The sequence below is a fragment of the Streptomyces sp. NBC_01244 genome (genome assembly GCF_035987325.1).
GTDB lineage: Bacteria > Actinomycetota > Actinomycetes > Streptomycetales > Streptomycetaceae > Streptomyces.
In genome coordinates this window covers 692,060-919,926 of the sequence record NZ_CP108488.1, presented here as the reverse complement: position 1 = coordinate 919,926, position 227,867 = coordinate 692,060, and the positions used below count along the sequence as shown (strand labels likewise).

The following is a 227,867-nucleotide window of genomic DNA, read 5'->3' as shown; positions in this document are numbered from 1 at the left end:
CTCGCCCTCACCCTCACTCTTACCCTCGCGCTCCCCCTCCCGCAGGACCGTGCCGGCTCCGGCCAGCGCGGCCAGGGCGACGGCATCGGTCTCGGACAGGTCCTCACGGACCGGGACGGGCACCCCGCCCGCGTACTGGACGGCCAGGAAGCCGACGGCGTACCGCTCCCAGCGCGCGTTGGAGAACCGCAGCACCACCCGGTCGCGCGGCCCGACCCCGGCGGCGGCCAGCCCGACGGAAGCGCGCAGCGCCTCCTCGCGCCAGCGGCGGTAGCTGAGTTCCCCGCCGCCGACGACCTGAAGCGCCACGCGGTCCGGGTGTTCGGCGGCCCGGGCGTCGAGGAGCTCCGGGACGGTTGTCGCGGCGGGGGGCACGGTGGTGGCGATGGCGAGCTCCGGTGTGATTCGGGGGAGAGAGCGAGAGCGAGGGGGAGGTGAGGGAGGCGGCCGGGCAGGCGGCGTCAGGCCAGCCGGCCGGTGGCCTCCTCCTCGCTGAGGGCATCGATCTCCGCGATCAGCAGGGCCTCGATCCGGGCTGCCAGGGCTGCCGGGGTGGGGCTGTCGAAGACGTCGCGGATCGACACGTCGAGCCCGACGCCGGCCCGGATGCGGGCAGCGACCCTGGTGACCAGGAGCGAGTCCCCGCCGAGGGCGAGGAAGTCGTCCAGGACGCCGACCTTCGGTACGCCGAGCACCTCCTGCCACAGGTCGACCACCAGGGCCTCCGCATCGCTGCGGGGCGCCACGTACCCGGCGGCGGCGCCGGCCGGGTCCGGGTCGGGCAGGGCCGTGGTGTCGAGCTTGCCGTTGGCGTTCAGCGGGAGGGTGTCGAGCAGCACCACGGCGTCCGGCACCATGAAGGCCGGCAGTCGCAGCGCCAGGTACTCGCGCAGTTCGCCCGCCCGCGAAGCCGCTTCGGACAGCCGCCCGGCGTCCCGCCGCAAGACGGCGTAGGCGATCAGCCGGCGGCCGTCGCGGACCAGAACGGCCACCCGGCCCACCTCCGGATGGGCGGTGAGGGCGGCCTCGATCTCGGCGGGCTCGATCCGGTAGCCGCGGATCTTCACCTGCCCGTCGGCGCGGCCGAGGAACTCCAACTGCCCGTCGGTGCGCCACCGGGCGCGGTCGCCGGTGCGGTACATCCGGCCGTCCGGGACGCCCGTGAACGGATCCGGCAGGAAGGCCTCCGCTGTGAGGTCGGGCCGGGCCGGGTAGCCGCGTGCGAGGCCGTTGCCGCCGATGTACAGCTCGCCCTCGGAACCGGCGGGCAGCAGACTGCGGTGCTCGTCCAGGAGGTAGATCCGTACCCCCGGCAGCGGACGGCCGAGCGGCGGGCGCCGATCGGCGCCGGGCCCGCCGGCCGGGCGGCCACCGACACCACAGCCGGGGCCGCCGCCCGCGAGCTCGCCCGCGGTGACGATGACGGTGGCCTCGGTCGGACCGTAGGTGTTGACCAGCCGGACGGTGTCGCCGTGCCGATCCCGCCACTGGGCGAGGGTGACGGCGTGCGCTTCGGAACCCCCGAGGACCACCAGGCGCAGCGCCGGCGGCCACGGGGTCTGGTCGCCGAGCGACACCAGTTCCTGCCAGTACGCGGTGGGCAGGTCGAGTACGGTGACGGACCGTCCGGCCTCGCTGCGCAGCAGGTCGGGCAGCATCCGGCCGCCGCCGGGCAGCAGGACCACACAGGCGCCCGCGGTGAGGGCGGGCCAGATCTCCTCGGCGTGGGTGTCGAAGCCGATGGAGGCGAACTGGACGATCCGGTCGCCCGGCCGGAGCCCGTAGCCCTCCGGTCCGGCCATCCACCGGACGCGCTCGGCCAGCGAGGCGTGCTCGATGGCGACTCCCTTGGGAGCGCCGGTGGAGCCCGAGGTGTAGAGGACGTACGCGAGGCCGCCCGGGTCGCTCCCGGGCAGCGCGGCCCCTGCGGGCACGGTGCTCCCGGAATCGATGCCCGCGGCCACCGGGACCCCCGGTACCGGGACCCCCAGTACCGGTACTCCCAAGTCCGGACGCTCGCCTCCGGTGAGCAGCAGGGCGGCGTCCGCCTCGGCGAGCATCAGCCGCTGGCGCTCGGCCGGGTGCGCGGGGTCGAGCGGCAGGTAGCCGGCGCCGGCCTTCCAGATCGCCAACAGGGCGGTGACCAGGTCGAAGGAGGGCTCGATTCGGACCCCTACCGCCCGGCCGTTCACCGGGCCCAGTCGGCGGGCCAACTCATCAGACGCGCGGTCGAGTTCGGCGTAGGTGAGGACGCCGCCCGCACACTCGAGCGCGGGTGCCCCGGGGTGGGCGGCGACCTGGTCGGCGAAGCCGCGCAGGATGGGATCGGCGTCCTCGCTGACGGCGGGTCCGGCACCGAGCGCGAGCAGCGCGGCGCGCTCCTCGCCGGTCAGCAACCAGTCGCCGTGCAGCGGGACCTCGACGTCCTCTACGGCTCGGGCGAGCAGGTCGCGGACCCGGCGCCCCAGGGCCTCGACCGTGGCGCGCTCGAAGAGTTCCCGGTCGAAGCAGAACGAGAGCGTCATCCCGCCGTCCGGGGTACGCCAACTGTCCAGCAGCAGATCGGTCTTGGCCCGGTCGAAACCGGAGTCCATGCTCGCCGTCCGGACGCCCGCGGGCAGCGAGGTCCGCTCGTCGGCGCCGGCCGGCTCGTACTGGCTCTGGTGGACGAACACCGCCTGGTAGAGCGGGCCGACGCCGGGCAGCACGGGCAGCCCCAGCTCGGCCGCCACCCGCTCGACCGGGATGTCCTGATGGCTCAGCGCCGCCATCGTGGCGGACCGCACCCGGCGCAGCACCGTACGGAAATCGGGACCGCCGGTGAGGTCCGCACGGATCACCCCGGTGCGGGAGAAGTAGCCGAGCAGGGCCTCGTGGGCGGTCTCGTTGCGGCCGGCCAGCGGGGTGCCGACGGCGAAGTCGTAGCAGCCGCTCCAGCGGGCCAGCACGCTCTGGTAGGCGGCGAGCAGCACCATGAACGGGGTGCAGCGCTGCTCACGGGCCAGGGCGTCGAGTCCGGCGACGAGATCGGGGCCGAGGGCGAGGTCGGCGAAGCCGGCCGGGTGGGCGGGCTCGGCGGGCCTGGGGTGGTCCAGCGGCATCCGCAGGGCAGTGACACCGGCCAGTCGTCCGCTCCAGTGGCGGACGGCCTCCTCGGCGGCGCCGCCGTCCAGCCTGGTCCGCTCGGCGAGGGCGAAATCGCCGAACTGGAGCTTGAGTGCGGGCAGTTCGGCCCCTCCCTCGCCGATCTCCTCGCGGTACAGCGCGAGCAGTTCGCGCCACAGCACGGTGAACGACCAGCCGTCGGAGACGATGTGGTGGACCACCACGCTCAAGGCGTGCTCGTGCTCTCCGGCGCTGACCAGGACGGCCCGCAGTGGCGGGCGCTCGCCCAGATCGAAGGGGGCGTTGACGAAAGGGGCGCAGGCCGCGGTGAAGGATTCCTCCGCGGCGTCCGGTATCGGGACCAGGACGAGTTCGACGTCCCGTACGGGCTCCACGAGCTGGACGGGATGCTCGCCGTCGAGGGCGAACCGGGTGCGCAGCACACGGTGCCGCTCGGTGAGCCGGGTGAGCGCCGCACTCAGCGCCCGCGGGTCGATCGGCCCGCTCCAGCGCCGGTTCAGGTACATGTTGAACCCGGCGTCCTGGGGGTTCAGTTGCTGGAGGAACCAGAGCCGTCGCTGTTCGTCGGTCAGCGGATGGCGGGAGATCGGGGTCGGGGAGGTCATGCGCTCATCTCGCCTTTCGCGCGGGCCTGCAGGGTCTCCAGGCCGATCAGGTCGTCGGACTCGGCGTCCGAGACTTCCCGGTCGAAGCGGGCCAGGACGGGAATGCAGAGGCTGATCAGGACCAGTGCGGCCATGGCCAGGCCGAACACCAGGTAGAGCAGGCCGATGCCGCGCCCGTCGCCGGTGCCGATCAGTGCGCCGACGCTGGAGGCCAGCGCACCGCCCTCGTCCATCAGGGGCTGGAGCAGCTCGGGTCCGGCCGGGGCGACCAGGGCGAAGCCGATCGGCAGGGTGGACCAGGCGACGAGGGTGTTGACCGCGATCACCCGGCCGTGGAAGCGCATCGGCACCTTGGTCTGGATGACCGTCGCGTAGATGCCGTTGAGCAGGGCCAGCCCGTAGGTCATGCCGAACGCTCCGGCGGCGACCACGGTCACCGAGGGCCGCAGGCCGGTGACCACGCAGGCGGCGGCGAGGCCGAGGGTGGCGAACAGGACGCCGCGCAGGCGCATCCGGCGCGGCCCTCCCCAGACCAACAGGGTGAGGCCGCCGAGGACGGCGCCCAGGCCTGCCGCGGTGGAGACCCAGCCGGCCGCGGCGGTCGAGGAGAAGGAGAGAACCAGCGGAGTGATGAGCAGGAAGAGCGGCGAGAGGAAGATGTTCAGGGCCGCGAACCAGAACAGCATGGCTCTGAAGTGGCGGCTTCCCAGGGCCCGTTGGAAGCCGGCCCGGATCTCGGCGCCGACGCTCTCGCGGCGGGTGGCCGCCATCACGTCGGGGAAGCGGACCGCCAGCGTGACCCCGGTGGCGACCAGGTAGCTGACGACGTCGAAGACCAGGATGCCGCCGAGGCCGATCACGTGCAGGATGCCGACGGCGATCAGCGGAACGAGGAACTGGGCGAGGCCGAGGGCCATCTGCACCACACCGTTGGCACGTCCGAGGAAGCGCTTGGGCACCAGTTGCGGTACCGCCGAGCCCCAGGCGACGCGCTGGAAGGCCAGCGCGGCGGAGAGCAGGGAGATCATCACGTAGCAGTGCCAGATCTCCAGCGAATCGCTGAGGTAGAGCGCCAGCAGGGCAGCCTGGGTCAAGCCGGCCGCGACGTCGCCCCACAGCATCACCCGGCGCCGGTCGCCGCGGTCGACGATGGCGCCGGCCAGCGGAGCGACCACGATGCCGGGCACCAGGCCGAAGGCGGCGAGCATGCCGAGTTGGAACAGCGAGCCGGTCTGCAGGTAGATCCAGATCGGCAGGGCGAACTCGGTGAGGGCCGAGCCGATCATCGAGAGCTGCTGGCCGGTGGCGATGGCCAGGAAGCGGCCCATGGTCGGGCGGACCGGGCGGCGCACGCGTGCCTTGCGGGACCTCCCCGGCTTCCCGGGTTCCGGAGCGGATTCCGGACCGGGTTCCAGGCCCGGTTCCGGCTCGGGGGCGGGATCCGTCCCGGTGGCGTCGCGGGAGAGGCCGGCCAGCCACCACGTGGCGTCGGCGGTGTGCTCGTGGCGCGCCTCCTCGCCCGCGGCGATCGAGCGGTGCACCCCGGTCAGGATGTCGGCCAGTTCCTCGGCGCGGTACTTGAGGTAGAAGTGCCCGGCCTCGTCCAGGACCACCACGGCGGCGGTCCCGGTGATCCGGTGCCACTCGCGGAACCGCTCCTGGTAGAACTCGGTCGCCGGATCGCGGTCGCCGCAGACGGCGATCACCGGCGCCGTGATGGCGCCGCCCTCGCTCTCGTACAGCTCGCCGAAGTAGCGCTCGGCGCCCTGGGTGCCGACCCGGCGGTTGTGCACGATCAGCCGCAGCTGGTCCTCGTCCACCTCGTCCACGTCCAGGCCCGCCGCGGCCAGGGCGTTGATCATGCCCTGGTCGCTGCGCAGGCGGGCGGACAGCTCGGCGAAGCGCTCGGCCATCGCGGCGCCGCGGCCCTTCGGACGGGCGAACGGGAAGATGCCTCCGAGGTGGACGGCGTCGATCTCCCGGCCGGCCGCCTCCACCCGGCGGGCGATCTCCACGGTCAGCCGGACGCCGACCCCGCAGTGCCCGTAGAGCACCAGCGGTCCGGTCACGTTCGCGACGATCTCCTCGGCGCAGAGCCGGGCGACCTCGTCGATGTCCATCGCCTCCTCGCCCAGCTCGTGGCCGGGGACGGCGATGGAGTGCAGGGCCCAGTCCGCCGGCATGGCGTCGGCGAGCGGCTTGTAGATCAGTGCGCTGCCGCCGCCGTAGGGGGCGCAGACCACGGTGGCGGCCGCCTTGCGGCGTTCGGGGGTGAGCAGGTGCAGCAGGCGGCGCGGGCCGCGGTCCGCCTCGGGGGTGGCGACCAGTTCGGCGAGGCGGCGGATCGTCGGGTGCTTGAAGAGGTCCATCACGCCGACCGGGGTGGCCAGGTCGGGGAAGGCCCGGCGCATCTTGGCGACCACCTGGGTGGCGAGCAGGGAATGGCCCCCGAGCTCGAAGAAATCGTCCAGTGCGCCGACTCGCGGGAGGTCCAGCAGGTCCGCCCACATGGCGGCTATCACCTGCTCGGTCACGCCCTCGGGGTCGACGTGGGCGCCGGCGGCCGGGCCGTCCGCGGGCGCCGGCAGCGCCTTGCGGTCGACCTTGCCGTGGGCGAGCAGCGGCAGTCGCTCCAGCACCACGTAGCGGGCCGGAACCATGTAGTCCGGCAGGACCTCGCCGAGGGCGGCGCGCAGTTCGGCGGCGGCCGGAGGCTCGCCGCCGGCGGGGCGTTCCAGGTAGGCGACGAGGTTCTGCTTGACGCCCTCGCCGCGGGCCAGGACCACCGCCTGGGTGATCCCGGGCAGGGCGGTCAGCGCGGCCTCGATCTCGCCGGGCTCGACCCGGTAGCCGCGGACCTTGATCTGGTCGTCGCTGCGGCCGAGGTACTCCAGGGTTCCGTCGGTGCGCCAGCGCGCCAGGTCGCCCGTACGGTACATCCGCGGGCCGCTCGTTACCGGGGCGTCCCGGTCGGTGGAGGACGGGTCGGCCGCGGACGGCTCTGCGCCGGACGGCTTCGCTCCGGACGGCTCTGCTCCGGACGGCGCCGCCTCGGCCGGGTCGGCGTACGGATCGGGTAGGAAGCGCTCGGCGGTCAGGTCCGGCCGCCCGAGGTAACCCCGGGCCAGCCGGTCCCCGCCCAGATACAACTCACCGGTGACGCCCGGCGGAACGGGGCTGCGGGCCTCGTCCAGCACGTAGCAGCGCCCGCCGGCGAGCGGGCTGCCGATCGGGGTGCTGCCCGGAGCGTTCAGGCCGTCGGCGGTGACCTCGTGGACGGTGATTCCCACCGTCGCCTCGGTCGGCCCGTAGTGGTTGAACACGGCGCACCGGCCCAGCGCGGCGATGCCCGCCGCCCAGGACCAGCTGCTGGCCTCGCCGCCGAGGACCAGCGTGCGGCGCGGCAGCAGCCGCTCGAGCGGTGCGTCGGCGGTCAGCGCGGCCAGGTGGGAGGGGGTCATCTTCAGGTGGTCGATGCCGGCCCGCTCGATCTCGGCGGCCAGTTCCACGCCCGCTATCCGGCGCGGCAGCAGGTGGACCCGGCCGCCGGTGGTGAGCGCCAGGTAAAGCATGGTCATGCTGAAGTCGAAGGCGAGCGACTGGAGCAGCCCGAAGGAGGCACCGGGCTCGATCCGCAGCCGTTCGCCCGCGCCCGCGAGGTAGTTGAGGATCTGGCGGTGCTGCACGGCGACACCCTTGGGCGTACCGGTGGAGCCCGAGGTGTAGATCACGTACGCCAGGTGGTCGGCGCCCGAGGCCTCCTCCAGGGGCGCCCCGTCCTCCTCCGCGCCGTCCCCCTCCGCCGCATTGCCGTCCCGGTTGTCGCCGCTGTCCCCGTTGCCGCCGGTCAGCAGGTCGACGGCCGGGTGGTCGCCGAACCGCGGTCGCAGTACGGCGTCGGTGATCAGGACCTTGGCTCCGGCATCGGCCACCAGGTGGGCGAGCCGGGCCGGGGGCTGCTCGGGGTCCAGCGGCAGGTAGCCGCCGCCGGCCTTGAGTACGGCGACCAGGGCGATCGCCAGCTCGGGGGACTGCTCCAGGCAGACGGCCACCCGGTCGTCCGCACCCACGCCCAGCGCCCGCAGGCGCCGGGCCATGGCAGTGGCGCGCCGGTCGAGGTCGCCGTAGGTCAGCGTGCGGTCCTCGAAGACCAGCGCCGGCGCATCCGGTGTCCGGGCCGCCGTCCGGGCCAGCGCCCGGGTGAGTGTGGCGGGACCGCCCTGCGGTAGCGCGGGACCGGCGGCCCAGGTCTCCAGCACGGCCGTCCGCTCGGCCGCGTTCAGCAGCGGGAGCCGGTCGACCGGCAGTGCGGGATCGGCGACACCGGCCGCGGTCAGCAGCTCGAACCGCTCGGCGAGGCGCTCGACGGTCCGGGCGTTGAAGAGGTCGGTGCGGTAGGTGATGAGACCGTAGAGGCCGCCGTCCGGCTCCTCGCGCATGTAGAGGGCGAGGTCGGCGTGCGTGGTGGTGGCTTCGTAGCCGAAGCCCTCGGAGTCCAGGCCCGCGGCGGGGGTGGTGGCGCGGTCGCCGTAGTTCTGGAAGGCGAAGGTGGTCTGGAAGACGGCGGCGCGGCTGACGTCGCGTTCCACCGCGAGATCGCTGACCATCTGCTCGAACGGCACTTCCTGGTGCGCGTACGCGTCGAGCGTGGTCTCGCGGACCCGGCTGATCAGCCGGCCGAAGTCGAGGTCGGCGGAGAGCCGGGCGCGGATCGGCAGCATGTTGACGAACGCTCCCACCACGCCTTCGAGTTCGTGATGGAGACGGCCGGCGACGGCGGAGCCGACGGCGAAGTCGCGCTGACCGGAGTGCCGGCCCAGCAGAGCCTGGAACGCGGCCATCAGCACCATGTACGTGGAGGCGCCGTGAGCCCGCGCCAACTCGCCGATCCGGCCGGAGAGTTCGGCGCTCCAGTGGAACTCGGTCGCGGCCCCGTCGAAGGTGAACACCGGCGGGCGGGGCCGGTCGGAGGGCAGCTCCAGGGCCGGGACGCCGTCGAGTTCGCTGCGCCAGTGCTCGCGCGAGGCGGCGAGCTGCCCGTTCTCCAGGCGGTCCCGCTGCCAGGCCGCGTAGTCACCGAACTGGACGGGGAGCGGAGGCAGTTCAGCCGGGCCGCCGTGGGCGTGGTGGGCGTAGAGGAGGTCGAGCTCGCGGTTGAGGAGGTCGATCGACCAGCCGTCGCAGATGATGTGGTGCATCACCAGGGCCAGTACGTGGTCGTCCTCGGCGATCCGGACCACCAGGGCACGGAGCAGCGGGCCGGCCTGGAGGTCGAAGGGTTCGGCGATCAGCGCGCCGAGTTCGGCGGCGGCACGCGCCTGCGGATCCGGGTCCGCCACGGCGTCCAGGTGCTGGGCGGCGAACGGTGCCGGATCGGCCACCCGGACCTCGGCGGTGCCGGCCTCGGTGGTGCGGAAGGTCATCCGCAGGCTCTCGTGCCGGGCCACCAGGTCGGTCAGCGCGGCGTCCAGTGCGGCGCGGTCGAAGGGGCCCCGGAGCCGGCGGGCCGGCGCCAGCGTGTAGGCCGTGGAGCCGGGAGCGAACTGGTCCATGAACCAGAGCCGTTCCTGGCCGCCGGAGAGCGGAGGCGCGGCGTCCGCAGGGCGGGGGTCCACCACCCGGGCGGGGGCCGCGGCGCCGCGCAACCGTTGACTGAGGAGGGCGCGCTTGGCCGCGGACCACTCGGCGGGCAGGTCCTGGGTATCCGTCATCGAGTTCCTGTTCGGGCGTACGGCGGGGGAAGGCGAGGGAATCGGAGAGTGCGGGCACGGCCGGGCCGGGCACGGCCGTGTGCCGTGCCCGGCGTACGGAGGCGCAGGCCCTAGCGGCGCTCGCGGACGGCGGCGGCGATGCCGGCCGGGGTCGGGACGTCGAAGAAGACGTCGAAGTCCACTTCCACGCCGAGCGCGTCACGGATCCGCGAGGCGATCTGGATCACCGTCAGCGAGTGCCCGCCGAGGTCGAACAGGTCGGCCTCGGGGCCTACGCCGGGCAGGTTCAGCACCTCGGCCCAGATCCGGCGGACCGTTGCGGTCGTCTCGTCGGCTGCATCGGCATTGGCCTTGGCATCGGCGTCGGCGTCGACATCGGCGTCGGCGGCCTGTGGCGCCGGAGTCTCGCGCGGCGGCACCGGCAGGGCCCGCCGGTCCAGCTTGCCGTTCGGGGTGAGCGGCAGGCGGTCCAGGGTGAGCCAGCGCTGCGGGACCATCGCGGCCGGCAGCGTGCGCAGCAGGTGGTCGCGCAGGTCGGCGGGGGCGGGCGGCCGGGCGCCGGCGGCGGGGACCAGGTAGCCGGCCAGGAACGGCTCACCGTCCTCCTCGGTGCGGACGGCCACGGCGGCCTGGGCGAGGGCCGGGTGCTCCAGCAGGGCGGACTCGATCTCGCCGAGTTCGACCCGGTGGCCGCGGATCTTGACCTGGTCGTCGATCCGGCCGAGGAAATCGAGTTCGCCGTCGGGCGTCCAGACGGCGCGGTCCCCGGTGCGGTAGAGCCGGGCGCCGGGCGGGCCGAACGGGCTCTGCACGAAGCGTTCGGCGGTGAGTTCAGGTCGGCCGAGGTAGCCGTGAGCGACCCCGTCCCCGCCGATCAGCAGTTCTCCGGGAATGCCGAGCGGGGTGGGCCTCAGCCGCTCGTCGACGATGTAGACCTGGGTGTTGGCGATCGGGGAGCCGATCCTGACGTGCTCGGGCGCGGAGGGGACTTCCGAGCAGGTGGACCAGATGGTGGTCTCCGTGGGCCCGTACACATTGAACAGCCGGGCGGTGCGCGCCCGCAGCTCACGGGCGAGCGGCAGCGGGAGCGCCTCGCCGCCCGCCAGGCCGGTGACGGAGCCGAGCGCGTCGGCGGCGCTCCCCGCCGTGAGCATCACCCGCCATCCGGACGGGGTGGCCTGTACGTGGGTGACGCCCTCGGCGCCGACCAGCGCGAGCAGGCCGGGTCCGTCGACGGCGAGGCCGTCCGGGGCGAGGACCAGGCGGCCGCCGGTGATCAGCGGCAGGTAGAGCTCCAGCGCGGAGATGTCGAACGAGAGCGAGGTCAAGCCGAGCCAGGCGTGCCGGGGGCCCGAGCCGAGCCGGTCGGCGAAGGAGGTGAGCAGGTTGACCAGGGCCCGGTGTCCGACCGCGACCCCCTTGGGTCGGCCCGTGGAGCCGGAGGTGTAGAGGACGTACGCCACGTCGTCCGGACCGGGGGCGGCCGCGGGGCCGGCCCCGGGACCAGCCTCGGCGGGGTCCTGCGCCGACGGCGTGGGCAGCCGTAGGACCGCAGGCGCGGCGGCGGCGACCAGGGGAGAGGGCTCGCGGTCGGCGAGCACCAGAACGGCTCCGGAGTCGCGCAGGACGAGGGCGAGGCGCTCGGCCGGATAGCCGGGGTCCAGTGGCAGGTACGCCGCGCCGGTGGCGAGGACGGCGAGCAGCGCGGCGGGCAGGTCGGCGGTACGGTCCAGGTGGAGGGCGACCAGGTCGCCGGGTCTGACGCCGCCGGCGCGCAGTGCCACGGCCAACTCATCGGTACGGGAGAGTAGTTCGCGGTAGCCCACATGGCGGCCGGCAGCGCTGACCGCGATCGCCTCGGGGGTCGCGGCGGCCTGGGCGCGGATCAGGTCGAGCACGGTCCGGTCGGCTGGATAGGGCCGGGCGGTGGCGTTCGGCGTGCTGGTGACGGCGCGGAACTCGGCGGCGCCCAGGAGCGGCAGGTCGAGCAGCCGGGCGCCGGGGTCGGCGACCGCGCCGGCGAGCAGGGTGCTGTAGTGGCCGGCGATCCGGCGGGCGGTGTCCGGGGCCAGCACGGACGGGTCGTACTGCAGGCTGAAGTCGATGACGCCGTCCAGGGCGTCGCCGGTCGTGGGGGCCTCGACGATCTGGAGGTGGAGGGTGTTGCGGGCGGTGCGGTTGTGCACGGCCCAGGCGATCCGGGCACCGGTGCCGGCGAAATCCGGGTCCGGGCCGCGCCTGCGGTAACCGAGCGAGACCGCGGTCAGGCCGACGCGGGGGCCCAGCCCGGCGACGGCGGCGCCGAAGGGCACGCTGCGGTACGGATAGCCGGCCCGCAACTCGGCCCGGACGGCGGCGGCGAAGGCGGTGAAGGACTGTGACGCATCGGCCTCGGGCGCGTGAACGGGCAGCTCGTTGACGAACAGGCCGATCTCCTCACGGAGTTCGGGAGTCCGGGTGGAAAGCGGAACGGACACCGGGACCGCCTCGCCGCCGTACCGGCGCAGCAACCCGTGCAGGGCCGCGAGCAGGAACTCGAAGACCGTGGTGCCGCCGAGGGCGGCTGCGGCGGCCAACTCGGCGACCTCGGCGCCGGCGAGACGCCACTCGACCGTCTCACCGGCCCCGCCGACAGTCGGGGTGCGCGAGATGCCGGGCAGCACCGGGTCGGTGGCGGCGGCCCAGCGCGGCCCGTACCACTCGGCAGCCCTTTGGACGGTGCCCGGATCCGCGGCCGGTGCAGTCGGCGCGCCCGGTGCGGGGGCCGGGGAGAGGGGCGTCGCGTTGCGGTACGCGACTGCGAGGTCCCTGGTCAGGGCGTCCTTGGAGTTGCCGTCGAAGACCGAGTGGTGGGCGGTGACCAGCAGTTCGGCACTGCCGTCGGCGCGCTGGTGCAAGGTGAAGCGGCTGAGCGGGCCGGTCTCCAGGGCGAAGGGACGAGCGGCCTCCTCTTCGAGCCGCTTCTCCAGGTCGGCCTCGTCCTCGGGCGCTTCGATTCGCACCAGTTCGGGCCGCTGCGCCGCGGGCTCCTGCCACACCTGGCCGTCACGCTCGACCAGCCGGGCGGCCAGGGCCGGATGACGCTCGGTCACAGCGCCCACGGCACGGACCAGCGCCGCCGTGTCGATCCGGTCGAAGGAGATCCGCACCGGCATGTGGAACGCCTCGCGGGCCAGTCCCAGCCGATCGGTGAGCCAGACGCCCTGCTGGGCCGGCGAGGCCGGGGTGCGGTCGGGCAGGGGGAGGACTTCGGACATTCGGCGGCTCACTTAGGACGTGGGAGCAGGGCGGAGGAGCAGCACGGGTGAACGTGCGGACGCGGCATTGGGTACGGGCTACCGCAACGTCGGGGCTTCGGAGGCCGACGACAGGCTGCGGAGACCGGGTTCGCTGAGGTACCGGCCACTGTGTGGCGTCCGGCCCTCCCCCGGGGACCGGCCGACGGCCGTGAGCAGTCAGGACCGCCGGACATCCCGGGATCCCCCGGCACGTTCGGTGGCTCGGGCCCCCGCCCGATGAAGACAATTGGTCCAGACCTGTCGAGAGATTCGCACAACGCCCATTCACCGTCAAGGGCCGTCCACAGCCCGGAATCGGTCCCATGCGCGCACCGATCTGTACCGGCGTCCACCCAAACATCCCTAGGCACGCTGCGCCCTGAGGGATCGTCAGTGGCTGAAAGTGAAGGGTCGGACGGCGGTCGCCGACGTCCATCCGCATCGGGCGACGCCGGTGAGGCGACCCGGTGTATCCGTCCTGCGTGAGCCGATCTTCCAAGGCTCCGGGCGGGACGGGCAGGGTCCGATGTGACCCTTCGGAAGACCTGCGACGTGGTGTACGGAGTGTGACGGATGCCGTGTTGGTGGCGGCAGCCGGATGAGCCGTCCTCCCGCTCGTTGGCGGTCCCGGTGAGGTCGGTGGAGGCCGTCCGGCTGATGCCGGTCCGGACGGACCTGCGGATGCGTTCCGGTGCAGACCGTCTGCATCATTCCCCGGGGCCTGTGGGGGCCTACGGGGGCGTCGGATGCGGCCGCGACATAGAAGTCGGCAGGTCACCTGGATGTGCGGCCCGCCCCATCAAAAGCAAGTGGAGCAAGTCGAGCAAGCCGAGTATGGCGCGCCCGAGCATCACATGCCCGAACGGATGCCGCGCACCCTCTCCGGCGTGTGGCTGCAAATCCCTGCCGGGATGGCGGAGTTCCACCTGTTCCGGGGATGCGGTGCGGGCTCCCGCGCTGGTGTGCTGCTGGTTACGCTGCGTTGAACACGGTCGGCGCGTGAAGGGCGCGACGAGAGTCAGGCTGGTACGCCCGCGCAGTCCTTTCACCCGGACGCTGCATGTGGGTGGTCGAGGGGAAGGCTCGGCGGCCCGGGTGGACGCAGGGCCTCGTACAGCCGGTAGGAGGCGGCGTTGTCCGGCTGCGGGGCGTCGATCGCCGTGATCGTCCGCACGGTGAGGCCGTGCTCGACCAGGAGTTCCTCCCACAGTCGGGGGGTGAGGACCCACATATGGACGGGATGGGTCCGGGTGGTGCCCGGAAGTCGCAAGTCCTCCGGGCGCGGGGCGACGACCGTCGAGGGGCCGGCGCCGGCGGAGTTGGTGTGCAACGCGGAGAACAGGAGGCGCCCACCGGGCCTGATGGCGTGGGCCAGCGCGGGAAGGACCCGGTTGGGGTCCAGGTAGGGCAGGCCGTTGACGGAGTAGATCAGGTCGTAGGGGGCCGCGTCCCGCAGGTGGGAGACGGCATCGGCGCAGACGAAGCGGAGCCCGGGAGCGCTCGGGTACCGGGTGACGGCGCGCTCGTGCTGGGTGGAGGAGGCGTCGACGGCGGTGACCTCGGCGCCCAGGCCGGCCAGGCGTGCGGCGTGGCGGCCCAGCCCGCTGCCGAGGTCGAGGACGCGAAGCCCCCGCACGTTACCGAGGCTCTCGATGCCGGGCCCGGTGTCCGCGATGCCCCAGTCCCACCGCTCGATCTCCGGCAGGTCCGGGCACGCGGTCAGCTGGTGCGCCCCGTAGGTGGTCCAGATCTCGGCGGTCCGCGTCTCGACGTCCATCAACATGTCCTCCAACAGGGCGGGTTGGGTCAGGGGCGCAGGGCGTAGCAGCGGAGCACGTCGAGGTCGTGGGTCCGGACGACGGACCAGCCCGCGGTGAGGATCTCGGCCTCGGCCGGGCTGATCCCGAGGCCTTGGGACGGGTCGGTTTCCTTCCGGCGGCCGGCGATCTCGGCGACCACCCAGAAGACCCCACCGGGTACCAGCAGGCGACGGACGCGGTGGACGAACGCCCCCTTGTCGTCGAGCCACCGGTAGACCAGTCGGCAGGTGATGGCCGCGTACGCGGGCTCCGGCAAGGCGATCAGGTCGCCGGCCCCGATGTCGGCGCACTTCCACAGCGGTCCGGGCTCGTCCGCGGAGTCCCGGGCGGCGGCGAGTGCGAGGGCGCTGGGGGAACAGTCGATCCCGGTGGCGCGGTATCCCAGCTGATGGTGGAGGTGCCGGGTCAAGGCTCCGTCGCCGCACCCGATGTCGAGGGCCGGCCGTCCCCGGCCGGGTCCGAGGTGCGCGTCCAGCAGCCGTGTCTCCAGCTCGTCGAGCCGGCGGAACCGGCGGCCTTTGGCCCACAGGGGATCCCAGTACGCGGCGGTCGAGGTACTCGTCATGAAGCTCCTTCACGGGATGCGCTCGTCGGTGTCCCCGGATCGGCGTGCGGATGCTGTCGTGCGGTCAACGACGGCCCCGGCTCTTCGAACGCACGCTTTTCGGTCGGCCACGAAATCCCGGAACGGCGGGCGCGGGGGACCGTGGGGACTACACCGACCCGTCTCCCGCAACGGCGCTGCCACGAAGGGAGCTTGGCCGAATCGCCGAGGTTTCCCAGGGCCCCCGCGTACCGGCCGACACCCGACGGGGGTGGCGGCCGGTACGGCCTCCCCGCCACGCCCGTGCCGTGGACGTCGCGGGGGCGGGGGCAGGGGAGATCTGGACGGGGTCAGCGGCCGGGCGGGGCGAAGAGGCGGCGCCAGGTCTCCGGGCCCGGGTAGCCGTCCGCTTCCGCGCCGCGCCAGCCCTGCGCCCGCTGGAAGGCTTCCACGTTGCGCCGGTCGCTTTCGGTCCAACGGGGTCCGGGACCTGCCGAGTAGTGCCGCCCGTAGCCGCGCTCCACGAGGCGGCGGCCCAGTCGGGTCACGTGGTCACCGGCCTGACCGGGGCGGAAGTACTGCCTGCCGGGGAAGGCGGAGCCGGTCGCGGATCCGTCGCCCGCGGAGGGGATGTTCCGCCCCTTGCCGCCGGTGAGCAGGGCCCAGGTGGCCGGCCCCGGGATTCCGTCGGCCTCGGCGCCGCGCCACCCCTGCGCCTCCTGGAAGGCCTTGGTCGCGGCTTGGTCCGCGGGGCCCCACACGCGTCCCGGGCCGGAGGTGTAGAAGCGGCCTCCACCCCGCGCCACGAGCATCTCGCCGAGCCGGGTGACGTGGGCGTTGTCGGCCCCGGGGCCGAAGGCGTGCGCCCCGGGGTACGCGCCGGAGTCCTCGCCACCGCCTTCGCGCAGGCCCGTGTAGCGGTAGGCGACGTAACGCGAAGAGTTGTTCCAGTACGCGTACGGGTTCGTGCGCTTCAGGGTGTGCGGGCGGGTCTGCTCGTAGGCGGTGTAACGCGTCTTGGACGCATCGGTCCAGCCGCCGAAGAGCACCACATGGGATCCCGCGCCCGGATCCGCCGGGTTGTGGAACAGCAGCATGTCGCCGGGCCGCAGCTCGGACTTGGATATGCGCTGCCCGAACCGGTCCAGGCTGCCGGTCCACTGGTTGGAACCGAGGCCCCAGGCCATCGACACGAAGCCGGAGCAGTCCGTCCGGTAGCCGTTGCGGTAGGCGTTCATGCTGTACGGAACCTGCGCGTCGACCCACTGCTGTGCCCGGCGCATGATGTCCGCACGGGTGGCTGTGGTGGTCGTGGCGGCGGCGGTGGTGGTGGACCCCGGCGTGCTCAGCCGCTTCGCAGAGCCCCGCACGAGCGGGCCGGCCGGTCCCTGCGGAGTGGACCGCGTGCCGTCGGGGAAGGGGGCGCGCCCCGCTTCGACGGCCTGTGCGGCTGCGGCGATCCCCGGTGTGACGGCCAGGCCGCACGCTCCGGCGACGGTGGCGACGGCCAGTGCCCGGACGTGCCTGCGCGGTGTGTGCCGGGTGGCGGAGGAGCGGCGCTCGGAACGGCACCCCGGGCAGGGGCAGTCCGCCGCGGGCCGTATCTCGGTGAAGGCGATCAGGGGCATGAGTGGCATGAGTGGCAAATCCCTCCGTACAGGGGCATAAGTACCCAAGTCGATCATGCTCCATGGGGGGCCGGGAGGAGCTCAGATCCTGCGCGGCGGTGTCCGGCATGTCGGACGGGCCGCCGGGCCGTACTCGGCGCGGCGGCCCTGGAAATGGACGCGGCGTCCCCGGGTCAGTGCGGGATTCGACATTCGGGCGATGCCGGCGATCGGGCGGGCCCGGCATGATCCTTGGTCGAGGACCCTTCCCGACGACGAAAGTACGCATCATGTCGACGACCATCACCGTCCGCGCGGTCCGCGACGCGGACTTCCCGCAGTGGCGCGCCCTGTACCGCGGCTACGCGGACTTCTACCGGGTCGAGCAGACCGAGGAGGCCGCCGCACGCGTGTGGACGTGGGTGAACGACCCTGCCCACGAGGTGAACGCCCTCGTCGCCGAGGACGGGGACGGCCGGCTGATCGGCCTGGCGCACTACCGCCCGTTCGCGCGTCCCCTGTCGGCCACCACCGGCGGGTACCTGGACGACCTGTTCGTCGACCCCGTGCACCGCGGCTCCGGCGCCGCCGATCAGCTGCTCGCGGCCCTGAGCGAGATCGCTGCCGAACGCGGCTGGAGCGTCGTCCGCTGGATCACGGCCGACGACAATCACCGCGCACGGGCCAAGTACGACCAGGTGGCCACGCGTACGATGTGGGTCACCTACGACATGGCTCCGGCCAGCTGATCGAGGGGCTTCGCTCGAGGGCCGGACGGCCGGGCCCGGACCGGCCGGGGCCCGGACGGCCGACGGCCCGGCCGCGGAGCGCTCGTGCAGGCGTCCGCGGCCGGGCCGGGGCAGTCGGTGTCCGAGGCGGGGCCGTCAGCTTCCGGACGACAGGTTGCCCGACAGGACCGGGATGTTGTCCAGGATGTGGGAGAGCGACTCGTCCCCCTTGGCCTGGGTGGAGTTCTCGGCGCACTGCTGGTTCTGCGGGTTGGACAGGACGTTGACGTCCTGGACGCCCACGTTCGCGAGGATCGCGACGAGCGACTGCGCGTTGACCTTGACCGGCAGACCGATGCACGGCTTGTTCAGCGTGCCCTGGACCGCGGCGAGCTGGGGGCTCATCGCGCCGTGGGTCTTCTGGTTGCCGTACGCCTGCACGGCACCGTTGCCGTTGACGGTGTTGATCCCGTTGTCATTGCCGATGGCCATGGCCGGAGCGGCCATGGCGCCGCCGGCGCCGATCGCGGCGGCCGTGGTGACTGCGGTGACCATCATCTTCTTCAGCATGACCTGGAAATCCTTCGTTGGAGCGGGGCGGTACCCGTCGGTTGCTTCGCCCTGGCAACGCGTGTGGCCGGGCACACGTGGCGGTAAGTCACCCGTTTGCACGCAGGCCGGGCCGCCCTGCGCGAGCCCGCTCAGAACACGCAGCTCGCGCCCCTCGGTGCGCCGGTGCGTCGGGCGTCCATCCAGGCGATGGCATCGTTCAGCGGGCCGTCGCTGATGGTGTGCCCCTGGTCGGGGTAGTACGCGAACTCCAGGCTGACGCCCTTGTCGCACAGTTCCCGGGCGAGTGTCTGGTTGAGGTTGCTCAGCACGTCGTTTCCGCCCTGCGGCAACAGCACGGGCACCTTGACGGCGACTTCACCGGTGGCGCTGGCCTTGAGGGCGGCGTTGAGCGGTCCCAGATCGGCGCCGGGCCGGAGGATGTCGGTCGCGGGCGGGAGATCGGAGTCGCCGGCCATGCAGGGCTGTGTCCAGGCGCGGTCCGCGGCTGCCAGGCCCGCCGGGGTGAGGAGGTCGGCGGGCTTGACCGCCGGGTCGGCCGCCGAAGCACCGTTGATGAGCGTCAGCAGGATCCCGGTGTAGGGGGTGGCGGTCTCGTTCTGCGCCGCGAACAGGGCGGGCATCCACTCGAATCCGACCGCCGGTGCGTTGGCGACCACGCCCTTGAGGTCGACGTCCGGGGCGTACTCGGCGGCGTGGTGCGCGCTCCACAACGCCGCGTGCCCGCCCTGTGATCCACCGTAGACGAGGGCGGTGGTGCCCGCCCCCGGGTCGATCCCGCGGGCGGCGCGGAGCATGTCGAGGGTGGCGTACGCCGCGGACCTGCCGTTCAGGTACGGGTGTCTGACCCCGGTCACCCCCAGCCCGATGTAGTCGGGCTGTACGACGAGGAATCCGCGCGCGAGGAGCTTCGCGACCGAACTGCCGTCCTCCAGCCCGGCGAAGGCGGGCATGCGGGACGGGGCGCACGTCGAGCCGATGCCCATGGTGCCGTGGTCCACGGCGGCGACGGGCCACCCGCCGGCGGGGGCGGGGCCGTCCGGAACGGTCACCAGCCCGCTCGCGGCCACCGGCTCGCCGTCGGTTCCGGTGCTCAGGTACATCACCAGAAAGGTGCGCGACGGCAGCGTCAGCTTCGCCTCCGGCGGTGTGTACGGGCGTTGGCGGATCACCGTGCCGGGCTTGCCCGGGGGCAGCGGGTTCGGCGGGTCGTAGAACGCGTCGCCCTCGGGCGCGGGCACGGGTGTCGACACGGTCGGTCGATCGGGGCCCTGGTGCTCACCGTTCCGGGTGCAGCCCGACAGTGTCAGTGCCACGGCGATCGCACCGAGGACGGCCCAGCGGACCGCCAGGACGGGCGTTGCCGCGCAATTGCCGCGTCGGTAACAGCTGTGCGGCATACGGATGTTGCCGGGCCGTGCGGAACGCTCCGGGTCCATGCGCGAAACGCTAGCCGCGTTCACTTTCAACGTCCATGCTCCCCGGCTGGTCGGCTGGTCGGCCGGCGGTGACGGCGCGCGCGACCCGGCCCTCCCCGGGGAGGGGGAGGGCCGGGTCGCCGCCTGTATGAGGGAAGGGTCAGGAGACGAAGCAGAGGGACTGGCCGGTACCGAAGCCGTAGCAGTCGATGCGGCGCGAAGCGGTCCCCGTCAGACCGGAGTTGTCGGTCACGGTCAGTTCGGCGGTGTAGCTGCGCTGCCCGGCCGGGTAGCGGTGGGCGACGGTGGCGCCGGCGCCCGTGGTGGAGTCGCCGAACTTCCACTTGTACGAGGCGATCGAGCCGTCGGAGTCCTTGGAGGCCGAGGCGTCGAAGGAGCAGTCCTGGTACCAGCAGGACACCGAGAACGCCGCGGTCGGCGGGGTGCCCGACGGGGGCTGCGTGGTCCCGGCGGTGACGGGCTTGGTGACGGTGGAGGTGCGGCCGGAGTTGTCGGTGACCGTCAGCTTGACCGAGTAGGTGCCGGCCGCGGAGTACTCGTGGGACGGCTTGACGCCCTCACCCTTCGCGCCGTCGCCGAACTCCCAGGCGTACGAGGCGATCGAGCCGTCCGGGTCCTTGGAGGCCGAGGCGTCGAAGGAGCAGGAAGCGGCCGAGGCCGAGCACTGGGCGGCGAAGTCCGCGACCGGCTCACCGGGCTGGGTGGGGGTGCCGAGCTTCGTCACGTTCAGGAACTTGTTGGGGGAGCCCGAGCCGGCCCCGGTCACCACACCCGACTGCGCGTTGTCCACGAGCGCGTCGCGCACCTGCTGCGGGGTGGCGTCGGGGTGCGCCGAGAGGTAGATCGCCGCCGCTCCCGCCGTGTGCGGAGTGGCCATCGAGGTGCCGCTCATCGTCTGCGTGCCCCCGCCCATCTTGGTGGAGACGATGGAGCCGCCGGGGGCGAACAGGTCGAGGCAGGAACCGTAGTTGGAGAAGCTGGAACGGGTGTCGTTGCTGTCGGTGGAGCCGAGGGTGATGGCCGCGGGCAGCCGCGCCGGGCTGGTGTTGCACGCGTCCTTGCTGTCGTTGCCCGCGGCGACGGCCACCGGGATGCCCGCGTTGATGACCCCGGCCACGGCGTCGTCGAGCGCACGGTCGGCGCTGCCGCCCAGGGACATGTTGACGACGGCCGGCTTCTTGGCGTTCCTCGCGATCCAGTCCATCCCCGCCGCGATCTGCTCCGTGGAACCGGAACCCTGGCAGTCGAGCACCCGCACCCCGACCAGCTTGACGTTCTTCGCGACGCCGTACGCGCTGCCGCCCACGGTCCCCGAGACGTGCGTGCCGTGCCCGTGGCAGTCGGCGGAGTCCGCGTCGTTGTCGATGAAGTCGTAGCCCGAGGAGGCCCGGGAGCCGAAATCCGCATGCTGTCGGTACAGGCCGGTGTCCGCGATGTAGGCGGTCACCCCGCTGCCGTCGTTCGGGTAGGCGTAGGAGCTGTCCTTCGCCCCGTCGACGCGGTCGATGCCCCAGGACGGCGGGTTGGGCTGGGTCCCGGAGACGCGGAAGACGGTGTCCGCCTGGACGTAGCGCACGCCCGGCGCGGCCGCGAGGCGCCGGGCCTGCTCCGGGGTCGCCTTCACGGAGAAGCCCTTGAGGGCGGCCGTGTACAGCTGACGGACCGCCCCTCCGTGGCGGTCCGTCAGCGTCTTCGCCTCCCCGGCGGTCTCGGCCGTGGCGGCGGCGCGCAGGGAGGGTGCGCCGTCGAGGACCACGAGGTACCGGCCGCTCACGGTGTCCGCCGCGCCCTCGCCGAGGACCCGGCCCTCCGCGGGTCCCGCATGGGCCTGGGTGGCGGCGCCGAACAGGCCGAGGACGGTCGCGGTGGCGGCACCGAGACATATGGCCCCGAGCCGGGTGCTACTTGCCGCACGCTGTGCACGCATCCAACTGCTCCTACTGATCGGGTTCCTGGATGCCCCGGCGTGGGGGCCGGGGCACGGGGATCACCCTCGTGACACCCGGGGAGCACGGCAATCCGTATCCGGGTCCGTAGGAGTACCTATTCGCAGCCGCCACTCGCGCCCCTACGGAGTACGTACCTCCGTACGGCTGCTGACCTTCAGCTTCCGCAGCACCTTCGCCACGTGCTGCTCCACCGTGCGCGGCGAGAGGAACAGCAGCTCGGCGATCTCCCGGTTGGTCCGGCCCGAAGCCACCAGCCGGGCCACGTCCGCCTCCCGCGGCGACAGTCCCTCGCCGTACCCGCCCCGGCCGCGCCGGGCCGCCGCCACGTGCCCGCTCCCGCGGAGCGCCCGCCGGCACCGGGCCGCCTCCCGCACGGCCCCGATGCGCTCGAACTCGGCGGCCAGGAGCGCCAGTTCCCCTGCATCGGGTACGCATTCCAGAGCCGCCTCCACGGCCTGGGCCGCGCTGTGCGGCCGGCGCAGCGCGGTGAACTCGGCCGCCGCCCGGCGGTAGTGCGCCGACGCCTCCTGCGACCGTCCGGCCGACCGGGCCACGGCCGCCCGGCACAGCGGCAGCGCCGCCAGCGCCAGGGGGTGGTCGCGTCCCGCGATGGCCTCGGCGTACTCGCCGGTCAGCCGCCCCGCGTCGGCGAGCCGGCCCGCCCGGACGTACGCGTCCACGCCGGCGGCGGCCAGGTCGGCGGCCCAGCCCCAGAGCCCCTTGTGCCGGACGCGGGCGAGCCCCCGGTCGGCCTCGGCGCAGGCCGCGCGGCCTGACCCCGCGCGAGGTGGATGCGTACCGCCGCGGCGCCCGCGGCGGCCAGGACGGGCGAGGCCGCGTTCTCCGGATCACCCAGGGCGGCCGCCGAGAGGTGCTCCCCGGCCTCCTCCCACTCCCCGTGGGCGGCGCTCAGGAGCCCCAGCACGAGGCGCGCCTCCGACTCGATCCCGGAAGCGCCCTGGGCCGCCTCCCAGACCTGCCGGGCCCGCTCGCCGAGCCCCTCCCAGCGCCCCTGGGTCCACTCCAGCCGCAGCACGGTCGCGTCGATGATCCCGCGCAGGTACGGAGCTCCGCACGCGGCCGCGATGCGATCGCCCTCCCGGCGGAACAGCTCGGCCTCCGGATCCTTGCCCAGCCAGGCCGAGGCGTCCGCGAGGTTCCCGCACATCCGCGCGAGCTCCAGGCGCCCCGCCCGGTCCGCGGCGCCGGCGGCGAGCAGGGCCTCCGCCTCGCCGCGGACCGCCCCCTCGCCGAGGCTCATCCGCAGCACGAGGTGGTTGCCGCGCACCGCGAGCCGCAGCGCCTCGTCCCCGTGCGAGGCGGCGATCCGCTCGGCGCGATCGATCCACTCCTGGTAGACCGGGTACGGGTCCCCGCCCCAGGTCGGCATGGCGAGCCCGGCCATGCCCCGGGCGGCGCGGTCCGGCCGTTCGTGGAGTTCGGCGACGGCGCGGGCGGTGTCCAGCCGGCCCTGGCGGTGGTTGCCCGCCTGGTTGTTCAGCAGGAGCCCGAGGTTGAGCCGGATGTCGCCGCGCACGGCGTCGGGCAGCGCTCCGCCGTCGTCGACCACCCGGCGCAGCAGCCGGGCGGTGCGACGGTGGGTGAGCCCGATCGTGGCGGCGCGGCTGAGCCGCAGGGCCAGGCGGGCGCAGTCCTCGGCCGGCAGCCCTGGATCGTCGAGGAGCCCTTCGAGGAGCTCCACGGCGAGCGCCGTGTCGCCGATCTCCCGGGCGTGCTCGGCGGCCTCCTCCGCGTAGCGGCGCCACTCCCGCACGGCCCCGGCTTGCCGGGCGTGGAAGGCGAGCCGTACGAGCGGGGGCGCGGGCAGCGCGGACAGCGCGGTGACGGCCCGCAGGTGCAGGCGCCGCCGCTCCGGGCCCAGCAGGGCCTCGTAGACGGCCTGTTGGGCCAGTCCGTGCCGGAACCCGTACCGGTCCTCGCCCCAGTCGTGGAGCACTCCGGCCCGCAGCGCGGCCCCCACCGCCTCGGCCCCGGCCTCCTCGTCGAGCCCCGCCACGGCGGTGACCAGGGCTTCCTGCGCCGGATCGCGCAGCACCGCGGCCGCGTGGACGACGGCCAGGGCCGGGGTGTCCAGCCCGGCGGTCCGGTCGGCCATCGCCTCCTGGAGCAGGGTGGGAACGGTCGTGGGAGCGCCCGGCCCGCGCACGAACTCCTCCAGTACGAAGGGGATCCCGGCGGTGCGTTCGTGCAACTCGGCCGCCAGCCGCGCGGATACGGGACCGCCCGTCAGCGCGGCGGCCAAGGTGCGCACCTCACCCGCGTCGAGGGCCTCCAGCCGCATCAGGAGGGACTCGTGACCGGCCGCCCGCCGATAGGCGCGCCCCAACGGCAACCCGGGGGCGGGCAGGTCCTCCCGACGGTACGTCAGCACGGTGGCGAGCCCCGGCGGCGGATCCTCGATCAGGAACCGGATCAGGTCACGGGTGCCGTCGTCGGCCCAGTGGAGGTCCTCGACGACGAGTACGGCCGGACACACGGCGGCCAGCAGCGCCCCCACCGCACGGAAGATCCGGTGCGTGGCGGCGGCCGGGTCGTGCAACGGCTCGCAGGGCGGGGGCAGCCGCTCGGCGAGCTCGGGCAGGTACGGACGCAGTGCTCCGCACACCGGGCTGAGCCCGGCCGGGACGGCGTGGGCGAGGGTGCGCAGCACATCGAACAGCGGCCCGTACGGGAAGGGTTCGCGCAGCGGCGGACAACTTCCCGACAGCACCCGCGCGGCACCGTCGGGCCGCCGCGCGAGCATCTCGCGCACGAGCCGCGTCTTGCCGATCCCGGCCTCGCCCTCGATCAGCACCACGGCGGGCGGCCGGGCCAGCGCGGAACGCATCGCCCGAATCTCCGCATCCCGTCCGACCAGCACCGATGCGCCCATCCCCGCAGTCATGCGGGTGGAGTCTACGCAGCACCGCAGACCCCCGGTAGGGGTCCCGGCAGCGAAGGGAGCCGCCGCGAGCGGCCTCCTCCTCGGGCTCCCGGGACTCACCGTCCAGTACGAGGCCGTGGCGGCGCCGCCTTCCAGACCGCTGGTCGACGCGGTCGCCGACGCCTGTGCCCGGCGCGCTCGGAGCGCAGGGCTTCGGCTGACCGGGCTAAGGTGCGGCCTCATGAACGACCACAACAGCCGGACCGGATCAGCCGGCGTCCCGCTCCGCATACGTGCGACCGGCCTCCTGCTGGCGGCTTCGGTGATTCTGCTCGCCGGCTGCACGGACGGTGACGGTCAGTCGGACACGCCGGCGGCCACCCCCGACCCGTCGCCGTCCGTGTCCGCCACACCCTCACCCTCGCCGACGGAGTCGTTCGGCTCCCCGCCGTTTCCCGGTCCCGGCGCAGACGTGATCATGAGCAAGGTCGCCGGGCGGTGGGGCATGGAGGTCCACCGTTCGGGCCGCTACGGGCAGGGACCGTACGAGGCCAAGCGGATCCTTCCGGAGGGGTTCACGCTCTGGGTGCGGGCGAACAGCGATGACGACGGCCGAGCGCATCGCGTCGAGTGCATGGCCCTGAACTCGACGTCGGAGAAGGTCGCGACCACCCTGGCGGAGTGTGCGGACATCGTGCTGGACGGGAAGGCGACCGCGCGGCAGAAGGAGTGGATCTCCGCGCAACTCGCCATCGCCGACGACCCGGACGGCCCGAAGGAGTCCATCGACACCCTCACCGAGAACGGATTCGCGATGCGGCTCGTCGCGCGCATCACCGGGAACATTCTGACCATCACGCCCACGGCTTAGCCGGACGGACGGACGGACGGACCGACCGACCGGACGGACCGGACCCGACCCGGCCGCGCAGGTGCCGGGTCGGGTCGGGTCCGGTCGGCCGGAGGCGTCAGCGCAGCGGGGTGAAGTCCCGGGAGGCGATGTATCCGGGGCGGCGCACCGGGGCGGCGAAGGGCTTCGACGGGCGGTTCTCGACGCTGTTGAAGACGAGGAACACGTTGCTGCGCGGGAAGGGCGTGATGTTGTCACCCGACCCGTGCATCGCGTTGCAGTCGAACCAAGTGGCCGAGCCGGCCTTTCCGGTGAAGACCTTGATGCCGCAGGCCGAGGCGAACGTGGTCAGTGCCTCGTCCGACGGCGTGCCCGCATCCTGCATCTGGAGGGACTTCTTGTAGTTGTCCTTCGGCGTCGCACCGGCACAGCCCAGGAAGCTCCGGTGGGAGCCGGGCATGATCATCAGGCCGCCGTTGGTGGTGTAGTTCGGCGTCAGGGCGATGGACACCGACACCGTGCGCATGTGCGGCAGACCGTCCTCCGCGTGCCAGGTCTCGAAGTCGGAGTGCCAGTAGAAGCCGCTGGCGCCGAAACCGGGCTTGACGTTGATCCGGGACTGGTGCACGTACACCTCCGAGCCCAGGATCTGCCGCGCGCGCCCCACGACGCGCGGATCGGCGGCGAGGGCCGCGAACACCTCGCTGATCCGGTGGACTTCGAAGACGGAGCGCACTTCCCGGGACTTCGGCTCCACGATGGACCGGTCGTCGGCCAGCGTCGAGGGGTCACGGAGCAGCCGGTCCATCTCGGCCCGGCAGACGTCCGTCTCGTCGGGCGTGATGAGTTCCTCGACGGACAGGAACCCGTCGCGCTCGTAGCTATCCAGCTCGTGGGCCCATATCGGGCCCGGCGTGCCGGGCTCGGACCAGACGACGGGGTCCGCGCGGCCGGTGAGCACCTCCTCGGGGCCCCGGGTCGGATACAGGTCGTTCACCGTGCGTGTGGGTGCGGAGGTCATGGCGGTGCCTGCCTCTCCTCTCTGGATCTTCTCTGGTCTGTGCGTTCTCGCGTACGTCAGCCGAGGTCGGGTTCGGTGAGCAGCGGGTACACACCGTTCTCGTCGTGGTCCTCGCGGCCCGTCACGGGCGGGTTGAAGACGCACAGGCAGCGGAACTCGTGCGTCACGCGCAGGGTGTGCCGCTCGTGGCCGTCGAGGAGGTACATGGTTCCCGGCGTGATCGTGTACGTCAGGCCCGTCTCCTCGTCCGTGAGCTCGGCCTCTCCTTGCGTGCAGACCACGGCCTCCACGTGGTTCGCGTACCACATGGACGTCTCGGTGCCGGCGTACAGGACGGTCTCGTGCAGGGAGAAGCCGACGCGTTCCCCGGCCAGGACTATGCGCTTGCTCTCCCAGGTGCCGGATGCCGCCTTGACGTGGCGGTCGGTTCCCTCGAGGTCCCGGAACGAGCGGACGATCATGGTGGTGCCCCTTCGTGGTGTGTGGCGGGGTGCCGGTCAGGCGGTTTCGCGGACGGAGCGGGCGAGGACGGCGAGGCCCTCGTCGAGTTCGTCGCCGGTGACCGTGAGCGGCGGGAGCAGCTTCACGACCTCGCCCGCGGGGCCCGAGGTCTCGACGAGGAGACCGTGCTCGAAAGCCCTCCGGCACACCGCGGCCGCGCGCTCCTTGTGGGCGAACTCGAGGCCCCAGACCAGGCCGCGGCCCCGGTACGTCGCGCCCAGCCGGGTGTGTTCGGCGCAGAGCTCGCGCAGCGCGCTCTCGATGTGCGCGCCCTGGACGAGGGTCCGCTCGCGCAGGACGCCGTCGCCCCAGTACGTCTCCAGGGCGGCCGTCGCGGTGACGAAGGCCGGGTTGTTGCCGCGGAAGGTGCCGTTGTGCTCGCCCGGCTCCCACAGGTCCAGCTCGGGCTTGAACAGGCACAGGGACATGGGGAGTCCGTAGCCGCTGATGGACTTCGACAGCGTGACGATGTCGGGCGTGATGCCCGCCTCCTCGAAGGAGAAGAATTCGCCGGTCCGGCCGCAGCCCATCTGGATGTCGTCGACGATCAGCAGCATGTCGCGGCGCCGGCACAGGTCCGCGAGGGCGCGGAGCCACTCCGCGCGCGCCACGTTGATCCCGCCTTCGCCCTGGATCGTCTCGACGATGACCGCCGCCGGGTGGTTGAGGCCGGACCCCTGGTCCTCCAGCAGCCGCTCGAACCAGAGGAAGTCGGGGACCCTGCCTCCGAGGTAGTTGTCGAAGGGCATCGGGGTGCCGTGGACCAGGGGGACGCCGGCGCCGGCCCGTTTGAAGGCGTTGCCCGTGACGGCGAGGGAGCCGAGCGACATGCCGTGGAAGGCGTTGGTGAAGGACACGACCGACTCGCGTCCCTTGGCCTTCCGCGCCAGCTTGAGCGCCGCTTCGACGGCGTTGGTCCCGGTGGGCCCCGGGAACATCACCTTGTAGTTCAGAGCGCGGGGTTCGAGGACGTGGGACCGGAAGGTCTCGAGAAAGGCCCTCTTGGCGGTCGTCGCCATGTCCAGCCCGTGCGTGATGCCGTCCCGCTCCAAGTAGTCGAGCAGGGCCCGCTTCAGGACGGGGTTGTTGTGGCCGTAGTTCAGGGAACCGGCGCCCGCGAAGAAGTCCAGGTAACCGGAGCCGTGTTCGTCGTACAGCCGGCTTCCCGTGGCGCGCTCGAAGACGACGGGCCAGGCGCGGCAGTAGCTGCGCACCTCGGACTCCATGGTCTCGAAAACGGACAGGACCGGCTCGGTCATGGTCAAGGGAACTCTCCAATGAGCGTGGGGTGGTGTGTACGGTGCCTCGGCGCGAGGCGCGAGGCGTTCGGCCCGAGATATCCGGCGCGAGGTTTCCGGCGCGAGATGTCCGGACCGGGATCAGAAGTGGAGCGGCCCGATGCGGTGCAGGACCTCCGGGGCGTAGCCGCGGTCCGGGAACTCCTCCGGGGCGAACAGCACGCTGCGCGTGAGCGTGGCGCCGTGCCGTGCGGCGTACGAGGCGAACAGCCGCTCCGACGCGAGGTTGCCGGGGGAGATGGTGGTCTCCAGGGAGCTCAGTCCGTGCTCCGCCGCCACACGGGCGGAGAGGCCGTCGAGCAGGGCCCCGGCGATGCCCAGGCCGCGGACGGATTCGTCGACGGCGATCTGCCAGACGAGCAGGGTTTCGGGGCTGTCGGGCCGCAGGTATCCGCTGACGAATCCGACGGGGCGCCCGGACGAGTCGCGGGCCACCGCGGACGTGCCGGCGAAGTCACGGCACCAGAGGAGATAGCTGTAGGCCGAGTTGAGGTCCAGAGTCCTGGAATCGCGGGCGAGGCGCCACAGGAGGCGGCCGTCACCGGGGCGGGGGCGGTCGATGCGCGTGGTCGAGGTGGTCGAGGTGGACGGAGTGGACGGCGGGGTCTTCCGGTAATGGGCCAGTTCTGCATGAGCAGTCATGCGGGCCGAAGTTACCCAGGGATGGAGCGGATTGCACGGGCCCAAGGGGTTACGAGGAGGGTGCCGATCGTGATAGGTGGAGACGTCCTCCAGGGGTCACGAAAGCGCGCGCCACGCGGCTGATGTTTCGTGAAATATGGGGACATCTCCACCCGACCCTCGAGTTTATAACGAGCGGATAACGTCTTTGCTCCGTCTCACGTTTTCCGCTCGAGTGTGATGTCTTCGTCGGCTGGTCGAGGGTTTCGATCGCGGCTGCGCGGTTAAGGGCGACAGGGCGGGACCGGGCCCGTCCTGCCCCGCCCGGCGCTTCACTGTCCCTGTGGTGGCTTGCCCTCCGCCGCGGAGACTTCGACCAGCTCCACCTGGCCCTTGGCGTTGAGGCGCAGGATCGGGACCGCCTTGTTGCGCGGGTTGCCGTTGTTCTGGAAGGAGACGAATCCGCTGGCCCCGGCCACCTGCTGGGTGCCGTCCATCTGGTGGAACATCCGGGCCACCGCGTCTCCGGCCACCTGTCCCTGCCAGTGGGCGGCCATCTGGATGCCGTGGGCCGCCGCGAGAACCGCGTCGTGGCCCATCAGGGCCCCGCCGTCCTCGCGGGGGTCCTGCGGGAACCACTGGTTCATCAGTCCGCCCGGCTGGAAGTTCTTCGCGGAGGGTGCGGACACCGCCTGCGGCGCCGCGCGGTTCATGTCGGGGTGGGCGAGGCCGGTGTAGAGCACCTCGATGCCCGTTTCGGCGGCTCGGGCGAGCTGTTCGGGGCTCAGGTTGGTCGTGTCGTCCCCGGTGAACACGGTGAACTGTTGCTCGGTGCAGCTGCGGTTGGCGAGCGCGTCGAGGAACCGGGTCAGGTGCAGGCCGCGGCCCGCGAAGTAGACGAGCTGTGGGCGCTGCTGACACAACTGCCCTGGCATGTACCGTAGTTCGTTCTGCCAGGCGCTGCTGACGGAGGAATCGTAGGTCATCCTCTCGGTGACGAGCTTGTGCGCGCCGCCGTCGTGGAACGCCTTGGTGAAGGCGTCGCCGAGGGTGGAGGAGTAGAGGTCTCCCCCCGCCACGTCCTGGATGACGACGCCGGTGGCCACACCGCGCCGTTTCAGGTACCCGGCGCCCGCGTACGCCTGGTCCTCGTTGGTGGGGGCGATCCGGACGAAGCCGTTGATGTCCTTGATGTCCGAGGCGGTCATGGTGGCGCCGACCATGGCGATGCCGTTCTCGGAGAATCGCTTGATGGCCGCGAGGTTCTCGTTGGTGCTGGGGCCGAGGCCCGCCACCGCGACGAGCCGGTCCGGGGAGTCCCTGCGGGCGATCAGCGCGTCGACGGTGTGCTTCCAGTGCGCGGACTTGCTGCCCGGATTGGCTATCAACAGCCGGATCTTGGGTGTGGCGGCCAAGTCGCCCTGGTTGTGCCGGTACTGGGCCAGGTACGCGCCCTGGAGTTCGTGCCGGACGCCCTCGGCGGAGTTGCTGTCCGCGGCGCTGGTGGTGAACGAGGTGAAGTAGGCGACGCTGACGTACGGGTCCTTGTCCGCATGGGCGAGGACCCGGCGGTTCTCCGCCTCGATCTTCGCGCTGACGGCGTCGAGGTGCGGAGCGAAGACGTAGGAGCCGTCGCTCACGCCGACGCACTCGTGGTCCGGTCCCTGTTCGACGACCCCGTCGGCGCACCTGGCCTGGCGCTCCTGGAGCCAGCCCACGCCCAGCCAGAGCGCCGCCACGAGGGTGAGGGCCGCCGCGGTGGCCAGCGCGACGCGGCGTACGACGTGCAGGGGCCACTCGAGTCTGGGCACGTGCTCAGCCCTCCCAGCCCGCGGTCTGGGGATCGCGCCAATGCCGGTACCGCTCGGCCTCGTTGAACAGGGCCACGATGTCGTTCCTCCGGAGTTGGGACAGCTGGGTGTAGCCGTCGGCGATCAGATTCCCCAGCCGCATGGCGGGGTCGGCCAGCGGATCGGTCCACACCCAGCGGGTGGTCACCAGCGTGTGGATCACGGCCTCGGTGTCCATCACCCGCCCGGGCCGGCGCGGGACGAGCCCGGAGAGGAGCTCCAGCGGCCCGCTGCCCGCGGGGAGGCGGTTCGGAGCGGAGGTGATCGCGTCGAACTCGGAGATCCACTGCGCGGCCGGTACGGCGGTGAACCGTCGGGTCAGGTGCGCGGTGACCTCCTCGGTCCGCCCGCGGGCGAGCTGGTGGTACATCTCCTGGACCGGCTTGCCCTCGCCGCGGTAGTGCTCCGCGAGGAGTTCGTGCGCGGCCTCCCACCCCTCGGGACGTGCGGCCAGCCGCCACAGGAGCAGCCGGCGCAGCCACGGGTGGAGTACGGGGACCATGGCGACGGGTCCGGTCAGGAGCCAGCGCGCCCGGATCTCGCCGAACAGGGAGTCGTCGGGGCTGAGCAGCCGGGTGGCCACGGAGAAGTCCCGGGCGGCGGAGCATTCGGCCAGGGCCGTGCGCTGGGTTCCGTCGAAATCGCGCAGGAGATGACCGAGGGCGGTGTCGGCGAGGGTGGCGGAGTTCTCCCCGGTGCGCAGCGGCCGGTCGGGCAGGGTGCGCAGCCAACGGTCCTGCTGGGGGCCCGAGTCCGGGAGCGTCCCGGCCTGGCGCAGTACGTCGAGCACCTGGTGGACGGCGCGCGGCAGCCCTCCGGTGAGCCGGTGCACGAAGGGGGTGAGACGGGTCAGCGGGGCCAGATCGCTGTTCCCGCCGAGCTGGAGCTCTATCCGGATGCGCACCTCGTCCAGATTGAGGTCGCGCAGGCGCAGCGGGTACCACCAGCTGTCCTCGCTGTCGCGGGGCGGCCGGTGGGCGTGCCAGTCGGCCAGGGAGGCCCGGTCGGGGCCGCGCAGTTGCCAGGGCCAGGAGTCCCCGGTGGCCGGACCCCAGCGGGGCAGCCAGCGGTTGGAGCTGGCGACCACGGTCAGCGGATCACTGGCGTGCCCGGCGACGACGGTCTGGTCGTGCCGGGAGCGCAGTAACAGGTCCAGGAAGTGGCGGCCGTACTCCGTGTGGGAGTTGTCCAGGAGGAGCAGGTAGGAGCGGGGCATGAAATTGCGGGCGGTGTTGCGCCTGAGATCCTCCAGGAAGGCCGAGAAGAGGACCAGGTCGAGCCGCTCCTGTTCGTTCTCGTCGCCTTCGTGGCGCCACAGGTTGAGCTCCACGAGAGCCTCCATGGGGTCCGCGCTGCGGGTCATGGGGTGGCGTCCGTACCAGTGGGCCCCGGCCGTGAGCCGGCTGCCCAGCCGGCCGCCGAGCAGGCCGGGCACGGTGCGGCGGCCGCGCCGCAAGGCGTCCTGGAAGAGGGCGAGCGCGGCGCTGGAGGCGCCTTCGGGCATGCCGACCGCGCCCATGCCCACTTCGAAGAAGGCGGCCAGGTAGTCGCCGTGCCGCGCCTCGTTCTCTTCCTGGAACCGGTCGAGCTGGCGCTGCACCGCGCGCCGGCCCTCCACCAGGTTGCGCATGCGCAGCTCCTGGTCGGAGGCGAGCAGGCCGAGGCTGAGCAGCGGGAAGTGGGAGCGGCCGTAGCGGGGCAGCTTGCGCTCGAGCTGGCGGGCCAGGAGCCCGAGGGCGTAGCGCGGCAGCAGGGACTGGGCCCCGCCGAAGTTGACGAAGGCGAACGGGTAGTCGGGCCCGAAGCGCTCCATGAGCGCGCTGTGCGCCTCGCTGGCGCCGCTGCCGGCCGGGCCGAGGAGCATGGTCAGGGGCCGCTCGGCCGCCGGGTTCTCCTTCAGGCACGCGTCGACCAGCGACAGGATGCCGCTGCGGCCCCGCAGGCCCATGCCCGTACCCGGCTCCATGACGTGTGATCCCCCCCAGGACGACGCTTCGAGGAGTAGAGCCTGCCATCCGGAGCCGGAGTCAGACAGGGGTTTCCGCCTCTCGATTCGATTCCGGTCTCGGGACCGGCCATCGGGACCGCTCGGGTGGCCCGGTCGGGCGGCCTGAGCGGGCCGCCCGAGCGGTCGGCCCCGTCCGGGTGGCGGGTGGCGGGTGGCGGGTCCGGTCATCCGGGCCGGCGGAGCGACCGTCCGCCACGGACGCCCGTGGCATAGTCGCAGCAGGGGGCGGCGCACCGGCCGCCCGGGAAGACGGGGGCGGGCAGTGGACACACGGGCGTTCGAGGAGATCGGCACCGAGCGGGAGCTGCGCGAACTGCTCGGCGAACCCTCCGCCGTGGCCCTCGACAAGGAGCGGCAGACCCTCCACGACCACCACAGGCAGTGGCTCGCCCGGTCACCGCTCTGCCTGATCTCCACTTCCGCCGCCGACGGCACCTGCGACGTCTCGCCCAAGGGCGACCCGCCCGGCTTCGCCAAGGTCCTCGACGACACCACCCTCGTGATCCCGGACCGCCCCGGGAACCGCAGGGCGGACGGTTACCACAACGTCCTCACCAACCCCCACGTCGGCCTGCTCTTCCTGATCCCGGGGCGCGGCGACTCCCTGCGCGTCAACGGCCGGGCCCGGCTGCTGCGCGAGGCGCCCTTCTTCGACGACCTGACCGTCAAGGGGCACCGCCCCACGCTCGCCCTCCTCGTGGAGGTCGAACAGGTCTACTTCCACTGCTCCCGGGCCTTCGTACGATCCGCACTGTGGAAGCCGGAGACCTGGAACCCCGAGGCGGCTCCGTCGAGGGCCAGGATCTCCAAGAGCCTGGAGCGCACGCAGGAGTCCCTGGAGGATCTGGAGCGCTACTACGGGCCCTCGTACGACGAGAAGAACATGTACATCTGAGGGAGCGGAGCCGTCGGGCCGTCCGCCGCGGGCGGGCCGGATCAGTCCTCGTCGCCTCCGGCCGGGGCCTCCATCGCGGCGACGCGCCGGTTGACGACGACGGTGGCGGCGACCGCGCTGAGGGCGAACGCCACCACGATGACGGCGGGACGGTCGAGCCGGTGGCGGCTGACGTGGTCCAGGGAGATGCGCCCCGGCCCGGTGACGCCGAGACAGGCGGCGACGGTACCGAGCAGGGCCGGGTACTCGAAGCCGCCTCCTTGGGCGAAGAAGCCGGCGGGAGCGTGGACCGAGACGGCCCCTGCCATGGCACCGGCCGCGGCCGCGCCCGCCGCGGGGGTGGCGAGCCCCAGCGCGAGCAGGGCGCCGCCGCCCGCCTCGCCGAGCCCGGCGGCGATGGCGCTGCGCCTGCCCGGTGTGAACCCCATGTGTTCCATCGCCCGGGCCGTGCCCTCGATGCCGCCACCGCCGAACCAGCCGAAGAGCTTCTGCGTGCCGTGTGCCATCAGAACGCCGCCTGCCGCGAGGCGCAGGGAAAGCAGTCCGAGGTCCTTGCGGAGGGTGAAGTGCACGGGGAGGCCTTTCGATGGAGGGGCCGGCCAGCCAGGCTCGCACGTTTCAGCCTGTATCTGATGGTTTGCGGTGGTCCACGGCGGTTAGATGCTCCAGGTGCCGTAGTCCCCGGTCGAGTGAGGCGCCATGGTGCTCAAGACCACCCCGGAGGATCCGGCGGGTCCGCTGTCCCCTCCCGGAGGACTGAGCCCGCCGGCTCCGCCCGGTGCTCCGCTGCCCGAGGACCACACCCAAGCGATCCTGGAAACCACCAAGCACGTGGCGGCGCTGCTCAAACAGACGGGCAGGCCCTTCGCCCTCGCGGGCAGCGTGGCCGCCTTCGCCCATGGCCTGCCGGCCCGCTTCCAGCACGACACGGACTTCTGCGTCCGGCCCGAGGACGCCGACGCGGCGATCGAGGCCTTGGAGGGCGGCGGCATCGACATGCGCCGGGCCCCCGAGGACTGGCTGGTCAAGGGCCGCTCGGGCGGGGAGGAGATCGACCTCATCTTCGAGCTGGCAAGGCGTCCGGTCAGTACGGAGTTGCTCGGACGGGCCTGCGTCAAGGCGGTGGACTCGGTGTGGATGCCGGTCCTCTCGCCCACCGACCTCATGGAAAGCCGGCTCGTCGCACTCTGCGAGCACTACTGCGACTTCGGCGACCTGCTGCCCATGGCCCGCATGCTGCGCGAACAGATCGACTGGGACCGGCTGGACCGTGACCACCGCGCCACCCCGCTCTCGGACGCCTTCCTCTACCTGCTCGCGCGACTCCAGGTCATCGACCGCCGCTCCGCGGGACCCGATGAGAGCGAGGAAGCGACGTGACCGGCACCGGGATCACCGAGTACCGCATCGAGCACCTGCGCGACCGGCTGGCGCGCGAGGACACCGCCGAACTGGGCGTACGCGTGGAAACGCACGGCTCCCGCGCCGTCGTCCGCGGCCGTGTGCCCGACGAGCAGTGCAGGACGGCCGTCCTGCGCATCGCGGGGGAGGAGCTGACCGGCCTCGACTGGTACGAAGACCTCACCGTGAGCCGTACCCGCCCGCCCGACCATTCCGAGGACCTGCCGTGATCCGCGTGGCGGCCGTCGGGGACATCCACCTCGGCCCGGACAGCGCCGGGCTGCTGAGGCCCGCCTTCGACACCCTCGGCGCCTGCGCGGACGTACTGCTGCTGGCCGGAGACCTCACCCGGCACGGCACCCCGGTGGAGGCGCGGGTCGTGGCCGCGGAGGTCGCCGGGCTGGCGGTGCCCGTCGTCGCGGTCCTCGGGAACCACGACTACCAGAGCGACCAGCAGGAGGCGGTCACCCAGGAACTGAGGGCGGCGGGCGTCCACGTCCTGGAGGGCGACGGGGTCGCCCTGCGCCTCGCCGGTACGACCGTGGGCGTGGCAGGGACGAAAGGCTTCTGCGGCGGCTTCGCCGGGGGCAGCGGCAGCGAGTTCGGCGAACCCGAGATGAAGGCGTTCATCCGCTACACCCGCAGCTGCGCGGAGGGCCTCGGGCGGGCACTGGCCGAGCTCCGCGCAGCGGATTGCGCGCTGCGCATCGCGCTGACGCACTTCGCACCCGTACCCGACACCCTGGCGGGCGAGCCGCGGGAGATCTACCCCTTCCTCGGCAGCTACCTGCTCGCCGAGGCGATGGACGAGCAGGGCGCCGACCTGGCCGTCCACGGCCACGCCCACCTCGGGACCGAGCACGGGATGACGGCGGGCGGGATCAGGGTCCGCAACGTCGCCATGCCCGTCATCGACCGGGCCTTCGCCGTCTACCACCTCGCCTCGGACGGGCGCGCACCCGCCTCGGACGGGCGCGCACCCGCCCCGGACGCGGATCCGTTCGCCCCGCCCGCGGCCGGCCGGCCGCAGGTTCCCGGCGTGACGCGGTAGCCGCGAGCGGACCCGGTCGCACTGCGGGGCCGGGTCGCCCGTGACCGGCTCGCAGGAGGTCCGGGACGGCGCGTTCCGCGGTGAGGTCCTCGGCATGGACCTCGTGCCAGGCGCCGTGCTCCCGGTAGGCGAAGAGCCTCGGCCCGGGGTGGCCGGTGGGCCACGGGCGGATCCGGGCTACTCCTGCTCCTCGATCCCGACGGCCTCCTCCAGGTCCCGGTGAGCCTTGGGCCGTGAGCCCTCCTGCTGTTCCAGCAGGGCGTTGGCAATGGCGTCCAGCTTGCGCTGGATCGCGTGCTCGGCGCGGCGTTCGGAGTTCTTGAGCAGGGCGAGCAGCAGCAGGGACACCGCGCCCATGGCGTCACCGGCGAGGTGTTGCCATTCGATCGGCAGGTGGAAGAGGTGAACCGTGACGAAGGCCGCCACCAGGAGGACGCAGAGGAAGGAGAAGAGTGCCGAACTCGTGAAATTGGAGGCGAGTTCCGCCAGTTTCTCGAAGCGACCGAGCCGCCCCGGTCCACCCTTTTCAGCCGGATGCTCCAAGGTCATGCCCGGCGTCTGCCCGGAGATGGTCGGCCGAACCGTCCAACCACCCCACCGTCTGCCCGGCGAGCGAACGGCCGCCCGGCGGCGTCGCCGGGCAGGGCATATGCGACGGGTGCAGGTTTCGCCTTCCCCCAGCGGGTAGCCGAAGGGGGCGACGACCCTGTGGACCCCTCGATGGAGGCGGCACATGTCTACCGACACACTCATAGCGATCATCGTTGCGGCCGTTGTCGTGGTCGTGGCGCTGACCTTGACCTTCACCATGCTGGCCCGCCGACGCCACCTGCGCGACCGCTTCGGGCCGGAGTACGAGCGGACCGTCGAGGAGAAGGGCGGCGCGCTGGCCGCGGAGCGCGAACTGCGCGCCCGCGAGCAGCGGCACGACCGGCTGGACATCAAGGAGCTCCCCGCCGAACGGCGCCGCCAGTACGCGGACGAGTGGACCACCGTCCAGGAACACTTCGTGGACCGGCCGGACGGCTCCGTGGCCGAGGCCGACGAGCTGGTGTCCCGCTTGATGAGCGAGCGCGGATACCCGACCGATGGTTACGGCCGGCAACTGAGCCACCTGTCCGTCGAACACGCGGGCACGCTGGACCACTACCGCTCCGCCCACGACGTCAAGGTACGGAGCGCCGACGGGCGGGCGACCACCGAGGAACTCCGGGGAGCGATGGTGCACTACCGCGCCCTCTTCACGGAGCTGCTCACGGACGAAAGGAACCGGTGACATGGACAACCGTGCGGACACCGAGGGCCGGACCACCGAAGCCGGCCTGACCACGGAAGACCTGGCACACCCCGTCACGGATGACGAAGCACCGGCCCCGGTGTACCCGGGAGAGGCCACCCAGGACCGAGCGGTCCGCGAGCCCCCCGAGACCGCCGAGTCCCGCGAGGACCCGCAAGTCCGCCAGGACCGCGAGGGCTACGGCAACCGCGAGATGCGCGATGAGTTCACCCCGCCCCCGGAGGAGGACCGTACGGTCGCCCCCGCCGGAGCGGACGCGTCGCCCGACGGAGCTCCCGAGGGTGACTCCGAGCCGCTCCTCGGCGCCTCCGACACGCAGGAGTTCCGGCAGTCGTGGACCGACATCCAGGGCCGCTTCGTCGACGATCCCCAGGACGCGGTCAGGTCCGCGGACACCCTGGTGGCCGAAGTCATGCAGACCCTGGCCGGCACCTTCGCCGCGCACAAGCAGGAGCTGGAGGCCCAGTGGGGCCGGGGCGAGGAAGTGGAGACGGAGGACCTGCGGCAGGCGTTGCAGCACTACCGCTCCTTCTTCAACCGCCTGCTCAAGACCTGAGCACGGTGGACCCGCAATGTCAGAAACCGCCGCGGAGCCGCATCCTGACGGGGCGGCCGTCGGGGTCCACCAGGGCGTGGTGCAGCGGGGTCGCGAGCAGGCGCCGGACGGTCGGCAGCCGCGGAGCGGCGTAGCGGCGCAGGCGCCCCGCAGGACGCGGGCCACGGCACCCGGCCGCGTGCCAGGCGTCCAGCGCCGCGGCGGCTTCGCCCAATCGGTCGAACGCGGCCGACGGATCGCACAGCACGTCCGCCGACGGCGTCGCTTCCTCCCCGTCACCCGCGTCGAGGTGCTCGCGCATCAGCTCCAGGCGCAACTCCCGCGCGAACGGACGGGCCCCGTCCCCGAGTCCGCCGGGGTCGCTCGGCGGCCTCGGATCGGCGGCCCGGTCGAGGACGGCGCAGCTCAGCTCGGAGTCGTGCGTCCACGACCGCAGGTTGACGTTGTCGGACCCGACGGCGGCCCAGACGTCGTCGATCACGCACACCTTGGCATGCACGTAGACAGGGGTCCCGGCACGGTTCTCCAGGCCGTAGACCGCGACCCGGTCACCTCCGGCGCGGCGCAGTTCCTCCAGGGCGGTGATCCGTCCGATCAGGTTCATGGGCCCGCTGAGCAGGCCGTCCTGCTCCGGAACGGAGGGGATGACGGCGGCCAGCCGCAGTCGGGGACACGTGCGCAGGGCCTGGGCGAAGCAGTCCACGACGCGCGGGGACCACAGGTACTGGTCCTCCACGTAGATCAGCGTCCGGGCCCGCTTCAGCGCCTTGAGGTAGGCCCGGGCGATGCTGCGCTCGCCGTCGGGGGCGAAGGGATAGCCGCGCAGCAGACGGTTCGGATAGGTGCGCAGCACCTGGACGGCGTGCGTGCCGCACGGCGGGGGGTCGGGTTCCTGCGGCGGCAGCGCGTCCGCATGCGTGTCCTCCCGGTCCAGCAGTTCGCGCAGGCGCATCAGCGGACTGCGGCTGAGCGGCGCGGGATCCTCCCAGCGCTCGCGGAAGACGGCTTCGACGTCGCCGACGACCGGCCCGCTCAGGGCGAGCTGGACGTCGTGCCACGGGGGGTGCGGACCGTACCGGGGTGCCAGGGGCAGCGACTGGCGGTCGCCGCGGTGGTCGGCGTCGTCGTTGCGGTTGTGGCAGAGATCGATCCCGCCGACGTACGCGACATCGCGCTCCGGGCTGCCGGGGTGCCGCAGCACCACCATCTTCTGGTGGTGCGATCCGCCGGGCCGCACGCGCAGGTCGAGCAGGCACTCACCGCCCGCCGCCTCCACGTCCTGGCTGAGGGACCGGTTCTCCTCCTCGCTGAACCGGAAGCCGTCCAGATGGGAGCGCCACAGCAGGCCTTTGACGATGACACCGCGCCCGGCCGCCGCGCCCAGCACGGCCGCGATCTCCGTACCGGGTCCGCGGAGCCGCTCGTCGGGATCGCCGCGCCAGTCGGTGAACAGGAGCAGGTCGCCGGCGCACATCGCCCGGACCCGTGCGAGGAGCTCGGCGAAGTACGTGGCGCCGTGGACGAGCGGACGGGCCTCGTTGCCCTCGGACCACGCCGCCCCGTCCGCCCGGCGATGCTCCAGCCGGGTGGCCGTATTGCCGCGCTCTCCAGGTGCCAGGAGCCAGTCCGAGGCGGGCATGGTGGGGCCTCCTCTTGAAGCGGGTACCCGCTTCCCACCCTTCCACTCGGGACGGGTGGCCGCATGGCCCGGAAGGAGATGTCGTGACGGAAACGGAACTGGACGCCTTCGCCGACGTCCTGGACGGCCCCGTGTACGTCGTCACGGCCGCCACGGCCGGTGCCGGACGCGGAGCCGGGGCGCCGGACGAGCGGGCGGGCTGTCTCGTCGGCTTCGCCTCGCAGTGCTCGATCAGGCCGCCGCGCTTCATGGTGTGGCTGTCCACGCTCAACCACACGTTCCGCGTCGCGTGCAGGGCCTCGCACCTCGCGGTGCACGTGCTCGGCCGCGACCAGCGGGAGCTGGCGGAGTTGTTCGGCGGTGAGACGGGCGACCGGACGGACAAGTTCGCCCGCGCCGAGTGGGTGCCCAGCACGGACGGCAGTCCGCTGCTGACCGGCGCACCCGCATGGTTCGTCGGCCGGATCGAGACACGGATCGACGGGGGCGACCACATGGGCTTCCTCCTGGCGCCCACCGAGGTCTCCCCGGCGCTGCGGGACGTACCCGAGCTGATGCGGTACGGCGACGTCAGGGCGATCGCCCCCGGACACCCGGCCTGACCCCCGGCGGGCTGGGTACCGGGGTGCCGGGAGGCCCCGCACGGTCCAGCCTGGAGGAAGGTCTCCTACGCGACGACGAGGAGGAACCCCACGGTGGAGCGACCTCTGCCCGGAGTGCGCGGATGGTTCGGGCGCGTGAAGCAGGGCGCCGCGGGGCTCGGCGAGCGCCGGGCCCGGCTCCATGCCCAACGTGAGGCGGACGCCGCCGCGGCATGGGAGGAACCGGTTCCGCCCCGGGCGTCGCAGGGGCCGCCCGGCGCCGGAGCACGGGATCCCGCGGCCGCGGTGCCCTGGGGGGTACGGGTGGCGGCGGAGGCCGGCTGGCGGTTCCTGGTGCTCGCCGCCACCGTCTGGGTGCTGATGCGGGTCATCGGGGCGGTACGGCTGGTCGCCCTCGCCTTGGTGGTCGCGCTCCTGGTCACCGCGCTGCTCCAGCCGACCGTCGCCCGGCTGCACCGGAGCGGGCTGTCGCGGGGCGCGGCGACGGCCCTGACCGCGACCTGCGGATTCGTGATGCTCGGACTGGTCGGCTGGTTCGTCGTCTGGCAGGTGCTCGACAATCTGGACAACCTCTCGGACCGGGTTCAGGAGGGCATCGGCGAGCTCAAACAATGGCTGATCGACAGTCCGCTGCACGTCACGGAACAACAGATCAACGACATCGCCGACAGTCTGAGCGACACCATCGGCACCAGTACGAGCGAGATCACCTCCACCGGCCTCCAGGGCGTCACCGTCCTGGTGGAGGTGATCACCGGACTGCTGCTGGCCATGTTCGCCACCCTCTTCCTGCTGTACGACGGCAGGCGCATCTGGCAGTGGACCCTGAGGCTCGTCCCCGCGGCGGCCCGTCCGGGGGTCGCCGGCGCCGGCCCGCCCGCCTGGCGGACCCTCACCGCCTACGTGCGCGGCACCATGATCGTCGCGATGATCGACGCGGTCTTCATCGGCGTGGGCATCTACTTCCTGGGCGTCCCGCTGGCCGTTCCGATCGGCGTGGTGATCTTCCTGTCCTCCTTCGTGCCGCTCGTGGGCGCCGTCGTCTCCGGCGCACTGGCGGTCGTGGTCGCCCTCGTCACCGACGGGGTCTTCACCGCCCTGATGGCGCTGATGGTCGTCCTCGTGGTGCAGCAGATCGAAGGACACGTGCTCCAGCCGTTCATCCTGGGCCGGGCCGTGCGGGTCCACCCGCTCGCCGTCGTCCTGGCCGTCGCCACGGGCGGCACCATCGCGGGGATCGGCGGGGCCGTCGTGGCGGTCCCGCTCGTCGCCGTGGCCAATACGGTGATCACCCACCTACGGGCCCACCCCGCCCGCGCCGTCACGGGAGCGGAGCCCCCGTCACCCCCGTCACCCCCGTCCGGCGCCCCGCCGGAGGATCCGAAGGCGGATCCGCGGGCAGAGGCAGAGGCGGAGGACGGCCCGGACCCCTGATCAGCAGCCCCGGGCCGTGCCCGCCGCCACCCCGGCACAGCAGCTCAGGCGCACCCGCCGTCGAGGACGCGATGGGCCCGCGCAGCCCTACGGCGCGCTGCTCGCCGCCGAGGAGCTGATCGCCGTCAACCGGCTGAAGCCGGGGATGCCGGCGCGGCGCGGGTGATCAGCCCCCCCGCCACCCGGTGTTACGTGTTCAGGCGGCTGTTGCCCTCCTCGTGCCCGTCGGCGGCCGGCTCGTCGAACCAGTAGTCGCCTGCCGCGAGGTAGCGGAAACTGTGGGTGGCCTTGGCGGGGAGGGCGACGGTCACGGCGCGCGTCCCGTCGGTCCGGGGTGCGAGGACGTGCGCGCCGGGATGCCAGTCGTTGAACGTTCCCACGACGCTCACCGGCCCGGGCGGGAGGTCACCGGGAAGTACGAAGGTGACGTCGGTCGTCTGTTTCCGGCGCTTGCGCTCCAGCACGGGCTGCTCCTTCTCGTAGGGCGGGCGCTACCCGCCGACCGGGGTCAGCCTGACGTCCCCCGCCCGTCCCGGCCCGCGACCCGCCGTACGCGCACCCGCGTCACCCGTCCGGAGCCGCCTCAGGCGGGCCAGGTGCCGGTCAGGCGTTTGGCCGCCACCGCGCCGCCACGGTCGATCGCGGCCTTGACCGCGGCGAACACGGCGCCTTGGAGGGCCGCGGCGATGAGGATCTCCCGCCACGTACGGTCCTCGTCCGTGGCGCTCGGCGCATCGTCCTCGTGGCCGAGCCGTTTCCAGATCTGCTTGAAGGCCAGACCGGCCAGCAGACCCCCTGTGGCGCCGAGCGCCAGCCCCACGGGTTTGTAGGCGATCTTCGAGGTCTCCACCACTGCCTCCGCTCCATTGCCGTTCCCCCCGGCGCCTGCCCCGAGCCGCTCGCGGCTAACGCGCGGAGCCGAGCGGGCAGGTTTACCGGACGGCTATCAGGACAGACGCGCCACGTCAGATGATCGCCAACGATCGGAGTGAGAGCCGTGTCGGGTGAGCAGAAGATGAAGGCCAAGAAGGAACAGGCCAAGGGCAAGGCCAAGGAAGCGATGGGCCGCACGGTCGGGAACGAGAGCCTGACCGCCGAGGGGCGCGCGGAGCAGATGAAGGGTGATGCGCGCCAGGCCAAGGAGAAGGCCAAGGACGCCCTCAAGGACTAGCACGGCAGGGCGACTTGGCCGAGTCCCCAACAGCCGGAGCACCGGCGGCCACGGCCTCCTTCCCCGGGCACGGGGGACGGAGGCCGTGGCCGTACGCGTGGGCCGCGGCCGGGCCATGCGGCGGTGCGGTGCGCCGCCCGGGCGGTCGCCCGCTGCGGAACCGATACACGGGTGAGCGCCCGCCGATGGACGGCGGTCGGGGTTCCGATGCGCGGGGCGGCCATGCTGCGGTGTGTGCCCTCCGCTGCCGGACGGCCGGGGCCCGGACCCTTCCGGGCGCGGCGGGGCACCTACCCCCACCGCGAACCCGATCCCGGGAGTGTCATGTCCGCCCACGCCTTCCTCAGCCGATCCGCCGAACTGCCCGGACGGGGCCGGCTCGCTGCCTGCCGCGCCGGTGACGCGGCCGTCGCCGCCGCCCGCCGCGCGGTGTCGGCGGCGCCGCTGCCCTGGCCCCACGAGGGCCAGGCGAGCGTGGAGGTGGAGGGGGTCGGCTGCCTCGGGACGGTCGGCGAACAGCGCCCGGTGCCCATCGCGAGCATCACCAAGGTGATGACCGGCTACGTGGTCCTGCGGGAGCATCCCCTGGGCCCGCGGGACTCCGGTCCCACGATCCGCGTCGACGGGGCGGCCGCCCGCGAGTCCGGTTCCACGATCGAATCGGTGGTGCCCGTCGAGGAAGGGCAGGAGTTCTCCCTGCGGCAACTGCTCGCGTACATGCTGATTCCCTCGGGCAACAACATCGCCAGGCTCCTCGCCCGCTGGACCGCCGGCTGCGAAGCGGCCTTCGTGCGCCGGATGAACGAGTCGGCCGCGGAACTCGGCATGACCCGTACCCGGTTCACCGGCTCGTGCGGCATGGACATCGGGAACACCAGCACGGCCGGCGACCTGCTGGTCCTGGCCCGCACGGTCATGCGGGACGAGGCGTTCCGGACCATCGTCGCCACCCCCTCGGTCCGGCTCCCGGGAAACCGGGGCGAGGCGCGCACCACCAACCGGCTGCTCGGCCGGCACGGTGTCGCCGGGCTGAAGACGGGCACCAGCACCCCGGCCGGGGGCAACGTCCTGTGGGCCGCGTACAAGGAGGTCGACGGCAGCCGCAGACTGGTCCTCGGCGCCGTGCTCGCGCAGCGCAGCGGCTGCTCCCCGGTGCGCGCCCGGGCCGCCGTCTGGGCCCACAGCCGCCGCCTGGTCGAAGCCGTCCAGCGCGCACCGCTCGACGAACTCGCGGCGCTCGGGCCCTCTGCGCAGGCGGCGCCCCCGTCCCCGACGCGGCCGAACCCCGGCGCGGGGCGCGGCGTCGGGCCGGGCGGGGCGGTCGCCCTGTCTGGTCGCGGTCGGGCGGGGTAGGCGAACCAGGGACCAGGAGGGGCGGACGCGATGGAGGAGGCAGCCATGAGCGGGCACGGACGGGACGCGGCAGGGAGCGCGTCCGGGCAGAGCGAACCCGCGCGGAGCGAAGCCGGGCGGAGCGAATCCGCGAGGATCGGCCCCGCAGGGAGTGACCGCGCGGGGAGCGACCCCGCCGGACGTGACTCCGGCGGGCACGCCGCCAAGCGCCAGCGGCCGGGTGTAGGACGCGAGGAGCAGGTACGCCCTCATCGCGCTCAGGGCGACCGGCCCGAGGGCGACCCCCGCCCCGGACTGCTGCCCGACGAGGGCGCCATGGTCGACGAGCACGGGCGCCCGCCCGGCGCTCCGTCGCGGACGGGTACCGGCTCCGGCTCGCCGCCGTGCGACCCGGAACGCGTCGACCGGGCCGCCGCCGAAGCGAAGGACCCGGGTACGCCCCGCCGCCGGTGAGCGGTCGCGGTCCGCGACCCGGCCGGGCCGGGCCCGGTCACGCCTACGTGCTTGCCCGCTTGCCCGGACCGTGCACCTGATGCCGCAGGGCGAGCTGGACGAGGAGGCGGGCGCCGTCTTCGACGGCCTGCGCCCCGTGCTCGGCCCGGGCCACCGAGGTGGTCATCTGCGATATGCGCGGGGTGACGTTCCTGGAGGTGGCCGGCCTGCACCACCTGCTCGACTTCGTGCGGACGGCGCGGGAGCGGGGCATCCGGGTCCACGCGTGGCAGTGGCGGCGCCGGCCGGCCTGCTGGCGATGGTCGACCGTCTCGGGCCGCCCGTCACCGCCGAGGCAGCGGACCGTGACGCCATGGCCGGGCTGCTCCGGCTGGACGTGGACGGAGCGCCGCCGAGGGCCGTGCCTGCGGCATGGACACTGCGGGGCCGCCGAGCGTGGTGAACCCGTGTGGAGTGGGTAGGCGCACCGATGTGGACACCACCCGTCCCCGGGCGGCCGTCACCGTCGAATCCGGCGGTCGGGTCCGGGGCAGCGAGACTGGGGGCCGCGGGAGCGGGGATGACTCTCCATCTGAGACAGCACAGCGATCTTGACGGGACGACCGCGGCCGGCACGGCCCGCGACCTCACCCGGCACTTCTTCGACGACGCCTCGCGCGGCGGGCGCTCCGTGGCCCCCGCGGTCATGGACACGACGTTGTTGCTCGTCAGCGAACTCGTCACCAACGCGATCCGCCACACGGCGGACGGCTGCGTGCTGGACCTCGAACTGGAGCCCGACGAGATCGCCATCGACGTCACCGACTACAGCGACGCGGAGCCGCGTCTGAGAGCGCCCGACCTGGAAGGCGGCGGTGGATGGGGCTGGGCCCTGGTCCACCGGCTCGGCAGCGGCGTACGCATCCGGCACCGGCCGGGCGGCAAGACCATCCACACCGGTGTCCGGCTGTTCCCGCCGCACTGATCTCCACGGGGCCGGCCGGCCCGTGTGTGCGTACCGCCTCTCCGGGTAGGCGCCGGACGTGACGAGGGGGTGTACGCAGACCGCGGGCCGAGGGAGAGAACCGTGAAGGGGACGCATCAGGGCCAGAGGCGGACGGGCCGCTCCGGGGAGACGGCGCGGAACTGCTGGGACGACTTCGAAGCGGTGCGCGGGCAGATGGACCGCTTGTTCGGGCAGAGGTCCCGCCGCACCTCCCGGGCGGAGGCGACGAGCGCCGTGCCCGAGGACGACGGAGGGCGGCGACTCGGATGAACATGCCGGTCGAAACCGTGCGGTCGGGTCCCGCGCAGACCCTCGACACCGTGTCCGCGGGGTGGCTCAAGGCCCTCGGCACCATCGAGCGGACCTCCGGTGCCGACCGGGCCGTCCACGCGCTCCAGCAGGGGATCCGCACCCTCCCGCCGGGCGGCGTACGCGACGTCCTGCGCGGCAGACAGCTCGGCCATCCCCTGCATCCCGTGCTGGTCCAACTCCCGGTCGGCTGCTGGCTGTCCGCCGGGGTGCTGGACTCGGTGCCGGGAGGGCAGCCCGCGGCGGCGGTGCTCACGGCCGTCGGACTCGCGGGAGCCGGGCCGGCGGCCGTCGCCGGCTGGGTGGACTGGGCACCGACCTCATCGCCGCCACGGTCAGCATCGCCGGCGAACACCGCGCGGTCGCCGGCAGGGCCGCCGCGATCGAGGAGTCCATCGGCGAGCCCGTACGGTACCGGCCGCTGAGCCCGGACGCCTGGCGCGCAGGACATGCCCGGCGCCGACGAGACGGGGAACCTGTTCCCGTACCACGCCGACTGCGAGCAACGCTTCACCGCGGCGCGCGACCTCGACGCCGTCCGCGGGCTCAACCCCGCGCTCCAGTCCTTCGGCACCTGGCTCGCCGCCCACCGCGACCGGCTGCGGAGCGCCTGGGCCTGAGTGCGGCGGGCGCGCGACAGAAGAACGGCGGTGGTGGTCATGGCGCGACCGGTGTGGGCGGGAGTACTGAGCTTCGGCCTGGTCAGCCTGCCCGTGGGCCTCTACACGGCGACCGACAGCCATACGATCCACTTCCACCAGCTGCAGCGCGGCACCTCCGACCGCGTCCGCAACAAGCGGGTCAACGAGCGGACCGGGGAGGAGGTGCCCTTCGACGAGATCGTCAAGGGCTTCGACGACGGCGACGCGTACGTGCTCGTGGAGCCGGAGGAGCTGGACGAGATCGCGCCGGGCCGGTCCCGGTCGCTCGACATCGAGGTGTTCGTGGATCTGGCCGAAGTCGATCCGATCTTCTTCGACGCGACCTACTACCTGGCGCCGAAGGGCAAGGAGTACGGGAAGATCTACAGCCTCGTCCAGCAGGCCCTCGGAAAGGCGGAGAAGGCCGGGATCGCCAGGTTCGTGATGCGCAGCCACGAATACCTCGTGGCCGTGAAGGCGGAGAACGGCCTGCTCACCTGCCACACGCTCCATTGGGCCGACGAGATCCGCGATCCCCGTGCGGAGATCGACTCCCTGCCGCGCAAGGCCAAGGCCGCGCCGAAGGAGCTGCGCATGGCCGAGCAACTGGTCGAGGCGCTCAGCATGGAGTGGAAGCCCGAGGAGTTCCACGACACGTTCCGGGAGAAGGTCGCCGCCCTGATCAAGGCGAAGCGGGCGGGCGAGAGCGTGGAGAAGGCGGAGCCCGCGGCCGACTCGCGGAGGCGCTGCGTGCGAGCGTCGAGCGGGCCGCGGCCGGGGGCGCGGGCACCAGGGGGAAGCACGGGAAGACCCCGAAACGCGCGCAGGAGCCTGCGCGGGGGAAGGCCGGGGCGAAGGACCCGCAGAGCATGACCAAGGCGGAGCTCTACGAGAAGGCCGCGGCGGCCGGGATCCCCGGGCGCTCCGGCATGACCCGCGACGAACTCCGCGACGCACTCACCGCCTCCGCCTCCGCCTCCGACACCGGGTCCGGCCGCCGCTCGCGCAAGGCAGCCTGACCGGGCGGGATTGGGCCGGGCCGGAGCGGGCAGGCGCCCGGTGCACACACCGGAGTGCACACACCGGAGTGCACATACCGTTCGCGAGGAGGCGGAGTCACCATGACGAACGTGACCGCAGCGCACACGCCCAGGCCGGTCCCGGTGCCCCTCCCCGACCCGGAGCCGATGCCCGAACCGCCGCCGGCGCCCCCGACCAGGTAGCCGGGCGCCTTTCCCGAACGCCGGCGCCGCCCGGGCTCCCGCCCCTCCCGCCGTGCCCGGGCCGGCGTCGGCCCCGTTCGCCGTGCCGGAGCGGGTCATCCGGCCGCTCGTGGGGAGGCGCCGCTCGTGAGCTACGTCAGCGCAGGCAAGGAATACACCCGGGACGGCCGCTACCTCGGCACGCGGAGCACCGCCGACGGGCGGGACGGCCACCAGGAGTGCGTCTTGCCGACCCGCTGCGGACCCCGGTCGGCGGCCCCCGGACGCTGCCCTGCGCAGGCCTTCCGCCGTGGCGACCCGCCCCGCCCCACCCCACCCGGCGTCTGCTCGGTGGCGGGCGGCCAGACATGATGTCCGGGCCCGTGGGCAGACGGGTCCTGAAGGGACCTTTCATTTCAGGGAGGCGGCCGATGGCGAACGGGACGGACCAGCGGGGACGGGACGAGTCGCCGGAGGAACGCGCCGACCGGCAGTGGCAGGAACTGGTCCAGGAGATCCGGGTCGCCCAGACGGGTGTCCAGATCCTGTTCGGGTTCCTGCTGACAGTGGCCTTCGCCCCCGTGTTCGCGGGGCTCCCGCAGACCGAGAAGGCGATCTACGTCGTGACGGTGGTCCTGGGATCCCTGGCGACCGGCGCCCTGATCGGCCCCGTGGCCTTCCACCGTCTCGTCTCGGGGCGCAGGATCAAGCCGGAGGCCGTCGCGTGGGCCGCGCGCCTGACCTTCACCGGCCTCCTGTTGCTCCTGGCCACCAGCACCTCGGCCCTGCTCCTCGTCCTCAGGGTCGCGACCGGCAACGCCCTGGCGACGTGGCTCGTCGGCGGCGTGTTCGCCTGGTACGTGCTGTGCTGGTTCGTGCTGCCCCTGTGGGCACGCGTCCGCTACACCGCCAGCGTCGACCCCGAGGACCCCGAGGACCCCGAGCGCGACCCGTAGGGCGTGGCGGCGAGCTGTTCCTCCGCCGCGGTGATGGCTTCGAGGGCGGTGGGCCTGCCCATCAGCACGCACAGGGTGTACGCGGTGTCGTCCATGGCCCGCAGGGCCGCAGGGTCCTGCGGTGAGGCCGCGAGCCGGGCCTGACAGCCGCGCAGCCGGGTCAGCACCTCCTCGGTCCGGGTGGGGTTCGGCGCGAGCCCGGCAGGACGGGGACCACCCGCCGTCCCGCGGGTCCGGGCGGCTTCCACGGCGCGGCGCAGGGCGCGTTCGAGGCGGGCGGGCAGGGCGGTACCGCGGGAGGTGCCGGTCATCGCGGCCGCCAGGTCCTCGACGGGGACGTCGGCCAGGTCCGCGGCCGTCGCGAGGATGCGCAGCGCGTCGCGGGCCGAGCAGGGGGTCGTGGCCATGAGCATCCCGACGGCCCGGTTGCCGGTCGGCCCCGGCACCGGGTGCCCGTGCGTCCGCGCGGCGGGGGCCTGTCGGGTCGGTGGAGTGGTTTCTCCGGGTGTCAGCACGGGGTTCCTCCGGTCCGGGGCGGTGGGGGCGGTGCGGTGGTCCGCGTAGGGACGCTATGCCCGCCGTCTGAGCACGGGCCACGCGGCGCGCTGGTTCAGGGCCCGAACCACTTGCATGACCCGCGCGGCCGACCGGCCCGGGCCCGGCGGCGCCGACCGGCCCGGGCCCGGCGGCGCCGACCGGCCCGGGCCCGGCGGCCGCACGGGTCAGGTCCGCCCGTGCCCGTCCACGCTCCCGAACTGCTCGACGAGCGCCGCGCAGAAGGCGTCGAGGTCGTCCGGTTTGCGGCTGGTGACGAGCGTCGAGGGCGCGGCCTGGCAGACGCGCAGGGGTTCGTCCACCCACGTGCCCCCGGCGTTGCGGATGTCGGTGGCCAGGCTCGGCCACGAGGTCAGTGTGCGACCCCGGACCACGTCCGCCTCCACCAGCAGCCACGGCGCGTGACAGATCGCCGCGACGGGCTTGCCCGTCTCGAAGAAGCTGCGGGTGAACCCGACGGCCCGCTCGTCCAGCCGCAGGGCGTCGGGGCCGGCGAGCCCGCCGGGCAGCACGAGGGCGTCGAAGGCGTCCGAGGTGTCGCCGGCGAGGATGTGGTCGACGGGGAAGCTGCCGGCCTCGTCGAGATGGTGGTACGCACGGACCCGGCCCGGTCCGGTCGACACCAGCTGCGGATTCCAGCCGGCCTTTTGGACGGCCTCCCAGGGCTCCGTGAGTTCGATCTCCTCCACGCCCTCGGGCGCGGTCAGAAAGGCGATGCGCACCGGATTCGCCTCCTTCAGTCGGGGGGTTCCGGCACCACGGGCCGTTCGCCGGGCGAGGGCTGCCCGAGAGCCGGTTCGGCGTCGCCGGGCTCGGGGCCGGGACGCGCGGGCACCGGATCGCGGGGCAGGGCATCCGGCCCCTCCGGTGTGGGCCCGGGGCCTTCCGGTGTGGGACCGGGCTCCTCAGGCGTGGGCCCGGCGCGCCCTCAATCAGCGGGCCGGGCCGGGGACCTCAGCCCGCGGCCACCGCCTCGACGAGGCTGTCCACGACCCGGCAGAGGCGACCGTGACGCCGGTGCGCGGCGCGCTGCCGGGCCGCCCCGGTGCCTTCGGTCCGGACCTCCTCGAGCAGGGCGTCGACGAGCTCCGAGTCGCCCGACGCCGCGAGTCCGGGGGCGGCCCGGCCCCGCAGTCGGGCGATCAGGGTCCACGCGGGCACCGGGGCGCCGTCGACCGGGTCCAGGCCGGCGCCGTGCAGGCCGTGGGCGGCCGCGAGCAGGTGGGCTTCGCGGAGCCTCGCCGAATGCGGCTCGGGGGCCGGCGCACCCTCGGCGGCCTCCGCGCGCAGGGTGGCGGCCAGGCCCCGTACGAGAACGGCCAGGAGGACGACCGTGCCGATCCGTGCGTTCACATCGGCCACGCGGATCTCCAGCGTGGGCACGTGCTCGGACGGGCGGGCGTACCAGTAGATCATCCGCCGGTCCAGCACCGTGCCGCTGCGCACGAGCTCCTCGGCGCAGTGTTCGTACCCGGCTTCGTCCAGGACGGGGGCGGGCCCGACGGTCGGCCAGCGGGCGTGCTCCACGGCTCGCCAGCTGGCGTAACCGGAGTCCCTGCCCCGGTCGAAGGGAGAGTTGGCCGCGAGGGCCTGGAGCACGGGCAGCCAGGGGCGCATCCGGTTGGCGAGGTCGAGGGCCTGGGCCCGGCAGTCGACCCCGATGTGGACGTGGCAGCCGCAGACGGCCTGGTCGTAGTCGCCGAGGACCCGGGCGTAGCGCGACTCCATCCTGCGGTAGCGCTCGTCGGGCGTGACCGTCAGCGGATGCTCGGGAGGTACGACGGGAGTTCCCGCCGCCAGCAGCAGACACTCCTCGGCGGCCGCGGCGCGGATCACCTCCGCCCGGATCCGGGACAGCTCCGATCTGAGCGCCGCGGCGTTCGTCGTGGGGCTGGTGCAGACCTCCACCTGGGCGGTGAAGAACTCCGGCTGGACCAGCGGACCGAGCGTGCGCGCGGCGGCGTCTATGACGCGGGGGCCGCGCCCCACCGGGGCCCGGCTGCCGCGGTCGACGAGCAGGAACTCCTCCTCCACCCCCATCGTCAGGACCGGGACCCGTCCGGGGACGGACGCGTCTCTTTCCCGTCCGGCCGAGGGTGTGGATACGGTCAGTGACATCGGAACCCCCTCCGTGGATCCGAAGCGGCTTGGCGGAGTGTGTCTACCCCTCGGACCGGCGCCCACGCGGGGAGGCCGCCGCAGAACGGGCTCCGGCAGGGGGGTCAGTCGAGCACCGGGACGAAGGGCAGGTAATCGCGGTCCGTGACGGACGGGATCACCGTGTAGCTGGATTCGGGAAGCTCGTTCCACACGCCGGGCAGGTCCCCCAGGGGCTCGGAGACCACGAGGCGCGAGTCGTCGGAGATGTGGTCGAGGAACTCCACCTCGGGGTGGAGGTGGCGGATGGTATCGGCGCGGCTGCTGTAGAAGAGCGACCGGGAGGCGCCCCGGCTGGAGTAGCGGAACGCCCAGAGGCGCTCTCCGTCGCTGATGGCCAGGGTCATCTGGACCGGTTCGGCGACGCCGTGCTCCTTGCCGAGCCGCTCCACGAGCCCGGTCATCCTGGCCACCGCCCCCGGAACGTCCTGGTCGAGCCCGAAGGTCACCGCCAGGTAGAACATCACCTCGGAGTCGGTGGAGCCCTCGATGGACGGGAAGAGGGCCGGGTCGACAGCAAGGCACAGGTCGCGCTGCAGCCGGTGGAAGTCCGCGATGGCCCCGTTGTGCATCCACAGCCACCGGCCGTGGCGGAACGGGTGGCAGTTGGTCTGCTGCACGGCCGAACCCGTTGAGGCGCGGATGTGCGCGAAGAACAGCGGCGAGCACACGTGCGCGGCGAGTTCGCGCAGGTTGCGGTTGTTCCAGGCCGGTGCGACGTCCCGGAAGACGGCCGGCGTGCCGTCCCCGTTCCCGCTGTACCAGCCGATGCCGAAGCCGTCCCCGTTCGTCGTCTCGACACCCATCCGGGCGTGGAGGCTCTGGTTGATCAGCGAGTGCTCGGGCCGGTAGAGCACGGCGTCGAGCAGCATCGGCGAACCCCAGTAGGCGAGCCAGCGGCACATGCGAACCTCTCTTTCGCGGCCTGCTCCGAGCCTAACCCCGGACGCGGCGGCGGTCCTGGGCTCCGCCGCGCAGGGGCGCGGCGGAGCCGGGCCGAGCTCAGCAGATCCGCGGCAGCTGCTCCCCGATCGGCAGGTCCACCACGCGGGTGCCGCCCAGCCGGGTGCGGGCCACGACCATGCCCGGGCGGGCCTCCACCGCCTCGCCGATCACGGTGGCCCCGCGCCCCAGCGGATGCGCCCGCATCGCGTCGAGCACGGCCTCGGCGTGCTCGCGCGGTACGAAGGCCACGAGCTTGCCCTCGTTGGCCACGTAGAACGGGTCCAGGCCGAGGATCGAGCAGGCGTTCGCGACGGCCGGGGGCACGGGCACCCGGGTCTCGTGGACGAGGACGCCGGTGCCGGAGGCCGTGGCGATCTCGTTGAGCGCGAGGCCCACACGTCGCCGGCGTCCATCTCCGCATTGGCCTGCAGGACGGTGACGCCCCACCGCGGGACCCGGTCCAGTACCGCCCGGTCGAGCGAGGAGGGACCCCGGTCCCCGACCGGACCGGGATGCACGATCAGGCACGTGTGGGCGGACCAGACCTCCTCCGGCACCGCCGAGGTCAGCATCGGCGCGACGATCAGCTCGGGGCGGTGGCGCCGGACGCACGCCGCCAGGTCGGCCGGGGGGAGCGTCAGCTCCACGGCGACGCTGTGGCCACGGTCGCGCAGCTCGGCGTGGACCCGCTGGGTGAGACTGTTGAAGGCGCTCGCGACGAGCAGGACGTGCACGGGGACTCCCTGCGACGGACCGGTGCCACGGCACAGGGCGGCCCGGCCGCATCGGCGGTGCGGGGCCGGCGCGTGACCGGCCGCCAGAGATGCTTCGCGACGCCCACCGGCGAGCGTGCGCACCCCGCTGTCCGCGTCACCCGTACGCGCAGTCGCACAGGGCCGCTCGGCGGCAGCGGAGAAGGAGCCCGCGGTGGCCTCGGTCCCCGGTCCCCGGTACTGCTTCGGCCAGGCGTCGGCGGTCCGGCTTCCGCGACGTCGGACTTGGTGTGTCTAGGGCCCGGCGGCGCGGGTAGGCGCGGTACGCCGCGCGTGCTGCCGGGAGGCGGCGACCCGCGCGCCTGCGGGCACCCGGACGGTGCCCGGCCGGACGGCCTCGAGGTCCGGTCCGCCGGTTTCCGGACGAACGATCGGACGCACTGTGACGAATCCGAAGAGCTGCGCGCACACCCGACCCGAATCGGTACCGGGAGGGGAGGCGTCCATGGGGACGCCTCCCCATGACCCGGTGCCGCCCAACCCGACCCCCGCGCCGGGCCCCGGCCCGGGACCGCAACCCGGGCCCCTGCCGGGTCGGTGCCGGCCCCCGGGCCGGACCCGGTACCGCCGGCGCCACCGCAGCCCGAGCCCGACCCGCCGCCCGTACCGCGGCCCGATCGGCATCCTCCGCCGGGGCCCCTCCCGGGACCGGTGCCGGCGCCGGAGCCCGTGACCTGAGTCCGTGACCTGAGTCCGTGACCTGAGTCCGGCCACCCGGGGAATCCGTGCCGCTCCAGGGCTCGCGCGTCGCGACCACGGCCGGGTGGGTGGGGGCCGATTTACATGTGGGGCTGGTTGTAGTACCGGGCGAACTGCTCCAGATAGCTGGGCCCACTGTCGTACTTCGACTCGTCGAATTCCGGCGCGTTCTTGATCTGCTCCTTGCTCCGGTTGACGTGGACGGTCTCTGTGGCGGTGTCGATCCGGGTGATGACGCCGGCCGGCAGCAGGACGTGCTTGCCGAAGATCCACATGCCGGTGTCCACGACGATGAGGGAGGCGCCGACTTCCTCGGAGTGCTTGTCGACCTTCCCGATGCTTCCGTCGGTGGCCTCCACCTTGTAGCCGACGAGGTCGAGCCCCTTCAAGTAGCCCGTGGTGTCCTCGTGACCCCAGACCCAGATGTCTTGTGTGCTCATGGTCCGCTCCTCTCCGTGAGTCGCGATTCCCGGTTCCCGGTGCGTCATCCTCGACGACGGAGTGCGACCCCCGTCGCAGCCATGAGGCCGAGGCCGCACCCCGCACCGGGCGCCTACCCAGCCGGGCGCGTCCGATGCAGACCCGACCGCGGGACCGTGACCGCAGGACCGTGCGCGTGCCACCGGTTTGCGCGGACCGGAGTGGGGCAGTCGCCCGTGCGGGGCCGCCGCCGAGCCGCGCGGCTCCCGTCGACCGAGGAGGACCGCCATGGACGAGCAGGGTGGCGCGGGAGGAGTACCCCTGGAGGGCGCGGGAAAACAGGACCGGCGCCGCAAGGCGCACTCCGAGCGCAGTGACGACACCGCACGCACCGGTCGCCGCGACGAAAGGACCACACCCGCGGCCGACACGGACGAAGCCAGCCGTCTGGACCGTCCGCAGCAGCCCGAGAAGCCGGGCCGGAAGGCGGCGCGGTGGGTGGGACCGCGCGATGAATGAAGCCGGACCGCACCTGAGCGGGTGGGGAGCGGGCGTGGCATGCTCAAGGAGTGAAGGGCGATGCCGCACCCGTGGGTGAGGGCGCCGCACCCGAGGTGGTGGCGCTCGCCAGGGTCGTGGCCAGACTCCGGTCGGAGGTCGTCGACCTGGAAGGCGTCGCCGCGACCACGGCCGTGGTCGAGCGGGCCAAGGGCGTACTCATGGCCCAGGCGGGGGTCTCCGCCGACGCGGCGTACGCCCTGCTCCTCGAACGGGCCGGCCGGCGCGACCGCACCGTCCTGGAAGAGTGCTGGATCACCCTCGGGCAGCTCCGTGTGCGCCGGCCGCGGGGGACCGCCCGGATCTCGCTGCCCACGGCCACAGCCACGGCCACGTCTACGCCACCTACGGCCACTGCCACGCGCACGGTCACGGGCCCGGAGAACGGGACGGGCACCTCGGCGTTCAGCCGCCGCCGCTATCTCGCCGGTCACCACGACCACGACGGCGAGCTGAACGGCCTGCTGGCGCGGGTCGCCGACGGCTTGGCCGCGGCGCACGGGGGCGACGACATCGCCGAGCTGCTGGTGACCGTGCTCGGTGCGGCCACCGACGTGGACGCGGTGATGATCTACACCGTCGCGGCCGCGGGAAGCCTGGATCTGACCGGAAGCGCCGGAATCACCGCGGCCCTGGCCGAGCAGTGGCGCCACATTCCCCCGCTGAGCGGGGTCGCCGCCCTCGAAGCGGTCGCCGGCCGCCGCGCCCTCTGGCTGGAGGACGCCGAACAGGACGCCCGGCGCTATCTGCTCATCGGCGACCCGCCGGAACGGTGGCCGGCGCGCGCCTGGGTCCCCGTGCCCGGTGAGGGCCCTCCCCGGGCCGCCATCGGGTTCCTGCGCACCCGGCCGGGCCCCTTCGCCGCCGACATCCGGGCGTTGCTGCGCCAGGCGACCCGGCTGTGCGCGGGGCCCCTGGGCGCGCCGGCACCTCGCGACCCCGAGGGCGCGGGAGCCGTGGTCGGCGGCTACGCGGAGGCCGTCCAGCTCATCCTGGACACCATGGCAGGCCCCGCGACCCTGCTCACCCCGCTGCGCTCCGAGACGGGTGAGGTGGAGGACTACCGCATCGACGCGGCGGCGCCCGAGTCCGTCGACGTGGCCGGACGGCGCGGCAAGGAACTCGTGGGCCGCCGGATCCTGGAGACGTACCCCACCGTGGCGGGTACCGCCCTGTGGGAGGGGTACCTCAGGACGCTCACCACCGGTACCCGGTACGAGGGGGAACCCTTCACCTACGAGGAAGTGGTCGCGGGCGTCCCCCGGCAGTCCGTCTACTCGGTCCGGGCGTCCAGGCTCGGAGACCACCTGGTCGTGTCCTGGATCTGCCACGACACCAGCCAGCGCGAGACCCGCCGGCTGGCCGACATGCAGCGCCTCGGCAACCTCGGCTGGGCGGGCTGGAACCTGGTCACCGACACCGTCACCTGGTCCGATCAGGTCTATGCGATCTTCGACCGGGATCCGATCCGGGGGCCGATGCCGCTGGCGGAACTGCCGAGCCACGTCGTCACCGAGGACCTCCACCAGCTGGGCGCCGCCGTCGAGCGGCTGCTGAGCGAGGGGCAGGCCGTCGACCAGCGGTTCCGGATCACCACCCGGCGCGGAGTGCGCCACCTGCGGATCGTCGCAGAGGCCCAGACGGACGCCGACGGCACACCCGTCGAGGTGCACGGCTTCTTCCAGGACCTCACCACACAGCACGACATCGAAGTCGCGCTGCACGAGAGCGAGCGCGCCGTCCTGCTCCAGCGGGGCATGCTCCAGGCCGAGCGCGCGCTCGCGGCGCGTCTCCAGGACACCCTGCTGCCGATCCCCGAACAGTCCCTGGAACTGGCCGGCCTGTGCATCGACGTGGCCTACGTCCCCGCCGACAGCGGGATCAATGTGGGCGGCGACTGGTACAGCGCCATCGAACTCCCCGACGAGAGCGCTCTGTTCGTCATCGGAGACGTGGCCGGTCACGGGCTGGCCGCCGTCGGGACCATGGCCCAGCTCCGGTTCACCGCCAAGGGCATGGCGGTCACCGGCTCACCCCTGCCCGATGTCCTGCGCCGGCTCAACACGCTGCTGTTGCACACCGGTTCGGACCCGTCGGGCAGTGCCACCGCCACCATGGTCATGGCCCGCTACCAGCCCTGGGACCGGCGGCTGACCTGGGTACGGGCAGGCCACTTGCCGCCCCTGCTGATCCGCGGCGACCGGGCGGAGTTCCTCGAGCAGCCCCAGGGTGCCCTCCTCGGGGCGACCTTCGAAGCCCCCTACGAGCAGGCCGCCATCGACCTGCTGCCCGGAGACCACCTGCTCTTCTACACCGACGGGCTCGTGGAGGAGCCGGGTGAGGACATAGAGACCGGCCTCGACCGCCTGGCGGAGACGGCGGTGCGACTCCTCCGGGAAGGCCGCGGCGAAACCCTCGCCCGCACCCTCGTCTCCCTGTCGACGGCCCACCGCGACGACATCTGCGTTCTGGACGTCCACGTCCCGGGCGGGGGCCCGGGCGGGGGCCCGGAGGAGGTACCGGACGGGGATGTTCCGTAAAAAGGGGGTCAGCATTCCCCCGTGTGGGTATATCCCCCCGGAAGGACCACGACGGTTCCCGCCGCCCCGCTCCGGGTCGGCCGGTACCCACCCATCCGTCGGAGGAAGCTCATGGCACCCGTATCCAGCGACACCACGGATCCGTTCCGCATCGACCTCCGCACCGAGACGCCCGTTGTCCCGGAGGATCCGCTCACCGTCAGCACCGGCGAGGCGCGGACCCTGTCCGTAGCGCTCTTCCGGCGGCTGAAGGAGCTGAGCGAAGGGACGCCGGAGTACTCGTACGTGCGCAATACGCTCGTCGAGCTCAACCTCAGCCTGGTGAAATACGCGGCACGCCGGTTCCGCAACCGTTCCGAGCCCCTGGAGGACATCGTCCAGGTCGGCACGGTGGGCCTGATCAAGGCCATCAACCGGTACGACGTCGAACGCGGGGTCGAGTTCACCACGTTCGCCATTCCCACCATCACCGGCGAGATGAAGCGGTTCTTCCGCGATACCAGCTGGTCCGTGAAGGTTCCGCGCCGCCTGCAGGAACTCCGTCTCGACATCGCCAAAACGCACGACGCGCTCGAGCAGCGACTGGGACGCCACCCGACCGACCTGGAACTGGCGCAGTGCCTCGGGATCACCCCGGAGGCTCTGGACGAGGGCCGCCGGGCGGCCAACGGCTACATGGCGGGATCCCTGGACGCCCCGGTGGGACCCGAGGCGGACGGCGGCACCCGGGGGTGGCCGCTGGGGGAGGAAGAGGCGGCGTACGACCGCATCGAATGCCTGGAGACGCTGAAGCCGCTGCTCGCCACGCTCAGTGACCGCGATCGGCAGATCCTCTCGCTGCGCTTCGGCCAAGAGTTGAACCAGTCCGAGATCGGTGAGCGGCTCGGCCTCTCCCAGATGCACGTCTCACGACTGCTGAGCCGCATCATGGCCAGGCTGCGGACCGGGATGCTGGAGGACGACGGCGAGGACGAGGACGACGGCGCGGGCCGGAGCGGCGGCGAGGGCCGGGACTAGGACGCGCTCATGCCGGGCGGGGAGACTCGCCCGGCCGCCGGGAGGGGGGTTTCTCCGTACTCCCGTAGGGCAGGTGGAGTGGCGACCTCCACCCACACGCACTTCCCGCCGTCGACCGGATCCGCCCCCCACGCACGGGCCAGCCGCTTCACGATGAGCAGCCCATGGCCGCCGGGCCGGGCAGGATCGGTCGGGAGCCGGTGGACGGGTAGGACCGGACTGGCGTCCGTGACCTCGATGCGCAGCCGCTCGGCGGTGTAGCGCAAGAGCAGCGAATTCGGCCCGCCCGCGTGCATGCAGGCGTTGGCCACCACTTCGGACACCAGGAGCAGCACGTCGTCCGCGGCTTCGGCGGTCTCGTCCTCGCCGGCGTTCCCGCGGCCGTGCCTGTAGGCGGTGCCGGTGCCGGTGCCGTCGGCGGCTTCCGGTTCCGGCAGCCACTGCCACTCGGTGAGGGCGCGGCGGGTGAAATCGCGGCATCGGCCGACGACGTCCGTGGTGCCGTGCAACAGCAGACGCCGGGTCCACTCCGATGACCGGCGCTCGCTCATCCTCGCTCCTCGCTACGTGCGCTGCTGACTCGCCAGGGCCGCCTCCACATCGGGGTGCTGCGGGAAGAGCCCGTCGGCGCCGGTGACGTGGAACATGCGTGCGACCGGACGGTGCAGGCCGATCAGTTCGAGGCTGCCACCTGTCTCCCGGGCCGCGAGCCGGTTGTGCAGCAGCACGTTCAATCCCGTGGAATCACAGAACGCCAGCTCGCTGACATCGACCAGCAGACGTCGCCCGCCACTTGCCCGGGCGGCTTCCAGAGCCGCGCGCAGGGGCTCTGCGGTGTCGTGGTCGAGCTCCCCGGCCAAGGTCAGGACGGTGGCCCCGTCGAGGGGTCGCACGTCGACCGCGAAGCGGTCTTCGTCCGCCGAGGGCATCGCGTACCCCCTTCCCCGGTGGTTCGGGTCTCGACACACCGGATATGTCTCGCGCCTACCCCGTCACGGGTCGCCAAACCCGGGCGGTACGGTGTCGATGGGGAAGAGGGGGAGGGAGCCGGTGATGTCCAGCAGCCGCAGCATCTGGGCGTTCGGCGCCGCCAGGCGCAGCGTGCGGCCGCCCTCCAGTGCCTGCAGGCGGGCCCGGAGCAGCAGGTTCAGTCCGGCGGAATCGCAGAAGGTGAGAGCGCTGAGGTCGACGACGATGTCGGCGGGGCCGTCCCATCGGGTCACCGCTTCGAGCAGCACGGCGCGCACCTCGTCGACCCGGCTGAGGTCCATCTCCCCCGACAGGCGGACCACGGCCGCCTCCCTGGCAGGGGGAGGCGGGCCGGCAGGATCGTGCGCGCCGTGCTCGTCCGGCATCCTCAGCGCTGTCCCTTGGCCTTCTTCATCTTGTCCGCGGCGTCGGAGGCCATTTCCTCGGCCTTGCCCGCCATCCGCTCGGTGCTTCCCTCCGCCTGCATGCGCTTGTCGTCCATCGCGCTGCCGAGGTTCTCCTTCAGCTTCCCCTTGGCCTGCTTCGCCTTGCCCTTTGCCTTGCCCATGACGATTTCTTCCTTCCTGAGGGGGTACTGCTGCCACCATGCGTCAGGGGGCGGCGGCCTGCAATCCGTAGCGAATTGCCCGATATCTTGACCGCCCGGGCCTGTGGAAGTCCGGCGAGGAATGCGGTACGGGGCCCCGGGTAGGCGTCCCGTATGCCCGTGTCCCCCAGTCCGAGGAGCGATCATGCCTCGTGGTTCCAGTGCCAAGCGGGAGCGCCAGTACGAGCACATCAAGGAGAGCGCCGAGAAGCGCGGCGAGAGCGCCGAGCGGGCGAAGGAGATCGCCGCGCGGACCGTCAACAAGGAGCGGGCCCGTGCGGGGGAGTCCGAGACGGCGAGCAAGAGCTCCATCGAGGACATCTCCTCGGCCAGGCGCGGCGGGCTGCGCTCGCACCAAGGCGCGCAGGGGCCGACGTACGACCAGCTCTACGCGGAGGCCAAGCGGCGCAATCTGCACGGCCGTTCCTCCATGGACAAGGCCGAACTGAAGCGCGAGCTCGGCTACTGACGGCCGCCCCGGCTCCGTTCCTCGTCCCCCCGTCCTCTCGTCTCATCGCCCCGTGACGCCGTTCCCCGTGGGACTTCCGAGGGGAACGGCGTCACGGGGCGATGTCGTGCGTGCGGCACCAGCCGATCGCCAGCCGGATGAGCCGGATGAGCCGGATGGGGGTGAGCACCCAGACCGCGGCGAAGGCCCAGATCAGTGGGGGCGAAGACGTGGCGACGGCGTAGACGGGCAGGGTCGCGCAGGCGACGCCGAGGGCCCACGTGAACAGGCCCGCCCGGAGGTGGCGGCTCCAGCTGCCGGGAGCGGTCCAGGATCTGGCGCGAAGCCCCTCTCCTGCCGATTCCTTCTGCGCGGCCGCTGTCCTACGGACGTGGAGCGGCCGAAGTGAACCCGATGCATTCGACGTCGATCTGATCGGCGAGTTCGGTCAGTACGCCCGCCAGGTCCCGGACGGTCTGCTCGTCGCCGCGCATCTCTCCGGTGTGCTCCGATTCCAGCCAGTCGGCCGCGAGGCTGCGCAGGAGTCCGGTGACGTGATCGGCGGGGATCAGCAGTACGCCGTCATCCGCGGGTATCAGCGGTATGGACATCTGGATCATGGAACCGTCTCCCGAGCGTCCGTGCGCGTCCGCTCCGTCACTTGCGCGCTACCAATAGTGCCGCCGCCCTCCGACCGCGTGCCCGACGGAGCCGAGCACCCACAGGACGACCCCGATGACGACGAGGATGATCCCCAACGTCCACAGGATCGAAATGCCGAGGAGGTAGCCGATGATCAACAGGACGATGCCAAGCGCGATCATGATGTTCTCCCATCTCGCAGGCTGCTTCTGCCCCGATCCGCTGCCGGAATGCAGCGGGAGGTGGCCCAGTCCGGTGGGCGGGCCGCATCCGGAAGTATCTTGACGTCAAGATTGATCTCGGGCAGGCTTCCGCTGGTATCTCGATGTCGAGATACTTTCGCGGGGGCTCGGAGGCAATGGGATGCGGCGGCGCGGTACGGGGATCGGGAAGGGTCCGCAGGGGTGGCGGGAGCGGCCGGTGCAGCCGGTGCGGCCGGTACGGGAGCGGGAGCGACGGCCCGGACTGGTGGCGCAGTTGCGGCGGCCGCCCGGCGGTCGGGACGCTCGGATCATGCTGCTCGCCCAGCTCCTCGACCGCACCGGAACGGGCGTCTGGGCGGCCTCCTCGGTCCTCTACTTCACCTTCGTCTTGGGCCTGGACGCCGGCCGGATCGGCCTCCTCCTGGGCGCCGCGGCCGTCGCGGGCATCGCCGGATCGCCCCTGGCGGGGCACCTGGCGGGCCGCTTCCCGGTACGGTCCCTGCTGATCGGCTGTCACCTGCTGCGCCTCGGAACCCTCGGGGCACTGCTCGTGGTCACCCGCTTCGACGTGCTGCTGCCCCTGGTCGCCGTCACCTACCTCGGCGACCGGGCGGCCAAGGCGCTGGAGATGCTCTTCGCCACACGGGTGGCGGGTGAGCGGCGCGGCACCTATCAGGCCCTGTCGCGCAGTACGGCGAACGCCGGTTACGCGGTGGGCGCGGGGATCGCCGCCGCCGGCCTCGCCGTCGGGACGCCGGCGGCGTACCAGGTGCTGATCCTGGGCAACGCGCTCTCGTTCGCCGCTGCCGCGGCTCTGGTCTGGCGTACCCGGGAACCGCGAGCCGAGGGGCGGGTGGCCGCGGGTGCGGGGGATGCGTTGACGGGGGGCGCGGCCTCCGGGGGCGGCGCGGGGGCCGGGGATGCCGCGACCGGAGATGCCGCACTCGGGGATGCCGCGCCCGGCCGGGCGGGGGCGCCGAGCCCGTGGCGGGACCGGGGCTATCTGCGCTTCGTCCTGCTCGACATCCCCATGAACCTCGACGACTCGGTCCTGGCCGTCGGCCTGCCGCTCTGGCTCGTGGCACACACCGACGCACCGCACGCGCTGGTTCCGGCCTTCCTCGTCATCAACACCGTGCTGGTCGTCGTACTCCAACTCCGCGTCTCCGCCAGGTTCGAGGAACCCCGCCAGGCCGCGGCGGCGGTCTCCTTGTACGGGCTGACGATGCTCGCCTGCTGCACCCTCCTGGCCCTCACCTCCGGTGCCGGGACCGTGGCCGCGACGGTCGTACTGCTCGCCGCGGCGGTGCTGGTCACGGCCGCGGAACTGCTGCGGTCGGTGAGTTCCTGGGAGCTGGCGGTCTCACTCGCCCCCGAGGAAGCGCGGGCGTCGTACCTGGGGGTGGCGGGCATGGCCCAGTCCGTCCAGAAGTCCGCCGGTCCGCTGCTCCTGACCGGAGTGGTGATGACGGCCGGGCCCGCGGGCTGGCTGGCCCTCGGCGCGGGGATCACGGCCCTGTCGGTGCTCCAGCGGCGCTCCGCCGTCCGCCGCCTCGACTTCGTCCTCGCCCCATCCGCCTCCGCCTCCGCCTCCGCCTCCGCCCCCGCCGCGCCCTCGCCGTCCGCTGCGCGGACGGGCTGACGGGCTGGCGACACCGCGCTCCCTGGAGCCGGGTACGGGCGGAGGGGTACGCGTACGTAGGGCTCGGGCCCGGGCGGCCGGACCGACCATCGTCCAGGCGGAGTCGTGCGCGGTGAACCCGATGTGCGGGTAGTAGTTCACGGCCGCCGGGGCCGCCAGAAGGATCAGCGTGTCCAGAGGCCGGTTTCCGCCGTGGTGCCCAGCGCCTCCGCGCCAGGGCCGGGCCGGCCATTCTCCATGTGCGCCGCGAGCTCGCGGCCCCGGGGGGACCGGCGGGACGAGGGCGGCCGTGGACGCCCTCGTCGCCGACCGGGAGGTGGCGTCGAGGCTGGGCTGACCCGGCGAGGGGCTGATCCCCGGTGCCTCCTTTAGAACCAGGTGAGGGTGAGGGGGAAGGTGGTGGTGGCGGTGGCTCCGGTGGTGTCGGTGGCGGTGGCGGTGATCTGGAGGGTTCCGGTGGCCCAGGGTTTGCCGGTGATGCGGCCGGTGGTGGTGTCGAGGGTCAGGCCCCAGGGCAGTCCGGTGGCGGCGTAGCGGACCGGGGGCTTGCCGCCCGTGGTGGTGAGCTGGACGGTGCAGTTCTGGTTGAACTTGCAGCTCTGCGGGCCGGGGTTGCCCAGCTTCAGGTCACCGGGCGTGGGTGTGGGGGTGGGAGTCGGGGTGGGTGTGGGCGTGGGTGTGGGAGTCGGCGTCGGTGTCGGGGTGGGTGTCGGGGTGCCGCCGCAGCCCGGGGTGGCCTCCGGGGGGAGCGGGACGCGCCAGATCTGGGTGTCGTTCTCCGATCCGACGAGCAGGGTGGTGCAGTCGAGGTAGGTCACCGTCTCGCCCTGTGACTGCGCGGGCAGGGCCACGTCCGCGAGCTTGGTGCCAGAGGTGTCGTACACCGAGGCCGTGTTGGCCCCCAGGGGGCCGCCGCTGCGCAGGGTGTACGAGGCCCCTGACGGGGAGAACGCGCCGTCGGTGGCGAACACCGGGCCCGGCCGGACGGCGGTCAGGGTCCCCAGCTGCCCCGGTACCGGCGGCAGCGGCGCCTGGTACAACTGGCCCGTGGCTCCGATGAGTTTGCTCGCGATGTGGATCCTGCCGGTGACGGGATCGGCGAGCAGGGATTCGGCGTCGTGCTTCCCGTCTGCGTACGCGAAGCGGTACGTCACGGGCGTCACCGAGGCGTTGGAGAGCTGGTCGGGCTCGGCGAAGGAGTGCACGGTGATCTCGGCGCGACTGCCGAAGTTGTCGCCGATGTCGCCGACCAGGATCGCGGGGCGGCCGGAGGAGTCCTTGCCGATGGTCAACCCCTCCCAGTCGGTGTTGCCGACCCCGGAGACCGTGTACGTGGCCTTGAGCAGGCCGGTGGCGCCACTGCAGTCGATGGCGAAGACCCGGTTGGTGTTGCCGCTGTCGTTGACGGCGTAGAAGACGCCGGGGTGTTTGCGGCTCATGGCGAGCCCGCTGATCTCGGCCAGGCCCCCGGGGAGGGTGCACTGGCGTTCGGGAGCGGCGGCAGCGTTGGTGGCGCCGGACAGGGGTGCGGACGCGGGCATCGCGGCCGTGGGGGCGGCGTCCGCGGGCCCGGCGGCCGGTCCGGTCAGCCAGGCCGCTGCCGGCAGGACCATGGCGAGGGCCGCGGTGGTGAGGGCGGCGGCCCGCGGGGGTGTGAGGAGTAGTCGGAACATGCCCACCATGTGAGGGGGAGTCAGGTTGCGGCGCCAGGGTCAATCGTCCCCCGTTTGAGCATCGTTCAATGCCGGACGGGCATGTCCGGCCGCCGGGAGGGACCTCCGGTCGGCCCGCCCGGGACGTGTGGCGCCCGCGACCCGCACGGGTCACCGGGAGGGCTCGCGTACGGGTGCCTTGTGCCGGGCGTGCGCGATGAAGGCGCGGGCGGCCCGGCTCAGCGGCCGGCGGGCGTGTGCGATACCCACCGGGCGCAGGAGCGGCGGGGTGAAGGAACGTATCTCCGCCCTGCTGCCGAAGGCCCTGGCGACCACGTCGCGGTACCAGATGAGGGAGCCGCGGCCGTCGGTCACTCCGGTCACCCAGCCGAGGCGTTCGTCCACCTCCAGGCAGGGCACCGGGCGCACGCCCAGACAGCTGAACATGGCCTCCATCTCGGTGCGCCGGCCCGTCCCGGGGGTGGGTAGCACCATGGGCAGCCCGTCGAGTGCGCGGAACGGCAGCGGGTCGGGCAGTGCGGACCCGACGGGGGAGATGAGCACCACCTCGCGCTCCTGGATGTAATGGGTGGAGAGTTCCCCGTCGAGGGGGAGATCCACGAGCGCCAACTCGGCCCGGCTCTGGGTCAGTTCCTGCACCACGGCTTCGCGGCTGTCGTACTGGTGGAGTCTGACGTCGAGGCCGGGGTGCCGCTCCGTGAAGGTATGTACCAGCTCGGAGGCCAGATCGAGGGCCAGGGTGGGAGTGGTCACCACGGCCAGGGCGGCCCTGGCGCCCAGACCGTGGGGAGTGCCGATATCGTCGATCGCCTCCACCGCGTCGAGCACGGTACGGGCCAGCCGGACGACCCGGGCCCCTTCCGGCGTGAGGTCCACCCCCCTTCCCCGGCGGGCGAGGAGATCGACGCCGAGGTCGCGCTCCATGGCTTGGACGGCCCGGGACAGGGCGGACTGCGCGACGAACACGGAGGCCGCCGCGCCGGTGATGGAACGGCAGTCGGCGACGGCGACGAGGTAGCGGAGCTGCGCGAGGGTGGGGGTCATGACCGGACGGTAACCGGGCAAGGGTGTACCTGTAAGACCGCGGCGGGTGAACAACCATCAGACTCCGCAAAGGTGTTCATGCCGGACTGGTGACAACTCATACCCATGCGGCATGAGCGCGGGCGCCGCGGGCGCGCCGGCCGGCGGGCCGGAGACGGGCCGTCCCGGCGCAACACCGCAGGCCACGGCCTTGGCGGGAGCGTGCCGACGGCGCGCCCGGGAGGTCGTCCGGGTGGGCGGGTGCCGTCAGGGGTGCGAAGTGAACGGCTCCGGATGGCCGTTGACAGTGCGAGGCCGTCACCGCACGATGCATCGCGGCGCCAGGGAATTTGACCACCGTTCAACCCTGCCCCGACGCATCGCCCGGCCGTTTCGCGTGCCGTCCACCCCGGATCCCCGGCGGGAGGGCGTCTCGTCCGCCGCCTTTCTCCCACGCCTTCCCGGTCTTCCGTCCCGCACTGCGCCATGTCACACCGCACTGGAAGAGGAGCGTCCGTGTCCCCCCAACCCGAGCCGTCCCCCCAGCCCTCGCCTGCCCTTCCGCAGCAGCAGCCCCAGCAGCCCCCGCCGGCTCCGCGCACGGCGCGGCCTTCCCGCACCCCGCGGCCTCCGCGGCCCGTCCGGCCGGTCGGGCCCGCACGATCCGTGACGACCGGACCATCGGGGGAGGAGCCCGCGCCGCTGGGGGAGCGGACCGGGCCGTCGGGCTCCGAGCGGACAGGGCCAACAGGGCCAACAGGGCGAACAGGGCCAACAGGGCCAACAGGGCGAACAGGGTCAACAGGGCCAACAGGGCGGGCGGAGCGGGCCGAGCCGACTGAGCGGTCGGCTCCCGGGTCGATCGAGCCGTCGCCTTCCGCGTGGCGGCCCGGGCGGCCCGGGCGCCTCCGCGCCGCCGACCGCGACCTTGTCGTCGCGGTCAGCCCGTTCGGGGAGCCCAACCCGCGGATCGTCACCGCCGCGGAGCGCGCCGGCGCCCTGGGCCTGCTCGACCTCGGCCGGGACGCCGGGGCGGCGCGGCGCGGTGTGGCCGAGATCGCCCGGCGTCTCGGAGCCGGCCGCTACGGCGTACGGGTGCCCGAGGGCTGCCCGATCGGCCCAGAGGAGCTGCCGGCCGAGGTGGACACCGTGCTGCTCGCCGACCCCGCGGCCCACACCCCGGACGGGGTGGCCGGCTGGGCGGCCGCCGCGGGGCGGCCCCGGGTGTGGGCCGAGGTCACCGATCCGGCCCAGGCCGCGCTCGCGGTGGCCGCGGGAGCGGAGGCGCTCGTGGCCAAGGGGCACGAGGCGGGCGGCCGGGTGGGCGGGACCACCACCTTCGTACTCCTCCAACAGCTGCTCGCCGACCCCGCGTTCGGACTGCCCGTACGGGCATACGGCGGGATCGGGCCGCACACCGCGGCCGCGGCAGTCGCGGGCGGAGCCGCCGGCGTGCTGGTCGACGTACAACTGGCCCTCACGCCCGAGGGAGAGGCCGGGCTGCCCGCCGAAGTGGCCGCGGCCGTACGGGCCATGGACGGCTCCGAAACGAAGCTGGTGCAGGGCCACCGGGTCTACGCGCGCCCCGACCTGACCCCGCCGCAGGGCCCGGCCGCCGGCCTGCTGGGCGCCCGGGACCTGCGGACACAACTGCTCCCGGTCGGCCAGGACGGGGCCGCGGCGGCCCGGCTGGCCGTCCGCCACCGGACGACCGGAGGCATCCTCCAAGCCATCCGGGCGGCCGTCGCGGGACACCTGGAGGCCGTCGTACGGGCCCGGCCGCTGGGGGGCGGCCACGGCCCGGGGCGGCCGCTCCCGGTGGCGCAGGGGCCGATGACCCGGGTCAGCGACCAGGCGGCCTTCGCCGAAGCGGTGGCCGCCGGGGGCGGGGTCCCCTACCTGGCGCTCGCGGTCATGGAGGGGCCGCAGGTGCGCCGCCTCCTCACCGAGACCGCCGCGCGGCTCGGGGAGCGGCCCTGGGGCGTGGGGATGCTCGGCTTCGCCCCCGCCGAGCTGCGGGCCGAGCAGCTCGCGGCCGTCGCCGAGGTGCGTCCGCCGTACGCGATCATCGCGGGCGGCACCCCGGGGCAGGCGGCTCCGCTGGAGGCAGCCGGGACCCGGACCCATCTCCACGTGCCCTCGCCGGGCCTGCTGGAGCGGTATCTCGCCGACGGGGCACGGCGGTTCGTGTTCGAGGGGCTGGAATGCGGGGGCCACGTCGGGCCGCGCGCCTCGTTCCCGCTGTGGGAGGAGCAGATCGAGCTGCTGCTCTCCTGCCCCGAACCGGCCGCGCTGGACGTGCTGTTCGCGGGAGGAGTCCACGACGCCCGCTCCGCCGCGATGGCCGCCGCCGCGGCGGCCCCGCTGGCCGAACGGGGTGCGCGCATCGGGGTGCTCATGGGCACCGCGTACCTGTTCACCGAGGAAGCGGTGGCCGCGGGCGCGGTCGTGCCCCGCTTCCAGCGGGCGGCGCTGGAGTGCGCCGACACCGTACTGCTGCACACCGCGCCCGGGCACGCCACGCGCTGCGCGCTCACCCCGTACGCGGACACCTTCGAGGCCACCCGGCAGCGGCTCGCGGAAAGCGGCGCCGAGCCGCGCGAGGTGTGGGAGGAGCTGGAGCGGCTCAACCTGGGACGGCTCCGGATCGCCAGCAAGGGCCTGCGGCGCGGGGTGGACGGCGCCGGACTGGAGCCGGTGAGCGAGGAACAACAGGGCTCCGAGGGGCTGTTCATGCTCGGTCAGGCCGCCACCCTGCGCTCCGGGACCACCACGATCGCCGCCCTGCACGCCGAAGTCACCCAAGGGGCGACCGAGTTGCTCAGGCAGCGCGCCCGGGAACTCGCCGGCCCGGACCCCGAAGGCGGTACGGCGGACGCGATGGCCGCTGCCGCCACCGACGCCGCACGGCCCGAGCCGCTGGACGTCGCCGTGGTCGGCATGGCGTGCGCCTACCCCGGCGCGCCGGACCTCGCCGCCTACTGGGCCCGGATCCTGGACGGGAGCGACGCCGTGACCGAGGTCCCGGCCGAACGCTGGGATCCGGCCTTCCACTTCGACCCCGACCCGGCACGGGCGGGCGAACGCACCCCGTCCCGCTGGGGCGGCTTCCTCGGCCCGATGCCCTTCGACGCCCTCGCGCACGGCATCCCGCCGGCCTCGCTGGCCGGGATCGAACCGGTGCAACTGCTAGCCCTGGAGATCTCCGCGCGGGCCCTGGCGGACGCCGGGTACGGCAAGGAGCGGGAGTTCGACCGGTCCCGGACCTCGGTCGTGTTCGGCGCGGAAGCCGGCACCGAGCTGGCGGGCGCGTACGGGCTGCGCGCGCTGTACCCCGGATACCTGGGCGAGCTCCCGCCCGAACTGGACGAGCAGCTCCCGCGACTCACCGAGGACTCCTTCCCCGGTGTGCTCGCCAACGTCATCGCGGGCCGGGTCGCGAACCGGCTGGACCTCGGCGGCGCGAACTGCACGGTCGACGCCGCCTGTGCCTCCTCGCTGGCCGCGCTCGACCTTGCCTGCCGCCAACTGCGCGACAGGGACAGCGACATGGTGCTGTGTGGGGGCGCTGACGTCCACAACGGCATCAACGACTACCTGCTGTTCTCCTCGGTCCGAGCACTGTCCCCGGGCGGCCGCTGCCGGCCCTTCGACGCGGCCGCCGACGGGATCGCCCTCGGGGAGGGGGTGGGGGCGCTCGTACTGAAGCGGCTCGCCGACGCGGAGCGGGACGGCGACCGGGTGTACGCCGTGATCAAGGCGGTCGGAGCCGCCAGCGACGGACGCTCCCTCGGTCTGACCGCACCCCGGCCGGAGGGGCAGCGCAGGGCCCTGGACCGGGCCTACGCACGGGCCGGGATCAACCCCGGCGAGGTCGGCCTCGTCGAGGCGCACGGCACCGGCACCGTGGTCGGCGACACCACCGAACTGGCCGTACTGACAGCCCTGTTCACCGAGTCCGGCGCCGCCACCGGAGCCTGCGCCCTGGGCTCGGTGAAATCGCAGATCGGGCACACCAAGTGCGCGGCCGGGCTCGCCGGACTGATCAAGGCGGTCCGGGCGGTCCACTCGGGCGTACGGCCGCCGACCCTGCACCTCGACGCACCGGTCCCGGCCTGGAACGCGGAGACCAGCCCCTTCTCCTTCGACACCGGGGCCAGGCCGTGGGCGGTGCCCGCCGAACGGCGGATCGCCGGGGTGAGCGCCTTCGGGTTCGGCGGCACCAACTACCACGCGGTGCTGACCGGTTACGCGGGAGCGGAGGAGCCCCGGCACGGCGTGGAGGAATGGCCGGCCGAACTGTTCTGCTTCCGCGGCGAGGACCGGCGTGCGGCGGGCCGGGCGATGGCCCGGCTGGCGGCCAGGCTGGAGGAGAACGACGCGGCCGGGCGTCCGTGGGCGCTGCGGGACCTCGCCGCGGAGGCCGCGGCCGGGGCGGGTGCGGTACGGGTCGCGGTCGTGGCCGCCGACCTGGACGAGCTGGCGGCCCGGCTGGAGCTTGCGCGGGCCTTCACGCCGGGCGAGGGGGTCCACGTACGGGAGGACACGGCGGAGCCAGGCCAGGTGGCCTTCCTCTTCCCCGGCCAGGGCAGCCAGCGATCCGGCATGCTGGGGGAGTTGTTCACCGGCTTCCCGCCCCTGCGGGAGCTGCTGGACGCGGCGCCGGCGGCAGTGGTCTCCGCGATGTTCCCCCCGGCGGCCTTCACCGCACGGGGGCGGACCGCCCAGCGGGCCGCGGTCACCGACACCCGGGTGGCCCAGCCGGCCCTCGGGCTGGTGGGCTCGGCGGCGCACCTGCTGCTGGGGGAGCTGGGCGTACGGCCGGACTGCGTGGCCGGGCACTCGTACGGCGAGCTCACCGCGCTGTGGGCGGCGGGGGTGTGGGACCAGGAGAGCCTGCTGCGGCTGAGCGCGCGCCGGGCCGAAGCCATCCTCGCGGCCGCCGGGACGGATCCGGGGTCGATGGCGGCGGTGACGGCCGCGCCGGAAGAGGTACGGGAGATCGCCGCGCGTGCCGGATGCGTGATCGCGAACCACAACGCACCCCGGCAGTGCGTGATTTCAGGGCCGGCCGCCGCCGTGGCCGATGCGGTGGCCGCTCTGCGGGAGGCGGGCCTGACGGCGGCCCCGCTCCCCGTGGCCTGCGCGTTCCACAGCGAGGTGGTGGCGGGGGCGGCCACGGCCCTGGCCGAGGAACTCGCCGGGACGGAACTGGCCGACGCCGCCGTCCCGGTCTGGTCGAACACGACGGCCGGCCCGTACCCGGTGACCGCCGATGCGGTACGGGACCTGGTGGCCCGTCAAGTCGCCGAGCCGGTCCGGTTCGTGGAGCAGGTGGAGCACATGTACGCGGCCGGAGTCCGGACCTTCGTGGAGGCCGGACCGGGCCGGGTCCTGTCCGGTCTCGTCGGCCGCATCCTGGGCGACCGGCCCCACACGGCGGTGCCGCTGGACGTGCCCGGCGAGCACGGGCTGCTCCGCCTGGTCACGGCGCTGGCCGAACTGGCCGCGGCCGGCGTTCCGGTGGCACCCGAAGCCCTGTTCCGCGGCCGAACCTCCCCGCTCCCCGAGCGCGCTCCACGCCGCCCGGGCTGGCTGGTGGACGGCCACCTGGTCCGCACCCGGGACGGCAACCCCGTCCCCGGCGGCCTCCGCCCGGCCCGCCGGGTCCACGTCGCGGTACCCGAAGGAAAGGGAGCCCATCAGATGGCGCAGCCGAAGAACGGCACCGGTCAGGTGGGGAGTTCCGCCGAGTCGGGGGCCCACGCGAACGCCGGCCCCGCGAGCCTGCCGGCCCCTGCCGGGGTCGGGCACTGGCTGCCGGCCGGCAGCCCTGCGGAGGCCGGCTCGGCCTGGAGTTCCGCCCGGGAGGCGGCCATGGCGGACGGCCGCGAGAACGGCCGCCTCGCGAGCAACGGGCACGGCGCTGCCCCTGGCGGGGGTGGGCCTTGGTCGCAGGGCGCGGGTGCGGGTGCGGGCGCGGGCTCTGGCGTGGGCGGTTCGGGGAGTGGTGGTCCTTCCGGAGGCGGACACCGGCTGCCGGGCGGGGGGCCGGGTGCGGGTGGCTCGGGTGGAGGTTCCGCTCCGGTGGGAGGCCCGATGGGCGGGTACGCGGACCCGCACGACGGCCGGGCCGGGCTTCCGGCGGCCGAGGGGGCGACGTTCCTCTCCGGGAACGGTGGGCCGGCGGCCGGTTCGGTCGCGGGGGGTACGGATGGCCGGTACCTCTGGACCGCGAACGGCGGCCCCGGCGCGGGCCTTGAGCGGCCGGCGGGCCCGACCTCCTGGGCGGGCGCTCGCACCGGTCACATGGCCGAGCACACCGCACCTGCCCCGGCGGATCGCCGGGAGGAGGCGGTCCTGGAGTACCTTCGCGGATCGCGCGAACTGGTCCAGGCGCAGCGGGACGTCATGATCGGCTACCTTGCGTCGACCGCGACGGCGCCGTCCTGGAGCGGGCCGGCTCCGGCCGGGCACTTCGAGGTCACCACCGGCCCGGCCCGCGCGATCCCTCCTTCCCTCCTGGGTGCCACCCGTGGCTCCGCGGACTCGCAGGACGTGGGGGCGCCCCCGGACCGGGGCCGGGGGCAGGGGTTCACGGGCCCGCAGGGAGCGGAGGGCGTCCCGGGGACGCTCCAGGGCGCGTCTTGGGCTGCCCCCTGGTCCGAGCCCCGGCCGGACGGCCGAGGCGTGCCCGGGGGCGCCGATGGGGCCGGGCACGGTGCCCACGGAGTGGCCCCGGTGGGCGTGGATCCCGGTGTCGGGGGGTTCGGTGCGTGGTCGGCGGCTCCTGGTGGGGCGGCCGTTGACGGTGCGGTCACTGGTTCCGACGCCTCCTGGTCCGCCGCCCGGGTCGGGGGCGCGGCCGCGGGTCCCGGAGCAACCGGACCGTGGCCGACGGCTCCGGGTGGGCCGGCGTTTGACGGTGTCGTCCCGGGTTCCGGGCTGGTGGGCGGCGGGGCCACGGGCTCCGGGATGCCCGATGGCTTCGCCGCGGCTTCCGGGGCGCCCGGCGGCGTGGGTTTGGAGGTCGGGGCGCCCGGCGGCGCGGGCGTGGGGACCGGGATCCCCGGTGGTGCGGCCCCCGGTGGTGCGGCCCCCGGGGGTGGGATGCCCGGGGGTGGGATGCCCGGCGGTGTGGTCTCGGGATCGGGGATGCCAGGCGGCGAGGCCCCGGCGGACGGCCTGCCCGGGGGTGACGGCCGTGGGGACATGGGCGGCGGCGGGGGCGCGGCCCGTGCGGAGTCACGGTCCGCCGAGGAGGTGATGGACGTGATCGTGGAGATCGTCCACACCCGGACCGGGTACCCGCGGGACATGCTCGCTCCCGAGCTGGACCTGGAAGCGGACCTGTCCATCGACTCCATCAAGCGGGTCGAGATCATCGGCGCCCTGGCCGACCGGATCGGCCTGCCCCGGGATGCGGGCGGCTCCGCCGAGTCCGCGATCGAGGAGCTGTCCCGGATCAAGACCCTGCGCGGCATCGTGGACTGGGTCTCCGGCCACACCGCCCGGCCCGAGGCCCCGCCCGTCGAAGGGGAGGCCACGGCAGCGCCGGCGGCCCCGCCCGCGCTCGGCCGCCTCCGGGTGGAGCTGCACGCCCTGCCGCCCGCGCCCGGGGACCCGGAGGCCCTGCGGGGTCTGCGGATCGGGCTCGTCGGAGAGGCCGGGGACGGTCAGGGGGTCGTGCCCGCGCTCACCCGGGCCCTGCGGGCCCACGGGGCGGACGTCCGGCAACTGGCCGAAGACGACGCCGGGTTCGACGCCGGGTTCGAGGCCGGGTTCGACGCGGTCCTGGATCTCGCCGCCCTGCGGCCGGGAACGGAACCCGTCCTGCCCCAGCGCTTTCCCGGGCTGCAGCGGGCCCTGACCGGCGGTGTGCACCGGCTCCTGCTGGTCACCGTCCGCGGCGGGGCCGCCGGAGCGGGAGTGCACGGCTTCGCCCGCAGTGCCTCCCTCGAATATCCGGGCAAGCTGATCCGCGCCGTGGAGGTCCACTCCAAGGAGGACCCGGAGCGGATCGCGGCGCAGCTCCTCGCCGAGCTGAGCTGCGAACCGGCCGAGCCGGCCGAGCCGGCCGGCGCCACCACGTCCGTGGAGGCCCACGCCCCCGCCTCCGTCGCCTACACCGCCGAGGGCCTACGGGTCACCCCCAGGCCGGTACCCGCACCGCTCGCCCCCGGGGACGGAACGCCGCCCCTCGATGCCGACTCGGTGGTCCTGTTCACCGGCGGGGCCCGCGGGATCACCGCCCGGACCGCCCTGGCGGTGGCCCGGGCCACCGGATGCCACGTAGAGCTGATGGGGCGCACGCCTCGACCAGTTGCCGAAGCGGACGAGTTCGGGCACGCCGCCGACCGCGTCGCCCTGCGTGCCGCACTGATCGCCACCGGCCTGCGCACCCCTGCGGAGATCGAGGCCGCGGCCTCGCGGATCCTCGCCGAGCGAGAGGTGCGGGCCGCCCTGGCCGCCCTCGCGACCGTGGCCGCGTCCGTCGGCTACCACTGCGCGGACGTCACGGACGAGGAGGCGGTACGAGGCGTCGTGGCCGCCGTGCGGGCCCGCCACGGCCGGCTGGACGGGATCGTGCACGGAGCCGGGACCCTGAACGACGGACTGCTCCGCGACAAGCAACCGGCCGTCTTCGCCGAGGTGTTCACCACCAAGGTGACCGGCGCGCGCCACCTCGCCGCCGCCGCGGCCGAGCACGGCACGGCTCCCGCACCCCGTTTCCTCGCCCTGTTCGGCAGCGTGGCGGGCGTGTACGGAAACCGGGGGCAGACCGACTACGCCGCCGCCAACGACGCCCTCGACGGCCTCGCGCACATCTGGGCTGAGAACTTCCCGGGCCGCGTGCTCTCCCTTGACTGGGGCCCCTGGTCCGCCGAGGCGGGCGGCATGGTCAGCCCCGAACTGGCGCGCGCGTACACCCGCCGGGGCATCGCGCTCATCGACCCGGAGGCGGGCGGCGCCGCGTTCCTCGCCGAACTCGCGCACGGGACCGACGTACAGGTGGTCCTGATGGCGGCCGACGGGCGCGAGGGGAGTGGACGGCGTGGCTGACCGCCATCGACAGGGCCAAGGCCAAGGCCAAAGCCAAAGCCAAAGCCAAGGTCTGGGGCAGCGGCGGCATCACCGCGGCCCTCGGCCCACCGATGCGGCGATCGTCGGGATGGGGGCCGTGTTCCCGGGCGCCGCGGACCTCGCCGCCTACCGCCGCAACCTCCTGGCCGGCACGGACTGCATAGGCGACGTCCCGCCGGGCCGCTGGGACCCCGAGGTGTACTACGACCCGGGCGGCGCCACCGGACCGGTCTCCGGCGACCGGTTCTACTGCCGTCGTGGAGGCTTCGTGGACGGGCTCGCGGCCTTCGACCCGACCCGGTTCGGCATCATGCCGGCCACCGTGGAAGGGGCCGAACCGGACCAGATGCTGGCCCTGCACGCCACGGCCGAAGCCATCGCCGACGCGGGCGGCGAGAGCCGCCTGCCTGCCGACCGCTCGCGGATCGGGGTCGTGCTGGGGCGCGGCGGCTTCATGGGCGTGGCCACCGCCCGGCTCGACCAACGGGTCCGTACGGCACACCAGTTGGCGCAGACCCTGCGGGAGCTGGCGCCCGAGCTCGGCGAGCGGCGGATCGCCGCGGTGCGCTCCGCCTTCCAGGAGGCGCTGGGCCCCGAACGGCCCGACGCCTCGATCGGACTCGTACCGAGCTTCACGGCCGCCCGGACCGCCAACCGGCTCGACTTCCACGGACCGGCCTACACCCTGGACGCGGCCTGCGCCTCCTCCCTGCTGGCCGTCGACCAGGCGGTGGGGCTGCTGGCCGGCGGCCGCTGCGACGCGGTGATCGCCGGAGCGGTGCACCACTGCCACATCGCCACCCTGTGGAGCGTGTTCACGCAGCTGCGCGCCCTGAGCCCCAGCGAGCGGATCCGCCCCTTCGACCGGCGCGCCGACGGAACCCTGCTCTCCGAGGGCACCGGGGTGGTGCTGCTGAAGCGGCTGGCCGACGCGGAGCGGGACGGAGACCGGATCTACGCGGTGATCCGCGGCACCGGCGTGGCCGGGGACGGCAGGGCGGCGAGCCTGATGAGCCCGCTCGTCGCCGGCCAGGTACGGGCGCTGGAACGGGCCTGGCGGGAAGCGGGTCTCGATCCGCGGGCGCCCGGCGCGCTGGGGCTGCTGGAGGCGCACGGCACCGGGACTCCGGTGGGGGACACGGCCGAACTGAACACCTTGGCCCAGGTGTTCGGACCGTCTGCGGGCGGTGGTGCGGGGGTCGGGGCAGGCCGCGACACCGGCTTCGATACCGGCCCCGAAACCGGCCTCGACGCCGGGAACGCGATCGGGAACGCAATCGGCTTCGGCTCGGTGAAGTCCATGCTCGGCCACACCATGCAGGCCTCCGGCATGGCCGGGCTGATCAAGGCCGCGCTCGCGGTGCACGAGGGGGTGCTGCCGCCGACCCTGCACCTGGAAGAGCCGCACCCCGGCCTGGCCCGGACCCGGATGCGGCCGGTGATGGCGGCCCAACCGTGGGAACGCGGGCCGGCGCCGCGCCGGGCCGGAGTGAACGCCTTCGGCTTCGGCGGCATCAACGCGCACGTGGTGCTGGAGGAGGCTCCCGGCGCCGCGCGCCGCGCCGCGCCCCCGGGCCTGTCGGCGCCCGCGCGACCGGCGGCGCCCGTACGCCGGTTCCTGCCCCTGGGCGGCCCGGCCGCCCCGGTGGGGGCTCCCGCGCGGGAAGAGGTGCTGCTGCTGGCGGCCTCCGACGCGGCCGAGTTGTCGGCCCGGCTCGCATCCGGCTCCCCGGTGTCCGGCGGCGACGGGTCCTGCCGGCTCGCCGTCGTGGGTCCCACGCCCCAGCGGCTCGCGCTCGCCGCGAAGGTGGTGGCGCGCGGCAGGCCGTGGCGCGGGCGCGGGGAGGTGTGGTTCACGCCCGCGCCGCTGGGAGGCCGGCTCGCCTTCCTGTTCCCGGGCCTGGAGCCCGAGTTCGCCCCGGCGCTGGACGATGTGGCGGACCGGCTCGGACTGGAGCGGCCCCGGCTGACCAGGGGCGAGGAGCTGACGGAGCGGGCCCTGGACGCCATCGCGACGGGCCGCTTCCTCGCCCGGGTGCTGCCCGAACTCGGCATCCAGGCCGATGTGCTGGCGGGCCACAGCCTGGGGGAGTGGGCGGCGATGGTGTCCGCCGGGATGTACCGGCAGGACGCGGCCGACACCTTCCTGGACTCGCTGCGACCCGGTTCGGTGAAGGTGCCCGACCTGGTCTACGCGGCACTGGGGTGCGGGACCCGGCGGGCGGAGGCCGCGCTGCACGGACTGGACGGCGTGGTGGTCAGCCACGACAACTGCCCGCACCAGTCGGTCGTCTGCGGGACTCCCGCCGAAGTGGCCACCGCTCTCGAGCGGTTGAAGGCCGAGGGTGTCCTCGGCCAGGAACTCCCCTTCCGTTCCGGCTTCCACACGCCCATGTGGGAACCCTACCTCGGCCAGGTGCGCGCCGCCTTCGCCCGACTGCCCCTCCAGCCCGGGACCTTGCCCCTCTGGTCGGCGACCACCTGCGCGCCGTTCCCCCCGGAGCCCGAAGCGGTGCGCGAGCTCGTGGTCCGCCATCTGCTCGAGCCGGTCCGCTTCCGTGCGCTGACGACGAGGCTGTACGAGGACGCGGGCGTCCGGGGCTTCGTCACGCTGGGCCCGGGCAGCCTGCCGGGCTTCGTCGAAGACACCCTGCGCGACCGCCCCCACTTCTCGGTGGCGGCCTCCTCGCCCCGGCTCACCGGCCTCGCCGCCCTGCGGCGCACCTGCGCCGCCCTGTGGACCGAGGGCCACGCCCCGCGCTGGGACCGCCTGGCCCCGGCCCCCGGCGGAACGGGAGGCCCGGACCGGGCCTGCGCCGGACCTGCCGGACCTGCCCGACCACCGGCAGCGCGGGCGGCCGGGCGAGCCGTGCTCCTGGACCTCGGTTCGCCGCTGGTCCGCCTCGGCGAGGCCGCACGCGCCGCCCTGACCGGCCTCCTGCCACAGGCCACCACCCCGACCGCCCCCACCCCGACCGCCCCGGCGCCCGCGGACCCCCGGCCGGTCCTCCTCTCCGCCCTGGACGCGATCCTCACCGAAGGACAGCCCGAGCCGGAGTCCCAGCCACAGCCCCAGCCACAGCCACAGCCTCAGTCCCAGCCGGAGTCCCAGAGCCGGACCCACACCCTGCGCCTCTCCCTCGCCACGCTGCCCTACGTACGGGACCACTGCGTCTACCTGCAGCCCGACGGATGGACGGAGGACTCCGACCGGTTCCCCGTCGTCCCCATGACGACGATGCTGGAGCTGGCGGCCGAGGCCGCGCTGCGGGACGCCCCGCCCGGCCTGGCCGTCATCGGCTACGAGCGGGTACGGGCCCTGCGCTGGCTCCCCGTGGAGCCGGCCCTCGACCTGGAGGTCACCGTACGGCCCGCCGGATCCGGGCGGGTGCGCGTGACCCTCGGGGAGTACGCCGACGTGTTCGTCCTCCTCGGAGAACGCTACGGATCCCTGCCCGGCCCCGACACGACCCCGCTGAGCGAGCCCCGGCCGGCCCCGGTCAGCGCCGAGGCCCTCTACCGGGACCGGTGGATGTTCCACGGCCCCCGCTTCGCCGGGGTGCACGAGGTGCGGGCCGTCGGCTCGGACGGCATCCGGGGCGTGCTGCGGGCGCTGCCCGACCCGGGGGCGTTGCTCGACGCCGCCGGGCAGCTCTTCGGGCACTGGATGCAGTTGCGGCTTCCCGTGGACCGGCTGGTGTTCCCCGCCACCGTGGACGGCATCCGCTTCTCGGGGCCCCCGCCGGCCCCCTACGAGCTCGTCTCGGCCACGGCCCGGATCCGCGAAGTCCGCGATGTCACCGTGCGCGGCGACATCGAGCTGCTGCGGGCCGACGGCCGGGTATGGGCCCGGATCGACGGCTGGACGTACCGCCGCTTCGGCGCCGACGAGCGGGTCTGGCCGATGAAGTTCACCCCGGAGGTCTGCGGCATCGGCGAACCCCGTCCCGAAGGCTGGTGCCTGGCCCGCCGCCGCTGGACCGACCCCGCCTCGCAGGAGCTGGTGATGCGCCGCTACCTCGGCGCCGCCGAGCGCGCCGCCTACGAGCGGCTGGGGCCGCGGGCCCGGGCACCCTGGCTGCTGGGCCGGATCGCCGCCAAGGACGCGCTGCGCCACCTGCTCTGGGACGGCGGAGCCGGGCCGGTCTTCCCCGCCGAGGTGCCGATCGGCAACGACCCGGCCGGGCGGCCCTTCGCCGGGGGCGCCCTGGCCGGGGGAGTCCACCTGACGATCGCCCACAAGGACCGGATCGCGGTCGCCCTCGCCCACCCCGGTCTGCCGGTCGGCATCGACGTGGAACACGTGACCACCGACCCCGACGCGCTCATCCGCATCGCCCTCGCGCCGGGCGAACTCGCCCTGGCCGAGCGGCTGGCGGCCCAGGAGGGCGCCGGACTCCCGGCCGCGCTCACCGCCCTGTGGTGCGCCAAGGAGGCGGCCGCCAAAGCCGCCGGAACCGGACTCGCAGGACGCCCGCGCGACTGGCGGACCACCGGCGACCCGGGCTCCGGCGAGCTGCGGGTGCTCTCCCCGGACGGGCACGCGTATCCGGTGCGCACCACCTTGCTCGCGCTCGCGGACGCGCCACTGGCCCACCCCGACCACGTGGTCGCCTGGACCGACCGGCCCGCGACTCCGTCCCCCGTCCCCTTCCACCTCACGGAGACCAGTCATGGCAGCTGACATCCTCGCCGAGATCACCGGCATGCTCGTGGAGATCGTCGGTGACGAGCACCTCCTCGCGGACGAGGTCACGATGAAGACGACGTTCAACGAGGATCTCGCCCTGGAGAGCATCGAGTTCGTCGCCCTCGCCGAACTCCTCCACCACCGCTACGGCGCCGAAGTCGACCTGATGGGCTTCCTGTCCGAGAAGGACATGGACGGCATCCTCGCCATGTCCGTGGGCGAACTCGTCACGCACATCGGCCGGATCACCCACGCCTCCCTCACCCACGCCTCCCTCACGCACGCCACCCGCACCCGTGCCTCGGCGAGCGGCGCCCGCGCCGCGGCCGCGACCGGATCGGACGGCTGATCCCGCCATGGCCTTCGTTCCCGCGGGCGCCGTCCGCTTCCACGTCCAACAGCTCCCGGCCACCGCGCACGCCGCCGGCCCCGACACCGCCGACCGCCCCGTGGTCGTGTTCCTGCACGGACTGGTCGTCGACAACCTCTCCTCCTTCTACTGCCCCCTGGCCGTCCCGGTGGCCCGGGGCGGGCACGAGGTGGTCCTCTACGACCTGCGCGGCCACGGCCGTACCGAGCGCCCGGCCACCGGCTACGACAGCCGCACCGCCGTACGGGACCTCTTCGCCCTGCTCGGCGCGCTCGGCCTCGGACACCGCCGGGTGCACCTCGTGGGCAACAGCTACGGCGGGACCCTGGCGCTGCACGCCGCCCTCGCCCGGCCCGACCTGGTCGCCGGGCTCACTCTGCTCGAACCCCCGCTCAGCGGAGCCTGGGTGGACAACATGGTGGACACCCTGTCGGCGGCCGCCCTCAGCCTCGAGGACAGCGCGGTACCCGCCGAGCTGCTCACCCTGCGGCTGCGCAAGGCGGCCAACCTCACGGCCATCGCCGACGACCTGCTCAACCGCACCACCCTCATCGACGACATCGCCGCGAGCCGCACCTTCACCCCGGCCGACTACGCCGCACTGCGCTGCCCCGTCCTGATCGTCTGCGGCGAGCACTCCGAACTGGTCCCGGGGGCCCTGGAACTGGCCCGGCACGCCCCGCAGGTCACCGCCGTCGAGATCCTGCCGGGCCTCGGGCACGACGTGCTCAAGGAGAACAGCGGAGCGCTGCGCGCGGCCGTACTCGCCCACCTCGACGCGACGGCCACGGCCGCGGCGGGGGCACGCCCGGCGACGGCGGCGGCCCCGACGTCGACGGTGCGACCGCGGGCGGGAGCGCTGGTCCGATGAGGGTGCTCTTCACGGTGCCGCCGCTCGCGGGGCACGTCAATCCGACCGTGGCGGTCGGCGCCGAACTGGCCGCCCGCGGCCACGAGGTCGCCTGGACCGGCCCGCCCGGGGCGCTGGCCCGGCTGCTGCCCGAGCACGCCCGGATCCTCTCCGCCGGCGCGGAGGCGGGCGGCGACTACGCGATGATGCACGCCCGCTGGCGCGATCTGCGCGGGGTCGGGGCGCTGCGGTTCCTCTGGGAGGAGGCGCTGGTCCCCCTGGCCAGGGCGATGCTCCCCGGCGTGGTCCGGGCGGTCGGCGCCTTCCGGCCGGACGTGGTCGTCGCCGATCAGCAGGCCCTGGCCGGCCCGGTGGCCGCGCGGCGGCTCGGTGTGCCCTGGGTGACCTCCGCCAGCACCTCGGCCGAACTCACCCTTCCCTTCGCGGACTTCCCGAAGGTCGGAGAGTGGGTCGCCGCGCAGATCGCCGGACTGCTGGCGGAGTGCGGGGCCGATCCCGAGCCGGCCGGGGCGCCGTGGGATCCGCGGTTCTCGGAGCGGCTGGTCCTGGTCTTCTCCAGCCGCGAACTGGTCGGCGGGGATCGGAAGTTCCCGCCGCACTACGCCTTCGTCGGTCCGGCCTTCGGGGCCCGGCCGTCCGTACCCGGATTCCCCTGGGAACGGCTGGATCCCGAGCGGCGGCGGGTGCTCGTCTCGCTGGGAACCCTCAACCAGGAGGCCGGGGGCCGGTTCTACGGTGCGGTGCTGGGCGCCGCCGAACGGCTCGACAAGGAGGTCCAGTTGGTCCTGGTGGCTCCCGCCGCGCTGGTCGGTGCCGTCCCCGGGAACGTACTGCGGCGCGACAGCGTCCCGCAGCTTGCGCTGCTGCGCCACCTGGACGCGGTCGTCTGCCACGGCGGCCACAACACCGTCTGCGAGGCCCTCGCGCACGGGCTGCCGCTGGTGGTCGCCCCGATCCGCGACGACCAGCCGATCGTCGCCCGGCAGGTCGTGGAAGCCGGGGCCGGGGTGCGGGTGCGGTTCGGCAGGACCAGGGCCGAGGAACTGCGCGACGCGCTGACGGCCGTCCTGGACGAACCCGGCCACCGCCGGGGCGCCCGGCGGATCCAGGCCTCATTCGCCGCGGCCGGCGGGGCCGCCGCCGCGGCCGACCGGTTGGAGGAACTCGTATGACGCGCTCCCCGCTCCCTTTCCCCGCCCGGATGCCCCTCTCCGCGCGCCTGTCCGTGCCCCTCCTTCTGCCCGGCGTCCGGTGGACCTCCGCCCTGCTGCTCGCCGCCCTCGGCGCGGGCACCGTCCGCGCCGCCCGCCGACTGCGGGCGGTCCCGGTGCTGCCCATGGCCGCGTACGCGGACGCCGGGCTACCGCGCGCCGCCGGGTGGCGGCTGCTCACCGCCGACGGGGTGGAGCCCGACACGGCCACCTTCCTCGCCGCCTGCGCGCACGCCGACCGGGAGGGGCTGCAGGTACTGGACCTGCTGCCGGGGGACCTGCCCGCCGAGCGGGTGCTCAGCCTGCTGCGCCTGGTCGACCCGGCCGGCTACCGGCAGGACCGGCTCGGCGAGGGGCGCGGCGCCGGGTTCGCCGTGCTCGTCACCGAGGAGGTGCTCGCCCGCGCCGGGGTGGACCCGGCGGGCCCGGGCGCCACTCCGGCGGACCTCATGGCCGTGATCCGGCGCGTGAAGGAGTTCGCCGCCGACGCCACGGGACTGGCCATCGCACCCGCCCTGAGCTGCGGACCACGAGCCGCCGCCACCGGACCGGCGCGGGCGGCCGAACTGCGCGCCCAAGGACTGCCGCCCCTCGCGCTCGCCGCCGCGCAGCTCGCCGGGCTGGCCCTGCTGGCGGGTGTCGCCGTACGCCAGGGACGGTGGGGGGCCGCCGCGGCGGGGCTGTACTGGATCCAGCCCTACCTCGCCCTCGGGCGGCCCGGCACACCCCTGCGTCCCGCAGACCTCGCCCGGGCCACGGCCGCCCGGCCCGTACGCTCCCTCGGCGCGGCCCTGAGCACGGCCGCCGCGACGTCCCGTACGCCGGGGGCCGAGCCGGTCCGACCGGAGTCCGTGGCGGCCGACTGCCTCCCGGCCGCCTCCGTCCAGGCGTACCGGGCCGACCTGGCCGCCGGGACCGACCGGTTCTTCGAACCGCGCCGGCCGGACTGCCCCTGGTGCGGTTCCCTCCAGCTCACCGTCCGGGTCCGGGTGCCCGACATGCTCCAGGGCAAGCCCGGCCGGTTCACCCTGGAACAGTGCGGAGCCTGCGGGCACGTGTTCCAGAACCCCCGACTCTCCCTGGAGGGACTGGAGTTCTACTACCGCGACTTCTACGACGGCCGCGGCGGCGAGGGCGCGGCCACCGTGTTCGGCCGGCTCGGCGCCGCCTACCGCGGCCGGGCCGAAATGCTCCGCCCGCACACCGATCCCGTGTCCTGGCTCGATGTGGGCACCGGACACGGCCACTTCTGCAACGCGGCACGCGCCGTGTGGCCCGACACCCGCTTCGACGGGCTCGACATGGGCGACGGGGTCCGCGAGGCCGAGCGACGCGGCTGGGCGGAGACGGGCTACCAGGGCCAGTTCCCGGAGTTCGCGGTCAAACTGGCCGGCCAGTACGAGGTGGTCAGCATGTACCACTACCTGGAGCACACCCGGGACCCGCTCACCGAACTGGACACGGCGGCCGCCGTCCTCGCCCCCGGCGGCTACCTCACCATCGAACTCCCCGACCCCGAGTCCCGGATGGCCCGGCTGCTCGGTCCGGCCTGGCTGCCCTGGTTCCAGCCGCAGCACCAGCACCTGATCCCCTCCTCGAACCTGCGCGAGGCGCTGGCCGACCGGGGCTTCACCGTCCTCGCCGAGGAACACGGGCCCGCCCACCAGGGCAACGACTTCTTCGGTGCGGTGGCCCTGACCGCGACCCGGCTGGCCCCCGACCCGGACCGCCCCTGGGGGCCCCCGGCCACCACCGGCCGGCGCGTTCTGACCGGCGCCGTACGGCTGGCCTCGCTGCCCTGCTTCGCCGCCGCGGCGGTGCTCGACGGACTGCGCAGCGCCGCCGCCCGCCGCACGGACGGCGGCAACGCCTACCGGATGCTGGCCCGCAAGGACGAGCTGTGACGGGCCCCGGCGCGCGGACCGGCCCGGTCGCCGCCGTCGTCCCCGCCGTCACCGTCCCCGCCGTCACCGTCCCCGCCGTCCCCGCCGTCACCGTCCCCGACCCGGCCGCCGCCGGCCCCGGCCCCGGGGCCCCCACCGGAGGAGACCTCGCCCGCCGGGCCACCGCCGATCCCCTCTTCCGCCTGGTCGCCTACGCCCTGGAGGCCGCCCACGGCCGCCCCCCGGCCGCCGTCTGGAGCGCCCCGTACACCTTCCACCTGGGCTCCCCGGGCCTCGTCGCCGCGGCCGGCTGGCCGGTCGCGGCCGCGGCGGCCCCGCGCGCCGACGGCGTGGTACGGCTCAGCTCCCTGGCCCACCCGGCGGACGGCTGCGACCTCCCCCTGACCCTGTCCGGTCCGCCGCCCGCCACCCCGGCCTGGGCCGCCCGTCCCTACGCGCTGCTGCGCGCGCTGGCCCGGGCCGGGTATGGCCGGGGCGGGACCGACCTGCACGTGCAGGGCTCCCTCACCGCGGCCGCCGGGCTGGCCACGGAGGAGGCGGCCGACTGCGCGGTGGCGCTCGCGGTGGCCGACGTCCACACACCGCCGGGCGAGGACCCGGACCGGGTGCGGCTGGCCCGGCTCATGGCGGAGGCGCTGCCGGACGGAGACGACGCCCTGCGCCGGGGCGCCCTCTTCGCCCGGCCGGGCAGGGCCCTGCTGCTCGGCGACGGCGTGCCCCGGCCGGAGGCCCGGCGGCAACGCCAGCGGTACGTGGTCTTCGACCCGGCCGGGTCGGGCGCGCGCCTGGTGCTGCTGGCCCTGCGGCCGGACCCCGACGGCGCGCAGGACCGTACGGCCGACCTGGCCCGGGCCGTCGGGTGCGCCCGCCGGGCCGGAGCCCTGAGCGCCTGGCCGCCCGGGCAGCGGCCGGGGCGGAGCGTGCTGGTCCTGCTGCCCGAGGCCCGGCTGACGGAGGTCCGGGCGGCGGTCGCGGAGGACTTCCGCGACCGGGGGCTGTCCGTGCCCCGGTTCCTGAACATCACCGTCGCCGGAGCGGCCCGCCGCGAGGCGTGACACCGGGGCCTGACACCGGCCCCCGACCTTGACCCGACCCCGACCCCTAGCACCCCACCACTCATCACGAGGAGGAACCACCCATGCCCCTCAGCCCCCCGACCACACCGAGCGCGAGCGCGACCCCTCGCGCGAGACACCGGGTCCACCGGTCCGCCCTGATCGCCGGCATCGGCGCCCTCGGCCTGCTGGGCGCCTTCACCATCGCCAACTCCCAAGCCGCCGAAACCGGTTCAGCGGCCCCTTCGGCCACGGCCGCCCTGCCCGCGTACGACCACGTGGTCGTCGTCGTGTACGAGAACAAGCAGTACGGCGAGATCATGGGCAGCGCCAACGCCCCGTACATCAACCAGCTGGCGAGCGGCGGCGCGAGCCTGACCGGAATGAAGGCGCTGACCCACCCCAGCCAGCCGAACTACTTCAACCTCTTCTCCGGCGCCACCCAGGGCATCACCGGGGACGGCTGCTACACCCCGCAGTCGATGACCGCGCCCAACCTGGGACAGGAGCTGATCGCGGCGGGCAAGACCTTCGCGACGTACAACGAGGACCTGCCGAGCGAGGGTTCCACGGCCTGCACCAACGGCCAGTACGCCCAGAAGCACAACCCGTGGTTCGCCTTCAAGAACGTGCCGCTGAACACCGGCAAGACCTGGGCGCAGTTCCCGCAGAACAACTTCGCGGCGCTGCCGAACCTGTCGTTCATCGTCCCCAACCAGTGCAACGACATGCACTCCTGCTCGGTCGGCACGGGCGACACCTGGACGAAGAACAACATCGACGCCTACGCGCAGTGGGCGAAGGCCAACAACAGCCTGCTGGTGCTGACCTGGGACGAGGACAACTACCTCGGCTCCAACCAGATCGCCACCGTCTTCTACGGAGCGAACGTCAAGACGGGTACCTACTCCACGGCCTTCAACCACCACCACCTGCTGCGCACCTTCGAGGACCTGTTCGGCACGGCGACGCACGCCGGGAACGCCGCCAACGTGCAGCCGATCAGTGAGGTGTTCGGCTCGACGACCCCGACCCCGACCCCGACCCCGACCGCCACCCCGACCCCCACTCCCACGCCGACCCCCACCCCGACCTCGGCCGAGCTGAAGCTGGCCAACCCCGGCCCGCAGAGCTGCAAGTTCAACCAGAACTGCACCGTCCAGCTCACCACCACGGGCGGCAAGCCCCCGGTCCGCTACGCCGCCACCGGACTGCCCTGGGGCCTGACCCTCGACACCACCACCGGCCGCATCACCGGCAAACCCTGGGCCACCGGAACCCTCCAGATCACCGCCACCGCCACCGACACCACCGGAGCCACCGCCACCACCACCTTCCCCCTCACCCTCACCTGGTTCTAAAGGAGGCACCCGTGTACCTGTCGACCAGCCGTGCGGCGGACATCGCCGCAGACCCTCCGGCTCCGAAGGGCCCCCTGCGGGCCGTCCCCGGCACGGTGCTCGCGCTCGGCATGGTCAGCCTGGTCACGGATGTCTCCGCGGAGATGGTCACCGCCGTCCTGCCGCTGTACCTGGTGGCCGGACTCGGGATGTCCCCGCTCGCCTTCGGCGCCCTGGACGGACTCAGCCAGGGCGCCACCGCGCTGCTGCGCCTCGTGGGCGGACGGGTCTCGGACCGCACGCAGCGCCGCAAGCTCGTCGCCGGCACCGGTTACGCGATCTCCGCCGCCTGCAAGGCCGCCCTGCTCGCGGTCACCACCCCCTGGTCGGTGGCGGCGGTGCTCGCCGCCGACCGGACCGGGAAGGGGCTGCGCACCGCCCCGCGCGATGCGCTGATCTCACTGTCCTGCCCGCCGGGGGAGCAGGGCCGCGCCTTCGGCGTGCACCGCGCGCTGGACACGACCGGTGCCCTGCTGGGACCGCTGGCCGCGTTCGGCGTGCTCTGGGTGGCGGTGGACGGGTACGAGGCCGTGTTCACCGTCAGCTGCTGCCTCGCGGTGCTGGGCGTCCTGGTGCTGGCCCTGTTCGTACGGGAGAGCCCCGCGCCCGCACCGGAAGCCGGGACCCCATCGGTCCGTACCCTCCTGCGGATCCCGGGCCTGCGCAGGCTCTGTCTGACGGCCGCCGTGCTCGGCCTGTTCACCGTCGGGGACGCTTTCCTCTACTTGCTGCTCCAGCGCCGCCTGGACCTGCCGGCCGCCTGGTTCCCGCTGCTGGCGGTCGGCACCGCGGCCGTGTTCCTGCTGGCCGCCGTGCCCGTGGGCCGGCTCGCCGACCGGCTGGGCCGCCACCGGGTCTTCCTCGGCGGCCACCTGCTGCTGCTCGGCGCCTGCCTGCTGCTCCTGGCCCCGGTACCGCCCGGGCCCGCGCTCGTGTGCGGGGTCCTCGGCCTGCTCGGCCTGTTCTACGCGGCCACCGACGGGGTACTGATGGCCGCCGCCGGGCCGCTGCTGCCCCCCGGGCTGCGCACCACCGGGCTCGCGGTGCTCCAGACGGCGCAGGCCCTGGCGCGGTTCGCGGGGTCCCTGCTCTTCGGGGCCGCCTGGACCCTGTGGGGACCGGGCCCGGCGCTGGCCGCGGCGGCCGGGGGACTGCTGCTGGCCCTGACCGCCACCACCGCGGCCACGTCCGCCTTCGGGGGCCGCGGCCACGCCTCGGGGGAGGAATCCCCCGAGGGGTGAGGTCATCGGCTCAGGCCGGTGCTCCGCTCGGCTGCGGCTCCTTGGCGGCCCGCTGCCGCAGGGCGTCCTCGTCGGTGTCCGCGTCGTAGGAGATCAGCTTCGGCAGCAGGGCGGCCAGCAACGCCACCGAGGCCACGCAGGCGAGCCCGCCGCTCCAGAAGGCCGGGCGGGTGCCGGTCCAGCCGGCCATCGTGCCCGCGCGGACCTGGCCGAGCTGCGGGCCGACCGTGTAGGAGAGCACCTCGATGCCCGCGAGCCGGCCCCGCAGTTCGTCGGGGATCGTCTGGTTCCAGATGGTGGCGCGCCCGAGCCCGCTGAGCATGTCGCCCGCGCCGGCGACCGCGAGGCACAGCAGCACGAGCCAGATGTTCCCGGACCAGCCCGCGGCCGCGATGGCCAGGCCCCAGACCGCGGCCCCGCACACCACCAGCAGCCCGTGCCGGCGTACCCGCGAGGCCCAGCCGCTGGTCAGCCCCAGCGCCAGCGAGCCCACCGCGCCCGCCGCGTACATCAGACCCAGCGCCCACACGGCGTCGAGCTCGTCCGCGAGGAAGGGGAAGATGGCGTTCGGGAAGGCGAAGAGCATCGCCGCCATGTCCACGGCGTAGGTGCCCAGCAGCACGGGCCGGCTCCACGCGTACCGGGCCCCCTCGGCGATCCCCCGCAGCGAGGGCCGCTCGGCGTCCCGCGCGGGCGGAGCCGGACGCAGCCGCAGGCACAGCAGCACCGAGACGAGGAACCCCGCGACGGTGACCGCGTACGCGCTGACGTACCCGGCGTACGCGACGACCAGACCGGCCACGGCAGGACCGGCGATGGCGCCGAACTGGTAGCGCAGCCCGTTCAGCGCGGCGGCTGCGGTGAGCTGGTCGTGCGGCACGATCCGCGCCATGAGCGAGTCCATGGCCGGCCGCTGCAGGCCGGTCAGTGCCGATACGCCGGCCGCGACCACGTACATCGGCCACAGCAGGGGACTCGGCAGGGCCGCGTTGACCAGGAGGATCAGGGCGAGCACGCCGAGCCCGGCCTCCGTCAGCAGGATCATCCGCCGCCGGTCCACGGCGTCGGCGAGGGCGCCCCCGTAAAGACCGAAGACCACCATCGGGAGCAGCTCCACCGCGCCCATCGCACCGACCGCGAGGGGTGAGTCCGTCAGGTGCTTGATCTGGAGCGGCAGCGCGATCATCGCCATGAACGAGCCGAAGTAGGTGACCGTGCCCTGGTAGAACAGCAGCCGGAAATCGGGGCTGGACCGCAGCGGGGCCAGGTCGGGCAGTACGGAGGCGAAACGGGATCTGCTCACGAGTGGCCATCGTCGGCGGCCGACCGCCGGCGGGCAACCGATTTTCGCTCGTGGCCCGGGCCGCCGTCCGATCCTGCACAATCGGCGGATGAGCGATGCAGACCCCTACCTCTGGCTGGAAGACGTCACCGGCGAGGCCGCCCTCTCCTGGGTGCGCGAGCGCAACGAAGAAACGGTGTCCGCACTGGCTTCGGATCCAGGGTTCAAGGTGCTGGAGCCGGAGATCCGCGAGGCCCTCGACGACGACGGCAGGATCCCGTATACGCGCCGGCGGGGACGCCACCTCTACAACTTCCGGCAGGACGCCGACCACGTACGCGGCCTGTGGCGGCGCACCACCCTGGAGGAGTACCGCGAGGAGCGGCCCGACTGGGAGCCGGTCCTCGACCTGGACGCGCTCGCCGAGGCCGAGGGGGAGAAGTGGGCCTGGGCGGGCGCCGCCGTCCTGGCTCCCGATCACCGCCATGCCCTGGTCATGCTGTCCAGGGACGGCGCGGACGCCTGTGTGGTGCGCGAGTTCGACCTGGAGCAGCGGGAGTTCGTCACCGGTGGCTTCGAAGTCGCCGAGGCCAGGACCTATATCGGCTGGATCGACCAGGACCGGGTCTGGATCGGCACGGACTTCGGCCCCGGTTCGATGTCCGTCTCCGGCTACCCGCTCCAGGTGCGCCGATGGCGGCGCGGCACCCCCCTCGCGGAGGCGGAAACGGTCTACGAGGGCCGGCCGACGGACCTCAACGCATCCGGCTGGCACGATGACACGCCCGGTTTTGAACGGGACTTCGTCCACCGGCAGATCGACTTCTGGAAGCAGGAGCTGCTCCTGCTCCCCGGGGACGGAACCCCGGATCCGGCGGCCGGGCCCGAGAGGATCGAGGTCCCGGACGACGCCGGTGCCTCCGTCCACCGCGAGTGGCTGATCGTCGCGCCGAAGTCCCCGTGGCTCGGCCACGTCGCGGGCAGCCTGCTCGCCTTCGACTTCGAGGCCTTCCGGGCGGGGGAGCGGGAGGCGGCCGTGCTCTTCACCCCGGACGAGCACACCGCCCTCGCGGGCTGGAGCTGGACCCGCCACCACCTGATCCTCACCACCAGCGCCGACGTCTCCTCCCGGCTGGAGATCCTGACCCCCGGGCCGGGACCCGACGGCTGGAGCCGCACCCCGCTCGCGGGCGTACCGCCGCTGTCCACGGCGTCCGTCACCGGCACCGATCCGGACGTGAGCGACGAGTTCTTCCTGAACGTCTCGGGCCACCTCCAGCCGTCCACCCTCTACCGGGGTACGGCCCCGGCCGGCGCCGACGAGACCGTCAAGCAGGGCCCGGCCCTCTTCGACACCGCCGGCCTCGCGGTCCGCCAGTACTTCGCGCGCTCCGCGGACGGCACGGAGGTCCCGTACTTCGTCGTCGGCCCCGAGGACCGCAGCGGCCCCGGCCCCACCCTGCTCTACGGCTACGGCGGCTTCGAGATCTCCATGGTCCCGTCCTACAGCGCCGTCACCGGCCGGGCCTGGCTCGCGCGCGGCGGCACCTACGTGGTGGCGGGCATCCGGGGCGGACACGAGTACGGGCCGGACTGGCACAAGGCCGCGCTCGGGGCGAACCGGGTCCGGGCCTACGAGGACTTCGCCGCCGTGGCCCGGGACCTCATCGCCCGGGACGTCACCACCCCCGCCCAGCTCGGCATCGAAGGCGGCAGCAACGGCGGGCTCCTCATGGGCGCGATGCTCACCCGCGACCCCGAACTGTTCGGCGCGGTCGTTGCCCACGTGCCGCTGCTGGACATGCTCCGCTTCCACAAGCTGCTCGCCGGAGCGAGCTGGATCGCCGAGTACGGGGACCCCGACAGCCCGGCCGACCGGCCCCACCTCGAGCGGATCTCCCCGTACCACCAGGTCCGGACCGAGGGGCCCCCGTACCCGCCGCTGCTCCTGCTGACCTCGACCCGCGACGACCGCGTGCACCCCGGGCACGCCCGCAAGATGGCCGCCCGGCTGCGGGAGTCGGGTCACCCCGTCCTCTTCCACGAGCACCTCGGCGGCGGCCACTCGGGCGCCACCGACCACGGACAGAGCGCCTTCAACGAGGCGCTGGTCCACACCTTCCTGTGGGAGCGGCTGACCCCGCAGCGGTGACCCCGCAGCGGTGACTGCGCCGAGGTGACCCGCGCTGAGGTGACCCGCGCTGAGGTGACCCGCGCTGAGGTGACCCGCGCCGAGAGGGGAGTGGAGCGGTGGCGCAACGCCGTTGTCAACGGTGTTGCGCCACTTTTGGCAGGGGAATGTCCGCGGACGGGTGTCCGCGGGCGGGGCGAACGGGGCCGGCGGCCCCGGATCAGGCTCCGCGCAGCGCCCGGACCCGGGTCTCGATCGCGTTGATCAGTGCCTCGACCCTGGTCGCGAAGATCTGCTCTTCCGTGACCTCGGCCAGCTGGGCGCCGAGCCGGGTGATGTTGGGGAATCCATCGGGGTCGACCAGGCGGTACTCGCGGTTCCAGGAGGACTCGTCGGCGGCCCGTACGTCCGCGTCGAACAGCAGGTAGGCGGCGCGCTGGCCGACGTAGGCGAGGAGGGAGTCGCCGACCATCCGGTAGTGGACGGCGGCCTCGGCCCCTTCGAGGCCGGCCTCCGTCACCGCGCCGAGGATCAGCTCCACGACACGGAACTCGTTGGGCCTGCGCGTGGTCCGGCTGGCCATGGTGGAGCCGACCACCGGGTACCTGAGCGCGACCTCGAGGGAACCTTCGGCGAGTGCCCGCAGCCGGTCCTTCCAGTCGAGCCCCTCGGGGATGCGGTCGAGCACCTCGCGGAGCATGCGGTCGGCGACCGACAGCAACAGCTCGTCCTTGTCGCGGAAGTGCCGGTAGATCGCGGTCGGGTCGGCGCCGAGTTCCTCGCCGAGCCGTCGGACGGTGAAGGCGTCCTCGCTGCCGCGAGCCGCGATGCGCAGGCTCGCTTCGATGATCGCGTCGGGTGTGAGCTGGCTGCCGGCGCGCTTGGACCGGGTGGGTGTGTCGGATGACTTCGGCATGGTGGGGCCAGTGTAACGATGTGGAACAGAGGCAGCGCAACACCGTTGACAACATTGTTGCGCTCCCGTTCACTCCTCCTCAACGAACCAGCCGTGCGGGGCTCACCCGCCGAGCCGAAGGATGCGTCGATGGGCAACACCAGGCAGCGTGCCGACATCGTCTTCGTAGGGGGGCGGGTCTTCACCGGGACCTCTCCGACCCCGATCGACGCCGCCGTCGCCGTCGGAGGCGGCCGGATCATCGCCGTCGCCGACGCGGCCACCGTCCGCTCGCTCGCGGACGCCGACACCGAGGTCGTCGACCTCGCGGGAGGACTGCTCGTCCCCGGATTCCAGGACGCCCACGTGCACCCCGCGGTGGCCGGCGTCCAGATGCTCGGCTGCGACCTCAGCGAGGAGCGCACCATCGAGGGCTACCTCGCGGTGGTCGCGGAATTCGCCCGGACCCACCCCGAGGCGGCCTGGATCCGCGGCGGCGGCTGGTCGATGGACATCTTCCCCGGGGGCACGCCGACCCGCGCCATGCTCGACGCCGTGGTCCCGGACCGGCCCGTCCTCCTCACCAACCGGGACGGCCACGGCGCCTGGGTCAACACCAGGGCGCTCGAGATCGCCGGGGTCGACCGCACCACCCCCGATCCGGCCGACGGCCGGATCGAGCGGGAGGAAGACGGAAGCCCGGCCGGCACCCTCCAGGAAGGCGCCGTGGAGCTGGTGGCCCACCACGTGCCCCTCGCGACGCCCGACGAGGCCCACGCGGGCCTGCTGGCCGCACAGGAGCACCTCTTCTCCCTCGGCGTCACCAGCTGGCAGGACGCCATGATCGGCTCCTTCCCCGGCAACCCCGACAACTACGGCGTCTACCTGCGCGCAGCCCGCGAGGGCTCCCTGCGCGCCCGCGTCGTCGGCGCGCTGTGGTGGGACCGCGAACGCGGCCTGGAGCAGATACCCGAACTGGAGGAGCGCCGCGCCGGGGGACAGGTGGGCCGCTTCAACGCCACCAGCGTGAAGATCATGCAGGACGGCATCGCCGAGAACTTCACGGCCGGCATGCTGGAGCCCTACCTCGACGGCTGCGGCTGCGCCACCGGCAACTCCGGACTCAGCTTCATCGAGCCCGAGGTGCTCACCGAGGCCGTGGCCCGCCTCGACCGCTCCGGCTTCCAGATCCACTTCCACGCCCTGGGCGACCGGGCCGTCCGCGAGGTGCTCGACGCCCTCGCCGGGGCCCGCGAGACCAACGGGACCAACGACAACCGCCACCACCTCGCCCACCTCCAGCTCGTCCACCCCGAGGACATCGAGCGCTTCGCGAGCCTGGACGCGGCCGCCAACATCCAGGCCCTGTGGGCCGCCCACGAACCCCAGATGGACGAGCTCACGATCCCCTTCCTGGGACCGGAACGGGCCCGCCTCCAGTACCCGTTCGGCGACCTCCAGCGCGCCGGAGCCCGCCTGGTCGCCGGCAGCGACTGGTCGGTCAGCAGCCCCAACCCGCTCTGGGGCATCCACGTCGCGGTCAACCGCTCCGTACCCGACGAGGCCCCCAACGCGACCGGGACCTTCGAGCCGGCGCCGCCGTTCTTCCCGGAGCAGGCCCTCACGCTCTCCCAGGCGCTCACCGCCTACACCGCCGGCAGCGCCTGGGTGAACCACCTCGACGAGGTGACCGGCACGGTGGAGGAGGGCAAGTACGCCGACCTCGTCGTCCTCGACCGGGACCCCTTCGCGCACCCCCCGATGGAAATCGCCGACACCCGCGTACTGCGCACCTACATCGACGGCGAACTGGTCTTCGCCGCGACCGACTGAGCCGCGAACCGCCCGTATCCCCTCCGGCCGACCCGCCACCGGCCGCATCCCCTCCGGCCGTATCCCCTCCGGCCGACCCGCCACCGGCCGAGCGTCACCCACCCCACCGAGCTCATCCCTCAGGGAGTCAGACGATGTCATCAACCCGATCGGGATCCCCGCTGCACCGCGGCCGCCGCATCCGCAACGGCGCCGCGGCCGCCCTTGCCGCGGCCGCCGTCCTCGTCACGAGCGCCTGCAGCGGCGCCGCACCCGACAAGGACGCGGACCGGGCCACCGCGTACAAGATCACGGACAAGACGCCCGCAGCCGCCGGCAACGTCGACTCCTTCACCTGGTCCGTCTACGCCGAGCCGACCACCATCGACTACGCGTACTCCTTCGACTTCCCGCCCAACCAGATCCTCGCCAACGTCTGCGAGAGCCTGCTGCGCTGGAACCCAGACCTGACGACCTCCCCGGGCCTCGCGGCCTCGTACGCCAACCCGACACCGACCACCTGGGTGTACCAGATCCGCCCCGGCGTGCACTTCCACGACGGAACGGTGCTCACCGCCGACGACGTCGTCGCCTCCCTGAGCCGCAACCTCGACCCCGGGACCGGCAGCGTCTGGGCGAACCAGTACAAGAACGTCAAGTCCATCGACAAGACCGGCCCGATGGAAGTCACCGTCACCCTGACCAAGCCGGACTCCACCTTCAACAAGTACCTGGCCGCGAGCCCCGGCACCGTGGAGTCCGCCGCCACCCTGGCCAAGTCCGGCAAGGACTACGGCAATCCGCAGACCGGCGTGAACTGCACCGGCCCCTTCTCCTTCGCTTCCTGGACCTCCGGCCAGTCCCTCACCCTCAAGCGGTTCGACGGGTACTGGAACCAGGAGCTGAAGGCCAAGTCCGGCGAGGTGAAGTTCGTCTTCCTCGCCGACGCCACCACCCGCGTCAACGCCTTCCAGAGCGGCGAGGTCGACGGCGGCTGGATGGTCCCGCCGAACGCTTACGCCCAACTGGGCTCCACCGAGGCCGGAAAGCTCTACTTCGGCCGCAACACCACCGTCGCCGACGAGGTCGTCGCCAACCTCAAGGGCCCCCTCGGCAACCCCAAGGTCCGCCAGGCGCTCCTCATGGCCATCGACCGCAAGGGCATCGTCAAGGCCGGCGCCGGCGGGGTCGGCGAGGTCTCCGACTCCCTCGTCACCGACAACCTGTGGGCCGACGCACCCCCCGCGACCCGCGAAGCCCTCGTGAAGGACCTGCCGAAGTACCCGTACGACCCGGCCAAGGCCAAGGCGCTCGCCGCCGAGGCCGGAGTGAACGGCCAGGAGGTCGTGATCGCGACCAGCCCCCTGGACTCGCAGACCACGATCATCACCCAGGCCGTCGCCCAGGCCGCCACCGCCATCGGACTGAAGCCGCGGATCGACTCCCTCTCCGCGGAGAAGTACACGACCCTCTTCACCGACCCCGCGGCCCGCGAGGGCATCGACCTCTTCCTCACCTTCTGGTACACGTCCATCACCGACCCGCTGGACATGTTCGCCTCGCTGGAGACCGGAGCCTTCAGCAACTACGGCAACTGGTCCGACCCGGCCTTCGACGCGGCCGTCGAGAAGGCCGTCGGGGCCTACGACCCGGCCGGGCACGCGGCCGCCAACGCCGAGGCACAGAAGATAGCCTCGCGCGAACTGCCCTGGCTGCCCCTCTACACCCTCCCCGTCAGCGTCTTCATGGGCAAGAAGATCACCGGAGTCCAGCCCTCCATCGCCTACCTCTACTACCCGTGGGCGGCCGAGATCGGAGCCAAGGGATGACGGCCGCGGCGACGGCCGCGAAGACCCGCGCCGTACGGGTGCTGCGCAAGCTCGCCGGCATGGCGGCGACCCTGCTCGTCACCTCCTTCCTCGTCTTCTCCTCCCTCTTCCTGGCCCCCGGGGACCCGGCGAGCTTCCTGGTCAAGGGACGGAGCCCCAGCCCGGAGGACCTGGCCGCGCTCCGCAGCCAGTACGGCTTCGACGAACCCTTCCTGGTCCGGTACTGGAACTGGCTCGAAGGGGTGCTGCACGGTGACTTCGGCCGCTCCTACCTCTTCCACCAGGACGTCTCCGCGGTCATCTGGTCGCGGCTGCCCTCCTCCATGCTGCTGATCGCCGTATCCGGCCTGATGATCGCCGTGTTCGGCATCGGCTCCGGCATCATCGGGGCCCTGCGCCGGGGTTCGCGCACCGACCGCTCCCTGATGCTGCTCGTCACGGTGGGAGCGGCCGCACCCGCCTTCGTCGCCGCCCTGCTGCTCAGGTCGGTGTTCGGGGTGGAGCTGGGCTGGTTCCCCACCATCGGCAACGGCGAAGGCCTCATGGACCGGTTGCACCACGTGATCCTCCCGGCGGCGGCCCTTTCCGTCACCTTCACCGCCCTGGTGACCCGCGTGACCCGTTCGGCCATGCTCGACGAGCTGAGCCGCGACCACGTGGAGGTCGCGCTGAGCCGCGGAGCGCCACGGCGCACCGTGATCAGGCGGCACGTCCTGCGCAACGCGCTCGGACCGATCGTCACCGTCTCCGCGCTCCTGGTCTCCGGCATGCTGGTCAGCACCGCGATCGTCGAGACCGCCTTCGGAATGTCCGGCGTGGGCTCCCTGCTGGTGCAGTCCGTCGACCAGCTCGACTTCCAGGTCGTCCAGGCCATCGTGCTGCTCGTGGTGGCCGCCTTCGTCATCGTCAACGCCCTCGTGGACCTGGTCCACCCACTGATCGATCCGCGCACGGCCGCGGCGGGGAGCGCCCGATGAGCACCCTTCCCGAAACGGGCGTCCCGACCCGTACCCCCCGTGCCCGGCGCGATCCGCTCGCCCGGCTGCGACGCCTCGGCGGCGGCCGGCTCCAGCGGACCTGCCTGGCGCTCCTCGTCCTGTTCGTGCTCCTCGCGATCCTGGGCCCCTGGATCGCCCCGTACGACCCCACCTTCGGACAGCTCGGCGACACCCTCCTGGGGCCGAGCGCCCAGCACTGGCTGGGCACCGACCAGGGCGGCCACGACACCCTCTCGGCGCTCGTCGTCGGCACCCGGACCAGCCTGGCCGGACCCCTGGCGGTCGTGCTGTTCTCCACGGTCCTCGGTGTCGCCGTCGGCCTGTTCACCGCCTGGCGCGGAGGCTGGATCGACACCGCCGTCGGCCGGGTCCTCGACGTCCTGTTCGCCTTCCCCGCGCTGCTCCTCGCGATCCTCGCGGTGGCCCTGTTCGGCAAGGGGATGACGGCTCCGGTGATCGCCATGGCCATCGCCTACATGCCGTACACCGCACGCCTCGTACGGGGCCTGGCCGTCCGGGAGAAGTCCCGGCCCTACATCGCCGCCTACCAGGTACAGGGCCACTCGCCCCTCTACGTCACCGTCCGCAGGCTGCTGCCCAACATCGCCCCGACGCTGCTCGCACAGTCGACGGTGAACTTCGGCTACGCGCTGCTCGACCTCGCCGCCCTCTCCTTCCTCGGACTCGGCGTCCAGCCGCCCACCCCCGACTGGGGAGCCATGATCAACCAGGGGCAGGCGGCCGTCCTGCAGGGCCAGCCGCTCTCCGCGATCGCGCCGGCCGTGGCGGTCGTCCTGGTCGTGGTCGCCTTCAACGTCGTCGGGGAAGACCTCGGCGACCGGCTCGCGGGGAGGGACTCCCGATGACACTGCTCGACTACCAAGCCCTGCGCGTCACCCTTCCCGCGATGGCCCGCCCCCTCCTCGACGGGGTCAGCCTCACCGTCGCGGCCGGCGAGGTCGTCGCCCTGGTCGGCGAATCCGGCTCCGGCAAGTCCGTCACCGCCCGCGCCGCACTCGGCCTGTTCCCGCAGGGCGCCGAGATCGGCGGCCGGGTCCGCGTGGACGGCACCGACCTGGTCGGCGCCACCCCCGCGAGCCTGCGCGAGGTGCGCACCAACAAAGCGGCGATGATCTACCAGGACCCCCGGGCCGCCATCAACCCGGTACGCCGGGTCGGGGACTTCCTCACCGAACCGCTGCGCCTGGTGCACGGCTGGTCCAAGGCCCGGGCGAACGTCAGGGCCGCCGAACTGCTCGACGCGGTCGGCCTGCCCGACCCCGTCCGCCACCTGAACCAGTTCCCGCACGAGCTCTCCGGCGGCATGCTCCAGCGCGTCGTGATCGCCGCGGCCCTCACCGCCGAACCCCGGCTCCTGCTCTGCGACGAGCCGACCACCGCGCTCGACGTCAGCACCCAGGCCGAGATCCTGGCAGTCCTGGGCCGGCTCCAGCGCGAACGCGGCCTCGGGCTCCTCCTCATCACCCACGACATCGAGCTCGCCGCCTCCGTCAGCGACCGGATCTACGTCATGTACGCGGGCCGGATCGTCGAAACGGCGCCCGTCGCGGAACTCTTCGCCTCCCCCCGGCACCCCTACACCGCGGGCCTGCTCGGATCCTCCCCGCCCCTCGCGGGACCCCTGGCCCGCCTCACCCCCATCCCCGGCGCCCCGATGGGCCTGCTGGAGTCGGCCCCCGGCTGCGCCTTCGCACCCCGCTGCCGGTTCGCCGAACCGGGCCGCTGCGACCGGTCCGTGCCGGAGCTCGTGCGGCACGGACCGGCCGAAGTCGCCTGCCACCGCGCCGCCGAAATCGGCCTGAAGGAGGACAGTTGAGCAACCTTCCGAGCAAGGACACCACCCCGGAACTCCCTCCGGAGCTCCTCCGGGTGAGCGGACTGCGCAAGACCTACCGGACCGGCGGGACGGAGGTCGTCGCCGTCGACGACCTGTCGTTCTCCGTACGGGCAGGCGGGGCGCTCGGCATCGTGGGCGAATCCGGTTCGGGCAAGACCACCACGGCCCGGATGCTGATCGGCCTGGAACGCCCCGATGCGGGCGAGATCCTGGTCCAGGGCCGGCCGCTGGCGGCCTCCGTACGGGGGAGGCCTGCCCGGCTGGCCCGCGCCAAGGCAGTGCAGATCGTCTTCCAGGACCCCTACCTCTCCCTGGACGCGCGGATCAGCATCGGCGCGACCGTCGACGGCGTGCTCAGACTGCACGGCCTGTCCGACCGGACGGCCCGGGCCGCACGGGTACGGGAACTGCTGGCCCAAGTCGGCCTCGGCGACCGCGAGGCCGCCGCCCTGCCCCGCAGGCTCTCCGGCGGACAGCGCCAGCGCGCCGCGATCGCACGGGCACTGGCCGTCGAACCCGCCGTCCTGGTGCTCGACGAAGCGGTGTCCGCCCTCGACGTCTCCGTGCAGGCACAGGTGCTCAACCTGCTCTCCGACATCCGGCGCGACACCGGGATCGGCCTGGTCTTCGTCAGCCACGACCTGGCCGTGGTCCGCTACGTCTGCGACGAGGCGCTCGTCATGTACCGCGGCCGCACGATGGAACACCGCCCGGTGGGCGAGCTCCTCACCGACCCAGAGCACCCCTACACCCGGCTGCTGCTGGCCTCCGTACCCCGTCCGGGCTGGGACCCCGACTCGATCAGCCGGCGCCGCCGAGAGCTGGACCCGCTGACGGCGACGGCGACGGCGGCTCCGACAGCGAAGGCGACGGCGGCAGGGGTGTGACGCCGGGGCGGGTTCGTACGAGCCCGCCCCGGCGGCGAGGCGGACGGCCCGGCACCTCCGGGCAGCCGGGTGATCATGGCCGGGATCCGCCCTGGCGCCGCCGGAACGCATGGCGGAAGATCCCTCAGCGGGCGCCGCCCGTGGCTTACGATCGCCGCGGACGGTCCCGCCCGTGATCGCCGCTCGACCCGCACTCGTGGAGGTCAACCGTGTTCCGGACGGCCAGAGGAAACCGCAAGCGCCCCGCAGGTCCCCGCATCCGCGTCGCCGCCGCGGCCGCGGCGGCGGGCGCGTTCCTCGTCGCGGGATGCTCCTCGGGCGATGACGGCCCGAGCGAGGCGGCCGGCGGAGTGCCCGTCGTGGAGAAGGGCAAACTGACGACCTGCACCCACCTGCCCTATCCGCCGTTCCAGTTCGAGAAGGACGGCAAGGTCGTCGGATTCGACGTGGCGCTGGTCGACCTGGTGGCGACCCGGCTCAAGGTCGAGCAGAAGATCCTCGACACGCCCTTCGAAAACTTCAAGACCGGAGCCTTCCTGAACTCCGGCGAGTGCGACCTCGCGGCCGCCGGAATGACGATCACCGACGAGCGCAAGAAGAACGTCGACTTCTCCGTCCCCTACTTCGACGCCACGCAGGCACTGCTCGCCACCAAGAAGAGCGGCGTCACCTCGCTGGCCGACCTCAAGGCGAAGTCGAAGAAGCTGGGCGCGCAGGCCGAAACCACCGGCGAGAGCTACGCCAAGGCCCAGGGCTTCGACCCCGTCGCCTTCGAAAGCTCGGACGCGGTCATCAACGGACTGCGCACCGGCCAGGTGGACGCGGTCGTCATCGACTACCCCGTGGTCCAGGGCTGGCTCAAGGACCCCAAGAACGCGGCGGAGTTCACCCTCGGACAGAACATCGAGACCGGCGAGCAGTACGGCTTCTCGGTGAAGAAGGGCAACACCGCCCTCGTGGCCGCGATCGACAAGGCGATCACCGACGCGAAGGCCGACGGCACCTACAAGAAGCTCTACGAGCAGTGGATCGGCCCGCTGCCCCAGACCACCCCGTGACCTCCCGGCTGACCCGGCGCCAGCGCCGCCGGGTCTCGCAGGGACTGCAGTACGCGCTCTTCGTCGCGGTGCTGGTGCTGATCGCCGTCTCCGCGGACTGGGGGAGGCTGCAGAACCAGTTCGCCCAGAAGGACCTGGCGCTGCGGCTCTTCCCGGAGATCATCACCACGGCCCTGCGCAACACGGTGGTCTACACGACCTCCGGGTTCCTCCTCGGCCTGGTCCTCGGTCTGGTCATCGCCATGATGAGGCTGTCCTCCGTGGCCCCGTACCGGTGGGTCGCGAGCGTCTACATCGAGCTGTTCCGGGGGCTCCCGGCCCTGCTGATCTTCATCTTCGTGGGCGTGGCGGTGCCCTTGGCGTTCCCCGGTACGGAGATCCCGGGCGGCACGTACGGCAAGGTCGCGATCGGCCTGGGACTGGTGGCCGCCGCCTACATGGCGGAAACGATTCGGGCCGGCATCCAGGCGGTCCCCAAGGGACAGATGGAAGCCGCCCGCTCGCTGGGCTTCTCGCACGCCCGCGCCATGGTCTCGGTCGTCATCCCGCAGGCCTTCCGCATCGTCATCCCGCCCCTCACCAACGAGCTCGTCCTGCTCTTCAAGGACTCCTCGCTCGTGCTGTTCCTCGGCGTGACGCTGTCCGAGCGCGAACTGACGAAGTTCGGACGGGACCTCGCCAGCCAGACCGCCAACTCCACCCCGATCCTGGTCGCGGGCCTGTGCTACCTCCTGGTGACCGTGCCGCTGAGCTTCGTGGTGCGCCGCCTGGAGGCCCGCGCGGACAAGGCCGTGTGAGGAAGACATGCCACAGGAGACCCCAGCGGTGGACACGACGGCCAAGGACGGCCCGGAGATCGAGATCCGGGGACTGCACAAGTCCTTCGGCGCCAACCACGTCCTGCGCGGTATCGACCTCGACATCGCCCGCGGCGAGGTGGTGTGCGTCATCGGGCCCTCCGGCTCGGGCAAATCGACGCTGCTGCGCTGTGTGAACCTGCTCGAAGAGCCCAGCGAGGGCCGGGTCTTCGTCGGCGGAACCGAGGTGACGGACCTGGACGTCGACATCGACGCCGTACGCCGCCGCATCGGGATGGTCTTCCAGCAGTTCAACCTCTTCCCGCACGTCAGCGTGCGCGAGAACCTCACCCTGCCCCAGCGCCGCGTCCTGGGCCGGAGCAAGGCCGAGGCCGAGGCCGTGGCCCGGGAGAACCTCGCCCGCGTCGGCCTCTCCGACAAGTCCGAGGCGTACCCGGCCCAGTTGTCCGGCGGCCAGCAGCAGCGGGTGGCGATCGCCAGGGCCCTGTCCATGGGCCCGGAAGTGATGCTCTTCGACGAGCCGACCTCGGCGCTGGACCCCGAACTCGTCGGCGAGGTGCTCGCGGTGATGCGGGTCCTGGCGGGCGAGGGCATGACGATGATGGTGGTCACCCACGAGATGAGCTTCGCCCGCGAGGTCGCGGACCGGGTCGTGTTCATGGACGGCGGGGTCATCGTCGAGCACGGCCCGGCGGCCCAAGTGGTCGGGGATCCCCGGCAGGAGCGGACCAGGAGCTTCCTCAACCGGATCCTGGATCCGGCGTCGGCCGAGCCGCCCGGGCCCCGGGACGAGGAACCGGGCCGGGCCGCGGACGCCTGACCGGCCCGGGCACCTGACCGCGTTCCGTCCCTGACGGCGTCGAGCCCCCGACCGGACGGGGTTCCCGAGCGAGTCGTGCACCCGCGGGGCCCGAGCTCGGCGCCGCGCTGCCCATGGGGCAGGATGGCAGTCCGTTCCGGATGCGCACGCATGCGCGAACGCGGCCCCACGCACGACGAACTGACAGGTGACAAGGTGACCACACCCCTCATCGGGCGGCCCGCAGGGCCGGCCCCCGCCTCCCTGGTCCGGCGAGCGGCGGAGGACGTCCGTTGAGCCGGGACCTCGTCCTGCACGACTGGCTGATCGCCGGCATCGCGCTGGCCGCGGGCGGTCTCGCCGGGCTGCTGCTGCGCGCCCTCGTGCGGTGGCTGTCCAAGCACGCCCTCAGGACCCGGTGGAGCGGCGACGACATCATGGTCGACGCGCTGCGCACCCTCGCACCCGCGGCGGCCGTCATCGCGGGCGCCGCCGTGGCCGCCTCGACGCTGCCGCTCAGCGCACGCGTCTCCGGGTGGGTGAACCACTCGCTGACCGCGCTGCTGATCCTCGTCGCCACGGTCGGCGTGGCCCGCGTCGTCGCCGGCCTCGTCCAGTCCGTGGCCCAGGCGCGGACGGGAGTGGCCGGATCGGCCACCATATTCGTCAACATCACGCGCGTTCTGGTGCTCGCGATCGGCCTGCTCGTCGCCCTCGAATCCGTGGGCGTGTCCATCGCACCCTTGCTCACCGCCCTCGGCGTGGGCGGTCTGGCGGTGGCCCTGGCGCTGCAGGACACCCTGGCCAACCTCTTCGCGGGCGTGCACATCCTCGCCTCGAAGACGGTGCAGCCCGGTGACTACATCCGTCTGACGAGCGGTGAGGAGGGGTACGTCGTCGACATCAACTGGCGCAACACCGTGGTCCGCAACCTGTCGAACAACCTGGTGATCATCCCCAACGGGCGGCTCGCGCGCACGAACATGACCAACTTCACCCAGCCGGAACAGCAGTTGTCGATCATGGTCCAGGTGGGAGTGGGCTACGAGAGCGACCTGGAGCACGTCGAGCGGGTGACCCTCGAGGTGGTCGACGGGGTCATGGCGGACATCAACGGCGCGGTCCCCGACCACGAAGGAGCCGTACGCTTCCACACCTTCGCGGACTCCAGGATCAACTTCACGGTGATCCTCGGCGTCGGCGAGTTCAGTGACCAGTACCGGATCAAGCACGAGTTCATCAAACGCCTGCACAGCCGGTTCCGGGCGGAGGGCATTTCGATCCCGGCCCCCACGCGGACGGTCGCGCTCCACCAGGAGGACTCCCGGTCCGTGCCGCTCGCAGGGGTCGCGCTGGTCTCTCCGGTGTCGCCGGTCCCGCATCAGCGCGAGGCGCCGGTCACGGCCCTGGCGGACGGTGTGCGGTAGCGAGGGAGGTAGCGAGGGACACCGGCGGATGGGGGCGCGGAGGCGGGTCATAAGCTGACGCCCCGGGGTCCGCGCCCCGTCGTCTCCCGCACCGCGCAGTCCATCGAAAGGACCCTGTCATGAGTGAGAAGGCCCGCAAGCTCTTCGACGCGCTCGACCTGAACAGCGACGGGGTGCTGACCAGGGTCGAGGTGATCACGGCCCTGCGCAGCAAGGGCCCCACCCTCGCAGCCCAGGGCGATCTGCCCTTCTGGGCCGTGGGCGACGTCGACACCTCCTCGGCCCTTTTCGACCGGGCGAACGCGGACGGCGACGACGTGCTGTCCTTCGAGGAGTTCGAGCGCGAGGTCGACCGCCGCTTCGGCTGGTAGCCGCGAGCGGGCCCCGGACCAGGGCTGGTCCGGGGCCCGGCTCAGGGCCTGCTCGGCGTCTGCAGGGCGGCTGCCCGGCGGCTGCTCAGTCGCGGACCCCGTCGCAGGCGATCCGCAGGTGCCGGGGCCCGCGCAGGACCGCGTTCTGCCGGTAGGGCGGCGGATCCTCCAGCAGCCGCGGGTTCTCCAGCCGCCGGGCCAGCTCGCTCAGCGCGAGCTGGGCCTCCAGCCGTGCCAGCGGGGCGCCGAAGCAGCTGTGGATGCCGCTGCCCAGGCCCAGGTGCTGGATGTCCTTGCGGTACGGGTCGAAGCGGTCCGGGTTCTCGAAGCGGTCGGGGTCCCGGTTGCCGGAGGCCAGGATCAGCCACATCGAGGAGCCCTTCGGGATGGTGACCCCGCCGACCTCGATGTCCACGAGCGGGGTGCGCTGCGGCAGCAACTGCACCGGCGGCTCGAACCGCAGCAGTTCCTCCACCAGCGGCACGGCCAGTCCGGGCTCCTGCCGCAACTGCGCCAGCACGTCCGGGTTGCGCAGCAGGGTCAGCATGCCGTTGGTGATCAGGTTGACCGTGGTCTCGTGGCCGGCGATCAGCAGCAGGGCCGCCGTGCTCAGCAGCTCCATCGTGGACATGGACTCGTCCGGGCCGTGTCCCACGGCCAGTTGGGAGAGCATGTCCTCGCCGGGATCCTTGCGGCGCTGTTCGATCAGCCCGGCCAGGTACATGCCCAGCTCCATGCGGGAGTCGTGGGTCTTGCGCTGACGTTCGGCCGGATCGGCGTCCGGATCGGGGTCCAGGCTCGCGGCGAGGGTGTCGGCCCAGACGTGGAACTTGGGCTCGTCCTCGCGCGGTACGCCGAGCAGCTGGCAGATCATCGTCACCGGGAACGGGTACGCGAACTGGTCGACGAGGTCGATGTTCTCGGTGTCCCCGAGGTTGTCGATGAGACCGGTGACGATGTCCTTCAGGCCGCCGCGCATCCCGTCGACGCGGTGCGGGGAGTGCGGCGGCCCGAAGGGCCGGTTCGTCATCCGGCGCAGCCGGTCGTGCTCCGGCGGGTCCAGCTTCAGGAAGCTCGGCGGCAGCGCGGTCTCCTCCGCCTCCCCGCCCTCGGCCAGCGGGTCCCCGGCCGTGGCGGCCAGGTTGCGGGCGTCGGAGCTGAGCCGCGGATCGTGCAGCAGGCTCTGGATGTCGTAGTAGGTGCTGATGACGTACGGTCCGGTCCCGTCGTGGAAGACGGGGGTCTTGCGCAGCTCCTCGTACAGCGGGTACGGGTTCGCGCGGCTGGAATAGTCCAGGATCTGGCTCAGGATGCCGTGGGCCATGGGAGTCCTCCGGGTACGTGCGGGTCAGTGCCCGGCGGGGGTGAAGGTGGCGATCCGGCGGTCGGCCGGCGAGTACCCGCTGAGGGTGATGGTCGGGCCGTGCGTGGGCAGGGAGGGGTCGGGGAAGTCGGCCGGGATCGGCCGCTGCCCGTCGGGGCGCCGGTCCACCGTGGTGAACGGCGGCGGGAAGGGCGCGCAGGCCTCGATCTGCTTCTCGTAGAACTGCAGCCAGCGCCCGTTGTCGAAGGTGACCGCGCCGATCACCCGGCCCTGGTAGCCGTAGACCGCGGTGAACCGGCGCTCGGACCGCGACCCCTGGGTGATCATGATCTCGCTGCCCATGGAGGGAACGCCCACGGACTTGATGTTCACCCCGAACTGAGAGGACCAGAACGCCGGCACCCACAGGTGCGGCCGGCGGTCGGTGCCCTCGCTCAGCATGTTGTGGGCGGCGGTCTCGGCCTGCGCCACGGCGTTGCCCCAGTGCTCCAGGGAGAGGAACTGGTAGCCGAACAGCGCGTGCGGGGAACGGGCCACGTCGCCCGCCACGTAGATGTCGTCGGTGACGATCCCGCGGAGGTCGAAGGCCCGGCAGCCCGCGTCGCAGGCGATGCCGCGCGGACCCGCGCCGAGTCCGGAGCCGGTCAGCCACTCGGTGTTGCGCTGGGCTCCGAGGGAGACGACCACCACGTCGCATTCCAGCGTGGTGCCGTCGGAGAGGTGTGCGGCCCGCACGCGTCCGGTGGAGTCGCCCTCCAGTGCGGTCACCATGATCCCGGTCCGCAGGTCCACGCCGTTCTCCCGGTGGAGTTCGGCGGCGACCGCCCCGATCACCCCGCCCAGGGCGCCGACCAGGGGGCCGTCACCGCGTTCGGCGACGGTCACCTCCAGTCCGCGCTCCCGGCACGCCGAGGCGATCTCGGAGCCGGTGAACCCGGCGCCGATGACCAGGACCCGGCGCGGTCCGGCCGCCAGGGCGCGGGCCAGGCCCGCCCCGTCCTCGCGGGTGCGCAGGGTGAAGACCCCGTCGAGCTCGCCCTCTGCCTCGTTCGGCCAGGGCCGGGCCCGGACGCCGGTGGCGATCAGGAGACGGTCGTACGGGACCTCCTCGCCATCGGCGAGCTTGACCGTACGGGCCGCCATGTCGAGCCCCGTGGCCGCGACGCCCAGGCGCCATTCGGCGTCGATGTCGAGCCGTCGGGGGAGCAGGGTGCCGTCGGCCTCGGCCTTGCCCAGCAGCACCTGCTTGGACAGCGGCGGGCGGTCGTACGGCTCGTGGCGCTCGTCGCCGACCAGGGTCAGTGAGCCGGCGAAGCCCTTCTCCCGCATGACCTCGGCGGCGCGCAGGCCGGCCAGCGAGGCACCGACGACCACGATCCGGCCGGAGCGCTTGAGCTGGTCCAGGGCGGTGTCAGCCATCGGAGGCCTCGCCCCCGGCGCCGGAGGCCGCGGTCGCCGGGGTGCGCGCGGCGGCGCCGTCCGGCCGGTCCAGATCGTCCACGAGGATGGCCTGGACGGGGCAGGCGGCGGCGGCCTGGGCCACGCGCTCGCGCTGGGCCTCCTGGGCCTGCGGATCGTAGAGCAGCCCCTCGTCCCCGTGCATCGCGAAGACGTCGGGGGCGAGGAAGGCGCACTGCGCGTATCCCTGGCACCGGTTGAGATCGACGACGAGCCTCAGCAAGGTGTGGTCCTTTCGGTGCCCCCCTGGGCTTCCCGCACCAGCGTGCGCGCGGTGGTGCCGGGAAGCTCGTAGGCGGCGGCTATTGGAGTGAGGGTTGTGGCGCCCGTCAGGGGGCCTGGCTGGGGCGGCCCCGGCCCGACCGCAGGATGTACAGGCTCACGAGCAGGGCCCAGGCCGGGAAGACCAGCTCGGACCAGGGCACGGAGGAGCCCGCCACGAGCAGCACCAGACCGGCGAGGTACCCCGCCAGGGCCAGCGGGCGCGGAAAGACCCCGAGCCGGCGGCCGATCGTGGAGGTCGCGAACACGAACACGGCGGCCATCCGCATCCCGTACGTGGTCAGCAGGTTGTAGGCGAAGTGGCGGCCGAAGTCCTGGGGCTGATCGGCGTCCAGCACCGTCCCGGCGGCCGCGGCGGCGCCGAAGAGGCTGGCGACGAAGATCAGCCCGCTGCCCAGGAAGACGGTGGCCACGAACCGGTCCTCGGCCTCGCCGGAGTGCTCCCGCAGCGCGCCCATGAACCACAGGAAGGCGATGCCCGCGAAGGGGACGAGCTCCAGCGCCGTGGTCACCGCGTCCCGCTGCCCGGAGGTGATCTCGACCTCGGCCGCGCCGCCCCCCTCCGGGAGGGCGATCCGGGCCAGCACGATCGCCGCCGCCATGAGGGCGGCGAAGAGGATCCCCGCGAGCCCCGCCGCCCTGGGGGTGCTCAGGCTCTGCCGGGGGGCGGTCTCCGGCGCTTCTGGTCTCATGCGTCCAGCAAGCCCCGGGTGCGGCCGTGGTGCCAGCGGGGCCGTGCGCCCGGGTGACACGGGTCGCGGTCCCCGGACCCGAGAGGTGGATGTAAGAAATTATTGACACCAGGTATGGATCCTTTTACCTTGGTGATGTCAAAGTTCTTTTACATGGGAGCGGGTGCGGTCGTGGCGTTCGAAGAGAAGCGCGCATGGATCATGGGGGTGGTCGCGGTCATCGGGTACGCGGTCTACCTGGCTCTCGTGCTGGGCCGGTCCGGCGACGGCGTCCCCCTCGCCGAGGTCCCGTACGTCACGCCGCTGCTCTGGACGGTCGGCGGCGCCATCGCCGCCGCGATCCTCCTCAACATCGCCGTGGCGGTGGCCGGGCCCGGCGAGGCCGACGTCAAGGACCAGCGGGACAAGGAGATCGGCCGCCTCGGCGAGCACGCCGGGCAGTCCTTCCTCGTCATCGGCGCCGTGACCGCGCTGATCCTCTCGATGGCCGGCGCGGACCGCTTCTGGATCTCGAACGCCCTCTACCTGGGCTTCGTCCTTTCGGCCGTGCTCGGCTCGGTCGTCAAGCTCGCCGCCTACCGCTGGGGGTTCCAGTCGTGGTGAAGCCGACCGGCATCACGAACCGGATCAGGATCCTGCGCTTCGAGCGCGGGGAGATGACCCAGGCGGAGCTGGCGGAGCGCATCGGAGTGACCCGCCAGACCGTCATCGCCATCGAGAAGGGCCGCTACTCGCCTTCGCTGGAGACGGCGTTCAGGATCGCCCGCGTCTTCGCGGTGCCCCTTGAACAGGTATTCCAGTACGCCGATGGCGCGGACGATGCGGACGGCGCAGGCGACACGGACGACACGGACGACACCGACGAGGAAGGGACGGCGCCGTGAAGGCGATCGTGCAGGACGCGTACGGCTCGAGCGAAGTACTGGAGCTCAGGGACATCGAAACGCCGAGACCGGGCAGGGGAGAGGTGCTCATAGCCGTCCGGGCCGCCGCGCTCGACGCGGGGGTCTGGCACCTCATGAGCGGCAAGCCCTACCTGCTGCGCCTCCTGGGCTACGGACTGCGCGCGCCCGGCGTGCCCGTGCGCGGCCGGGAGGTCTCCGGGCGGGTCGAGGCGGTCGGCGAGGGGGTGAGCGCCTTCCGCGTGGGGGACGAGGTGTTCGGCATCTGCGAGGGCTCCTTCGCGGAGTACGCCACCGCCCGGCAGGACAAGCTGGCGCTCAGGCCCGCCGGGATGCCCCTGGAGGCGGCGGCGGCCCTCCCGATCTCGGGGCTCACCGCCCTCCAGGCGCTGCGTGACGCGGGGCGCGTACGGCCGGGGCAGCGGGTCCTGGTCATCGGCGCCGCGGGCGGGGTCGGCACCTTCGCGGTGCAGTTGGCCAAGGCGTACGGGGCGCACGTCACCGGAGTGTGCAGCACCACGAAGACGGAGCTGGTGCGCGGGCTCGGCGCGGACGAGGTCATCGATTACACCCGCGAGGAGTTCGCGGACGGCGTCCGCCGCTACGACCTCATCCTGGACACCGCGGGCAACCGGGCCCTGTCGCACCTCCGGCGCGCCCTGACCCCGCGCGGGACGCTCGTGATCGTCGGAGGCGAGGGCGGCGGCCCCTGGCTGGGCGGCATGGGCCGGGTCCTGTGGGCCGCGCTGCTGAACCCCTTCGTGCGCCACGGCCTCAAGGGGTTCATCTCCGCCGAGCGTCAGGCGGACCTGGAGGTCCTGCGCCGGCACGTCGAGGACGGCACCCTGTCCCCGGCCGTCCACCTCACCTGCCGGCTCGCCGAGGCCCCGGAGGCCATCGACCGGATCCACCGGGGCGAGGCGCGCGGAAAGATCCTGATCACGCCTTAGGCGTGGGCGCCGTTCCGGTGCTGCCGCTGCCGCTGCCGCTGCCGCTGCCGTTGCCGGACGCGGTGGGTGCGCCGGACGTGCTCGGAGCGGTGGTCGAGGGGGACGCGGTGGGAGCGGGGGAGGTGCCGGGCGCGGCGGGCGCGGCCGGGGTCCCGGGGGAGCCCGACGGGGTCGCGCCGGGCGTGGCCGTCGGGGACTCCGGGGCGCAGATGATCTCGTCGCGCGGGGTGTAGTGCGTACGGAACGTCTCGCGGCCGACCTCGTGGCCGCCCCGGACGAAGACACGGTCGACGGAGACGTCGAACCCTTCCAGCGGGGTCTGGGGCTCGCAGGTGGGGCCGGTGACGGTGCGCTTCGCCGGCGGGGTGATGTGGGTGCGCGGACCCTTGGTGGCGCGAATCTCGTCGTACTGCTTCGTTCCGAGCAGGGTGATGGTCACCGAGGTGGAGGTGGAGGAGGCCCGGACGGTCACGGGGTGCCCCGAGTCGTTCTGCCAGCGCAGGTCGAGGGTGCCCCAGGCGACGGTGGCCTCGCGGCCTTCCGGGTACCGCTCGATGTAGAAGGAGTGGGCTCCGTGCTCCAGCGGCTTCAGGCCCGCGAAGAACATGGCGTTGTACATGGTCGTCGCGACCGCGGAGACGCCGCCGCCGGGGGATTTCACGTAACGGCCGTCGTTGATCATGATGCCGTCGACGAAGCCGTTCTCCTCGGTCCGCTCGCCCACCGCCTGGTTGAAGCTCCAGACGTCGCCCTGCTGGACGACGGCCCCGTTGATCAGTCCCACGGCGCGCGCGATGTTGTGGGTCCGGTAGGGCGCCGCGGGATAGGCCACGGTGAAGGTGGAGAGGATCTGCTGCCCGACGGCCGCCGGGGCGGTGGCGGTGGCGGTGTCGGTGGCCGTGGCCGTGGCCGTGGGCGGTCCGGTCCGGTCCGGGGCGGGTGTGCCCACGGCGGCCGCGGGACCGGCGGAAAGGCCGCCGAGGCCGAGCACAGCGGCCGTGCCGGCCGATATCAGGGCGATCCGCGTGGTGGCCGTACGGCCGTGGGCGCGTCGCATGTCTCTCCCTGTCGCTTCGGAATCCGAACCATACGAGTCTGGTCTAAATCGGACCAAAAGGGTGAGAAATGTGCCGGGTCTCACGCCAGAGGGCCCGGAAGGCCCCGCCACCGGGCGCCCGCCGGTGCTTGGGCGCCGTCAGGCTCGGGCTCGAGCGGGCACCTCGCGGACAAGGAGAAGTGCCACGGCGCCCAGGAGGGTGCCGGTGATACGGCGTTGCGCGGTGGCCCAGCTCGGGCGTTGCCCGAGGAAGGTGGCGATGGCGCCGGCGGCGATGACGATCAGGGCATTGACGGTCAGGCTCACCGCGATCTGGACCGAACCGAGGGTCAGGCCCTGCGCGGTCGGATGCCCGCGATGCGGGTCTATGAACTGCGGGATCAGGGTCAGGTACATGATCGCGGCCTTGGGGTTGAGCAGGTTCGTCACCAGCCCCATGCGGAAGAGTCGGGCCGGGCTGTCGCGGGGAATGTCACGGACCTCGAACATGCCTCGGCCTCCGGGCCGCAGGGCCTGCCAGGCGAGGTGGACCAGGTAGAGGACTCCCGCGGCTTTGAAGCCGATGAACAGCCAGGGCACCGCGACGAACACGACGGCGAGGCCGAGGTTGCCCATCAGCATGTAGACGACGAAGCCGACGCCGGTGCCGGCCAGGGAGACGAGGCCCGCGGTGCGTCCCTGGCTGATGCTGCGCGAAACGAGGTAGATCATGTTGGGCCCGGGGGTCACCACCATGACCAGAGCGGTGAGCGCCATCCCGAAGACGGACACGCCGGACACGGGTGAGGACAACGAGGTGAGGGACATGCCCCCACCCTGATGTAATGGCCTTGTGCACCTCAACCCTTACGGCGAGTACGCCGTGCTCCTCGCCCGCTCCCTGGCCGACGATTGGCCCGACACCCGGGACGGGATCGTCGAGCGGACCCGCGAGTTCGGCATGACGATGCTCTTCCCCGAGCGGCCCGACGACCACGCCCGCTGCCGGGCCGTGCTCGACGACTGGATCCGGGTCGTCGACGCCCGCGACCCGAACGAGCGGGCGGAGATCCTCAACGGGCAGATGGCCGCCGCGACCGCGTATCCACGCCTGACCGACCACAACGGCGAGGGCTGGCACCTGCACTATCGCGACGTCGACGACGACCTGGCACGCGTCCTGCACGCCGTGTTCAGCGTCGGCACCGCACTGCACCTGACCACGCGCGGCATGCACCGCCTCGGCCGGTGCGCGGCCCACCCCTGCGCGAACGTCGTCGTCGACACCTCGAGGAACGGCACCCAGCGGTACTGCTCACCGCGCTGCGGCAGCCGTGATGCCGTCCGCCGGCACCGCGCCCGACAGCGCGAGCGGTGACGACCCGCGCCGCGACCGGCCGCCACGGAGTACCCCTAGAGAACCGAGCGGATCCGCCTGACCAGCAGCGATCCCGCCACGGCGAGACCGCCCGCCAGCGCGTACAGAGCCGTGTACCCGCCGAGGTGGGTGACCACCGGGGCCGCGATCACCGGAGCCAGCACCTGCGGCAGCGCGTTGGCGATGTTGATGACGCCCAGGTCCTTGCCCCGGTCCTCCGCGGTCGGCAGTACGTCCGTGAGCAGGGCGAAGTCCACCGCCGTGTACACGCCGAAGCCGAGGCCCAGGACGAGCGAGGCCACGACCGCGCCGGTCCAGGTCTGCCAGACGGCGAGCAGCAGCGTGGCCGAGGCGATGACCAGCCCGGACCGGATCACGTAGGACTTGCGGCGGCCGCTGCGGTCCGACCGGATGCCGCTGATCACCACGGTGGACAGCAGGGTGAGGGCGTTGAGCGCCGTGAGGATCAGGACCCCGGTGTCCGCGTCGCCCCGGTAGCGCACGGCGTCGGTCAGGTAGTAGAGCAGGTACATCGTGCTGATGGAGTACGAGAGGTTCATCAGGAACCGGGTCAGCCAGGCCCAGCCGAAGTCGGGATGGCGGCGCGGGTCGATCCAGAAGCCGGTCAGGAAGCCGCGCCACCGGAAGGGCGGCCGTGCGGCGGGGGCGAGCACGGAGTCCCGCCGCATCAGCACGTACGGCACGGCCGCGAGGACCGAGAAGGCCGCGCAGGCCAGGTAGCCGGCGGTGATCCCGCCCGCGACCGTGGCCAGCGCCGTGCCGACCAGGATCCCGATGACCTGGGAGACGCCGAGCCAGCCGCCGACCAGCCCGCGCTGCCGGGCCGGGACCTGGTCGGGGACGGCCGCGGTGAGCGCGGCGAAGGCGGCGTTGAGGGCGAGCTGCACCAGGCACCAGCCCGCGATCACCACGGCGACGCTCTGCGCCAGCCCGAGGACCACCAGGCCCACCGCCCCGCCCGCCACCCCGGCGACCACCCAGGGGATCCGGCGGCCCGCGCGCGCCGTCGTACGGTCGGACAGCGCGCCGAAGACGGGATTGGCGACCATCGAGACGGCCGCCCCCAGTCCCGTCACCAGGGCGAGGGTGGACGCCTTGTTCTCCGGGGTCAGGAACTCGGCCTGGCGTGCCAGCAGCAGCTGGAGCGGGCCGAACCAGCCGACCCACACCCCGAGGTTGGCGAGGGACAGCGCGCTCACCCACCGGCCGCCCGGCGGCGTGGCGGCCTCCGTGGCCGCCGCGATCTTCGGCCCGGCGGTCACCTGCCGCTCTTGATCAGGTCGCGGTACCAGGCGTACGACTCCTTGGGGGTCCGGGCGAGGGTCTCGTAGTCGACGTGGACCAGGCCGAACCGCTGCCGGTAGCCCTCCGCCCATTCGAAGTTGTCGAGGATCGACCAGATGAAGTAGCCGCGGACATCGGCCCCCTCGGCCATCGCCTCGTGCAGGGCCCGCACGTGACCCTCGTGGTAGGCGATCCGGCGCGCGTCCTCGATCCGGCCGGTGCCCGGATCCGGGCCGTCCCCGTACGAGCAGCCGTTCTCGGTGATGTAGAGCGGCGGCAGCCGGTCGCCGTAGCGCTCCCGCAGGGTGGCGAGCAGTTCGCGCAGCCCGTCCGGGACCACCGGCCAGTCGAAGTCGGTGCGCTCGTACCCCTCGATCTCCCGGAAGGCGAAGGGGAGGCCGGAGGGGATCTCGATCCCGCCGAAGGCGGAGGCGCCGGCCGGGGTGGGGGCGCCGACGAGCATCGGGTTGTAGTAGTTGACCCCGTACCAGTCCAGCGGGGCCGAGATCGCCTTGAGGTCCTCGGCCACCGGGCCGGGCAGCAGGGATTCCAGGCCGTCCGGGTAGGCGCCGGTCAGGATCGGGTCGGCGAAGAGGCGGTTGGTGAGGGTGTCGTACAACGCGGCGGCGGCCCGGTCCTCTTCGCCCTCGCCGGCGGCCCACACGGGGCTGTGCGAGGCGGCTATGCCGATGTGGCGCGCGCCCGCCGCGCGCAGGGCCTGTACGCCCAGTCCGTGGGCCAGCAGCTGGTGGTGGGCCGCGGGCAGGGCGTCGAAGACGAGCTGCTTGCCGGGGGCGTGTTCGCCGAGGCCGTACCCCAGGAGGGTCACCTCGGCGGGCTCGTTGATGGTGATCCACATGGGCACGCGGTCGGCGAGGCGCTCCGCGACCACCGAGGCGTACGCCGCGAACCGCTCGGCGGTGTCGCGTTCCAGCCAGCCGCCCCGCTCCTCCAGGGCGAGCGGGGTGTCCCAGTGGAAAAGGGTCGGCACCGGATCGATCCCCGCGGCGCACAGCTCGTCGACGAGCCGGTCGTAGAAGTCCAGCCCCGCCCGGTTGACGGCCCCGTGTCCGTCGGGCAGGACCCGGGACCAGGAGACGGAGAACCGGTAGGCGTCCACGCCCAGTCCGCCCATCAGGGCCACGTCCTCGCGGTAGCGGCGGTAGTGGTCGGTGGCCACCTCCGCGTGCGAGCCGTCCTTGACGCGCCCCCGCTCCCGGGTGAAGGCGTCCCAGGAGGAGGGCCCCCGGCCGTCGGCGGTGGGCGAGCCCTCGATCTGGAAGGCGGAGGCGGAGACGCCCCAGCGGAAACCGGCCGGGAAACGGGGCACGGGCGGGAGCGGCGGTACGGACGTAGCCATGCGGACTCGCTTCGTTCGGGGACGTTCACGGCACTTTCGGGTCCCCGGACCCGCCCTGTCAATGGAAAGTGAACAATTCTCAACTTTTGCCGGAGCGTGCCGCGTCGAGCAGGGCCAGCTGCTCCGATCCGGCCTTCTCCAGCTCCCCGGCGAGCTCCCGCGCCTCCCCGGCCCCGCCCGAGGCACGTTCGCCCGCGCAGAGCAGCAGCGACTGCGTGAGATGGGCGCGCAGGGCGGTGGCGAAGACCCGGTCGAGTTCCTCCCCCGAGAGCGCTCGCGCCCTGCGCACGCTCCCACACGCGGACGTGCAGGGGTTTGGGGCCGTCCTTGACGCCGCACACGCAGCAGACCTGAGAGGTCGGCTCGAAGCGGCCGATCCGCACGAAGGTGCGTCCGTACCGGGCGGCTTTGTACTCCAGCATCGCCACGAACGCGGACCATCCGGCGTCGTGGACGGACTTGGCCAGGCGCGTACGGGCGAGTCCCATGACCGCCAGGTTCTCCACGGCAACCGCTTGGTTCCCACGGATGATCCGGGTGGAGAGCTGGTGGTGGAACTCGCGCCTCGCGTCGGCCACCCGTGCGTGAGCGCGGGCGACCTTGATGCGGGCCTTGGCCCGGTTGTTGCTGCCCTTGGCCTTGCGGGACAGGCGACGCTGTTCCCGCTTGAGCTTCTTCTCCGCCCGGCGCAGGAAACGCGGAGACTCGATCTTCGTGCCGTCCGAGAGGATCGCGAAGTGTGTGAGCCCCAGGTCGATGCCGACTTCCGGCGTCGCCTCGGGCAGCGTCTCATCCGGCCCGGTCTCCACGACGAACGACGCGAAGTACCTGCCGGCCGCGTCCTTGACCACGGTAACCGTGGACGGCATAGACGGCAGGGTGCGGGACCATTCCACCCGCACGTCTCCGATCTTCGGCAACGACAGGTCGCCGCCGGTCGTGATCTTCCATCGGGCGTTGGCGGTGAACCGTACGGCCTGCCGGTTGTCCTTGCGTGACTTGAACCGTGGTGCGCCCATGCAGGGTCGCTCGCCCTTGAGGCCGTCGAAGAAGTTCTTGTAGGCGTTCAGGAACGCATCGCCTGACCTGCGGGCGGTCTCACGAGCGCGGAGCGCTGAGGACCGTTCGGGTACAGGCGGAAGCTGTACCGAAGCCGCATGGCGATCAGCGTACTCACGTTGGTTCACGGCCGGGTATCAGAACATCCGCACTGGTCGGCACTGCGCTTTCGTGCTTCATGCCCCTTGGTTGTCGTGACGAAGTACCGGCACAAGATCTTCATCTGGTGGTCGGTGTAGTACTCCAGCTCGCCGTTCTGCCCGGTGCCCGGGTCCGCACGCCACTTGGCCTGATCGGGCTTGCCGGCCGCGGGGCCGTCGAACTCGTCGCTCCACACCAGCCTCGGTGGATTCGCGGGGTCCGGGGGGAGCGGCGGGGAGTCGCCCGGGCCTCCGGAGCCGAGGCCATGCGGCAGCTGCTGGAAGACGACCCGGAGCTGGACGCGGTGTTCGCGGCCAACGACCTGATGGCCATCGGAGCCCTGCGGACCCTGCGGCAGGTGGGTCTGCGGGTCCCCGCGGACGTGGCAGTCGTCGGCTTCGACGACATCGAGGCCGCCGCCTACACCGTCCCGGCCCTCACCTCCGTGCGCAGCCCCATGGCCGACCAGGCCACGGCCACGGTGCGGCTGCTCCTGGGCCTGATCGAGGGCGGCCCCAGGGACCGCATGGTCATGCCCAACGACCTCGTGGTCCGCGAATCGTCCCGAGGGAGCGCTCCCTCAGGCGCCGCGCCCCTCGGAAGGGCCCGTCACGTCCTGTACGTGCCGCAGGCCCGGCCCCGCCAGGACCTCGTGCAGCTGCTGGAAGACCTGCCGGGCGCCCACGGCGTTCCAGTCCGCGGGGAGCAGCTCGGCGGGGAGGCCCGGGTCGAGGTAGGGCAGCCGGCGCCACTCGGTGAGCATCGGCACGTAGTGACGGAAGGCCTCGGCGGGGTCGATGCCGTCCTGCAGGGCGAGCTTCGCGGCGACCGGCGCGTACGCGCCGGTGAACGTGGCGTACTGGGCCTGGATCGCGGGGAAGTCCCACCAGGAGCTGACCGCCTGCGGCAGGTCGCTGAACGCGGCGTAGTCGGCCGCGGCGAACAGGTGGACGTACTCGCTGAGGCCGAGCCGGACGAGCATGTCGCGCGCGTCCTCCAGGAGCCGGCCCGGCGCCAGCCACACGCCGGGGGCGATGTTGCCGAAGCCGAGCCAGGTCAGTCTGGTGCGCAGCTGGTAGCGGTGGGAGCGCTCGGACTCCGGCACGGAGAAGACCGCCATGGCCCAGCCGTCCGCGAGGTCCGCCGGTTCGAGGCTGGCGAAGATGCGCCGGTCGCCGGCGTCGAAGACCGGGTGGACGGCCGGGCTGAGCCGGTACCCGGTGGCCCCGCGGCGTTCCGGTTCGAGAACGCCCTTCTTCTTGAGCCGGGAGATGGCCGAGCGCACGGCCTGGCTCTCCACGCCGAGTTCCGACATGAGCGTGATCAGGTCGGCGACGGAGATCCAGCCGCCGCTCCCGCGCACGAAGGCCCCGTAGACCGTACTGATCAACGAGCTGGGCCTGAGGGGGCTGTCCGACATGATCACCTTCCCGTGGTGTGGGGTGGTGATCCTATCGAGGGGCGGCGGCCGGGCCGCCTCCGGTCACCCCGAGGCCCGCGTTCCCGGGTGCAGGGGAGCCTCCGCGTACGCGCCCGAGAGCAGATGGCCGGCGCCGGGGGCGACGGCCGGCAGGTCGAGGGCGCGCAGCATCTGGTGGGCGGTGCAGACGGCCGCGGAGACGACCGGCTTGCCGAGCAGCTGCTCGGCCTCCTCGATGGCGCCGAGCGAGGGCATCTGCACGCAGGCCGACAGGACGACCGCGTCCGCGTCGGCGTAGTCCAGGGCGCGGGCCAGGCCGGGGAGCCTGGCCGGGTCGTGGGCGGCCACGTCGAGGTTGTTCGGGATCTCCAGGGCCTGGAAGTCAAGGACCTCGATGCCCTCGTGGGTGAGGTAGTCGACGACGGTCTGGGTCAGGGGGCGCATGTACGGGGCCAGCAGGGCCACCTTCCTGGCGCCCATCGTGTGCAGCCCGTGGACCAGGGCGCCGGCGCTGGTGACCACGGGGGCGGGGGCCCCGTTCTCCACGGTGCGCGCGTGCAGGCGGTCCTCGGAGGTGCGGTGGTAGCCGAGCCCCATGCTCATGATGGCGACCAGACAGGCGTAGCCGAGCACGTCGACCCGCGCGTCCGAGAGCTCCACGGCGCAGCGGTCGGAATCGGCGTCCATGGCCTTGAGCTGCTCGGGCGTCACATGGGTCATGCGCATGCGGCTGGAGTGGAAGGTGAAGCGGTCGTCGGGTGCGATCTCCATGCGGGCGCGCAGGATCGCGGGCACCTCGGTCTCCATGGTGACGTTGGAACTGGGGACGATCTGGCCGATGCGGTAGGTGCGGGGCGACACGGGTGCTCCTCGGTGGTCGGGCGGGGTGGTGTCCGGCGGGGGTGTGGTCCGGCCGGAGTGTGGTCCGGCCGGGGTGTGGTCCGGCCGGGTTCAGCGGGCGTCGACGACGGGGTTGGCGAGGGTTCCGATGATCTCGACGGTGGCCTCGACGGTGTCGCCGGGCACGAGGAACTCGGGCGGGACCATGCCGGCCCCGACGCCGGAGGGGGAGCCGGTCGCGATGACGTCGCCGGGCTCCAGGGTCACGCCGGAGCTGATGTCGGCGATGAGCCGGGCGATGGGGAACAGCATGTGCCGGGTGTTGGACTTCTGCTTGGTGACCCCGTTCACCCGCAGTTCGAGGTCGAGGTCCATCGGGTCCGGGACCTCGTCGGCGGTGACCACGGCCGGGCCGAAGGGGGCGTAGGAGTCCTGGCCCTTGGAGAAGAACCACTGGCCCGAGCGGCGCTGGTCGCGGGCGCTGATGTCGTTGACGATGCTGTAGCCGAAGACGTGGCCGTACGCCTCCTCCTCGGTCACCCGGAAGGCGGTCCGGCCGATGACCACGGCGAGCTCGCACTCCCAGTCGAGCTGCGCCGTGAGGTCCGCGTTGTGCAGGATCGGCGCCCCGGGGCCGGTGACGGCGGTGGCGGGCTTGCTGAACAGCACCGGACGCGGCGGCAGGTCCTTGTCGGTGTCGAGGGTCCGGCTGGACTCCTCCACGTGCTCCACGTAGTTCAGCCCGACCCCGATGATCTTGCCGGGGCGCAGCGGGGCGCGCAGGGCGACGTCCTCCAGCCGGTGCACGGACCCGGCGGGCCGGTCCGCGGGATCGCCCGCCAGCAAGCGGGCGGCCGTCTCCCGGGCGGGGGCGCCCGCCCGGACGAAGGAGAGCAGGTCGGCGGGGAGTTCGACGCCCGCGTGCCGGGCGAGGGCCGCGAGGTCGTACACCAGGCCGTCGACCTGGGCGCCCAGGCGGTCGGCGGTGGCGGTCATCGGCGCGGTCGTGTAGGTCACCAGTCGCATCGGTGGCTCCTAGGGGAGAGGTGGGGGGAGAGCAGGGGAGGAAGTACGGCGGCGCGGGGTGCGCCGCCGCACCGGGACCGGTGTCAGGGCCGGCGGCCCGGTGCGGCGACGCGGCTCAGGAGGCGGGCTGGTGCCCGCCGTTGTCCGGGTAGGCCTCTTCGCGGTGGAAGCCGAGGGAGCGCATGACGGGGAAATCGTTGAAGGAGAACAGGCAGGCGTCCTCGGACGGGTCGAGGTTGTGGTGCTCGTGCCAGGCCCAGGACGGGACGCAGAAGACGTCGCCCTGCTTCCACTCGAAGCGCTGCCCGGCGATCACCGATACGCCGTGCCCCTTGGCCGCCGTGTAGATCACCGACCCGGTGTGGCGGTGGGCTTGGGTGGCCTGCCCCGGGCGCAGCAGCTGCATGTGGGCGCTCATGGTGGGCATCACCGAACCGCCGGTCACCGGGTTGGTGTACTCCGCGATGACCCCGTCGTACGGGGAGCCCGCGGTGGCCGAGGCCAGGCCGCGCAGGGCCTCGTAGGTCTGCTCCCAGGGGTAGGCGAGCAGCGGGGAGTAGGGGCGGGTCCACTTCTCGGATCCGTACGGGAGCAGGTTCGCGGCGTAGGTCAGGACCGAGGAGTTGACCACTTTCCCGGGCCGCTGGTACAGCTCGGGGTGCACCTCGTAGAACCCGGCGTCCAAGGCGTTGACCAGCGGGATGTCCAGACCGTCCTGCCAGATCACCGGGGCGTCGGAGGCATCGTTGCCGTGCTCGTGCCAGGTGCCGTTCGGGGTGATGGCGAAGTCGCGCGGGCCGACCTTCAGCTTCTGGCCGTCCACGATCGTCCACGCGCCGGTGCCCTCGTGCACGAAGCGCAGCGCCGCGGCCTGGTGGCGGTGGGCGGTCATCGCCTCGCCGGGGCCCATGATCTGCAGCCCGGTGTAGAGGAGTCCGGCGGCGGCACTGACGTCCCTGCGGCCGGGGTTGACCAGCATCACCACGCGGCGGCCGGCGTCGTCGGCCCGGACCAGACCGAGGGCCTTGTGGACGAGGGGCCGCAACTCCTCGTAACGCCACAACACCGGAACGGACTTGGGCTGCGGGTACCAGGGCTCGATGTCGTTGGCCACCGTCCACAGCGCACCTGCCTCCAGGGCTTCGAGCTCGCCGTAGTAGGCGGTGAGCTCGGGGGTGTCAAAGACCCGGGCGCGGCCGAGCGCGGTGTCGTCCTGATCGGTGGTCATGCGTCCTCCTCGGGGGTGGCGGTGGCCGGCAGGGCCGTGTGCGGGACGGTGAAACTGACCGGCGGGCGCGGCCGGTTGTCCACTTCGAGGCGGAACACGTCGAAGCGGTTGTAGTGCCCGGTGATGTCGTGCATCTGCTTGGGCTGGATGCACCGGTTCAGGTCGATCTCGGCGTAGACGATGCCCTCGACGTCGACGAGCGGCTCCGTCACCGGGCGGCCGTCGGGGCCGAAGATGCCCGACAGGGCACTGCGCGGCCGGGCGAACAGGGCCCGCACGGCCTCGTCCTCACCGGCGACCGCGTCGACGATCTCGGGGGAGACCGTGGAGCAGGCGACGACGGAGAAGACCTTGCCCTCGAAGCTGTGGGCCGCGGTCCGCACGGCGATGGCCTCGGCCATGTCGTAGTCGGTGGGCGCCACGGGCAGCGCGATGTAGCAGGCCGCGTGCACCAGTTCGCCCTGGGCCAGGAGGGTGAAACGGGCCAGGGTGTTGGTGTTCTCCCCGCACGCGAGGGCGCCGACCGGGCCGACGGGGGTCTGGTGGACGCGCAGGGAACTGCCGTCACCACCGGTCCAGGTGAGCTTCTCCGCCCAAGTGGGAACCAACTTGCGGTGGACGCCGAGCAGTTCGCCGCCGGGGCCGATGGTCAGCAGCGTGTTGTAGAGCACGCCCAGGCTGTGCGGGGCGCGTTCGTTGACGCCGATGACCAGGACGACCCCGTACTGGCGGGCCGCCGCGCGCAGGGTGTCGACGTGCGGGCCGGGGACGTCGATGGACGCGCGCTGCAGGCGTTCGAACCACGGCGAGCCCTGGACCGGGTTCATCGTCCAGTTCCAGTACGGGTAGCCGGGCACGAACGCCTCGGGGAACACGACGAGTTCGGCACCCTTCCCGGCGGCCTCCGCGATCAGGGCGACGGCCTTGTCGACGGTGGCGGCGGGATCGAGGTAGACGGGAGCGGCCTGGACGGCGGCCGCCGTGAAGCGGGGCAGGGCGTTCGGGGGACGGGTCTCCATGGGATCTCGGCCGTTCCGTTCAGAGGGCCGGCGCGGCGACGCGCGGCAGCCATCGCTGGTGCACCGGTGCGGCGGGCCGCCGCAGCAGTTCGAGGCGGGGCGGCACCCGGTCGGTGCGCGCGGCCGGCGGCCGGGCGCTGCCGGCCCGCCAGGACCGGGCCCACGGCGCGGCCGGTCCGCGGTACCCCTGGGCCACGGCCGCGTGCAGGGTCCACAGCGGGTCGTGGAGCTGTGCGCGGCCCACCGCGCACAGGTCGGCGCGGCCCGCCAGGATCACCGAGTTCACGTCGTCGTAGGTGGAGATCGCGCCGACGGCGATGGTCGCCACCCCGGTGGTGTTGCGGATCAGGTCGGCGTACGGGGTCTGATAGCTGCGGCCGAAGGACGGCTGCTCGTGGGACACGACCTCCCCGGTCGACACGTCGATCCCGTCGGCGCCCGCCGCGGCCAGGGACCGCGCGATGTGCAGCGCGTCCGCCTCGTCGAGGCCGCCCTCGGCCCAGTCGGTGGCCGAGACCCGGACCAGGAGGGCCTTCCCGGCCGGCCACACCGCCCTCACCGCGCCCAGCACTTCGAGCGGGAAGCGCAGCCGGTTCGCGACCGCTCCGCCGTACTCGTCGGTGCGCCGGTTGGTCAGCGGGGAGAGGAACCCGGACATCAAATGGCCGTGCCCGTACTGGAGTTCCAGGACGTCGAAGCCGGCCCGGTCGGCGCGCTCGGCCGCGCGCACGAAGTCCCGTACGACCAGGTCCATATCGGCGCGGCTCGCCTCGCGGGGCACCTGGCCGCCCTCCACCCACGGCAGCGGGGAGGCGGCCAGGAGCGGCCCCCCGGCCGACCGGCGGCCGGCGTGGGTGAGCTGGATGCCGAGGCAGGTGTCGGACTGGCCGTGCGCGAAGGCGGTGATCCGGCCCCAGGCGGCCTCCTGCTCGTCGGTCCACAGTCCCGGGCAGCCCGCGTCGGTGCGGCCGTCGGCGCTGACCGACGTCATGCCGGCGATGACCAGGGCCGCGCCGCCGAGGGACTGGGTGCCCAGGTGGACCAGGTCGAACTCGCCCGGGACCCCGTCGACCGCCGTGGACAGGGCCATGGGCGGTACGACGATCCGGTTGCGCAGGCGCAGGCCGCCCAGCCGGAAGGGCCGGAACATCGGCGGGACCGGGGCCGAGGCGTTCACGGCGGTGGTGAACTCCTCGTCGCGCACCCGCAGGTTGTCGTAGGTGACCCGGCGGCTGCGGGTCAGCAGGTTGAAGGCGAACTGGTGCGGATCCTGGCCGGTGTACCGGTCGATGTTCTCGAACCACTCCAGGCTGGCCTGGGCCGCCCGCTGCGTGGACTCCACGACGGGCCTGCGCTCTTCCTCGTAGGCGGCCAGCGCGCTCTCCACGCCGGGGTGCTCGTGCAGGCAGGCGGCCAGCGCGAGGGCGTCCTCCATGGCGAGCTTGGTGCCGGAGCCGATGGAGAAGTGAGCCGTGTGCGCGGCGTCCCCGAGCAGCACGGTGTTGCCGTGCCGCCAGGTCCGGTTGCGCACGGTGGTGAAGCGCAGCCACTTGGAGTTGTTGGGGATGAGCCGGTGGCCGTCCAGGTGCCCGGCGAGGATCTCCTCGCAGCGGCGGATCCCCTCCTCGTCGCTGGCGCCGGGCGCCAGGTCCGGGCCGGCGGACCCGGCGAAGCCGCCGCGCTGCCAGGTGTCCTCGTCCATTTCCACGATGAAGGTGGAGCGGGTGTCGTCGTACGGGTACGCGTGCACCTGGAGCGTGCCGAAGTCCCGCTCCTCGACGATGAAGGTGAAGGCCTCGAAGACCTTGTCCGTGCCGAGCCACATGTAGCGGCCCGCGCGCTCGTCGAGATCGGCGCCGAAGGTGTCGGCGTAGGCGGCCCGGGTGGCCGAGCGCACGCCGTCGCAGGCGACCACCAGGTCGTATTCCGCGGCCAGTTGCTCCGGTGCGGGGGACTGCGTGCGGTAGCGGACGTCCACCTCCAGGGCGGCGCAGCGCTCCTGGAGGATCTCCAGCAGCCGGCGCCGGCCCAGCGCGGCGAAACCGTGCCCGCCGGAGGTGAGCGTGCGGCCGCGGTGGCGGACGTCGATGTCGCTCCAGCGGGCGAACTCCGCCGACATCGCGGCGTGTACGAAGGGATCGGCCTGCGCGATGCCGTCGAGGGTCTCGTCGGAGAAGACCACCCCGAAGCCGAAGGTGTCGTCGGGAGCGTTGCGCTCCCAGACGGTCACCTCCCAGTGCGGGGAGATCTGCTTGGCCAGGGCGGCGAAGTACAGGCCGCCCGGCCCGCCTCCGATGACTGCTATGCGCACGGGGCGCCTCCTCGGTTGTTCTCGATCAGTTCGGGGGCCTGCCGGCCCGCCTTCGTCAGGACCTCGCGGACCTCGGCGGGCCACGGGGTGGTCCCGGTCGCGCGGGCCGCGGAGTGGGCGATGACCATGCGGCCGGTGGCGGCCACCGCACCGTGCGGGCCCTCCGTGCCGCCTGTGCCGCCTGTGCCGTCGGGACCCTCCGGGCCCGGCTCGCCGCGGACGGTGAAGGCGTAGTGGAGGGAGCTCGTGCCGACCTTGGTGACCCGCAACTCGGTCCGTACGGCCTCGCCGAACCAGAGCCGGGCCCGGTAGTCGGCCTCGAAGTGGACCCGGGGCGTGCTCCCGAAGAGGTGCGACAGGCCCAGGCGGCGCAGCAGCACGGCCTCGGCCGCCTCGACCCAGCGGATCACGGTGGAGTGGTGGTAATGGCCCGCCGCGTCGGTGTCGGTCCACTCGACCCGGCGCTCGACCACCACGCTGGGCAGGTGCGGCACCTGAGCCTCGGGACACCCGGCGGCGCAGCCACCGTCGTCCGGTGCCGGGGCGGTGGGGGCGGCCTCGGCCGACTTCCCTCCCCGGGAGGCGGCCTCGGCCGACCTCCCTCCCCGGCTGCGGAGTTCGGCCCGCCGGAGCTTGCCGGTTTCCGTCCGGGGGAGCTCGGCGACGAACTCCACCGCACGCGGGTACTTGAAGGGGGCGATGGCCGACTTGACGTGCTCCTGGAGCGCGCGGACGGTCTCCGGGGCGGCCGGGACGCCCGCGCGCAGCACCACGTACGCCTTGACGAGCATCCCGCGCCGTTCGTCGGGGACCCCGACGACGCCGCAGTCCGCCACGTACGGGTGGTCGGCCAGCGCCTTCTCGACCTCGGGCCCCGCGATGTTGTAGCCCGAGGAGACGATCATGTCGTCGCTGCGGGCCACGTACCAGAAGTAGCCCTCGGCGTCGCGGATGTAGGTGTCGCCCGTGATGTTCCAGCCGTCCCGGACGTACGTGGTCTGGCGCGGGTCGTCCAGGTAGCGGCAGCCGGTGGGCCCGGTGACGGCGAGCAGGCCGGGCTGCCCGTCGGGAACGGGCTCTCCGTTCGCGTCCACCACGGCGGCCCGGTAGCCAGGGACGGGCCGGCCCGTGGAGCCGGGGCGGATGTCCTCGTCGGCCGCGGAGATGAACACGTGCAGCATCTCGGTGGCGCCGATGCCGTCGATGATGCGCAGCCCGGTGGCGGCGTGGAACTCCTCCCACACGGCGGCGGGCAGGGGTTCGCCCGCCGAGACGCAGCGGCGCAGCCCGGCCAGCAGGCCGGCGGCGCCCGCGGCCAGGATCGCGCGGTAGGCGGTGGGCGCCGTGAACAGGACGGTCACCCCGTGCGCGGCCACGAGGTCGGCCAACTGCCCCGGCGTCGCGGTCTCCAGGAGCAGCGTGGCGGCTCCGACGCGCAGCGGGAAGACCACCAGACCGCCGAGCCCGAAGGTGAACGCGAGCGGCGGGGTGCCGGTGAACACGTCGTCGGGCTCCGGCCGCAGGACGTGCCGCGAGAACGTGTCGGCGTTGGCGAGCACGTCCCGGTGGAAATGGAGGGTCGCCTTGGGGCGCCCGGTGGTGCCGGAGGTGAAGGCGATCAGGGCCACGTCGTCCGCGGCGGTGTCCACGGAGGTGAAGACCCCGGTCTTGGCCGAGCAGCGGACGGCGAGGTCGTCCTCGCCGGGGCCGCCGTACGCGACCACGCGCGGGGCGGTGTACGCGGCGGAGCCGTCGGCGCCGGCGGCGGCCGCTTCGAGTTCCTCGAGGTAGCGGTGGTCGCACAGGGCGACGGAGGGGAGGCTGATCTCGCACAGTGCGGCGAGCTCGGCGGCGCGCAGCAGCGGCACCGTGGTGACGGCCACGCCGCCCGCCTTGAGCACGCCGAACCAGGCGGCGACGAGCCAGGGGTTGTTCGGGCCGCGCAGCAGGACGCGGTTCCCGGGGAGTAGCCCCAGGTCCTCGGTGAGCACCTGGGCGACCTGGTTGGCACGTCGCAGCAGCTCGCCGTACGTCCAGCGCTCGTCGGGGGTCAGAAGGCAGGGGCGGTCGGGTCCCCAGCGTTCGACGGCGTCGTCGAGGAGGCTGTGGGCGCAGTTGAGCCGGTCCGGATAGTCCAACTCCGGCAGATCGAAGTGGAGTTCGGGCCAGAGGTCGAACGGCGGGAGCCGGTCGCGGCAGAAGGTATCGGCGTGCGCCGAAGGGGAGAGCTCCATGGGGCGGCACCTCAATCAGGGAGCAGCGGGGGAGATGGGGCAAGTATCTCGATAAATTGGCGGCCGTCAATTCCTCGCCATATTTTTGTGAGGTGATCGTGCCCTCGGGGGGCGCTCCGGTCGGCTTCCAGGAGGCTTCCGGGCGGCTCCCCGGCGGCTCCCCGGCGGCTCGTCGGTGGGCCCCCTCCGGCCCTCTCCCGAGCCCGCGATCCGCGCCGATCCACGCCGATCCGCCTGTCAGGCGGCCGGCACGCGTACCCGAACGGATTTGCCGAACTCATCTGCCTGGACGCTGAGTTGGCCGCCCACCTCGGCGGCCATCAGGTGCACGATCAGCAGGCCGCGCCCGTTCTCGGCGTCCAGGTCCGCCTCGCCTCGCGGGTGCGGGAGCCGCGGCAGCGAGGGGGCTCCGTCGGCGACCTCCAGCTGGAGCCATCCCCCTCCCAGGGAGATTCCGACGCGCAGGCGTCCCGCGTCGGAGGCGTGCAGGACGACGTTCCCGACCAGCTCGCTCACGGCCAGCAGCAGGACGTCCGCGATGTCGGCGGAGATTTCCCAGCCGTCGAGGACCGAGCGCACCCGGGAGCGGATCAGGGGGACGGTCGCCGCGGTGGGCTCCGCGGCCCAGTGGTCGAAGCCGCGGGCCTGGGAAGCGGCCGCGGGGGCCGGGTCGGTCGGGCCGACGACGGGCTGCGTGGCGGGCTGGGTGGCGGGGGGTGTGGAGGTGAGCATGGCGTGCTCCCGGAGGGGAAGGCGACGACATTCGCGCGGTGGCTCGTGTAACTGCCGGGGAACTGGTACTACCCGTGCTCTTGTGGTCTGCGGAAACGCGTCGCTAGAGTCGTGATTACACGTGTAACACGCTAGGCCTCCCACCCCGCCCCGCGCAAGCATTTCGGACATACGTTACGAAGCCTTGTCCGTAGCGCTCCGTGCTCGCTCGGCCGCGGTGGGACCCGCACCTGAACCCCCGGCCTCCCGGGCCGCACAGATTGGAAGGGCCGCAATGACGCAATCGCTCCCCGCCGCGATCGATCCGGCGGACATGACCTGGCCGCCTCCGCCGTTCCGGACCCCCGTGTCCGCCGTCGTGGACGCGGACGGGGTCCGCCGCTTCGAGGGGGTCACGTACGCGACCTCGCCCGGCTACCGTCCCCGCCTGCTCGACGTCCACGTACCCGCGGGTGAGGGCCCCTTCCCGGCGGTGGTGTGGATCCACGGGGGCGGCTGGCTGGACGGCGACCGGCGCTACCCGCCGCCGACCGTGCCGGTGGAGCTGCTGCACGGGTCGGTGCTGGAGGCGGGGTTGGCCCTCGTCTCGATCGACTACCGGCACAGCCTGGAGGCCCCGTTCCCGGCTCAGCTGCACGACGTGAAGGCCGCGATCCGGTACGTCCGGCGGTTCGCCACCGTACTGGGCATCGACCCGGACCGGATCGGGGTCTGGGGCGAGTCCGCCGGCGGCCATCTCGCGGCCCTCGCCGGGGTCGTCGCCGCGGCCACCCCGGACGCCGAGGCCCTGGAGGGCACGCAGGGAGTGGGCTCCGGCGACACCGCCGTACGGGCCGTCGTCGACTGGTACGGGGTCTCCGACCTGGTCACCCTTGCCGATCACCCCATGCCGGCGTTCCCGCCGCTGCCCGGCGGAGTCGAGTTCCCCGACCCCTACGAAGCCCTCCTCGGCGCTTCCGTCGCCGAACGCCCCGAGCTGGCACGGGCCGCGAGCCCCGTCACGTACGCCGTCGAAGGCTCGGACCCGCCGCCGTTCCTGCTGATCCACGGAACCCTGGACGGACTGGTCCCCTACAGCCAGAGCGAGGAGCTCGCCGCGGCTCTGGAGAAGGCCGGGGGCGAAGTCGTCCTGACGCCCGTGGAAGGCGCCGACCACATCTTCCTCGGCTCTCCCGACATCGACCGCATCGTCACCGACAGCGTCGCCTTCCTCGCCCGCCACCTGAGCGCCTGAGGCCCCGTACCGGGCGCCTGAGGTCCCCTAGCCGATGAAGGGACGGCGCCGGCGGTGGGCGTTTCGGCACCGGGGCGCCCGCTGCCGCCGGCGGACCGGTCGGATCCCCCCTACGCCCCGTAGGCGGGAGGGGGGACCCGGAGGCGATGGCCGGTCGGCCCGCCGGCGGCTTCCCGCCGGAAGGCGCGGGCGTCACGGCCCCGACGGGACGGCCCGGGTCCGGGAGGACCGTCAGTCGGTGCAGCCGGGGACCGCGCCGGCCGGGCTGCAGTTGTTCGGCTGGTTGTCGCGAATGACGTCGCCGTTGACGGTGAGGACGCCGGAGGCCTTGAAGATGCCGCCGCCGTCGCCCGCCCGGTTGTGGGTGATGGTGTTCTCCTCCAGCGTGGTGGTGCCCAGCCCCGTGGTTCCCCCGGCGTGGTAGAGGCCGCCGCCCTGCGCGGTGCCGTCCTCGGCGGTGGCCGTGTTCCGGAGGACCTTGTTGTGCCGGGCTGTCAGGGTGCCGCCGTCGGGGTTGTCGAGGCCGCCGCCCTGAGCCGTGCCGTTCGGTGCGTCGGCGGTGTTGCCGGTGATGTGGCTGTCGGTTAGGTCGAGCGTGCCGAAGGGGCCCACGCGGACGCCACCACCGCGCGCGGTGCCGTCCTTGGCGACCGCCCGGTTGCCGCTGATCTTCACCTTGCTCACGGTCATCAGGGCGTTGTTCGCGATGCCGCCGCCCTGGGCGACACCGTGCGGAGCGTCCGAGGTGTTGTCGCTAATGGCGCCGCCGGTCACGGTCAGCCTGCCGGGGGCCGGGATGCCGTTGGAGACGGTGGCACGCGCGAATCCGCCCGGGGCGAAGGAACGGTTCTTGCTGATGATCGTGTCCTCGACGGTCGTCTCGGCGAAGCTGATGATGCCGGCCCCGAAGGCGAAGCTCTGGGTGTCCTTGGTGACGGTCGCGGTGTTTCCGGTCAGCCGGGAGTGGGTGACCGTCAGTGGACCGTCGTTCGCGATGGCGGCGCCGGCGGCGCCACCACCGTTGTCGCTCCCGCTGTAGATGACGTGGTTTCCGGTGACTTCGGTTTCGCTCACGCTTGCGGTTCCGGGGTTGTCGATAGCGCCGCCCTGGGCGAACACGTCGGACTTGGACGTGTTGCCGCTGAATTTGCTGCGGGTCACGCTCATCTTTCCGGTGTTGGAGATGCCGCCGCCGCAGGCCAGGCCCGGGGGATCGGGGAAGGCGGGGCAGTCCGTGGCGAAGCCACCGCTGATCGTGGTGCGGGTGAGCGTGAGGTCGCCCGTCGGGCCGACGAGGAGGATCCGGAACTTCGGCACCTTGTGCCCGCGCTCGTCCCGCCTGATCGTGGCCCCGCGTCCGTCGATGGTGATCTCACTGGTGATCACCGGCAGCCCGTTGCCGGGGTTCTCGGGGTCGGGGGCCGTCAGTTTGTACGTGCACCCGCGCGCCAGCTGGAGGGTGTCCGGTCCGGGCGAGTCGTTCGCGGCGCCGATGGCCGCGATCAGATCGGGAACGGAGCAGCGAACCTGCACCGCGGCGGCGTGAGCGGCCGGGGCGGGGACCGCCACCAACGCGCCCGCCACCAGGCCGAGGACGGTCGAGACATGCCGACGAGACATCGGGGAAACTCCTCCTTCTGCGCTGTGGGCCGGCCGTCAGGGGACCGCGACCAGCCGAGCCCAGCCGACCACGCGCGACCACCTTCGGCTTCCGGGCTTGATCCATACAGGCGGGCGGACAGCCCGGACGGAGCACGAAGACGTGCGGACGGCTCAATGAGCGCGAAGGGGTCAGACCGTGAGAGGGGTCAAGGAGCGTGAGGGGCCAGGGAGCGTGAGGGAGTCTCAGGAGGTCTCGCGCTGGACCAGGATCGCCTCTATCTCGGGTACGGGAGCCGTGTTGCCGGTCTCGATGAGCTCGTGCACGGCGTCGGCGACGAGGGCCGGGGAGGCGAGCTCCAGGCGGATCGAGGTCAGCGGGGGTTCCTGGAGCCCGGCGAGGACCAGGTCGTCCGAGCCCACTACCGCCACGTCCTGCGGTACGGAGATCCCCTCGGCCCGCAGCGCGTGGAGGAGCAGGGCGGCGTACTCGTCGTTGTACGCGAACACGGAGTCCAGCCCGAGGCTCCGCCAGCGCCGGGCCAGCGCGGCCGCGGACTCCCGGGTGTACGAGAGCTCCACCGGGGTCACGGTGGCCATGTGCTGGGCGGCGACCGATTCGGCGCCGGCGAGCCGCGGCGCGGCGAACGCGCCGAGGCCGCGTTCCTGGGGCATGACCACGCCGATGCGGGTCCGGCCGCGGGCGATCAGGTGCTCGGCGGCGGTGGCGCCGATCACGGCGTGGTCGAAGCCGATGGTGTGCACGCCCGGTACGGGACGGGCGGCGAAGGCGATCAGGCCCCGTACTCCGGCGCGCCGCAGCAGCTCCGCGGCCTGCGGGGTGAGGCGGTCGCCGTCGAGGGCGATGACGGCCGCCGGACGCAGTTCGGCCCAGGCGCGGGCGGCGTCGAGGGGATCGGCGAAGCGTCCCGCGTGCAGGACGGCGGTGTAGCCGTGCCGGTCCAGCTCGCTGTGCAGGTCGTCGACCCAGTCGCTGACGAGGCGGCCGACCGCGGAGATCGACGAGGGCATCAGGACGAGATTGCTGCGGCCGGCCCGCAGGGACCGGGCCGCGGCGTGCGGGACGTAGCCGAGCTGCCGGGCGGCGTCGAGGACGCGCGCGCGGGCGGCTTCGCCGACGCGGTGGCCCTGGGTGTCGTTGAGGACGAAGGAGACCGTGGCGCGGGACACCCCGGCGAGGCGGGCCACGTCGGCGCTGGTCGGGGACGCCGGAACAGGAGTGTCTTTGGCCATGACGTCGATCGACGCTCCTTTTGATCGGGTCGATGCCTTCCCTTCGAAGGTTACACGAGTTAGATCAAGGGAGCGCTGGCCCGCCCGGATGGGCGGGCCAGGGGTGAGGGAGGTCGGGGAGAGGGTGCAGGGGTCACTCGGGTCGGTCGAGTGACCCTTCGTGCAGGCGCAGGGAGTCACCGGCGAGGTCGTCGAGCGCGGTCACCACGGAATCGAAGCGCATCGTGGTGCGGGTGTCCGTCTCGTACGGGTTCCACGTCGGCATGCCGGGATGGTTCGGGTCGCCGGTGCGGACGAAAGCGATCCAGGCCTCGTGCATGGTGTGGGCGAGACCGTCCCGGACGGCGGGGTCGAGTCCGGCCGTCAGGGGTGCGTGGGCCCACTGGTCGAAGTTGGCGAAGGCGAAGGGCAGCTCGAGGCAGTGCGCCGCACCTAGCCGGCCGTCGTAGGCGGCGGCGGGGAAGTCGAACTGGTAGGCCCACACCGGGCGGCCCGCCGCGGCCCGCGCTTCGGCGAGCCGGAGGGCGGGCACCCGGAAGAGCTCGTCGGTGATGAGGTCCATCAGGACGCCGGCCGGACCGGCGCCCGGCCGGGCGCGCTCGTACGCCGCGTAGACCCCGGGGGCGGCCTCGGGGCCGAAGGTGTCCGCGATCCGGTCCGTCACCTGCTCCCGGGTGGCCGCGGCGTAGGCCTCGTTGAGGGCGAAGCCGAAGTTGGCCTCCTCCCGGGTCCAGCCGATCATCACCTCGATGCCGGCGGCGGCGCCGTGCAGCAGGGCCTGCGCCGGGTGGCGGGGCAGGGTGACTCCGTCGACCACGGGCAGGAACGGCGTGGGCCAGTACCCCCAGCGCGTGGTCAGCGCGAAGAGCCCGCCCATGGCGCCGATCAGCTCCGGCCAGGGCACGGCGCGCAGCTCGGCCAGGCTCTTGACCCCGGCGAGCTCCAGGTACGCGGCGGTGCGCTCCCGGTAGGCGTCGGGCGCGGGGAGGTCGAGCCCGAAGGGCGGGCTCATCAGGATCACCCGCCGGATCAGGTCCTGGGCTTCGGGCAGTCCGGCGAGGGCGGCCGTGGACACCGCGCCGCCCGACTGGCCCGCGACGGTGATCGAGCCGGGGTCGCCGCCGAAGGCGGAGATGTTCTCCCGTACCCAGCGCAGGGCGGCGAGCTGGTCGGTCAGCCAGTGGTTGGCGCCGGCTCCTTCCGGCTCGTCCTCGGCGCCGGTGTGGAGGTAGCCGAGCGGCCCGACGCGGTAGTTGATGCTGACCACGACGAGGTCCCCGTCGCGGGAGAAGGTCGCGCCGGAGTAGTTCGGCAGCGACCCGGAACCGGAGACGAAGCCGCCGCCGTGGATCCAGACCAGCACGGGCCGCCGGGCGTCGTCCACCGCGGGCGTCCAGATGTCGAGGGTCAGACAGTCCTCGTCGAAGGGCGGAGAACCGTGCCCGCCGAGGACGGGGTCGCCGCCCTCCATGTACATCTGCGGGGCGCTGGGCCCGTCGGCGGTCGCGGCCCGGGTGCCGCTCCAGCCCGGATGCGGCCGTGCGGGCCGCCAGCGCGAGTCGCCGACCGGGGGAGCGGCGTAGGGCACGGCCCGGAAAACGGCGAGCCCGTCCTCGACCGCCCCGAGGAGCGGGCCCGCGGGCGGGTGGGCCACGGGGTGAGCGGGTCCTGGGGTGGGTGCCATGAGTCGATCCTTCCTGGGCCGCGCGCCGAGCGCGCGCCGACCCGTCGAGAGTATGGCGAAAATTCTACGACCGTCAATGTTTCACGATATATGGGCGGGATCGACGGCCCCCTCGGGCCTGCGCGGGCCGGGCCGGCCGGGCCGACCGGGCCCGCGCGAGAGCTGGGCCGCGCACTCCCGGGTGCCCGAGCTTCCTGGATGGCCCCGGCCCGGCCCGGCCCGGCAGCGGCTGTCGTGCCTCCCGGGATGGCCCCGTGGCCCGCCGGGGGTGCTGGTGTCGGCTGCGCCACTGTCCCGGGTCGTACCGCCCTGCCGGGACTACGGGCCCGGCCTGGACGGCGGGGACGGCCTCGGCCGGCCTGGCGGCCGAGCGGACCGGCCCGCCGTCGGGCCTGGTGCGGAGTTGCCCGGCATGCCGTGCGCGGACGGTCTGGGCTGTTCGGACTGTTCGGGCGGGGCGTTCCGGCCGAATCGGCTTGACGGTCACAGAGGGGCAGTCATACCCAGAGGGTGTCGGCGGCCATGCGTTCGGCCTCCGTCTCCAGCAGGGGGGCGAACACCCGCCACAGGATCAGGCAGGCTCCCACGGCGGCGAGGGCGCCGGCGAAGGTGTCGCTCAACCATTGGGCGTGCTGCCAGGTGCGGCTCCACATCATGGCGCCGGTGTAGCCCGCGCCGAACAGCCACCACCAGCGCCGGCCACCCGGCGGGAACAGCACCACCGCGGCTGCGATCACTAGGGCCACCGCGCTGAAGACCTGGCCGGAGGGGTACGAGCCGTCGTTGACCAACACCCAGGTGTGCGGGGGCCGCGGCCGGTCGGCCAGTTGCTTGAGCGGCAGCACCAGGAGCATGTTGGCCAGGACCGCGGTGGCGAAGACGAAGAGCGCCGACCGCCAGCGCCCGTACATGCACAGGCAGCCCATCAACAGCAGCGGCACGACCGTGCCCAGTGGCCCGCCCAGGCGGTCGAGGAAGGTGGCGAACCCGCTGGCGGTGTCTGCGGGCGAGCCCTCCAGTGAGGCGGCCCACGCGTTGTCGAGGCCCTGGAAGAAGGGCCGTTCGTCCACGCGCAGGAGCACGCCCGTCAGCACGGAGAGCAGGGTCAGCAGCAGTCCCCAGGCGAGGGCGTGCCGGGGCGGAGCTGCGGGGACCGGCCTCCTGGGCGGCCGGACGGGGAGCGGGGGCGGAGGCGGAGTGAGGGCGTGACCGAAGAAGTCGGACATGAACGAACCTTTCGCGGCCGCCTTTCCAGGCGTTGGGGCGCATGGCAGGCGGCGGACGGGCGCGAAGCGCGGGGACGAGATGGGCGGAGCCGAGCGGGAGCGGCGTGCGGAGGGGATGCGCGAGGGCGTGCGGAGGCGGGTGGAAGGGGGCTGAGGGTCCGAGCGGATGGGTGTTGTGCGGGGTCGGGTCGGGAGGGGCGTAGGCGGCCCCGCTCCTCGCCGACCAGTCGGCACGCGGCCCCAAGTGCGGTGGCGAGTCGGCAGGCCCTCGCGGGCCGGATCCGGCCGGATGAGCCGGATCGGTGGGGAACGGCTGGGTCAGCCGGATTAGCCGGATTAGCCGGATCGGCTGGGTATGCCGGATCAGCCGGGTCTGCTGGGTCAGTCAGGTCGGCCGGGTCTGCTGGGCCGGCCAGGTCCGCTGGGTGCGCCAGATCGGTCAGGTCTGCCGGATCGGCAGGTTCGATCGGGTCTGCCAGATCGGCCGGGTCTGCCGGGTCGGCAGGTTCGATCGGGTCTGCCGGGTCTGCTCGGTCGGCTGGGCCGGTCACGTCTGCGGGTCCGGCAAGTCAGCCAGGTCGGACGGGTCGGTGCGGTCGGCCGGATCAGCCAGGTCCGCCGGGTCGGCCAGATCGGCGGGGTCGGCCGGGCCGGTCAGGTCTGCTGGGTCGGCGGGGTCGGCAGGGTTGGTCAGGTCGGCCGGATCGGCAGAGTTGGCCGGCTCGGCTCCAGGCTGCTGAGCGGCCCGACGTGCGTCGGCCCCGAGGTGCGCCGGCGTGGTGGGTGAGCCCCGCAGGGGTGGGTGGGCTCTGCCGGGTGCGGTGGGGGTCGGCGCGGTGCGGCACGGAGTATTGCGGAAGCGTGACCATCGCCACAAGTGCAAGAGGGTTCTCAGCCGGGTCGGACTAGTCCGTAGGCCGCATTCGGCTGGTTACACGTGATCGACCTGGACTTCGTCCACGGGTCACGATCTGCACGGAGGTCTGCGTCAACCCTTGGCTAGACCGGTGAGTGAGTGCTACACAGTGTCCAAGCACCTGAAGTGACACGTGTAACAACATCGGGTCAGCCGCACAGTGCGGCACCGCACGACACCGCACGGCACCGCTCAACACTGCTCCACACCGCATCGCACCGCAGGCACCGCACGCACCGCGCCGAGCAACCGCACCGCGTCGGCCGTCTCGCGCTCGGCGCGGCATTTCCCGGCGACGCCCTCGTGCGCAACCGCACCCTCGGCGTCTCCGCCCTCCCCGCGCACCGCACCTCCGGCGGTCCCCCCACGCCACCTCCCCGCTCCGTCCCCCGAGGAGTCGTCATGGCTACGAACGAGATCATCGACCCGCCCGCCCCGGCGGATCCCGAACCCTCCCGCGGACGCGGGCTCCTGCTCCTCCTGCTGGTCGCGAACTCCGCGATGATGGCCGTCTACATGGGCGTCGGCTCCGTCCTCCTGCCCACCCAGATCGAGGCGATAGCCGGCGACGACAAGGTGGCGGTGCTGGGCCTGATCGGCGGTATCAGCGCGATCTTCGCCACCGCGTTCAACCCGATCGCCGGCGCCCTCTCCGACCGCAGCGGCCGCCGCAACCCCTGGGTCCTGGGCGGTGCGCTCGGCTCGCTCGTGGGCCTCGCCGTTCTCGGCAGCGTCAGTACCGCGCTGCTCGTCGGGATCGGCTGGTGCCTGGTCCAGGCGACCATGAACATCTACCAGGCCGCCGTCACCGCGATCGTGCCCGACCGGGTGCCCGCCGCCCGGCGAGGTACCGCGTCCGCGCTGGTGGGGCTGGGTCTGCCCATCGGCGGCACGGTCGGTGTGCTGATCGCCTCCCAGACCTCCGAGCACCTGCGCACCGGCTACCTCGTCTTCGGCGGGGTCATCGCGGCAGCCGCGCTGCTGCTCACCACCTTCTGCCGGGACGTACCGCGCTCCGAGCCCGCCCCGGACGCGCCCGCCGCTCCCAAGGGGGCCCAGCTCAAGGCCTTCCTCTCGGCGCTCGCCAACCACGACTTCCGGTGGGCCTTCATCGGGCGCGCCCTGATGGTTCTCGGGTACTTCTCGGTGGTCGGCTACCAGCTCTACATCCTGGGCGATCACATCGCGCTCCCCGCGGGGCTGACCCCGCCCGCCGCGATGGCGATCCTCACCCCGGTTTCGATGGTCGCGATGGCCGTCTCCACGGTGGTCGGCGGATTGCTGTCCGACCGCTGGAACCGCCGCAAGGTGTTCGTCGGCGTCTCGGCGGCCCTCGCCGGGCTGGTCATGGTGGTCCCCGTCGTCAGTCCCACGTGGACGGGCATGCTCGTCTTCAGCGCGCTCAACGGCCTGGCCTTCGGATGCTTCATGGCCGTCGACACCGCGCTGGTCACCCTGGTGCTGCCCCGGGCCGAGGACGCCGCCCGCGACATGGGCGTACTGAACATCGCGAACGCCGGGCCCCAGATCATCGCCCCGTTCGTCGCCTCCGCCGTGGTCACCACCCTGGGCGGCTACACCCCGCTGTTCCTGGTCGGCGGAGCGCTCTCGCTGATCGGCGCCCTGGCGATCCTCCCCATCCGCAGCGTGCGCTGATCCCGCCGGACCCCGTGGCCCCGCGCCCCGTGGCCCCGTAAAGGTTTCCGGCCTCGGGTTTCCCCCAACCTCCGGGCCGCCCCTCCCGGGTGGCGGCCCGGCCCGCACTCCGGCGGGCTCGCGCCGAGGGTCGCGAGCCCGCCGGGCCTCACCCCCCCTCGAGGCCACCCTCGCCCAGTTCCCAGTTTCCAGTTCGTCTTCCCCCTTCCCCCTTCCCCGTTCGCATTTCCTCTCCGAAGGAGCCTTCCTTGCAACGCAAGCGAGTTCTGCCGTTGGCCGCCCTGCTGCTCTGCGCGCCGGCCCTCGCCGGTACGGTGCCCGCCGTCGCGGCCGAGGTGCAGGCCGGACCGGCGCCCGCACCGGTGCCCGCGGGCCCGCTGCGGATCCTGCTCACCAACGACGACGGCTACAACGCGCCCGGCATCCGGCTGGCCTTCGCGCGGCTGACCGCCGCCGGGCACGACGTCACCATCGTGGCGCCACTGACCAACCAGAGCGGAGCCGGCACGAAGACCTCCAACTCCCCGTCCCTCACGGTCCGCCACCCTGAGCCGAAGGTATGGGCGGTCGACGGAACCCCCGGTGACTCGGTGAACTTCGGGCTCTCCGAGGTGTTCGAAGGGCGGGCGCCCGATCTCGTCGTGTCGGGCACCAACTTCGGCCCGAACGTGGCCGCGCTCGCCAGCCACTCCGGCACGGTCGGCGGCGCCGTCGCCGCACTGGACGCGGGCGTGCCCGCCATCGCCCTGAGCACCGGCGGCCTCTCCGCTCCCGACCCCGTGACCACGGTCAACGCGATGGGCCCGACGCTCGACTTCGCCGTCAAGCTGATCGACCGGCTGCGTTCCCGGGCCCGCTCCGGCCCCCTGCTGCCCCAGGGCGTCGGCCTCAACGTCAACCACCCCGTCATCGGTGCCGACGGCAAGGGCACCCCGGCCGGGGTGGCCACCACCTTCCAGGACGCGCAGGCGCTGCTGAAGGCCGACTTCACCGATGCCGGCGACGGCACCTGGAAGGTCGGCGTGACGGTGGACCTGAAGACCCCGGCCCGGGGCAGCGACGTGGAAGCCGTGAGCGCCGGGAAGATCGCCGTCAGCCCGATGAACGCCGACTGGAACACCGGACCGGTCGACTTCGCCGTCACCGCGGTTCTGCTCGCCGGGCTCCGCCCGTAGGCCGGACAGCCCCGGTAGCCGGGCTTCGCCCCTAACCGGGCCTCGCCCGCAGGCCGGGCCTTCGCCCCCGGGCAAGGTCCCGCCGACCACACCAGCCGGCCCTCCGGGGGCGGGGCGGGCGTCCCGCGCCCCGACCCGCCCCCGGAAGGTCCCCCACTCAGGAGTACGGATGCAGCGGTTCTCGCACCGGATCACCCGGCTTTCCACGGCAAGACCCTTACTCGGCACGGTACTCGCCCTCACCGCGCTGATCGCCACCGCGCTTCCGGCGGCCGCCTCTCCCGGCGGCCTCCCGGGCGGCTTCCCCGGTGGCGTTCCCGGCGGCCCGCCGGTCGGTTCGCCCCGCCCGGTGGTGTCCGTCGCGCAGGGCGTGCTGCGCGGCCGCGCCCACGACGGGGCGCAGGAGTTCCTCGGCGTGCCCTACGCCGCCGCACCGGTCGGGGAGAACCGGTTGCGAGCCCCGCAGGCGGCCCGGCACTGGAACGGGGTGCGCGAGGCCGTCGAACAGGCGCCCGCCTGCCTGCAGTTCTCGCCGTTCGGGCTGCGCGATCCCTCGGCCGTCAGCGAGGACTGCCTGTACCTCGATGTGTACCGGCCCGGCCGGGTCCGCGCGGGGGCCCGGGTTCCGGTGATCCTCTGGATGCACGGGGGCGCGTACAGCCAGGGAACCGGCACGCAGTTCGGCGGTCGCACCATGGCCGAGCTGACGGGGTCCGTGGTGATCAGCATCAACTACCGGCTCGGGCAGCTGGGTTATCTGGGCCTTCCCGAACTGGGGCGGGAAAACGTGCTGCGCTCCGGCTCCTTCGGCCTGATGGACCAGATCCAGGCGCTGCGCTGGACGAGGGAGAACATCGCGGCTTTCGGCGGCGACCCGGGCAACGTCACGGTCTCCGGCCAGTCCGCGGGCAGCGGTTCGGTGTGCGGACTGCTCGCCGCCCCGCCGGCGGCCGGGCTGTTCCACCGGGCCGTCCTGCAGAGCGGGCCCTGCACGCTGCTGCGTACCCCCGACGGCGCGCGGGCCGAGTCCGAGGCGCGGGCCTTCGCCGCGAGCGCCGGCTGTGCCGAACCGGCCGGAGTGGCGGCGTGCCTGCGCGCCGCTTCCGGGCGGTCGCTGGTGGACGCGGCCCGTACGCGGGCCACTTCGGGCCCTGCGTCGGGCGACGGGCTGCTGCCGCGGGACCCGGCCGCCGCGATCTCGGCCGGGTACTGGAACAAGGTCCCGGTCCTGATCGGGAGCACCCGCTCCGAGGCGCGCTTCTTCGTCGCGCTGACCCAGCCCGCCCTGACGGCGGAGCAGTACGCGCAGCAGGTCCTCGCGGGCTACGGCGAGGCCGGGCCGGAGGTCCTCGCCCGCTACCCGGTCGCCGCGCACGGATCCCCGTACCTGGCGCTGTCGGCGGTCATGACCGATTCGACGTTCGCTTGCGAAACCGCCCGGACGGCGCAGTCGTTCGCCCGTCAGGTCCCCACCTTCGCCTACGAGTTCGACGACCCGGACTCGCCGACACTGGCGGGCGCGCAGGTCCCCGGACTGGACGAATCGAACGCGCACAGCGCCGAACTCGCCTACCTGCACGACTTCACGATGGGTGAGCGACCCCTGACCGGCGTCCAAGTCGCCCTGGCGACAAGGATGAAGCGCTACTGGGGCGCCTTCGCACGCCACGGAGTTCCGGCGGTCGCGGGTCAGACCCCCTGGCCGGCGACCGGACCGGGCGGCACGGTACTGACGCTGGCGCCCGCGGGGGACCGGCTCGACCGGGCGTTCGCGGCCGAGCACCAGTGCGGCTTCTGGCGCGACCAGCCCTCCCGGCCGCTCTGACGGGAGACGAGACTCGGTGGTCCGTACGGGGGTGATCCGCGCGCGCGTCAACGCGTGAGCACGGAGCTCATCCTTTGGTGATCACCGAAAGGACGGCGGCCCGGGGGGTGCCGCCACGCCGCCGGATGCCCCGAGGGCCACGGTCCCCACGGGCATCCGGCGGTTTCCCGCGTCCACGGCGCGGGCGCGGGCCGCGCGGCGACGGGGGATCGCCGCGCGGAACGGACCGCGCGCGATGCCAGCATGCCCGTTCGGGCAACGGAACCCAGGCGAAGCCGTTGCGCAGGTACGGGAGGTGGGTAAGTGACCGCTCAAGCGGTGGGCACGGCGGCTCGCTCGACGCCCGCAGGGCGCAGGTCCGCGGAGGCGCCCGCGGACCCCGTCGGGGTCGCGGAAGCATCCGGGTCCGCGACTCCGGCAGGGGGTGGCGGGGTCGGAGCGGGTGCGGCTGCGGGGGCCGGTGGAGTCGTCGAGGCGGCTGCGGCACGGAGCGCGGCAGCCGCCGGGCAGGGTCCGCGCCGCACGGATCCGGAACTGCTGCTCGCCGCCTCGGTGCTGCTGGCCGACGCCGCCCTCACGGCGAAGCAGGCGGGCGCCGAGCTGACGGGCGCGCTCAGCAGCTGGCGGCTGGGGCTGGAGGCGTTGCGCCGCCCCGCCTGGGCGCTCGGTACGGCGGTGTCGTGCGCGCGTGCGCTGACCAGCCCGGCGGGGCTCGGATTCGGGGCCAACGGCGGGCCGGCCGGGGAATTGGCCCGGATCGCGGGGAACTTGACGTACCGCAGGCCGGCCGCCGTGGCGATGGCCGTGGATGCCTTCGCCCTGCGGATCCGGGCGATCGCCTCCGACCACCCCAATCTGGACTCGCCGCTCGCCAGGCGGCTGACCGACGCCATGGTGGCCGGGAACAGGCTGGAGGCGCTGCGCGCCATGCACGCGCTCGTCGAGCGCCTGGGGGTCACCCGGGCCCTGACCACGATGAGCCCCGTGATCATGGAACTGTCCGCGCTGCTGGGCCTGCTCGACGAGAACCCGGTCAACGACGACTTCTCGTGGGTGACCCTGGCCGGCGGCGTGCCGACCACCGATCCGTTCCTCGGGCTGCCGAGCACCCTGCTGAAGTACCTCAACCCGGGCCCCGGCCGGGCCGAACGGGCGGACGCGGACTCCATCCTGGCGAAGGTGCTGGCCACGTCCGGCAACGACATCGTCAGCTACGTCAACGACATCGGCGCCCTGGGCAACCACGGGCTGGTGCTGCTGCGCCGCGTCGAGTGCGCGGACGGCGCCGTACGGCACGTCCTGCTGCTGCCCGGAACGAGCTTCGCCCTGCTGAGCAACAGCACCCCGCAGGACCTGGTCGGAGCGTTCGACGGGCTGCTGCGCACCGATACGACGTACACGCGCGCCGCACGCAAGCTGCTGGTGCGGGCCGGGGTGCCGGCCGGCTCGGAGCTCATGATCGTCGGACACAGCCTCGGCGGCATGACCGCGATGAACCTCGCCGCGGACGTCGAGTTCTCCTCCCGCTACCGGCTCACGCACGTGATCGCGGTGGGCTCGCCCATCGACGGCAAACGTCCCGCCGACCACACCACCCAGGTGATCAGCCTCGTCAACAACCATGACGTGATCCCGATGATCGACGGCCGAGGCCCGGCCTCGCCCAACGACATCCCCACGAGCTGGGTCGAACTGGCCTGGCTGGACGAGTCGTACGACTACCCGCTGTCGCACGCTCCGCAGGCCTACTCGGACACCCTGCGCGGCCCCATGGCGCACCACCGGAAGAAGGTCAACGCGCTGATCGGCGCCTACGACGGCCGCATCGTCGGCAACCAGCCCTACATGCTGCGCGACAAGTGACCCAGGGAGAGCGCGAGATGACCTCTGACCACGATGGCGACTCCACGGCGAAGACCGCCCCGCGACCCCCCGAGACGGCCTGGGCCCTGGAGAACGCCGTGTTCACCGCGGCCATGGTCGCCCAGCGCCTGCCCTGGACGGACGCCGCGGCCCGCGCGCTCGGCCTGGAGTCCCTGACCCGCGAAGGGGTGCGGCGCGCCCTGCTGGAACACCTGAGGCGCACCCGCTCCGGCCGCCCGGTCCGGCTGCGGACACCCTTCGGGAACTTCCTCGTACCGCTGACCCCCGAAGCGTCCGAATCCCTCCTCGTCCGGGCGGACGAGGGGCGGGCGTTGGATCCCGCGGTCGGGCTCACGGCCGCCGGGCACCGGTACGGGCTGTCCCCGCACACCCCGCTGACCTGGGAGACCGTCGCACCGGGAGACGAACTGCCCGCGCTCGTGGCGCGGCACGTCGACGAGGCCGTCGAGGCCCGGCGCGGGGACGGCACCCTGGAGTGGCAGGCCTGGAGTCGGACGATGGCGGGGCTGGGCCGCCGCCTGGTGGCGGGCGAGGAGGCCACCGAGGACACCCTGCTGAGCGAGATCGTCACCCGGGCCGCCGCAGCGGACGGCCGAGGTGCCCGCGCGGACTTCGAGGCCGCTCTCCGGCGCAGGACGGCCCGCTACCTGGCGAGCCCGGACCCGGACTCCCTGGTCGGACGGCTGGTCGCGGCGGGCGCCTGCGCGGACACCGTGGCCGCGGCGGTGGCCCACGCCCTCGCCCTGGTCACCGAGGCCGCCACCGCCACGACCCTGCAGGCCCTGGCCCTGCACACGGTGGAACCGGCGGCCGTCCCGGAAGAGGCTGTGGCCCGGGTTCTGTGCCACTACCCCCCGGTGGCCGCCGCCGTGCACCGGGTCCGGACGCCGTTCGTCTGGGAGGACCTGGAGATCGTCGCCGGTACGGAGATCCTGTGCGCGCCGGGCTGGCTCCCCGCGCCGAAGGGCGGCGCCGGGCCGGGCGTCTGGCCTTCGCCGCTGTGCGGAGCGCCCGGCGCGTGCGCGGCGACCCGGCTCGCGGTGCTGGTCGCCGAGGAGCTCGTCCTCGCGATCACCGCGGTCGCCCGGCCCTTCCTGGTCTCGCCGAGGCCGGCCGCCGGCCGGCTGCCGGGCACGTTCGAGGCGCGGTCGCTGCTCGTCTCGCTCCGGGAACTCCCGGGCGGCCGGGGCGACGGCCGGGTGACGGTCGGCAGGCCGGCGGCCCTGCCGGTCCCGGTGCGCGGCTGCGCGCCCGCGTCCTACGGGGCCCTGGCGCAGACCAGCGCCGACCGGCTGGCGGCGCACGCGGAGAGCCTCGCGGCCTGCGCCGGGGCCGAGGGCTGGGACCGGGACGAGGCGGGGGAGAACTTCCGCATGGTCCTGCTCGACCACGCGGGCCGGTGCGCGCGGGCGGCCGACGGCGTACGGAGGGCGGCGGCCCGGCTGGCGGACTGAGGTGCGGGACCGGGCGGCGAGCGGTCGCCGCCCGGCTACCAGAAGGGGGTCTCGCGCCTGCCGCGCTCCCCGTCCACCAGGGACTGCACGGCCTCCTGGGCCTCGTCGCACAGCCGGCGGGCCGCGGCCCTGCGGGCGGAGTAGGACTCCGGCCGGGGCGGTGCGGGAATCGGCTCGCCCACGGTGATGAGCCACTTCGCCGGCAGCGGGAGGATCGTGGTGAGGGGGAAGTAGGGGAGGTCGAACAGGCGGGCCAGGGCCGGGACGTCACCGAACTTGGGGTAGGTCTCCTCGGCGCCGATCACGGACACCGGAACCACGGGAGCCCCCGCCTGGACGGCGGTCGCCGCGAACCCGGGGCTGAACGGGCGCAGCCGGTACCGGCTGCGGAAGGGCTTCTCCAGGCCGGAAATCCCTTCGGGAAACACCGTCACGAGTTCCCCGGCGGTCAGATGTTCCAGCCCGAGCGTCGGATCGAGCGGAAAGGCGCCCATTTTCCGGGCGTACGAACCGATCACCGGAAATCGAAAAGTCAGAGATGCGGCCGGAATGTTCAGGGGTCGGTTCAGAATGCGGGTGAGCGATTTGACGAGGACGAACGCATCGAGCCCCCAGGCCCCCGAATGGTTGGCCACGATCACGGCCGGCCCATCCTGCGGGATATTCTCCCCACCGGTGACCTCCAGGCGGAAATAGTCGTCCATCAGCCAGTCGAGCAGCCGGTCCCACGCGCTCTCCCCGGCTTCGCCGAGCCGCTCCTTCGCGTAACGGAACTCGGCGGCCCCCGCCCCCGTCACATCGGGAATGCTTTCCGACACGAGTATTCTCCTTTTCCCGCCGGTCATCGGCGCCACCTTGGCGCAATGGCCGCAATATCGCAAACAGGAGCTTTCATGACCACTTCCGCCCACGAATCGACCGGATCGATGATCGATCTGATCGGCGAAATCCTCCTTTCGATGGTGGAATGCTCTGCCGAGGAGGTGCACGCCGGGGCCCGGATGGGGGACCTGCTGACCGACTCACTCATGGTGGTGGAGATGGCCATGGCCCTGCACGAGAAACTGGACGTCAAGGTCGACGAGGAGGAACTCCGCGACATCACCGTCGCCCGGCTCGCCGAACTCCTCGACGCCCGCCGCGACTCCGTGGCGCCCCCGCGGGACGGCGCCGCTCGGTAGCCAGGCCCGATGACCGCGGAACTGCCCCTGGGCGGGCCGCCCCGGCCCTGCTGTTCAAGGCCGAGGCGGTCCGTCCCACGGGCCGGCAGGACTTCACCCGCGCGCTTCCCCTGCCGGCCACGACGCCCTGCGCGACGGGAGTCTGACGACAGGCCTAGCGGGCGCCCGCCGAGGCGTGGGCCGGCGGAGCGGAGGCCGCCACCGCCGACGTGGCGTGCACGGCGTCGAGCTGCGTCTCCATGTCGTCGAGCGCGCTGCGCACCGCCGCGATCCGCAGCAGGAGTTCGTCGGCCGCGTCCGGCGGCGACTGCTCCGCCAGGAGCAGGGACCGCTTCTCCTCCTTCTCGGCCTCCTCCTCCATCTCCCGTGCCTCCTCCAGGGCGTTGAGGACCACGCCGATCAGGACGTTGACCAGGACGAAGGACCCGAAGAGCACGTAGGAGGCGTAATAGAGGAGGCTCAGCGGGGAGATGGCCAGCCCCGCGTGGACGGCGTCCCCGAGCCCTTCGAGCGTCATCAGCAGGAACAGGGTCAGCGCGGCCCGGCCGATGGACCCGTAGTGCTGCGGGTCGTGGCCGGCGAAGCAGATCCAGCCGATCATGGCGTACACGTAGACGATCAGCGCGCCCACGAACAGGAAGCTGACGGTGCCGGGCAGGCTGCGGCCCACCGCGACCAGCAGGACCCGCAGCTGGGGCATGAACTTGGCGGTCCGCAGAACCCGGGCCAGCCGCAGCAGCCGCAGCAGCGTGGTGTTCTCCCGGAGGAAGGGAATGAAGGCCGAGGAGACGACCAGCAAGTCGAAGACGTTCCAAGGGTCTTGGAAGAAAGCTTTCGGCCGGTCGGCGTGCGCACCGAGGCGGATCAGCATCTCCAGGGTGAAGGCGATCACGCAGAAACGCTCGGTCGCCGAAAGGAGGCCGCTGTACTCGGCGGAGAGGCCGCTGTACGTCTCGGCCCCCAGGAGTGCGGCGTTGAAGAGGATCACCGCGAAAACGGTGAGCGAGAACGCGGGCGCCTCGCACACGTCACGGCAAGGTGCGGCAAGCCTTCCACGCCAGGTGTCCACCGCGGTCGGGTCGGTCATCGTGCTCCCTCGTACGGGCCACCGGCCGCCCCCGGCCCCGCACGCGTCGGCTGCGCCGCGACGGAAGACGAGGCAGCCGAGGCGATGTTCATGTTCCGGGTCGTGTAACGCCGTACGGGGGAATTCGAGACGCCCTGGAGCGCTACATCGCCCGATCGGGTCCCGGCCCGCCCCGCGAGGGCCGCGGGGCTGCGGGCAGGATGGGCGCATGACGAGTCGTGACGGTGGGACCGGACAGGCGTGGGGCGCGTTGAGAGGCCCCGAGGAGCTGGCGGGGCGGGTCGGCTACCGGGGGCCGAGCGGGCTGGGGGACGGACCGCTGCCCGTACGGGAACTCGCGCGGGCCACCGTGGGCGTGTGCGCACTGGCCGCCGCGGAACTGGCCGCCGTACGGGCCGGGGGCGCTGCGGACGACGTGGCTCCGCTGCTGGTCGAGGAAGGGGCCGTGGCCACGGCCTTCGTCAGCGAGCGTCACCTGCTGGTGGACGGCAGGCCGCCCGTCACCTTCGCGCCGCTGTCGGGTTTCTGGCGGGCTGCCGACGGCTGGGTCCGTACGCACGCCAACTATCCGCACCACGAGTCCGCGTTGGTACGCGTCCTGGGTGCCGGGACCCGGGAGGGCGTGGCCGCGGCGATCGCCCGGCGGCGGGCGGTGGACGTCCAGGAGGAGGTCTACGCGGCCGGCGGGCTGGCGGTGGCCGTGAGGACGGAGGGGTACGGCGAGCCGCAACCCCTCGTGGAGCGGACCGGCTCCGGCGTGCGCGGACGGCCCCTCGGGGCGGCGCCCGCAGGCACCGGGCTGCCGATGGCGGGGGTGCGGGTGCTCGACCTGACCCGGGTCATCGCGGGGCCGGTGGCCACCCGGACCCTCGGACTGCTGGGAGCGGACGTCCTGCGGATCGACTCCCCGGGACTCCCGGAATCGGACGACGCGTACGCGGACACCGGATTCGGGAAGCGCTCCGCCCTCCTCGACCTGGGCGAGGCGGGGGACCGGGCGGTGTTCGACGGGCTGCTGGCCGGCGCGGACGTGGTGGTGACGGGATACCGGCCGGGGGCACTGGAGCGGTACGGGCTGGGCGCGGAGGAGTTGCTCGCGCGGCGGCCGGGGCTCGTGGTGGCCGAGCTGTGCGCGTGGGGTTGGCGGGGCCCCTGGGCGGGCCGCAGGGGTTTCGACTCGCTCGTGCAGGCGGGGTACGGGATCTCCGCGGCCTGCGGTGACGGGCACGGCCCCGGGGTGCTGCCGGCGCAGGCACTGGACCACGGCACGGGGTACCTGGCGGCCGCCGGGGTGCTACGGGCCCTCGCGGAGGGCGGTGGGCAGGCCCTGCGGTTCTCCCTGGCGGGGACGGCGTCGTGGCTGGTCCGCGAGGTCCCGGGGGCCGGCGCCGCCGTACCGGGGTACGCCCCGGAACCGTGGCTGCGCGAGACCGTGTCGGGATACGGGCCGCTGCGGTACGCGGCCTCGCCGCTCGGTGGCCGCGGGTGGGAACGGGGACCCTCCCGCTGGGGGACGGACCGGGCCGCCTGGATCTGAGGCGGGGGTCGGCGGCGCGCACCAGGGCGGGGCCCCGGCCAGGGTGTCGGCCGGGGCCCCGCGGGGAGGTGCCGGCCAGCCTCCGGGGTCTGGAGGCGGCGGCATCGCATGGAACGGGTGAGGAGACTGGGCAGGGGCAGGGGCAGGGGCAGGGGCAGGGGCAGGGGCAGGGTTAGGTGCTCACGCGTTCCGGAACCGGACTAGAAGTAGACGTTCCAGGTGACGCTGACCGAGGACGACTTGCCCGCCGCGTCGGTCACGGTCAGGGTGCTGCCGCCGAAGCCCCAGGTGGTGGGGGAGCCGGTGATGACACCCGTGGCGGCGTTGATGCTCAGGCCGGCCGGCAGGCCCGTGGCCTTGAAGGCGTACGGCTTGGTGCCGCCGGTGGCCTGGAGGCCGAGGGTGACGGGCTTGCCGATGTAGACGGTCTGGTTGCCCGGGTTCGTCAGGACCGGGCTGGTGCCCGTGACGGTACTGACGGTCCAGGAGAAGGTCGCGGAGGCGGCCTTGCCCGCATTGTCCGTGGCGGTGACGGTCACGTTGGAGGTACCGGCCGTGGTGGCGGTGCCCGTGATGGTGCCGGTCGCGGAGCCGATGCTCAGGCCGGCGGGCAGGCCCGTCGCGGACCAGGCGTAGGGCGCGGTGCCACCGGTGGCCTTGACCGTCAGGTTGGCCGCGGCGCCGACGGCGGAGCTCTGGCTGCCGGGGTTGGTCACGGACAGGGCCGTACCCGCGGTGGTGATCGTCCAGGAGAAGGAGGCGGAGCCGGTCTTGCCCGCGTTGTCGGTGGCGGTGACGGTCACGTGGGAGGTTCCGGCCGTGGTGGGGGTGCCCGCGATGGTGCCGGTCGAGGAGGCGATGCCCAGCCCGGCGGGCAGGCCCGTCGCGGACCAGGTGTAGGGGGCGGTGCCGCCCTCGGCGCTGTTGCGCAGCTCGGGTATCCGGGCGCCGATGACGCCGTTCTGGGCCGAGACCGCGGCGACGGTGACGTTGCCGGGCTGCGGGGTGGTGACGACCAGGGCCAGGTTGAACCTGGTCAGGGCCTCGACCACGGGCTGGAAGATGGTGAACTTCTCACCGCTGCCCGAGGTGCAGGTCGCACTGCCGCCGCCGGAGTGCAGGCCGACGGCCTTGCCGCCGGTCGCGCTGACGTACGCACCGCCCGAATCGCCGCCCGCGGAGCAGGCGTTGGAGTACGACAGGCCGTCGATGACCACGTTGCCGTAGTCCACGCTCTGGTTGACCTTGGTGACCTCGCCGCACCGCATGCCTGTGGTCTGCCCGGAGCGGCAGATCGCGGTGCCGACCACGGCCTCGGCCGAGCCGGTGACGGCTATGGCGGTGTGGGTCGAGTCGCCCGCGACGTACGGGGAGAGGTTCCACCCCGACTGGTCCACGTCGACGACGCCCATGTCGCCTTCCCGGGCGTTGACGCTGCTCTGACCGTCCTTGTTGGACGTACCCACGCGGGTCCCGTCCTTGCCGTAGGCGGGCTGGTTGACGTCGTTGGTGCAGTGACCGGCCGTCAGGAAGGTCTTGGCGCCCCCGGTGACCCGGGTGGCGGCGAAGCCGACGGAGCACGGGCTCTCGCTGCCCGGCACCCACTTCTCGCCGCCGGTCACGTCGGCCTGCTGCCGCGGGCTGTCGGAGGTCTCCGTGACGTGGACGATGCCGCCGAGCGCGGAGAGGCGGGCCACGAAGGCGCCCGTGGAGGCGTTGCGCGCCGTCCGGTCCACCGTGACGTCGATCCGGTTGTTCCGGACGTCGGGACCCCACGACACCACACCCGGGATCCCGGCCCCGATGTCGCGCGTCACGGTCCGGGCGGTGGCGGCCAGTTCGGCCTGGCTGTAGCGGGCCTGCCGGGCCACGGCGCCCGCGTCCCGCACCAGCGCCGCGTCCGCCGCGTGGGAGACGGCCGCGTTCAGCCGGCCCGTGGAGGAGTCGAACCACATGCCCGCCACCCGGTCGCCGACCCGGCCCCGGATGAGGGTGGCCGCCTTGCCGGCCGCCGCTTCGTCGGCGATCCGGTCGCGGGCCTCTCCGGCGGTGAGGTGGAGATCGCGCTGCAAGGCCTCGAGGACCTGCGGGGGCACGGACGGTCCGGGCTGCGCGGCCGCGGTGGCGTGTGCGGGCAGGACGCCCAGGCCGCCGAGCGCGACCACGGCGGTGACGGAGGCGGCCGTAACGGAGGCCCACTTGGACCTGTTTGGCAGATTTCGCACGGAAATCCCTTCATGGGGGGGCGGACCGGAGGGGTAGGCCGGTACGGATGCGGGCCCCGTGGGGGAGCACGGGACCGGTCACGTCCCCGGAGTCCGCGTCTCGGGGAGCCGCGTCTGCGCACTCCGGGGTGGCCAACAGAGTGATCCCGGGCCGGTGCCGGGAGCATCGGAGGAATCCCTTGCTGCCCAACCCGCCTCGCCCCAACCCGCCTCGCCCCGGGCCGCGTTGTCTTCCCGCATCGACCGGCCGACGCCCGCGCGCGCGGTACGGGCGGTACGGGTGGTGCGGGCGGCGGCCCGCGCCGGCGCGCGTACGGCGTGCCGTGCCCGTCGCGCCAGGCCCGACACGCTGTACGGCGAGCCGCCCGGACCACGCCCCCGCTCCTCCCGTGGAGGGCAGTGGTGCTCCGGGTCTGCCACCCCGCACCCGGAGCGCGGACGGCCCGCCGTCGCACCACCATCGCCGGGCGCGGCACCCCTTGGCATCAGGGGAAACCCTTGATCCCCCGGCCCGGCGGAACCCGGCGTTGTCACGGGAACCGGCGCCGCCTACGGTGCCTCCTCGTGACGGCAGACAGCTCCTCCGGCAACCGCCCCAACTCCTCCAACCCCGCCCACCCCGACTCCGCGCCGCCCGCAGGGGCCCGGCGCGCGGTCCCGGGCGCGGCGGCCCACGCGGCCGGAGTGCTGGAGCGCGACGGGCGGGTGGCGCTCGCCGGCCCCTGGGGCGCGGGCAAGACCACCGTCCTGGAGGACGTGCTGCGCACCCTGCCCTCCGGCTCCGGCTCCGGCTCCGGCTCCGGCTCCGGGCGGACGGTGCTGCGCGTCACGACGGTCGAAGAGGACCGGGAGCACGTCTTCGGCGCGCTCGCCCAGATGCTGTCCCGCTGCGGCGCGGACCAGCTCGCGGTGCTCTCCGGCAGGCAGAACGAGGTGATCGACCGGATCCTGCACCGGGGCGCCGACGAACCGCTCGCCGCCTCCGAGCAGTTGCCCGCCCGCCTCGCGGTGACGGCGCTGCTCGCGCCGGGGCGCTGGATCCTGGCCGTGGACGGGGCCCAATGGCTCGACCCGGCCAGCGCCGACGTCCTCGGCTACGCCCTGCGTACCCTTGCCGCGCCCGGGCTGACCGCGATCGTCACGGAACGCGTCCACGGCCGGGCGCAGTGCGCCGCCCGGCTGCTCGGCGGCCACCCCGCCCAGGTCGACGTGGACCCGCTCGACGCCGAGGAGACGGCCACCCTGCTCGACGCGCACGGCCTGCCCACCCGCTGGGCGGGCCCGCTGCAGAGCCACTGCGGCGGCCACCCCCTGCTGACCTCCGTGTCCTGTACGGCACTTGCGCGGCTGCCCGCGTCGCAGCGGTACCGGCCCGCCATGGCCGAGCAGACGGTCGACGCGGCCGGTGCCTGGCTGCACGCCACGCTGGGGGAACCCGCCCGGCACACCCTGATGCTCGCCGCCCTGACGAGCCGGCCCTCGCTGCCGCTGCTCCTGAGGGCGGGCCGCTCCGACGCCGAGGAACATCTGGCCCAGGCCCAAGCCGCCGGGGTACTGAGCGTGGACGCGGCGAGCGCCGTCCACTTCGCGGCGGCGGCCCTGGCCCGGGCCGCCGCCCGCTCCGGGGCCAGGCCCCTGCGGGCGGCGGCCCACCTGACGCTCGCGCGGGCCGTCGGAGACCCCGTGCACGAGGTGCGCCACCGGGCCCTGGCCGCGGACCTGCCCGACCAGGGGCTGGCCGAGGACACCGAGACCGCGGCGGCCACCGCCCGCGAGGCCGGCGAACGGGCCCTGGCCGCCGACCTGTTCCTCCTGGCCGCCGAGATCACCCCGCCGGCCCGGTCCGCCGTACGCATCCGCAGGCTCTCGTACGCCGCCCAGGAGGCGGCCTGCGCCGGCTCCGTCGACATCGCCCGGCAGGCGGCCGACGCCCTGACCGCGAGCAGGGCCGAACCCACCGACCAGGTCACCGCCCTGCTGGCCGTCGTCGACGCCCACGGCCAGGCCATCTCCGACCTCGAGCCGCTGCTCGCCCGCTGCCGGGAACTGGCGGCCGGCCACCCCGACCTCCTCGCCGCCGTGGAGCTCCGGGCGGCCATCGCCGCCAACGTCGCGCACTCGGCCCCCGAGCGGGCCCTGCGTGCGGCCGGCCGGGCCGCCGAACTCGCCGCCGCCGGCGGCCACCGCCCCCTGCAGGCGGCCGCCCTGACCATGCGCGCCCGGATGGAACGCGTCCTCGGCACCGCCGACGCGCCGGGCACCCTCGCCGAGGCGCTCGCCCTGGGGATCCCGGCCCAGCACTCCGGCATCCGCAACAGCGCCCAGTACCTCGCCGCTCGGCACGCCGTCTTCGACGACCGGCTGGCCGAAGCGCGCGAGCGACTCGTGGAACTGCTCGGGCTCGCCGAGCACGAGGGCGACGCCGAGGACCTGGTCGACATCTGGCGCAGCCTCGCCGAGGTCGACACCCGCCTCGGCGCGTGCGCCCCCGCGCTCGCGTGGGCCGATCAGGCCGTACGGCTGTCCACCGGGGCGGGACTGTCCATGGGCCCCGCCTGGTACACCGCGGCGCTGACGCAGAGCGCCGCCGGATCCTTCGCGGCCGCCCTGCGCACCGCGTCCTGCGGGGCCCGCGCCTCGCAGGAGGAGGGCGACGGGCTGTACGTGTCGCGCAACCTCTGGGTCATGGGCGCGGTCCAGCTGCACACCGGGGACGTGGCCGACGCCGTGGCTTCCCTCACGGCCGTCGCCGAGGCCGAGCGGCACGTCCCCTCGGCCGACCCCGGCATGTTCCGCTGGCAGCCGGACGCGGTGGAGGCCTTCACCTGCGCGGGCCGGCTCGACCGGGCCCGCGAGCTGCTGGAGCGGGCACGCCCGGTCGCGGGCCCGGCCGGAGCCGATTCGGGACCGGGGGCGGCGCTGGACCGCGCGCACGGGATCCTGCTGGCCCGCGGCGGCGCCGTGGAGGAGGCGAGCGGCCTGCTCCACCGCACGGCGGCCGCCTTCGAACGGCTGGGGCTGCCCCTGGAGCAGGCCCGTACGCTCCTCGCCCTGGGCCGGGTCGAACGGGCCCGCAGACGCCAGGCGGCCGCCCGCGTGGCCTGGGAGGCGGCCCGGGCCGTCTTCGACGACACCGGCGCCCGCCCCTGGCAGGAACTCACCCGGGAGCTGCTCGACCGGGCGGGCGGATCGGGTCCGGCCCCGGGTCCGGCCCCGGGCGCGGGCAGGCTGACCGAGTCCGAGTCGCGCCTGGCGGACCTCATCTGCCAGGGAGCCACCAACCAGCAGGCTGCCCAGCACATGTTCATCTCGGTCAAGACCGTCGAGGGCATGCTGAGCCGCGTCTACCGCAAGCTCGGCGTCCGCTCGCGCACCCAGCTCGCGGCGGCCCGCGCCGCCGCGGCCCCGGGCCAGGACGCACGGACGCCCCCCGAGTGACCTGGGGTCACTCGGGGGGCGTGCGGTGCATCCGGTCCTACGGGGCCTGGGGGATCAGACCGCCGGCGCCGGGTAGGTCGGGTACTCGACCCCGGAGACGTACTGGACGACCCGGACGACCTGGCAGGAGTAGCCGAACTCGTTGTCGTACCAGAGGTAGAGGATCGCGTTGTCCCCGTCGACCTTCGTGGCGCCCGCGTCGACGATCGAGGCGTGACGCGAGCCGATGAAGTCGCTGGAGACCGCGTCGGGCGCCGTGGTGAAGTCGATCTGGCGCTTCAGCGGAGAGGTCAGCGACACCTCGCGGAGGTAGTCGAGCACCTCTTCGCGGGTGGTCTCGCGGCCGAGGCGCAGGCTGAGGATCGCGATCGAGACGTCCGGGACGGGGACGCGGATCGAGCTGCCGCTGATCGGGGCCTTGAGGTCGGGCAGCGCCTTGGCGACGGCCGAGGCGGCGCCGGTCTCCGTCATGACCATGTTGAGCGGCGCGGAGCGGCCGCGGCGGTCGGCGCTGTGGTAGTTGTCCAGCAGGTTCTGGTCGTTGGTGAACGAGTGGACGGTCTCCACGTGGCCGCGCAGAACGCCGTACTCGTCCGCCATCGCCTTCAGCGGCGGGACGATCGCGTTGGTGGTGCAGGAGGCGCAGGACAGGATCTGCTCGTCCGGCTTGATCGTGTCGTGGTTGACCCCGTGCACGATGTTCGGGACGTCGCCCTTGCCCGGAGCCGTCAGGACGACCTTGTCGATACCGGGGCGCAGGTGCTTGGAGAGCCCCTCGCGGTCGCGCCACTTTCCGGTGTTGTCGATGAGGATGGCGTCCTTGATGCCGTACGCCGTGTAGTCGACCTCGGACGGGTCGTTGGCGTAGATCACCTTGATCTCGTTGCCGTTGGCGATGATCGTGCTGGTCGCCTCGTCCACGGTGATCGTGCCCTGGAACTGGCCGTGGATCGAGTCGCGGCGCAGCAGCGAGGCGCGCTTGACGAGGTCCGCCTCACCGCCGCCGCGGACGACGATGGCACGCAGGCGCAGGCCGTTGCCGGAACCGGTCTTCTCGATGAGCAGGCGGGCGACGAGGCGGCCGATGCGGCCGAAACCGTAGAGGACCACGTCGCGGCCCTCCCCGCGCTCGATCTTGTTGGCACCCGTGGCGCCGGAGACGGCGCCGGCGGTGAACTCCTCCACCGACAGACCGCGGTCGTCCGTCGCGTACGCCGCGGCGAGCATGCCGAGGTCGATCTGCGAGGGACCCAGGTCGAGGGTGGTGAGCGCCTGGAGGAACGGCAGGGTCTCGGTGACCGAGAGCTCCTCGCCGTCGATCTGGCGCGCGAAACGGTGGGTCTTGAGAATGCTCACCACGGACTTGTTCACCAAGGAGCGGCTGTGCAGCAGGATCGTGACGTCCCGCTCCCGGTGCAGCTTGCCGATGATCGGGATCATCGACTCCGCGATCTTCTCGCGGTTCTTCCAGTTGGTGAACGAGTCGTCATTGACAGTCACAGAATTATCTTTCGAGCTAGGCGGCGCTCATATGCTAACCCGCGCGCGGATCGCTCCTTCAGGCACCCCCTGAGCAGGAGGTCAGCCCTCCGCGCGCTGGGTCACGGGAGCGTTGCTCTCGTCGCCCAGGAACTCGTACCAGCGGCGCTGCAGGCACAGGTAGCGGGTGTCCGCCTCGGCGAGCGCGAGGAAGGAATCGACCGTGTCGGCCAGCCGCTCGCGCAGGCCCGGATCGGTCAGCTCGCCGTCCTCGCCGAAGGCCGAGTGCGCCATGGCGAGGCTGAACATGTCGGGGTAGACACGGGCCCCCAGGTGTTCGAGCGGAACCCGCAGCGCCCAGAGTCCGCGGTTCCCGCCGACCATCGACGGAGAGGCGGACACCAGCAGGGTCTGCTTGTCCTTGAAGGGCTGAGGCCGGAACCGGGACACCCAGTCGACGGCGTTCTTCACGACGCCGGGCACCGAGGCGTTGTACTCGGGCGAGGCGATCACCAGGGCCTGGGCCGCGAGCAGCCGCTCGCGCAGGGCGGCCGACCCGGAGGGCTGGCCGTCGGCCTGCTCGGCGTCGCCGTCGTAGGTGGGCATCACGAAGTCCCCGATCCGGGCGAGGTCCGCGACGGCGCCCGACCGCTCGACCTGACCGGCGACGAGCGCGGCCAGCCGGGCGTTCACGGAGCCCTCGCGGGAGGACCCGGCGAGGACGAGGACCCGTAGCGGGTCGGGTCCGGTGGTGACGTTCAGGGAATCCGGGGCGGCCGGGTCCGTCGGGAACTTCGGGCTCTGGGGCTGGTTCGCATCGGTCACGTGCGGGACCGTACGGGACCCGCCGGCACTCCCCGCGGCGCGGCGCACGGGCTGTCACCCGGACGGGGTCAGCCGGCGCCCCAGCCGCCGTCCAGGGGGAGCGAGGAGCCCGTCACGTATCCGGTGTGCGGGCCGCACAGCCACAGGGCGGCCGCCGCCACCTCCTCGGGCTCGATGAGCCGCTTGATCGGCGACCGGGTCAGCAGCACCTCGCGGAGCACGTCCCCGGCGTCGATGCCGTGGGCGGCGGCCTGGTCCAGGATCTGCCCCTCGACCAGGGGGGTGCGGACGTAGCCGGGGCTGATGCAGTTGCTGGTCACCCCGTACGGGGCCCCCTCGAGCGCGGTGACCTTGCTCAGCCCCTCCAGAGCGTGCTTGGCCGCCACGTAGGCCGATTTGTACGCGCTGGCGCGCAGCCCGTGCACGCTGGAGATGTTGACCACCCGGCCCCAGCCGGCGGCGTACATGTGCGGCAGCACGTGACGCAGCAGGAGGAAGGGCGCGGTGACCATCACCTGCTGGATCAGGGCGAAGCGCTCGGGCGGGAACTCGGTGATCGGGGCGACGTGCTGCAGCCCGGCGCTGTTGACCAGGATGTCGACGGCGGCGGGCAGTTCCCCGATGGCGGCCGGATCGGCCAGGTCGACGACGTGGGCGTGCCCGCCGACCAGGCCGGCGACGGCCTCGGCCGCCGCCGCGTCGACGTCGGCCACGTGCACCACGGCCCCGGCCTCGGCCAGGGCCACCGCGCACGCCCGGCCGATGCCGCTGCCGCCGCCCGTCACCAGGGCGACGCGCCCCGGGAGGCCGGTGTGGGAAGGAGGTTCGCTCGTCATGGCCCGAAGCGTAGGGAGGGCCGGCTGTGGCGCCCACGGCGCCGCCCCCCATACTCTGAGCCGCCCGTATGGAGGCGATCACCATGGGGACGGACGCGGAACCGGCGGAGCCGGGCATGCGTCAGAGCCGTGCCGATCCGGCACCGGAGAACGAGGGGGACCGACGATGCGTCGAGCCAGCGAAAGATACCTGCGGGTGATGAAGACGAAGGCGGCCGTCACCGCGGCCGTGTGCGTGGGCGCCGCCGCCGTGCTGCTCACCGGCTGCGGGAAGTCCGGCGTGGCCGACAAGGCCGATCCCGTGGCGGCGCCCGCCCCGCCCGCGGCTGCCGCACCGTGCCCGGTGATCGACCCCACCGCGTCACAGTCGCCGCCGATGCTGATCGACGGCACCCCGGTCAACACCCCCGAGGGCGAGCGGCTCTCGCAGGCCATCGGAGAGCAGGGTTACGGCGACTTCGCCGACGTCTACTCCACCCAGATCGTGGACCACCCGTCGGGCCGGGTGGCCCTCTGCGTCACCGACCTCGCCCGCGGCCGGCTCCTCGTGGCGGCGGCGCACGCGGCCGATCCGGAAGCGGACCCGGCCCTGGCCGACCTGTACCTGAGCAAGTACCCGCACCGGACCCTCCAGGCCGCCGGGGACAAGCTGATCGATCTGGAGATGGGCTTCCCGATCTACAGCGTCTCCGGAAGCAACGGCGCGGCGGTCGAGGTCACCTCCACGAAGGAGGGCGCCGCGTCGGCGGAGTTCAAGGCGAAGCTGGAGAAGGCCACCGGGGGCATTCCCGTCACCGTCACGAAGGGCGAGCAGCCCACCACCTTGGAGGGCCAGATGACCGCCGCTCCCTGACCGGTCGCCGGCCTGACCGGCAAGACGCCCCCCCTGGGCCGGTCGGCTCAGCCGCGCACCATCCCGGTCAGGGCCTCGGACAGGGCCGCCGCGTAGGGATGGGGACGGCGGCGGCGCGCGGACAGCACCCCGATGTGCCGTGCGGGGGACGGGGGTTCGACCGGTACGACGGTCACGCGGGCGGTGTCCGGGTCGCGATCCCCGCCCCGGTCTCCGTCCCTGCCCCCGTCTCCGTCCCCGCCCCGGCCTCCGTCCCCGGCCGCAGCCCCGTCCCCCGGCGGCAGCGCGACCCGGGGGATCAGCGCGACGCCGACCCCCGCCGCTACGAGGGAGCGCGCGAAGAAGTAGTCCGTGGTGGAAGCCGCCACCCGGAGCTCGAAACCGGCCCGCTCCGCGTACCGGCGCAGGTACGCCCCGGTCTTGAGGCAGCCCAGCACCCAGCGGTCGGAGGCGAGCTCGGCCGGTGCGATGGACGCGCGCCCGGCGAACCGGTGCCCCGGGGGCAGGACCAGCGCCAGCGGGTCCTCCGTCAGCGGCAGCCAGTCGAGCGCCGCCCCGGGACGCAGCGGAAGCGGCCCGTCGAAGTGGTAGGTCAGCGCCAGATCGGCGGCGCCCGAGCGGACCATGGGCACCGCCTCCTCCGGCTCGGCCTCCAGGACCGTCAGCTCCACCTCCGGATGCGCGGCGACGAACCAGGCGAGCGCGCCCGGCAGCAGCCTCCGGCCCCCGCTCACGAAGGTGGCGACCGTCAGCCGGGGCCGCTCGGCGGTGACCCGGTCGATCTCGTGGCGCACCCGGTCGAGCTCGGCCGACACCGCCTCCGCCGCCTCCACCAGCAGCCGGCCCGGCTCCGTGAGGGTGATCCCGCGGGTGCTGCGCACGGCGACGGGGTGACCGAGGCCGCGCTCCAGCGCCGCGATGTGCTGGGAGACGGCCGAGGGCGTCAGGAGCAGCGCCCCGGCGGCCTTGTTGAAGCTGCCGTGCTCGGCCACGGCGCGCAGGATGCGCAGCCGCTGCACATCGATCATCAGTTTTCCTTACGACGAGAACAGCATTCCGGTAGTTCCGCTGGGGACGGTACAGCGGCAGAGTCCCGGACATGAAGAAGATCCTGGTCATCGGCGGAAGCCGCTATTTCGGAAAGCACCTGGTCACCCTGGAGCGGGACGCCGGGAACGAGGTGACCGTCCTCAACCGGGGCTCCACCGCCCCGCCCCGGGGCGTCGGCCACCTGGTCGCCGACCGGGAGGACGAAGCGGGGCTCCGCGCGGCGCTGGGGGAGCGCACCTTCGACGTGGTCTTCGACCAGGTCTGCTACACGCCCGGGCAGGCGGAGACCGCCCGCCGCGTCTTCGCCGGCCGCACCGGGCGGTACGTGATGACCTCGACGATGGAGGTCCACGACCCCGCGCCGCCCACCCCCGAGGCGCGGGCCTACGCCGAGGGCAAGCGGCGGGCCGAGGACGTGCTGGGGGCGGAGCCCGCCTTCGGCCTCGTGGCGGTGCGCGCCGCGCACGTACTCGGCGGCGGCCGGGCGGAGTTCACCGGCCGCCTCGCGCACTACGTGGAGCGGATCGGCGCCGGGATCCCGGTGGCCGTGCACAAAGCCCCGTACCCCACCTCCTTCATCCACCACCACGAGATCGCCCGTTTCCTCCGCTGGGCGGGGGAGCGGGACTTCACCGGGCCGGTGAACGCCGCCTCGCACGGGGAGCTCGACGTGCTCGGACTGTCCGGGGCCGTGGCCGAGCGGGTCGGGCGGGCACCGCGCCTGCGGACCGTCGCGGCCGGGACCGAGGCCTCGCCGTTCTCCTTCGACCGGGCCTACGCGATGGACAACGGCCGGGCCGCCGCCCTCGGCTTCCGCTTCGGGCGGCTCGAGGACTGGCTCCCGGAGGCCATCGGTGAGACGGCCGCGGGGATCGAGCGATGATCACCGGAGGGGACCGGCTCCGGCAGGGACCGGCTCCGGCACGGACCGGCTCCGGGTGGGACCGCCGAACCGCGATGGCGCGCGATCCCGTACAACCGTCCTGGCGCGGCAGGGGTCTTAGGAGTGAATGGTCGATCGAATCTCCAGGGGGAAACGGACGTGCGACACCACACCCGTCACGCCATCGCGCTCGCCGCGACGGTCACCACACTTGCCGGAGGCCTGCTGGTCTCCACCGGCGCGCAGGCGGAGGCGGCCGTCGCCGCCGGGCCCGCGGCCACCCGGTACGCCGACGACTTCAACGGCGACGGCTACCACGACCTGGCGATCGGCGCCCCGGACGCCGTCGTGAACGTCAAGGGCGTGGACGGGACCACCACCGCGGTGGGCAACGCGGGCTACGTGACCGTCTCCTACGGCGGCAAGTACGGGGCCCAGAAGACCGGCCTGAAGGTCATCACCCAGAACAGCCCCGGAATGCCGGGCGACCCGAAGGAGGGCCAGCGCTTCGGTGAGGTCCTCACCACCGGCGACTTCAACGCCGACGGTTACGCGGACCTTGTCGTGGGCACCCGGGACAACTACGACCGGGGCACGCGGCCCGGCCACGTCACCCTGATCTGGGGCAGTCCCACGGGGCTGAAGGACGCCATCTCACTGGCCGACCCGCTGAAGAGGGTCGGCTTCGGCGTCGTCCTGAAGGCCGGTGACTTCACCGGCGACGGGAAGACCGACCTCCTCGTCGGCTACTCCACCACGCTCGAACTGTTCCGGGGCCCCTTCACGGCGGACGGGTCGCCCGTCTCGACCCACCGGCTGGACCTCGGCCGCCAGTACCCCGTCTTCCTGCCGGGAGAGGCGCAGAACCGGATCGCGGTGGGCCGGATCAACAAGGGCGCCATCGACGACCTCGTCGTCCTCGGCGAGAGGCAGGACCCGAGCGCACCGATCCGGGGCCGCGTGCTCTTCGGCGGGACGTCCGGACTGCGCCTCACCCCGGTCACCATGCGCGGCGGAGGCAGCGTCGCCATCGGTGACTTCGACAAGGACGGCTACGGCGACATCGCCGTGGGCGACTCGGAGACCCAGATCGATACCATCCGCGCGGCGGGTCTGGTCCGGGTCAGCTTCGGTTCCGCCACGGGTGTGAACGAATCCCGCGGCTACCAGACGTTCACCGAGGACACCCTCGGAATCCCGGGCGGCGTGGGCACGGGCGACCGCTTCGGCCAGTCCGTCGCCGCGGCCGACCTCAACCTGGACGGATATGCCGAGTTGATCGTCGGTGCCCCGGGCGAACGGAAGGGCGAGGTCACCGGCGGCGGCCTCTACGTGCTGAAGGGCACGGCCAAGGGCGTCACCGGCACCGGGGCCTCCTGGTACGCCCACAACGCGCCGGGCCTGCCCATCCCCGCGGGCACGTACCGCATCCCCACGCTGCTCAAGGTCACCGACCTGAACAACGACAAGCAGCCCGAGATCACCTTCGCGGTCGCGGCGACCGTCCCGCAGGTCTGGTCCGTCGGCACGAAGGACGGCAAGGTCGCCGGCACCTCGCCCACCCGCGTCGTCAACCCGCCGACCGACGCGCAGATCGGCACCGGCCCCCAGTTCGGCGTACTCGCCCGCTGACGAGCCGCCGCGCCGCCGGCCCGGGAGCCCAGGGGGGCAGGGGCCGGCGGCGCGACGCGGGCCTAGCGGTCCCCGGCCCGGCGCTCCAACGGAGTTGCTACTGCCGAGTTGTTCACACTGAAGGTGACGCTTCCCGCCCGGTAGCGGTCGTCGGACCACTCGATGGGGCGGCCCGTGCGGGTCGCGGAGACGTGCCGCTGGCGCAAAAGCGGGCTGCCGCGGCGGATTTCCAGCAGCCTGGCGTCCTCGCTGCCGGCCGGAAGCGCGTCGATGAGGTGCTCGCCGTAGTGGGCGACGATGCCGGAGTCGTTCGCCAGCCCGTCCATGACGGAGCGGCAGTCCTCGGGCATCGCCTCGACCGCCGCCGCGACCCAGTCGGCGTACGCGGTCCGTTCGATCATCGTCGGCTCCCCGTCGAGCAACCGGAGCCGCAGTACGGCGAGGACCTCCGTGCCGGCCGGCAGGGCCAGCCGGTCCGCCTCCTCGGCGGTGGCCGGACGGCGGGTGCGCGACAGGAAGCGGCTCGCGGCCTGGTGGCCGACCCCTTCGGCCCACTGGGCGAAGCTGTTGAGCTCACCGAAGCTGTGCTTGCGCTCGTGGCGCAGGACGATCCTGCGGGCCCCCTGCCGGGAACCGATCAGCCCCTCGGCGGCAAGCGTCGCCACGGCCTGGCGGACGGTCCCGCGGGACGCCGACCAGAGCGCCGCCAGATCGCTCTCCGAGGGCAGTTGGGCACCCACCGGGTACTGGCCGGAGAGGATCGACCGGCGCAGCGCCTCGGCGATCTCCAGATACCGCACCGTAGCCATGCTGTCCTGTTCCCCCTTGCGTGGATGTGTGTGCAGGCCCTGCCGCCCGGAGTACGTCGCCCGCCCGCAAGCCTAGGCCGTGCCGACCCTGAAGATCATCTTGAGGTCTGTCCGTCACGGTTGTATCCGGCCGTTCTCCGGTCTTCGTCGAGACGTGCTCCGGGGGACAGCCGCCGTTCACCGTCCGTACAGCGACCCAGGGCGAACTGGAGCCAACTTGTTCAGACAAGTGAATCCCCCTCCACGCGTTCTTCATGCGTTTTCGTCTCCGGGAGAGACCGTGCTCAGTTCCTCCGCCCGTCGCGGTGCGGCCGTTCTGCTCAGTGCCGCCGTGCTCACCACGCTCAGCGCGTGCGGCGCCGCACCCGACAAGGCCGCCGGCTCCGCCGGTGGCGACGGCAAGAACAAGACCCAGCCCGCCGCCGCCACCTCGGTCGCCGACTTCGGCGGCCTGGAGGGCCTCGTCGCGGCCGCCGAGAAGGAGGGCGAGCTCAACGTCATCGCGCTGCCCGCCGACTGGGCGAACTACGGCGAGATCCAGAAGGCGTTCGCGGCCAAGTACCCCAAGGTCAAGATCAACGCCGAGAACCCGGACGCCTCCAGCGCCGACGAGATCGCCGCCGTCAAGTCCCGCAAGGGCCAGACCCGCGCCCCCGACGTCCTGGACCTCGGCATCGCCTTCGCCCGCAGCGGCGCCGCCGAGAACCTCTTCGCCCCGTACAAGGTCACCGCCTGGGACCAGATCCCCGCCGCCCAGAAGGACGCGGACGCCCGCTGGTACAACGACTACGGCGGCTACGTCTCCATCGGCTGCGACGCCGCCCGCATCCCGAACTGCCCGCAGTCCTTCGCGGACCTGGCCAAGCCCGAGTACAAGGGCAAGGTCGCCCTCAACGGCAACCCGACCAAGTCCGGCTCCGCCTTCGGCGGCGTCTACGCGGCGGCCCTCGCCAACAAGGGTTCCTTCGCCGACATCCAGCCCGGCATCGACTTCTTCGGTCGGCTGAAGAAGAGCGGGAACTTCATCCCCGTCGAGTCCACCCCGGCCACCGTCGAGAAGGGCGAGACCCCCATCTCGATCGACTGGGACTACCTGAACGCCGGCTACGCCGAGCAGTTCAAGGGCAAGGGCGTCGACTGGAAGGTGGCCATCCCCACCGACGGCGTCTACGCCCAGTACTACTCGCAGGCCATCAACAAGGACGCCCCCCACCCGGCGGCCTCCCGCCTGTGGATGGAGTTCCTCTACAGCACCGAGGGCCAGAACCTGTGGCTGAAGGGCTTCGCCCGCCCCGTGCTGCTGCCCGCAATGACCCAGGCCGGCACCGTCGACAAGGAAGCCGTCACCAAGCTCCCGCAGGTCCAGGGCACCCCCGCCTTCCCGGCCTCCACCGAGCTGGACAAGGCCAAGGCCACCCTCGCCGAGAAGTGGGACAAGGCCCTCAGCTGATGTCCGCCTCCACCACCCTCCCCCACTCGACGGGGACCGCCGGCGGCAGCACCACCCGCCGCCGGCGGCGCGGCCCGCGTACCTGGCTCGCCGCCCTCCCGCTCCTCGCCTTCACCGCCCTGTGCTTCGGTGTCCCGCTGGGCGCCATCGCCTTCGGCGCGGTCACCCGTACGGACCCGGTGAGCGGCGCCACCGAAGCGACCGGCGAGCACCTGGCCCGTTCCCTCCAGGGGCCCTACCTCGGCTCGCTCATCGGCAGCGTCCAGCTCTCCGCCCTCACCGCACTCGTGGCCGGCGTGCTCGGCGTCCTCATCGCGCAGGCCGTCGTCACCTCCCCCTCCCGCGCCCTGCGCGGGGCGACGCTGACCGCCTCCGGCGTCCTCGCCAACTTCGGCGGGGTCCCGCTCGCCTTCGCGTTCATCGCCACCGTCGGGATCTCCGGGGTCGTCACCCAGCTCGCCGACCTGACCGGCCTCGGCTGGAACCTCTACTCCTTCACCGGCCTCACCGTGGTCTACCTCTACTTCCTGACTCCGCTCATGGTGCTGGTGACCGTCCCCGCGCTGGACGGACTGCGCCCGCAGTGGCGCGAGGCCGCCCAGAACAACGGGGCGACCGGATGGCAGTTCTGGCGCCACGTCGGCCTGCCCGTCCTCGCGCCCTCCCTGCTCGGCGGGTTCGTGCTGCTCTTCGGCACGGCCTTCGCCGCGCACGCCACGGCCGCCGCCCTCGTCGGCGGCTCCGTCCCGCTGGTGACGCTCAAGATCGCGGACGCCCTGTCCGGGAACGTGCTGACCGGCCAGGAGAACGTGGCCCTGGCCCTCGGCCTCGACATGATCGTGATCGCCGGCCTGGTCATGGCGGTCTACCTGCCCCTCCAGCGACGGAGCGCCCGATGGCTGCGATGACCCCGACGCCCGCCCCGAACGACGGGGCCGCCCCGGCGGCCACGGCCGTCGCGCACACCACGGCCGCCCCGGCCGCCGGTCCGGCCGTCGCCGCCCGGGACGGGGAGCGGGACCGGCAGGAGCCCCCGGCCCGTGCGCCGCGCCGGCCGCGCCCCCGCACCCGGCCCCGGGTGTGGCGCGGAGCGGTGCTCGCGCTCGCGGGCGCGTACTTCGTCCTCCCGCTCCTCGCCTCCTTCGTGTTCACCGTGCACGTCCCCGGCCAGGGCATCAGCTTCGAGGCGTACACCCAACTGCTCTCCGCCGAAGGGTTCACCGAGAGCCTGCTGCTCTCGCTGGGCCTCGCAGCCGCGACCATCGCGGCTTCGCTGCTCCTCGCCGTGCCCGCGCTGGTCGCCGTACGCATCGGCTCGCCGCGCCTGCGCCCGGTCGTCGAGGTGATGTGCATGATGCCGCTGGTGGTGCCGCCGATCGCGCTGGTCACCGGTATCACCACGGTGCTGCGCTGGGGTCCCGAACACCTCTCGACGACCCCGCTCTACCAGACCTTCCTCGCGGTCCAGAACCCGGATTTCCCCGTCGTCCTGGTCCTCGCGTACACCGTGCTCGCCCTGCCCTTCGTCTACCGCTCCCTCGACGCGGGCCTGCGCGCCGTCGACGTCCCGACCCTGGTCGAGGCCGCCCGCAGCTGTGGCGCGAGCTGGCCGTACGTGGTCCTGCGCGTGATCCTGCCGAACCTGCGGGCCGCCCTCGCCGGAGCCGGCTTCCTCACGCTGGCCCTGGTCCTCGGAGAGTTCACGATCGCCTCGCTGCTCGGCTTCCAGCCCTTCGCCGTGTGGATCGTGTCGATCTCCGGAGCGCACGCCCGCATGTCGGTGGCCGTCTCCGTCCTCAGCCTCCTCATCACCTGGCTGTTGCTGCTCCTCCTCTCCCGGGCCGGCACCGCCCCCGCTACCGTGTCCCCCGGGCCTTCGCGCAACTCCCGTACCTCCCGTACCTCCCGTACCTCCGGCAAGGAGTCCTGACCCGCATGTCCCTCACCCTTCCCGAGGCCAGGAAGTCCGCGGATGGCGAAGCGGCCCCCGGCGGAGCGCGCGTCGAATTCCGGGGCCTGCGCCGGGCCTTCGGCTCCACCGTCGCCCTCGACGGACTCGACCTCACCATCGAGCCCGGCGAACTCGTCGCCCTGCTCGGCCCGTCGGGCTGCGGCAAGACCACCGCGCTGCGCGTCGTCGCCGGCTTCGAACAGCCCGACTCCGGCGAAGTACTGCTCGACGGAAAGGACATCACCCGGATCCCGGCCAACCGCCGCGACGCCGGCATGGTGTTCCAGTCGTACAGCCTCTTCCCCAACCTCAACGCCCGCGACAACGTGGCCTTCGGCCTGCGCGTCCGCAAGGTCGGCGCGGCCGCGCGCCGCGAGCGCGCCGCCGAACTCCTCGACCTGGTCGGCCTGCCCGACCACGGCGACCGCTACCCGCACCAGATGTCCGGCGGCCAGCAGCAGCGCGTCGCGCTCGCCCGTGCCCTCGCCCTGCGCCCCCGCGTCCTGCTGCTCGACGAGCCGCTCTCCGCGCTCGACGCGAAGGTACGGGCCAGCCTGCGCGAGGAGATCCGCCGGCTCCAGCTCTCCCTGGGCATCACCACAGTGTTCGTCACGCACGACCAGGAGGAGGCCCTGTCCATGGCCGACCGGGTCGCCGTGCTCAACGCGGGCCGCCTGGAGCAGTGCGCCGCCCCCGCCGAACTGTACGAGCGGCCCGCGACCCCGTTCGTCGCCGAGTTCGTCGGCACCATGAACCGGCTCCCCGGACGGCTGTCCGGCTCCGGCACGGTCGAAGTGGCCGGCTCCCGGCTGCCGGTGGACGGCCCGGTGCCCTCCACCCCGGACGTCGAGGTGCTCGTACGGCCTGAGAACATCACGGTGACGGCAGCCGCAGAGGGCACCGAGGGCGCAGCCACCGTCGTGTCGGCCTCGTTCTTCGGGTCGGTGACCCGGCTCCACCTGGACCTGCCCGACGGCATCCGGATCAAGGCCGACCTGCCCTCGCGCGAGGCCGGAGCCCTCGTACCGGGAGCGCGGGCGACCGTGGGCCTGGCCGAACGCCCCGTCCTCGTCGTCGCCACCGCCACGGCCACGGCCACCGCCTCAGACACGGGGGAAGCTTCATGATCGGACTCGCCGCCGTCCTCTTCGACATGGACGGCACCCTCGTCGACACCGAGGTCCTGTGGTGGCAGACCACCGCGGAAATCGCCGCCGGCCTGGGCTACGCCCTGACCGACGCGGACGCGCCCGAGGTGGTCGGCCGCGCGGTGGAGGACACCGCCGCGCACCTCGTACGGGTCGCCCGCGCGGGGGAGGCACAGGAGGTGGCGCGGGCCCTGACCGACAGCTTCTTCGGCCGCGTCGAGCAGGGTGCGCCGATGCGGCCGGGCGCGCAGCGGCTGCTGGCCGCCCTGGAAGCGGATGGCCTGCCGTTCGCACTGGTCAGCGCCTCGCCGCGGGTGGTCGTGGACTCGGTGGTGGGCGGCTCGCTCGCCCATGTCCCCTTCGCCTTCACGCTCTCCGCCGACGACACGTCCCTCACGAAGCCGCACCCGGACCCCTACCGGGCCGCCGCGGCGCGCCTCGGCGCGGAGCCGTGGAGTTGCGTGGCGGTCGAGGACTCCCCGGACGGCGCGGCCTCGGCGGAGGCGGCCGGCTGCGGAGTCCTGGTGGTCCCGTCCCTGCTGGAGGTCCCCCCGTCGCCGGTACGCACCTTCGCGTCCTCCCTCACCGAGGTCACCCCGGACACCCTGCGGGCCTGCCTGGTCGCTCCGCTGGGGGTGTGACGCGACCTGGCTAGCCGGTGAGGTCGAGCAGGCTCAGGATTCCGTCCGCGTAGGCGGCCGATTCGGAGCCCGGGCACCGGGCCACGGTGTCGCGCAGTCCGGGCAGGCCGGAGCGGATGTGCGCGGCGCACTGGCCGTACAGACCGGCCTCGTGCGAGGAACCGTCGTCCTCGGCGCCGAGGAGGCGCAGCAGCGCCCACAGCAGGGCCTCGCGGGTCGACTGCCGGGGCGGGCCGGCGAACCAGACGGCCATCAGGACCCCGCACACCGCCGGGGCGGGCGGCCGCAGGACGCCGGTGTGGAAGGCGTGGCCCTCCAAAGCGCGGAAGGCGGCCGGATGCCCCTCGGCAGCGTCCCACAAGGTGTCTGCGAGATGACCGAGATGACCGGCCGGGCGGCCGCAGCCGCATTCGATGGAGTTCCAGTCGTGCCGGGCGATCTCCCGGGCCACCGCGTCGGGCACCAGAGGGCTGGTGCGGGGCTGCTTCTCCGTCGTTCTCACGGGAGAAGTATGGGATCAGGCCGGTGGCCAGTAAAGAGCGGCCCGCCCGAAGGGGACCGGGAGGTCAGCCGCCGTGCCCCTGGCAGCCGCAGCCCTTCGCCGCGGCGCGCGGCAGCCCCTGCGTGAACTCGCTCTGAGAGAACACCGCCAGGACCGTCGCCGGCTCGGTGCCGTGGTTGACCAGGGTGACCTCCTTGCCGGCCGGCAGCATCGCGAAGGTGCCCGGGGCCACCGTCTTCGCACCGCACCCGCACGAGGCCTCCACCGTCCCGGCGACGCCCGTGAGCAGCAGCTCGGAGGCCCCGTGCGCGTGGGCCGGGATCGTCCCGCCGGCCGGAACCTGGATCCGGACCGCCGCGAGCGCGCGGAACGGACCGCCCTCGGGGTCGAGGCGCAGCGTCGGGCCGCCGGCGGTGGTGTCGGGGGTGGTGTCGATGGTCATGCCGAACATGGGTGGTTCCTCTACGCGTTGGTGCGCGGCCCGCGCCGCGCGGGCCGGGCCACGGCCACCGGTCCCTCCGGTCACGCTTCGAATTTAGACGACGGGCATCATCTCAATACCGGGCGAAACGTCCCGACCTCCCGGGCCTTTCGCCTCGCCCCGACCATGACAGGCTGTGTCCGTGAACGAGGCACCGCGCGACCCAGCACCCAGGACACCGCTCTACCTGAAGGTCGCCGGGGACCTGCGGACCGCCATCACGGCGGGCGAGTACGGCTCCGGCGCGCGACTTCCCGCCGAGGACGAGCTCGCCCGCCGCTACGGAGTCTCCAGGGGTACGGTGCGCCAGGCCCTCGCCGCCCTGCGGACCGACGGGCTGATCACCTCGCGGCGCGGCACCCGCCGGGTCGTCCTCGGCGGCGGCGCGGGGGAGGCCGGGGGAGTCGCGGAGCTCCGTAGCTTCACCCGCTGGGCCCGCTCCCTCGGCCAGGAGCCCGGAGGGCGGACCGTGGCCGTGGACCGCGGCGGGGCCGACGCCGAGGAGGCGGAGCAGCTACGGATCGACGCGGGCGCCCCCGTGTACCGCGTACTGAGGCTGCGCACCCTGTCCGGAGCCCCCGTGATGGTGGAGCGCACGACGTACCCGGAGCCGGTCGGCGCCCTGGTCGCCGGCATGCCGCCGGACACGGTCTCCTACTCCGAGCAACTCGCCCGGCACGGAGTCCTCTTCGCCGACGCCCACCACACCATCGACATCGCGGCGGCCGACGCGGCCGACGCGCGGCTGCTGGGCTGCCCGGCGGGGGAGGCCCTGCTGCGCGAACGGCGCCGCTCCACCGACCCGGCGGGGGTCCCGGTGGAGTGGTCGCAGGACCGCTACCTGCCGGGGACGGTGGCCTTCACCGTGCACACCTCCGCGGCCAGCGCGCTGGGCCGACAGCTCGGTTCCTGACCAGGCTTTGATCAGGCGTTGATCAGGCGTTGATCAGGCGTTCTTGATCAGCAGGGCCTCCAGCAGCGGCCGGAAGTGGTCGAAGTCCGGAGTGGTCAGCTCGGGGTCCTTGGCCTGTTCGTCCCAGCGCCGCACGGCCACCGCGTCGGCCGCCCCCGGCAGCGCCTCGAAGGCCAGCGCCTGCTCGGCGGTCATCGGGCCGCCCTGGACGCGCAGGGTGTGTACGGAGGCCTCCGAGAGCAGGTCGAAGTAGCCCGGCTCGGCCGTGCACAGGTAGCGCTTGGCGGCCACGTGCAGCCGGACCGGCTCGGTCACCTCCGGCCCGAACCACCGGGCCAGCCAGTCGGCCCCGGTGTGGCTGTGCCGGTTGTCCTGCCCGCCCTCCATCAGGTCGCGGCCGGTCACGGTTCCGTGGAAGTGCCCGATGTCGTGCAGCAGCGCGGCCGCCACCAGGTGGGCGGGGGCCCCGGCGGCCTCGGCGAGGGCCCCGGCCTGGAGCATGTGCCCGGCCTGGGTGACGGCCTCGCCGAAGTACTCGGCGCTGCCCTCGCCCTCGAAGAGGCGGGCCAGCGCGTCGACGGCGCCGACGGCGGGGGCGCCGGAGGGGTCGGTGGCCTCGGAGGCGTTCACGCGGAGGCTCCTTCGCGGCGCAGGACGGCAAGGGTGGAGAGCAGCCCGTCGAGATCGGCGTACGTCCCCTGGAGGTGGCGTCCGCCCGATTCGGCGAAGGCGGTACGGGCGTGCAGCAGGCGGGTGTTGTCGAAGACCACACAGTCGCCGGGCGCGAGCCTGAAGTCGAGCCGCAGCTCGGGCCGTTCCAGCAGCTCGCCGAAGAGGCGGTAGGCCGCGTAGAACTCCTCCAGTACGGCCGCGGGCTGGTGCAGCGTGGAGATGGAGCGGTTGTTGAAGCGGACCTCGCGGATCCGCCCGAGCGGGTCCACGTCGATCAGCGGCCGGTGGGCGCGCAGTTCGCAGCGGGCGTCGGCGAAGGCGAACTCCACCGGTACGCGGGTCAGTACCGCGAAGGCCTCCGGATCCCGCTCGCGCAGCAGCGCGGCGGCGTGGAAGCCGTCGACCAGCCCGGAGTCGCCGCCCCGAGCCTCGTTGCGCAGGCAGTGCAGCAGTTGGAGGGTCGGGACGGGATCCCGGTAGGGGTTGTCGGTGTGCGGGGTGATCAACGCGCCGGTGAACGCCAGGTTGTTGGGGTCTGCCTCCACGCGGACCTCGAAGAGCTCCCCGTAGTTCGTCTCGCGGACGAAGCCGAAGGTGCGGGCCACGTCGAGCACCATCCGGTCCCGGCAGGGGACTTCCCGCAGGAGGGCGAAGCCCAGCCGGACCACGCCGTCGAGGACCTGCTCGCGGGTCTCGCGCGAGCCGATGTACGCGTCCCAGCGGGCCTCCGGGATCCGCCCGTCCAGGTCCGCCGCCGCCCACAGCTCCTTGTCCGCCTCGGTCCGCCCGTCCCCGGCCGCGCGGTAGGCCGGCCCGTCCGGGGCGTGCGAGTCGAGCCACCGGGCCGGGTACACGGAGCGGTGCCCGTCCGGCTGCCACTCCACCTCCCAGCCGGGCCCGCCGTCGGCGGCGGTCGCTTCGCGCACGGCGCCGACGGCCAGGCCGGCGGGCAGCTCGGTGATCTGGAACAGCTTCTGGCCGGTACGCGGGTCACGGCACTCGGCACAGGGGCAGTTGTCGCGCAGCCAGGGCGCGGGCGGGCGGGTGATCGCCGGTACGGACATCGTGGCTCCTGCCATGCTCGGGAAAGTTGTATATACAACTCCGGGGTGCCCGCAGCGTGACAGGAACAGGTGACCGGCAGGTGGCGCACAGATGGCCGGAACCGGATCGCGGCGCCGGCCGTCTGAGACCGGGGCGGACGGGCCCGGGGAGACGCGCCCGCGGACGCATGTGCCCGCGGACCGCTGAGCGAGGAGCGTGGGGGAGACGGTGCGGACGGCAACGGTGCGGGCGGCAAGGGCGCGGGCGGCAAGGGCGCGGACGGCAACGGGGCGGACGGCAACGGTGTGGCATACAAGGCTGCGGGCGGCGAAGGCTCAGGCGGCCCTGTGGATCAGGCGGAGGGCCGGACTCCTGCTGCTAGCCCTGCTCGCGACCCAGCTGGGGTCCCTCGTCAGCCCGGCCCACGCCTGCGGCTGCGGGGCCATGGTCCCCGACGGCAGCTCCCGGATCGGAGTCTCCCGGGAGGCCTCCGTGGTCCGCTGGGACGGCCGGATCGAACAGGTGGCGATGCGGTTCACGGTCGGCGGCGACGCCAAGCGGGCCGCCTGGATCATGCCGGTGCCGGGACGGGCCACGGTGCGCCTCGGCGACGTCGCGCTCTTCCCGCAGCTGGTGGACCTGACCGGACCCGAGTACCGCACCCGCGGCTACTTCTGGCCCCGGCGCGGGGACTGGCCCCTCGACTCCGGGCGGGGGGACGCGGCCGGAGCGGCGCCGCCCGGCAACGGCGAGCCGCGGGTCGGCGTGATCGGCCGGGAGCGGCTCGGCGACTTCGAGGTGGCCCGCCTGACCGCGACCGACCCCGAAGCGCTGGGTGACTGGCTGGGGTCGAACGGCTTCGAGCTCCCCGCCCGGCTCTCCGCCGAGCTGAAGCCGTACGTGGACCAGCGCTGGGAGTACGTCGCCGTACGCCTCGCCCCCCGGGACCCCGGCGCCACCCTGAGCGGCACCCTGGACCCGCTCCTGATCCGCTTCGAGAGCGACCGGCTCGTCTACCCGATGCGGCTGTCGCGGCTGGCCTCCACAGCCCAGTCCCTGGGCCTGTACGTCCTGGCCGAGCACCGCATGGAACCCGTCTCCGCGATCGGCGGCAACGCACCCGAGGTGACCTTCGCCGGGCGGATCACCCCGACGGGACCGGTCGCCGAATTCGCGGGCGCGGAGCCGGTGTTCCTGACGGCGATCGACCAGAGCTTCCCGGCCCCGTCCCGGATCGACGGCGACCACGAACTGCGCGCCGCCGCCGCGGACGCCCCGTACCGCCGGGTCGACTACACCGACGAGCTGCTCACGGCCGGCGGCGTCCCGGTCTGGATCCTGACCCTCGGGGGCACGCTGGCGATGGCGGCCCTGGTGGCCGTCCTGACCGCGCTGCGGCTGCGGCGCGGCCGGACGGCCGCCGTGCCGGGGAGCCCGCACGCGTGACCGGCGCGGCTCCCGCCGTCAGTGGGCGGGGGATTGGGCTTCCGCCGACCGCAGCCGGACGCGCGCACGCTCCGCGCTCCGCCCGGCCTCCCGGGCCAGGGCCGGGGCGCAGAGCCACCAGGCGACCAGCCCGGCCCCCGCGCCGGCCACCGCCCCGGCGGCGGTGTCGCTGAGCCAGTGCGCGTGCAGCCAGGTGCGGCTCCACATCATGGCCAGCGTGAAAACGGCGCCGCCGATCCACCATGCCCGGCGCCGGGCGGCCGGGACGAGGAGCGCGCCGACGATGACCACCAGGAGCGCCGCACTGGCCGCGTGCCCGGAGGGGAAGGAGCCGTGGTCGACCCTGACCAGCGGATTCTCCGGGCGCGGCCGGTCCACCAGGTGCTTGAGGCCCTGTACGACGAGCATGTTTCCGGCCATGTAGACGAGGAAGAGGAACCCCGCCGACACCCAGCGCCGCCGGACGAGAAGGAAGAGCAGCAGGGCGAGCGGGACGACGGCGCCCACCGGGCCCCCGAACCAGTTCAGCAGCGTGGCGACCACGGAGGGGAACCCCTCGTGCGGTCCGCCCATCCAGGACAGCCAGCGGTCGTCGAGTCCCTGGAAGGGCGGTCGCGCGACGTCCCTCCGCACGACGAGCGCGAGCGCGGCGGCGGAGCCGAGCAGCGCGATTCCGAGGGTGACGGTGCCGGTGCCCCTGCTGCCCCGGTCCGTCGCGAACGCGGGTGCGCCGGCTTCGAGGGGTGGGTCGACGGGGATCGTGGACATGGCTGTGCTGCCTCTCGCGGCGGGTGGGAAAAGAGGGGAACGAGGGGTGACGAGGGGTGCGGGGATGGGGTGGCGCGTGCCGAGGGGTGTGGCCGATTGCGGTGTGGCCACATCTCGTGCTTACACGTGTAATCAAGGAATGTAGCCATGCCCTCCCCGCACCACAAGCCCCGCGAACCCAGGAGCCCGGCCGCCCGGCTCAGTTCCGCGCGTCGGCCCCCGGCCGGATGATCGTGATTCCGGGTCCCGGCGCCGTACCCATGGCCGCCAGCGCGGCCGGCGCCCCGTCCAGCGGGATCGTGGAGCTGACCAGCAGGTCCGGCCGCAGCGCTCCGGAGCGGACCAGTTCCATCATCGGCGGGTAGGCGTGCGCGGCCATCCCGTGGCTGCCGAGGATCTCCAGCTCCCACCCGATGACCCGCTCCATCGGCAGCGCCGCGACCCCCCGCGCCGCGGGCAGCAGCCCGACCTGCACGTGCCGCCCGCGCCGGCGCAGGCCGGCCACCGACGCCGCCGCCGTGGCCGCGGAGCCGAGTGCGTCCAGCGACAGGTGCGCACCGCCGCGCGTGTACTCCCGTACGGCCTCGGCCGCGTCGCCCCGCCGCGGATCCACGCAGTGCGCGGCCCCGAAGGCCCGCGCGAGCTCCAGCGCCTCCGGTGCGGTGTCCACGGCCACCACCCGGGCTCCCGCCGCCACCGCGATCATCACGGCCGAGAGCCCCACCCCGCCGCAGCCGTGTACGGCGACCCACTCGCCCGGCGCCACCCGCCCCTGCGCGACGACGGCCCGGAAGGCCGTCGCGAACCGGCAGCCCAGTCCGGCCGCGGTGTCGTACGAGAGCTCCCCGGGCACGGCCACCAGATTGACGTCGGCGTGCTCCAGCGCCACGTACTCGGCGAAGGACCCCCAGTGGGTGAACCCGGGCTGCGTCTGCCTGGCGCACACCTGGTGCTGCCCGGCGGCGCATTCGGCGCAGCTTCCGCACGCGCAGACGAAGGGCACCGTCACCCGGTCCCCGGCGCGCCAGTTGGAGACTCCCGGGCCCACCGCCTCGACCACACCGGCCAGTTCGTGGCCGGGCACGTGCGGGAGCGTGATGTCCGGATCGTGCCCCATCCACCCGTGCCAGTCACTGCGGCACAGCCCCGTCGCCTCGACCCGTACGACCACCCCACCCACGGGCGGCACCGGATCGGCCACGATCCGCACCGCGCCGGGCTCCCCGTACCGCTCGAACACCACAACGCGCACGCCGACCGCCTCCACTCGTCTGATCCGTCCGGCCCGGGCTCCCTTGTCGGCCCCGGGCCCGGATGCGAAGCTGCCGGGACGACCACCACACACCATCAGGGGGACCCCATGACCCGCAAGACGACCCGCAAGGCGACCCACAAGCGCGCCACGGCCGCCGCCGTATCCGTCCTGCTCGCCGTGACCGTCACCGCCCTCGGCGCGAGCGCGTCGGCCCACGCGGCCGCGGGCGACAAGAAGGTCGAGGTCATCAAGTAGCCCGAGCGGCACCCGGGAGGTCTCCTTACACTGGCGGGCATGGTAAGCCGCATCAGTGAGCTGGTCATCGACTGCGCCGACCCCGAGCGCCTCGCCGCGTTCTGGAGCGAGGCCCTCGGCTACGTGGAACTCGCCCGGGACGACGGGAGCATCGAGATCGGGCCGCCCGGCACCGGCTTCGGAGGCCCGCAGCCCACCCTCGTCCTCAGCCCGAGCAGCGACCCGCGGCGGGGCAAGCTCCGCCTGCACGTCGACGTCAACCCCGTCGACCGCGACCAGGACGCCGAGCTGGAGCGCCTCCTCGCCCTCGGCGCCCGTCCGGTCGACATCGGCCAGACCGGCGCCGAGAGCTGGCACACCCTGGCCGACCCGGAGGGCAACGAGTTCTGCCTGCTGCGCACCCGCCTGAAGCCCCTCTGACCCGCGGCCCGGTGGCGCCTGTCCGACCTAGGACGGCTTGGCGGAGGACCAGGCGGTGACGGACACCTTGTCGTCGCAGAAGGCGAACACGCCGTCGTCCATGGCGATCTGGTGCTTCCCGGCACCGAGTACCCCGATGACCACCGTCGGGTAGGAGCCCGGGGTCGCGCCGGACGCGCAGTAGCCGTCCGCCTCGCCCTGGACCTGGACGAACGTGAGCTTCGTCCAGGCGCGGGCGCCCGGGGCCAGCACCACGTCGGCCGCGCCGGGGCCGGTGTGGGTGGTGGCCAGCGGCTTGTTCTTCTCCGGGGAGCCGTTGCCCGCCGCCGCGACCGTCGGGTACCCGTACACCTTGCAGGGGGACGCGGAGGTGTTGGTGACGGAGACGACGGCGGCCCCGGTTCCGGTGCCCGGCGGGCGGACGTCGGCCTGGTGCCCTTCGGAGACCTTGATGTCGCCGACCGTGCAGGGCTTCTTCGTCACGCCGCCGGCGCCGCCCGAGGAGGCGCCGCCCGAGGAGGAGCTGCCCGAGGAGGGCGCGCTGCCCGAGGGCGACGCGCCGCCCGTGGAACCTCCGGTCCCGCCGCCGCTGGTCGTCCCGCCCTTGTCGCCGCCGGTGGGTGTCGCCTCGGCGGGCCGCGAGGCCGTGGGCGGCGTCGACGGGCCCGCGACCCCACCGCCGTCGCCGGTCGGCGTACAGCCCGTCATCAGGGCCGCGGCCGCCAGGGCCGCCGCCAGAGCCGCCGCGGTCCGGCCGATGCCTGCTGTGTACTGCATTGGGTGCTCCCCGAGGTTCACGACCGGTCCCGCACCGGCACTCGCGTGCAGGAACACGACCCCTGACCCGAGCAGGTTCCCGCCGCACGCCGCTGTGGCGGTTCCGTGACGCGCCCATGACGAACGGCCGTCACCCCGGCGCCGTACGCGGGGCGACCTGTCTGCACGTGGCGACCTGTCTAGGGGACAACTCAGGGGTCGGTACCCGATGTGACTCGGGGTGTCGCGCCCGTAACGTCTTGCGTATGACCACACCCCGAACCGCCTTCTTCGCAGCCCCTGTTCTGACAGGGGCCTACGGCGTCATCCGCATCCTCGACGGTCTCGACGGCAGCCGCGGTCCGGGCTTCGCATGGAGCCTCGGCCACCTGTGCTTCCTCGGTGCGCTGGTCCTCTTCGTCCAGGGATTCGCCGCGATGCGGGCGATGGCCGGCGGAGGCAAGCTGTCCGCCGTGGGCCTGTGGACCGGCGTGGCGGGAGCGGTGTCGCTGGTGGGGCAGTTCGCGATCGACCTCGTCGTCGGCTTCATGTCCGCGGACCGGGGTGCCATGGAAGAGATGTTCACCAGGGTCCAGGACATACCCGGCATGCTCCCGGTGGTCTACGAGTTCGGTCCGCTGCTGTTCTTCGTGGGCCAACTGATCCTGGTCTCCCAGCTCGCGGCACGCCGCGTCCTGAAGCCGTGGGCGCCCGTGCTGGTCCTCGCCAACGCCGTGGTGCCCCTGGTCGGCAAGGACTTCATACCCCTCGGAGCCGTACTCCTCCTGGTCGCCTTCGCCCCGCTCTACCGCACCCGCGAGACGGTCGCTGCCTAGGCCCGGCGCAGGGCCAGGTCCGCGAGGGCTTCCGGGGCGCCCGGCTGGTCGCGGATGCCGGGGAAGGCGTTGACGTCCACGATCAGGGGGGAGCCGTCGGCCGTGGCGATGATGTCCACGCCGTAGACGTCCAGGGAGTAGACCTCGCCGACCCGGCGGGTCAGATCGGCCCAGCCGTCCGGGATCCGGGGCAGCGGCAGGGTCGGGCCGCGGCCCTCCGGGGAGAGTTCCGAACGGCGCAGGGCCGCGAAGACGCGGTCGCCGATCGCCCAGAGCTTGTGGTCCCAGCCGCTGTTCGGGGCGAAGTCCTGGACCACCACCGGCTCCTCGGGCCAGTCGTGCGCCAACTTTCCGAGGTGCACGGTGTCGTCGACCAGGGCCACGAGGTCCGCACGGCGGCTGTGGCGGCTCTTGACGACCACGGGGGAGCCCAGCGAGACCCCGGCGGCCCACCGCGCGAGCGCGCCGACGGTACGGGTTCCCGCGAACGGCAGCCCGGCCCGTACCGCCAGCTCCGCCATCAGCGTGCGGTCCTGGCAGAGCGCGGTCGCCGCGGCGGAGTTCACCACCGGGGCCCCGAGCCGCTCCAGGCGCCGGGCCAGTTCCAGGCCGTGCGGGGTGTGTGCCTTGAGGAGGTACGCGTCGGCCGGTGCCCCGGCGGCCGCGTCCGGCGCGCCGGGATCCAGCAGTTCCACCCCGTGTCCGGCGGCACGCAGGAGGCCGGCCGCCGCAGAGAGCAGCGGATGCCCGGGGTTGTCCGTGATCAGGCCGATCCTCATACGGGCTCTCCTGCGGGCGAGGCCGGCGGGGTGACGACCGCGACGGCACCGGCAGTCGCGGCAGCCGCGGCAGCGGTGGCCGCTGTGGCCTGGAGGGGGATCGACATCGCCTGCCCGGGCCGGAGCGGGAGCGCGGCCGCGACGCCGGCGCCGGGCCGTGAACCGGCGCCCCGGGCGAGGCCCAGTACCGCGCGGGCCACCCGGGCCGCCGCGTCCGGGACCTGACGGAAGCTCGGGAAGTCGTTCACGTCCACGACCACCGGCCCGTCGGGCCCCAGCAGCACGTCCACCCCGTACAGGTCGAGCCCGTACACCTCACCGACCCGCGCGCCGATCTCCGCGATCTCGGCTGACAACGGGACGAGGCGCTCCGGGACGGAGGTGTCCGGATGCAGGGGAGAGCGGCGCTCGGTGGCGAAGAGCTCCCCGCCGACCGCGTACACCTTGAGGTCGGTGCCCGAGTTCGGCACGTACGGCTGCGCGACGAGCATGCCCTCGCCGGCCAGTTCGGGGAGCATCGCGGCCAGCCGCTCGGGCGAGGACAGCAGGTGTACGGCCCGACCGGAGCTGCCGTCGGCGGGTTTGACGACCAGCGGGTACTCCGACGCCGGGATCTCGGCCAGCAGCTCCGGCCGGGCCGCCGCGTACGTCGGCGGCAGCGGCAGCCCCCGGCCGCGCCCGATGGCGGCGGCCAGCGCCTTGTCCCGTACGCCCCGGATCGCGCGGGCGTCGTTGACGGTGATCGCACCGGCCGCGGCGGCGGCTTCGAGCAGGGTCAGCCCCGGCCCGCCGGACACCGTCTTGAGGACCCAGGCGTCATGGGCGCCGGCCTCCACGGCCTCGCTCATCCGCAGCAGCGAGCCACCGGGCCGCAGTACCTCCACCCGGTGGCCCCAGGCCTTCAATTGCCGGACCACCTCGTTCGGCATGCCGTCGTGGCGATAGTGCTCCTCCACCAGGAAGCAGAGCCTCATGGACCTTCCCCATATTCCCCGGACGTCCGCCGATCCCGTCCGGCGAGTTGTGACGTCACAGGATGTCATGGGCCGCAATGTGATGATCGGTCCGTGTACGCAGCCATCCGCAACGGCGCCGCCGGGGCGGGATCGGTTCCGATGGTCGTCCGGCCACCGTCCGGCCACCGAGACGCGGGCGGATCGGATGTCGCGAGCCGGCGATTTCCCTTCCGGCCAAAGCGCTACAGAAGGCGACTTACCGGTCGCGGTTGAGTGGAAAACTTGTCAGAGGCTGCCCAAAGCGATCAACAACTCTCCTATAGTGATGCCTCGTTGCCAGGAACCTTCTCCTCCCTTTACGCCCGGTATGAGGCTTTGATTGATGACGGCGTCGCCCTCCCCCCTTCGCCCCTCCGCGCTGGCCCTGCTGATCACCGCAGTGGCCGGTGGCGCGCTCACCACGGCGGCGGTGGCCGCGGCCCCGTCGTCCATCGCCACCGCCCTCGGCTGGTTCGCCGGCGCGGGCGTCCTGCTGCTCGCGGTCGCGGCCTTCGCGGTGACCTGGAGTGCGCGCACCTCCAGGACGCAGCGCGGCCGCATCTCCGGCCTGAGCGCCGAACTGGTCGCCCGTGACGGGCACATCGCCCGGCTGATCGCCGACGCGGCCCGTGACACGGCCGCGCGCACGGCCGAACGCACCCGCCTCACCGCCGAACACACCGCCGTACTGGAGCGGCTGACGGGCGACCACTCCGCCGCACTGGAACACCTGGCCGGCGCGCACGCCGCCGAACTCGACGGACTGGCCGCCGCCCAGAACGCCTCCCGCGAGCGGCTCGGCGGTGAGCTGCGCCGTGCCGAGTCCGGCCGGGCCGCCGCCATGGCCGCGGCCGCCAACGCCGCCGGCCGGATGCAGGCCCTGGCCACGGCGATGCTCGCCGACCTGCGCGACATGGAGCACCGGCACGCCGACGAGGACGTCCTCGGCGACCTGCTCCACCTCGACCACCGCACCGCCCAGGCCGGCCGCCTCGCCGACTCCATCGCCGTACTGACCGGGGCCCGTTCGGGCCGCCGCTGGGCGAAGCCGATCGTCATGGAATCGATCCTTCGCGGCGCGATGGGCCGTATCGGCGGCTACCAGCGCGTCAGGCTCCACTCCACCAGCGACGCCGCCGTCGCCGGACACGCGGCCGAGGGCGTCATGCACGCCCTCGCCGAACTCCTCGACAACGCGGCCAACTTCTCCCCGCCGACCGCCGAGGTCCACGTCTACGTGGAGGAGGTGCCGTCCGGGATCGTCATCACCGTCGAGGACAGCGGCCTCGTCATGAGCGAGGTCCAACTGCGCCGCGCCGAACAGGCCGTGACCGCCGCTTCCCTGGACCTGGCAGGACTGTCCGGCACCCGCCTCGGCCTCGCCGTGGTCGGCCGACTCGCCCGCAAGCACGGACTGACCGTCTCCTTCCGGCCCTCCGCCCGCGGTGGTACGGGCGCACTGATGATGCTCCCGCAGGAGCTCATCAGCCGCACGCCCGCCGAAGCCCCCGCCGCGCCGCTCGCCATCCCGGCGCAGCCGGCCGCCCGGGCCGCGCAGGAGGCTCCCGCGGCGCCCGGAGCTTCCGCCGCGGCCGGGCCCGAGCCCGAGGCCGTGCACGACACCGCCGCCGGTCAGGACGACACCGTCCGCGCGCAGGACCGTACGGCGACGGACCGCGGGACCGCGGTGGGCGGCGAAGCGGGCAGCGGCACCGGTACCGGCCCTGACGCCGAAGCCGAAGCCGAAGCCGACGCCCGCGCCGGCGCCGGGTCCGAATCCACCGGCGAGCACCCGCACTTCGGCGACAGCGGCCTGCCCCAGCGCCGCCGCGGCCGGACCCTGGCAGCGGCCCACCCCGAGGGCACGGACGGTGCGGGCACCGAGACCCGTACCTCCCCGGCCTCCGCCACGGCCCCTGCCACGGCCTCCGCGCCCGGCGGGGCGTCCCGGTCGGCCGCGCGGTTCGGCAGCTTCCGCCAAGCCGTCCGCGGCGCCGCGGCACCGGGCGGAGCAGCCTCAGGCGAGGCCGGCGCCCCCGGCGACGAGCAGCAGCCCGAGCACACCCCAGACCCGGAAGGCAACACGCGATCATGACCGGCTTCACCACCGACGAGACGCTCAACTGGCTCCTCGAAGGCCTCCTGGAGCGGACACCGGGTGCCCGCCACGCCCTTGTGCTCTCCCGCGACGGCCTCAAGCTGTGCCGCACGCCCGAGCTCTCCGTCGACCAGGCCGACCAGCTCGCCGCGATCGCCGCCGGCATCCAGAGCCTGTCCCACGGGGCGTCCATCGAGTTCGGCGACGGAACCGGCGGAGTCCGCTCGGCCATGGCCGAGTTCTATGGCGGGATCCTGTTCATCGTCGAGGCCGGCGAGGGGGCGCACCTCGCGCTCGTCGCGGGCGAGGACGCCGACGCCGGACTCGTCGGCCACAACATGTCCGAACTGGTCGAGCAGCTCGGCGAACACCTCATCGCCAGGCCCCGGGGATGAGCCGGCCCCGGCCGGGCCGGGACGATTCGCCGGACCGGCTCTACACCCTCACCGGTGGCCGCAGCCGCTCCGGATCCGATGTCTTCGACCTGGTCACCCTGGTCGTCGCCGAAAGCGATCCGGTGCCCGGCATGCAGTCCGAACACGCGGCGATCCTGCGGATGTGCCAGTTCCCCACGGCCGTCGTGGAGATCGCGGCCGAGCTCGGACTCCCGGTCTCGATCGTACGGATCCTGCTGGCCGACCTGCTCGCCACCGGACGGATCCGCGCCCGGCACCCGCGTACGGCGAACTCCGCGTACAGCTTTACCGACCCCGACATCCTGGAGCAGGTGCTCGTTGGACTCCGCAATCTCTGACGCGACGATCCCCGAAGCCGCGTCGCCGACGAGCGCCGCGCCCCTGGGGGCCGAACCGCTCCGGCCCCGCCAGGCACTGCGCAGCACGGCCGACAACGGACTGAAGATCGTCATCGTGGGCGGCTTCGGCGTCGGCAAGACCACGATGGTCCGGTCGGTCAGCGAGATCCGCCCGCTGAACACCGAAGAGACCATGACCAAGGCCGGCGAGGCCGTGGACGACACCCAGGGGATCGCCGGGAAGAGCGCCACCACCGTGGCCTTCGACTTCGGGCGCATCACCCTCGACGCCCGCAACGTGCTCTACCTGTTCGGCGCCCCCGGCCAGGAACGGTTCTGGTTCCTGTGGGACCGGCTCTTCTCCGGCACCCTCGGCGCCGTCGTCCTCGTCGACACCCGGCGCCTGGCGGACTCCTGGTACGCCATCGACCGGCTCGAACACCACGGCACGCCCTTCGTCGTGGCCTGCAACGACTTCGGCGGCCCCGAGCACACCCCGGAGCAGATCCGCGCCGCCCTCGACCTGCCGGACGCCATCCCGCTGGTGTTCTGCGACGCGCGCTCCCGGGAGTCCAGCAAGCAGGTCCTGATCTCCCTCGTCCAGCACCTCCAGACGGCCGCGCTGTCCATCACCCGGCCGAGCCTCCAGCCGAGCCCCCTGTCCCAGACCCCGGAGCCCACCCCGTGACCTGCCCCGCCGCCCCCGAGCACCAGCCCGTCTACCTCGGCGGCCCCCGGTTCCAGACCGACCCCGCCGAGCTGTACCGGGAGATGCGCCGCGACCACGGCGCCGTCGCCCCGGTCGTCCTCGACGGAGACGTTCCGGCCTGGCTGGTCCTCGGCTACCGCGAACTGCACCAGGTCACCAGCGACCCCGTGCTCTTCTCCCGGGACTCCGAACTGTGGAACCAGTGGGACCGCATCCCCGCCGACTGGCCGCTGCTCCCGATGATCGGCCGCCGCCAGCCGTCGATCCTCTACACCGTCGGCGAACGCCACCGCGAGCGGGCCGCCGTCATCTCCGAGGCCCTCGAAGCCGTCGACCCCTTCGAACTCAAAGGGCACGCCGAGCGGTTCGCCGACGAGCTGATCGACGAACTGTGCGGCAAGGGCTCCTGCGACATCGTCGGCGAGTACGCCATGCTGCTGCCGCTGCGCGTCCTCGCCCGCCTCTACGGGTTCTCCGACGCGCAGGGCCCCGGACTCGTGCGCGCCATGAACGACATGATCAACGGGCGGGAGGGCGCCCTGGCCGGCCAGCAGCACCTCGCCGAGTCGATGTTCGCGCTGCTCTCCGCCAAACTCGCCGAGCCCGGAACCGACGTGGTCTCCCGGATGCTCGCCAACCGGTCCGGATTCACCGTGGAGGAGGTCGCCCAGGACCTCATGGTCATGATGGCCGCGGGCCACCAGCCCACCGCCGACTGGATCGGCAACTCCCTGCGCCTCATGCTCACCGACGACCGTTTCGCCGCCTCCCTGGCGGGCGGCCGGCACAGCGTCGGAGAGGCCATGAACGAGGTGTTGTGGGAGGACACCCCCACCCAGAACGTGGCCGGCCGCTGGACCTCCCGCGACACCCACCTGGGCGGACAGCGCATCGCCGGGGGCGACCTCGTCCTGCTCGGCATCGGCGCCGCCAACGCAGACCCGCACGTGCGCACCGACGCCGGAGAGCTGACCGGCGGCAACAACGCCTTCTTCTCCTTCGGGCACGGCGAACACCGCTGCCCCTTCCCCGCCCAGGAGGTCGCCGAGGTCATCGCGCGCACCGGCATCGAGGTGCTCCTCGACCGGCTGCCCGACGTGGACCTCGCCGTTCCCGCCGGGGACCTGGCCCGCCGCCCCTCGCCCTGGCTGCGCGGGCTGACCGCCCTGCCCGTGACCTACACCCCGACCCCCGCCCTTGGAGCCACCCGATGACGTGCCCGATCGACCACTCCGGCCCCGCGGCCATCGTCCTGGACCCCTTCGTCGCCGACCTCGACGCCGAGAGCGCCGCGCTGCGCGCCGCAGGTCCCCTGGTCCAGGTGGTCCTTCCCGGTGACGTGGCCGTGTACGCCGTGACGCACCACGCCGAGGCCCGCAAGCTGCTCACCGATCCCCGGATCGTCAAGGACATCGACGTGTGGGGCGCCTGGCAGCGCGGCGAGATCCCGATGGACTGGCCGCTGATCGGTCTCGCCAACCCCGGCCGCTCGATGCTCACCGTGGACGGCGAGGACCACCGCCGGCTGCGCACCCTGGTCGCGCAGGCCCTGACCGTGTGCCGGGTGGAGAAGCTGCGCGCCGGCATCGAGGCCCTGACCGCCGGCATGCTGGACAAGCTGGCCGGGCTGCCGGCCGGCGAGACGGTGGACCTCAAGGCGCAGTTCGCGTACCCGCTGCCGATGAACGTCATCAGCGACCTGATGGGCGTCGACGCCGAGGAACACCCGCGCCTGAAGGCCCTGTTCGAGAAGTTCTTCTCCACGCAGACCCTGCCCGAGGAGGTGCCGCAGATGATGGCGGACCTCGGCGCGCTGTTCTCCCGCATCGTCGAGGCCAAGCGCGAGAACCCGGGCGACGACCTGACCAGCGCCCTCATCGAGGCCTCCGAGGACGGTGACCACCTCAGCACCGAGGAGATCACCAACACCCTCCAGCTGATCGTCGCCGCCGGCCACGAGACCACCATCAGCCTGATCGTCAACGCGGTCGTCGCCCTGGAGACCCACCCGGAGCAGCGCGCCCTCGTCCTCAAGGGCGAGGTCTCCTGGGAGAACGTCATCGAGGAGACCCTGCGCTGGTCCAGCCCCACCTCGCACGTCCTGATCCGCTTCGCCACCGAGGACGTGGAGGTCGGCGACCGGATCCTGCCCAAGGGCGAGGGCCTGATCGTCTCCTTCGGAGCGCTCGGCCGCGACGAGGCCCAGTTCGGCGAGACCGCGGGCCGGTTCGACGCCACCCGTACCCCGAACCGGCACATCTCCTTCGGTCACGGCCCCCACGTCTGCCCCGGCGCGGCCCTCTCCCGTCTGGAAGCCCTGGTGGCCCTCCCGGCCCTCTACGCCCGCTTCCCGGACCTCACCCTGGCCGTCCCCGCGGCCGAACTCCGCAACAAGCCGATCCTCACCCAGAACGACCTCTTCGACCTCCCGGTCCGCCTGGCCTGACCGGGGAGGCCCGCCCCCTCGGTGCAGGAGGGGGCGGGCTGCGTTTTTTAATCGGATGTGCTGACGGGGCGCGGTTGTTAGGTTCGCCGTGTGCCGAAGCTGAATCAGATCATCGCAGTCGAAAAGGGCGTCAAGTCCAAGGCCCTCCAGGAGCTCACCCAGGCTCACCAGGACGTGCAGAAGCCCGCCCTGCTGGCCGGCATCTCCCGGACCTACCAGCCCAAGGACGAGGAGGGCGAGCAGCTCCCGCCCGAGTCCACCCGGGTCCAGATCAAGGCCGAGGACGCCCTGCGGGCGACCGCCTCGACCCTCACCCGGCTCTTCGACGTGACCGCGACGAAGGACTGGGCGAACCGGTCCGCGGTCGCGGACGTGGTGGTCGACGGCACGGTCCTGCTGCCCCAGGTGCCCGTCCCGTACCTGCTGTTCCTGGAGAAGCAGCTCACCGACCTGCACACCTTCGTGCGCAAGCTGCCGGTGCTCGACGCCTCCGAGTCGTGGAACCTGGACCCCTCGACGGACGCGTGGAAGACGGACCCGGTGCGGACCATCCGTACGAAGAAGGTCCCGCGCAACCACGTGAAGGCCGAGGCCACGGAGAAGCACCCGGCGCAGGTCGAGGTGTACTACGAGGACGTGGCGGTCGGCTACTGGACCACGGTGAAGTTCTCCGGCGCGCTGCCCGCCCGGCGGGTCAACGAGCTCCTCGACCGGGTCGAGAAGCTCCAGCAGTCCGTCAAGTTCGCCCGCGAGGAGGCGAACAACAGCGAGGTCACCGACCAGCGGATCGGTGACGCGGTATTCGGCTACCTCTTCCGGTAGCCCCCACATTCGCCCTCCGTCGCGAGCGGAGGGTGCGCGATGAGCGCAAGCTGAAACTGATGTTGAAGCTGATCGAGGGGTGTCAGTTGGGGGTTCGAATCCCTCCCCCCGCACCACGTGCGGGGGTGGCCCAAGCCCGGCAGAGGCGGCCCCGTCAAACTCAGATTCTCGCTCCAGTCTCAGTATTCGCCGCCGAACACCGGATCGACCGAGCGCGGGCGAACATCGACGGATGGGGGTTCAAGTCCCCTCGGCGCCTCTTGCGTGGCGCTGTAGTTCAACGGCAGAACACGTCGATCTCAAGATGACCCGCGGCTCTTAAACGCCGCCGGTGTGCGCAAATGGGTGGCAAGCTGGAGCCCGGGAGCTGGACATGCTCCCGGGCTCCGTCACGTTTCGCGACCTCCGTCACGTTCGTGACCTCCGCCGCGCGGCGCGGCGCGGGGTCGACGCGGCGCCGGATCAACTACGTGGGCACCGGTACGGACACGAACGCCGTGCCCGACTCGTTCTCCACCAGGACCGCCCGGACGTCCGCCGGGTCCACCGCCGCCGAGCCGTCCAGCGCCGCGCCCTTGCCCTCGCCGTGCGCCGCGGTGCCCACCACCCAGCCGCCCGCCGTGGTGCGCGTACCGTCCCGGGAGACCACGACGATCCGGCAGCGCTCGCCCGCCGGGATCCCCGTCACCGCGGCGCGCACCCGTACCCACTTGGCCGCCGGGGTCACCTGTACGGTCATCCGCGCGCCGGTGCCCGCATCCGTCGCGGAGGCCACCTTGGTTCCCGCCGGCGGCGCGGACGGTTCGGCCGAGACCGGCGGCTGCGGCCGGGCCTCGACGCCTGTGCTCCCGCCGCCCAGCTGCGTACCGGCCCAGAAGACGGCGGTCAACGAGGCCGCCACGGCCAGTCCCGTGAAGACGGTGCGGCGCCGCCGCGCCCCGTCGACCTCCTGGCGCATCTGGCGCAGGGTGCGCTGGAGCAGCAGGTCTCCGCCCTGCGGCGGGCCGTCGAGGAACGCCTCGGGGGGCACCTCGCCCAGCGCCGCCTCCATCTCGCGCAAAGCCGTCACCTCCTGACGGCACTGCACGCAGCCGTCCACGTGTTCCTCGACCCGGCGGACCTCCGCGTCGTCCAGGACGCCGAGAACGTACGGGCCGAGCAGTTCCTCCTCGTGCCGCTGCCCGTTCATGCCACCACCTCCTGCAGTCCGCCGGGCCGCGGAGACGGGCCGCCCGTGCGTGTGCTGTCCCTGAAGACTTCTCTGAGCGCCTTGAGCGCGTAGTGCGAGCGCGATTTCACCGTGCCGGCCGGGATGCCGAGGGCGTCGGCCGCCTCGGCGACGCTCTGCTGGCGGTAGTACAACTCCGTCAGCACGTCCCGGTGTTCCGGTGACAGCTGGTCCAGGGCACCCAGGACGGTCATCGTGTCCACCACGGCGTCGGCGTGGTCCGCCTCCACCGGCGGATGGGCGGGCGATCCGGACACCTCCGGCGGCCGGGCCGCCTTCGCCCGGTACCGGTCGGTGATGATGTTGCGGGCCACCGTGAGCAGCCAGCCGCGTACGGAACCCTTCCCGTTCACCAGGACCTCGGAGTGGCGCCAGGCCCTGATCAGGGTCTCCTGGACGATGTCCTCGGCCGCGGCCCGGTCGCCGGTCAGCCGGGTCGCGTACGCGAGCAGGGCGTGACCGTGCTCCTCGTACACGGACTTGATCAGTGCCTCGTCGGTCGAGCCCCGCCGCGTGCGGGGCCACAGTGGTCCGGCCATCTCACCCTCTCCGTCTTCCTCGCTTTTTTGGTGCGGTCAGAACACGCCACCCACGGGCACCGGGTTCACGTGACCTGCGTCACCCGGGAGCCGGTGGTTCGCGCCGCCGCTCAGGTGCGGCAGGCGCGGCCCTGGTTGAGGCAGTCCACGACCTCGTCCATCCGCGGGCCGGTCATCACGTTCACGAACATCCCGTGGTCGGTCTCGGGGCTGTGCCGCTGTTCCGGGAAGGAGTCGAGCGCGATGGGCGCCCCCTCGGGCACGTCGTAGGCGAGGGAGATCCGCAAGCGCGGCACGGGGAAGGTGTCCTGCGGGCAGACACCGTTCGCCGCCGGGAAGCGCAGGTGCGACCGGTGCCCGGGGCTCGCGGTGTCCAGGCCGTTCCAGCAGCTGGGGAAGGTGAGCGTACGGGTGAGGCGCTCGCCCTCGGGGCAGCGCGGATAGCGGGTGGTGGACCGGTCGGGGGAGCCCGAACAGCCCCAGCGGGCCCGCACGTCCTCGTCGGAGTCCGCGGTGAAGGCCACCGCGTCACCGGTCAGCGCGCCCAGGAACCGGGGCATCGCCACCACCTTGCTCACCGGACTGCCGAGGAACTCCACCGACACCGCCGCCTCCGGCAGGATCGCGCCCGCGTTGCCGTGCCCCGCGGATCCCTCGTGCGGCCGCTCACCCGGACGGTCCGTACGGCGCAGCACCGGCCAGTAGTACGCGGAACGGTCCCCGCCCGCGCAGCTGGTGGCGGCCGCGTCCAGGGAGGCATCGGTGGAGAAGGCGTCCGTGGACAGGTTCCCGACGTAGCCGTGCGTGTGGTGGGCGCCGGAGCGCAGGCCGGGGGAGACGACGAGGTTGTCCTCGTTGTAGTGGCCCTCCTCGTTGCGGCCGCAATCCACCGACACCCGGCCCGTGGAAGCCTGCGGACCGGCCGCGGAAGGCTCGGGGGGCCCGGGCGGGACCTCCCGGAAGTCCACGAAGTCGGACGGCACGGGCCCGTCCGCACCGGCCGGCGGGTGCGGCCCGCCCGCGCGCGCGGCCCCCAGTACGGCGGCGGTCAGCCCGGCGCCGAGTACCAGGCAGATCAGCAGCGTGAACAGTCGGCGTTCGTTCCCCATGCGGGTCACGGTTGCCGCCCACCCCCGCCTGCGTCAACCGGGCGTCCGCAGGACGGTCACCGCCCGGCCGGGGCGCCGAAATCCGTTGAAGGTGTTGCACGCTCCGGCCCCGCCGCCCGGGCCCCGCAACCTTTGCCCCCGTTTGACTGTTCATAAGGCAAAGCAACCTTCTCGAGCGACCCGCATCGCAAGGAAGGACCACCGCCGTGCCCGCTGCCAACCACCTCCTGCACCGCCTGATCAGGGAAACCGGCTGGACCTACGAAGCCCTGGCCCGGCGGCTCAACACGAGCGCGCAGGCGGCCGGCCTCACCACCGGCTACGACCGGACCTCGGTCGCCCACTGGCTGCGCGGCACCACCCCGCGCGACCCCGTCCCCGGGCTCCTCTGCGAGATCCTCGCCGCCCGCCTGGACCGTCCCTTCGCCCCGGCCGACATCGGCATGCGCCAGGCCGGCATGCACCACGCCGGCTCCCACCACAGCGCCCCGGCGCAGCCGGGCACCGCCCCCTCCGGCGGTGATCCGCCCCCCGGACTCCACTCCCTCGCGGCGGAACTCCTCGCCACCGTGCCCGGTCTGCACCCGCACCGCAGGCCCCGTAACGGCGGAGAGGCGCACCGGGTCCCCGAACAACGCGACCGGCCCGACGCCGGCCAGGTCCCCACCCTGTCCCACACCGAACTGCGCCGGGCCGCCGAGAACTTCTTCACCGGCCAGGTCGACGCCCTCGGCGGGGACGCCACCGCGCCCGTGCTCCTCGCGTACCTCCAGAGCACCTTCCGTACGGCCCTCACCGCCACCGGGGCCGAAGGCTCCCTGTCCGCCCTCGAGATCGGCCACGCGGCACGCACGGTGCTGCTCCTGGCCCGCAGTTACGCCGACCAGTGCTCCTTCGCCGAGGCGCGCCGGACCCTGAGCCGGGCCGCCTCCCTCGCGGAGCTGGCCGGGGAACCCTCCACCCAGGCCATCGCCCTGCGGATGCTCAGCCAGGACGCCCTGGACCAGAACCAGCCGGCCGTCGCCCTCGCCTACGTACGCCAGGCGCTGGAGATCGCCCCGCGTGCGCCCGACGCCGTACGGGCCTTCGTCGCGCGGCCCACGCGGCCCTGGACGCCTCGCTGGCCTCCCGCCCCGCCCAGCAGCAACGCGCGATCATGCTCACCCACGTGGAACGGGCCCGGCTGTACCGGCAGGGCGGCCACGAGCGGGAGGCCGCCGCCGAACTGCGGTACGCGGAAACCCTCAACCGGGGGGTCCACTCCCCGCGCGCGGCCCGCGAGATCGAGCTCCTGGGCCCGGCCTGATACGAACGACACGCCCTAGGCCAGCGGTGCCGCGTCGAGCTCGATCACCTCCGCGGGTCCCGCACGGAACGCCGGGCTCGCCGCGTCCGCCTCGATCATGTGCGGGGTGACGTCGTGCGCGGCGAGGGCTGCCCTCGAGGACCATTCCTCGATGAGGGCGAACCGGTCCGGATCGCCGCTCACTTGGTGCATGTCGTAGCGGATGCAACCTTCCTCGGCCCGCACGACGGGCGCGAGGCGTTCGTAGGCGTCGACCTGCTCCCGGCCGCGGCCCGGGAGGGTGGTGACGAGGATCAGGAGTCGAACTGTCGATGGCATGGGCCGAAGACTAGATCGGCCCGGCGGTGTGGCGGAAAGGCTTTTCCGCCCCGGCCGGCCCTCGCTCGCCCGGCCTGCCGACCCTCGCCCGGCCTGCCGACCCTCGCCCGACCGGTTCGCCCCGCATGGCCGGTCCGGTCCTTGCCCGTTACGGGCCGACCGCGCAGAGTGGGGCGGTATGACACCAGAAGAGCTGTTGCAGGCCCTCGCCCGTACCCGGGCCTCCCTCGACGGGTCCGAGGTCACCTTCTGGTGGACCGGTGACGTCCACGCCTGGGCCCCCGGTGAGCCCTACCGGCGCCTCTTCGGATTCGAAGGCGTCAACGTGGCCCGGCTGGTGGAGGACGAGGCGCCGGGGACCTACCAGCTCCTCACCCGGGAGGCCGCGTTCTACCTGGATCCGCTGACCCGGGAGATCCTGGAGACCTGGGAGGACAAGCCCGTGGTCCACGTCTGGAACGACCCCGCCAACCAGAAGTGGCGTCCCTTCCCGGTCCCCATGACCGAACTGGGCGACCAGGTCTGCTTCAGCCTGGAGATCCCGCTCGCCTACCCCTCCCCGCTGCCCGTCGCCCAGTACCCGGCGAACTCGGCCGACGACACCTACCGGGCCCTGGAGCTCTTCCAGTTCTTCGCCCCCGCCTCGGTCCTCGCCACCGACGCGCCCGGCGTCCCGTCCACCATGTCCTGGACCCGGATGTCGCCCTGGCTCCCGTGGATGGAACAGGGCCCGCGCCCCGGCGGGCTCGCCTTCCACTGCCGGGGCCGCAAACTCGACTCCTACGCCGAGGTCCCGGAGCGGACCCGCGCGTACATCGAGGCCCGCCACCCGGAGTTCGCCCACGCCCCCGAGAAGTGGACGGATCCGAACGAGACCAGCTGGACGTACTTCCGCAGGCTCAACCCGCCGTCGGACGCGCCCGGCGCCTGAGCGGTCGGGACGGGCCCGCCCCGAGGGCTCTCAGCCGCCGGCCGCGAACCGGTCCAGGGCGCCGAGCACGTGGTCGAGGGTGTCCTGGCCGCCCATGTGTCCCGCCTCCTCGACCACGGTCAGCTCCACGCCGGGCCAGGCCCGGGACAGTTCCCAGGCCGTGTCGAGGGGGCTGCCCATGTCGAGCCGGCCGTGGATCAGGACGCCCGGGATGCCGGCCAGCCGGTGGGCGCCGCGCAGCAGCTCACCCTCCTCCAGCCACGCACCGTGCGAGAAGTAGTGCGAGCAGATGCGCACGAGGGCGGTCCGGGCCGCGGCCGGCCGGCCGGTGTACGGCCGGGAGGCGACGTTCGTCTCGCCGGACAGCACCGCGTCCTCCCAGGCGCACCAGTCCGCCGTGGCCTTCGCCCGTACCTCCTCGTCGGGATCGGCAGCCAGCCGCGCGTAGGCCCCGACGAGGTCGCCGTCGCGCGCCGTGCCGCCGGAGCCGGCGAGGAATCGTTCCCACTGCTCGGGGAAGTACCGGCCGACGCCGCGGTACAGCCAGTCGATCTCCGAGCGCCGGGTGGTGGTGACGGCCGCGATGACGATCTCGGAGACCCGCTCCGGGTGCCGCTCGGCGTAGGCCAGGATCAGTGTGGAGCCCCACGAGCCGCCGTACAGCAGCCAGCGGCCGATGCCGAGGTGCTCGCGCAGCCGTTCCATGTCGGCGACGAGGTGGCCGGTGGTGTTGTGCCGCATGTCGGTCGCCGGATCGCTCGCGTGCGGGGTGCTGCGGCCACATCCCCTCTGGTCGAACAGGACCACCCGGTAGCGTGCCGGATCGAAGAGCCGGCGGGCGTGCTCGGTGCACCCGGACCCCGGACCGCCGTGGACCACGAGCGCGGGCTTTCCTTCCGGATTGCCGCAGACCTCCCAGTAGATGACGTTTCCGTCGCCGACGTCGAGCATCCCCTTGTCGTAGGGCTCGACCGGCGGGTAGAGCACTGTCACGTCCCCGACCTCCTCTATCTCCCCGTCCCGGACGGCCGCTTGCCGTCCGCCCGTCGGGATCCGGCCACCCTACGGCGGGCCCGGCAGGGTGCGGACAAGGGTTTTCCCCGTATCGCGTTCATCCCCGCTTTGCCTACTGTCTGCCCACCGGCGATCCTCCCCGTCCGAACAGCCCCCGCGCCCACCCCACATGGCGTGAAGCTGGCAAGTCGGTCCTTCGCCGGTGCCACCGTTGCCCAGCCCCGACGCTGCGGCGGGCGACGACGTGGTGTGCAGCAGCGGCGGCCGGGCGGGCTTGACCAGCCCGTTCCGGCCCCGCGGCCGCCGGTCAACCTCCCACACTGCACCAACCGGCCGCCCCCGGCGCATCCTGTGGCGGCCCGCGAAAGGGAACACCGTGCACGCATCCAGACGACGCAGGCTCATATCCGTGGTGGCAATGTCCGTCACCCTGCTCGCCGGCACCGCCACCACCTCCCTGGCACTGACCGCCGCGGATCCCGCCCCCGGCTCGCAGACCCTGCCGGCCGCCGGTTCCCCCACCGCCGCGGCCCCCGTCGAGAACCTCATCGTCGGGTACAAGAATTCGGCCGCCGAGGCCGGCTCCAACTCCGCCGCCGCCGCCGACGTGGCGGCCAAGGGCAAGAAGGCCTCGAAGAAGGCCACCTTCGAGCGCCGCCTCGGCACCGGAGCCGCACTCGTCACCCTCGGCGCCCCGGCCGACGCGGCCGCCGTCATGGCCCAGTTCCGCGCCGACCCCGACGTCGCCTACGTCGAGGCCGACTCCCGCGCCTACGCCCTCGCCGTCACCCCCAACGACACCGAGTACGCCAGGCAGTGGGACCTCTTCGAGCCCACCGCGGGCATGAACGTTCCGGCGGCCTGGGACACGACCACCGGTTCCGGCGTCACGGTCGCCGTGATCGACACCGGCTACGTCGCCCACTCCGACCTGGCCGCCAACGTGGTCGCGGGCTACGACTTCATCGCCAGCTCCACCGCCGCCCGCGACGGCAACGGCCGCGACAACAACCCCGCCGACCAGGGCGACTGGAGCGCGGCCGGCGAGTGCGGCACCGGCTCCAAGGCCAGTGACTCCTCCTGGCACGGCACCCACGTCGCCGGCACCATCGCCGCCGCCACGAGCAACGCCAAGGGCGTCGCCGGCATCGCGTACGGCGCGAAGATCCAGCCCGTCCGCGTGCTCGGCAAGTGCGGCGGTGCCACCTCGGACATCGTCGACGCCATCACCTGGGCCTCCGGCGGCACTGTCTCGGGCATCCCGGCCAACGCCACCCCGGCCAAGGTCATCAACATGAGCCTCGGCGGCTCCGGTGCCTGCACCGCCACGTACCAGAACGCCATCAACGCCGCCGTCGGCCGTGGCACGACCGTCGTCGTCGCCGCCGGCAACAGCAACGCCGACGCGTCCGGCTTCTCGCCCGCCAGCTGCAACAACGTGATCAACGTCGCCGCCAGCAACCGCACCGGCGACCGCTCCTTCTACTCGAACTACGGCGCGATCATCGACGTCGCCGCCCCCGGCGGTGAGACCCGCCGCGCCACCGACACGCCCGGCACCATCACCACGCCCGAGAACGGCATCTGGTCCACCCTGAACACCGGCGCCACCACCCCCGGCGCCGAGAACTACGAGCCCTACCAGGGCACCAGCATGGCCGCCCCGCACGTCGCGGGCCTCGCCGCCCTGCTGAAGTCGGCGAACTCCGCGCTGACCCCGGCCCAGATCGAGTCCGCGATCAAGACCAACGCCCGCCCGCTGGCCGGCACCTGCACCGGCGGCTGCGGCACCGGCCTCGCCGACGCCGCCGCGAGCGTCACCGCCGTGACCTCGACCCCGCCCACCCCGGGCTTCGAGAACACCACGGACTTCGCGATCGGCGACAACGCCACCGTGGAGAGCCCGGTCACCGTCACCGGTGTCACCGGCAACGCCCCGGCCACCCTCAAGGTCGCCGTGAACATCGTCCACACCTACATCGGTGACCTGAAGGTCGACCTCGTCGCCCCCGACGGCACCGTCTACACGGTGCACAACCGGACCGGCGGCAGCGCCGACAACATCAACCAGGTCTACACCGTCAACGCCTCCTCCGAGGGCGCGAACGGCACCTGGAAGCTGCGCGTCAACGACAACGCCGGCGGCGACACCGGAAAGATCGACTCCTGGAGCCTGACCTTCTGAGCCCGGTCCCACCCGCACCCGAACCACCCCTGACGGTGCGATAGTACGGACCAAACGAGCCCGCCGGACCTGCCGATACCCCACGTATCGGCAGGTCCGGCGGGTTTTCCTGTCACGTGACTGAATTCTGCGTCACAATCCGGGCCCGCCGGGCATCCGACCTCGTATTGTCGCGTCTCACAGGAAGGGCACAGGAGCGGGCAAGCGAGAGGCTGGTGGCTGTGCGTGGTGGTGGCGACGGGGAACGCCGACACGACCGTCGGACACGGTGAACTGATCAAGGCGGTCGACCGCGCGCTGACCACGCACGGACGCGCCCTGCTCACCGGGCCCGCAGGCTCGGGCAAGACCGAGGTGCTGCGCGCCCTCACCGAGGCCGCCGCGCTGCGCCACGAGACCGTGCTGCGACTCGCCCCCGGCGCCGCCGACCGGTGGATACCCGAAGCCTCCGCCGCCGCCCTCCTCGCCTCCGTCCCCGCCGCCGCCCTGGAATGCCTCTCCGGACCGCAGCGCACCGCCATCGCCCTCCTGCGGCGAGAAACCGACGCACCCCGCGTCGGCCGCGACCACGTCGCCCTGCGCCTCGCCGTCGTCGAGGTGCTGCGCACCCTCGCCGCCCGCGGACCCGTCCTGCTCGCCCTCGACAACGCCCAGTGGCTCGACGCGGAGAGTACCGACCTGCTCCGCTTCGCCCTGCGCCTGACCCCGCCACGGGTACGCGTCCTCGCCGCCGAATGCGTCCAGGGCGGGGCCCCGCTCTGCGAGGCCCTGTGGGGACCGGACACCCCCCAGATACGGGTGCCCCCGCTCGGCACCGACGAGGTCGCCGAACTGCTGGTGCGCCGCGGGCTCCCGGCCCGCCTCGCCGGCCGCATCCACCAGGCCAGCGGAGGCAACCCGCGCCTCGCCCTGGCGCTGGGCCACTCCCTCGCCGAAGCCGCCGGCTCCCGGGAGGGCGGCGCCCACCACGCCGATCCGCTGCCCGTCTCCGGCCAGGCCCGCGAAGTGGCCCGACGGCTCCTCGGCGCCGTCCCCGGCCAGGCCCGGCGCACCCTGCTCTACGCCGCCCTCGCCGCCCGCCCCACCACCGCGCTGCTGCGGCGGGCCGGGCGCCCCGACGCCGAGGCCGAGCTCGCCGTGGCCGAACGGGCCGCGCTGCTCACCGTGGAAGAGGACGGCACGATCCGGTTCACCGCCGGGGCCCTGCCCACCGCGCTGGCCGCCGACGCGGGCTGGCCGGAACGCGCAGCCGGACACGCCGCGCTGGCCGCCGCCGTCGACGACCCCGTCCAGGCCGTACGCCACCGCGCGCTGGCCGTGGACGCCCCCGACGAGACGCTCGCCGCCGAGATCACCGAAGCCGCCGCCTCCTGCAGACGCCGCGGCCAGCGGGACCTGGCCGCCGAGCTCGGCCTGCTCGCCGCCGACCGGACCCCCTGCCACCTGCCCGGCGAGGAGCTCGCCCGGCTCGTCTGCGCCGCCGAGGACGCGGGCTGGGCCGGCCGCGCCGACCTCGCCCGCCGCGCCACCCGCGCCGTGCTCGCCCGCGACGCCTCGCCCGCCGACCGGGTGCGGGCCCGCCTCGCCGTCATCGACGCCGAGGGCCAGGCCCTCGGATCCCTCGACGAAACCTTCGCGCACGCCGCGGCCGACGCCGAGGGCGACCCCGCCCTGCAGGCCGCCATCCGGCTGCGACTCGCCTGGAAGCACAACCTCAGCGACGGCGACCCCGTCCGCTCCCGCGACGCCGCCGCGCAGGCCGGCGTGCTGGCCCGCAGAGGCGGCGACCAGGTCGCCGAGGCCATGGCGCTGACCGTACGGGCCCGGATGGGGCGCATCCTCGGCGATCCGGACGCCGAGGACATCCTCGCCGAGGCGCTCGCCCTGCCCGCACCCGAAGTGCCGCTCGGCATGCGCAACGCCCCGCAGTACCTCGCCGTCCGCCACGCCCTCTTCGACGACCGGCTCGCCGACGCAGGACGCCAGCTCCTGGTCCTGCTGCCCGCCGTGCGGCGCACCGGATCCGCCGAGGACGTCTTCGAAGTACTGCGCAGCCTCACCGAGGTGGAACTGCGCCGGGGCAGGTGCGCCGCGGCCACGGCCCACGCCCGCGCCGCCCTGCGGCTGACCGTCGAGGCGGGCCTCTCGCCCGGACCCGCCTGGTACGTCGCCGCGATGGCCGAGGTCATGGGCGGCGGTTTCCCGCGCGCCGCCGGATATGCCCGGCGCGGTATCCAGGCCTCCGAGGAGGAGCACGACCAGATCTTCCTCTCCCGCGGCCTGTACGTCCTCGGCCTGGTCGAACTGGCCACGGGCGAGGCCGCGAAGGCAGTGGTCACCCTGCGCCGCGTGGCCGAACTGGAAGCCGCCCAGCAGGTGGTCGACCCCTCGATCCTGCGCTGGCACGGAGAGCTGGCCGAAGCCCTGGTCGCCGCCGACGCACCCGACGAGGCCGCCGAACTGCAGGACCGGGTCCGCACGACGGCCCTCGCGCTCGGCCGCACCAGCGTGATCGCAGCCCTCGACCGGGCCCGCGGGCTGTGCCTGTCCGCGCACGGTGACGCCGAGGCGGCCGTCGCCCTGCTGGAGGACACCGCCGAGCGCTTCGCACGCCTCGAACTGCCCTTGGAGCGGGCCCGTACGCTGCTCGCCCTCGCCCGGGTGGAGCGCCGACGCCGTCGGCGCGCACCCGCCCGCGCCGCACTGACGGCGGCCGCCGAGGCCTTCGCCCGGGCCGGCGCGACCCCGTGGGCGGAGCTCGCGAGGGAGCCGTCCCCGTCCGCCTCCGGGAGTGAGGGCGGCGGCGGGGCCCGGCCCCTGGCCGCCCTCACGGAGGCGGAGACCCGCCTCGCGGTGCTGGTGGCCCAGGGCGCCAGCAACCAGGAGGCGGCCGCGAAGCTCTTCGTCAGCGTGAAGACCGTGGAGGCCCGGCTGACCCGGATCTACCAGAAGCTCGACGTCCGGTCCCGGGCCCAGCTGGCCACCACGCTGCGGCTGCGCTGAACAAGAACGTGCCGGCCAAGGACGTGCCGGCCAAGAATGTGCCGGCCAAGAATGTGCCGGCCAAGAACGTGCCGGTCAAGAACGTGCCGGTCAAAGGCGCGCCGACCCGGCTCAGCAGCTCAGGTTGTTCCCCGGGGTCACGCCCAGGACCTGGGTGAAGCTCTGGTAGGTGTTGATCCGGCTCTGCACCTGCGCCGGGTTTCCGCCGTTGCACTCCAGCGCGCCGTTGATGGAGCGGATGGTCTCGCCGAAGCCCGCGCCGTTCACCATGGCCGCGTGGGCGGTCATCGTGCCCGGGCCGTTCTGCGTGTTCCAGTACCAGAGCGCGGTCTTCATCGCGACGGCCGGGTCCTGCTCCACCAGGTAGGGGTTGGCCAGGAGGTTGATGCCCAGGGCGTCGCCGGCCGCCTTGTAGTTGTAGTTCCAGCTCAACTGGATGGGCCCGCGCCCGTAGTAGGCGGCCTGTCCGGCAGGACAGCCGTAGGACTGGCTCGTGTCGCAGTAGTGCGGGTAGTTGGCGGTGTTCTGCTCGACGATGTGCACGAGCCCGCCGGTTTCGTGCGAGACGTTGGCCAGGAAGGCTGCCGCCTCGCGCCGCTTGACGGTGTCGTCACCGGTGGTGGCGAAGCCGGGGTAGGCCGACAGGGCCGCGACCAGGCCGTTGTAGGTGTAGAAGGGGTTCCGGTTCGGGAACATCTGGTTGAACTGGGCCTCGCTGACCACGAATCCGGAGGGGTTGGGCGTGGTCGGGTCCGGGTTGGGGGTCCCGCCGCCTCCGCAGACGCCCTGGTCGGACCAGACGCCCCACTGGCCGGTGGTGCCGGGGGTCTCGCCCTGGGTCCACCACTTGGCCAGCCAGTTGTGACCGCCGTACGAGGCGGTCGCGCCGCCGGTGTAGACGGCCGAAGTCGCCCACGCGCCGGCGCAGGCGGGAGCCGCGACGGCGGGGGAGGAGGGGAGGGCGATCGCGAGGCCGAGGGTGACGGCCGCGGTGGCGGCCAGCGAGAGGGCGCGGCGGCGCAGGGTGCGTATCACGGAAGTTCTCCTTCGGTGGGGGGAGTTGCCGTGTCGCCGTGGGGGGCAACGGGCAACGGACAACTGCGCCCACTGAAGCGAGGATGGTCTGGACCTGTCAAGGTCTAGACCAAAATGAAGCACCGGTGCCATGCCCCGAAGGGCGGTGCACCGGCGCTTGGTTGTGGGGGTCAGCTACCGGCGGAGAGGTTGCCGGAGAGGACCGGGATGTTGTCCAGGATGTGCGAAGCGGTCTCGTCACCCTTGGCCTGGGTGGAGTTCTCGGCGCACTGCTGGTTCTGCGGGTTGGACGCGATCGGGATGTCCTGGACGCCGACGTTGACCAGGGCCAGGACCGACTGGACGTTGAGCTTCGCGGGCAGGCCGACACAGAGCTTGTTCAGGGAGCCCTGGATGGCGGACATCTGCGGGCTCATGGCGCCGCCGGTCTCCTGGTTGCCGTAGAGCTGCGAGGAGTTGTTGCCGTTGACCGTGTTGACGCCGTTGTCGTTGCCGATCGCCATCGCCGGGGAGGCTACGGCGGCACCGGCACCCAGAACGGCGGCGGTGGCGGCTGCGGTGGCCATGAACTTCTTGAGCATGTGGGAGATCCTTCTTCTGTCGCACTGTCGCATGAGATAGCTGCCCTCGGCGGGACGAGCTGCTCAACTGCCGTGGACACCGGGGGTTATCACCCATCACCCGAGTGGCTCAACCTTGCACTCCACCGGTGCGGTCGGGCGTCGGCCGATTGACCCAATGCCGACAGGCGGGCGGATCTCGTTCCCCGGGTGCGTACGTGCGCGTGCCCCCCTGGTTCGCGCCCCGTGCGCTGGGGGAGGTGCCGCCCCCGACCGGATCCGGACCGTGCGCGGTCCCGGACCCGGTCGAGGCCGGCAGGGGCGGTGTCGCGGCAACGCGACGCCGCGGCGGTCAGCCGGTCTTGCGGCGGACCTTCTTGTTCTTGCCCCCGGGGTTGCCGCCGGCGCCCTGGATCTTCGCCCGGCTCTGGTGTGCCTGCTGCGACTGGGCATTGGCGGCGTTCCGCTCCAGGGCCTCCTTGAACTTCCGCTTGGCCTCCTCGGCCGGCGATTCGTTCTGCGGGGTGTCTGATTCTTCTGACATGCGTCCTCCTGGAATGTTCTGAAGCCGTTGCAGTCTGTCAGGTGGTGTTTCCCCTGGCCAACGCGTTCGCGCGAGGCGGCTCCGGACCGGTCTCAGGCCTCCTTCTCCAGGGTCGGCCGCAACCGCTCGAGCAGGGCGTGGAGCGTCGCGCGCTCGGTGTCGTCCAGGACGTCGAGGGCGCCGTGCGTGGCCTGCATCTCCTCGCGCACCCGGCGGATCACCTCGCGGCCCGCGTCCGTGGCCACGACGTTCTTGACGCGCCGGTCCGCGGGGTCGGGCTCGCGGCGGACCAGCTCGCGGGCCTCCAGCCGGTCCACGATGCCGGTCACGTTCGAGGCGTCGCACACCAGCAGGGTGGCGAGGCCCCGCATCGGGAGCGGGCCCTTCAGCTGGGCGAGGACCTTCGCCTGGGTGGAGGTGAGGCCGTGGTGCGCGGCGGCCGACGCGAAATCCCGCCACTGGGCGGTGCCGATGGCGGCGAGCAGCTCCAGCAGCTCCAGCTTGGTCGGGACGGCGTGGGGGGTGGTGGCGCTCATGCTCGGAGCGTACTCAAGGTGTTTGACATTATCAACCTTTTACTTGACCACCTTAACTATTGAGGTCTACCGTCTGCTGGAGTCGAAGTACTTGATGACGTCAAACATCTGCGATCTGAAGCACTGAAAAGGTCCTCCCTGCCATGAGCCCCACCCCCTCCGCCACCACCCAGGCCGGCGGCCGCCGGAACGAGACGGTCATCGTCTTCGCCCTGAGCCTGGCCGCCATGGTCGTGTCGATGATGCAGACGCTGCCGGTCCCGATCCTCGGTCTGATCCGCAGCGATCTCGGCACCACCACCGCCAACGTCAGCTGGGTGACCACCGCCACCCTGCTGTCCGCCGCCGTCTTCACCCCGCTGCTCGGCCGCTTCGGCGACCAGCACGGCAAGAAGCCGACGCTGGTGGCCGTACTCGGCGTCATGGTCGCGGGCTCCGTCATCGCGGCGCTGGCGTCCTCCCTGCCCCTGCTCCTCCTCGGCCGCGTCCTCCAGGGCGCCGCCACCGCGATCTTCCCGCTGGCCCTCTCGGTGCTGCGCGAAGAGGTCCGACCGCAGAAGCTCCCCGGAGCGATGGCCCTGGTCAGCGGCACCCTCGCGTTCGGCAGCGGCCTGGCGCTCGTCGCCACCGGCCTGCTGACCTCCGGCAGCGACGCCGACTACCGCAACGCCTTCTGGATGGCCACCGGCTTCGCCGTGCTCGCGCTGCTCGCCGTGGTCTTCCTGGTTCCGGCGACCCGGCACAAGACCGGAGGCCGTACGGACTTCCTCGGCGCGCTCACCCTGGGCATCGCCCTGCTGCTGCTCCTGCTCCCGATCTCCCAGGGCCACGAGTGGGGCTGGGCCTCCGGCCGCACGCTGGGCAGCTTCGCCGGCGCCGTCGTCATGACCGCCGTCTGGGTGCTCACCGAGCTCAAGGTCCGCGAGCCCCTCGTCGACATGCGGATGTTCGTCCACCGTCCGGTCCTGATGGCCAACCTGGCCGGCATCCTCGTCGGCTTCGGCATGTTCGCGAACTTCCTGGGCGTCTCCTACCTCGTCCAGATGCCGAAGGCCCTGACCGGCTACGGCTTCGACGCCTCCATCCTGCGGGCCTCCGTGGAGTTCCTGCTGCCCGGCGCGATCGTCTCTCTCCTCGCCTCGCCGATCGGCGGGCAGCTGGTCCGCCACCGCGGGCCGCGCGCCGCACTGGCCGTGGCCGCGGCCCTCGGAGCCGCCGGCTTCGGCTGGCTCGCCCTGGACCACGGGCACAGCGCCTCGGTGATCGGTGCCGGCCTCATCGTCGGCGCGGCCGTCAGCTTCGGCTACGCGGCCATGCCGGCCGTGATCATGGCGAGCGTCCCGCACCACCAGAGCGGCATCGCCAACGGCATCAACTCGATCTCCCGGTCCACCGGCAGCGCGATCGGCAGCGCCATCGTGACCACCATCCTGGCCTCGAAGACGATCGAACACCTCCCGGCGGGAGTTCCCGCGCTGCCGGCCGAATCCGGCTTCACCCTCACCTTCGCCATCGGCGCCGTGGCCTTCGGCCTGGTCGCGGTGATCAGCGGAATCGGCCTGCGCGGGGCACACGGCCCGCGGACCGACGCGACGGACGCCACCGCGCCGGCGGCAGGCGGCGGCCCGGCGTCGGTGGCCGCCGCGGAGTCCGCCGCGAAGACTCCCGTGCCGTCGGCCGAGAAGGCCGACGCCTGATCGGTTGGTCGGTCCGCACCGCATCACCGGAGCGGCGTCACCTCACCACCGAGCCGCCCCCGGGCCCCGCCGCAGATGCGGAGGGGCCCGGGGGCGGCTTTACCCGTTCAAGAGACCGCACCCTTGAGACTTCACCACCATCCGCTCGCGCGGCGGGGACGTCATCCCCTCCTTCGGCGGCTACGCGGCCCATCGCGGCGGCACCGAGATCGCCGACAGCCGCACCAGCGTGGACGCGATCACCGCGGCCTACCAGAAAGTCGTCACGACCTACGATGTCAGCCGCCTCGACATGGACATCGAGGACAAGTCCCTGACCGACAAGGCGGCGGTCGACCGCCGCAACCAGGCCGTCAAGAAGCTCCAGGACCGGGCCGCCGCCACCGGCCGCCGCTGCAGATCTCGTACACCCTGCCCACCACCACGAGCGGGCTCGGGAGCAGGGGCATGATCGGCGTCACCGAGATGCCGGGCATCGACGACTTCGGCGCCGCCGAGACCTTCACCACGGCCGACGCCACCGCCGTCTACAACTGGGCCACGGCCAAGGGCATCGACACCCTTTCCTTCTGGGCCTTGCGGCGCGACAACGGAGGCCGCCCGGGCACCGGCGGCTCCGACACCTGCTCGGGCAGCGCCCAAAACCCCGGCGCGAGCGGCAGCGCCCTGGACCGGCTCCACGGGCTGGACCACGCTCACGGTCCCGTTCACCACCGGTCCCTCCGGCACGGCCACCGTCTCCCCGCACGGCTGGTACGGCCAGGGCCCGGTCCACGGCGACGACCTCGCGATCGGCTGAGCGCACCGGCCGGCCTTCGGCTGGATAGGCTCGACCGGGCCCGGAAAGGATCTCCCCGGGCCCGGAAGGGTGCCATGAGCAGCGAAGCAGTGATCCGGATCCTGCGGGCGGCCGACCGCCCGGCGGCCCGGTGGAAGAACGGCGGGGGAGTGACCCGCGAGATCGCCGCCGGGCCCGAGGGCTCCGGGATGGACGATTTCGGCTGGCGGGTCAGCCTCGCGGAGGTGACCGCCGACGGCGCCTTCTCCGTGTTCCCCGGCGTCGACCGCACGCTCACCCTCGCGGAGGGCGCCGGCATGGACCTCGAGATCGGCGGCGTACGACGCCTCGTGGACCGGCGGTACGCGCCCCAGCGGTTCCCCGGCGACGAGCCGACCGGCTGCCGGCTGCTGGGCGGGCCGGTGGTGAACTTCAACGTGATGTACCGCCGCGGCGTGGTGAGGGCCGACACCGCCGTCGTACGGGGCGACCTCGCGCTCGCCGTACGGCCCGGCGAGAGCCTGCTGATCGTCGCCCTGGAGGGGACGGCCGAGGTCGACGGCTCCACCGAACTGGGCTCGTACGACGCCGCGTTGATGACCGGAGCGCGCGAGGTCCTGCTACGGAGCTCCGGGCGCGCGGCGGTGGTCCGCCTCGCCCCGGCCCCGGCGGAGCCCGTCCGCGCTCAGCCGGTGTAGGAGGCCATCCGCTCCACCAGGGTCTTCGGCGCTCCGGCGCCGAAGCACAGGTCGAGGTTGTCCGCGGACTCGGCCGCGGCGGCCTCGGAGCGGGGGAACATCGCCTCCTCGTACGCGGTGAAGGCACCCTCCGGGTCCCCGGGGCGGGCCACCAGGGCCGCGGCGAGCTCGGCGCCGTCGAGCATGGGCAGGTTGGCGCCCGGCGAAGGGGGACATCAGGTGCGCGGCGTCGCCGATCAGGGTCACGCCGGGGGTGCGGGTCCAGCGGTGGCCCACCGGCAGCGCGTGAATCGGCCGTCCCACGAGCGGGACGTCGCTGCCGGCGACGAGCGCGCGCAGCCGCGGGTCCCATCCGGCGAACCGCTCCAGGACGGCTTCCATCGCCGGGGCGGAATCGGCGGCCCAGTCCTCGCCCGTCCGCAGGGCGGCGTAGACGTGCACGGTGCCTCCCGGCTCGCGGTGGGCGAGCAGACCCAGGCCCTCGTCGAGCGCGAACATCATCCCGCCGCCGACCGGGGCCGCGCTCGCGGGATGGCGGACATCCGCGTCGTACAGGTGCGCCTCGGCGAAGGACAGGCCGCTGTACCGGGGGAGCGCGGACGAGACCAGCGGGCGGACCTTCGACCAGGCGCCGTCCGCGCCGATGAGCAGGCCGGTGGTGAAGACGGACCCGTCGGCCAGAGCCACCTCGTGGACGCCGTCGGCGAGGGCCCGTACGCCGGTGGCCCTGGACCCCCAGCGGACCGTTCCCGCGGGGAGCGAGTCGAGGAGGAGGTCGCGCAGCGCGGCACGGTGCACCTCGGGGCGGCCGTGGTCCTCGCCGTCCTGCTCATCGGCGTGTTCGAGGTGGACGGCCGCGCCGCTGTCGAGGATCCGCATGGCCTGGCCGCCGGAGAGTACGAGCGCGCGGAAGTCCTCGTGGAGCCCGGCCGCGCGCAGGGCGGCCTGGCCGGATTCCTCGTGCAGATCGAGCACGCCGCCCTGGTCGCGGGCGGTGGGTGAGGCGTCGAGGTCGAAGACGGCCGCCTCGATTCCGTGCACGTGCAGGACGCGGGCCAGGGTGAGGCTGGCTTCGACCAGGTCAAGGTCGCCGAGGCCGCCGACACGGCCCTGACGACCCTGTTCGCACACTTCCCCGGCGGGAAGGAGGCGCTGATCCTGGAGGACGGCGCCGAGCGGGCCGAGTCCCTCGCCCTCGCGGTACGCGGCCGGGCCGACGGGGTGTCGGTCCTGGCGGCCCTGCATGCGTTCTTCGCCGGCCGCGGCCCCTTCGATCCGGATCCGGCACCGGAGTTCCTGCTCAAGACGCAGCTCGTCGTGGCCACCCCCGCACTGCGCGCCTACGCCCGCCGGATGTGGACGGGCTGCGAGGAGGTCCTGGCCGGGGTCATCGCCGAGGTGCGGACGCCCGGCCGACGACGATTCGCTGCGCATCCTGGCCCGCTACGTCCTGGAGATCCCCGATCTCGCGGGCACGCGGCCGGACCCGAGGAGCGCCCTGGACGTGGCCTTCGCCCACCTGGAGCGCGGCTGGCCCGGGGTGTGATCCGAACTCCCCCCTCTGTGCGAAGCGTTGACAAAGTCGTCATCTGCTAGAAACCTGTGGCGCCATGGCCGCATAACTGCGATCAGATCACTCAAAAAATTAATAACGGTACGCAAGTTTGCGGCAGGCGCGGCTGCGTCGGGCCGGGTCCCCTCATGGAACAGAGGACAGCATGAGATGGAAGCAAGGTGGTCGGCTGATGGTGGCCGGCACGGTGGTCGCGGGACTGATGTCGGTCGGGCTCCTGCCCGTCAGCCTCGCCGCGGCGGCGGGCGGACCCAACCTCGCCCTCGGCAAGGCGGTCTCCGCGAGCGGCTCCCTCGGCGGGTACGGGGCCCCGGGGGTCACCGACGGCAACCAGGGTTCTTACTGGGAGGGGCCTTCGGGAACCTTCCCGCAGTGGGTGCAGGTGGACCTCGGCAGCAGCGTCGCCGTCGACCAGGTGGTGCTGAAGCTGCCCGCCCCGTGGGAGACGCGGACCGAGACGCTGACCGTGCAGGGCAGCACCGACGGAAACACCTTCACCACCCTGTCCGCTTCGGCGGGCCGGGTGTTCAACCCCGCCCAGTCGAACGCGGTGACCATCGGGTTCACCGCCGCGACGGTCCGCTACGTGCGGGTGAACGTCTCCGCCAACACGGGCTGGCAGGCCGCGCAGATATCGGAGCTCGAGGTGTACTCCGCCGACGGCAGCGGCGATCCGGGCGATCCCGGGGACCCGGGCACTCCGCCGCCCGTCGGCGTGAACCTCGCCAAGGGCAAGCCCATCGAGGCCTCCTCCACCACCCAGTCGTTCGTCGCGGCCAACGCGAACGACGACAGCGTCACCAGCTACTGGGAGGCGGGAGGCCAGCAGTCCACGCTGACCGTGAAGCTGGGCTCCAACGCCGACGTCACCGGAGTGGTCCTCAAGCTCAACCCCGACCCCGCCTGGGGCAACCGCACCCAGAGCTTCGAGATCCTGGGCCGGGAGCAGTCGGCGAGCGGGTTCACCACCCTGAAGGCCCGTGCGGACTACGCGTTCAGCCCGGCCGGCAACCAGAACACCGTGACCGTTCCCGTCTCCGGCCGGCTCGCCGAGGTCCAGCTGAAGTTCTCCGGCAACACCGGGGCCGGTGGCGGACAGGCCGCCGAGTTCCAGGTCATCGGCGCCGCCGCCCCGAACCCGGACCTCACGGTCACGGACCTCGCCTGGTCCCCGGCCACCCCCTCCGAGAGCGACGCGGTCACGGTCAACGCGACCGTCCGCAACGCCGGTACGGCCGCCTCCCCGGCCACCACCGTCAACGTCAGCCTGGAAGGCGCCGTCGCGGGCAGCGCCCCGGTCGGAGCCCTCGCCGCCGGAGCCTCCGCCACCGTCCCGGTCGCCGTCGGCAAGCGTCCGATGGGCAGCTACACCGTCTCCGCCGTCGTCGACCCGGCCGGCACCGTTCCGGAGCAGAACGACACCAACAACAGCCGTACGGCCGCGGCCAAGCTCGTCGTCGGCCAGGCCCCGGGCCCCGACCTGGAAGCCCTCTCCATCGCCACCAATCCGGCCAACCCGGCCGTGGGCGCCCCGGTCTCCTTCACCGTGGCCGTCCGCAACCGGGGCACCAGCGCGGTGAGCGCGGGCACCATCACCCGGCTGGTCGCCGGATCCACCACCCTGAACGGCCCCACCCCGGCGATCCCCGCCGGTGAAACCGTCAACGTGCCCATCAACGGCACCTGGACGGCGGTCAGCGGCGGAGCCACCCTCACCGCCACCGCCGACGGGACCAACCTCGTCACCGAGACCAACGAGACCAACAACAGCCACTCCCGCGCCGTGGTCGTCGGCCGCGGTGCGGCGCTCCCGTACACCGAGTACGAGGCGGAGGCCGGCAGTTACACCGGCACCCTGCTGCAGAGCGACGCCAAGCGCACCTTCGGGCACACCAACTTCGCCACCGAGTCCTCGGGCCGCGAGTCCGTGCGCCTCTCCTCGGCCGGCCAGTACGTGCAGTTCACCTCGACCAACCAGGCCAACTCCATCGTCGTGCGCAACTCGATCCCGGACGCCGCGAACGGCGGCGGCGCCGACGCCACGATCAGCCTGTACGTCAACGGCAGCTTCGCCCAGAAGCTGAACCTCTCCTCGAAGCACAGCTGGCTCTACGGCAGCACCGACAGCCCCGAGGGTCTGACCAACACCCCCGGCGGCGACGCCCGCAGGCTCTTCGACGAGTCCCACGCCCTGCTCGCGCAGAGCTACCCGCCGGGCACCACCTTCCGCCTCCAGCGAGACGCGGGCGACACGGCCTCGTACTACGTCATCGATCTGATCGACCTGGAGCAGGTGGCCCCGGCGGCGTCCAAGCCCGCCGAGTGCACCTCGATCACCGACTACGGCGCGATCCCGAACGACGGCATCGACGACACGCTCGCCATCCAGAAGGCCGTGACGGCGGACCAGAACGGGCAGATCGCCTGCGTCTGGATCCCGCAGGGCCAGTGGCGCCAGGAGCAGAAGATCCTCACCGACGACCCGCTGAACCGGGGCCAGTTCAACCAGGTGGGCATCAGCGACGTCTCCATCCGCGGCGCGGGCATGTGGCACTCGCAGCTCTACACGCTCACCCAGCCGCAGGACGCGGGCGGCATCAACCACCCGCACGAGGGCAACTTCGGCTTCGAGATCGACGACAACACGCAGATCTCCGACATCGCCATCTTCGGATCGGGCCGGATCCGCGGCGGCGACGGCAACGCCGAGGGCGGTGTGGGCCTCAACGGACGCTTCGGCAAGAACACCAAGATCACCAACGTGTGGATCGAACACGCCAACGTCGGAGTCTGGGTCGGCCGCGACTACGACAACATCCCGGCCCTGTGGGGCCCCGGCGACGGCATCGAGTTCAACGGCATGCGGATCCGCGACACCTACGCCGACGGCATCAACTTCGCCAACGGCACCCGCAACTCCACCGTCTTCAACTCCTCGTTCCGTACGACCGGTGACGACGCCCTCGCGGTGTGGTCCAGCAAGTACGTCAAGGACCAGTCGGTGGACATCGGCCACGACAACCACTTCCGCAACAACACCATCCAGCTCCCGTGGCGGGCCAACGGCATCGCCCTGTACGGCGGTTACGGCAACACCATCGAGAACAACCTGATCTACGACACCATGAACTACCCCGGCATCATGCTGGCGACCGACCACGATCCGCTGCCCTTCTCCGGGCAGACCCTGATCGCGGGCAACGGGCTCTTCCGCACCGGCGGCGCGTTCTGGAACGAGGACCAGGAGTTCGGCGCGATCACCCTCTTCCCGTCGAACTTGCCCATCCCGGGTGTCGTCATCCGCGACACCGACATCCACGACTCCACCTACGACGGGATCCAGTTCAAGACCGGCGGCGGGGTCATGTCCGACGTCAAGATCACGAACGTGACCATCGACAAGTCCAACAACGGGTCCGGAATCCTGGCCATGGGCGGGGCGCGCGGCAACGCCATCCTGTCCAACGTCACCATCACCGGATCCGCCCAGGGCAACATCCTGATCGAACCCGGATCGCAGTTCCTGATCAACGGCGGCTGACGGCAGGCGGGTTCACCGCTTGCCGAGCTTGACCCACCTCGCCGTACCGGGGACACCCTTGGCGTCGAGGAGGAACACCATGTAGTAACCGGGCGGGGCGTCGGCCGAAGTGGCCGGCGCCCGCAGCCCGATCGTGCGGCCGCGGACACCCGTGATCCGCAGCTCCAGATGGCGCTGACTGGTGTTCACCGCGTGGGTGACCGTGGTCGGCGCCAGCAGCACGGCCCGCCGTACGCCGGAGGCCGTCGAGCTCTCCACGGAGAACTCCGCGTCGTGGGCGATCTCGCCCGCCGGGACCCGGTCCAGCACGGGCCGGGCTCCCCGGTGCAGGTAGGCGGGCTCGTAGATCTCGATCGAGCCGTCCATGCCGTCCTTGATGTCCGGGTCGTTGGCGATCTGCTGGAGCTCGTCCCCGGTGACCATGACCCGGCCGTCCGGCAGCACCAGGGCGTTGGAATGGTAACCCCGCGGAAGCCGCTGGGCCGGCCCCAGCCGCCACCGCCGGTCCGCACCCAGCAGCTCGGTTTGGCGGAACTTCAGATCGGCCTTCGGGTTGAACGGTCCGAACCCGTAATCCCTCGTGTCCTTCGCCCCGTTGACCGTCAGCAGCGTGCCGTCCGGCAGGATCAGCGTGTCGTCCTGGGTCCGGCCGAAGGCGCGCGGCTCCTCCGTGGTCCAGGTACCGTCCGACAGTCGGTAGGTGTTCGGGTCGAGAGGATCCCCGCCCAGCACCAGCACCGAGTCCGGTCCGCGGAATCCCGCCGGCAGTGGCACGGCGGAGCCGTAGCCCCGGAAATCGGCGGGCCGCCTGGGCAGGTCCGTACGGGTCTGCGCGCGCGGATCGAAGAGCCACTGCTGGTCGGCGTCGCGCCCCAGGCCGTAGATCATGCCGTCGCGCAGCGAGAACAGGTGAGGGTAGTCGTTGCGGAACGGCGCGTCGGAGCGCATCCGCTGCACGGAGAGGTCCAGCGGGATGTCGTACGGGCGCCAGGGCACCTGCTGCCCCAGTGCGGGGAACCGCTCCACCACCGGGGTCGGTGTCCCCGTGCCGCGCTCCGACTGGCCCGACATGATGATCTGGCGGCCGTCCGCGCCGGTCACCACCGACGGGTACCAACGGCCCACCGCCATATCGCGGTTGCGGTACCAGCCCTCGGTCCACGGGTCGAAGACGAAGGACAGCTTCGCCCCGCTGCCGCCCTTCCCGCCCGTGTTGCCGCCGAACACCCCCAGCATCCCGTTGGGCAGGAAGGAGTGCCCGGCGCAGAAGAACGGCGCCGGGCGCGGGGCGTGCGTACCGTCATGCATCAGCACGACGGGCGGGGTGACCTTTTTGAACGCACGCGCGCCCGTTCCCTTCGCCGGATCCCACAGATAGGCGCGGCCCGCGTTCGTCGGACCGATGCGGTCCGTGGGCCCGGTCTCCTTGGTGGGGTCGGTCTCCACCCGGGAGAAGGAGAAGAGCAGCACCTTGCCGGTGGGCAGCTGGGCGACGTGCACACCGAAGTCGGGGGAGGGGAAGTACGCGGCGAACCGTCCCGAAACCTCCGCCTTGAACGCGGAGTTGGCCTCGCGCTGCGAGGCGGCCAGCGAGGCCAGGCTCGCGTCGCGCCGGGACTGCGGGTAATCCACCGCGCCCTTGGCCGCGCGGCGCAGCTCGGCGTGGGCGCGCGCGTGGCCGGCGCCGATCACGGCGGCCTCGGCCGCGTCGGTCCCGCCGGTCCCGCCGGTCGCACCGGTCGCACCGGTCGGCTCGGTGGCGTGCGCCGCACCGGCTGCCCCGGTCCCGCCGTCCGTGCCGTGCCCCGGCGCCCCGGCCGCGGTCGGGGCGGTCGCGAGGACCAGGGCGGATACGACCGCGGTCGCGGAGAGCAGGGCGGACCGGTGCAGGCGGCGCATGGGGCTCCTCGGCGCGGGCGGTTCCGTAGGGCGCTCAGCATAGGAAATACCGGGATGAATGGGGTGCTCCGACGTGCTCGGCGCCCTGCCGATGAGCCGTTCGGCCCTCCCCGCGACGGTGCCCGAACGTTTCTGCGGTGAAAGGGCCCGGCCATCGGAGTGAGGCCGCGCACCCGTTCCCCCACCGGCCGGGTAAGGACCGATTGCATGGCCGCGTGATCAGAACACTGCGTACCGCGCTCGGCGCCGTCCTCGTGACCGGCGGCCTCCTCACCCTCCTGCCCGCCTCCGCCGCCGGGGCGGCGGGTGGCCCCGCGGCCGCCGCCGCCCCGGAGGACCGGGTCACCGTCGACGTCTCCACGGTCAACGGCTCGGGGTGCCGGCCGGGCAGCGCCACCGTCGCCGTGGCCGAGGACAAGTCGGCCTTCACCGTCACCTACAGCGAGTACCTGGCCATGGCGGGCGGCAACAGCGCCCCGACCGACGGTCGCAAGAACTGTCAGCTCTCCCTGCTGGTCCACGTCCCGCAGGGGTACACCTACGCCGTCGCCCAGGTCGACTACCGGGGATTCGGCAGCCTCCAGCAGGGCGCGATCGGCACCCAGAAGGCCAGCTACTACTTCCAGGGCATGAAGCAGACCGACTACCGCACCCACAAGTTCCAGGGCAAGTACAACGACAACTGGCAGGCCACCGACACCACGGGCATCGATGCCCTGGTCTTCGCCCCCTGTGGCGAACTGCGCAACTTCAACATCAACACCGAACTGCGCGCCGAGGTCGGAACCTCGGACCCCTCGACGACCAGCTACATGGCGCTCGACTCCACCGACGGCAGCATCAACAGCGTCTACCACTTCTCCTGGAAGAAGTGCCCGGCCCGCTGAACCGGCCCGCCGCACTCCCCACGGGCGGCCGCGCGGGACTCCAGCTCAGGAGTCTCCCCGCGCGGCCGCCTGCCGCTTGCTCAAGGCGGCCGGCGTGAGGTCCGGGGCCCGCGAGCTGATTCGTTTGAAGCCGTACCCGTGCTCCGGGATTTCCGGGGGCCCGCCACTCCGACGGCCCAATCGCCGCGCGCCGCGAACATCCCCGGCGTCACCCGGTCGACACGGCTGCGACCTGGGCTTTCGCGCAACTGCCCGGCATGCCGGGCGTGTCGCGCCCCACTAGCGTCGGCAGAGTCCGGAGTCCTTGGTGATTCCGCGAGGGGGGTCCTGCTATCCGCCTGTGCGAGAGGCCGAGCCGATGCTGAAGGACGCTCCGATAGCCCAGACAGACCAGATGGCCAGCCTGCTCCGCGTCGAGAAGGGCGTGGCGGCCCCTGAGGAACTCGCCGCGATCGCGGTGGTGGTCGCCTGCTTCGCCCGCCGCAACTCCGCCGGAGCGGGAACGGCCCCCGGAGCGGGAACGTCCCCCGCCGGGGCCGCCCGCCGCCGGCGCCCCGCGCACCACGGCTCCGGCTGCTGGGCGGGCTGCTGGGCCTGCGGCTGATCGCGACCCGCACGGATCGGCAGCACCCATGAACGCCCCTGCCCCCGGCCCGCTTACGGGCCGGCGGCAGGGGGACCAATCGGCGTTCGGGCCGGTCAGGCCCGGCGCAGCACCGTCGACAGCGCCTCGGTCAGCGCGGCCTGCGCATCGGCCGCCGGACCCTGCGAGCGCCAGGCGACGAACCCGTCCGGCCGCACCAGCACGGCGCCCTCCGGGGACATGGCGTGCACCTCGCTCCAGTCGGCGCCCTCCTCCTGCACCAGATCCGTGCCGGGAGCGCTCGCGGAGCCGATGGCATAGGCGTCCAGCTTCACCGACAGCCGTTCGGCCACCCGTTCGGCCGCCGCCCGCCACGGCGAGCCCGCGCCGCACAGCAGCACGAACGCGCGCTCGTACAGGTCCACCGTGGAGACGCGCTCGCCGTCGGCCCGCGTCAGCCACATGTGCGGGGCCCGCGTACCGGGGTCGCCCTTCATGCGCATCCCCTCCGGGATGACCGGGCGGTCCGGCGGTCCGCCGACGAACGCCCCGCTCGGGTACGCGTAGGCCATGGCCGTCGTCAGGACCCCGCTGCCCGGTCCGCCGCCCATGGTGGGCGGCGGCGCGTACCCGGGGTGGCTGTGCTCCGCCGAACGGGCCGAGGCGCGCTGGGCGGTCGCCACGGCCACCGGGTGGCGCTCCTCCCCGTAGGTCTCCAGCAGGCCCATGTCCGCCGATCCGTTCAGGACGGCCGCGATCTTCCAGGCCAGGTTGTGCGCGTCCTGGATGCCGGTGTTGGAGCCGAAGGCGCCGGTGGGGGACATCTCGTGGGCCGCGTCGCCGGCCAGGAACACCCGACCGGAGGAGTACTGCTCGGCGATCCGTTCCGCCGCGTGCCAGGGAGCCTTGCCGCCGATCTCCACGTCCAGGTCCGGTACGCCGATCGCGGCCCGGATCTGCTCCCTGCACCGCTCCTCGGTGAAGTCCTCCAGGGTTTCCCCCTGGTCCGGGTGCCACGGCAGGTGGAAGACCCACTGGGTGTCGTTGTCCACCGGCAGCAGCGCCCCGTCCGCACCCGGCTTCATCAGGTAGCAGACGATGAACCGCAGGTCGCCCAGCACCTCGACGAGCTGCCGCGAGCGGAAGGTGACGCTGACGTTGTGGAACAGCTCGCCGCTGCCCGTCTGCGGGATGCGCAACTGCTCGCGCACGGGGCTGCGCGGGCCGTCCGCCGCGATCAGGAAGTCGGCGCGCACGGTGATGTGCTCACCGGTCTCCCGGTCCTTGACCAGCGCGTTCACCCCGGTCTCGTCCTGGTCGAAGCTCATCAGCTCGGTCGAGAACCGCACGTCGGCGCCCTGGGCGCGACTCTGCGCGGCGAGGATCGGCTCGATGTTGTTCTGGCTGCACACGCACCAGGCGCTCGGGCTGAACTTGCTCAGCGCCCCGGCCGGGTCGATGGCCTTGACCAGCCACTTGTGGTCGCCGCCGAGCAGGGACTGCGTCTGCAGGATCCCCATGTTGTTCTCCAGCGCGGACGCCGCCTGCCGGATGGCGCCCTCCGCCCCGGCCACCCGGAACAGCTCCATGGTCCGGGCGTTGATACCGCGCCCGCGCGGGTGGTCCGAGGTGCCGGCGTGCTTCTCCACTACCAGGTGCCTGATGCCGTGACGGCTCAGGAACAGCGAGGTGGACAGACCCACGAGGGAGCCGCCCACGACGAGAACCGGTACGCGAACATCTGCCGTGTCTTCCATCAGCTGCGAGCTCCTGAATTCTGTGTGGGGGGAGTGCACTCTCTTATGCCCCCGATCGCCGGCCAAGCCCAGGAGATACGCCGGTTGTCACCCGCTTGATCCGGAGATGTAGCGGTACGTCCCCACCCGGATGACGATGAGCGACAGCGGTTCCCCCGAAGACACGCCGGCCTGCCGTCCCGCGACGGCCGCCGGCCCGGGGCGTCACCGCCGAGGACGGACGAGGGTCCGTACGCGATGAACATCCCCGCCCTCCCCCAGGGCCCTCACGAAGGAGTGAGCAGATGACGACCACCCTGTCCGAACGGGTGTCACAGTCCGCCTTCGACGGCTCCATGCTCCGGGTCGTCCTGCTGATGGACCTCCACGAAGGAGCCCAGCAGCGGTTCTTCGAGGCGTACGAGCAACTGCGCCACGACATCGCGTCGGAACCGGGCCACATCAGCGACCAGCTCTGCCAGTCCTTCGAGAACCCCTCGCAGTGGCTCATCACCAGCGAGTGGGAGAGCGCACCGCAGTACCTCGCCTGGGTCAACAGCGAGCACCACGCCGAGCAGGTGCGCCCCCTCGGCGCCTGCGCCCGCGCCATGCGCCCGCTCAAGTACACCGTCCTGCGCGAAACCGGCCGCGGCTACCAGGACGCGCAGCGGCCCAAGGGCGCCCGGCTGCAGGAAGCGCCCAGGCTCGGCGCCGACATCGTCCGTCACGCCCTGACCTTCACGGTCAAGCCCGGCAGTGAGAAGGAGGTCGCGGCTCTCCTCTCGAGCTACGCCTCCCCGGCGGCCGACGTCGACGGCCACACCCGGCTCTGCCGCACCACCCTGTTCATGCACGGCAACCGGGTCGTGCGTACGGTGGAGGTCCGCGGGGACCTGATGGCAGCCCTGCGGCACGTCTCCGAGCAGCCCGAGGTACGGGCCGTCGAAGAGGCCATCAACCCCTACCTCGAGCAGGACCGCGACCTCGGCAACCCCGAGTCCGCCCGGATGTTCTTCATGAAGGCCGCACTCCCCGCCGTCCACCACGTCGCCGCGCGCGAGGCCGGTGGCGCCGACCGCTCCGACGTACGACGCCACGCGCTGTTCTACCCGGCCAAGCCCGGCTGCGGACCGGCGCTGGCCCGGTTCCTCGCCCGGCAGGACGAGGAGGCGGCCCACCGGCCCGACGCCCCGACCGTGAGCAGCAGCATCTTCCAGCGCGACGACATCGTCGTACGCCTCATCGACGTGCGCAGCCCGCACGGCGCCGGGCTGGAAACCGCCTTCGGCGTCCGGGGCCCGCGCAAGGCGGCCGTACTCGCCCGCCTGATGGCCGGACCCGTCAGCGGGTCCGAGGGGGCCGCCGAGTCCGCGGTCCGCCACACCATGAGCCTGATCACCGACCGCAGGGCCCCCGCCCAAGGCTGACCCGCGGCGGCATCGCCCCGCCGGCCCGGCCGGCCCCCCGGATCCCTCATCCCCGGACCCCCCACCCACCAGCCCCGTCCAGGCTCCCCACCGCCAGGAGGAACCCCCGCCATGACCAGACAACGCCCACCGCACATCGTGGACCTCAGCGAGACGCAGCCCAACACGCGGCGCGGCGGCGACCTGAGGGCCGTCCTCACACCGACCTCGGTGGGCTGCACCAGCGGCTTCATGGGCCTGGCCGTCATGGCGCCGGGCGAGCACATCGCCGAGCACTACCACCCGTACTCCGAGGAGTTCGTGTACGTGGTCGCCGGCGAGCTGGAGGTCGACCTCGACGGCGAGGCCCACCCGCTCCTCACCGACCAGGGACTCCTCGTCCCGATGAACGTGCGCCACCGCTTCCGCAACGTCGGCGGCACCGAGGCCCGCATGGTCTTCCACCTCGGACCGCTCGCCCCGGACCCGAAGCTCGGGCACGTGGACACGGAGGAGGCCGTCCACCCGGAGGGATCCGCCTGGGAGCGGCCCCCGGACCGCGCGGGAGCGGTCTCGTGACCCGCCGACGCGTGGCCGTCACCGGGGTCGGCGTCGTCGCCCCCGGCGGGATCGGCGCCTCCGCCTTCTGGGAGCTCCTCTCCAACGGGCGTACGGCGACCCGCGGCATCACCCTCTTCGACCCGACCGGCTTCCGCTCCCGGATAGCCGCGGAGGTCGACTTCGACCCCGCCGCACACGGCCTCGGCACCGAGGAGGCGGCCCGCGCGGACCGGTACATCCAGTTCGCGCTGGTCGCCGCCGCCGAAGCCGTGCGCGACGCCGGACTCGACCTCACCACGGACGAAGCCTGGCGCACCGGAGTCTCCCTCGGCACCGCCGTGGGCGGCACCACCCGCCTGGAGCACGACTACGTGGCCGTCAGCCAGAAGGGCGACTGGTGGGACGTGGACCACCGGCTCGCCGGGGCCCACCTGCACCGCGCCTTCACCCCGGCCACCCTGGCCTCCGCCGTCGCGGAGAAGACGGGAGCACGCGGACCGGTCCAGACCGTCTCCACCGGCTGCACCTCCGGGCTCGACGCCATCGGCTACGCCTTCCACTCCATCGCCGAGGGCAAGATGGACGTCTGCATCGCGGGCGCCTCCGACTCACCCGTCTCGCCGATCACCGTGGCCTGCTTCGACGCCATCAAGGCCACCTCGCCCAACAACGACGACCCCGCCCACGCCTCCCGGCCCTTCGACGCCGACCGTGACGGATTCGTCCTCGGCGAAGGCGGCGCCGTCCTCGTCCTGGAAGAGCTGGAACACGCCCGCGCCCGCGGCGCGACCGTCTACTGCGAGATCGGCGGCTACGCCACCTTCGGCAACGCCCACCACATGACGGGGCTGACCACCGAGGGCCTCGAGATGGCCCGCGCCATCGAAACCGCCCTCGCCCAGGCCCGGACCGACGCCCGCGAGATCGACTACGTCAACGCGCACGGCTCCGGAACCAAGCAGAACGACCGCCACGAGACGGCGGCGGTCAAGAAGGTCCTGGGAGACCACGCCTACAAGACGCCGATGACCTCCATCAAGTCCATGGTGGGGCACTCGCTCGGCGCCATCGGGGCGATCGAACTGGCCGCCTGCGTCCTGGCGATGACCCACCAGGTCGTCCCGCCCACGGCCAACTACGAGACCCCCGACCCCGAATGCGACCTGGACTACGTCCCGCGCGTCGCCCGCGAGCGCAAGCTGCGCAACGTGCTCTCCGTCGGCAGCGGCTTCGGCGGCTTCCAGTCCGCGGTCGTCATGACCCGCCCCGACGAGCGCAAGGAGGAGGTGGTCTCGTGAGCGTCCGTACGGTCATCACCGGCATCGGAGTGGTCGCGCCCAACGGCATCGGCGCCGAGGCCTTCTGGAAGGCGACCCAGTCGGGAGCCTGCGTCCTGGGCCGCGTCACCCGGGAGGGCTGCGAACACCTCCCGCTGCGGGTGGCGGGCGAGGTGCGGGGCTTCGACGCGGCCTCGGTGGTCGAGGAACGCTATCTCGTCCAGACCGACCGCTACACCCACCACGCCCTCGCCGCGGCCGACCTCGCCCTGGAGGACGGCCGGCTCGGCCGGGCCGACTACGAGGACGACCCCTTCTCGGTCGGCGTGGTCACCGCCGCCGGGTCGGGCGGCGGCGAGTTCGGCCAGCGCGAGCTGCAACACCTCTGGGGCCAGGGCCCGCGCTACGTCGGCCCGTACCAGTCGATCGCCTGGTTCTACGCGGCCAGCACCGGGCAGATCTCCATCCGCCGGGGCCTCAAGGGCCCCTGCGGGGTCGTCGCCGCCGACGAGGCGGGCGGACTCGACGCCTTCGCGCACGCCGCCCGGGCCATCAACCAGGGCAGCAAGGCCATGCTGGTCGGAGCCACCGAGGCGCCCCTGGCCCCGTACTCCATCGTCTGCCAGCTCGGCTACGAGGCACTGAGCACCCAGGAGGACCCGGAGCGGGCCTACCGGCCCTTCACCGAGAAGGCCTGCGGCTTCGTACCCGCCGAGGGCGGCGCGATGTTCCTGGTGGAGGAGGAGCAGGCGGCCCTGCGCCGGGGCGCCTCCGTCCGGGCCCTCCTGGCCGGGCACGCGGCGACCTTCACCGGCCCGCACCACCCCGAAGGGGCCGACGCGTCCGCCGAGGGCCTGGCCCACGCCATCAAGGGCGCCCTGCGGGACGCGGGCTGCGCCCCCGAGGAGGTCGACGTGGTCTTCGCCGACGCGCTCGGCACCCCGGAAGCCGACCGGGCCGAGGCGGCCGCGATCCACTCCGCCCTCGGAGCACACGGGCGCAAGGTGCCGGTCACGGCGCCCAAGGCCGGGACGGGCCGAGCCTATTGCGCGGCCCCGGCCCTCGACACCGCCGCCGCGGTCCTCGCCCTGGAGCACGGCATCGTCCCGCCCACGCCGAACGTGTTCGACGTGTGCCACGACCTCGACGTGGTGACCGGCAGTGCCCGCCCGGCACAGCTGCGCACCGCGCTCGTGCTGAGCCGGGGCCTCATGGGCTCCAACGCCGCGCTCGTCATCAAAATCCCCTCCTAGAGACAGAAGGAGCCGCTCATGTCCGAACGACTGACCGTCGAGGAGCTGGCCGCCCTGATGAAGTCCGGGGCCGGCATCACCGTGGACCCGGCCGACATGAAGAACCGCCCGGACTCCCTGTTCGACGACTACGGCCTCGACTCGCTGGGCCTGCTCGGCATCGTCGGGCTGCTGGAGAACCAGCGCGGCCGGGCCCTGCCCACCGACGCGGACCGCTGCAAGACCCCCAAAGAGTTCCTCGAACTCGTCAACACCAGCCTCATGACCGGAGCTTGAGATGGCAGGACACACCGAGAACGAGATCGTCGTCAAGGCGCCCATGGACACCGTCTGGGAGATGACCAACCATCTCCCCAGCTGGCCCGGGCTGTTCAGCGAGTACGCCTCGCTGGAGATCCTGGAGGAGGACGGGCCCACCACCCGCTTCCGCCTGACGATGCACCCGGACGAGAACGGCACCGTGTGGAGCTGGGTCTCCGAACGCACTCCCGACCCCGTCAGCCGCACCGTGCGCGCCCGCCGGGTCGAGACCGGTCCGTTCGAGCACATGGACATCCACTGGCAGTACTTCGAGGTCCCCGGCGGCACCCGGATGGTGTGGACCCAGGACTTCGCGATGAAGCCGCAGGCACCCGTCGACGACGCCGGGATGACCGCGCGCATCAACCAGAACTCCAAGATCCAGCTGGAACTGATCAGGGAGAAGATCGAACAGCGCGAACGCGAGAGCCGCACGCCCGCGGCCAGCGGCGTCTGAGACGAAAGGCAGCACACCGGATGCACCGCGCTCTCATCGTGGCCCGCATGGCGCCGCAGTCAGCCCCCGACATCGCTCGGCTCTTCGCCGCCTCGGACGCGGGCGAGCTGCCGCACCTCGTCGGGGTCACCCGCCGCAGCCTCTTCCAGTTCGGCGACGTGTACATGCACTTCATCGAGTCGGACCGGCCCCCCGGCCCCGCCATCGCCGAAGTGACCGGCCACCCGGAGTTCCGGGACCTCAGCGACCGGCTCACCGCCTACGTCAGCCCGCACAACCCGGAGACCTGGCGCAGCCCGAAGGACGCCATGGCCCAGGAGTTCTACCGCTGGGAGCGTCCGGGCACCTCCCGTACGGGCTAGCCGCACGGAGACACCCGCACGACCGGCAGGCCTCGGGCCCCGCACCCACTCGGGTGCGGGGCCCGCCACCATGCCGGATCCGAAAGAGGCGCCTCAGGCCGATCCGCGCACCACCAGTGAGGTCGGGGTGATCACGGATGCCGGCACCCGGTGCGATCCGTGCGCCGGATCCAGGGACCGCAGCAGCAGCCGGACCATCAGGCGCCCCATGCCCTCGATGTCCTGGCGTACGGTCGTCAGCGGCGGATCGGCGCTCTCCGCCACCAGCTCGGCATCGTCGAAGCCGACCAGTGCCACGTCCCCCGGCACGGACCGGCCCCGCTCGCGCAGCACGCCCAGCGCGCCCGTCGCCATCAGGTCGTTCGCGGCGAACACCGCGTCGAGATCCGGGCAGCGCTCCAGCAGTTCGGCCATCGCCCGGGCTCCGCCGGCCGCGGTGAAGTCCCCCTCGGCGACCAGCGCCGGATCCGCGTCGAGCAGTACGTCCCGGTACCCGTCGAGCCGGTCGGTCGCCGAGGTCTGGTCCAGCGGCCCGGCGATGTGCGCGATCTGCCGCCGCCCCCGGGACAGCAGGTGCCGTACGGCCTCGCGCGCGCCCCCGCGGTTGTCGGCGTCGACGTACGACAGCGGACCGTACGGTGCGGCCCCCTCCGCCTGCCCGGTCCAGCCGGGACGCCCGCCGTAGACGGTGGGCATGGCGATGCGGCGCGTGATCGCGGGCAGCGGGTCGTCGGTGTGCAGCGAGAACGCGAGCGCGCCGTCGACGTGGCCGCCCGCCAGATACCGCTCGATCCGGCCGTAGTCCCCGCGGTGCTCGACCAGGAGCAGCACCAACTGCGTGTCGTGCGCCGTCAGTTCCTTGCTGATGCCGCGGATCTGCCGGGAGAAGAAGGGGTCGGAGAAGATCCGGATCTCCGGCTCGGCGATGATCACGGCGACCGCTCCGGTGCGCCGGGTGACCAGCGTGCGGGCCGCGTGGTTGGGCACGTATCCGAGGTCCAGGATGGCCGCGCGGACCTTGTCCACCAGGTGCGTGCGGACGCCGTCGCCGCCGTTGACGACCCGGGACGCGGTGGCCCTGGACACCCCGGCGCGCGCCGCCACCGCCTCCAGGGTGGGCCGGCCGGCGGGAACCTGTTCGGCCACGGGCGCTCCTCGTGCGTGTCCGGGGGCGGCGGCCCGGGCCCTGGGGCTCCGGCCCTGTCGGACAGCAGGGTAACCCGATCGGATTTCTGCTGCGGTCGTGCCGCAAGTCTGATTACGGCCTTTCTCTCGAAGAGCGTGAACTGGCATGGCCCTCTTGTGAGTTGAGCCTCGGCTCTTAACAATGCGCATGACAACCGAAGGATCTTCGGTCGCATTGTCACCCAGAGGGGAACCCCCACATGAACAAGCCTCTCGCCGGCGCCGCGTTCGCCCTGCTCCTCGCCGGAGCGGCGGCCTCGCCGGCCGTGGCCCAGGCACCCCGGGACGCGGTCGCACCGGCCGTCGCGGTCAACTTCGCCGGAACCGTCGCGCTCAGCAACTGCTCAGGCTCCGTCGTCCGCGTGCCGAACTCGCTGCCCACCGACCCCGCGCTCGTCCTGTCCAACGGCCACTGTCTGGAGTCCGGCATGCCGGCGGCCGGACAGGTCGTCAAGGACAAGGCGTCCAGCCGCTCCTTCTCGCTGCTGAACGCCTCGGGCTCCAAGGTCGCGACGCTGCGCGCGAGCAAGATCTCGTACGCCACGATGACCGACACCGACATATCGATCTACCAACTGACCAAGACCTACGCGCAGATCAGCAGCCAGTACGGCATCAACGCGCTCACCCTGAACGACGCCCACCCGGTACAGGGCACCTCGATCAAGGTGGTGTCCGGGTACTGGAAGCGAACGTACAGCTGCAACGTCGACGGGTTCGCCTACCGCCTCAAGGAGGGGGAGTGGACCTGGAAGGACTCCCTGCGCTACACCTCGTCCTGCAACACCATCGGCGGCACCTCCGGCTCCCCGGTGATCGACACGACGACCGGCAAGGTGGTCGCCGTGAACAACACGGGCAACGAGGACGGCGGTTCGTGCACGCTGAACAACCCGTGCGAGGTGTCCGAGAGCGGCGCCGTCACCGTCCGGCAGGGCATCAACTACGCGCAGCAGACGTACATCATCGTCCCGTGCGTGGGCCCCGGCAACGCGATCGACCTGGGCCGCCCCGGCTGTACGCTCCCCAAGCCGTAGCGAACGCGTCGGGGCCCGCCCGGAATCCGGACGGGCCCCGGCGTCACGCGGTATCAGCCCTTGGGCACCACGATGACGACGGTGCTGCACACCTTGTCGGCGAAGGTCTGCTTCTTCTCGTCCCACAGCGGCCACAGGTAGCCGATGTAGCAGGCGATGCCGTCGAGGAAGTGCGCCAGCTTGCGGACGAAGGCCATGCCGAAGCCGAGGACGTTGCCGTCGGCCTCGCGGCGCACGCTGATCCCGACGACCTTCTTGCCGATCGACTGGCCGGTCGCGCCTTCCTTGTAGAGCTGGAAGATGCCCATGCCGAGGGCGTAGAGCATGCCGATCATGAAGAAGACGCCCGGCCCGGAGGCGCCCGCGTCATCGCTCATGGCGAGGTCGATGAAGCCGAGGGCGTACATCGGTCCCACGGTGATCAGACCGTCGAGGAGGGTCGCGCCGACGCGCAGGCCCCAGTGCGCCAGCGGCGGCATTCCGGTGCCCGGCATGGGCGGCATGCCACCCGGCATCCCGGCCGGCGGGTACGCACCGTACGGCTGCTGCGGGGGGACGCCGCCCATGGGCTGCTGCGGGTAGCCGTACTGCGGGGGAACACCCTGCGGTGCCTGCTGCGGGTAGCCGGGCTGACCCTGCGGGGGCTGCTGCTGGCCGTAGGGGTTGTTCGGGTCGCCGAAGCTCATGGCGAAGTCTCTCCAGGGGTGTGACGGGGACGGGCGGCCCGGCGGAGGGACGTGAAACGAGCGGATTGCCCCCCTGCACAGCCGCGAACTTGGGGGGCCATCGTGTTAGTAACATCGGCCGCTTGTCCAATCCGTTGCCACTTGTGCCGACCGAGTGACGGACCGGTGAGCACGGCATGGAGTCCCGGACCCTGAGGACGGGTCCGGGACTCCGGGGGCCACTTCGCTGACCGCTTCTACAACGACCGGTGCCCGCGCGGGTCACCGGTACGGCGCCACCGCCTACTTGGGCATCAGGACGGTGTCGACGATGTAGACGGTGGCGTTGGCGGTGGGGACGTTGCCGCAGACGACGTTGGACGTGCCGTTGACCTGGTAGGACAGGCCCGAGCCGGTGGTGGTGACCTTGCCGGTCTCCAGGGTGGGGAAGGAGCCGTTCTCGAGCTGCTTCGGGGTGAGCTTCTGGCCGACGACGTGGTAGGTGAGGATCTTGGTGAGGGTGGCCTTGTCGGCGAGGACCTTGTCGAGGTCGGCCTTCGGGATCTTGGCGAAGGCGTCGTTGGTCGGTGCGAACACGGTGATGTCCTTGGCGTTGTTGAGGGTGTCGACGAGGCCGGCCTGCTTGACGGCCGCCACCAGGGTGGACAGGGCCGGGTTGTTGGACGCGGCGGTGGCGACCGGGTCCTTGGCCATCCCGTCGAAGGAGCCCGCACCCTCCTTCGGGACACCGGCGCACGCGGCGCCGAAGGGCCCGTCCACCGTCATCGGCGCCGAGGCGTCCGCCGCGGGGGAGGAGGCGTCCGCACTCGCTTCGGCGGTCGAACCGGCGGCCGCGTCCTTGCCGGAGTCGGAGTCGGAGCAGGCGGCCAGCGCGAAGGGCAGTACGGCTGCCGTGGCGACGGCGAGGGCGGTACGGCGGAAGCGAAGGATGTTCATGGTGTTCTCCAGGGAAATGGGTTGGTGCATACGGAAGGGCGGGGAGGAAGTGTGTGAAGTGGTGTGGAAGGGGGTCGCTTCGGTCAGCCGACCGTGGCGAACACGCCGTGCCGGCCGCTCGCGCCGTCCGGGATGGTCCGGGTCCGCAGCTCGGTCTGGACCTCGCCGCGGCCGTCCGTGGCGCGGACCGTCAGACGGTGACCGCCGGGCGCGGCCTTCCAGTCGAAGGACCACTGGCGCCAGGTGTCGGTGGTCGCCTGCGCCGCGAGCGAGGCCTCCTGCCAGGGCCCGTCGTCGACCTGGACCTCGACCCGTTCGATGCCGCGGTGCTGGGCCCACGCCACCCCGGCCACCGTCACGGTCCCGGCCGGGATCCGGGCGAAGGGCTTGGGGGTGTCGATCCGTGCCTGTGTCTTGATCGGCGCCCGGCGGGCCCAGCCGCGCTTGACCCAGTACGGGTCGTAGGAGTCGAAGGTGGTGAGCTCGATCTCCCGGATCCACTTGCAGGCGGAGACGTAGCCGTAGAGACCGGGGACGACCATCCGGACCGGGAAGCCGTGCTCGAAGGGGAGCGGCTCGCCGTTCATGGCGACGGCCAGCATCGCGTCCCGGCCGTCCATGACTTCCTCGACGGGAGTGCCCAGCGTCATCGCGTCCACCGAGCGAGCGATCAGCTGGTCGGCCCGGCCGCCGCGCGACGGCGGCCGCACGCCCGCCTCACGCAACAGGTCCGACAGGCGTACGCCGAGCCAGCGCGCGGAGCCCGCGTAGGGGCCGCCGACTTCGTTCGACACGCAGGTGAGCGTGATGTCCCGTTCGATCAGCGGGCGTTGGAGGAGTTCGGCGAAGGAGTAGGAGCGCGGGCGGGAGACCCCCTTGCCGTGGATGCGCAGCCGCCAGGTGTCGGTGTCCACCTTGGGGACCACGAGGGCGGTGTCGACACGGTAGAACTCCTTGTTCGGTGTGGTGAAGGCGCTGACCACGGGAATCCGCAGGTCCGCCCCGGCCGGGATCGGCGGGGCCGGCGAAGCGGGAGCGGGCAGACGTACGGCGGCGCGGGAGGCGGTGGCGCCCTGGCCTCGGCGGCCGGTCAGGGCCCGGCCGAGGGCGCCGGCGCCGGTGGAGGCCACCGCGGTGATCCCTGCCGCGAGGAGGAAGCCCCGGCGGTTCCAGGCGGGGGACGGGACGGCCGAAGGGCCCGTCGAGTCGTCCGTCGAGTCGTCCGGCGAGGCCACCGTCGACGTGCCCGCGGATGTCTCCGCCGACGTGTCCGGCGGTGCGCCGTCCGCTCCCGAGGGCCGGGCGGTGGGGCCGCCCACCTTCCCCACCAGCAGGTACAGCACCAGCGCCCCGGCCGCGGCCCCCACCGGCGAGGGCAGTACGTCCGCCGCTCCGGCCGCGTCGGGCCGGCTGAGGGCCGCCGCCGCGCCGAGGGCGCCGAAGGCCAGTACACCGGCCGCGCCCGTACGGCGGTGGCGCAGGGCGAACATCCCCAGCAGGGCCGCCAGGAGGCCGACGGTGGCGAGGATGCCGAGTTGGAGGACCAGCTTGTCGTTCTCGCCGAAGGTGCGGATGGCGAAGTCCTTGAGCGCAGCCGGAGTGCGGTCGATGGCAGCCCCGCCGATCACCGTGACCGGTCCCGCCTGAGGACGCACCAGGGACGCGGTCAGCTCGGCGGCGGCCAGTGCCGTGTAACCCGCCAGCAGGCCGCTCGCCGCGGCGAGGGTGCCGCGCTGGACTGTCCTTCGGTTGATGCTCACGACCCTGATTCGGCGCGGGGCCCCTCGCGGATGGGTCGGTCATCCGATCACGTGAAGATCGGCCGGTGTGTTGACCGTTGTGCGCGGGTCGTACGGCATCGGGCTCTACGGCGTCCCGCCCTCCGGCATCGCCCCGTAAGGCGCCGTTCCCTGAGGCATCGCTCCGTGAGGCATCGCTCCGTACGGTCCGCGCCCACGGGCGGTGCGCGCGGGCGGCGGCGCCGACGGCCGCCGCCCGCGCGGGTCCTGCGGGGCCCGGCGGCGCTCAGGAGTGTCGACCCACTCCCGCCGGCTCGCGGGACCACCGGCCCACCGCCGCCCCGTAGCCGGCGGCGGGCCGGAGACTGCGGCCCGTGCGACCCGTCAGGCGTTGACGCAGGTGTTGCCGAACGCGGGGTTGAGCAGTCCGATCACGCTGACGGAGTTCCCGCACGCGTTGATCGGGATGTGGATGGGGACCTGGATCAGGTTGCCCGAGCCGACCCCCGGTGAGTAGGCGGCGAGGCCCCGGGCTCCGGCGTCGGCCGAGGCCGCCGAGGCCCCGCCCACGAGAAGGGCGCCCGAAGCGAGGGCGAGTGCGGCACTCTTGAGGACACGCGACACGACAGATCTCCTTGCTGGCTGTGCGCCGGCGGACTTCGGGGCTCGGCCCCGTGACCCGCCGCGCGGCGGGTCCTGGAGAGGACCCGCAGCCCTCCTTCGGCCCGGACCCCCGGCGCGGTTTGGTCCCGGGGCGCCGGTTCCCCCGAACGGATGCGCTTTCGCGTGTATGTCGGCCAATCCGTGCGCGGACCGGCTCCGAAGACAAGGTGAGACAGCAAGGACCCGGCGCGCACCGAGACCCCGGCGTACGGGGAACGGGTGTGCCTGCCACGAAGGATCGTTCATGCGATGGATGGACCGGCGAGAGCCGCTCGCGGCCCCGGACTGCCCGCCCGGGCCCGGCCGTACACGGGGGCCGCTCAGGTGAACCCCGAGAACCTGCGCTTCCCCGGACCGGGCCCGGGCAGCGGGCCCGGCCCCGGCATCGGACCCGGACCGGGACCCGGATCTGCCGCGGCCGAACTCGCGGAGCTGATGGCGCGCGTCGCGCAGGGTGACCAGGACGCGTTCTCCGCTCTGTACGACGCCGTCGCCGGAACCGTCTTCGGCATCGCCGTCAAAGTGGTGCGCGACCGCGCACAGTCGGAGGAGGTCGCCCAGGAGGTGATGATCGACGTGTGGCGCCAGGCCGCCCGCTACCGTCCCGACCAGGGGAGCGTCATGGCATGGGTGGCCACGATCGCCCACCGCCGCGCGGTCGACCGGGTCCGCTCCGCCCAGGCCTCGGCCACCCGCGAGCACGACGCGGGCGTACGCGGCCAGGAACGGCCCTTCGACGAGGTGAGCGAGCAGGTGGAGACCCGGCTCGAACGCGATCAGGTCACACGCTGCCTGCGACGGCTGACCGAGCTCCAGCGCCAGGCCGTCACACTCGCCTACTACCAGGGGCTGACCTACCGTGAGGTCGCCGAGACCCTCCAGACTCCTCTTCCCACGATCAAGACCCGGATGCGCGACGGACTGATCCGCCTGCGCGACTGCATGGGGGTGACCACGTGAAGCACGACGAAGAACTGCACACCCTCACCGCGGCCTACGTACTGGACGCGCTCGGACCGGGTGAACAGGAGGCCTTCTCCCGTCACTTGGCGCGCTGCGCGCCGTGCTCCGGGGACGTGGCGGAGTTCTCCGCCACCGCCGGCCGGCTGGCCTCCGCCGTGGCCCTGATGCCCCCGCCGCAGCTGAAGGCGGAGGTCTTCGCCCGCATCGAGACGGTCCGCCAACTTCCGCCGAGGGTGGGCGCACGCCGGGCGGCCGGATTCCTGGACCGCCTCCCGCGCAGGGCCGGCGCCTTCGTCGTCGCAGCTTCCCTCGCCGGGGCGGCCCTCTTCGGCGGCGCCGCGCTCCACGAGAGCGGGCGGGCGGACCGGGCCCGGCAGGAGGCCCGGCAGGCCGAGGCGCGCAGCCAGGAGCTGCGGGCCGTGGTCACGGCCCCGGACGCCCGTACCGTCCACGGCCGCACCAGCGGCGGAGCCGCCGCGACGGTGATCACCTCCGCGGCCCGGGACCGGGCGGTGTTCCTCGCCGACCGGCTGCCGGCCCCCGGGGAGGGCCGCACGTACCAGCTGTGGCTGGCCGACGGCGGCACGATGCGTCCGGCCGGCTTCCTCACCGGCGACGGGGCGGCCGTACTGGACGGCGGCCTGGGCAGGGCCACGGCGGTCGGCCTGACGCTGGAGCCCGCCGGGGGCTCGGCGCAGCCGACGACCGGCCCGCTGGTCCTGCTCGCCCTCCCGGCGTAGGACGTACGCGGCATCCGGGTGGGTGGCTCCGGTCACCCGCCCGCAGCGACACCTCCCGTCCGTCCTCGGAGGAAAAGTCCGATTCCGCGCTGGGTGGCCACCGTGGTCTGGCCCCGGCCGCGGGTCGCGTGGATCATGAGGGGGCGCCGGAGCGAAGGGGCCCCGGCGCCGCCACCGAGCCCAGGGGGTCCATGTGCCGTCCGTGCCGTCCGTCGAGCCGAGTTACGCGTCGGGGGCTGCCGAGGTGCCGCTGCTCGGCGACACCATCGGTGAGAACCTGGACCGCGCCGTCCGCAGGTTCCCCGGGCGCGACGCCCTCGTCGACATGGCCTCCGGACGCCGGTGGACGTACGCGGAGTTCGCCGCCGACGTGGACGACCTCGCGCTCGGCCTCCTGGACCTCGGGATCGCCAAGGGGGACCGAGTCGGCATCTGGTCCCCCAACCGCCCCGAGTGGACCCTGGTGCAGTACGCCACGGCCAGGATCGGCGCGGTCCTCGTCACCGTGAACCCGGCCTACCGCTCCCACGAGCTGGAGTACGTCCTGCGCCAGTCCGGGATCCGGCTGCTGGTCGCGGCGGACCGGTTCAAGAGCTCCGACTACGCGGCCATGATCGAGGAGGTCGGGCCGCGCTGTCCGGCACTGGAGTTCACCGCCCTGCTGGACGGCCCGCTCTGGAACTCCCTGCCGGAACGCGGCCGCCGCGCCGACCGGGCCGAACTGCTGCGCGCCCAGGCCGCGCTGAGCCCGGACGACGCCGTCAACATCCAGTACACCTCGGGGACCACCGGCTTCCCCAAGGGGGCGACCCTCTCCCATCACAACATCCTCAACAATGCCTATTTCGTAGGCGAGTTGTGTCATTACACCGAGCAGGACCGGGTCTGCATCCCGGTTCCCTTCTACCACTGCTTCGGCATGGTCATGGGGAACCTCGCCTGCACCAGCCACGGCGCGGCCATGGTCATCCCCGCACCCGCCTTCGACCCGGGAGCCACCCTGGCCGCCGTCCAGGCGGAGGCCTGCACTTCGCTGTACGGGGTCCCCACCATGTTCATCGCCGAGCTGGCCGACCCGGACTTCGAGACCTACGACCTCTCCAGCCTGCGCACGGGCATCATGGCGGGCTCGCCCTGCCCGGTCGAGGTGATGAAGGAGGTCATCGACCGGATGGGCATGCGCGAGGTGTCCATCTGCTACGGCATGACGGAGACCTCGCCGGTCTCCACCCAGACCCGCGTGGACGACTCCGTCGGGCGTCGCGTCTCGACCGTGGGCCGCGTCGGACCGCACCTGGAGGTCAAGGTCGTCGACCCGGTCACCGGAGTGACCGTCCCGCGCGGCGAACCGGGCGAACTGTGCACCCGGGGCTACTCGGTCATGCTCGGCTACTGGGACCAGCCCGAGCGCACCGCCGAAGCCGTCGACGCGGCCCGCTGGATGCACACCGGAGACCTCGCCGTCATGGACGAGGACGGGTACCTGAGCATCACCGGCCGGATCAAGGACATGGTGATCCGCGGCGGCGAGAACCTGTACCCGCGCGAGATCGAGGAGTTCCTGCACGCCCACCCCGACATCATGGACGTCCAGGTCATCGGCGTGCCCGACCCGAAGTACGGGGAGGAGCTCATGGCGTGGGTGCGGATGCGCGGGGGCGCCGAGCCGCTGACCGCGGCGGCCGTGCGCGCGTTCTGCGAGGGCCGGCTGGCCCACTTCAAGATCCCGCGCTACGTCCACGTCGTGGAGGAGTTCCCCATGACGGTGACCGGCAAGATCCGCAAGGTCGAGATGCGGGAGACGGCGGCCCGGCTGCTGGGCCTCTCCTCCTGACAAGGGTTCATCCGGGGACGGCCGCTCCGGTGTCCCGTACCGCCGTCGCCGCGGCACGGGACACCGGGCGTGCGCCCCCACCCGCTCAGCGGGCCGCCCCGGCGCCCTTCCCCGCGACCGTGTTGCTCGTGACCGTGCCGTCGGCGCCGGACAGGGTCACGGCGTGCCGGACCCCGTCGGAGCCGAGGACCACGACGCGCCAGGCGCTCCCGCCGCCCTCCTGGGCGACGACGCGCAGGGCTTCGGCCTTGCCGCCGGGCACGGCGGCCTCCGCCTTCTCCAGGGCCTGGGCCGCCGGCAGCGCGGGCAGCGGCGCGGGGGACCGGTCGGGCCCGTCCACCACGAACCCCTCCTCGCCGTCGGGCATCCCCGGCCGTCCCGGCCCGTCCGGCGGGAAGACCCCCCGCTCGCCCTTCTGACCCCGCAGGCCGGGCTTCCCGGGCTCGCCCGGCTTCCCGGGGCGCGCGGGGAGCGGAGCCGTCAGCTCGCCGCCCCCCTCCCGCTCGACGTCGAACCGGTCCCACACCCGCTCCGCGCGCGTGCGGCGGACGTCGTGGTCGTGGTCCGCCACGGCCACCACCGCGGCTCCCGCGCCGGCCGAGGCCACCACCACGAGCCCGAGCGCCACCCAGCGCCCCCGGCCCTCACGGGTGAACCGGGTGAAGCGGGCGATCCGGGCACCGCGCCCCGCCGCCTTGCCGGCCGGGTCGCCGCCACCCTCGCCGCTGCCCTCGCCGCTGCCCTCGACGGGAACAGCGGCCGGGGGGTACTCGGGTGGCTGCGGACTGGACTGAGTCATGTGGATGCTCCTCGCGTTCTCCGGGCGACGTGCCCGGCTCGGCCGATCCTGCGAGCAGGATGCTGAAGCCCCGCTGAAGCGAGCTGAAGAACCCTTCAGCAAGCCGGCGGCGCGACCTGAGAACCTTGCCCCATGCGCGTACTGGTGGTCGAGGACGAGCGGCGGCTGGCCGCCGCCCTGCAACGTGGTCTGCGGGCCGAGGGCTTCACTGTGGACACGGCACACGACGGCCCGCAAGGCCTGTGGATGGCCGGAGAGCACGACTACGACGCCATCGTGCTCGACATCATGCTGCCCGGCCTCAACGGCTACCGGGTCTGCGCCCGGCTGCGCGCGGCCGGCTGCGAGTCCGGCATCCTCATGCTCACCGCCAAGGACGGCGAGTACGACGAGGCCGAGGCCCTGGACACCGGAGCCGACGACTTCCTCTCCAAGCCCTTCTCCTACGTGGTCCTCGTGGCGCGCCTGCGGGCCCTGATCCGGCGCACCGGACGCCGCAGCCCGCAGGTCATGGAGTTCGGCGACCTCCTCGTCGACCCGGCCCGGCAGCGCTGCACGCGCGGCGGCGTCGAAGCCCGGCTGACCGCGCGCGAGTTCGCCGTCCTGGTGCACCTGGCGCGCCGGGCCGGAGAGGTCGTACCCAAGCGGGACATCCTCGAGCACGTCTGGGACGCCGCCTACGAAGGGGACCTCAACGTGGTCGAGGTCCACGTCAGCGCCCTGCGCCGGAAGATGGACGCGCCCTTCGGCCGGGCCGCGGTGGAGACCGTCCGGGGCGCCGGATACCGGCTGGCGGCCGACGGTGGCTGAGCCCGACCGGTCCGGCGATTCATACGGCTCCCGTGAGCTCGCGCACCGGCTGCGCAGGGCCGCGTCCCGGCTCCGTCCGAGGTCCGTCCGCGCCCAGGCCACCCTCGGCGCCTCCGCCGTGGTCGCCCTGGCCCTCGGCGTGGCCTCCTTCGCCCTGCTCGGGGCCCTGGAGACCAACCTGACCATGAGCGCCCAGGAGGACGCCGAACGGCAGGCCGTCAAGGTGGCCGCGCTGGCTGCCACCGGGCAACTGGAGCCCGTACCGCCGCCGGGCCGCGGCACGGACTTCATCCAGGTCGTGGACGCGCAGGGCCGGGTGCTCGCATCCAGCCCCAACCTCAGAGGCCGCCCCGCCCTCGTCC

At 73.0% G+C, this 227,867-nt stretch carries 200 protein-coding genes and 9 pseudogenes (2 of these 209 running past the window's edge); 108 read left to right on the top strand and 101 right to left on the bottom strand.

Translation table 11 applies throughout. The features are described 5' to 3' along the window. From OG247_RS03930 to OG247_RS03915, 4 genes are all read right to left on the bottom strand, one after another. Positions 1-375: the beginning of an AMP-binding protein gene (locus OG247_RS03930; RefSeq protein ID WP_327250857.1), read on the bottom strand. The gene continues 2,760 nt to the left of window position 1, outside the view; the window shows 375 of its 3,135 coding nt (coding positions 1-375); it begins with the start codon at positions 373-375; its stop codon lies off the left edge, out of view. An 86-nt stretch (positions 376-461) separates the two neighbouring features. Then, a complete protein-coding gene (locus OG247_RS03925; protein ID WP_327250856.1) occupies positions 462-3,731 on the bottom strand; it encodes an amino acid adenylation domain-containing protein in 3,270 nt (1,089 codons plus the stop codon). Next, positions 3,728-9,442: a non-ribosomal peptide synthetase/MFS transporter gene (locus tag OG247_RS03920; RefSeq protein ID WP_327250855.1), complete on the bottom strand. Its 5,715-nt coding sequence runs from the start codon at positions 9,440-9,442 to the stop codon at positions 3,728-3,730. The genes OG247_RS03925 and OG247_RS03920 overlap by 4 nt, the downstream gene beginning before the upstream one ends. Positions 9,443-9,552: 110 nt before the next feature. Next, entirely contained in the window at positions 9,553-12,699 is a 3,147-nt protein-coding gene (locus OG247_RS03915) for a non-ribosomal peptide synthetase (protein WP_327250854.1), read from the bottom strand. Positions 12,700-13,529: 830 nt separating this feature from the next. Between OG247_RS03915 and OG247_RS03910 the strand changes: the two genes are divergently transcribed. After that, positions 13,530-13,706: a hypothetical protein gene (locus OG247_RS03910; RefSeq protein WP_327250853.1), complete on the top strand. Its 177-nt coding sequence runs from the start codon at positions 13,530-13,532 to the stop codon at positions 13,704-13,706. 59 nt (positions 13,707-13,765) lie between these two features. Here the strand turns inward: OG247_RS03910 and OG247_RS03905 are convergent, their stop codons facing one another. The 3 genes from OG247_RS03905 to OG247_RS03895 form a co-directional block, all read right to left on the bottom strand. Beyond that, complete coding sequence (locus OG247_RS03905; protein WP_327250852.1) at positions 13,766-14,497, bottom strand: class I SAM-dependent methyltransferase; 732 nt, start codon at positions 14,495-14,497, stop codon at positions 13,766-13,768. A 29-nt stretch (positions 14,498-14,526) separates the two neighbouring features. After that, the gene (locus OG247_RS03900; RefSeq protein ID WP_327250851.1) at positions 14,527-15,105 is read right to left on the bottom strand and encodes a class I SAM-dependent methyltransferase; all 579 of its coding nucleotides are present in this window, start codon (positions 15,103-15,105) and stop codon (positions 14,527-14,529) included. A 329-nt stretch (positions 15,106-15,434) separates the two neighbouring features. Beyond that, positions 15,435-16,712, bottom strand: a complete 1,278-nt coding sequence (locus OG247_RS03895) for a peptidoglycan-binding protein (protein WP_327257337.1) — start codon at positions 16,710-16,712, stop codon at positions 15,435-15,437. 269 nt (positions 16,713-16,981) lie between these two features. On the opposite strand from OG247_RS03895, the gene OG247_RS03890 reads away from it, so the two are divergent. Next, entirely contained in the window at positions 16,982-17,440 is a 459-nt protein-coding gene (locus OG247_RS03890; protein WP_327250850.1) for a GNAT family N-acetyltransferase, read from the top strand. 135 nt (positions 17,441-17,575) lie between these two features. On the opposite strand, the gene OG247_RS03885 is transcribed toward OG247_RS03890, so the two are convergent. From OG247_RS03885 to OG247_RS03865, 5 genes are all read right to left on the bottom strand, one after another. Then, positions 17,576-17,989 (bottom strand): rodlin, encoded by a 414-nt coding sequence (locus OG247_RS03885; protein WP_327250849.1) that lies wholly within the window; start codon positions 17,987-17,989, stop codon positions 17,576-17,578. A 131-nt stretch (positions 17,990-18,120) separates the two neighbouring features. Next, positions 18,121-19,428: a lipase family protein gene (locus OG247_RS03880; protein ID WP_327250848.1), complete on the bottom strand. Its 1,308-nt coding sequence runs from the start codon at positions 19,426-19,428 to the stop codon at positions 18,121-18,123. Between the two features lie 139 nt (positions 19,429-19,567). Next, a complete protein-coding gene (locus OG247_RS03875; protein ID WP_327250847.1) occupies positions 19,568-21,355 on the bottom strand; it encodes a S8 family serine peptidase in 1,788 nt (595 codons plus the stop codon). A 141-nt stretch (positions 21,356-21,496) separates the two neighbouring features. After that, the gene (locus tag OG247_RS03870) at positions 21,497-22,057 is read right to left on the bottom strand and encodes a helix-turn-helix transcriptional regulator (protein WP_327250846.1); all 561 of its coding nucleotides are present in this window, start codon (positions 22,055-22,057) and stop codon (positions 21,497-21,499) included. Beyond that, positions 22,009-24,282 carry an ATP-binding protein gene (locus OG247_RS03865; protein WP_327250845.1) on the bottom strand — a complete coding sequence of 758 codons (2,274 nt, stop codon included), beginning with the start codon at positions 24,280-24,282 and terminating at the stop codon, positions 22,009-22,011. The genes OG247_RS03870 and OG247_RS03865 overlap by 49 nt, the downstream gene beginning before the upstream one ends. 220 nt (positions 24,283-24,502) lie before the next feature. On the opposite strand from OG247_RS03865, the gene OG247_RS03860 reads away from it, so the two are divergent. After that, positions 24,503-25,132 carry a hypothetical protein gene (locus OG247_RS03860; protein WP_327250844.1) on the top strand — a complete coding sequence of 210 codons (630 nt, stop codon included), beginning with the start codon at positions 24,503-24,505 and terminating at the stop codon, positions 25,130-25,132. 97 nt (positions 25,133-25,229) lie between these two features. Here the strand turns inward: OG247_RS03860 and thpD are convergent, their stop codons facing one another. From thpD to OG247_RS03830, 6 genes are all read right to left on the bottom strand, one after another. After that, complete coding sequence (gene thpD / locus OG247_RS03855; RefSeq protein ID WP_327250843.1) at positions 25,230-26,132, bottom strand: ectoine hydroxylase; 903 nt, start codon at positions 26,130-26,132, stop codon at positions 25,230-25,232. Between the two features lie 56 nt (positions 26,133-26,188). Beyond that, a complete protein-coding gene (locus OG247_RS03850) occupies positions 26,189-26,593 on the bottom strand; it encodes an ectoine synthase (RefSeq protein WP_327250842.1) in 405 nt (134 codons plus the stop codon). A 36-nt stretch (positions 26,594-26,629) separates the two neighbouring features. Then, positions 26,630-27,898 carry a diaminobutyrate--2-oxoglutarate transaminase gene (gene ectB, locus OG247_RS03845; RefSeq protein WP_327250841.1) on the bottom strand — a complete coding sequence of 423 codons (1,269 nt, stop codon included), beginning with the start codon at positions 27,896-27,898 and terminating at the stop codon, positions 26,630-26,632. A gap of 114 nt (positions 27,899-28,012) precedes the next feature. Then, on the bottom strand, positions 28,013-28,573 hold the full coding sequence (gene ectA / locus OG247_RS03840; protein ID WP_327250840.1) for a diaminobutyrate acetyltransferase: 561 nt from the start codon (positions 28,571-28,573) through the stop codon (positions 28,013-28,015). A 311-nt stretch (positions 28,574-28,884) separates the two neighbouring features. Further along, positions 28,885-30,363 carry a branched-chain amino acid ABC transporter substrate-binding protein gene (locus OG247_RS03835; protein WP_327250839.1) on the bottom strand — a complete coding sequence of 493 codons (1,479 nt, stop codon included), beginning with the start codon at positions 30,361-30,363 and terminating at the stop codon, positions 28,885-28,887. A 4-nt stretch (positions 30,364-30,367) separates the two neighbouring features. Next, on the bottom strand, positions 30,368-32,368 hold the full coding sequence (locus tag OG247_RS03830) for a hypothetical protein (RefSeq protein ID WP_327250838.1): 2,001 nt from the start codon (positions 32,366-32,368) through the stop codon (positions 30,368-30,370). A 304-nt stretch (positions 32,369-32,672) separates the two neighbouring features. Here OG247_RS03830 and OG247_RS03825 point away from each other — a divergent pair, with 304 nt between their 5' ends. Next, positions 32,673-33,305, top strand: coding sequence for a pyridoxamine 5'-phosphate oxidase family protein (locus tag OG247_RS03825; protein ID WP_327250837.1), 633 nt, complete (start codon positions 32,673-32,675; stop codon positions 33,303-33,305). Positions 33,306-33,346: 41 nt separating this feature from the next. Here OG247_RS03825 and OG247_RS03820 read toward each other — a convergent pair whose 3' ends face one another. After that, positions 33,347-33,877, bottom strand: a complete 531-nt coding sequence (locus OG247_RS03820; protein WP_327250836.1) for a DoxX family protein — start codon at positions 33,875-33,877, stop codon at positions 33,347-33,349. Between the two features lie 127 nt (positions 33,878-34,004). Between OG247_RS03820 and OG247_RS03815 the strand changes: the two genes are divergently transcribed. Genes OG247_RS03815 through OG247_RS03805 form a run of 3 tightly spaced genes read left to right on the top strand, consistent with a single transcriptional unit; the run spans position 34,005 to position 35,757 of the window. Further along, on the top strand, positions 34,005-34,685 hold the full coding sequence (locus OG247_RS03815; protein ID WP_327250835.1) for a nucleotidyltransferase family protein: 681 nt from the start codon (positions 34,005-34,007) through the stop codon (positions 34,683-34,685). Continuing rightward, entirely contained in the window at positions 34,682-34,936 is a 255-nt protein-coding gene (locus tag OG247_RS03810) for a BON domain-containing protein (RefSeq protein WP_327250834.1), read from the top strand. The genes OG247_RS03815 and OG247_RS03810 overlap by 4 nt, the downstream gene beginning before the upstream one ends. Next, entirely contained in the window at positions 34,933-35,757 is an 825-nt protein-coding gene (locus OG247_RS03805; protein ID WP_327250833.1) for a metallophosphoesterase family protein, read from the top strand. Before OG247_RS03810 ends, OG247_RS03805 begins: the two co-directional genes overlap by 4 nt. Positions 35,758-35,934: 177 nt before the next feature. Here the strand turns inward: OG247_RS03805 and OG247_RS03800 are convergent, their stop codons facing one another. Beyond that, positions 35,935-36,306, bottom strand: a complete 372-nt coding sequence (locus tag OG247_RS03800) for a hypothetical protein (RefSeq protein WP_327250832.1) — start codon at positions 36,304-36,306, stop codon at positions 35,935-35,937. A gap of 184 nt (positions 36,307-36,490) precedes the next feature. Between OG247_RS03800 and OG247_RS03795 the strand changes: the two genes are divergently transcribed. Together OG247_RS03795 and OG247_RS03790 are read left to right on the top strand one after the other, a co-directional pair. After that, positions 36,491-37,033: a hypothetical protein gene (locus OG247_RS03795; protein WP_327250831.1), complete on the top strand. Its 543-nt coding sequence runs from the start codon at positions 36,491-36,493 to the stop codon at positions 37,031-37,033. 1 nt (position 37,034) lies between these two features. After that, positions 37,035-37,610 carry a hypothetical protein gene (locus OG247_RS03790; protein ID WP_327250830.1) on the top strand — a complete coding sequence of 192 codons (576 nt, stop codon included), beginning with the start codon at positions 37,035-37,037 and terminating at the stop codon, positions 37,608-37,610. A gap of 19 nt (positions 37,611-37,629) precedes the next feature. Here OG247_RS03790 and OG247_RS03785 read toward each other — a convergent pair whose 3' ends face one another. Continuing rightward, entirely contained in the window at positions 37,630-39,249 is a 1,620-nt protein-coding gene (locus tag OG247_RS03785; RefSeq protein WP_327250829.1) for a phospholipase D family protein, read from the bottom strand. 83 nt (positions 39,250-39,332) lie between these two features. Here OG247_RS03785 and OG247_RS03780 point away from each other — a divergent pair, with 83 nt between their 5' ends. The 3 genes from OG247_RS03780 (at position 39,333) to OG247_RS03770 (ending at position 41,451) form a co-directional block, all read left to right on the top strand. Continuing rightward, complete coding sequence (locus OG247_RS03780) at positions 39,333-39,851, top strand: flavin reductase family protein (RefSeq protein ID WP_327250828.1); 519 nt, start codon at positions 39,333-39,335, stop codon at positions 39,849-39,851. A gap of 93 nt (positions 39,852-39,944) precedes the next feature. Beyond that, a complete protein-coding gene (locus OG247_RS03775) occupies positions 39,945-41,285 on the top strand; it encodes an AI-2E family transporter (protein ID WP_327250827.1) in 1,341 nt (446 codons plus the stop codon). A gap of 16 nt (positions 41,286-41,301) precedes the next feature. Beyond that, on the top strand, positions 41,302-41,451 hold the full coding sequence (locus tag OG247_RS03770) for a hypothetical protein (RefSeq protein ID WP_327250826.1): 150 nt from the start codon (positions 41,302-41,304) through the stop codon (positions 41,449-41,451). A gap of 22 nt (positions 41,452-41,473) precedes the next feature. Here OG247_RS03770 and OG247_RS03765 read toward each other — a convergent pair whose 3' ends face one another. Both OG247_RS03765 and OG247_RS03760 read right to left on the bottom strand, forming a co-directional pair. Beyond that, positions 41,474-41,749 (bottom strand): isoamylase early set domain-containing protein, encoded by a 276-nt coding sequence (locus OG247_RS03765; RefSeq protein WP_327250825.1) that lies wholly within the window; start codon positions 41,747-41,749, stop codon positions 41,474-41,476. A 119-nt stretch (positions 41,750-41,868) separates the two neighbouring features. Further along, a complete protein-coding gene (locus tag OG247_RS03760; RefSeq protein WP_327257336.1) occupies positions 41,869-42,135 on the bottom strand; it encodes a DUF4235 domain-containing protein in 267 nt (88 codons plus the stop codon). Positions 42,136-42,282: 147 nt separating this feature from the next. Between OG247_RS03760 and OG247_RS03755 the strand changes: the two genes are divergently transcribed. The 3 genes from OG247_RS03755 to OG247_RS03745 all read left to right on the top strand — a co-directional run bounded on the left by OG247_RS03755 (position 42,283) and on the right by OG247_RS03745 (position 44,262). Next, entirely contained in the window at positions 42,283-42,456 is a 174-nt protein-coding gene (locus OG247_RS03755; RefSeq protein WP_327250824.1) for a CsbD family protein, read from the top strand. A 324-nt stretch (positions 42,457-42,780) separates the two neighbouring features. Next, positions 42,781-43,809, top strand: coding sequence for a D-alanyl-D-alanine carboxypeptidase family protein (locus tag OG247_RS03750; protein ID WP_327250823.1), 1,029 nt, complete (start codon positions 42,781-42,783; stop codon positions 43,807-43,809). A gap of 45 nt (positions 43,810-43,854) precedes the next feature. Continuing rightward, positions 43,855-44,262, top strand: a complete 408-nt coding sequence (locus OG247_RS03745) for a hypothetical protein (RefSeq protein WP_327250822.1) — start codon at positions 43,855-43,857, stop codon at positions 44,260-44,262. 43 nt (positions 44,263-44,305) lie between these two features. Here OG247_RS03745 and OG247_RS03740 read toward each other — a convergent pair whose 3' ends face one another. Further along, positions 44,306-44,515 carry a hypothetical protein gene (locus OG247_RS03740; RefSeq protein WP_327250821.1) on the bottom strand — a complete coding sequence of 70 codons (210 nt, stop codon included), beginning with the start codon at positions 44,513-44,515 and terminating at the stop codon, positions 44,306-44,308. A gap of 12 nt (positions 44,516-44,527) precedes the next feature. Here OG247_RS03740 and OG247_RS03735 point away from each other — a divergent pair, with 12 nt between their 5' ends. From OG247_RS03735 to OG247_RS03695, 9 genes are all read left to right on the top strand, one after another. Beyond that, positions 44,528-44,704, top strand: coding sequence for a hypothetical protein (locus tag OG247_RS03735; protein WP_327250820.1), 177 nt, complete (start codon positions 44,528-44,530; stop codon positions 44,702-44,704). A gap of 117 nt (positions 44,705-44,821) precedes the next feature. Then, a complete protein-coding gene (locus tag OG247_RS03730; protein WP_327250819.1) occupies positions 44,822-45,226 on the top strand; it encodes an ATP-binding protein in 405 nt (134 codons plus the stop codon). A 102-nt stretch (positions 45,227-45,328) separates the two neighbouring features. Then, complete coding sequence (locus tag OG247_RS03725) at positions 45,329-45,517, top strand: hypothetical protein (protein WP_327250818.1); 189 nt, start codon at positions 45,329-45,331, stop codon at positions 45,515-45,517. Between the two features lie 2 nt (positions 45,518-45,519). Continuing rightward, positions 45,520-45,981 (top strand): hypothetical protein, encoded by a 462-nt coding sequence (locus OG247_RS03720; protein ID WP_327250817.1) that lies wholly within the window; start codon positions 45,520-45,522, stop codon positions 45,979-45,981. A 24-nt stretch (positions 45,982-46,005) separates the two neighbouring features. Further along, positions 46,006-46,176 carry a hypothetical protein gene (locus OG247_RS03715; protein WP_327250816.1) on the top strand — a complete coding sequence of 57 codons (171 nt, stop codon included), beginning with the start codon at positions 46,006-46,008 and terminating at the stop codon, positions 46,174-46,176. 39 nt (positions 46,177-46,215) lie between these two features. Next, positions 46,216-47,070 (top strand): non-homologous end joining protein Ku, encoded by an 855-nt coding sequence (gene ku / locus OG247_RS03710; protein ID WP_327250815.1) that lies wholly within the window; start codon positions 46,216-46,218, stop codon positions 47,068-47,070. Beyond that, positions 47,067-47,216, top strand: coding sequence for a Rho termination factor N-terminal domain-containing protein (locus OG247_RS03705; protein ID WP_327250814.1), 150 nt, complete (start codon positions 47,067-47,069; stop codon positions 47,214-47,216). The genes ku and OG247_RS03705 overlap by 4 nt, the downstream gene beginning before the upstream one ends. A gap of 330 nt (positions 47,217-47,546) precedes the next feature. Further along, a complete protein-coding gene (locus tag OG247_RS03700; protein WP_327250813.1) occupies positions 47,547-47,771 on the top strand; it encodes a hypothetical protein in 225 nt (74 codons plus the stop codon). A gap of 59 nt (positions 47,772-47,830) precedes the next feature. Continuing rightward, positions 47,831-48,355, top strand: coding sequence for a DUF6328 family protein (locus OG247_RS03695; protein WP_327250812.1), 525 nt, complete (start codon positions 47,831-47,833; stop codon positions 48,353-48,355). Here the strand turns inward: OG247_RS03695 and OG247_RS03690 are convergent. From OG247_RS03690 to OG247_RS03660, 7 genes and pseudogenes are all read right to left on the bottom strand, one after another. After that, positions 48,301-48,762 (bottom strand): DUF5133 domain-containing protein, encoded by a 462-nt coding sequence (locus OG247_RS03690; protein WP_327250811.1) that lies wholly within the window; start codon positions 48,760-48,762, stop codon positions 48,301-48,303. The genes OG247_RS03695 and OG247_RS03690 overlap by 55 nt on opposite strands. A 315-nt stretch (positions 48,763-49,077) precedes the next feature. Continuing rightward, positions 49,078-49,632 (bottom strand): type 1 glutamine amidotransferase domain-containing protein, encoded by a 555-nt coding sequence (locus OG247_RS03685; protein ID WP_327250810.1) that lies wholly within the window; start codon positions 49,630-49,632, stop codon positions 49,078-49,080. Positions 49,633-49,864: 232 nt separating this feature from the next. Continuing rightward, the gene (locus OG247_RS03680) at positions 49,865-51,028 is read right to left on the bottom strand and encodes a carboxylate-amine ligase (protein WP_327250809.1); all 1,164 of its coding nucleotides are present in this window, start codon (positions 51,026-51,028) and stop codon (positions 49,865-49,867) included. Between the two features lie 104 nt (positions 51,029-51,132). Then, positions 51,133-51,972 (bottom strand): class II glutamine amidotransferase, encoded by an 840-nt coding sequence (locus OG247_RS03675; protein ID WP_327250808.1) that lies wholly within the window; start codon positions 51,970-51,972, stop codon positions 51,133-51,135. 97 nt (positions 51,973-52,069) lie between these two features. Next, positions 52,070-52,402: pseudogene (locus OG247_RS03670) on the bottom strand (AIR synthase-related protein); the annotation flags it as partial. After that, a pseudogene (locus OG247_RS03665) lies at positions 52,378-52,746 on the bottom strand (hydrogenase maturation protein); the annotation flags it as partial. The pseudogenes OG247_RS03665 and OG247_RS03670, both read right to left, overlap by 25 nt. An 818-nt stretch (positions 52,747-53,564) precedes the next feature. Further along, on the bottom strand, positions 53,565-53,924 hold the full coding sequence (locus OG247_RS03660) for a PRC-barrel domain-containing protein (RefSeq protein ID WP_327250807.1): 360 nt from the start codon (positions 53,922-53,924) through the stop codon (positions 53,565-53,567). Positions 53,925-54,192: 268 nt separating this feature from the next. On the opposite strand from OG247_RS03660, the gene OG247_RS03655 reads away from it, so the two are divergent. From OG247_RS03655 to OG247_RS03645, 3 genes are all read left to right on the top strand, one after another. Further along, positions 54,193-54,423: a hypothetical protein gene (locus OG247_RS03655; protein ID WP_327250806.1), complete on the top strand. Its 231-nt coding sequence runs from the start codon at positions 54,193-54,195 to the stop codon at positions 54,421-54,423. Between the two features lie 50 nt (positions 54,424-54,473). Then, positions 54,474-57,002: a SpoIIE family protein phosphatase gene (locus tag OG247_RS03650; protein WP_327250805.1), complete on the top strand. Its 2,529-nt coding sequence runs from the start codon at positions 54,474-54,476 to the stop codon at positions 57,000-57,002. Between the two features lie 111 nt (positions 57,003-57,113). Then, positions 57,114-58,019, top strand: coding sequence for a SigB/SigF/SigG family RNA polymerase sigma factor (locus OG247_RS03645; protein ID WP_327250804.1), 906 nt, complete (start codon positions 57,114-57,116; stop codon positions 58,017-58,019). On the opposite strand, the gene OG247_RS03640 is transcribed toward OG247_RS03645, so the two are convergent. The 4 genes from OG247_RS03640 to OG247_RS03625 form a co-directional block, all read right to left on the bottom strand. Then, positions 58,016-58,570 (bottom strand): ATP-binding protein, encoded by a 555-nt coding sequence (locus OG247_RS03640; RefSeq protein WP_327250803.1) that lies wholly within the window; start codon positions 58,568-58,570, stop codon positions 58,016-58,018. The two genes, OG247_RS03645 and OG247_RS03640, sit on opposite strands and share 4 nt — an antisense overlap. Before the next feature lie 12 nt (positions 58,571-58,582). Further along, positions 58,583-58,948, bottom strand: a complete 366-nt coding sequence (locus tag OG247_RS03635) for an STAS domain-containing protein (RefSeq protein ID WP_327250802.1) — start codon at positions 58,946-58,948, stop codon at positions 58,583-58,585. A gap of 63 nt (positions 58,949-59,011) precedes the next feature. After that, entirely contained in the window at positions 59,012-59,311 is a 300-nt protein-coding gene (locus OG247_RS03630; protein ID WP_327250801.1) for an STAS domain-containing protein, read from the bottom strand. A gap of 65 nt (positions 59,312-59,376) precedes the next feature. After that, complete coding sequence (locus tag OG247_RS03625; protein WP_327250800.1) at positions 59,377-59,556, bottom strand: CsbD family protein; 180 nt, start codon at positions 59,554-59,556, stop codon at positions 59,377-59,379. 184 nt (positions 59,557-59,740) lie between these two features. Between OG247_RS03625 and OG247_RS03620 the strand changes: the two genes are divergently transcribed. Then, complete coding sequence (locus OG247_RS03620; protein ID WP_327250799.1) at positions 59,741-60,064, top strand: plasmid stabilization protein; 324 nt, start codon at positions 59,741-59,743, stop codon at positions 60,062-60,064. Positions 60,065-60,426: 362 nt separating this feature from the next. Here the strand turns inward: OG247_RS03620 and OG247_RS03615 are convergent, their stop codons facing one another. Then, positions 60,427-60,663, bottom strand: a complete 237-nt coding sequence (locus OG247_RS03615) for a DUF6213 family protein (protein ID WP_327250798.1) — start codon at positions 60,661-60,663, stop codon at positions 60,427-60,429. 48 nt (positions 60,664-60,711) lie between these two features. After that, positions 60,712-60,867 carry a DUF6131 family protein gene (locus OG247_RS03610; RefSeq protein ID WP_327250797.1) on the bottom strand — a complete coding sequence of 52 codons (156 nt, stop codon included), beginning with the start codon at positions 60,865-60,867 and terminating at the stop codon, positions 60,712-60,714. 331 nt (positions 60,868-61,198) lie between these two features. Here OG247_RS03610 and OG247_RS03605 point away from each other — a divergent pair, with 331 nt between their 5' ends. Beyond that, a complete protein-coding gene (locus OG247_RS03605; RefSeq protein WP_327250796.1) occupies positions 61,199-62,530 on the top strand; it encodes an MFS transporter in 1,332 nt (443 codons plus the stop codon). Between the two features lie 368 nt (positions 62,531-62,898). Here the strand turns inward: OG247_RS03605 and OG247_RS03600 are convergent, their stop codons facing one another. Then, positions 62,899-64,203 (bottom strand): putative Ig domain-containing protein, encoded by a 1,305-nt coding sequence (locus tag OG247_RS03600; RefSeq protein ID WP_327250795.1) that lies wholly within the window; start codon positions 64,201-64,203, stop codon positions 62,899-62,901. Positions 64,204-64,353: 150 nt separating this feature from the next. Continuing rightward, positions 64,354-65,247, bottom strand: a complete 894-nt coding sequence (locus OG247_RS03595; RefSeq protein WP_327250794.1) for a LysR family transcriptional regulator — start codon at positions 65,245-65,247, stop codon at positions 64,354-64,356. A 1,026-nt stretch (positions 65,248-66,273) separates the two neighbouring features. Here OG247_RS03595 and OG247_RS03590 point away from each other — a divergent pair. The 9 genes from OG247_RS03590 to OG247_RS03550 all read left to right on the top strand — a co-directional run bounded on the left by OG247_RS03590 (position 66,274) and on the right by OG247_RS03550 (position 87,052). Next, positions 66,274-74,289: an SDR family NAD(P)-dependent oxidoreductase gene (locus tag OG247_RS03590; RefSeq protein WP_327250793.1), complete on the top strand. Its 8,016-nt coding sequence runs from the start codon at positions 66,274-66,276 to the stop codon at positions 74,287-74,289. Between the two features lie 109 nt (positions 74,290-74,398). Continuing rightward, complete coding sequence (locus OG247_RS03585; protein WP_327250792.1) at positions 74,399-78,994, top strand: polyketide synthase; 4,596 nt, start codon at positions 74,399-74,401, stop codon at positions 78,992-78,994. Then, positions 78,984-79,349: an acyl carrier protein gene (locus OG247_RS03580; RefSeq protein ID WP_327250791.1), complete on the top strand. Its 366-nt coding sequence runs from the start codon at positions 78,984-78,986 to the stop codon at positions 79,347-79,349. The genes OG247_RS03585 and OG247_RS03580 overlap by 11 nt, the downstream gene beginning before the upstream one ends. A 7-nt stretch (positions 79,350-79,356) precedes the next feature. Continuing rightward, positions 79,357-80,241 carry an alpha/beta fold hydrolase gene (locus OG247_RS03575; RefSeq protein ID WP_327250790.1) on the top strand — a complete coding sequence of 295 codons (885 nt, stop codon included), beginning with the start codon at positions 79,357-79,359 and terminating at the stop codon, positions 80,239-80,241. Continuing rightward, on the top strand, positions 80,238-81,413 hold the full coding sequence (locus OG247_RS03570) for a glycosyltransferase (protein WP_327250789.1): 1,176 nt from the start codon (positions 80,238-80,240) through the stop codon (positions 81,411-81,413). Before OG247_RS03575 ends, OG247_RS03570 begins: the two co-directional genes overlap by 4 nt. After that, entirely contained in the window at positions 81,410-83,356 is a 1,947-nt protein-coding gene (locus OG247_RS03565; RefSeq protein ID WP_327250788.1) for a class I SAM-dependent methyltransferase, read from the top strand. Before OG247_RS03570 ends, OG247_RS03565 begins: the two co-directional genes overlap by 4 nt. Further along, positions 83,353-84,411: a galactokinase gene (locus tag OG247_RS03560; protein ID WP_327250787.1), complete on the top strand. Its 1,059-nt coding sequence runs from the start codon at positions 83,353-83,355 to the stop codon at positions 84,409-84,411. The genes OG247_RS03565 and OG247_RS03560 overlap by 4 nt, the downstream gene beginning before the upstream one ends. An 83-nt stretch (positions 84,412-84,494) precedes the next feature. Then, positions 84,495-85,772: an alkaline phosphatase family protein gene (locus OG247_RS03555; protein WP_327250786.1), complete on the top strand. Its 1,278-nt coding sequence runs from the start codon at positions 84,495-84,497 to the stop codon at positions 85,770-85,772. 11 nt (positions 85,773-85,783) lie between these two features. Continuing rightward, positions 85,784-87,052, top strand: coding sequence for an MFS transporter (locus OG247_RS03550; protein WP_327250785.1), 1,269 nt, complete (start codon positions 85,784-85,786; stop codon positions 87,050-87,052). Positions 87,053-87,062: 10 nt separating this feature from the next. Here OG247_RS03550 and OG247_RS03545 read toward each other — a convergent pair whose 3' ends face one another. Beyond that, entirely contained in the window at positions 87,063-88,355 is a 1,293-nt protein-coding gene (locus tag OG247_RS03545; RefSeq protein ID WP_327250784.1) for an MFS transporter, read from the bottom strand. A gap of 88 nt (positions 88,356-88,443) precedes the next feature. Between OG247_RS03545 and OG247_RS03540 the strand changes: the two genes are divergently transcribed. Beyond that, complete coding sequence (locus OG247_RS03540; protein ID WP_327250783.1) at positions 88,444-90,486, top strand: prolyl oligopeptidase family serine peptidase; 2,043 nt, start codon at positions 88,444-88,446, stop codon at positions 90,484-90,486. A 199-nt stretch (positions 90,487-90,685) separates the two neighbouring features. Here the strand turns inward: OG247_RS03540 and OG247_RS03535 are convergent, their stop codons facing one another. Beyond that, on the bottom strand, positions 90,686-91,381 hold the full coding sequence (locus tag OG247_RS03535; protein ID WP_327250782.1) for a TetR/AcrR family transcriptional regulator: 696 nt from the start codon (positions 91,379-91,381) through the stop codon (positions 90,686-90,688). Positions 91,382-91,510: 129 nt separating this feature from the next. Here OG247_RS03535 and OG247_RS03530 point away from each other — a divergent pair, with 129 nt between their 5' ends. From OG247_RS03530 to OG247_RS03480, 11 genes are all read left to right on the top strand, one after another. Then, positions 91,511-93,193 (top strand): amidohydrolase, encoded by a 1,683-nt coding sequence (locus tag OG247_RS03530; RefSeq protein ID WP_327250781.1) that lies wholly within the window; start codon positions 91,511-91,513, stop codon positions 93,191-93,193. A gap of 134 nt (positions 93,194-93,327) precedes the next feature. Continuing rightward, positions 93,328-95,001 (top strand): ABC transporter substrate-binding protein, encoded by a 1,674-nt coding sequence (locus tag OG247_RS03525; RefSeq protein ID WP_327250780.1) that lies wholly within the window; start codon positions 93,328-93,330, stop codon positions 94,999-95,001. After that, on the top strand, positions 94,998-95,978 hold the full coding sequence (locus OG247_RS03520; RefSeq protein WP_327250779.1) for an ABC transporter permease: 981 nt from the start codon (positions 94,998-95,000) through the stop codon (positions 95,976-95,978). The genes OG247_RS03525 and OG247_RS03520 overlap by 4 nt, the downstream gene beginning before the upstream one ends. Further along, positions 95,975-96,865: an ABC transporter permease gene (locus tag OG247_RS03515; protein WP_327250778.1), complete on the top strand. Its 891-nt coding sequence runs from the start codon at positions 95,975-95,977 to the stop codon at positions 96,863-96,865. The genes OG247_RS03520 and OG247_RS03515 overlap by 4 nt, the downstream gene beginning before the upstream one ends. Continuing rightward, the gene (locus OG247_RS03510) at positions 96,862-97,836 is read left to right on the top strand and encodes an ABC transporter ATP-binding protein (RefSeq protein ID WP_327250777.1); all 975 of its coding nucleotides are present in this window, start codon (positions 96,862-96,864) and stop codon (positions 97,834-97,836) included. The genes OG247_RS03515 and OG247_RS03510 overlap by 4 nt, the downstream gene beginning before the upstream one ends. Further along, positions 97,833-98,744, top strand: a complete 912-nt coding sequence (locus OG247_RS03505) for an ABC transporter ATP-binding protein (RefSeq protein WP_442813216.1) — start codon at positions 97,833-97,835, stop codon at positions 98,742-98,744. The genes OG247_RS03510 and OG247_RS03505 overlap by 4 nt, the downstream gene beginning before the upstream one ends. Before the next feature lie 209 nt (positions 98,745-98,953). Then, positions 98,954-99,802, top strand: a complete 849-nt coding sequence (locus OG247_RS03500; RefSeq protein WP_442813215.1) for an ABC transporter substrate-binding protein — start codon at positions 98,954-98,956, stop codon at positions 99,800-99,802. Next, entirely contained in the window at positions 99,769-100,599 is an 831-nt protein-coding gene (locus OG247_RS03495) for an amino acid ABC transporter permease (RefSeq protein WP_442813214.1), read from the top strand. The genes OG247_RS03500 and OG247_RS03495 overlap by 34 nt, the downstream gene beginning before the upstream one ends. Before the next feature lie 7 nt (positions 100,600-100,606). Continuing rightward, the gene (locus tag OG247_RS03490) at positions 100,607-101,440 is read left to right on the top strand and encodes an amino acid ABC transporter ATP-binding protein (protein ID WP_327250775.1); all 834 of its coding nucleotides are present in this window, start codon (positions 100,607-100,609) and stop codon (positions 101,438-101,440) included. Between the two features lie 272 nt (positions 101,441-101,712). Continuing rightward, positions 101,713-102,846, top strand: a complete 1,134-nt coding sequence (locus OG247_RS03485) for a mechanosensitive ion channel family protein (protein ID WP_327250774.1) — start codon at positions 101,713-101,715, stop codon at positions 102,844-102,846. Positions 102,847-102,965: 119 nt separating this feature from the next. Continuing rightward, the gene (locus OG247_RS03480) at positions 102,966-103,217 is read left to right on the top strand and encodes an EF-hand domain-containing protein (protein ID WP_327250773.1); all 252 of its coding nucleotides are present in this window, start codon (positions 102,966-102,968) and stop codon (positions 103,215-103,217) included. An 85-nt stretch (positions 103,218-103,302) separates the two neighbouring features. Here the strand turns inward: OG247_RS03480 and OG247_RS03475 are convergent, their stop codons facing one another. The 4 genes from OG247_RS03475 to OG247_RS03460 form a co-directional block, all read right to left on the bottom strand. After that, the gene (locus OG247_RS03475; RefSeq protein WP_327250772.1) at positions 103,303-104,541 is read right to left on the bottom strand and encodes a cytochrome P450; all 1,239 of its coding nucleotides are present in this window, start codon (positions 104,539-104,541) and stop codon (positions 103,303-103,305) included. A gap of 24 nt (positions 104,542-104,565) precedes the next feature. Further along, on the bottom strand, positions 104,566-105,960 hold the full coding sequence (locus OG247_RS03470; RefSeq protein ID WP_327250771.1) for an NAD(P)/FAD-dependent oxidoreductase: 1,395 nt from the start codon (positions 105,958-105,960) through the stop codon (positions 104,566-104,568). Then, on the bottom strand, positions 105,953-106,219 hold the full coding sequence (locus OG247_RS03465; protein WP_327257333.1) for a ferredoxin: 267 nt from the start codon (positions 106,217-106,219) through the stop codon (positions 105,953-105,955). Before OG247_RS03465 ends, OG247_RS03470 begins: the two co-directional genes overlap by 8 nt. Before the next feature lie 109 nt (positions 106,220-106,328). After that, positions 106,329-106,973, bottom strand: coding sequence for a hypothetical protein (locus OG247_RS03460; RefSeq protein WP_327250770.1), 645 nt, complete (start codon positions 106,971-106,973; stop codon positions 106,329-106,331). Positions 106,974-107,108: 135 nt separating this feature from the next. Here OG247_RS03460 and OG247_RS03455 point away from each other — a divergent pair, with 135 nt between their 5' ends. From OG247_RS03455 to OG247_RS03445, 3 genes are read left to right on the top strand one after another with little or no spacing between them, the layout of a single operon-like run. Then, positions 107,109-107,576, top strand: coding sequence for a hypothetical protein (locus OG247_RS03455; RefSeq protein ID WP_327250769.1), 468 nt, complete (start codon positions 107,109-107,111; stop codon positions 107,574-107,576). After that, positions 107,570-107,857, top strand: coding sequence for a helix-turn-helix transcriptional regulator (locus OG247_RS03450; RefSeq protein ID WP_327250768.1), 288 nt, complete (start codon positions 107,570-107,572; stop codon positions 107,855-107,857). Before OG247_RS03455 ends, OG247_RS03450 begins: the two co-directional genes overlap by 7 nt. Continuing rightward, on the top strand, positions 107,854-108,825 hold the full coding sequence (locus OG247_RS03445; protein WP_327250767.1) for an NAD(P)-dependent alcohol dehydrogenase: 972 nt from the start codon (positions 107,854-107,856) through the stop codon (positions 108,823-108,825). The genes OG247_RS03450 and OG247_RS03445 overlap by 4 nt, the downstream gene beginning before the upstream one ends. Before the next feature lie 187 nt (positions 108,826-109,012). Here the strand turns inward: OG247_RS03445 and OG247_RS03440 are convergent. Continuing rightward, positions 109,013-109,672, bottom strand: a pseudogene (locus OG247_RS03440) (VanW family protein); the annotation flags it as partial. 348 nt (positions 109,673-110,020) lie between these two features. After that, on the bottom strand, positions 110,021-110,689 hold the full coding sequence (locus OG247_RS03435; protein WP_327250766.1) for a LysE family translocator: 669 nt from the start codon (positions 110,687-110,689) through the stop codon (positions 110,021-110,023). Positions 110,690-110,714: 25 nt separating this feature from the next. Between OG247_RS03435 and OG247_RS03430 the strand changes: the two genes are divergently transcribed. Further along, positions 110,715-111,239, top strand: a complete 525-nt coding sequence (locus tag OG247_RS03430) for a CGNR zinc finger domain-containing protein (protein ID WP_327250765.1) — start codon at positions 110,715-110,717, stop codon at positions 111,237-111,239. Between the two features lie 35 nt (positions 111,240-111,274). On the opposite strand, the gene OG247_RS03425 is transcribed toward OG247_RS03430, so the two are convergent. From OG247_RS03425 to OG247_RS44720, 5 genes and pseudogenes are all read right to left on the bottom strand, one after another. Further along, a complete protein-coding gene (locus tag OG247_RS03425) occupies positions 111,275-112,522 on the bottom strand; it encodes an MFS transporter (protein WP_327250764.1) in 1,248 nt (415 codons plus the stop codon). Next, the gene (locus OG247_RS03420; RefSeq protein ID WP_327250763.1) at positions 112,519-113,904 is read right to left on the bottom strand and encodes a GH1 family beta-glucosidase; all 1,386 of its coding nucleotides are present in this window, start codon (positions 113,902-113,904) and stop codon (positions 112,519-112,521) included. Before OG247_RS03420 ends, OG247_RS03425 begins: the two co-directional genes overlap by 4 nt. A gap of 79 nt (positions 113,905-113,983) precedes the next feature. Next, a complete protein-coding gene (locus OG247_RS03415; protein ID WP_327257826.1) occupies positions 113,984-114,193 on the bottom strand; it encodes a hypothetical protein in 210 nt (69 codons plus the stop codon). A 4-nt stretch (positions 114,194-114,197) separates the two neighbouring features. Next, positions 114,198-115,091, bottom strand: a pseudogene (locus OG247_RS03410) (RNA-guided endonuclease InsQ/TnpB family protein); the annotation flags it as partial. Continuing rightward, complete coding sequence (locus tag OG247_RS44720; protein ID WP_442813213.1) at positions 115,088-115,300, bottom strand: hypothetical protein; 213 nt, start codon at positions 115,298-115,300, stop codon at positions 115,088-115,090. The pseudogene OG247_RS03410 and the gene OG247_RS44720, both read right to left, overlap by 4 nt. Positions 115,301-115,369: 69 nt before the next feature. Here OG247_RS44720 and OG247_RS03400 point away from each other — a divergent pair. Next, positions 115,370-115,609, top strand: a pseudogene (locus OG247_RS03400) (substrate-binding domain-containing protein); the annotation flags it as partial. A 75-nt stretch (positions 115,610-115,684) separates the two neighbouring features. On the opposite strand, the gene OG247_RS03395 reads toward OG247_RS03400, so the two are convergent. From OG247_RS03395 to OG247_RS03355, 9 genes and pseudogenes are all read right to left on the bottom strand, one after another. Continuing rightward, a complete protein-coding gene (locus tag OG247_RS03395; protein WP_327250762.1) occupies positions 115,685-116,524 on the bottom strand; it encodes a PaaX family transcriptional regulator in 840 nt (279 codons plus the stop codon). Between the two features lie 63 nt (positions 116,525-116,587). Next, positions 116,588-117,331, bottom strand: coding sequence for a maleate cis-trans isomerase family protein (locus OG247_RS03390; RefSeq protein WP_327257332.1), 744 nt, complete (start codon positions 117,329-117,331; stop codon positions 116,588-116,590). A 144-nt stretch (positions 117,332-117,475) separates the two neighbouring features. After that, positions 117,476-118,390, bottom strand: a complete 915-nt coding sequence (locus OG247_RS03385; protein WP_327250761.1) for a fumarylacetoacetate hydrolase family protein — start codon at positions 118,388-118,390, stop codon at positions 117,476-117,478. A 115-nt stretch (positions 118,391-118,505) separates the two neighbouring features. After that, complete coding sequence (locus OG247_RS03380; protein WP_327250760.1) at positions 118,506-119,618, bottom strand: cupin domain-containing protein; 1,113 nt, start codon at positions 119,616-119,618, stop codon at positions 118,506-118,508. Next, positions 119,615-120,637 (bottom strand): carbon-nitrogen hydrolase family protein, encoded by a 1,023-nt coding sequence (locus tag OG247_RS03375; RefSeq protein WP_327250759.1) that lies wholly within the window; start codon positions 120,635-120,637, stop codon positions 119,615-119,617. Before OG247_RS03375 ends, OG247_RS03380 begins: the two co-directional genes overlap by 4 nt. A 19-nt stretch (positions 120,638-120,656) precedes the next feature. Then, positions 120,657-122,948, bottom strand: coding sequence for an oxidoreductase (locus OG247_RS03370; RefSeq protein WP_327250758.1), 2,292 nt, complete (start codon positions 122,946-122,948; stop codon positions 120,657-120,659). Continuing rightward, positions 122,939-123,346: pseudogene (locus OG247_RS03365) on the bottom strand (acyl-CoA thioesterase); the annotation flags it as partial. The gene OG247_RS03370 and the pseudogene OG247_RS03365, both read right to left, overlap by 10 nt. A 195-nt stretch (positions 123,347-123,541) precedes the next feature. Beyond that, positions 123,542-125,182 (bottom strand): annotated as a pseudogene (locus tag OG247_RS03360) (AMP-binding protein); the annotation flags it as partial. Positions 125,183-125,419: 237 nt separating this feature from the next. Beyond that, positions 125,420-125,914 (bottom strand): ATP-binding protein, encoded by a 495-nt coding sequence (locus OG247_RS03355; RefSeq protein WP_327250757.1) that lies wholly within the window; start codon positions 125,912-125,914, stop codon positions 125,420-125,422. 274 nt (positions 125,915-126,188) lie between these two features. Here OG247_RS03355 and OG247_RS03350 point away from each other — a divergent pair, with 274 nt between their 5' ends. Then, entirely contained in the window at positions 126,189-127,148 is a 960-nt protein-coding gene (locus tag OG247_RS03350) for an alpha/beta hydrolase (protein ID WP_327250756.1), read from the top strand. Positions 127,149-127,379: 231 nt separating this feature from the next. Here the strand turns inward: OG247_RS03350 and OG247_RS03345 are convergent, their stop codons facing one another. From OG247_RS03345 to OG247_RS03325, 5 genes are all read right to left on the bottom strand, one after another. After that, complete coding sequence (locus OG247_RS03345) at positions 127,380-128,768, bottom strand: hypothetical protein (RefSeq protein ID WP_327250755.1); 1,389 nt, start codon at positions 128,766-128,768, stop codon at positions 127,380-127,382. Positions 128,769-128,993: 225 nt separating this feature from the next. Next, complete coding sequence (locus OG247_RS03340) at positions 128,994-130,001, bottom strand: LacI family DNA-binding transcriptional regulator (RefSeq protein ID WP_327250754.1); 1,008 nt, start codon at positions 129,999-130,001, stop codon at positions 128,994-128,996. A 133-nt stretch (positions 130,002-130,134) separates the two neighbouring features. Beyond that, entirely contained in the window at positions 130,135-131,685 is a 1,551-nt protein-coding gene (locus tag OG247_RS03335; protein ID WP_327250753.1) for a carboxylesterase/lipase family protein, read from the bottom strand. 497 nt (positions 131,686-132,182) lie between these two features. Then, positions 132,183-132,911 carry a phosphatase PAP2 family protein gene (locus OG247_RS03330; RefSeq protein WP_327250752.1) on the bottom strand — a complete coding sequence of 243 codons (729 nt, stop codon included), beginning with the start codon at positions 132,909-132,911 and terminating at the stop codon, positions 132,183-132,185. A gap of 547 nt (positions 132,912-133,458) precedes the next feature. Continuing rightward, on the bottom strand, positions 133,459-133,788 hold the full coding sequence (locus OG247_RS03325; RefSeq protein WP_327250751.1) for a hypothetical protein: 330 nt from the start codon (positions 133,786-133,788) through the stop codon (positions 133,459-133,461). 441 nt (positions 133,789-134,229) lie between these two features. Between OG247_RS03325 and OG247_RS03320 the strand changes: the two genes are divergently transcribed. From OG247_RS03320 to OG247_RS03300, 5 genes are all read left to right on the top strand, one after another. Further along, positions 134,230-135,483 (top strand): MFS transporter, encoded by a 1,254-nt coding sequence (locus tag OG247_RS03320; protein WP_327250750.1) that lies wholly within the window; start codon positions 134,230-134,232, stop codon positions 135,481-135,483. 248 nt (positions 135,484-135,731) lie between these two features. Further along, positions 135,732-136,658: a 5'/3'-nucleotidase SurE gene (gene surE / locus OG247_RS03315; RefSeq protein WP_327250749.1), complete on the top strand. Its 927-nt coding sequence runs from the start codon at positions 135,732-135,734 to the stop codon at positions 136,656-136,658. A gap of 169 nt (positions 136,659-136,827) precedes the next feature. Continuing rightward, the gene (locus tag OG247_RS03310) at positions 136,828-138,483 is read left to right on the top strand and encodes a carboxylesterase/lipase family protein (RefSeq protein WP_327250748.1); all 1,656 of its coding nucleotides are present in this window, start codon (positions 136,828-136,830) and stop codon (positions 138,481-138,483) included. A gap of 303 nt (positions 138,484-138,786) precedes the next feature. Further along, complete coding sequence (locus tag OG247_RS03305) at positions 138,787-140,346, top strand: lipase family protein (RefSeq protein WP_327250747.1); 1,560 nt, start codon at positions 138,787-138,789, stop codon at positions 140,344-140,346. A gap of 17 nt (positions 140,347-140,363) precedes the next feature. After that, the gene (locus OG247_RS03300; protein ID WP_327250746.1) at positions 140,364-141,821 is read left to right on the top strand and encodes a hypothetical protein; all 1,458 of its coding nucleotides are present in this window, start codon (positions 140,364-140,366) and stop codon (positions 141,819-141,821) included. A gap of 35 nt (positions 141,822-141,856) precedes the next feature. Here the strand turns inward: OG247_RS03300 and OG247_RS03295 are convergent, their stop codons facing one another. Then, positions 141,857-142,666, bottom strand: coding sequence for a lysophospholipid acyltransferase family protein (locus OG247_RS03295; protein WP_327250745.1), 810 nt, complete (start codon positions 142,664-142,666; stop codon positions 141,857-141,859). Positions 142,667-142,714: 48 nt separating this feature from the next. Between OG247_RS03295 and OG247_RS03290 the strand changes: the two genes are divergently transcribed. After that, the gene (locus OG247_RS03290; protein ID WP_327250744.1) at positions 142,715-143,002 is read left to right on the top strand and encodes an acyl carrier protein; all 288 of its coding nucleotides are present in this window, start codon (positions 142,715-142,717) and stop codon (positions 143,000-143,002) included. A gap of 154 nt (positions 143,003-143,156) precedes the next feature. Here the strand turns inward: OG247_RS03290 and OG247_RS03285 are convergent, their stop codons facing one another. Then, on the bottom strand, positions 143,157-144,089 hold the full coding sequence (locus OG247_RS03285; protein ID WP_327250743.1) for an ion transporter: 933 nt from the start codon (positions 144,087-144,089) through the stop codon (positions 143,157-143,159). Between the two features lie 208 nt (positions 144,090-144,297). On the opposite strand from OG247_RS03285, the gene OG247_RS03280 reads away from it, so the two are divergent. Further along, positions 144,298-145,626, top strand: a complete 1,329-nt coding sequence (locus OG247_RS03280; RefSeq protein WP_327250742.1) for a CoA transferase — start codon at positions 144,298-144,300, stop codon at positions 145,624-145,626. Between the two features lie 200 nt (positions 145,627-145,826). Here OG247_RS03280 and OG247_RS03275 read toward each other — a convergent pair whose 3' ends face one another. After that, positions 145,827-147,851 (bottom strand): S1 family peptidase, encoded by a 2,025-nt coding sequence (locus OG247_RS03275; protein WP_327250741.1) that lies wholly within the window; start codon positions 147,849-147,851, stop codon positions 145,827-145,829. A 564-nt stretch (positions 147,852-148,415) separates the two neighbouring features. Here OG247_RS03275 and OG247_RS03270 point away from each other — a divergent pair. Beyond that, complete coding sequence (locus tag OG247_RS03270; RefSeq protein WP_327250740.1) at positions 148,416-151,289, top strand: helix-turn-helix transcriptional regulator; 2,874 nt, start codon at positions 148,416-148,418, stop codon at positions 151,287-151,289. Between the two features lie 54 nt (positions 151,290-151,343). On the opposite strand, the gene OG247_RS03265 is transcribed toward OG247_RS03270, so the two are convergent. The 3 genes from OG247_RS03265 to OG247_RS03255 form a co-directional block, all read right to left on the bottom strand. Further along, positions 151,344-152,789 carry a glyceraldehyde-3-phosphate dehydrogenase gene (locus OG247_RS03265; RefSeq protein WP_327250739.1) on the bottom strand — a complete coding sequence of 482 codons (1,446 nt, stop codon included), beginning with the start codon at positions 152,787-152,789 and terminating at the stop codon, positions 151,344-151,346. Between the two features lie 81 nt (positions 152,790-152,870). Beyond that, positions 152,871-153,530 carry an NADPH-dependent FMN reductase gene (locus OG247_RS03260; RefSeq protein ID WP_327257330.1) on the bottom strand — a complete coding sequence of 220 codons (660 nt, stop codon included), beginning with the start codon at positions 153,528-153,530 and terminating at the stop codon, positions 152,871-152,873. A 131-nt stretch (positions 153,531-153,661) separates the two neighbouring features. Beyond that, the gene (locus OG247_RS03255) at positions 153,662-154,429 is read right to left on the bottom strand and encodes a 3-hydroxybutyrate dehydrogenase (RefSeq protein WP_327250738.1); all 768 of its coding nucleotides are present in this window, start codon (positions 154,427-154,429) and stop codon (positions 153,662-153,664) included. A gap of 199 nt (positions 154,430-154,628) precedes the next feature. On the opposite strand from OG247_RS03255, the gene OG247_RS03250 reads away from it, so the two are divergent. After that, positions 154,629-155,282, top strand: coding sequence for a hypothetical protein (locus OG247_RS03250; RefSeq protein ID WP_327250737.1), 654 nt, complete (start codon positions 154,629-154,631; stop codon positions 155,280-155,282). 47 nt (positions 155,283-155,329) lie between these two features. Here OG247_RS03250 and OG247_RS03245 read toward each other — a convergent pair whose 3' ends face one another. Then, a complete protein-coding gene (locus tag OG247_RS03245; RefSeq protein ID WP_327250736.1) occupies positions 155,330-156,310 on the bottom strand; it encodes a LysR family transcriptional regulator in 981 nt (326 codons plus the stop codon). A 71-nt stretch (positions 156,311-156,381) separates the two neighbouring features. On the opposite strand from OG247_RS03245, the gene OG247_RS03240 reads away from it, so the two are divergent. Continuing rightward, positions 156,382-157,215, top strand: a complete 834-nt coding sequence (locus OG247_RS03240; protein ID WP_327250735.1) for a reductase — start codon at positions 156,382-156,384, stop codon at positions 157,213-157,215. Between the two features lie 159 nt (positions 157,216-157,374). Next, entirely contained in the window at positions 157,375-158,847 is a 1,473-nt protein-coding gene (locus tag OG247_RS03235; RefSeq protein WP_327250734.1) for an FG-GAP and VCBS repeat-containing protein, read from the top strand. Positions 158,848-158,909: 62 nt separating this feature from the next. Here the strand turns inward: OG247_RS03235 and OG247_RS03230 are convergent, their stop codons facing one another. Continuing rightward, positions 158,910-159,656, bottom strand: a complete 747-nt coding sequence (locus OG247_RS03230; protein WP_327250733.1) for a GntR family transcriptional regulator — start codon at positions 159,654-159,656, stop codon at positions 158,910-158,912. A 280-nt stretch (positions 159,657-159,936) separates the two neighbouring features. Between OG247_RS03230 and OG247_RS03225 the strand changes: the two genes are divergently transcribed. The 5 genes from OG247_RS03225 to OG247_RS03205 are packed head-to-tail and all read left to right on the top strand — an operon-like array spanning position 159,937 to position 164,846. Further along, positions 159,937-161,106 carry an ABC transporter substrate-binding protein gene (locus OG247_RS03225; RefSeq protein WP_442813212.1) on the top strand — a complete coding sequence of 390 codons (1,170 nt, stop codon included), beginning with the start codon at positions 159,937-159,939 and terminating at the stop codon, positions 161,104-161,106. Beyond that, entirely contained in the window at positions 161,106-162,014 is a 909-nt protein-coding gene (locus tag OG247_RS03220; RefSeq protein WP_327250732.1) for an ABC transporter permease, read from the top strand. The genes OG247_RS03225 and OG247_RS03220 overlap by 1 nt, the downstream gene beginning before the upstream one ends. Beyond that, positions 162,002-163,036 (top strand): ABC transporter permease, encoded by a 1,035-nt coding sequence (locus OG247_RS03215; RefSeq protein WP_327250731.1) that lies wholly within the window; start codon positions 162,002-162,004, stop codon positions 163,034-163,036. Before OG247_RS03220 ends, OG247_RS03215 begins: the two co-directional genes overlap by 13 nt. Positions 163,037-163,041: 5 nt before the next feature. After that, on the top strand, positions 163,042-164,184 hold the full coding sequence (locus OG247_RS03210) for an ABC transporter ATP-binding protein (RefSeq protein WP_327250730.1): 1,143 nt from the start codon (positions 163,042-163,044) through the stop codon (positions 164,182-164,184). Then, positions 164,181-164,846 carry an HAD family hydrolase gene (locus tag OG247_RS03205; protein WP_327250729.1) on the top strand — a complete coding sequence of 222 codons (666 nt, stop codon included), beginning with the start codon at positions 164,181-164,183 and terminating at the stop codon, positions 164,844-164,846. Before OG247_RS03210 ends, OG247_RS03205 begins: the two co-directional genes overlap by 4 nt. 10 nt (positions 164,847-164,856) lie before the next feature. Here OG247_RS03205 and OG247_RS03200 read toward each other — a convergent pair whose 3' ends face one another. Together OG247_RS03200 and OG247_RS03195 are read right to left on the bottom strand one after the other, a co-directional pair. Continuing rightward, positions 164,857-165,348, bottom strand: a complete 492-nt coding sequence (locus tag OG247_RS03200) for a hypothetical protein (RefSeq protein ID WP_327250728.1) — start codon at positions 165,346-165,348, stop codon at positions 164,857-164,859. 64 nt (positions 165,349-165,412) lie between these two features. Beyond that, complete coding sequence (locus OG247_RS03195) at positions 165,413-165,799, bottom strand: cupin domain-containing protein (protein WP_327250727.1); 387 nt, start codon at positions 165,797-165,799, stop codon at positions 165,413-165,415. 172 nt (positions 165,800-165,971) lie between these two features. Between OG247_RS03195 and OG247_RS03190 the strand changes: the two genes are divergently transcribed. Next, complete coding sequence (locus tag OG247_RS03190) at positions 165,972-166,742, top strand: GntR family transcriptional regulator (protein WP_327250726.1); 771 nt, start codon at positions 165,972-165,974, stop codon at positions 166,740-166,742. A 33-nt stretch (positions 166,743-166,775) separates the two neighbouring features. On the opposite strand, the gene OG247_RS03185 is transcribed toward OG247_RS03190, so the two are convergent. After that, complete coding sequence (locus OG247_RS03185; protein WP_327250725.1) at positions 166,776-167,372, bottom strand: phosphonate degradation HD-domain oxygenase; 597 nt, start codon at positions 167,370-167,372, stop codon at positions 166,776-166,778. Next, complete coding sequence (tmpA, locus tag OG247_RS03180; protein WP_327250724.1) at positions 167,369-168,493, bottom strand: 2-trimethylaminoethylphosphonate dioxygenase; 1,125 nt, start codon at positions 168,491-168,493, stop codon at positions 167,369-167,371. Before tmpA ends, OG247_RS03185 begins: the two co-directional genes overlap by 4 nt. 268 nt (positions 168,494-168,761) lie before the next feature. On the opposite strand from tmpA, the gene OG247_RS03175 reads away from it, so the two are divergent. Further along, positions 168,762-169,904 carry a DUF2330 domain-containing protein gene (locus tag OG247_RS03175; RefSeq protein ID WP_442813211.1) on the top strand — a complete coding sequence of 381 codons (1,143 nt, stop codon included), beginning with the start codon at positions 168,762-168,764 and terminating at the stop codon, positions 169,902-169,904. An 18-nt stretch (positions 169,905-169,922) separates the two neighbouring features. Here the strand turns inward: OG247_RS03175 and OG247_RS03170 are convergent, their stop codons facing one another. Then, complete coding sequence (locus OG247_RS03170; RefSeq protein ID WP_327250723.1) at positions 169,923-170,672, bottom strand: phosphatase PAP2 family protein; 750 nt, start codon at positions 170,670-170,672, stop codon at positions 169,923-169,925. Positions 170,673-170,871: 199 nt separating this feature from the next. Continuing rightward, positions 170,872-171,924, bottom strand: a complete 1,053-nt coding sequence (locus OG247_RS03165; RefSeq protein ID WP_327250722.1) for a zinc-binding dehydrogenase — start codon at positions 171,922-171,924, stop codon at positions 170,872-170,874. A 108-nt stretch (positions 171,925-172,032) separates the two neighbouring features. On the opposite strand from OG247_RS03165, the gene OG247_RS03160 reads away from it, so the two are divergent. Both OG247_RS03160 and OG247_RS03155 read left to right on the top strand, forming a co-directional pair. Then, the gene (locus tag OG247_RS03160) at positions 172,033-172,182 is read left to right on the top strand and encodes a hypothetical protein (protein ID WP_327250721.1); all 150 of its coding nucleotides are present in this window, start codon (positions 172,033-172,035) and stop codon (positions 172,180-172,182) included. Between the two features lie 39 nt (positions 172,183-172,221). Further along, complete coding sequence (locus tag OG247_RS03155) at positions 172,222-172,602, top strand: VOC family protein (RefSeq protein ID WP_327250720.1); 381 nt, start codon at positions 172,222-172,224, stop codon at positions 172,600-172,602. Between the two features lie 27 nt (positions 172,603-172,629). Here the strand turns inward: OG247_RS03155 and OG247_RS03150 are convergent, their stop codons facing one another. Further along, positions 172,630-173,379 (bottom strand): DUF4232 domain-containing protein, encoded by a 750-nt coding sequence (locus OG247_RS03150; RefSeq protein WP_327250719.1) that lies wholly within the window; start codon positions 173,377-173,379, stop codon positions 172,630-172,632. 245 nt (positions 173,380-173,624) lie between these two features. Between OG247_RS03150 and OG247_RS03145 the strand changes: the two genes are divergently transcribed. Then, positions 173,625-174,194, top strand: coding sequence for a hypothetical protein (locus tag OG247_RS03145; protein WP_327250718.1), 570 nt, complete (start codon positions 173,625-173,627; stop codon positions 174,192-174,194). Here OG247_RS03145 and OG247_RS03140 read toward each other — a convergent pair. Together OG247_RS03140 and OG247_RS03135 are read right to left on the bottom strand one after the other, a co-directional pair. Further along, entirely contained in the window at positions 174,191-174,973 is a 783-nt protein-coding gene (locus OG247_RS03140; protein ID WP_327250717.1) for an ATP-grasp domain-containing protein, read from the bottom strand. The two genes, OG247_RS03145 and OG247_RS03140, sit on opposite strands and share 4 nt — an antisense overlap. Further along, positions 174,970-175,947, bottom strand: coding sequence for an ATP-grasp domain-containing protein (locus OG247_RS03135; protein ID WP_327250716.1), 978 nt, complete (start codon positions 175,945-175,947; stop codon positions 174,970-174,972). The genes OG247_RS03140 and OG247_RS03135 overlap by 4 nt, the downstream gene beginning before the upstream one ends. A 364-nt stretch (positions 175,948-176,311) precedes the next feature. On the opposite strand from OG247_RS03135, the gene OG247_RS03130 reads away from it, so the two are divergent. The 7 genes from OG247_RS03130 (at position 176,312) to OG247_RS03100 (ending at position 182,797) form a co-directional block, all read left to right on the top strand. Further along, positions 176,312-178,063 (top strand): sensor histidine kinase, encoded by a 1,752-nt coding sequence (locus OG247_RS03130; protein WP_327250715.1) that lies wholly within the window; start codon positions 176,312-176,314, stop codon positions 178,061-178,063. Next, a complete protein-coding gene (locus OG247_RS03125; protein WP_327250714.1) occupies positions 178,060-178,461 on the top strand; it encodes a roadblock/LC7 domain-containing protein in 402 nt (133 codons plus the stop codon). Before OG247_RS03130 ends, OG247_RS03125 begins: the two co-directional genes overlap by 4 nt. Continuing rightward, the gene (locus OG247_RS03120) at positions 178,458-178,820 is read left to right on the top strand and encodes a DUF742 domain-containing protein (protein ID WP_243333039.1); all 363 of its coding nucleotides are present in this window, start codon (positions 178,458-178,460) and stop codon (positions 178,818-178,820) included. Before OG247_RS03125 ends, OG247_RS03120 begins: the two co-directional genes overlap by 4 nt. After that, positions 178,801-179,508: a GTP-binding protein gene (locus OG247_RS03115; protein WP_442813210.1), complete on the top strand. Its 708-nt coding sequence runs from the start codon at positions 178,801-178,803 to the stop codon at positions 179,506-179,508. Before OG247_RS03120 ends, OG247_RS03115 begins: the two co-directional genes overlap by 20 nt. Continuing rightward, entirely contained in the window at positions 179,505-180,743 is a 1,239-nt protein-coding gene (locus tag OG247_RS03110) for a cytochrome P450 (protein ID WP_327250713.1), read from the top strand. The genes OG247_RS03115 and OG247_RS03110 overlap by 4 nt, the downstream gene beginning before the upstream one ends. Further along, positions 180,740-181,975 carry a cytochrome P450 family protein gene (locus tag OG247_RS03105; RefSeq protein WP_327250712.1) on the top strand — a complete coding sequence of 412 codons (1,236 nt, stop codon included), beginning with the start codon at positions 180,740-180,742 and terminating at the stop codon, positions 181,973-181,975. The genes OG247_RS03110 and OG247_RS03105 overlap by 4 nt, the downstream gene beginning before the upstream one ends. 90 nt (positions 181,976-182,065) lie before the next feature. Next, the gene (locus OG247_RS03100; RefSeq protein WP_327250711.1) at positions 182,066-182,797 is read left to right on the top strand and encodes a DUF7873 family protein; all 732 of its coding nucleotides are present in this window, start codon (positions 182,066-182,068) and stop codon (positions 182,795-182,797) included. A 466-nt stretch (positions 182,798-183,263) separates the two neighbouring features. On the opposite strand, the gene OG247_RS03095 is transcribed toward OG247_RS03100, so the two are convergent. The 3 genes from OG247_RS03095 to OG247_RS03085 all read right to left on the bottom strand — a co-directional run bounded on the left by OG247_RS03095 (position 183,264) and on the right by OG247_RS03085 (position 185,673). Then, entirely contained in the window at positions 183,264-183,986 is a 723-nt protein-coding gene (locus OG247_RS03095; protein WP_327250710.1) for a zf-HC2 domain-containing protein, read from the bottom strand. Beyond that, positions 183,983-184,564, bottom strand: a complete 582-nt coding sequence (locus tag OG247_RS03090; protein ID WP_327250709.1) for a sigma-70 family RNA polymerase sigma factor — start codon at positions 184,562-184,564, stop codon at positions 183,983-183,985. The genes OG247_RS03095 and OG247_RS03090 overlap by 4 nt, the downstream gene beginning before the upstream one ends. A gap of 110 nt (positions 184,565-184,674) precedes the next feature. Next, positions 184,675-185,673, bottom strand: coding sequence for a DUF1996 domain-containing protein (locus OG247_RS03085; protein WP_327250708.1), 999 nt, complete (start codon positions 185,671-185,673; stop codon positions 184,675-184,677). A 206-nt stretch (positions 185,674-185,879) separates the two neighbouring features. Between OG247_RS03085 and OG247_RS03080 the strand changes: the two genes are divergently transcribed. Continuing rightward, a complete protein-coding gene (locus OG247_RS03080) occupies positions 185,880-186,998 on the top strand; it encodes a tetratricopeptide repeat protein (RefSeq protein WP_327250707.1) in 1,119 nt (372 codons plus the stop codon). On the opposite strand, the gene OG247_RS03075 is transcribed toward OG247_RS03080, so the two are convergent. Next, positions 186,995-187,297 (bottom strand): putative quinol monooxygenase, encoded by a 303-nt coding sequence (locus OG247_RS03075; RefSeq protein ID WP_327250706.1) that lies wholly within the window; start codon positions 187,295-187,297, stop codon positions 186,995-186,997. The genes OG247_RS03080 and OG247_RS03075 overlap by 4 nt on opposite strands. 178 nt (positions 187,298-187,475) lie before the next feature. On the opposite strand from OG247_RS03075, the gene OG247_RS03070 reads away from it, so the two are divergent. Then, positions 187,476-188,228: a DUF1838 family protein gene (locus OG247_RS03070; protein ID WP_327250705.1), complete on the top strand. Its 753-nt coding sequence runs from the start codon at positions 187,476-187,478 to the stop codon at positions 188,226-188,228. A 30-nt stretch (positions 188,229-188,258) separates the two neighbouring features. On the opposite strand, the gene pip is transcribed toward OG247_RS03070, so the two are convergent. Continuing rightward, positions 188,259-189,221: a prolyl aminopeptidase gene (gene pip, locus OG247_RS03065; protein ID WP_327250704.1), complete on the bottom strand. Its 963-nt coding sequence runs from the start codon at positions 189,219-189,221 to the stop codon at positions 188,259-188,261. A gap of 439 nt (positions 189,222-189,660) precedes the next feature. Here pip and OG247_RS03060 point away from each other — a divergent pair, with 439 nt between their 5' ends. Together OG247_RS03060 and OG247_RS03055 are read left to right on the top strand one after the other, a co-directional pair. Continuing rightward, positions 189,661-191,427, top strand: coding sequence for a S8 family serine peptidase (locus tag OG247_RS03060; RefSeq protein WP_327257326.1), 1,767 nt, complete (start codon positions 189,661-189,663; stop codon positions 191,425-191,427). 225 nt (positions 191,428-191,652) lie between these two features. Continuing rightward, a complete protein-coding gene (locus OG247_RS03055; protein ID WP_327250703.1) occupies positions 191,653-194,430 on the top strand; it encodes a helix-turn-helix transcriptional regulator in 2,778 nt (925 codons plus the stop codon). A gap of 111 nt (positions 194,431-194,541) precedes the next feature. On the opposite strand, the gene OG247_RS03050 is transcribed toward OG247_RS03055, so the two are convergent. From OG247_RS03050 to OG247_RS03035, 4 genes are all read right to left on the bottom strand, one after another. Then, positions 194,542-195,453: a glycoside hydrolase family 19 protein gene (locus OG247_RS03050; protein WP_327257325.1), complete on the bottom strand. Its 912-nt coding sequence runs from the start codon at positions 195,451-195,453 to the stop codon at positions 194,542-194,544. A gap of 182 nt (positions 195,454-195,635) precedes the next feature. Beyond that, positions 195,636-196,046 carry a rodlin gene (locus OG247_RS03045; RefSeq protein ID WP_327250702.1) on the bottom strand — a complete coding sequence of 137 codons (411 nt, stop codon included), beginning with the start codon at positions 196,044-196,046 and terminating at the stop codon, positions 195,636-195,638. A 331-nt stretch (positions 196,047-196,377) separates the two neighbouring features. Further along, positions 196,378-196,569, bottom strand: coding sequence for a DUF5302 domain-containing protein (locus tag OG247_RS03040; protein ID WP_243333056.1), 192 nt, complete (start codon positions 196,567-196,569; stop codon positions 196,378-196,380). Positions 196,570-196,661: 92 nt separating this feature from the next. Next, on the bottom strand, positions 196,662-197,105 hold the full coding sequence (locus OG247_RS03035) for a MarR family winged helix-turn-helix transcriptional regulator (RefSeq protein WP_327250701.1): 444 nt from the start codon (positions 197,103-197,105) through the stop codon (positions 196,662-196,664). Between the two features lie 143 nt (positions 197,106-197,248). On the opposite strand from OG247_RS03035, the gene OG247_RS03030 reads away from it, so the two are divergent. From OG247_RS03030 to OG247_RS03020, 3 genes and pseudogenes are all read left to right on the top strand, one after another. Further along, positions 197,249-198,802 carry an MFS transporter gene (locus OG247_RS03030; protein WP_327250700.1) on the top strand — a complete coding sequence of 518 codons (1,554 nt, stop codon included), beginning with the start codon at positions 197,249-197,251 and terminating at the stop codon, positions 198,800-198,802. A gap of 127 nt (positions 198,803-198,929) precedes the next feature. Next, positions 198,930-199,447 (top strand): annotated as a pseudogene (locus OG247_RS03025) (hypothetical protein); the annotation flags it as partial. Between the two features lie 228 nt (positions 199,448-199,675). Then, positions 199,676-200,278, top strand: coding sequence for a HutD/Ves family protein (locus tag OG247_RS03020; protein ID WP_327257324.1), 603 nt, complete (start codon positions 199,676-199,678; stop codon positions 200,276-200,278). On the opposite strand, the pseudogene OG247_RS03015 reads toward OG247_RS03020, so the two are convergent. Then, positions 200,266-201,358, bottom strand: a pseudogene (locus OG247_RS03015) (FAD-dependent oxidoreductase). The gene OG247_RS03020 and the pseudogene OG247_RS03015 overlap by 13 nt on opposite strands. Here OG247_RS03015 and OG247_RS03010 point away from each other — a divergent pair. Both OG247_RS03010 and OG247_RS03005 read left to right on the top strand, forming a co-directional pair. After that, a complete protein-coding gene (locus OG247_RS03010) occupies positions 201,314-201,874 on the top strand; it encodes a TetR/AcrR family transcriptional regulator (protein WP_327250699.1) in 561 nt (186 codons plus the stop codon). The pseudogene OG247_RS03015 and the gene OG247_RS03010 sit on opposite strands and share 45 nt — an antisense overlap. A 122-nt stretch (positions 201,875-201,996) precedes the next feature. Further along, positions 201,997-205,392, top strand: coding sequence for a CARDB domain-containing protein (locus OG247_RS03005; RefSeq protein WP_327250698.1), 3,396 nt, complete (start codon positions 201,997-201,999; stop codon positions 205,390-205,392). A gap of 12 nt (positions 205,393-205,404) precedes the next feature. On the opposite strand, the gene OG247_RS03000 is transcribed toward OG247_RS03005, so the two are convergent. After that, a complete protein-coding gene (locus tag OG247_RS03000; RefSeq protein WP_327250697.1) occupies positions 205,405-207,291 on the bottom strand; it encodes a galactose oxidase-like domain-containing protein in 1,887 nt (628 codons plus the stop codon). Between the two features lie 215 nt (positions 207,292-207,506). Between OG247_RS03000 and OG247_RS02995 the strand changes: the two genes are divergently transcribed. Together OG247_RS02995 and OG247_RS02990 are read left to right on the top strand one after the other, a co-directional pair. After that, complete coding sequence (locus OG247_RS02995) at positions 207,507-208,178, top strand: DUF4360 domain-containing protein (protein ID WP_442813209.1); 672 nt, start codon at positions 207,507-207,509, stop codon at positions 208,176-208,178. 394 nt (positions 208,179-208,572) lie between these two features. Continuing rightward, positions 208,573-208,782 carry an acyl-CoA carboxylase epsilon subunit gene (locus OG247_RS02990; RefSeq protein WP_327250696.1) on the top strand — a complete coding sequence of 70 codons (210 nt, stop codon included), beginning with the start codon at positions 208,573-208,575 and terminating at the stop codon, positions 208,780-208,782. A 95-nt stretch (positions 208,783-208,877) separates the two neighbouring features. Here OG247_RS02990 and OG247_RS02985 read toward each other — a convergent pair whose 3' ends face one another. Further along, entirely contained in the window at positions 208,878-210,518 is a 1,641-nt protein-coding gene (locus OG247_RS02985) for an FAD-dependent oxidoreductase (RefSeq protein ID WP_327250695.1), read from the bottom strand. 284 nt (positions 210,519-210,802) lie between these two features. Here OG247_RS02985 and OG247_RS02980 point away from each other — a divergent pair, with 284 nt between their 5' ends. From OG247_RS02980 to OG247_RS02950, 7 genes are all read left to right on the top strand, one after another. Then, positions 210,803-211,924, top strand: coding sequence for a SchA/CurD-like domain-containing protein (locus OG247_RS02980; protein WP_327250694.1), 1,122 nt, complete (start codon positions 210,803-210,805; stop codon positions 211,922-211,924). A gap of 111 nt (positions 211,925-212,035) precedes the next feature. Further along, a complete protein-coding gene (locus tag OG247_RS02975) occupies positions 212,036-212,482 on the top strand; it encodes a cupin domain-containing protein (protein WP_243333070.1) in 447 nt (148 codons plus the stop codon). After that, complete coding sequence (locus tag OG247_RS02970) at positions 212,479-213,762, top strand: beta-ketoacyl-[acyl-carrier-protein] synthase family protein (RefSeq protein ID WP_327250693.1); 1,284 nt, start codon at positions 212,479-212,481, stop codon at positions 213,760-213,762. Before OG247_RS02975 ends, OG247_RS02970 begins: the two co-directional genes overlap by 4 nt. Beyond that, the gene (locus tag OG247_RS02965; RefSeq protein WP_327250692.1) at positions 213,759-214,994 is read left to right on the top strand and encodes a beta-ketoacyl synthase N-terminal-like domain-containing protein; all 1,236 of its coding nucleotides are present in this window, start codon (positions 213,759-213,761) and stop codon (positions 214,992-214,994) included. Before OG247_RS02970 ends, OG247_RS02965 begins: the two co-directional genes overlap by 4 nt. An 18-nt stretch (positions 214,995-215,012) precedes the next feature. Further along, positions 215,013-215,270 carry a phosphopantetheine-binding protein gene (locus tag OG247_RS02960; protein WP_112448182.1) on the top strand — a complete coding sequence of 86 codons (258 nt, stop codon included), beginning with the start codon at positions 215,013-215,015 and terminating at the stop codon, positions 215,268-215,270. A gap of 1 nt (position 215,271) precedes the next feature. Then, on the top strand, positions 215,272-215,751 hold the full coding sequence (locus tag OG247_RS02955; protein ID WP_327250691.1) for an SRPBCC family protein: 480 nt from the start codon (positions 215,272-215,274) through the stop codon (positions 215,749-215,751). 20 nt (positions 215,752-215,771) lie between these two features. Continuing rightward, complete coding sequence (locus OG247_RS02950) at positions 215,772-216,113, top strand: TcmI family type II polyketide cyclase (protein ID WP_327250690.1); 342 nt, start codon at positions 215,772-215,774, stop codon at positions 216,111-216,113. A gap of 93 nt (positions 216,114-216,206) precedes the next feature. Here OG247_RS02950 and OG247_RS02945 read toward each other — a convergent pair whose 3' ends face one another. Beyond that, positions 216,207-217,259, bottom strand: a complete 1,053-nt coding sequence (locus OG247_RS02945) for a LacI family DNA-binding transcriptional regulator (RefSeq protein WP_327250689.1) — start codon at positions 217,257-217,259, stop codon at positions 216,207-216,209. Between the two features lie 239 nt (positions 217,260-217,498). Between OG247_RS02945 and OG247_RS02940 the strand changes: the two genes are divergently transcribed. Next, a complete protein-coding gene (locus OG247_RS02940) occupies positions 217,499-218,335 on the top strand; it encodes a S1 family peptidase (protein ID WP_327250688.1) in 837 nt (278 codons plus the stop codon). Positions 218,336-218,388: 53 nt separating this feature from the next. On the opposite strand, the gene OG247_RS02935 is transcribed toward OG247_RS02940, so the two are convergent. From OG247_RS02935 to OG247_RS02920, 4 genes are all read right to left on the bottom strand, one after another. Then, positions 218,389-219,021 carry an RDD family protein gene (locus OG247_RS02935; protein WP_327250687.1) on the bottom strand — a complete coding sequence of 211 codons (633 nt, stop codon included), beginning with the start codon at positions 219,019-219,021 and terminating at the stop codon, positions 218,389-218,391. A gap of 282 nt (positions 219,022-219,303) precedes the next feature. Then, positions 219,304-219,957, bottom strand: a complete 654-nt coding sequence (locus OG247_RS02930; protein ID WP_327250686.1) for a fasciclin domain-containing protein — start codon at positions 219,955-219,957, stop codon at positions 219,304-219,306. A gap of 83 nt (positions 219,958-220,040) precedes the next feature. Further along, positions 220,041-221,717, bottom strand: coding sequence for a molybdopterin-dependent oxidoreductase (locus OG247_RS02925; RefSeq protein WP_442813208.1), 1,677 nt, complete (start codon positions 221,715-221,717; stop codon positions 220,041-220,043). Between the two features lie 363 nt (positions 221,718-222,080). Further along, positions 222,081-222,320, bottom strand: coding sequence for a chaplin (locus OG247_RS02920; RefSeq protein WP_327250685.1), 240 nt, complete (start codon positions 222,318-222,320; stop codon positions 222,081-222,083). A gap of 288 nt (positions 222,321-222,608) precedes the next feature. On the opposite strand from OG247_RS02920, the gene sigK reads away from it, so the two are divergent. From sigK to OG247_RS02905, 3 genes are all read left to right on the top strand, one after another. Next, positions 222,609-223,319 (top strand): ECF RNA polymerase sigma factor SigK, encoded by a 711-nt coding sequence (gene sigK / locus OG247_RS02915; protein WP_442813207.1) that lies wholly within the window; start codon positions 222,609-222,611, stop codon positions 223,317-223,319. Beyond that, on the top strand, positions 223,316-224,062 hold the full coding sequence (locus tag OG247_RS02910) for an anti-sigma factor (protein ID WP_327250684.1): 747 nt from the start codon (positions 223,316-223,318) through the stop codon (positions 224,060-224,062). The genes sigK and OG247_RS02910 overlap by 4 nt, the downstream gene beginning before the upstream one ends. 193 nt (positions 224,063-224,255) lie before the next feature. Continuing rightward, complete coding sequence (locus tag OG247_RS02905; protein ID WP_327250683.1) at positions 224,256-225,896, top strand: AMP-binding protein; 1,641 nt, start codon at positions 224,256-224,258, stop codon at positions 225,894-225,896. Positions 225,897-225,981: 85 nt separating this feature from the next. Here OG247_RS02905 and OG247_RS02900 read toward each other — a convergent pair whose 3' ends face one another. After that, positions 225,982-226,695, bottom strand: a complete 714-nt coding sequence (locus OG247_RS02900; RefSeq protein ID WP_327250682.1) for a hypothetical protein — start codon at positions 226,693-226,695, stop codon at positions 225,982-225,984. Between the two features lie 132 nt (positions 226,696-226,827). Between OG247_RS02900 and OG247_RS02895 the strand changes: the two genes are divergently transcribed. Together OG247_RS02895 and OG247_RS02890 are read left to right on the top strand one after the other, a co-directional pair. Continuing rightward, entirely contained in the window at positions 226,828-227,505 is a 678-nt protein-coding gene (locus tag OG247_RS02895; protein WP_327250681.1) for a response regulator transcription factor, read from the top strand. Positions 227,506-227,554: 49 nt separating this feature from the next. Continuing rightward, on the top strand, positions 227,555-227,867 hold the 5' portion of the coding sequence (locus tag OG247_RS02890; protein WP_327257320.1) for a sensor histidine kinase. Its footprint extends 1,055 nt past the window's final position; 313 of the gene's 1,368 nt are visible here — the first part of the coding sequence; its start codon is at positions 227,555-227,557; the stop codon falls past the right edge of the window.

Coding starts and splice junctions, on each gene's coding strand:
- OG247_RS03925 (WP_327250856.1), bottom strand. CDS start 3,731: ATGACCTCCCCGACCCCGATCTCCCGCCATCCGCTGACCGACGAACAG.
- OG247_RS03920 (WP_327250855.1), bottom strand. CDS start 9,442: ATGACGGATACCCAGGACCTGCCCGCCGAGTGGTCCGCGGCCAAGCGC.
- OG247_RS03915 (WP_327250854.1), bottom strand. CDS start 12,699: ATGTCCGAAGTCCTCCCCCTGCCCGACCGCACCCCGGCCTCGCCGGCC.
- OG247_RS03905 (WP_327250852.1), bottom strand. CDS start 14,497: ATGGACGTCGAGACGCGGACCGCCGAGATCTGGACCACCTACGGGGCG.
- OG247_RS03900 (WP_327250851.1), bottom strand. CDS start 15,105: ATGACGAGTACCTCGACCGCCGCGTACTGGGATCCCCTGTGGGCCAAA.
- OG247_RS03895 (WP_327257337.1), bottom strand. CDS start 16,712: ATGCCCCTGATCGCCTTCACCGAGATACGGCCCGCGGCGGACTGCCCC.
- OG247_RS03890 (WP_327250850.1), top strand. CDS start 16,982: ATGTCGACGACCATCACCGTCCGCGCGGTCCGCGACGCGGACTTCCCG.
- OG247_RS03885 (WP_327250849.1), bottom strand. CDS start 17,989: ATGCTGAAGAAGATGATGGTCACCGCAGTCACCACGGCCGCCGCGATC.
- OG247_RS03880 (WP_327250848.1), bottom strand. CDS start 19,428: ATGGACCCGGAGCGTTCCGCACGGCCCGGCAACATCCGTATGCCGCAC.
- OG247_RS03875 (WP_327250847.1), bottom strand. CDS start 21,355: ATGCGTGCACAGCGTGCGGCAAGTAGCACCCGGCTCGGGGCCATATGT.
- OG247_RS03865 (WP_327250845.1), bottom strand. CDS start 24,282: ATGACTGCGGGGATGGGCGCATCGGTGCTGGTCGGACGGGATGCGGAG.
- OG247_RS03860 (WP_327250844.1), top strand. CDS start 24,503: ATGAACGACCACAACAGCCGGACCGGATCAGCCGGCGTCCCGCTCCGC.
- thpD (WP_327250843.1), bottom strand. CDS start 26,132: ATGACCTCCGCACCCACACGCACGGTGAACGACCTGTATCCGACCCGG.
- OG247_RS03850 (WP_327250842.1), bottom strand. CDS start 26,593: ATGATCGTCCGCTCGTTCCGGGACCTCGAGGGAACCGACCGCCACGTC.
- ectA (WP_327250840.1), bottom strand. CDS start 28,573: ATGACTGCTCATGCAGAACTGGCCCATTACCGGAAGACCCCGCCGTCC.
- OG247_RS03830 (WP_327250838.1), bottom strand. CDS start 32,368: ATGGAGCCGGGTACGGGCATGGGCCTGCGGGGCCGCAGCGGCATCCTG.
- OG247_RS03815 (WP_327250835.1), top strand. CDS start 34,005: ATGGTGCTCAAGACCACCCCGGAGGATCCGGCGGGTCCGCTGTCCCCT.
- OG247_RS03800 (WP_327250832.1), bottom strand. CDS start 36,306: ATGACCTTGGAGCATCCGGCTGAAAAGGGTGGACCGGGGCGGCTCGGT.
- OG247_RS03795 (WP_327250831.1), top strand. CDS start 36,491: ATGTCTACCGACACACTCATAGCGATCATCGTTGCGGCCGTTGTCGTG.
- OG247_RS03790 (WP_327250830.1), top strand. CDS start 37,035: ATGGACAACCGTGCGGACACCGAGGGCCGGACCACCGAAGCCGGCCTG.
- OG247_RS03785 (WP_327250829.1), bottom strand. CDS start 39,249: ATGCCCGCCTCGGACTGGCTCCTGGCACCTGGAGAGCGCGGCAATACG.
- OG247_RS03750 (WP_327250823.1), top strand. CDS start 42,781: ATGTCCGCCCACGCCTTCCTCAGCCGATCCGCCGAACTGCCCGGACGG.
- OG247_RS03745 (WP_327250822.1), top strand. CDS start 43,855: ATGAGCGGGCACGGACGGGACGCGGCAGGGAGCGCGTCCGGGCAGAGC.
- OG247_RS03740 (WP_327250821.1), bottom strand. CDS start 44,515: ATGCCCCGCTCCCGCGCCGTCCGCACGAAGTCGAGCAGGTGGTGCAGG.
- OG247_RS03730 (WP_327250819.1), top strand. CDS start 44,822: ATGACTCTCCATCTGAGACAGCACAGCGATCTTGACGGGACGACCGCG.
- OG247_RS03720 (WP_327250817.1), top strand. CDS start 45,520: ATGCCGGTCGAAACCGTGCGGTCGGGTCCCGCGCAGACCCTCGACACC.
- OG247_RS03715 (WP_327250816.1), top strand. CDS start 46,006: ATGCCCGGCGCCGACGAGACGGGGAACCTGTTCCCGTACCACGCCGAC.
- ku (WP_327250815.1), top strand. CDS start 46,216: ATGGCGCGACCGGTGTGGGCGGGAGTACTGAGCTTCGGCCTGGTCAGC.
- OG247_RS03705 (WP_327250814.1), top strand. CDS start 47,067: ATGACCAAGGCGGAGCTCTACGAGAAGGCCGCGGCGGCCGGGATCCCC.
- OG247_RS03695 (WP_327250812.1), top strand. CDS start 47,831: ATGGCGAACGGGACGGACCAGCGGGGACGGGACGAGTCGCCGGAGGAA.
- OG247_RS03690 (WP_327250811.1), bottom strand. CDS start 48,762: ATGGCCACGACCCCCTGCTCGGCCCGCGACGCGCTGCGCATCCTCGCG.
- OG247_RS03680 (WP_327250809.1), bottom strand. CDS start 51,028: ATGTCACTGACCGTATCCACACCCTCGGCCGGACGGGAAAGAGACGCG.
- OG247_RS03675 (WP_327250808.1), bottom strand. CDS start 51,972: ATGTGCCGCTGGCTCGCCTACTGGGGTTCGCCGATGCTGCTCGACGCC.
- OG247_RS03660 (WP_327250807.1), bottom strand. CDS start 53,924: ATGAGCACACAAGACATCTGGGTCTGGGGTCACGAGGACACCACGGGC.
- OG247_RS03655 (WP_327250806.1), top strand. CDS start 54,193: ATGGACGAGCAGGGTGGCGCGGGAGGAGTACCCCTGGAGGGCGCGGGA.
- OG247_RS03645 (WP_327250804.1), top strand. CDS start 57,114: ATGGCACCCGTATCCAGCGACACCACGGATCCGTTCCGCATCGACCTC.
- OG247_RS03640 (WP_327250803.1), bottom strand. CDS start 58,570: ATGAGCGAGCGCCGGTCATCGGAGTGGACCCGGCGTCTGCTGTTGCAC.
- OG247_RS03635 (WP_327250802.1), bottom strand. CDS start 58,948: ATGCCCTCGGCGGACGAAGACCGCTTCGCGGTCGACGTGCGACCCCTC.
- OG247_RS03625 (WP_327250800.1), bottom strand. CDS start 59,556: ATGGGCAAGGCAAAGGGCAAGGCGAAGCAGGCCAAGGGGAAGCTGAAG.
- OG247_RS03620 (WP_327250799.1), top strand. CDS start 59,741: ATGCCTCGTGGTTCCAGTGCCAAGCGGGAGCGCCAGTACGAGCACATC.
- OG247_RS03615 (WP_327250798.1), bottom strand. CDS start 60,663: ATGATCCAGATGTCCATACCGCTGATACCCGCGGATGACGGCGTACTG.
- OG247_RS03610 (WP_327250797.1), bottom strand. CDS start 60,867: ATGATCGCGCTTGGCATCGTCCTGTTGATCATCGGCTACCTCCTCGGC.
- OG247_RS03605 (WP_327250796.1), top strand. CDS start 61,199: ATGCTGCTCGCCCAGCTCCTCGACCGCACCGGAACGGGCGTCTGGGCG.
- OG247_RS03600 (WP_327250795.1), bottom strand. CDS start 64,203: ATGTTCCGACTACTCCTCACACCCCCGCGGGCCGCCGCCCTCACCACC.
- OG247_RS03595 (WP_327250794.1), bottom strand. CDS start 65,247: ATGACCCCCACCCTCGCGCAGCTCCGCTACCTCGTCGCCGTCGCCGAC.
- OG247_RS03585 (WP_327250792.1), top strand. CDS start 74,399: ATGGGGGCCGTGTTCCCGGGCGCCGCGGACCTCGCCGCCTACCGCCGC.
- OG247_RS03580 (WP_327250791.1), top strand. CDS start 78,984: ATGGCAGCTGACATCCTCGCCGAGATCACCGGCATGCTCGTGGAGATC.
- OG247_RS03575 (WP_327250790.1), top strand. CDS start 79,357: ATGGCCTTCGTTCCCGCGGGCGCCGTCCGCTTCCACGTCCAACAGCTC.
- OG247_RS03570 (WP_327250789.1), top strand. CDS start 80,238: ATGAGGGTGCTCTTCACGGTGCCGCCGCTCGCGGGGCACGTCAATCCG.
- OG247_RS03565 (WP_327250788.1), top strand. CDS start 81,410: ATGACGCGCTCCCCGCTCCCTTTCCCCGCCCGGATGCCCCTCTCCGCG.
- OG247_RS03555 (WP_327250786.1), top strand. CDS start 84,495: ATGCCCCTCAGCCCCCCGACCACACCGAGCGCGAGCGCGACCCCTCGC.
- OG247_RS03540 (WP_327250783.1), top strand. CDS start 88,444: ATGAGCGATGCAGACCCCTACCTCTGGCTGGAAGACGTCACCGGCGAG.
- OG247_RS03535 (WP_327250782.1), bottom strand. CDS start 91,381: ATGCCGAAGTCATCCGACACACCCACCCGGTCCAAGCGCGCCGGCAGC.
- OG247_RS03530 (WP_327250781.1), top strand. CDS start 91,511: ATGGGCAACACCAGGCAGCGTGCCGACATCGTCTTCGTAGGGGGGCGG.
- OG247_RS03525 (WP_327250780.1), top strand. CDS start 93,328: ATGTCATCAACCCGATCGGGATCCCCGCTGCACCGCGGCCGCCGCATC.
- OG247_RS03520 (WP_327250779.1), top strand. CDS start 94,998: ATGACGGCCGCGGCGACGGCCGCGAAGACCCGCGCCGTACGGGTGCTG.
- OG247_RS03515 (WP_327250778.1), top strand. CDS start 95,975: ATGAGCACCCTTCCCGAAACGGGCGTCCCGACCCGTACCCCCCGTGCC.
- OG247_RS03510 (WP_327250777.1), top strand. CDS start 96,862: ATGACACTGCTCGACTACCAAGCCCTGCGCGTCACCCTTCCCGCGATG.
- OG247_RS03490 (WP_327250775.1), top strand. CDS start 100,607: ATGCCACAGGAGACCCCAGCGGTGGACACGACGGCCAAGGACGGCCCG.
- OG247_RS03480 (WP_327250773.1), top strand. CDS start 102,966: ATGAGTGAGAAGGCCCGCAAGCTCTTCGACGCGCTCGACCTGAACAGC.
- OG247_RS03475 (WP_327250772.1), bottom strand. CDS start 104,541: ATGGCCCACGGCATCCTGAGCCAGATCCTGGACTATTCCAGCCGCGCG.
- OG247_RS03470 (WP_327250771.1), bottom strand. CDS start 105,960: ATGGCTGACACCGCCCTGGACCAGCTCAAGCGCTCCGGCCGGATCGTG.
- OG247_RS03460 (WP_327250770.1), bottom strand. CDS start 106,973: ATGAGACCAGAAGCGCCGGAGACCGCCCCCCGGCAGAGCCTGAGCACC.
- OG247_RS03455 (WP_327250769.1), top strand. CDS start 107,109: ATGTCAAAGTTCTTTTACATGGGAGCGGGTGCGGTCGTGGCGTTCGAA.
- OG247_RS03435 (WP_327250766.1), bottom strand. CDS start 110,689: ATGTCCCTCACCTCGTTGTCCTCACCCGTGTCCGGCGTGTCCGTCTTC.
- OG247_RS03420 (WP_327250763.1), bottom strand. CDS start 113,904: ATGGCTACGTCCGTACCGCCGCTCCCGCCCGTGCCCCGTTTCCCGGCC.
- OG247_RS03395 (WP_327250762.1), bottom strand. CDS start 116,524: ATGTCGGACAGCCCCCTCAGGCCCAGCTCGTTGATCAGTACGGTCTAC.
- OG247_RS03390 (WP_327257332.1), bottom strand. CDS start 117,331: ATGGAGACCGAGGTGCCCGCGATCCTGCGCGCCCGCATGGAGATCGCA.
- OG247_RS03385 (WP_327250761.1), bottom strand. CDS start 118,390: ATGCGACTGGTGACCTACACGACCGCGCCGATGACCGCCACCGCCGAC.
- OG247_RS03380 (WP_327250760.1), bottom strand. CDS start 119,618: ATGACCACCGATCAGGACGACACCGCGCTCGGCCGCGCCCGGGTCTTT.
- OG247_RS03375 (WP_327250759.1), bottom strand. CDS start 120,637: ATGGAGACCCGTCCCCCGAACGCCCTGCCCCGCTTCACGGCGGCCGCC.
- OG247_RS03355 (WP_327250757.1), bottom strand. CDS start 125,914: ATGCTCACCTCCACACCCCCCGCCACCCAGCCCGCCACGCAGCCCGTC.
- OG247_RS03350 (WP_327250756.1), top strand. CDS start 126,189: ATGACGCAATCGCTCCCCGCCGCGATCGATCCGGCGGACATGACCTGG.
- OG247_RS03345 (WP_327250755.1), bottom strand. CDS start 128,768: ATGTCTCGTCGGCATGTCTCGACCGTCCTCGGCCTGGTGGCGGGCGCG.
- OG247_RS03340 (WP_327250754.1), bottom strand. CDS start 130,001: ATGGCCAAAGACACTCCTGTTCCGGCGTCCCCGACCAGCGCCGACGTG.
- OG247_RS03335 (WP_327250753.1), bottom strand. CDS start 131,685: ATGGCACCCACCCCAGGACCCGCTCACCCCGTGGCCCACCCGCCCGCG.
- OG247_RS03330 (WP_327250752.1), bottom strand. CDS start 132,911: ATGTCCGACTTCTTCGGTCACGCCCTCACTCCGCCTCCGCCCCCGCTC.
- OG247_RS03320 (WP_327250750.1), top strand. CDS start 134,230: ATGGCTACGAACGAGATCATCGACCCGCCCGCCCCGGCGGATCCCGAA.
- OG247_RS03310 (WP_327250748.1), top strand. CDS start 136,828: ATGCAGCGGTTCTCGCACCGGATCACCCGGCTTTCCACGGCAAGACCC.
- OG247_RS03300 (WP_327250746.1), top strand. CDS start 140,364: ATGACCTCTGACCACGATGGCGACTCCACGGCGAAGACCGCCCCGCGA.
- OG247_RS03295 (WP_327250745.1), bottom strand. CDS start 142,666: ATGACCGGCGGGAAAAGGAGAATACTCGTGTCGGAAAGCATTCCCGAT.
- OG247_RS03290 (WP_327250744.1), top strand. CDS start 142,715: ATGACCACTTCCGCCCACGAATCGACCGGATCGATGATCGATCTGATC.
- OG247_RS03285 (WP_327250743.1), bottom strand. CDS start 144,089: ATGACCGACCCGACCGCGGTGGACACCTGGCGTGGAAGGCTTGCCGCA.
- OG247_RS03280 (WP_327250742.1), top strand. CDS start 144,298: ATGACGAGTCGTGACGGTGGGACCGGACAGGCGTGGGGCGCGTTGAGA.
- OG247_RS03255 (WP_327250738.1), bottom strand. CDS start 154,429: ATGACGAGCGAACCTCCTTCCCACACCGGCCTCCCGGGGCGCGTCGCC.
- OG247_RS03250 (WP_327250737.1), top strand. CDS start 154,629: ATGAAGACGAAGGCGGCCGTCACCGCGGCCGTGTGCGTGGGCGCCGCC.
- OG247_RS03245 (WP_327250736.1), bottom strand. CDS start 156,310: ATGATCGATGTGCAGCGGCTGCGCATCCTGCGCGCCGTGGCCGAGCAC.
- OG247_RS03240 (WP_327250735.1), top strand. CDS start 156,382: ATGAAGAAGATCCTGGTCATCGGCGGAAGCCGCTATTTCGGAAAGCAC.
- OG247_RS03230 (WP_327250733.1), bottom strand. CDS start 159,656: ATGGCTACGGTGCGGTATCTGGAGATCGCCGAGGCGCTGCGCCGGTCG.
- OG247_RS03220 (WP_327250732.1), top strand. CDS start 161,106: ATGTCCGCCTCCACCACCCTCCCCCACTCGACGGGGACCGCCGGCGGC.
- OG247_RS03215 (WP_327250731.1), top strand. CDS start 162,002: ATGGCTGCGATGACCCCGACGCCCGCCCCGAACGACGGGGCCGCCCCG.
- OG247_RS03210 (WP_327250730.1), top strand. CDS start 163,042: ATGTCCCTCACCCTTCCCGAGGCCAGGAAGTCCGCGGATGGCGAAGCG.
- OG247_RS03205 (WP_327250729.1), top strand. CDS start 164,181: ATGATCGGACTCGCCGCCGTCCTCTTCGACATGGACGGCACCCTCGTC.
- OG247_RS03195 (WP_327250727.1), bottom strand. CDS start 165,799: ATGTTCGGCATGACCATCGACACCACCCCCGACACCACCGCCGGCGGC.
- tmpA (WP_327250724.1), bottom strand. CDS start 168,493: ATGGCAGGAGCCACGATGTCCGTACCGGCGATCACCCGCCCGCCCGCG.
- OG247_RS03170 (WP_327250723.1), bottom strand. CDS start 170,672: ATGTCCACGATCCCCGTCGACCCACCCCTCGAAGCCGGCGCACCCGCG.
- OG247_RS03160 (WP_327250721.1), top strand. CDS start 172,033: ATGACCCGCAAGACGACCCGCAAGGCGACCCACAAGCGCGCCACGGCC.
- OG247_RS03155 (WP_327250720.1), top strand. CDS start 172,222: ATGGTAAGCCGCATCAGTGAGCTGGTCATCGACTGCGCCGACCCCGAG.
- OG247_RS03150 (WP_327250719.1), bottom strand. CDS start 173,379: ATGCAGTACACAGCAGGCATCGGCCGGACCGCGGCGGCTCTGGCGGCG.
- OG247_RS03145 (WP_327250718.1), top strand. CDS start 173,625: ATGACCACACCCCGAACCGCCTTCTTCGCAGCCCCTGTTCTGACAGGG.
- OG247_RS03140 (WP_327250717.1), bottom strand. CDS start 174,973: ATGAGGATCGGCCTGATCACGGACAACCCCGGGCATCCGCTGCTCTCT.
- OG247_RS03135 (WP_327250716.1), bottom strand. CDS start 175,947: ATGAGGCTCTGCTTCCTGGTGGAGGAGCACTATCGCCACGACGGCATG.
- OG247_RS03130 (WP_327250715.1), top strand. CDS start 176,312: ATGACGGCGTCGCCCTCCCCCCTTCGCCCCTCCGCGCTGGCCCTGCTG.
- OG247_RS03125 (WP_327250714.1), top strand. CDS start 178,060: ATGACCGGCTTCACCACCGACGAGACGCTCAACTGGCTCCTCGAAGGC.
- OG247_RS03120 (WP_243333039.1), top strand. CDS start 178,458: ATGAGCCGGCCCCGGCCGGGCCGGGACGATTCGCCGGACCGGCTCTAC.
- OG247_RS03105 (WP_327250712.1), top strand. CDS start 180,740: ATGACGTGCCCGATCGACCACTCCGGCCCCGCGGCCATCGTCCTGGAC.
- OG247_RS03095 (WP_327250710.1), bottom strand. CDS start 183,986: ATGAACGGGCAGCGGCACGAGGAGGAACTGCTCGGCCCGTACGTTCTC.
- OG247_RS03090 (WP_327250709.1), bottom strand. CDS start 184,564: ATGGCCGGACCACTGTGGCCCCGCACGCGGCGGGGCTCGACCGACGAG.
- OG247_RS03085 (WP_327250708.1), bottom strand. CDS start 185,673: ATGGGGAACGAACGCCGACTGTTCACGCTGCTGATCTGCCTGGTACTC.
- OG247_RS03075 (WP_327250706.1), bottom strand. CDS start 187,297: ATGCCATCGACAGTTCGACTCCTGATCCTCGTCACCACCCTCCCGGGC.
- OG247_RS03070 (WP_327250705.1), top strand. CDS start 187,476: ATGACACCAGAAGAGCTGTTGCAGGCCCTCGCCCGTACCCGGGCCTCC.
- OG247_RS03060 (WP_327257326.1), top strand. CDS start 189,661: ATGTCCGTCACCCTGCTCGCCGGCACCGCCACCACCTCCCTGGCACTG.
- OG247_RS03045 (WP_327250702.1), bottom strand. CDS start 196,046: ATGCTCAAGAAGTTCATGGCCACCGCAGCCGCCACCGCCGCCGTTCTG.
- OG247_RS03040 (WP_243333056.1), bottom strand. CDS start 196,569: ATGTCAGAAGAATCAGACACCCCGCAGAACGAATCGCCGGCCGAGGAG.
- OG247_RS03035 (WP_327250701.1), bottom strand. CDS start 197,105: ATGAGCGCCACCACCCCCCACGCCGTCCCGACCAAGCTGGAGCTGCTG.
- OG247_RS03030 (WP_327250700.1), top strand. CDS start 197,249: ATGAGCCCCACCCCCTCCGCCACCACCCAGGCCGGCGGCCGCCGGAAC.
- OG247_RS03020 (WP_327257324.1), top strand. CDS start 199,676: ATGAGCAGCGAAGCAGTGATCCGGATCCTGCGGGCGGCCGACCGCCCG.
- OG247_RS03005 (WP_327250698.1), top strand. CDS start 201,997: ATGAGATGGAAGCAAGGTGGTCGGCTGATGGTGGCCGGCACGGTGGTC.
- OG247_RS03000 (WP_327250697.1), bottom strand. CDS start 207,291: ATGCGCCGCCTGCACCGGTCCGCCCTGCTCTCCGCGACCGCGGTCGTA.
- OG247_RS02990 (WP_327250696.1), top strand. CDS start 208,573: ATGGCCAGCCTGCTCCGCGTCGAGAAGGGCGTGGCGGCCCCTGAGGAA.
- OG247_RS02985 (WP_327250695.1), bottom strand. CDS start 210,518: ATGGAAGACACGGCAGATGTTCGCGTACCGGTTCTCGTCGTGGGCGGC.
- OG247_RS02980 (WP_327250694.1), top strand. CDS start 210,803: ATGACGACCACCCTGTCCGAACGGGTGTCACAGTCCGCCTTCGACGGC.
- OG247_RS02975 (WP_243333070.1), top strand. CDS start 212,036: ATGACCAGACAACGCCCACCGCACATCGTGGACCTCAGCGAGACGCAG.
- OG247_RS02960 (WP_112448182.1), top strand. CDS start 215,013: ATGTCCGAACGACTGACCGTCGAGGAGCTGGCCGCCCTGATGAAGTCC.
- OG247_RS02955 (WP_327250691.1), top strand. CDS start 215,272: ATGGCAGGACACACCGAGAACGAGATCGTCGTCAAGGCGCCCATGGAC.
- OG247_RS02950 (WP_327250690.1), top strand. CDS start 215,772: ATGCACCGCGCTCTCATCGTGGCCCGCATGGCGCCGCAGTCAGCCCCC.
- OG247_RS02940 (WP_327250688.1), top strand. CDS start 217,499: ATGAACAAGCCTCTCGCCGGCGCCGCGTTCGCCCTGCTCCTCGCCGGA.
- OG247_RS02935 (WP_327250687.1), bottom strand. CDS start 219,021: ATGAGCTTCGGCGACCCGAACAACCCCTACGGCCAGCAGCAGCCCCCG.
- OG247_RS02930 (WP_327250686.1), bottom strand. CDS start 219,957: ATGAACATCCTTCGCTTCCGCCGTACCGCCCTCGCCGTCGCCACGGCA.
- sigK (WP_442813207.1), top strand. CDS start 222,609: ATGGATGGACCGGCGAGAGCCGCTCGCGGCCCCGGACTGCCCGCCCGG.
- OG247_RS02900 (WP_327250682.1), bottom strand. CDS start 226,695: ATGACTCAGTCCAGTCCGCAGCCACCCGAGTACCCCCCGGCCGCTGTT.
- OG247_RS02895 (WP_327250681.1), top strand. CDS start 226,828: ATGCGCGTACTGGTGGTCGAGGACGAGCGGCGGCTGGCCGCCGCCCTG.